At 69.2% G+C, this 230,686-nt stretch carries 205 protein-coding genes, 3 tRNA genes and 3 pseudogenes (1 of these 211 only partly in view); 113 read left to right on the top strand and 98 right to left on the bottom strand.

Translation table 11 applies throughout. The features are described 5' to 3' along the window. Positions 1-405: the 5' portion of an ACR3 family arsenite efflux transporter gene (gene arsB, locus IE107_RS09935; RefSeq protein ID WP_189543275.1), read on the bottom strand. It extends 720 nt beyond the left edge of the window; only the first 405 of its 1,125 coding nucleotides appear in the window; its start codon is at positions 403-405; the stop codon falls past the left edge of the window. Continuing rightward, the gene (locus IE107_RS09930) at positions 402-803 is read right to left on the bottom strand and encodes an ArsR/SmtB family transcription factor (protein WP_189543273.1); all 402 of its coding nucleotides are present in this window, start codon (positions 801-803) and stop codon (positions 402-404) included. Before IE107_RS09930 ends, arsB begins: the two co-directional genes overlap by 4 nt. A gap of 81 nt (positions 804-884) precedes the next feature. Here IE107_RS09930 and IE107_RS09925 point away from each other — a divergent pair, with 81 nt between their 5' ends. The 6 genes from IE107_RS09925 to IE107_RS09900 all read left to right on the top strand — a co-directional run bounded on the left by IE107_RS09925 (position 885) and on the right by IE107_RS09900 (position 4,296). Continuing rightward, positions 885-1,364, top strand: a complete 480-nt coding sequence (locus IE107_RS09925; RefSeq protein WP_189543270.1) for an ArsI/CadI family heavy metal resistance metalloenzyme — start codon at positions 885-887, stop codon at positions 1,362-1,364. A gap of 126 nt (positions 1,365-1,490) precedes the next feature. Then, positions 1,491-1,946: a carboxymuconolactone decarboxylase family protein gene (locus IE107_RS09920; protein WP_189543268.1), complete on the top strand. Its 456-nt coding sequence runs from the start codon at positions 1,491-1,493 to the stop codon at positions 1,944-1,946. 105 nt (positions 1,947-2,051) lie between these two features. Next, positions 2,052-2,462, top strand: a complete 411-nt coding sequence (crcB, locus tag IE107_RS09915; protein ID WP_229866806.1) for a fluoride efflux transporter CrcB — start codon at positions 2,052-2,054, stop codon at positions 2,460-2,462. Further along, complete coding sequence (locus IE107_RS09910; RefSeq protein ID WP_189543262.1) at positions 2,459-2,815, top strand: DUF190 domain-containing protein; 357 nt, start codon at positions 2,459-2,461, stop codon at positions 2,813-2,815. Before crcB (IE107_RS09915) ends, IE107_RS09910 begins: the two co-directional genes overlap by 4 nt. Next, positions 2,812-3,186, top strand: a complete 375-nt coding sequence (crcB, locus tag IE107_RS09905) for a fluoride efflux transporter CrcB (protein ID WP_189543260.1) — start codon at positions 2,812-2,814, stop codon at positions 3,184-3,186. Before IE107_RS09910 ends, crcB (IE107_RS09905) begins: the two co-directional genes overlap by 4 nt. Before the next feature lie 345 nt (positions 3,187-3,531). After that, complete coding sequence (locus tag IE107_RS09900; RefSeq protein WP_229866805.1) at positions 3,532-4,296, top strand: SDR family oxidoreductase; 765 nt, start codon at positions 3,532-3,534, stop codon at positions 4,294-4,296. Positions 4,297-4,376: 80 nt separating this feature from the next. On the opposite strand, the gene IE107_RS09895 is transcribed toward IE107_RS09900, so the two are convergent. Next, the gene (locus tag IE107_RS09895) at positions 4,377-5,903 is read right to left on the bottom strand and encodes a DEAD/DEAH box helicase (RefSeq protein ID WP_189543259.1); all 1,527 of its coding nucleotides are present in this window, start codon (positions 5,901-5,903) and stop codon (positions 4,377-4,379) included. Between the two features lie 884 nt (positions 5,904-6,787). Here IE107_RS09895 and IE107_RS09890 point away from each other — a divergent pair. From IE107_RS09890 to IE107_RS09875, 4 genes are read left to right on the top strand one after another with little or no spacing between them, the layout of a single operon-like run. Continuing rightward, positions 6,788-7,249, top strand: a complete 462-nt coding sequence (locus tag IE107_RS09890) for a hypothetical protein (protein WP_189543256.1) — start codon at positions 6,788-6,790, stop codon at positions 7,247-7,249. A gap of 6 nt (positions 7,250-7,255) precedes the next feature. Then, complete coding sequence (locus IE107_RS09885) at positions 7,256-7,867, top strand: toxin (RefSeq protein ID WP_189543254.1); 612 nt, start codon at positions 7,256-7,258, stop codon at positions 7,865-7,867. 49 nt (positions 7,868-7,916) lie between these two features. Then, complete coding sequence (locus IE107_RS09880; protein ID WP_189543253.1) at positions 7,917-9,224, top strand: MAB_1171c family putative transporter; 1,308 nt, start codon at positions 7,917-7,919, stop codon at positions 9,222-9,224. Continuing rightward, complete coding sequence (locus IE107_RS09875) at positions 9,221-9,826, top strand: phosphatase PAP2 family protein (protein ID WP_189543251.1); 606 nt, start codon at positions 9,221-9,223, stop codon at positions 9,824-9,826. The genes IE107_RS09880 and IE107_RS09875 overlap by 4 nt, the downstream gene beginning before the upstream one ends. 116 nt (positions 9,827-9,942) lie before the next feature. Here the strand turns inward: IE107_RS09875 and IE107_RS09870 are convergent, their stop codons facing one another. From IE107_RS09870 to IE107_RS09855, 4 genes are all read right to left on the bottom strand, one after another. Next, positions 9,943-11,658: a SpoIIE family protein phosphatase gene (locus IE107_RS09870; protein WP_229866804.1), complete on the bottom strand. Its 1,716-nt coding sequence runs from the start codon at positions 11,656-11,658 to the stop codon at positions 9,943-9,945. 157 nt (positions 11,659-11,815) lie between these two features. After that, positions 11,816-12,088 carry a DUF1876 domain-containing protein gene (locus IE107_RS09865; RefSeq protein WP_189543247.1) on the bottom strand — a complete coding sequence of 91 codons (273 nt, stop codon included), beginning with the start codon at positions 12,086-12,088 and terminating at the stop codon, positions 11,816-11,818. A gap of 174 nt (positions 12,089-12,262) precedes the next feature. Further along, a complete protein-coding gene (locus IE107_RS09860) occupies positions 12,263-14,299 on the bottom strand; it encodes an eCIS core domain-containing protein (protein ID WP_373302418.1) in 2,037 nt (678 codons plus the stop codon). A gap of 318 nt (positions 14,300-14,617) precedes the next feature. After that, complete coding sequence (locus IE107_RS09855; protein WP_189543245.1) at positions 14,618-15,328, bottom strand: alpha/beta fold hydrolase; 711 nt, start codon at positions 15,326-15,328, stop codon at positions 14,618-14,620. Between the two features lie 97 nt (positions 15,329-15,425). On the opposite strand from IE107_RS09855, the gene IE107_RS09850 reads away from it, so the two are divergent. From IE107_RS09850 to IE107_RS09840, 3 genes are all read left to right on the top strand, one after another. Beyond that, the gene (locus tag IE107_RS09850) at positions 15,426-15,911 is read left to right on the top strand and encodes a peroxiredoxin (protein WP_189543243.1); all 486 of its coding nucleotides are present in this window, start codon (positions 15,426-15,428) and stop codon (positions 15,909-15,911) included. Between the two features lie 116 nt (positions 15,912-16,027). Further along, entirely contained in the window at positions 16,028-16,537 is a 510-nt protein-coding gene (locus IE107_RS09845) for an NfeD C-terminal domain-containing protein (RefSeq protein WP_189543241.1), read from the top strand. A 172-nt stretch (positions 16,538-16,709) separates the two neighbouring features. Next, on the top strand, positions 16,710-18,146 hold the full coding sequence (locus tag IE107_RS09840; protein ID WP_229866803.1) for a flotillin family protein: 1,437 nt from the start codon (positions 16,710-16,712) through the stop codon (positions 18,144-18,146). Between the two features lie 67 nt (positions 18,147-18,213). Here the strand turns inward: IE107_RS09840 and IE107_RS09835 are convergent, their stop codons facing one another. Together IE107_RS09835 and IE107_RS36075 are read right to left on the bottom strand one after the other, a co-directional pair. After that, positions 18,214-18,609: a nitroreductase/quinone reductase family protein gene (locus IE107_RS09835; RefSeq protein WP_189543239.1), complete on the bottom strand. Its 396-nt coding sequence runs from the start codon at positions 18,607-18,609 to the stop codon at positions 18,214-18,216. A 30-nt stretch (positions 18,610-18,639) separates the two neighbouring features. Next, on the bottom strand, positions 18,640-19,224 hold the full coding sequence (locus IE107_RS36075) for a hypothetical protein (protein WP_373302417.1): 585 nt from the start codon (positions 19,222-19,224) through the stop codon (positions 18,640-18,642). An 824-nt stretch (positions 19,225-20,048) separates the two neighbouring features. Here IE107_RS36075 and IE107_RS09825 point away from each other — a divergent pair. Both IE107_RS09825 and IE107_RS09820 read left to right on the top strand, forming a co-directional pair. Continuing rightward, on the top strand, positions 20,049-20,495 hold the full coding sequence (locus IE107_RS09825) for a helix-turn-helix domain-containing protein (protein ID WP_189543237.1): 447 nt from the start codon (positions 20,049-20,051) through the stop codon (positions 20,493-20,495). Positions 20,496-20,501: 6 nt separating this feature from the next. Continuing rightward, the gene (locus IE107_RS09820) at positions 20,502-21,113 is read left to right on the top strand and encodes a VapC50 family PIN domain-containing toxin (RefSeq protein WP_229866802.1); all 612 of its coding nucleotides are present in this window, start codon (positions 20,502-20,504) and stop codon (positions 21,111-21,113) included. A gap of 208 nt (positions 21,114-21,321) precedes the next feature. Here the strand turns inward: IE107_RS09820 and IE107_RS09815 are convergent, their stop codons facing one another. Next, entirely contained in the window at positions 21,322-21,693 is a 372-nt protein-coding gene (locus IE107_RS09815) for a winged helix-turn-helix transcriptional regulator (protein ID WP_189543235.1), read from the bottom strand. Between the two features lie 77 nt (positions 21,694-21,770). Between IE107_RS09815 and IE107_RS09810 the strand changes: the two genes are divergently transcribed. The 5 genes from IE107_RS09810 to IE107_RS09790 all read left to right on the top strand — a co-directional run bounded on the left by IE107_RS09810 (position 21,771) and on the right by IE107_RS09790 (position 26,615). Beyond that, a complete protein-coding gene (locus IE107_RS09810; protein WP_189543233.1) occupies positions 21,771-22,181 on the top strand; it encodes a Rid family hydrolase in 411 nt (136 codons plus the stop codon). A gap of 457 nt (positions 22,182-22,638) precedes the next feature. After that, positions 22,639-23,862, top strand: a complete 1,224-nt coding sequence (locus tag IE107_RS09805) for an AAA family ATPase (protein WP_189543231.1) — start codon at positions 22,639-22,641, stop codon at positions 23,860-23,862. 41 nt (positions 23,863-23,903) lie between these two features. Continuing rightward, positions 23,904-24,533 (top strand): hypothetical protein, encoded by a 630-nt coding sequence (locus tag IE107_RS09800; protein ID WP_189543229.1) that lies wholly within the window; start codon positions 23,904-23,906, stop codon positions 24,531-24,533. Positions 24,534-24,879: 346 nt separating this feature from the next. Next, entirely contained in the window at positions 24,880-25,350 is a 471-nt protein-coding gene (locus IE107_RS09795) for a cation:proton antiporter regulatory subunit (protein ID WP_018553765.1), read from the top strand. Between the two features lie 2 nt (positions 25,351-25,352). After that, a complete protein-coding gene (locus tag IE107_RS09790; protein ID WP_189543227.1) occupies positions 25,353-26,615 on the top strand; it encodes a cation:proton antiporter in 1,263 nt (420 codons plus the stop codon). Between the two features lie 86 nt (positions 26,616-26,701). Here the strand turns inward: IE107_RS09790 and IE107_RS09785 are convergent, their stop codons facing one another. Beyond that, positions 26,702-27,649 (bottom strand): M56 family metallopeptidase, encoded by a 948-nt coding sequence (locus IE107_RS09785; RefSeq protein WP_189543451.1) that lies wholly within the window; start codon positions 27,647-27,649, stop codon positions 26,702-26,704. 7 nt (positions 27,650-27,656) lie between these two features. Next, positions 27,657-28,178, bottom strand: coding sequence for a BlaI/MecI/CopY family transcriptional regulator (locus IE107_RS09780; protein ID WP_189543225.1), 522 nt, complete (start codon positions 28,176-28,178; stop codon positions 27,657-27,659). A 163-nt stretch (positions 28,179-28,341) separates the two neighbouring features. On the opposite strand from IE107_RS09780, the gene IE107_RS09775 reads away from it, so the two are divergent. Further along, on the top strand, positions 28,342-28,797 hold the full coding sequence (locus tag IE107_RS09775; protein ID WP_189543223.1) for a tellurite resistance TerB family protein: 456 nt from the start codon (positions 28,342-28,344) through the stop codon (positions 28,795-28,797). Between the two features lie 383 nt (positions 28,798-29,180). Here the strand turns inward: IE107_RS09775 and IE107_RS09770 are convergent, their stop codons facing one another. Next, a complete protein-coding gene (locus tag IE107_RS09770; protein WP_189543221.1) occupies positions 29,181-30,251 on the bottom strand; it encodes a PucR family transcriptional regulator in 1,071 nt (356 codons plus the stop codon). A 265-nt stretch (positions 30,252-30,516) separates the two neighbouring features. On the opposite strand from IE107_RS09770, the gene IE107_RS09765 reads away from it, so the two are divergent. The 5 genes from IE107_RS09765 to IE107_RS09745 all read left to right on the top strand — a co-directional run bounded on the left by IE107_RS09765 (position 30,517) and on the right by IE107_RS09745 (position 41,221). Then, on the top strand, positions 30,517-31,194 hold the full coding sequence (locus IE107_RS09765) for a hypothetical protein (RefSeq protein ID WP_189543219.1): 678 nt from the start codon (positions 30,517-30,519) through the stop codon (positions 31,192-31,194). A gap of 135 nt (positions 31,195-31,329) precedes the next feature. Further along, on the top strand, positions 31,330-33,486 hold the full coding sequence (locus tag IE107_RS09760) for a flotillin family protein (protein ID WP_189543217.1): 2,157 nt from the start codon (positions 31,330-31,332) through the stop codon (positions 33,484-33,486). Between the two features lie 58 nt (positions 33,487-33,544). After that, positions 33,545-38,503, top strand: coding sequence for a DNA repair ATPase (locus IE107_RS09755; RefSeq protein WP_189543215.1), 4,959 nt, complete (start codon positions 33,545-33,547; stop codon positions 38,501-38,503). Positions 38,504-38,533: 30 nt separating this feature from the next. Then, entirely contained in the window at positions 38,534-40,525 is a 1,992-nt protein-coding gene (locus IE107_RS09750; protein WP_189543213.1) for an NAD-binding protein, read from the top strand. A gap of 123 nt (positions 40,526-40,648) precedes the next feature. Then, on the top strand, positions 40,649-41,221 hold the full coding sequence (locus IE107_RS09745) for a 3'-5' exonuclease (RefSeq protein ID WP_189543211.1): 573 nt from the start codon (positions 40,649-40,651) through the stop codon (positions 41,219-41,221). Between the two features lie 115 nt (positions 41,222-41,336). Here IE107_RS09745 and IE107_RS09740 read toward each other — a convergent pair whose 3' ends face one another. After that, positions 41,337-42,053: a TetR/AcrR family transcriptional regulator gene (locus IE107_RS09740; protein ID WP_229866801.1), complete on the bottom strand. Its 717-nt coding sequence runs from the start codon at positions 42,051-42,053 to the stop codon at positions 41,337-41,339. A 180-nt stretch (positions 42,054-42,233) separates the two neighbouring features. Between IE107_RS09740 and IE107_RS09735 the strand changes: the two genes are divergently transcribed. Next, positions 42,234-43,838 carry a CocE/NonD family hydrolase gene (locus tag IE107_RS09735; RefSeq protein ID WP_189543450.1) on the top strand — a complete coding sequence of 535 codons (1,605 nt, stop codon included), beginning with the start codon at positions 42,234-42,236 and terminating at the stop codon, positions 43,836-43,838. Positions 43,839-44,028: 190 nt separating this feature from the next. Here the strand turns inward: IE107_RS09735 and trpS are convergent, their stop codons facing one another. The 4 genes from trpS to IE107_RS35700 all read right to left on the bottom strand — a co-directional run bounded on the left by trpS (position 44,029) and on the right by IE107_RS35700 (position 46,447). Continuing rightward, a complete protein-coding gene (trpS, locus tag IE107_RS09730) occupies positions 44,029-45,069 on the bottom strand; it encodes a tryptophan--tRNA ligase (protein ID WP_189543207.1) in 1,041 nt (346 codons plus the stop codon). Positions 45,070-45,248: 179 nt separating this feature from the next. Then, positions 45,249-45,662 (bottom strand): ATP-binding protein, encoded by a 414-nt coding sequence (locus IE107_RS09725; protein WP_189543205.1) that lies wholly within the window; start codon positions 45,660-45,662, stop codon positions 45,249-45,251. A 214-nt stretch (positions 45,663-45,876) separates the two neighbouring features. Continuing rightward, complete coding sequence (locus IE107_RS09720; RefSeq protein WP_229866800.1) at positions 45,877-46,170, bottom strand: nuclear transport factor 2 family protein; 294 nt, start codon at positions 46,168-46,170, stop codon at positions 45,877-45,879. A 142-nt stretch (positions 46,171-46,312) separates the two neighbouring features. Beyond that, the gene (locus IE107_RS35700; RefSeq protein ID WP_268246583.1) at positions 46,313-46,447 is read right to left on the bottom strand and encodes a hypothetical protein; all 135 of its coding nucleotides are present in this window, start codon (positions 46,445-46,447) and stop codon (positions 46,313-46,315) included. A gap of 166 nt (positions 46,448-46,613) precedes the next feature. On the opposite strand from IE107_RS35700, the gene IE107_RS09715 reads away from it, so the two are divergent. Beyond that, the gene (locus IE107_RS09715) at positions 46,614-47,213 is read left to right on the top strand and encodes an SMI1/KNR4 family protein (protein ID WP_229866798.1); all 600 of its coding nucleotides are present in this window, start codon (positions 46,614-46,616) and stop codon (positions 47,211-47,213) included. A gap of 21 nt (positions 47,214-47,234) precedes the next feature. On the opposite strand, the gene IE107_RS34790 is transcribed toward IE107_RS09715, so the two are convergent. Then, positions 47,235-47,654 carry a hypothetical protein gene (locus tag IE107_RS34790; RefSeq protein WP_229866837.1) on the bottom strand — a complete coding sequence of 140 codons (420 nt, stop codon included), beginning with the start codon at positions 47,652-47,654 and terminating at the stop codon, positions 47,235-47,237. Between the two features lie 663 nt (positions 47,655-48,317). Between IE107_RS34790 and IE107_RS09705 the strand changes: the two genes are divergently transcribed. Beyond that, positions 48,318-49,745 carry an FtsW/RodA/SpoVE family cell cycle protein gene (locus IE107_RS09705; RefSeq protein WP_189543204.1) on the top strand — a complete coding sequence of 476 codons (1,428 nt, stop codon included), beginning with the start codon at positions 48,318-48,320 and terminating at the stop codon, positions 49,743-49,745. Positions 49,746-50,000: 255 nt separating this feature from the next. Here IE107_RS09705 and IE107_RS09700 read toward each other — a convergent pair whose 3' ends face one another. Then, positions 50,001-50,147, bottom strand: coding sequence for a DUF6126 family protein (locus IE107_RS09700; RefSeq protein WP_229866834.1), 147 nt, complete (start codon positions 50,145-50,147; stop codon positions 50,001-50,003). 153 nt (positions 50,148-50,300) lie between these two features. Between IE107_RS09700 and IE107_RS09695 the strand changes: the two genes are divergently transcribed. The 3 genes from IE107_RS09695 to IE107_RS09685 all read left to right on the top strand — a co-directional run bounded on the left by IE107_RS09695 (position 50,301) and on the right by IE107_RS09685 (position 52,608). After that, entirely contained in the window at positions 50,301-51,389 is a 1,089-nt protein-coding gene (locus IE107_RS09695; protein ID WP_189543202.1) for an LLM class flavin-dependent oxidoreductase, read from the top strand. Positions 51,390-51,394: 5 nt separating this feature from the next. Continuing rightward, positions 51,395-52,066, top strand: coding sequence for an FMN reductase (locus IE107_RS09690; protein WP_189543200.1), 672 nt, complete (start codon positions 51,395-51,397; stop codon positions 52,064-52,066). 119 nt (positions 52,067-52,185) lie between these two features. Further along, entirely contained in the window at positions 52,186-52,608 is a 423-nt protein-coding gene (locus IE107_RS09685) for a universal stress protein (RefSeq protein WP_189543448.1), read from the top strand. Positions 52,609-52,698: 90 nt separating this feature from the next. Here IE107_RS09685 and IE107_RS09680 read toward each other — a convergent pair whose 3' ends face one another. Continuing rightward, on the bottom strand, positions 52,699-53,121 hold the full coding sequence (locus IE107_RS09680; protein ID WP_189543197.1) for a hypothetical protein: 423 nt from the start codon (positions 53,119-53,121) through the stop codon (positions 52,699-52,701). Positions 53,122-53,240: 119 nt separating this feature from the next. Here IE107_RS09680 and IE107_RS09675 point away from each other — a divergent pair, with 119 nt between their 5' ends. The 4 genes from IE107_RS09675 (at position 53,241) to IE107_RS09660 (ending at position 57,507) form a co-directional block, all read left to right on the top strand. After that, positions 53,241-54,137 (top strand): hypothetical protein, encoded by an 897-nt coding sequence (locus IE107_RS09675; protein ID WP_189543195.1) that lies wholly within the window; start codon positions 53,241-53,243, stop codon positions 54,135-54,137. A 146-nt stretch (positions 54,138-54,283) separates the two neighbouring features. Continuing rightward, positions 54,284-55,234, top strand: coding sequence for an NADP-dependent oxidoreductase (locus IE107_RS09670; RefSeq protein ID WP_189543193.1), 951 nt, complete (start codon positions 54,284-54,286; stop codon positions 55,232-55,234). 40 nt (positions 55,235-55,274) lie between these two features. Next, positions 55,275-55,526 (top strand): DUF2630 family protein, encoded by a 252-nt coding sequence (locus IE107_RS09665; RefSeq protein WP_189543191.1) that lies wholly within the window; start codon positions 55,275-55,277, stop codon positions 55,524-55,526. A 58-nt stretch (positions 55,527-55,584) separates the two neighbouring features. Continuing rightward, positions 55,585-57,507 (top strand): FUSC family protein, encoded by a 1,923-nt coding sequence (locus IE107_RS09660; RefSeq protein WP_229866797.1) that lies wholly within the window; start codon positions 55,585-55,587, stop codon positions 57,505-57,507. Between the two features lie 22 nt (positions 57,508-57,529). On the opposite strand, the gene IE107_RS09655 is transcribed toward IE107_RS09660, so the two are convergent. Both IE107_RS09655 and IE107_RS09650 read right to left on the bottom strand, forming a co-directional pair. Then, the gene (locus IE107_RS09655; RefSeq protein ID WP_189543189.1) at positions 57,530-57,979 is read right to left on the bottom strand and encodes an RNA-binding S4 domain-containing protein; all 450 of its coding nucleotides are present in this window, start codon (positions 57,977-57,979) and stop codon (positions 57,530-57,532) included. Positions 57,980-58,025: 46 nt separating this feature from the next. Next, entirely contained in the window at positions 58,026-58,538 is a 513-nt protein-coding gene (locus IE107_RS09650) for a hypothetical protein (RefSeq protein ID WP_189543187.1), read from the bottom strand. A gap of 370 nt (positions 58,539-58,908) precedes the next feature. Here IE107_RS09650 and IE107_RS09645 point away from each other — a divergent pair, with 370 nt between their 5' ends. Further along, positions 58,909-60,495 carry a VWA domain-containing protein gene (locus tag IE107_RS09645; RefSeq protein ID WP_189543186.1) on the top strand — a complete coding sequence of 529 codons (1,587 nt, stop codon included), beginning with the start codon at positions 58,909-58,911 and terminating at the stop codon, positions 60,493-60,495. On the opposite strand, the gene IE107_RS09640 is transcribed toward IE107_RS09645, so the two are convergent. Beyond that, entirely contained in the window at positions 60,429-61,640 is a 1,212-nt protein-coding gene (locus IE107_RS09640; protein ID WP_189543184.1) for a sensor histidine kinase, read from the bottom strand. The genes IE107_RS09645 and IE107_RS09640 overlap by 67 nt on opposite strands. Continuing rightward, positions 61,637-62,290 carry a response regulator transcription factor gene (locus IE107_RS09635; RefSeq protein WP_189543446.1) on the bottom strand — a complete coding sequence of 218 codons (654 nt, stop codon included), beginning with the start codon at positions 62,288-62,290 and terminating at the stop codon, positions 61,637-61,639. Before IE107_RS09635 ends, IE107_RS09640 begins: the two co-directional genes overlap by 4 nt. Before the next feature lie 148 nt (positions 62,291-62,438). On the opposite strand from IE107_RS09635, the gene metG reads away from it, so the two are divergent. Next, positions 62,439-64,079, top strand: a complete 1,641-nt coding sequence (metG, locus tag IE107_RS09630) for a methionine--tRNA ligase (RefSeq protein WP_189543182.1) — start codon at positions 62,439-62,441, stop codon at positions 64,077-64,079. A 75-nt stretch (positions 64,080-64,154) separates the two neighbouring features. Here metG and IE107_RS09625 read toward each other — a convergent pair whose 3' ends face one another. Together IE107_RS09625 and IE107_RS09620 are read right to left on the bottom strand one after the other, a co-directional pair. After that, the gene (locus tag IE107_RS09625; protein ID WP_189543181.1) at positions 64,155-64,733 is read right to left on the bottom strand and encodes a Uma2 family endonuclease; all 579 of its coding nucleotides are present in this window, start codon (positions 64,731-64,733) and stop codon (positions 64,155-64,157) included. Positions 64,734-64,798: 65 nt separating this feature from the next. After that, a complete protein-coding gene (locus tag IE107_RS09620) occupies positions 64,799-65,626 on the bottom strand; it encodes a L,D-transpeptidase family protein (RefSeq protein WP_229866796.1) in 828 nt (275 codons plus the stop codon). Positions 65,627-66,260: 634 nt separating this feature from the next. Here IE107_RS09620 and IE107_RS09615 point away from each other — a divergent pair. Continuing rightward, on the top strand, positions 66,261-66,938 hold the full coding sequence (locus IE107_RS09615; RefSeq protein ID WP_189543179.1) for a hypothetical protein: 678 nt from the start codon (positions 66,261-66,263) through the stop codon (positions 66,936-66,938). A 7-nt stretch (positions 66,939-66,945) separates the two neighbouring features. Next, positions 66,946-67,416, top strand: a complete 471-nt coding sequence (locus tag IE107_RS09610; RefSeq protein ID WP_189543178.1) for a hypothetical protein — start codon at positions 66,946-66,948, stop codon at positions 67,414-67,416. Between the two features lie 180 nt (positions 67,417-67,596). Here the strand turns inward: IE107_RS09610 and IE107_RS09605 are convergent, their stop codons facing one another. The 3 genes from IE107_RS09605 to IE107_RS09595 are packed head-to-tail and all read right to left on the bottom strand — an operon-like array spanning position 67,597 to position 70,342. Continuing rightward, a complete protein-coding gene (locus tag IE107_RS09605; RefSeq protein WP_189543176.1) occupies positions 67,597-68,088 on the bottom strand; it encodes a hypothetical protein in 492 nt (163 codons plus the stop codon). Then, positions 68,085-69,650 carry an ATP-binding protein gene (locus IE107_RS09600; RefSeq protein ID WP_229866794.1) on the bottom strand — a complete coding sequence of 522 codons (1,566 nt, stop codon included), beginning with the start codon at positions 69,648-69,650 and terminating at the stop codon, positions 68,085-68,087. The genes IE107_RS09605 and IE107_RS09600 overlap by 4 nt, the downstream gene beginning before the upstream one ends. Then, positions 69,647-70,342 (bottom strand): response regulator, encoded by a 696-nt coding sequence (locus IE107_RS09595; RefSeq protein ID WP_189543174.1) that lies wholly within the window; start codon positions 70,340-70,342, stop codon positions 69,647-69,649. Before IE107_RS09595 ends, IE107_RS09600 begins: the two co-directional genes overlap by 4 nt. A 213-nt stretch (positions 70,343-70,555) precedes the next feature. On the opposite strand from IE107_RS09595, the gene IE107_RS09590 reads away from it, so the two are divergent. From IE107_RS09590 to IE107_RS09575, 4 genes are read left to right on the top strand one after another with little or no spacing between them, the layout of a single operon-like run. Further along, complete coding sequence (locus IE107_RS09590; protein ID WP_189543443.1) at positions 70,556-71,164, top strand: hypothetical protein; 609 nt, start codon at positions 70,556-70,558, stop codon at positions 71,162-71,164. Further along, on the top strand, positions 71,161-72,240 hold the full coding sequence (locus IE107_RS09585) for a peptidoglycan-binding protein (protein ID WP_189543172.1): 1,080 nt from the start codon (positions 71,161-71,163) through the stop codon (positions 72,238-72,240). Before IE107_RS09590 ends, IE107_RS09585 begins: the two co-directional genes overlap by 4 nt. Further along, the gene (locus tag IE107_RS09580; RefSeq protein ID WP_189543170.1) at positions 72,237-72,956 is read left to right on the top strand and encodes an ABC transporter ATP-binding protein; all 720 of its coding nucleotides are present in this window, start codon (positions 72,237-72,239) and stop codon (positions 72,954-72,956) included. The genes IE107_RS09585 and IE107_RS09580 overlap by 4 nt, the downstream gene beginning before the upstream one ends. After that, a complete protein-coding gene (locus IE107_RS09575) occupies positions 72,953-74,146 on the top strand; it encodes an ABC transporter permease (protein ID WP_189543167.1) in 1,194 nt (397 codons plus the stop codon). Before IE107_RS09580 ends, IE107_RS09575 begins: the two co-directional genes overlap by 4 nt. Positions 74,147-74,286: 140 nt before the next feature. On the opposite strand, the gene aspS is transcribed toward IE107_RS09575, so the two are convergent. Then, positions 74,287-76,104: an aspartate--tRNA ligase gene (gene aspS / locus IE107_RS09570; RefSeq protein WP_189543165.1), complete on the bottom strand. Its 1,818-nt coding sequence runs from the start codon at positions 76,102-76,104 to the stop codon at positions 74,287-74,289. 226 nt (positions 76,105-76,330) lie between these two features. On the opposite strand from aspS, the gene IE107_RS09565 reads away from it, so the two are divergent. Beyond that, positions 76,331-78,445, top strand: a complete 2,115-nt coding sequence (locus IE107_RS09565) for an ATP-binding SpoIIE family protein phosphatase (protein ID WP_189543163.1) — start codon at positions 76,331-76,333, stop codon at positions 78,443-78,445. Positions 78,446-78,469: 24 nt separating this feature from the next. Here the strand turns inward: IE107_RS09565 and IE107_RS09560 are convergent, their stop codons facing one another. The 3 genes and pseudogenes from IE107_RS09560 to IE107_RS09550 form a co-directional block, all read right to left on the bottom strand. Then, positions 78,470-79,582, bottom strand: a complete 1,113-nt coding sequence (locus tag IE107_RS09560) for an AI-2E family transporter (protein ID WP_189543161.1) — start codon at positions 79,580-79,582, stop codon at positions 78,470-78,472. An 84-nt stretch (positions 79,583-79,666) separates the two neighbouring features. Beyond that, a pseudogene (locus tag IE107_RS09555) lies at positions 79,667-80,392 on the bottom strand (pirin family protein); the annotation flags it as partial. A gap of 178 nt (positions 80,393-80,570) precedes the next feature. Continuing rightward, positions 80,571-81,011: an SseB family protein gene (locus IE107_RS09550; protein ID WP_189543159.1), complete on the bottom strand. Its 441-nt coding sequence runs from the start codon at positions 81,009-81,011 to the stop codon at positions 80,571-80,573. Positions 81,012-81,183: 172 nt separating this feature from the next. Between IE107_RS09550 and IE107_RS09545 the strand changes: the two genes are divergently transcribed. From IE107_RS09545 to IE107_RS09525, 5 genes are all read left to right on the top strand, one after another. Then, positions 81,184-83,010 carry an acyl-CoA dehydrogenase gene (locus tag IE107_RS09545; RefSeq protein ID WP_189543157.1) on the top strand — a complete coding sequence of 609 codons (1,827 nt, stop codon included), beginning with the start codon at positions 81,184-81,186 and terminating at the stop codon, positions 83,008-83,010. 116 nt (positions 83,011-83,126) lie between these two features. Beyond that, the gene (locus tag IE107_RS09540) at positions 83,127-83,738 is read left to right on the top strand and encodes a Uma2 family endonuclease (RefSeq protein ID WP_229866792.1); all 612 of its coding nucleotides are present in this window, start codon (positions 83,127-83,129) and stop codon (positions 83,736-83,738) included. Positions 83,739-83,824: 86 nt separating this feature from the next. After that, positions 83,825-84,043 carry a hypothetical protein gene (locus IE107_RS09535; RefSeq protein ID WP_189543153.1) on the top strand — a complete coding sequence of 73 codons (219 nt, stop codon included), beginning with the start codon at positions 83,825-83,827 and terminating at the stop codon, positions 84,041-84,043. A 60-nt stretch (positions 84,044-84,103) separates the two neighbouring features. Beyond that, on the top strand, positions 84,104-85,402 hold the full coding sequence (locus tag IE107_RS09530; RefSeq protein ID WP_189543151.1) for a M18 family aminopeptidase: 1,299 nt from the start codon (positions 84,104-84,106) through the stop codon (positions 85,400-85,402). A gap of 201 nt (positions 85,403-85,603) precedes the next feature. Further along, on the top strand, positions 85,604-88,537 hold the full coding sequence (locus tag IE107_RS09525) for an AfsR/SARP family transcriptional regulator (RefSeq protein WP_189543149.1): 2,934 nt from the start codon (positions 85,604-85,606) through the stop codon (positions 88,535-88,537). A 90-nt stretch (positions 88,538-88,627) separates the two neighbouring features. Here IE107_RS09525 and IE107_RS09520 read toward each other — a convergent pair whose 3' ends face one another. Beyond that, a complete protein-coding gene (locus IE107_RS09520) occupies positions 88,628-90,454 on the bottom strand; it encodes an NHL domain-containing thioredoxin family protein (RefSeq protein WP_189543147.1) in 1,827 nt (608 codons plus the stop codon). 64 nt (positions 90,455-90,518) lie between these two features. Between IE107_RS09520 and IE107_RS09515 the strand changes: the two genes are divergently transcribed. Continuing rightward, positions 90,519-91,010: an LURP-one-related/scramblase family protein gene (locus IE107_RS09515; protein WP_189543145.1), complete on the top strand. Its 492-nt coding sequence runs from the start codon at positions 90,519-90,521 to the stop codon at positions 91,008-91,010. 67 nt (positions 91,011-91,077) lie between these two features. Here the strand turns inward: IE107_RS09515 and IE107_RS09510 are convergent, their stop codons facing one another. Then, positions 91,078-91,872: a carbon-nitrogen family hydrolase gene (locus IE107_RS09510; RefSeq protein ID WP_189543143.1), complete on the bottom strand. Its 795-nt coding sequence runs from the start codon at positions 91,870-91,872 to the stop codon at positions 91,078-91,080. 171 nt (positions 91,873-92,043) lie between these two features. Between IE107_RS09510 and IE107_RS09505 the strand changes: the two genes are divergently transcribed. Continuing rightward, the gene (locus IE107_RS09505) at positions 92,044-92,868 is read left to right on the top strand and encodes a maleylpyruvate isomerase family mycothiol-dependent enzyme (RefSeq protein ID WP_189543141.1); all 825 of its coding nucleotides are present in this window, start codon (positions 92,044-92,046) and stop codon (positions 92,866-92,868) included. A gap of 82 nt (positions 92,869-92,950) precedes the next feature. On the opposite strand, the gene IE107_RS09500 is transcribed toward IE107_RS09505, so the two are convergent. Continuing rightward, positions 92,951-94,261, bottom strand: a complete 1,311-nt coding sequence (locus IE107_RS09500; RefSeq protein ID WP_189543139.1) for an MFS transporter — start codon at positions 94,259-94,261, stop codon at positions 92,951-92,953. After that, positions 94,258-94,977 (bottom strand): GntR family transcriptional regulator, encoded by a 720-nt coding sequence (locus tag IE107_RS09495; protein WP_229866791.1) that lies wholly within the window; start codon positions 94,975-94,977, stop codon positions 94,258-94,260. Before IE107_RS09495 ends, IE107_RS09500 begins: the two co-directional genes overlap by 4 nt. Positions 94,978-95,229: 252 nt before the next feature. On the opposite strand from IE107_RS09495, the gene IE107_RS09490 reads away from it, so the two are divergent. From IE107_RS09490 to IE107_RS09475, 4 genes are all read left to right on the top strand, one after another. Then, positions 95,230-96,129: a D-alanyl-D-alanine carboxypeptidase family protein gene (locus IE107_RS09490; protein WP_189543136.1), complete on the top strand. Its 900-nt coding sequence runs from the start codon at positions 95,230-95,232 to the stop codon at positions 96,127-96,129. A gap of 183 nt (positions 96,130-96,312) precedes the next feature. After that, positions 96,313-96,654 carry a PadR family transcriptional regulator gene (locus IE107_RS09485; protein WP_189543134.1) on the top strand — a complete coding sequence of 114 codons (342 nt, stop codon included), beginning with the start codon at positions 96,313-96,315 and terminating at the stop codon, positions 96,652-96,654. After that, positions 96,651-97,610, top strand: a complete 960-nt coding sequence (locus tag IE107_RS09480; protein ID WP_189543132.1) for a hypothetical protein — start codon at positions 96,651-96,653, stop codon at positions 97,608-97,610. The genes IE107_RS09485 and IE107_RS09480 overlap by 4 nt, the downstream gene beginning before the upstream one ends. Before the next feature lie 158 nt (positions 97,611-97,768). After that, entirely contained in the window at positions 97,769-98,626 is an 858-nt protein-coding gene (locus IE107_RS09475; protein WP_229866790.1) for a phosphatase PAP2 family protein, read from the top strand. Here IE107_RS09475 and IE107_RS09470 read toward each other — a convergent pair. From IE107_RS09470 to IE107_RS09445, 6 genes are all read right to left on the bottom strand, one after another. Then, on the bottom strand, positions 98,556-98,801 hold the full coding sequence (locus tag IE107_RS09470) for a DUF397 domain-containing protein (protein ID WP_229866789.1): 246 nt from the start codon (positions 98,799-98,801) through the stop codon (positions 98,556-98,558). The genes IE107_RS09475 and IE107_RS09470 overlap by 71 nt on opposite strands. Positions 98,802-98,839: 38 nt before the next feature. Next, positions 98,840-99,229: a VOC family protein gene (locus IE107_RS09465; protein WP_189543128.1), complete on the bottom strand. Its 390-nt coding sequence runs from the start codon at positions 99,227-99,229 to the stop codon at positions 98,840-98,842. A 92-nt stretch (positions 99,230-99,321) separates the two neighbouring features. Further along, positions 99,322-99,909, bottom strand: a complete 588-nt coding sequence (locus tag IE107_RS09460; RefSeq protein WP_189543126.1) for a dihydrofolate reductase family protein — start codon at positions 99,907-99,909, stop codon at positions 99,322-99,324. Between the two features lie 128 nt (positions 99,910-100,037). Next, positions 100,038-100,220 carry a DUF397 domain-containing protein gene (locus IE107_RS09455; protein ID WP_189543124.1) on the bottom strand — a complete coding sequence of 61 codons (183 nt, stop codon included), beginning with the start codon at positions 100,218-100,220 and terminating at the stop codon, positions 100,038-100,040. 81 nt (positions 100,221-100,301) lie between these two features. Continuing rightward, a complete protein-coding gene (locus IE107_RS09450; protein ID WP_189543122.1) occupies positions 100,302-100,490 on the bottom strand; it encodes a DUF397 domain-containing protein in 189 nt (62 codons plus the stop codon). A 5-nt stretch (positions 100,491-100,495) separates the two neighbouring features. After that, positions 100,496-101,335: a helix-turn-helix domain-containing protein gene (locus tag IE107_RS09445; RefSeq protein ID WP_268246581.1), complete on the bottom strand. Its 840-nt coding sequence runs from the start codon at positions 101,333-101,335 to the stop codon at positions 100,496-100,498. A 281-nt stretch (positions 101,336-101,616) separates the two neighbouring features. On the opposite strand from IE107_RS09445, the gene IE107_RS09440 reads away from it, so the two are divergent. Beyond that, positions 101,617-102,123, top strand: coding sequence for an ATP-binding protein (locus IE107_RS09440; RefSeq protein WP_189543118.1), 507 nt, complete (start codon positions 101,617-101,619; stop codon positions 102,121-102,123). Here IE107_RS09440 and IE107_RS09435 read toward each other — a convergent pair. From IE107_RS09435 to pdhA (IE107_RS09425), 3 genes are read right to left on the bottom strand one after another with little or no spacing between them, the layout of a single operon-like run. Next, positions 102,110-103,522, bottom strand: coding sequence for a dihydrolipoamide acetyltransferase family protein (locus tag IE107_RS09435; protein ID WP_189543116.1), 1,413 nt, complete (start codon positions 103,520-103,522; stop codon positions 102,110-102,112). The genes IE107_RS09440 and IE107_RS09435 overlap by 14 nt on opposite strands. Positions 103,523-103,532: 10 nt before the next feature. After that, the gene (locus IE107_RS09430) at positions 103,533-104,513 is read right to left on the bottom strand and encodes an alpha-ketoacid dehydrogenase subunit beta (protein WP_189543114.1); all 981 of its coding nucleotides are present in this window, start codon (positions 104,511-104,513) and stop codon (positions 103,533-103,535) included. Between the two features lie 2 nt (positions 104,514-104,515). Next, on the bottom strand, positions 104,516-105,745 hold the full coding sequence (gene pdhA, locus IE107_RS09425) for a pyruvate dehydrogenase (acetyl-transferring) E1 component subunit alpha (protein WP_189543112.1): 1,230 nt from the start codon (positions 105,743-105,745) through the stop codon (positions 104,516-104,518). 340 nt (positions 105,746-106,085) lie between these two features. Here pdhA (IE107_RS09425) and IE107_RS09420 point away from each other — a divergent pair, with 340 nt between their 5' ends. From IE107_RS09420 to IE107_RS09410, 3 genes are all read left to right on the top strand, one after another. Next, on the top strand, positions 106,086-106,745 hold the full coding sequence (locus tag IE107_RS09420) for a response regulator (RefSeq protein ID WP_189543440.1): 660 nt from the start codon (positions 106,086-106,088) through the stop codon (positions 106,743-106,745). Positions 106,746-106,888: 143 nt separating this feature from the next. Then, complete coding sequence (locus IE107_RS09415) at positions 106,889-107,332, top strand: pyridoxamine 5'-phosphate oxidase family protein (protein WP_189543110.1); 444 nt, start codon at positions 106,889-106,891, stop codon at positions 107,330-107,332. A gap of 159 nt (positions 107,333-107,491) precedes the next feature. After that, the gene (locus IE107_RS09410; protein WP_189543439.1) at positions 107,492-108,484 is read left to right on the top strand and encodes a phosphotransferase; all 993 of its coding nucleotides are present in this window, start codon (positions 107,492-107,494) and stop codon (positions 108,482-108,484) included. Positions 108,485-108,567: 83 nt separating this feature from the next. On the opposite strand, the gene IE107_RS09405 is transcribed toward IE107_RS09410, so the two are convergent. After that, positions 108,568-110,196: a protein kinase domain-containing protein gene (locus tag IE107_RS09405; RefSeq protein ID WP_189543109.1), complete on the bottom strand. Its 1,629-nt coding sequence runs from the start codon at positions 110,194-110,196 to the stop codon at positions 108,568-108,570. A gap of 324 nt (positions 110,197-110,520) precedes the next feature. On the opposite strand from IE107_RS09405, the gene IE107_RS09400 reads away from it, so the two are divergent. The 6 genes from IE107_RS09400 to IE107_RS09375 all read left to right on the top strand — a co-directional run bounded on the left by IE107_RS09400 (position 110,521) and on the right by IE107_RS09375 (position 118,155). Continuing rightward, positions 110,521-112,155: a protein kinase domain-containing protein gene (locus IE107_RS09400; RefSeq protein WP_189543107.1), complete on the top strand. Its 1,635-nt coding sequence runs from the start codon at positions 110,521-110,523 to the stop codon at positions 112,153-112,155. Positions 112,156-112,699: 544 nt separating this feature from the next. Further along, positions 112,700-113,014, top strand: coding sequence for a hypothetical protein (locus tag IE107_RS09395; protein ID WP_189543105.1), 315 nt, complete (start codon positions 112,700-112,702; stop codon positions 113,012-113,014). A gap of 85 nt (positions 113,015-113,099) precedes the next feature. Continuing rightward, complete coding sequence (locus tag IE107_RS09390; RefSeq protein ID WP_189543103.1) at positions 113,100-113,714, top strand: PadR family transcriptional regulator; 615 nt, start codon at positions 113,100-113,102, stop codon at positions 113,712-113,714. A gap of 159 nt (positions 113,715-113,873) precedes the next feature. Beyond that, entirely contained in the window at positions 113,874-114,653 is a 780-nt protein-coding gene (locus tag IE107_RS09385; RefSeq protein WP_189543101.1) for an ABC transporter ATP-binding protein, read from the top strand. Beyond that, the gene (locus IE107_RS09380; protein WP_189543099.1) at positions 114,650-117,496 is read left to right on the top strand and encodes an FtsX-like permease family protein; all 2,847 of its coding nucleotides are present in this window, start codon (positions 114,650-114,652) and stop codon (positions 117,494-117,496) included. The genes IE107_RS09385 and IE107_RS09380 overlap by 4 nt, the downstream gene beginning before the upstream one ends. Before the next feature lie 110 nt (positions 117,497-117,606). After that, positions 117,607-118,155, top strand: a complete 549-nt coding sequence (locus tag IE107_RS09375) for a bacterial proteasome activator family protein (RefSeq protein ID WP_189543097.1) — start codon at positions 117,607-117,609, stop codon at positions 118,153-118,155. A 188-nt stretch (positions 118,156-118,343) separates the two neighbouring features. On the opposite strand, the gene IE107_RS09370 is transcribed toward IE107_RS09375, so the two are convergent. The 7 genes from IE107_RS09370 to pdhA (IE107_RS09340) form a co-directional block, all read right to left on the bottom strand. Continuing rightward, positions 118,344-119,330 carry an NAD(P)H-quinone oxidoreductase gene (locus IE107_RS09370; RefSeq protein ID WP_189543095.1) on the bottom strand — a complete coding sequence of 329 codons (987 nt, stop codon included), beginning with the start codon at positions 119,328-119,330 and terminating at the stop codon, positions 118,344-118,346. 176 nt (positions 119,331-119,506) lie between these two features. Next, positions 119,507-120,649: a potassium channel family protein gene (locus IE107_RS09365; RefSeq protein WP_189543093.1), complete on the bottom strand. Its 1,143-nt coding sequence runs from the start codon at positions 120,647-120,649 to the stop codon at positions 119,507-119,509. Continuing rightward, complete coding sequence (locus tag IE107_RS09360; RefSeq protein ID WP_189543091.1) at positions 120,607-122,388, bottom strand: molybdopterin molybdotransferase MoeA; 1,782 nt, start codon at positions 122,386-122,388, stop codon at positions 120,607-120,609. Before IE107_RS09360 ends, IE107_RS09365 begins: the two co-directional genes overlap by 43 nt. A 50-nt stretch (positions 122,389-122,438) precedes the next feature. Further along, the gene (locus IE107_RS09355; RefSeq protein ID WP_189543089.1) at positions 122,439-123,302 is read right to left on the bottom strand and encodes a DUF6457 domain-containing protein; all 864 of its coding nucleotides are present in this window, start codon (positions 123,300-123,302) and stop codon (positions 122,439-122,441) included. 155 nt (positions 123,303-123,457) lie between these two features. Continuing rightward, positions 123,458-124,894: a dihydrolipoamide acetyltransferase family protein gene (locus tag IE107_RS09350; RefSeq protein ID WP_189543087.1), complete on the bottom strand. Its 1,437-nt coding sequence runs from the start codon at positions 124,892-124,894 to the stop codon at positions 123,458-123,460. Next, on the bottom strand, positions 124,894-125,925 hold the full coding sequence (locus IE107_RS09345) for an alpha-ketoacid dehydrogenase subunit beta (protein ID WP_189543085.1): 1,032 nt from the start codon (positions 125,923-125,925) through the stop codon (positions 124,894-124,896). The genes IE107_RS09350 and IE107_RS09345 overlap by 1 nt, the downstream gene beginning before the upstream one ends. After that, on the bottom strand, positions 125,922-127,085 hold the full coding sequence (gene pdhA / locus IE107_RS09340; RefSeq protein WP_189543084.1) for a pyruvate dehydrogenase (acetyl-transferring) E1 component subunit alpha: 1,164 nt from the start codon (positions 127,083-127,085) through the stop codon (positions 125,922-125,924). Before pdhA (IE107_RS09340) ends, IE107_RS09345 begins: the two co-directional genes overlap by 4 nt. Positions 127,086-127,348: 263 nt before the next feature. Between pdhA (IE107_RS09340) and IE107_RS09335 the strand changes: the two genes are divergently transcribed. Next, entirely contained in the window at positions 127,349-127,855 is a 507-nt protein-coding gene (locus IE107_RS09335) for an Lrp/AsnC family transcriptional regulator (protein WP_189543438.1), read from the top strand. A 54-nt stretch (positions 127,856-127,909) separates the two neighbouring features. Here IE107_RS09335 and IE107_RS09330 read toward each other — a convergent pair whose 3' ends face one another. Further along, positions 127,910-128,503, bottom strand: coding sequence for a TetR/AcrR family transcriptional regulator (locus tag IE107_RS09330; protein ID WP_189543083.1), 594 nt, complete (start codon positions 128,501-128,503; stop codon positions 127,910-127,912). A gap of 123 nt (positions 128,504-128,626) precedes the next feature. On the opposite strand from IE107_RS09330, the gene paaN reads away from it, so the two are divergent. Next, on the top strand, positions 128,627-130,327 hold the full coding sequence (gene paaN / locus IE107_RS09325; RefSeq protein ID WP_189543082.1) for a phenylacetic acid degradation protein PaaN: 1,701 nt from the start codon (positions 128,627-128,629) through the stop codon (positions 130,325-130,327). Between the two features lie 52 nt (positions 130,328-130,379). Here the strand turns inward: paaN and IE107_RS09320 are convergent, their stop codons facing one another. From IE107_RS09320 to IE107_RS09310, 3 genes are read right to left on the bottom strand one after another with little or no spacing between them, the layout of a single operon-like run. Beyond that, the gene (locus tag IE107_RS09320; protein ID WP_189543437.1) at positions 130,380-131,087 is read right to left on the bottom strand and encodes a TrmH family RNA methyltransferase; all 708 of its coding nucleotides are present in this window, start codon (positions 131,085-131,087) and stop codon (positions 130,380-130,382) included. Between the two features lie 47 nt (positions 131,088-131,134). Further along, positions 131,135-132,400, bottom strand: a complete 1,266-nt coding sequence (locus IE107_RS09315; protein ID WP_229866787.1) for an HTTM domain-containing protein — start codon at positions 132,398-132,400, stop codon at positions 131,135-131,137. Then, entirely contained in the window at positions 132,397-133,173 is a 777-nt protein-coding gene (locus tag IE107_RS09310; protein ID WP_189543081.1) for a DUF5819 family protein, read from the bottom strand. The genes IE107_RS09315 and IE107_RS09310 overlap by 4 nt, the downstream gene beginning before the upstream one ends. Before the next feature lie 115 nt (positions 133,174-133,288). Between IE107_RS09310 and paaA the strand changes: the two genes are divergently transcribed. From paaA to IE107_RS09280, 6 genes are all read left to right on the top strand, one after another. Then, positions 133,289-134,317 carry a 1,2-phenylacetyl-CoA epoxidase subunit PaaA gene (gene paaA / locus IE107_RS09305; RefSeq protein ID WP_189543080.1) on the top strand — a complete coding sequence of 343 codons (1,029 nt, stop codon included), beginning with the start codon at positions 133,289-133,291 and terminating at the stop codon, positions 134,315-134,317. Continuing rightward, the gene (gene paaB / locus IE107_RS09300) at positions 134,314-134,604 is read left to right on the top strand and encodes a 1,2-phenylacetyl-CoA epoxidase subunit PaaB (protein ID WP_093548044.1); all 291 of its coding nucleotides are present in this window, start codon (positions 134,314-134,316) and stop codon (positions 134,602-134,604) included. The genes paaA and paaB overlap by 4 nt, the downstream gene beginning before the upstream one ends. Beyond that, positions 134,601-135,302 carry a 1,2-phenylacetyl-CoA epoxidase subunit PaaC gene (gene paaC, locus IE107_RS09295; RefSeq protein ID WP_189543079.1) on the top strand — a complete coding sequence of 234 codons (702 nt, stop codon included), beginning with the start codon at positions 134,601-134,603 and terminating at the stop codon, positions 135,300-135,302. The genes paaB and paaC overlap by 4 nt, the downstream gene beginning before the upstream one ends. Next, positions 135,296-135,802, top strand: a complete 507-nt coding sequence (paaD, locus tag IE107_RS09290) for a 1,2-phenylacetyl-CoA epoxidase subunit PaaD (protein WP_189543078.1) — start codon at positions 135,296-135,298, stop codon at positions 135,800-135,802. Before paaC ends, paaD begins: the two co-directional genes overlap by 7 nt. Further along, a complete protein-coding gene (locus IE107_RS09285; protein WP_189543076.1) occupies positions 135,803-136,864 on the top strand; it encodes a 2Fe-2S iron-sulfur cluster-binding protein in 1,062 nt (353 codons plus the stop codon). It abuts the gene before it with no gap. A 199-nt stretch (positions 136,865-137,063) separates the two neighbouring features. Then, positions 137,064-138,236 (top strand): acyl-CoA dehydrogenase family protein, encoded by a 1,173-nt coding sequence (locus tag IE107_RS09280; RefSeq protein ID WP_189543435.1) that lies wholly within the window; start codon positions 137,064-137,066, stop codon positions 138,234-138,236. Between the two features lie 44 nt (positions 138,237-138,280). On the opposite strand, the gene IE107_RS09275 is transcribed toward IE107_RS09280, so the two are convergent. The 5 genes and pseudogenes from IE107_RS09275 to IE107_RS09260 form a co-directional block, all read right to left on the bottom strand. Continuing rightward, on the bottom strand, positions 138,281-138,625 hold the full coding sequence (locus IE107_RS09275; RefSeq protein ID WP_189543074.1) for a rhodanese-like domain-containing protein: 345 nt from the start codon (positions 138,623-138,625) through the stop codon (positions 138,281-138,283). A gap of 46 nt (positions 138,626-138,671) precedes the next feature. Next, the gene (locus tag IE107_RS09270) at positions 138,672-139,649 is read right to left on the bottom strand and encodes a J domain-containing protein (RefSeq protein ID WP_189543072.1); all 978 of its coding nucleotides are present in this window, start codon (positions 139,647-139,649) and stop codon (positions 138,672-138,674) included. Positions 139,650-139,707: 58 nt separating this feature from the next. Further along, complete coding sequence (locus tag IE107_RS09265) at positions 139,708-141,159, bottom strand: DUF2252 domain-containing protein (protein WP_189543070.1); 1,452 nt, start codon at positions 141,157-141,159, stop codon at positions 139,708-139,710. A gap of 193 nt (positions 141,160-141,352) precedes the next feature. Beyond that, complete coding sequence (locus tag IE107_RS35695) at positions 141,353-141,475, bottom strand: hypothetical protein (protein ID WP_268246580.1); 123 nt, start codon at positions 141,473-141,475, stop codon at positions 141,353-141,355. 75 nt (positions 141,476-141,550) lie between these two features. Beyond that, positions 141,551-142,485: pseudogene (locus IE107_RS09260) on the bottom strand (hypothetical protein); the annotation flags it as partial. Between the two features lie 40 nt (positions 142,486-142,525). Between IE107_RS09260 and IE107_RS09255 the strand changes: the two are divergent. Then, positions 142,526-142,934: pseudogene (locus IE107_RS09255) on the top strand (MarR family winged helix-turn-helix transcriptional regulator). Positions 142,935-143,285: 351 nt separating this feature from the next. Here the strand turns inward: IE107_RS09255 and IE107_RS09250 are convergent. Beyond that, positions 143,286-143,368: transfer RNA gene (locus IE107_RS09250), tRNA-Leu, on the bottom strand. Between the two features lie 315 nt (positions 143,369-143,683). Here IE107_RS09250 and IE107_RS09245 point away from each other — a divergent pair. From IE107_RS09245 to IE107_RS09215, 7 genes are all read left to right on the top strand, one after another. After that, the gene (locus IE107_RS09245; RefSeq protein WP_189543068.1) at positions 143,684-144,553 is read left to right on the top strand and encodes an FHA domain-containing protein; all 870 of its coding nucleotides are present in this window, start codon (positions 143,684-143,686) and stop codon (positions 144,551-144,553) included. Positions 144,554-144,563: 10 nt separating this feature from the next. Continuing rightward, positions 144,564-145,079, top strand: coding sequence for an FHA domain-containing protein FhaB/FipA (locus tag IE107_RS09240; RefSeq protein ID WP_072487556.1), 516 nt, complete (start codon positions 144,564-144,566; stop codon positions 145,077-145,079). 129 nt (positions 145,080-145,208) lie between these two features. Next, positions 145,209-146,714, top strand: a complete 1,506-nt coding sequence (locus IE107_RS09235; RefSeq protein ID WP_189543066.1) for a Stp1/IreP family PP2C-type Ser/Thr phosphatase — start codon at positions 145,209-145,211, stop codon at positions 146,712-146,714. Between the two features lie 22 nt (positions 146,715-146,736). Further along, positions 146,737-148,137, top strand: a complete 1,401-nt coding sequence (locus tag IE107_RS09230; RefSeq protein ID WP_189543065.1) for an FtsW/RodA/SpoVE family cell cycle protein — start codon at positions 146,737-146,739, stop codon at positions 148,135-148,137. Continuing rightward, complete coding sequence (locus IE107_RS09225; RefSeq protein WP_189543063.1) at positions 148,134-149,591, top strand: penicillin-binding transpeptidase domain-containing protein; 1,458 nt, start codon at positions 148,134-148,136, stop codon at positions 149,589-149,591. The genes IE107_RS09230 and IE107_RS09225 overlap by 4 nt, the downstream gene beginning before the upstream one ends. A gap of 167 nt (positions 149,592-149,758) precedes the next feature. Then, positions 149,759-151,738, top strand: a complete 1,980-nt coding sequence (gene pknB, locus IE107_RS09220) for a Stk1 family PASTA domain-containing Ser/Thr kinase (protein WP_189543061.1) — start codon at positions 149,759-149,761, stop codon at positions 151,736-151,738. Between the two features lie 197 nt (positions 151,739-151,935). Next, a complete protein-coding gene (locus IE107_RS09215) occupies positions 151,936-153,003 on the top strand; it encodes a restriction endonuclease (RefSeq protein WP_189543059.1) in 1,068 nt (355 codons plus the stop codon). Between the two features lie 78 nt (positions 153,004-153,081). Here the strand turns inward: IE107_RS09215 and IE107_RS09210 are convergent, their stop codons facing one another. From IE107_RS09210 to IE107_RS09185, 6 genes are read right to left on the bottom strand one after another with little or no spacing between them, the layout of a single operon-like run. Then, positions 153,082-153,810, bottom strand: a complete 729-nt coding sequence (locus IE107_RS09210) for a class E sortase (protein ID WP_189543057.1) — start codon at positions 153,808-153,810, stop codon at positions 153,082-153,084. Positions 153,811-153,837: 27 nt separating this feature from the next. Next, positions 153,838-155,238, bottom strand: coding sequence for a class E sortase (locus IE107_RS09205; RefSeq protein WP_189543055.1), 1,401 nt, complete (start codon positions 155,236-155,238; stop codon positions 153,838-153,840). Beyond that, positions 155,235-155,873 carry an aminodeoxychorismate/anthranilate synthase component II gene (locus IE107_RS09200; RefSeq protein WP_189543053.1) on the bottom strand — a complete coding sequence of 213 codons (639 nt, stop codon included), beginning with the start codon at positions 155,871-155,873 and terminating at the stop codon, positions 155,235-155,237. Before IE107_RS09200 ends, IE107_RS09205 begins: the two co-directional genes overlap by 4 nt. Continuing rightward, entirely contained in the window at positions 155,870-156,052 is a 183-nt protein-coding gene (locus IE107_RS09195; RefSeq protein WP_189543051.1) for a hypothetical protein, read from the bottom strand. Before IE107_RS09195 ends, IE107_RS09200 begins: the two co-directional genes overlap by 4 nt. Before the next feature lie 55 nt (positions 156,053-156,107). After that, complete coding sequence (locus tag IE107_RS09190; RefSeq protein ID WP_189543049.1) at positions 156,108-156,824, bottom strand: class E sortase; 717 nt, start codon at positions 156,822-156,824, stop codon at positions 156,108-156,110. Positions 156,825-156,850: 26 nt separating this feature from the next. Continuing rightward, positions 156,851-157,618, bottom strand: coding sequence for a DUF881 domain-containing protein (locus IE107_RS09185; RefSeq protein WP_189543047.1), 768 nt, complete (start codon positions 157,616-157,618; stop codon positions 156,851-156,853). A gap of 140 nt (positions 157,619-157,758) precedes the next feature. Here IE107_RS09185 and crgA point away from each other — a divergent pair, with 140 nt between their 5' ends. Then, entirely contained in the window at positions 157,759-158,013 is a 255-nt protein-coding gene (crgA, locus tag IE107_RS09180) for a cell division protein CrgA (RefSeq protein WP_189543045.1), read from the top strand. 296 nt (positions 158,014-158,309) lie between these two features. Here the strand turns inward: crgA and IE107_RS09175 are convergent, their stop codons facing one another. Further along, on the bottom strand, positions 158,310-159,212 hold the full coding sequence (locus IE107_RS09175; RefSeq protein WP_189543434.1) for a rhomboid family intramembrane serine protease: 903 nt from the start codon (positions 159,210-159,212) through the stop codon (positions 158,310-158,312). Positions 159,213-159,368: 156 nt separating this feature from the next. Further along, positions 159,369-159,896, bottom strand: a complete 528-nt coding sequence (locus IE107_RS09170) for a peptidylprolyl isomerase (RefSeq protein ID WP_189543042.1) — start codon at positions 159,894-159,896, stop codon at positions 159,369-159,371. Positions 159,897-160,304: 408 nt separating this feature from the next. On the opposite strand from IE107_RS09170, the gene IE107_RS09165 reads away from it, so the two are divergent. The 13 genes from IE107_RS09165 (at position 160,305) to IE107_RS09100 (ending at position 180,356) form a co-directional block, all read left to right on the top strand. Further along, the gene (locus IE107_RS09165) at positions 160,305-161,027 is read left to right on the top strand and encodes a DUF5324 family protein (RefSeq protein ID WP_189543040.1); all 723 of its coding nucleotides are present in this window, start codon (positions 160,305-160,307) and stop codon (positions 161,025-161,027) included. A 1,175-nt stretch (positions 161,028-162,202) separates the two neighbouring features. After that, positions 162,203-163,024, top strand: a complete 822-nt coding sequence (locus IE107_RS09160) for an HAD-IIA family hydrolase (protein WP_189543038.1) — start codon at positions 162,203-162,205, stop codon at positions 163,022-163,024. 67 nt (positions 163,025-163,091) lie between these two features. After that, positions 163,092-164,156 carry a saccharopine dehydrogenase NADP-binding domain-containing protein gene (locus IE107_RS09155; protein WP_189543036.1) on the top strand — a complete coding sequence of 355 codons (1,065 nt, stop codon included), beginning with the start codon at positions 163,092-163,094 and terminating at the stop codon, positions 164,154-164,156. Positions 164,157-164,258: 102 nt separating this feature from the next. Continuing rightward, entirely contained in the window at positions 164,259-164,492 is a 234-nt protein-coding gene (locus IE107_RS09150; protein WP_189543034.1) for an MbtH family protein, read from the top strand. 150 nt (positions 164,493-164,642) lie between these two features. Further along, positions 164,643-169,571, top strand: a complete 4,929-nt coding sequence (locus IE107_RS09145; protein WP_189543032.1) for a non-ribosomal peptide synthetase — start codon at positions 164,643-164,645, stop codon at positions 169,569-169,571. Between the two features lie 155 nt (positions 169,572-169,726). Next, complete coding sequence (locus IE107_RS09140) at positions 169,727-170,395, top strand: hypothetical protein (RefSeq protein ID WP_189543030.1); 669 nt, start codon at positions 169,727-169,729, stop codon at positions 170,393-170,395. A gap of 92 nt (positions 170,396-170,487) precedes the next feature. Next, complete coding sequence (locus tag IE107_RS09135) at positions 170,488-171,648, top strand: pyridoxal-phosphate dependent enzyme (RefSeq protein WP_189543028.1); 1,161 nt, start codon at positions 170,488-170,490, stop codon at positions 171,646-171,648. Between the two features lie 143 nt (positions 171,649-171,791). After that, positions 171,792-173,339 (top strand): AMP-binding protein, encoded by a 1,548-nt coding sequence (locus tag IE107_RS09130; RefSeq protein ID WP_189543026.1) that lies wholly within the window; start codon positions 171,792-171,794, stop codon positions 173,337-173,339. A 42-nt stretch (positions 173,340-173,381) separates the two neighbouring features. Beyond that, entirely contained in the window at positions 173,382-175,718 is a 2,337-nt protein-coding gene (locus IE107_RS34780) for an FAD-dependent oxidoreductase (protein ID WP_229866785.1), read from the top strand. A gap of 5 nt (positions 175,719-175,723) precedes the next feature. Continuing rightward, on the top strand, positions 175,724-176,062 hold the full coding sequence (locus IE107_RS09115; RefSeq protein ID WP_189543024.1) for a chorismate mutase family protein: 339 nt from the start codon (positions 175,724-175,726) through the stop codon (positions 176,060-176,062). Beyond that, a complete protein-coding gene (gene pabB, locus IE107_RS09110) occupies positions 176,059-178,134 on the top strand; it encodes an aminodeoxychorismate synthase component I (RefSeq protein WP_189543021.1) in 2,076 nt (691 codons plus the stop codon). The genes IE107_RS09115 and pabB overlap by 4 nt, the downstream gene beginning before the upstream one ends. A 217-nt stretch (positions 178,135-178,351) precedes the next feature. After that, positions 178,352-179,059 carry a prephenate dehydrogenase dimerization domain-containing protein gene (locus IE107_RS09105; protein WP_189543019.1) on the top strand — a complete coding sequence of 236 codons (708 nt, stop codon included), beginning with the start codon at positions 178,352-178,354 and terminating at the stop codon, positions 179,057-179,059. 67 nt (positions 179,060-179,126) lie between these two features. Then, a complete protein-coding gene (locus IE107_RS09100) occupies positions 179,127-180,356 on the top strand; it encodes an MFS transporter (protein ID WP_189543017.1) in 1,230 nt (409 codons plus the stop codon). Between the two features lie 28 nt (positions 180,357-180,384). On the opposite strand, the gene IE107_RS09095 is transcribed toward IE107_RS09100, so the two are convergent. Then, entirely contained in the window at positions 180,385-180,567 is a 183-nt protein-coding gene (locus IE107_RS09095) for a transposase (protein WP_189543015.1), read from the bottom strand. A 281-nt stretch (positions 180,568-180,848) separates the two neighbouring features. Between IE107_RS09095 and IE107_RS09090 the strand changes: the two genes are divergently transcribed. Both IE107_RS09090 and IE107_RS09085 read left to right on the top strand, forming a co-directional pair. Then, positions 180,849-182,078: a 3-deoxy-7-phosphoheptulonate synthase gene (locus IE107_RS09090; RefSeq protein ID WP_373302421.1), complete on the top strand. Its 1,230-nt coding sequence runs from the start codon at positions 180,849-180,851 to the stop codon at positions 182,076-182,078. A 94-nt stretch (positions 182,079-182,172) separates the two neighbouring features. Beyond that, positions 182,173-184,578, top strand: coding sequence for a condensation domain-containing protein (locus IE107_RS09085; RefSeq protein ID WP_189543013.1), 2,406 nt, complete (start codon positions 182,173-182,175; stop codon positions 184,576-184,578). 184 nt (positions 184,579-184,762) lie between these two features. On the opposite strand, the gene IE107_RS09080 is transcribed toward IE107_RS09085, so the two are convergent. Next, positions 184,763-185,194 (bottom strand): site-specific integrase, encoded by a 432-nt coding sequence (locus tag IE107_RS09080; RefSeq protein WP_229866783.1) that lies wholly within the window; start codon positions 185,192-185,194, stop codon positions 184,763-184,765. Positions 185,195-185,532: 338 nt separating this feature from the next. Further along, a tRNA-Ala gene (locus IE107_RS09075) sits at positions 185,533-185,605 on the bottom strand. 171 nt (positions 185,606-185,776) lie between these two features. Here IE107_RS09075 and IE107_RS09070 point away from each other — a divergent pair. Continuing rightward, the gene (locus tag IE107_RS09070; protein ID WP_189543011.1) at positions 185,777-186,325 is read left to right on the top strand and encodes a helix-turn-helix domain-containing protein; all 549 of its coding nucleotides are present in this window, start codon (positions 185,777-185,779) and stop codon (positions 186,323-186,325) included. A gap of 79 nt (positions 186,326-186,404) precedes the next feature. Beyond that, positions 186,405-187,781, top strand: coding sequence for a serine/threonine-protein kinase (locus IE107_RS09065; protein ID WP_189543009.1), 1,377 nt, complete (start codon positions 186,405-186,407; stop codon positions 187,779-187,781). Between the two features lie 66 nt (positions 187,782-187,847). On the opposite strand, the gene IE107_RS09060 is transcribed toward IE107_RS09065, so the two are convergent. Together IE107_RS09060 and IE107_RS34775 are read right to left on the bottom strand one after the other, a co-directional pair. Beyond that, positions 187,848-189,194 carry a hypothetical protein gene (locus IE107_RS09060; RefSeq protein WP_189543431.1) on the bottom strand — a complete coding sequence of 449 codons (1,347 nt, stop codon included), beginning with the start codon at positions 189,192-189,194 and terminating at the stop codon, positions 187,848-187,850. 646 nt (positions 189,195-189,840) lie between these two features. Continuing rightward, positions 189,841-189,975 carry a DLW-39 family protein gene (locus tag IE107_RS34775; RefSeq protein ID WP_003958712.1) on the bottom strand — a complete coding sequence of 45 codons (135 nt, stop codon included), beginning with the start codon at positions 189,973-189,975 and terminating at the stop codon, positions 189,841-189,843. 308 nt (positions 189,976-190,283) lie between these two features. On the opposite strand from IE107_RS34775, the gene IE107_RS09050 reads away from it, so the two are divergent. Then, positions 190,284-190,655, top strand: a complete 372-nt coding sequence (locus IE107_RS09050) for a DUF6344 domain-containing protein (protein WP_189543003.1) — start codon at positions 190,284-190,286, stop codon at positions 190,653-190,655. Between the two features lie 380 nt (positions 190,656-191,035). On the opposite strand, the gene IE107_RS09045 is transcribed toward IE107_RS09050, so the two are convergent. The 9 genes from IE107_RS09045 to dnaA all read right to left on the bottom strand — a co-directional run bounded on the left by IE107_RS09045 (position 191,036) and on the right by dnaA (position 203,868). After that, positions 191,036-191,112 (bottom strand) — tRNA-Ile (locus IE107_RS09045). Positions 191,113-191,183: 71 nt separating this feature from the next. Next, on the bottom strand, positions 191,184-191,783 hold the full coding sequence (locus IE107_RS09040; protein ID WP_189543001.1) for a DUF3566 domain-containing protein: 600 nt from the start codon (positions 191,781-191,783) through the stop codon (positions 191,184-191,186). A gap of 93 nt (positions 191,784-191,876) precedes the next feature. Beyond that, positions 191,877-194,501 carry a DNA gyrase subunit A gene (gene gyrA / locus IE107_RS09035; RefSeq protein WP_189542998.1) on the bottom strand — a complete coding sequence of 875 codons (2,625 nt, stop codon included), beginning with the start codon at positions 194,499-194,501 and terminating at the stop codon, positions 191,877-191,879. Positions 194,502-194,547: 46 nt separating this feature from the next. Next, positions 194,548-196,641, bottom strand: coding sequence for a DNA topoisomerase (ATP-hydrolyzing) subunit B (gene gyrB / locus IE107_RS09030; protein WP_189542996.1), 2,094 nt, complete (start codon positions 196,639-196,641; stop codon positions 194,548-194,550). Between the two features lie 436 nt (positions 196,642-197,077). Further along, a complete protein-coding gene (locus IE107_RS09025; protein ID WP_373302416.1) occupies positions 197,078-197,650 on the bottom strand; it encodes a DciA family protein in 573 nt (190 codons plus the stop codon). Further along, entirely contained in the window at positions 197,647-198,777 is a 1,131-nt protein-coding gene (gene recF, locus IE107_RS09020; protein WP_189542994.1) for a DNA replication/repair protein RecF, read from the bottom strand. Before recF ends, IE107_RS09025 begins: the two co-directional genes overlap by 4 nt. Before the next feature lie 85 nt (positions 198,778-198,862). Continuing rightward, complete coding sequence (gene gnd, locus IE107_RS09015; protein WP_072487581.1) at positions 198,863-199,741, bottom strand: phosphogluconate dehydrogenase (NAD(+)-dependent, decarboxylating); 879 nt, start codon at positions 199,739-199,741, stop codon at positions 198,863-198,865. Positions 199,742-199,873: 132 nt separating this feature from the next. After that, positions 199,874-201,004 (bottom strand): DNA polymerase III subunit beta, encoded by a 1,131-nt coding sequence (dnaN, locus tag IE107_RS09010; protein ID WP_189542991.1) that lies wholly within the window; start codon positions 201,002-201,004, stop codon positions 199,874-199,876. Between the two features lie 1,058 nt (positions 201,005-202,062). After that, positions 202,063-203,868 carry a chromosomal replication initiator protein DnaA gene (gene dnaA / locus IE107_RS09005; RefSeq protein ID WP_189542989.1) on the bottom strand — a complete coding sequence of 602 codons (1,806 nt, stop codon included), beginning with the start codon at positions 203,866-203,868 and terminating at the stop codon, positions 202,063-202,065. Between the two features lie 369 nt (positions 203,869-204,237). On the opposite strand from dnaA, the gene rpmH reads away from it, so the two are divergent. The 9 genes from rpmH to IE107_RS08960 all read left to right on the top strand — a co-directional run bounded on the left by rpmH (position 204,238) and on the right by IE107_RS08960 (position 211,100). Further along, positions 204,238-204,375, top strand: a complete 138-nt coding sequence (gene rpmH / locus IE107_RS09000) for a 50S ribosomal protein L34 (protein WP_030930485.1) — start codon at positions 204,238-204,240, stop codon at positions 204,373-204,375. 18 nt (positions 204,376-204,393) lie between these two features. Beyond that, the gene (gene rnpA, locus IE107_RS08995) at positions 204,394-204,765 is read left to right on the top strand and encodes a ribonuclease P protein component (protein WP_189542987.1); all 372 of its coding nucleotides are present in this window, start codon (positions 204,394-204,396) and stop codon (positions 204,763-204,765) included. Next, entirely contained in the window at positions 204,762-205,121 is a 360-nt protein-coding gene (gene yidD, locus IE107_RS08990) for a membrane protein insertion efficiency factor YidD (protein ID WP_189542985.1), read from the top strand. The genes rnpA and yidD overlap by 4 nt, the downstream gene beginning before the upstream one ends. Positions 205,122-205,124: 3 nt before the next feature. Beyond that, on the top strand, positions 205,125-206,375 hold the full coding sequence (yidC, locus tag IE107_RS08985) for a membrane protein insertase YidC (protein WP_189542983.1): 1,251 nt from the start codon (positions 205,125-205,127) through the stop codon (positions 206,373-206,375). Between the two features lie 14 nt (positions 206,376-206,389). Next, positions 206,390-206,899: a Jag family protein gene (locus IE107_RS08980; RefSeq protein WP_189542981.1), complete on the top strand. Its 510-nt coding sequence runs from the start codon at positions 206,390-206,392 to the stop codon at positions 206,897-206,899. A 102-nt stretch (positions 206,900-207,001) separates the two neighbouring features. Next, positions 207,002-207,718: a 16S rRNA (guanine(527)-N(7))-methyltransferase RsmG gene (gene rsmG, locus IE107_RS08975; RefSeq protein ID WP_189542980.1), complete on the top strand. Its 717-nt coding sequence runs from the start codon at positions 207,002-207,004 to the stop codon at positions 207,716-207,718. A gap of 291 nt (positions 207,719-208,009) precedes the next feature. Continuing rightward, a complete protein-coding gene (locus tag IE107_RS08970; protein ID WP_189543429.1) occupies positions 208,010-209,086 on the top strand; it encodes a ParA family protein in 1,077 nt (358 codons plus the stop codon). Continuing rightward, a complete protein-coding gene (locus IE107_RS08965; RefSeq protein ID WP_189542978.1) occupies positions 209,083-210,183 on the top strand; it encodes a ParB/RepB/Spo0J family partition protein in 1,101 nt (366 codons plus the stop codon). Before IE107_RS08970 ends, IE107_RS08965 begins: the two co-directional genes overlap by 4 nt. Before the next feature lie 299 nt (positions 210,184-210,482). Then, entirely contained in the window at positions 210,483-211,100 is a 618-nt protein-coding gene (locus tag IE107_RS08960; protein ID WP_189542976.1) for a GNAT family N-acetyltransferase, read from the top strand. Between the two features lie 83 nt (positions 211,101-211,183). Here the strand turns inward: IE107_RS08960 and trxA are convergent, their stop codons facing one another. From trxA to IE107_RS08925, 7 genes are all read right to left on the bottom strand, one after another. After that, on the bottom strand, positions 211,184-211,513 hold the full coding sequence (gene trxA / locus IE107_RS08955; RefSeq protein ID WP_072487592.1) for a thioredoxin: 330 nt from the start codon (positions 211,511-211,513) through the stop codon (positions 211,184-211,186). Positions 211,514-211,560: 47 nt separating this feature from the next. Next, complete coding sequence (trxB, locus tag IE107_RS08950; RefSeq protein WP_189542974.1) at positions 211,561-212,523, bottom strand: thioredoxin-disulfide reductase; 963 nt, start codon at positions 212,521-212,523, stop codon at positions 211,561-211,563. A 134-nt stretch (positions 212,524-212,657) separates the two neighbouring features. After that, positions 212,658-213,653 carry an RsmA family anti-sigma factor gene (locus tag IE107_RS08945; RefSeq protein ID WP_189542972.1) on the bottom strand — a complete coding sequence of 332 codons (996 nt, stop codon included), beginning with the start codon at positions 213,651-213,653 and terminating at the stop codon, positions 212,658-212,660. Then, a complete protein-coding gene (gene sigM / locus IE107_RS08940) occupies positions 213,650-214,354 on the bottom strand; it encodes an RNA polymerase sigma factor SigM (RefSeq protein WP_189542970.1) in 705 nt (234 codons plus the stop codon). Before sigM ends, IE107_RS08945 begins: the two co-directional genes overlap by 4 nt. Positions 214,355-214,513: 159 nt before the next feature. Next, positions 214,514-216,229: a protein kinase family protein gene (locus tag IE107_RS08935; RefSeq protein ID WP_189542968.1), complete on the bottom strand. Its 1,716-nt coding sequence runs from the start codon at positions 216,227-216,229 to the stop codon at positions 214,514-214,516. Positions 216,230-216,357: 128 nt separating this feature from the next. Continuing rightward, complete coding sequence (gene murJ, locus IE107_RS08930) at positions 216,358-218,517, bottom strand: murein biosynthesis integral membrane protein MurJ (RefSeq protein WP_189542966.1); 2,160 nt, start codon at positions 218,515-218,517, stop codon at positions 216,358-216,360. Between the two features lie 49 nt (positions 218,518-218,566). After that, positions 218,567-220,864 carry a DUF6049 family protein gene (locus IE107_RS08925; protein WP_189542963.1) on the bottom strand — a complete coding sequence of 766 codons (2,298 nt, stop codon included), beginning with the start codon at positions 220,862-220,864 and terminating at the stop codon, positions 218,567-218,569. A 183-nt stretch (positions 220,865-221,047) separates the two neighbouring features. On the opposite strand from IE107_RS08925, the gene IE107_RS08920 reads away from it, so the two are divergent. Beyond that, on the top strand, positions 221,048-222,490 hold the full coding sequence (locus tag IE107_RS08920) for a CCA tRNA nucleotidyltransferase (protein WP_189542961.1): 1,443 nt from the start codon (positions 221,048-221,050) through the stop codon (positions 222,488-222,490). 137 nt (positions 222,491-222,627) lie between these two features. Here IE107_RS08920 and IE107_RS08915 read toward each other — a convergent pair whose 3' ends face one another. The 4 genes from IE107_RS08915 to IE107_RS34770 all read right to left on the bottom strand — a co-directional run bounded on the left by IE107_RS08915 (position 222,628) and on the right by IE107_RS34770 (position 226,527). Then, complete coding sequence (locus tag IE107_RS08915; RefSeq protein ID WP_189542959.1) at positions 222,628-223,896, bottom strand: MFS transporter; 1,269 nt, start codon at positions 223,894-223,896, stop codon at positions 222,628-222,630. Between the two features lie 124 nt (positions 223,897-224,020). Next, positions 224,021-225,103: an inositol-3-phosphate synthase gene (locus tag IE107_RS08910; protein WP_189542957.1), complete on the bottom strand. Its 1,083-nt coding sequence runs from the start codon at positions 225,101-225,103 to the stop codon at positions 224,021-224,023. Between the two features lie 59 nt (positions 225,104-225,162). Then, complete coding sequence (locus IE107_RS08905) at positions 225,163-225,870, bottom strand: PadR family transcriptional regulator (RefSeq protein WP_189542955.1); 708 nt, start codon at positions 225,868-225,870, stop codon at positions 225,163-225,165. Positions 225,871-226,389: 519 nt separating this feature from the next. Next, positions 226,390-226,527 (bottom strand): hypothetical protein, encoded by a 138-nt coding sequence (locus IE107_RS34770; RefSeq protein ID WP_229866781.1) that lies wholly within the window; start codon positions 226,525-226,527, stop codon positions 226,390-226,392. Between the two features lie 153 nt (positions 226,528-226,680). Between IE107_RS34770 and IE107_RS08900 the strand changes: the two genes are divergently transcribed. After that, a complete protein-coding gene (locus IE107_RS08900) occupies positions 226,681-228,972 on the top strand; it encodes a transglycosylase domain-containing protein (protein ID WP_229866826.1) in 2,292 nt (763 codons plus the stop codon). Between the two features lie 88 nt (positions 228,973-229,060). Then, the gene (locus tag IE107_RS08895) at positions 229,061-230,560 is read left to right on the top strand and encodes a glycosyltransferase family 87 protein (protein ID WP_189542950.1); all 1,500 of its coding nucleotides are present in this window, start codon (positions 229,061-229,063) and stop codon (positions 230,558-230,560) included. Positions 230,561-230,686 lie beyond the last annotated feature (126 nt).

The following is a 230,686-nucleotide window of genomic DNA, read 5'->3' as shown; positions in this document are numbered from 1 at the left end:
GATGCAGCGGGCCAGGCCGACGACGATCAGGCCGGTGCGGTACTCGGGCAGGTCCGGCAGGAGGAGCCAGGCGAGGGCGAACATCAGGGCCGGGCCGACGATCCAGTTGAGGATCAGCGACGGTACGAGCAGGCGGCGGTCGCGGGTGACGGTGTCCAGGCGGTCGTAGCGGACCTTGGCCAGAACCGGGTACATCATCACGAGCAGGCCGAGCGCGATCGGCAGTGAAACGCCGGTGACGGTCACCTTCGCCAGCGCGTCCCCGAGCCCCGGGACGAGGCGGCCCAGCCCGAGGCCGGCGGCCATCGCGAGCAGAATCCACACGGCGAGAAAGCGGTCCAGGAACGACAGCCGCCCGGCGACCGGCCCCGAAGGCGCCGGTACGGTGGCGGCTTCCGGCTTCACGAGGCGGCCCCGGCGGGTGTGGTCCCGGCCGGCGGTTGCCCGGCGGGGCGGGTGAGAATCGCGGCGAGACGGTCGGTCATCTGCGGGAGCAAGCGGTAGTAGACCCATGTTCCGCGCCGCTCGGAGTCGATCAGTCCGGCCTGCTTCAGCAGCTTCAGGTGGTGGGAGATCGTCGGCTGCGACAGGTCGAAGGCCGGAGTGAGATCGCAGACGCAGACCTCCCCGCCCGCACGGGAAGCGATCATCGAAAGCAGCCGCAGCCGCACCGGGTCCCCCAGCGCCTTGAACACCTTCGCCAGAACGGTGGCCTGGTCCTCGTCCAGCGGAGAGGTCAGCAACGCGGGACAACACCCTTCGGCACCGCCCTGCCCGAGCGCCACAAACTCTTGTTTCGACATGCGTCTATGTTGACGTTCTTCGATTCAAGACGCAAGGTTGCATCGACAGACATCAATGCAACGTGATCGGGGAGAACCGTCATGTCCCGTGTTCAGCTCGCGCTCAATGTCGCCGACCTCGAAGCCTCGGTGGCCTTCTACTCCAAGCTGTTCGGCGTCGAGCCGGCCAAGCGCCGACCGGGCTACGCCAACTTCGCGGTCACCGAGCCGCCGCTCAAACTCGTACTCATCGAGGGCGAGCCCGGTCAGGACACCCGCCTGGACCACCTCGGCGTCGAGGTCGATTCCACCCGGACGGTGGCCGCGGCCACCGACCGCCTCAAGGAGGCAGGGCTCGCCACGTTCGAGGAGAACGACACGTCCTGCTGCTACGCCCTCCAGGACAAGGTCTGGGTCCACGGCCCCGGCCGCGAGCCCTGGGAGGTCTACGTCGTCAAGGCCGACGCCGACCGGATGGGCAAGAACCCCGCACTCGAAGGCGGTGACGCCTGCTGCACCGGCGATCCGGCGGCGTCCGGCCGGCCTGCCCCGTCGGCAACGGCCTGCGGCTGCGGAAGCTGACCGGTTCCGTCCGGTGAGAACTCTGGCCGCCGCCCTCGTCACACTTCCCCTTCGCCGTCCGTCAGTGCAGTGAGGGCGCGGCGAGAACGCAGCCGCGGCCGCGACGGACATCGAAGGGGAAACATCATGCAGGCACGAATCGAGAACCCGGCCGAGCTCCTTCCCGAGGCCCTGCCCCCCGTACTGGGCCTGGTCAAGGCCATCGGCAAGGGCGGACTGCCGGAGACCACGCTGGAACTGGTCGGTCTTCGGGTGAGCCAGATCAACGGCTGCACCTTCTGCGTCGACGGCCACGTACGCAACGCCAGGAAGGCCGGTGAGAGCGACGAACGGCTCTTCGCCGTGTCGGCCTGGAACGACGCGCCGTACTTCACCGACGCCGAGCGTGCCGCGCTGGCGCTCGCCGAGCACGCGACCCGGCTCAACGACCGCTCCGACCCGGTGCCGGACGCCATCTGGGACGAGGCCGCCCGCCACTACAGCGAGAAGCAGCTCTCCGCTCTGGTCCTCGCGATCGGTCTCACCAACCTCTTCAACCGCGTCAACGTCACCACCAGGCAGCCCCCGGGCAAGACCTGGTAGGCCGCGCACCGGGGCGGAGGCCGGCGGGCCCACCGATGGTGCGGTGGGCCCGGCGCGGAGGGCGGCGATAGCCTGACTTGTGGAGCAGGCAGGAGAGATATGCCCATGGGAGCCCCCAAGCCGCAAGGATCCGTCGTCGCGGTGGTGGCGCTCGGTGGTGCGATCGGAGCGTGTGCCCGCTACGGGGCCACGCTGATCTGGCCCACCGCCCCGGGCGGCTTCCCGTGGACGACGCTGCTGGTGAACGTTGCCGGATGCGCGGTGATCGGCGTGTTCATGGTGGTGATCAGCGAGGTGTGGTCGGCACACCGGCTGGTGCGGCCGTTCTTCGGTACGGGGGTGCTCGGCGGGTTCACCACGTTCTCGACGTACGCGGTGGACATCCAGCGCCTGATCGACGCCGGCCGGGTCCGTGCCGGTCTGGGGTATCTGGGGCTGACGCTGCTCGCGGCTCTCGCGGCGGTGTGGAGTGCGGTGTGGGCGACCCGCCGCGTGCTGGCCTGGAGGCAACCATGACGACCCCGGAGACGGAACGGGCCCTGCGCCTGACGGTCCTCGTCGGCGAGTCCGACGGCTGGCACCACCGGCCGGTCTTCACCGAGATCGTGCACCGGGCGCACCGGGCGGGGCTCTCGGGGGCCAGCGTGTTCCGGGGGATCGAGGGCTTCGGCGCCTCGTCGATGATCCACACCCAGCGGCTGCTGTCGCTGAGCGAGGATCTGCCGGTGGCGGTCGTGATCGTGGACACCGAGGCGCGGATCCGCGCGTTCCTGCCGACGGTCGAGGAACTGGTCGCCGACGGCGGTCTGGTCGTCCTGGACGAGTGCGAGATCGTGCGCTTCGGCGGCGGGCGGGAGCAGGGCCGGTGAACTGGCTGCTGGTGATCGTCGGGGCGGCGGTCGGGGCGCCGCTGCGCTATCTGACCGACCGGGCGGTGCAGTCCCGGCACGACAGCGTCTTCCCGTGGGGGACCTTCACGATCAATGTGTCGGGCTCGCTGGTCCTGGGCCTGCTGACCGGCGCGGTGGCGGCCGGCGCCGCCTCCTCGCAGCTGCAACTGCTGGTCGGCACGGGACTGTGCGGGGCGCTCACCACATACTCGACGTTCGGCTACGAGACGCTGCGGCTGGCGGAGGACGGCGCCGGGTCCTACGCCCTGGCCAATGTCGTGGGGAGCGTGGCAGCGGGGCTGGGCGCGGCGTTCGCCGGGGTCGCGCTGGCGCGGGCGCTCTGGGCGTAGGCCGCGTCCCGGGCCTGCGGTCGGCGCCCCCTGCCACCGCAATGCGAGACGGTGGCAGGGGAACGCCGTTGGGGAGGAGCCGTCACCGAGCGCCGGGCGATTCAACCCGTTGGCGCCGACAGCGGTCCGTCAGGCGCCGACGCTAGGCAACCGTCCGCGCCGCTCGCCCGGCACCACGCCGGAGCGCGCCACGGGGCCACCCCAACAGCAGGCGCCGGCGTCGACCCGGCGGGCGGGTCTTGATCCGTCCGCGTGCACGGTGGTTCGCTGCGATCCGCACGATCCGTGTGTTCGTCGTCATCCGCGCGATGGTCGTCATCCGCGAGCGAAGTGAGAGGCCCTCCCGTGCCGGACATCAGCACCACTGTTTCGTCGCGCCCCGTCACCGTCGTCACCGGCGGCAGCCGGGGAATCGGCGCCGCGACCTGTATCCGTCTGGCGGCGGACGGGCACGACCTCGCGCTGGGTTTCGTGAGCGACGCGGAGGCCGCCGAGCGGACCGCTGCGGCGGTGCGGGCCGCGGGGGCGCGCTGCGTCACCGTACGGGCGGACACCGCCGATGAGGCCGATGTGGAACGCCTCTTCGACACGGCGGCCGAGCAGCTCGGTCCCGTCACCGGGCTGGTCAACAACGCGGGGGTGACGGGTCCGCTCGGGCGGCTCGCCGACACCTCCACCCGGACGCTGCGCCGCGTCGTCGACGTGAACCTCCTCGGCTACCTGCTCTGCTGCCGTCGGGCCGCGAAGGACATGGCGGCCAGGGGAGCGGGCGCGATCGTCAACGTCTCCTCGGCCGCCGCGACCCTCGGCAGCCCCGGGGACTTCGTCCACTACGCCGCGACCAAGGCGGCGACGGACGCACTGACGGTGGGGCTCTCCAAGGAACTGGGGCCCGACGGCGTCCGGGTCAACGCGGTCGCCCCCGGCATGGTCGACACCGACATGCACGCCACGGCGGGCGACCCCGGCCGCGCGGCGGCGGCCGTCCCCGGCATCCCGCTCGGTCGCGTGGGAGCCGCCCCGGAGATCGCGGCCGCGATCGCCTGGCTGCTGTCGGGCGAGGCGTCCTACGTGACCGGGACGGTCCTGCGGGTCGCGGGCGGCCGGTGAGCAGCGCCGCGAACCGGGCGGGGCTTCGCGGACGCGCCCGGAGCCGCGCCGCCGGGCGGTCAGGACTTCACGGACGTGCGCTACCCGCCGCGGTTGGCGCGGCGCTGCTTCGCGGCGGCGCGTGCCTCCGCGGTGGGCAGGTCGGTGCGGCGTGAGCGGCCCGCCTTCGTGGGGCGGCTGCCCAGGCCCCGGAAGGACGCGCCGCTGTTCCCGGCGCGCTCCGGCACCGGTGCGGCGCCGCCGATCGGCACCCCAGAGGGCTTGCGCGCCCCGGTGATCCGGCTCAGTTCGGCCTCGCCGGAACGGACCCGGGTGATCTGCGGGGTGATCCCGGCATCGGCCATCAGCCGGGCCATGTCCCGGCGCTGTCCGGGCAGCACCAGGGTGACGACGCGGCCGGATTCCCCGGCACGGGCGGTCCGCCCGCCCCGGTGCAGATAGTCCTTGTGGTCGGTCGGCGGATCGACGTTGACGACCAGGTCCAGGTTGTCGATGTGGATGCCGCGCGCCGCGACGTTCGTCGCGACCAGCACCGTGACCTGCCCGTTCTTGAACCGGTCCAGGGTGCGGGTGCGCTGCGGCTGGGACTTCCCGCCGTGCAGCGCGGCGGCCCGCACCCCGCTGCCGAGCAGATGGCCGGTGAGCTTGTCCACGGCGTGCTTGGTGTCCAGAAACATGATCACCCGGCCCTCGCGGGCCGCGATCTCCGTCGTGGTGGCGTACTTGTCCGCGCCCTGCACATGGAGCACGTGGTGCTCCATCGTCGTCACCGCACCGGCCGCCGGGTCGACCGAGTGGACCACCGGATCGTGCAGATAGCGGCGGACCAGCAGGTCCACGTCACGGTCCAGGGTCGCCGAGAACAGCATCCGCTGGCCCTGCGGCCGCACCTGGTCGAGCAGTTCGGTGACCTGCGGCATGAACCCCATGTCGCACATCTGGTCGGCCTCGTCGAGGACGGTGACGGCGACCCGGTCCAGATGGCAGTCGCGGCGCTCGACGAGGTCCTTCAGCCGGCCTGGTGTGGCGACGACGACTTCGGCGCCGGAGCGCAGCGCGGCGGCCTGCCGGCCGATCGACATGCCGCCCACGACGGTGGCGAGGCGCAGCCCCAGCGCACGGGCGTACGGGGTGAGCGCGTCGGTGACCTGCTGGGCCAGTTCCCGGGTCGGGACGAGGACCAGGGCCGACGGCCGGCGGGCTTCGGCCCGCTTGCCCGCGACACGGGCCAGCACGGCCAGGCCGAAGGCGAGCGTCTTGCCGGAACCGGTCCGGCCGCGGCCCAGGACGTCGCGCCCCGCGAGGGCGTTCGGCAGGGTGGCCGCCTGGATCGGGAACGGCGTGCTGACGCCCTCGGCGATGAGCGCCGGGAGCAGCGGTCCGGGCAGCTCCAGCTCCGCGAAGGACGAAACGGCGGGCAGCGCCGGGGTGCTGGTCCGGGGCAGCGCGAACTCGCCCCGTGCGGCGGCGGGCCCGCGGCCGGACCCACCGGAACGCCGCGCGGGCGCACCGGAATTACGGCTGTCCGAACGCGTCGTGCGATCGCGGTCGTGGCTGCGGTCGTGGCCTTGGTCTCGGTCTCGGTCGCGGCTACGGTCTCGGTCCATGCGGAACCCTTCCTCGACAGGGCGCGCATCGAGGAATTCGCTGCGGCGGCGGGCGGCGCAGGAATCGCAGGAACGGGCCGTTGGCAATCCTGGACAAAGCCCGGCTGCGAAAGAACCGGGGCGGCGGGATCGGGCGGGTTGCTGTTCTCCGGCTGCGGGCCCTTCTGGCCTGTGCGACATCGGAGTTCACCCGCCGGCCATCCTGAAGCGCCCGGAAGGCCGGTGCCGATGATGTCCGAGTAGCGGGCGAAGACTTCGGGAATCACCACCGCAACTGCCCACAGAATAGCACGGCGAAAGTGACCGGATGCGGCCAGTGATTCCACACCGCCGCATGCACGGCAAATCCCTACCAAATTCATCGACGAATTTCCCGATGAATTTGCCCGCCAGAAACTCCCTTGAATTTCGCTTCACCACGACGGGAATGCGCCGGGAAACCCGCTCGCGCCCCCGCGGCCCCACCGGCACACACCCCCACCGGCCCGTCATCGCGGCACCCATGGCCCGACACGCGCACCCACGGAGGCCGAGGTCGGTTGATGATGGCCTGACCAGCAGTCATAATGCAGGGGTAGCCCTTCACGCATCCCCCGTCGTGAAGGGCTACACGTATGCCCGCACAACATGCACGTGCGTCATGCACCTTTTGTCCGTGGCGAATTCACACGGAACACGTCGTTTTCACGGGCAGGGGACTCCCCTCGTGGTCCCCTGCCCGTGTTTTTTCGAGTTAACAGTGACGTTGCGTGTTTACGCAAGCCCGTTCCCGTACGGCCCACCGCGCTGAAGACGCCCCATCAGGGCTGGTTACAGTACGAGCACGTTGACCGAATCGAAAGCCGTGCGGCGCCGATCGGACGGGGCGGACACGTGGGGGCTGGATGGGCAGCGGCAGGGAACACGGGCCGGAGCTGCGGACGTTGCAGCAGAAGGTCGAGTACATGGTCGAGAAGACGTTCCCCGGACAGAAGATCTCGGGGCGTGTCTTCGCCGATCTGGTCAAGGAACGTGGCGGGTCGCTCTCGCACAGCTACTTCTCGAACATCCTGGCCGGAAAGGTCACCCATCCCTCCGAGGACATCCTCAAGGCGCTCGGCCTGGGCTTCGGCGTGGACTGGCGGTTCTTCAAGGAGGAGTCCGAGGTCGTCGACGACGTCGTCGCCGGTCTGCAGTTCCTCGCGATGCGGCGTACGGGGGAGATCAGCGGAGTGGCCGGGCGCGGCCTCGACGAGGACGGCCTCCCGGCGGAGCTGCTGCAGTTCGCGCTCTCCCTGCTGGAGGACGCCAGGGGCCGGCAGGGTGCAGCCGACGGCGGCGCCCGCCGTGGCGAGCCGGAGAAGTAGCCCTCCATGTCGCTGCGCGAACTACGGAAGGAGTGCGAGGCCGGGCTCGCCGACCTGCCCATCCCCGCACCCTTCTCCATCGACGCACTGGTGGCGAACATGGAGGCGGCCCGCGGCCGCACCATCGTGCTGCACGAGATGCCCGACCGGCTGGCCCGCGTCAACGCCGCCTGCGGACTGCGCCTGAAGACCGGCGGGACCAGCTTCGTGCTCTACCGCCGCCGCCCGACCGCGTACCAGACCCAGCACGTCATCCTGCACGAGCTGTGCCACGAGTGGTTCGACCACGGCACCTCGCTGGACCCCGAGCAACTCCGGCGCCTGCTGCCGGTCTTCGACACCTCGCTGATCACCCGGGTCCTCGGGACCGACCCCCCGCCGTCGCCGCAGCCGTCGCCGGTCGCGGCCGAGATCGTCGACGTGCTCCGGTCGGGGGACGGCACCGTGCAGGCCCGCGCGCAGTACGACACGCACGACGAGCGGATGGCCGAGTTCGGTGCCTCGCTCATCCCCCGTATGGCCATGGACGTGACGAGCGACGACATGGTGGGGCGGTTGGCCAACTCCCTCTCCCGCCCGGTCGCCAACCGCCGCCGGGGCCTGTTCCGCCGCTCCTGACACCGACCCGTCCCCCGTCTCTCTCCCCCACCACACCGAGGACTCCGCAGTGACCCCGCTCGACCTCGCCGGCTACCTCATAGCCGTCCTGATGACAGCCGTCGCCCTGTGGCGCATGCCGGCAGCCCTGTGGGGTGACGAGGAGGACAAGCGCCGCCGGGCCCTGTGGGGCTGCTACGCGGGATTCGCCGCCGCCCTGTGGACCAAGACCCGGGCCGTACGGCTCGCGCTCAACGACAGCGCCGTCACCGACCTCGCCGTCCTGATCAAGCACTACACGGCGACGATCGCCATCCTGGCGATCCTCAGCTACATCGTCGCGATCTACGGCCAGTACCCCGACGGCGGGACCGTACCGCGCCATGTGCGGTTCGCCCGCGCCATCCAGCAGGTGGCGGCCAAGGCGTCGATCGCCACCCTGATCCTGCTGACGGTGCTGTTCTTCACCGTCGTCGACCGCTCCACCCCCTCGGACCGCTTCGTCGCCGACCACGCGGGGCAGTGGGGGGCCACGCTGTACATGAGCGTGTTCTACCTCTACCTCGGTGCCGCGTCCGCCGTCTGCGCGTACCAGTGGGCGCTGGCCACCGCCAATGCCGGGCTCCGCCATCTGCGGGTGGGCCTCGGGATGATGACCTTCGGCATGTTCATCGGGGTCGGCTACACGGTCAGCCGGACCCTGTTCCTGTGGGTCAGCGTCATCGACACCCCCAGCGAGTCCTTCGCGCTCCGCTTCGACGAGATCACCGAGGCCGCGCAGGTGGTGCTGTTCGCCTTCTTCGCCGTGGGCGCTTCCATCCCCGCCCTCAGCAAGGGGCAGCGGCGCGCGAAGCTCTGGCGGGCCCAGGTCGAACTGCACGGCCTGTGGCGTGAGTTGATGACCGCCTTCCCCGAGCAGCCCTTCGATCCCCCGGCCTGCCTCGCCCGCGAACTCACCCGCTTCGACACCCCTGCGGACCTGCGGATCGACCGCTGGGCCGCCGACATCGCGGACGCGGTGGAGAAGCTGCGCCACTACGTGCCCGACAGCCTGCTCCCGGCCGCGAAGGCCGCCGCCGCGGCGGACGGCACCACTGACCCGGACCGGGCGGGCCCGCTCGCCGAGGCGTACTGGATCAAGGCGGCGCTCACCGCGAGGAACGGCGGGGCGCCCGCCTCGACGGCCGCGGCGGTGGAGACCCAGCACGCCACCGACCAGGACGGCGAGGTGGCCTGGCTGGTCCGGGTCGCCACCGCCTACCGGACGGTCCCGCAGGACCGGGCGGCACAGGTGCTGGCGGACGCGATGCCCGCCGCACCCGGCCCGTCCACCGCAGCCGCAGCACCCCGCACGGCCTCCAACGAGGAGACGGCATGACCTCCACCGACACCACCGACACCACCGCATCGCCGGACAACGCCACCGCGCGCACCGTCACCGATGTCTTCCAGCCCCGCAACGTCCTGCTGGTCGGCATGCTCGGCATCGGCCTGGCCACCGCCGGTCACTGGACCGGTCTGCTCTGGGGATTCCTCGGCGCCCTGTGCGCGGGCCTCATACCCGCCGGGTACATCGAGTGGGAGCGCGGGCGCGGCACCTGGGGCGACCGCCATGTCGTCGACCGCACCAAGCGGGCCCCGATCTTCTTCGTCATCCTCGGCTCCATCGGCACCGGTTCGGTGGTGATGGTGCTGGGCCACGCCCCGACCGGCATCCTCGCGGCGATGCTCGCCCTCTGGGCGATGACCGTGGTGCTGCTGACCGTCAACACGGTCTGGAAGATCTCGGTGGACGCCGCGGTCGCCTCGGCCGTGGTCGCCCTGCTCGCCGCGGTCCACTCGCCGTGGTGGCTGCTCGCCTACGCGATGACGGTCGCCGTGTGCTGGTCCCGCGTCGCGCTCGGGTACCACTCGGTGGCACAGACGGTCGCCGGGGGCTCGCTGGGCGCCGCGACGGCGGCCGTGTTCCTGCTCGTCTGATCCGCGCCGGCCCGGGGCGCGGTCCGCGGCGCCCCGGCCCGGCGTGGCGGACATGCGGGCACCGTCGGGCTGTTCGGCATCACCAGCCTGGAGCTGGGCTGACCCGCCGCCCGGGGTCAGGTGGCGTCGGGCGTCCGCGCCGCCGGGTTCCGGGTGCGGGAGGCCAGCACCGCTATGTCGTCCTCGGCCCCCGGACCGAACCGTTCGAGGACCTCGTCCAGCAGGGCATCGAGGCTCCCACCGACCGGAATGGTCAGTTCCTTGAGGCGGCCGACCGAGACGTCGATGTCCTCGCCGCGCCGCTCGACCAGACCGTCGGTGTACAGGAACAGCACCGCGTCCGGCTCGAACTCCAGCAGCGTCGTCCGGTACCCGCCGAACCCGGTGCCGAGCGGCGGCCCCACCGTCACCTCGTCACACACCCTGGCTCCCGCCCGCGGATCGATCAGCACCGGCGGCAGATGCCCGGCGCTCGCCACCTCGCACGCCGTGCCGGACCGGTCGACGACGGCCAGCAGACAGGTCGCCGCCCGGTCCGGTCCGGACCGTTCGACCATCCGGTCCAGCTGTTCCAGGATGCGGTGCGGTGGCAGCTCCTCGTCGGCGAGCATCCGCAGCAAGGAGCGGTAGTGGCTCATGGCGACCGCCGCCTCCATCCCATGCCCCATCACATCGCCCATCGCATTGAGGTGCCGTCCGTCCCGCAGCGGGATGATGTCGAACCAGTCGCCGCCGACCATCACGCTCCGGTCGGCCGGCAGATACCGGGTGGCGAGCTCGATGTGCGGGTGCGGCGGGCGCGGCTCGGACAGCAGGGAGCGCTGGAGCTCCAGGGCGATGGTGTGCTCGTGGGCGTACCGGCGGGCGTGGTCGAGGTCGACGGCGGCCCGGCCGGCCAGTTCCCGGGCGATCACCACATCCTCGTCCGCGAAGACTGGTGAGTCGCCCGCCCGGATCAGGCCGAGAATGCCGAGCGGGCCGCTGCGCACGGTGAGGGGCACGATGACCGCCGAGTGCATCCCGAGGGCCCGGTAGGCGGCGAGCCGTTCGGGGCCGGGGGCGGAGCGCAGGAGCTGTTCGTCCGTGGTGAGGTTCTCCACCACGGGCCGGCTGGCCGCCAGACAGCGCTGTACGGCCGCACCCTCCTGGTAGTCGATGTACTCGCCGGTCAGCCCGAAGGCGTGCAGCTCGTCACGCAGTCCGGGCACGGCCTGCAGCGCCGCCCGTCGCAGCCGCAGCACACCGGGCGGCGCAGGCCGGACCTGTGGGGCGACGTCGGGCGGGAACACCTCGACCGTCGCGATGTCCGCCAGCCCCGGCACGACGAGGTCGACCAGTTCGGCACAGGTGGTGTCCATGTCGAGGGTGGTGCCGATCCGGGCGGCCGCGGTGTCGAGCAGCGTCAGATGGCGCCGGGCCTGCTCCAGCTCGCGCTGCCCCTTGTCCGAGGCCATCACCTCCATCACGATCCCGGCCAGCCCCACGATCCGCCCGCCGATCTCCAGCCGGTGGTACGCCCCGTGCCAGTACCGCCGGACCGTGGCGGCCGCGGCCGTGAATCCGCTGGAGGTGATCTCGCGGGGCTTCCCGTCGGCGAGCACCGCCCGCATCATGTCCTCGCGCGCGTCGACCCCAGGAAGGACCTCGGCGACGGTGCGTCCGAGGTGTTCGGCGGCCGGGATGCCGTTGAGCCGTTCGAGGGCCGGGTTGACGTAGAGGTAGCGCAGCTTCGTGTCGAGCACGCCCACCCCGGCCGTGGTGCCGTCGAGCAGGGCCGCCAGGGTGCGGGGGTCGAACGGCACAGGGCTGTCCGCGTACGCATCGGCCGGCACGTCAACCTCCTGGGTGGGCGCGGACCGCCCGCTGCCCGGCCTCTCAATCGTCGGCCGCCCGCCCGCGCCGCGCATCCGCAGGCCGCGGCACCCGGCCGGGCGGCCGCCGTTCGTGCCGGGCCCCGTAACGGATCGCGGGGCCCGAACGGTCTCTCTGTCAGGTGAGCGGGTGCGAAGTCCGGCCGGACGCCTCGTCGATCTCGTCGTGCGCCTTCGTCAGCATCTTCATCGCCAGTTCGTTGAGCGCTCTGGCTCCCGCGATCTCCTCGCCCACCCTCGGCTGGTTCTTGTCGGAAGGATGGCGGCTCGCGTATCCGTGGGCCCGCACCTCGCTCCCGTCGGGAAGCCGCACCAGGGCGGCCGCGCGGGTGCGGTGGGTGTCCTCGGCGAATTCGAGCTCGATGTGCCATCCGACAGTTGTCATCACCATGACGATCACCTCCCTACCAGAGTGCGCCCGTTCCCGCGCCCCTGCACCACGGCACCGCTCCCTGTTCCGTCATGCCTCCAGCAGGTCCGGGCCCGAGGGTGCCGTCGACAGCCGTGGCGTCCGGCGGAAGGCCGAGGGCCCGTGCCACCGGCCCGGGGAATGAGAGGGCCCCTCTCACGCCACGAGATTGGGGTCGTATCCGAGCGCGAGCAGAGTCCGGCGGAAGTCCGTGCCGAGGCCGGAGCGGTGGACGGCGTCGACGAACGCGCCGTGGCTGAAGGCGGCGTTCGCGTCGTGCCCCCTGATGGCGAGGACGAATTTCTTCCCGTCCTCGGCGTTGCCGAGCAGCTTGCGCAAGGTCCGAAAGCCGTCCGACGCTCCCTTGGCGTCCTGGTCGATCGTCGTGGCCGCTTTGTTCTCGTTCGACAGCTCTCCGCCGGGCCGCTTCCGCTTCTTCGTCTCGATGCTCATCAGATCCCGGTACAGACCGGCCAGGCTCACCTGCTGCGGAAGGATGTTCACGACGATGTTCGACGCGGGAAGCTGCGCCGGTGCCGCTCCGGCGGGAGTGGTGGTGGCGGTGGGCTGGTCGGCGAGATCCTGCGGCTCGGGCTGGTACATGTACGCCGAGAGCGACGGGACGCCGCCGACCGACAGGAGCCCGGTGTTGGTCACGGCGGCGGTCTCGATGTAGCCGCCCAGGGTCCCCGAGTTCTGCCGACGCAAGCCGGGACGACCGGAGTTGGTGGCCATCGCGTGGGCGGCCGGGTCCACCACGCCGTTCATGGCATCGGCCTGCGAACCGTGCAGGTTCCTGAAGTGCGCGCCCTTGGTGAGGGTCAGCGTGGGCAGGTTTGCGTTGGTGGGTTCCTTCACCGTCCCCACCCACTGCGTCGGCACCCAGCGCTGGAAGGAGACGGTCTCCGCGAGCAAATGGTCGGCCAGGGTCCTGGTGGGGTCGATCGGCGACGGCTGCGCCGCCAGTGCGGTGAGAACCGGGCCGGGAATGATGCCCGCCGCCGCCAGTTGCTGTCCGGTGCGCTGGTACGTGTCCGAGGAGTACCCCACCTCGACCCGGTAGTAGAACGGCTGTCCCATGCGCATCAGTTCCTCGGGGATGCTCTCCCAGCCCCGCATCAGCCCTTGGTTGAAGTTCCTGTTCTCCTGGGGCGCGATGTTGCCGTGCACATCCGCGTCCCGTGCCTCCATCAGGGTGTGCTCGACCAGATGCCCGCCGTCGTAGGTGTTGCCCAGGTTCTGCCGCCCGAAGATGGCCCGCTCCATGACGCCGAAGTGGCCGTACGGCCCGATCACGCCGTTGTCCCGGTTGCTGCCGTCCGCGTTGCGGTGGGACACCGGGTCGATCTCGGCCGTGACCTGTCCGGCCCGGTGGAAGCCGGTCCTGTAGTCCCCGGACCTGACCAGGCCCAGTGGGGCGAAGAAGTACTGCTCCGGCAGCCCGACTGCCCGGAAGTACGGCTCGAACGCGGTGTGCAGGCTGTCCACGGGCAGCGGAGCGTTCTTCTCCTTGGGCGTGTTGTCGGTGAAACGCGACTTCCGCTGGATCACCGGCGTCCCGCCGCGGGTCGCCGGGACGGCCCGCTGGACCGGCGCGCCGTCCTGCCGGGCGCCTTCGCCGGATACATCGGACACGCCGGATTCGGGGCTTACGGGGGCAGTGGGTATGGGCGCGGCCATGACCCGGCTCGCGGTTCTCTCCGCCTCCCGCTCGAATCGGTCGGACGGATCGGAGACCCGCAGCCCGGAACCGTTGTCCTGCCCGCTCACCGGCCCCCGGCGCTGCTGGATGACGTGCGTCAGCTCATGCGCGAGAGTGTGCCGGTCGACGCCGCCGCCACCGAGGACGATGTGGTTGCCGCTGGTGTAGGCATGAGCACCGATCTCGGCGGCGGAGGCCCTGGCGGCGGTGTCGTCGTGCACGCGGACATCCGAGAAGTCGGCACCCAGCCGGGATTCCATCTCGGCACGGAGAGCACCGCCGAGGGGCCGTCCGGGCCCGCGCAGCACGTCGTGCACAGCGGAACGCTGCACGTGGGGCGTGTCCTGTTCGCCCACGTCACCCGCGCCGCCCGCCCAGGGATGCCCGGCCGCACGAAGCATCTGCAGGACGACCGCGTTCCCCACACTGCCCTGCTGCGCCATCAGCCCCGCCGGTGGCACTCCGTGCCCCGCCGCCGGGGTACACGGCACCGGCGTACGGGAGCGCTCGTTCCTTCCGGTCCTGTCCTGGTCGTGGGCACGCAAAACGGGACCTCTTCCCTTCTGGGAGCACCGACGCTTCCTGGATACGGGGTGAACAGGGGGTTCGGCCAGAGGATTGAGGGCAGGGCGGGGCGGCCGGGCGGACAGGATGAGGTGGCCGGGCGGGCAGCGTCGGGCGAGTGTTGCCGGGGCCGCCCGGGGTGCGCAGGCGGCGCGGCGCCCCGTCCGAACGGGCCGGCACCCCCATGGGACCGGCCCCGCATACGCGGACGCCATCCCCGCGCCCCTGCACCGCACCCCGCTCCGTCACGCCTCCAGCAGGTCCAGGTCGAGGGTGCCGTCGACCGCCGGGGCGTCCGGCGGGAGGCCGAGAGCGTCCGCGACCGGCCCGGGAAGCGGGCCCAGCTCCAGCAGCCCGGCGACGACCTGGGCCGTCAGCGCGTGCCACTGCCCGGCGCGCCGGACCATCGCGTGGTCGCTGCCCCGGATCGCGACCAGACAGGAGCGGGCACCGGCGAGCCGGGCACGGGCCGTGAGGCGCTGGGAGGCCCGGGGGCTCGTGATGCGGTCCCGGGTGCTGTGCAGCAGCACGACGTCGCGGCCCGCGAGCTGGTCGACCGGGTCTTCGGCCGGACACCAGGCGGCGAGGCCCACCACCCCGCGCACCAGCGGGTGACCGGCGGCACGCAGGGCGGCACGGGCCCCCATCGAGTGGCCGACCAGGACCACCGGGATCTCCCCGGCCTCACGGGCGAGGGCGTCCAGGGCGCGTACGGCGTCGTGCAGCGGGTCCTCGCGGGGGCCGTTCCAGCCGCGGTGGGCGTAGCGGGCGGTACGTACGAGAACGCCTCCTGCCGCACCGTTGGTCGCCCCGGCGACGGACCGGGCGAACGGGCGCATCCGCACCCCGGGCAGGTTCAGCGGACCGGGCAGCGGCGCGGCCAGGCCCGCCTCGGCGCCGCCGTGCAGCAGAAGCACGGCCGCGGACGGCCGGGCGGCGGACGGCGGTGCTGCCATGCGTGACCTCCTGGTGCGGGAGCCGGCCCTGTACCGAGCATGCTGTACGCAAGGCACCGGGAAGAAACCCGGCCGCACCGAACACGGAGGAACCGACATGGGATCGTCACCGCAACTCGGCCTGCCCGCCCCGGACTTCACCCTCCCGGGCGGCGTGCTCACCGGCGAGGACTTCGAACGCCGCGACTACGCGCTCGCCGGGGCGCGCGGCCGTTCCCTGGTCCTGGCGTTCTACCCGGGCGACAACACGGCCGTGTGCACCAAGCAGCTCTGCTCGTACTCCTCGGGCATGGGGGCCTTCGGCGAGCTCGACGCGGAGGTCTGGGGGATCAGCCCACAGGGTGTGGACAGCCATGAGTCCTTCGCCCGCGCCCACGGTCTGCGGATGCCGCTGCTCGCGGACACCGGACGGGAGACCGCGCGGGCGTACGGCGTCGCGGCGCCCGGGATCGGGGTACGCCGCGCGGTCTTCCTCATCGGCCCCGACGGCGTGCTGCGCTGGAAGCACGTCGCGCTGCTCGGTGCCACGTACCAGTCGCTCGACAAGCTGACCGAACAGCTCTCCGGCATCAAGAGCGCGTAAAGACTGCCGGAACCCGGCAGTGCCGGCTGCCGGGCAGGTGTGGGACCATCCAGCCGGTTCGACGGAAATGTTCGGGGGATTTCGGAGATTCCGGAGATCTCGGGGAGGGTGATCACGTGACCTTGTTTCTCGGTCTCGGCATCGCGGGAATCGTTCTGCTCGCGCTGTCCCTGATCTTCGACGGAATCCTCGAAGGCCTCTTCGGGGGCGTACTGGACGGCCTCTTCGACGGCCTCCTGTCCCTCCCGGTCATCGCCGGATTCCTCTCGATGCTCGGCTTCGGCGGCGCGATCGTGCTCGGCACCACCGGCGCCGGTACGGTCGCCGCGACCGCCGCCGGAGTGCTGGCCGGACTCGTCGCGGCCTGGCTGACCTGGAAGTTCAGCAAGGCCCTGATGCGGGACCAGACCAGCACCACACCGCGCGGCGACGACCTCGTCGGCACGTCCGGGTCGGTCGTCACGGCCATCCCGGCCGACGGCTACGGCGAGGTCCTGCTGCGACTCGCGGGCCAGCACGTGAAGCTGGCGGCGAAGAGCGCGGTGCCGGTCGAGCGGGGCGCCGAGATCTGGGTGGAGGCCACGCTGTCGGCCACCTCGGTCGCGGTCCGCCCCGTCGAGCGCTGAGCCCGAACCGCCGGACGCCTGGTCCGACCCGCCGGGGCACCGAATCCAGCCCGCCGGGCGCCCACCACCGCCCGAACCGATCCATCGCGCCGAACCGATCCACCGTGCCGCACCGCGGCACACCACCGAAACCGAGCTGCCGTCCCCGCAGGGAGGCAGGGGGGACACCTTTATGAGCCCAGTCGTGACCGCAGTCGTCGGAGTCGTCGTACTCCTGGTGCTGCTCGCACTCGTCGTCATCACCCGCTACAAGGTCGCCGGGCCCAGCGAGGCGTTCATCATCACCGGCCGCCGCGGCAAGAAGTCGACCGACCCGGTGACCGGCCGCACCAGCATCGACAACAGTGGCCAGAAGGTCGTCGTCGGCGGCGGCGTCTTCGTCGTCCCGTTCGTCCAGCAGAAGTTCACCCTGGACCTCTCCAGCCGGCACATCCCGGTCGCGGTGCGCGGCGCCGTCACCCTGCGCGGTGTGAAGTCCCATCTGGAAGGCGTCGCGATCGTCAAGGTCGGCGGCAGCGAGGAAGCGATCCGGGCCGCGGCCCAGCGCTTCCTCCAGCAGCAGGACGGCATCGTCGGCTTCACCCAGGAAGTGCTCTCCGGTGCGCTGCGCGCCATCGTCGGCCGGATGTCGGTCGAGGACATCATCCGGGACCGGGCCGCGTTCGCCGGGCAGGTCGCGGAGGAGGCCGAGGCCAGCCTCTCCGGCCAGGGCCTGATCCTGGACGCCTTCCAGATCCAGGACATCACCACCGAGGGCTCCTACCTGGAGGACCTCGGCCGCCCGGAGGCCGCCCGCGCCAAGCAGGAGGCGGACATCGCCGAGGCGATCGCCAAGCAGGCCTCCGAGCAGGCCCGGCTGAAGGCCGCCGAGGAGATCGCCATCGCCGAGCGGACCTTCTACCTCAAGCAGGCCGAGATCAAGGCCGAGACCGAGGCCGCCGCGGCCAAGGCCAACGCGGCGGGCCCGCTCGCCGAGGCGGCCCGTCAGCAGGAGGTCCTCACCGAGCAGGAGAAGGTCGCCGAGCGCCAGGCCGCACTGACCGACCGTGAACTCGACACCAAGGTCCGCAAGCCCGCCGACGCCGCCCGCTACCGGGCCGAGCAGGAGGCCGAGGCCCGCCGGATCGCCCAGGTCAAGGAGGCCGAGGCGGACGCCGAGCGCTCCCGGCTGACCGGTCAGGGCGAGAAGCTGCACCGCTCGGCGCTCGCCGACGCCGTCCGCATCGAGGGCGAGGCAGAGGCCGCGGCCATCGCGGCGAAGGGTGCGGCCGAGGCCGAGGCCATGCAGAAGAAGGCGGACGCCTTCGCGCAGTACGGCGACGCGGCCGTGCTCCAGATGCTGGTCGAGGTGCTGCCGCAGGTCGTCGCCAAGGCGTCCGAGCCGCTGAGCGCCGTCGACAAGATGACCGTGATCTCGACGGACGGCGCGAGCCGACTGTCGCGTACGGTCACCGACAACGTCGCCCAGGGCATGGAACTCCTCAACGCCACCACGGGAGTCGACCTCGCCGCCCTGCTGAAGAACCTCAAGGGCTCGGGCCCCGAGGCGGAGGTCCCGGCCCAGCCGGAGAGCACCACCCCGAACGGGAAGATCGAGATCACCGACTGATCCGGCACACCGACGCCGCTACGTGCCCGGGTGGTTGCACACCACCCGGGCACGCCCATGTCCGGACTCAGTCCGCCAGGTCCACCCGCACGGTCAGCAGGTTCGTCCCCACCGCCCGCACGACGGCGCTGTTGTAGCGCGGCAGCGTCCTGAGCCGGGCGCGGGCGTTGTCCTCGGGCAGCGGATGCGCGATCCCGTCGTACCAGCGCCCCGCCACGCGTACCCGGACCCGGGGGTCGGCCCGGATGTTGCGGATGTACTGCGACTTCTCGCCGAACTCCGAGACCAGCCAGAACTCCTGGCCGGTGCGGCGCCCGCCGACGGGGGTGCGACGCGGCAGCCCGGACGTACGACCGGTCGTCTCCAGCAGGGTCTGCGACCTCGACCGTCTGGCGAGCGGATTGACGACGTTCCGCTGGAGCGAAGTGACCGCCCTGAACCTGAGATCCCCAAAGCCCGCCATCACGTGCCCCTTCCGCCGGTGACCGTGAGCTTACGACCCCGCCCCCGCATCGCGGACGCTTCCGGAAGCCCGCGTGGCGGCGAGAACGGCAGGCGGACCCGCTTCCGCCCCTCGCTCCGCCCGCTGCTCACTCTCGATGATCGCCGCGACCCGCTCCCGCCACGGCAGCGGATCGGGTTCGCTCTCCATCTCCGCCCGCCGGGCAGCCCAGTAGGCCCGGTTCGCCTCACGGGCACACGGCCCGCACAGGGCCTCGTCCCCGACGGGACGGAACACATGCTCCTCGCCCTCCCCCTCGCAGACGATGAACTCCCTTACGGGCGTAGACGAAACGGGTGGGACCGGGGCCGGGGCCGCCACGGGCGCCGGAAGCTTCTGGACGAGCCGGTGACGCAGGAACCCGACGGCGGACCGTACGCCCTCCTTGGGCAGCTCACCGGTCAACGCCCGCCGCAGATCCGCAGCACTCACACCGCGCCGGATCCACTCGGCCGCGACTTCGGCGAGCCCCCGCGCCTCACGGACCCCGAGGTGCAGCTGCGGATTCGCGTGCCGCAGCGAGAGCAACACCCGCTCGCCCTCCGCGACTTCGGAAGCCCCGGAGGCTTTGACCACTTCGGAGACCGACCGACCGAGCACCCGGCTGACCGACGGCCGGATTCCGCGTACCCGGACGGGCGGCCGGGACCGCAGGAGCCGACGGGGCGCCGAGCCTGTCGTTCCGCACCGCAGCAGCCTCTTCGGCCGTCAGAGGTACATTCGCGAAGAGCTGGTCGGTCACCCAGAACCCGCGCTCCCCCTGCCGCTTCCACTCATGCACGAACCCGTTCGCGATCAGCTGCCCCTTGGCCCTCTGATAGGCCCTGCCGGTGATCCCGAACTTCTTCGCATGGTCACTGAGCGCCTTGTCGGCCTGCTCTTCGGGAAGCCCCTGTACGTACAGGAGAAGAATCTTCGCGTCACTGTTCAGACGCGGATGACGCACGACATCGTGCGAGGCCTTCGTGTAGCGCCGAGAGGGCGCGATAGCATGCCAGAGCATCTCTGGTGGACCTGGTTTCCACTTGTGGTGAAGGCCCTCGGCGCGGTGCTCGTAACACCCCCGGGGGCCGCCCCATGCGCAGCAGCACACGGAGCGTGATGACGCGATCACGGTACCGCATGGAATCGGCACCCTGCGCCACAACCGAGAACTCGGATACGAAGCAGGCCAAACCGAAGAATTCCCGCAGGGCCGTGCACCCCGAGGCGCCTTGACTCTGCGGTGACCGCCGTTCACCACCCCTGTGGCACGTACCGGCACAGCCGCCCGTGCGACTTCAGGGGAGAGCCCGACCGGAAGGATAGAACTCGACTTCTCACCGGTTGCCCGAACCGATCCACCTCGTTACAGTTATTGCAGATGCAATACTCGCCGGGGTCAGTGATTGGAGGCGGCCATGGCTCGTTCCAGCGTTCTTGCCCGTGCTGAGAAGATCGAACCGGACCCTTCGCACCAGGACACATTCGCCGCGACTGCTCGGATGGCACCGGAGTCGGTCGAGGTGCTGGTGCGCACCCTGGACGGCAGGGAACTGGCTCTACCAGCGGAACTGGTCCGCGTACTCCTGGCCTCGGCCGGTGAGTTGGCTCGCGGACATGCGGTTACGGTCCTGGCGTCCGAGGTGCAGTTGTCGCCCACCGAGGCCGCTGAGCTTCTTGGCCTGTCTCGGCCGTTCGTCGCCCGCTTGCTCGATGCCGGCGACATCCCCTCGATGAACCTGCCCGGCAGCAGTCACCGCGTGGTCCGCCTTGCGGACGTGCTGGCGTTCCAGCAGCGGCGTGAGCGCCGCAGGGAGGGCCGGCGTCAGATCGCTGATGCGTTGGAGGGCGCCGATCTGCCCTGATCGTGGGTGTCCCTGGTAGTCGTCAGGGAAAAGAGGGGGAGCGTGGCAGCGCGGGTCTTTGTGGACACCAACGTCTCATTTCCGTTCTCGGTGACAGACGTGATGCTGGCCCTCACCGAGGATTCCATCCACGAGATCGTGTGGTCCGAACGGCTGCTCGCGGAGTGGGAGCGGGTCATCGTCCGGGAGGGCAGGCGCTCGGCGGAGTCGGCTGCCGCGGTTGCTCAAGCTGTCCGACGCTTCTTCGCCGACTGTGAGATCGGGGCGGCGGACTACGGGCATCTTGTGGATGAGATGCCGGGCGACGACCCCGACGACCGGCACCATGCGGCGGCAGCCGTGGCTGCCGGGGCCGACGCGTTGATCACGTGGAATCTTGCCGACTTCCCTGCCGGTGAGTTGGCTGCGCGTGGAGTGCGGGTGGTCGACCCGGATTCGTACCTGTGCGGGCTGTACCGGGAGTTGCCGGATGAGGTGATGGAGACGGTCTTCAGGCTTGCCGGAGAGAAGGGCAACCCGCCAGTCACGATCGCTGACGCCATCGCCCGACTCTCGAAGGCTGGTCTGCCCTGCTTTGCCGACCTTCTGACGCGGCACCTCGGGTGCCGATTGACGTGATGTGGCGCGCAAGGCGGCGCACGACGCCCGAATTGGTCTGGCCGACAGCGAAGGCCCAGGTTTGGCCCGTCAACGACCCGCCCGATGGGCAGACCGATCAGGGCGCCGCAAGGTGACGGGACCGTCCGGGCAAGGTCTCAATTCTTCGTGCGCACTGAAGCGGCCGCCGGGTTCTGTTCCTCCACAGCCGGTCGAAGCCGGGGAAGGCTCAGCGACCTGCTTCTTCCCGCGTGTCGAAGGCTTCACGGGCGCGCGTGATGGCGCGCATGTTCTCAGAGGCCCACCCCAGCAGCACGTCGATGGGAGGCCGCAGCGTCTTGCCGAGCGGCGTGATCCGATATCTGATCGCCACCGGGCGGGTGGAGACGACCTCGCGCTCGATCACGCCGTTCCGCTCAAGTCGCCGAAGTGTCGCGGTCAGCGACTTCTGCGTGACCTGCGGGATGGCTCGGCGCAACTCGTTGAAGCGGCACGGGCGTTCGCACAGTTCGCTGAGAACGCTGAGCGACCACTTGTCGAGGACCTGGTCGAGCAGTTCGCGATGCGGAGGGCCGATGAGGAATTCGTCCTCGGTATCCATGGAGAAACCTGGTCTCGTTGAAGTGTCCTTCTTCCACTAAGTAGCTTACGGATACCTACCTCAGAAGGAGAACACTGATGGCTGTCCAGCACTTCACGCCGGAAGGCATGCTGCAACCGGCTCCGTGCCACCACGTCGCCGTCGGCACCGGCACGACACACATCCACGTCAGCGGGCAGGTCGCCCGCCGGGCCGACGGGACCCCGGTCGCACCCGGCGACCTGGCCGGGCAGGTCGCCCAGGCACTGCGCAACACCTCCGTCGGCCTGACGGGCGCGGGCGCGTCGTTCGCAGACGTCCTGCGCCTGACGTTCTACGTGACCCGATGGAGCCCGGAGAAGATCGGAGACTTCATGGCCGGTGTGGAGGCCGTCGCCGACGAGATCGGGCTCCAGCTCCCCATGCCGCCGGCCTCCCTGATCGGTGTCGAGTACCTCTTCGAGCCGGATGTGCTCGTAGAAGTCGAAGCAACCGCGCTGCTCGGCTGACTCTTGAGGTATGCCTTCCAGCCTGCCTCCATGCGATCGCCACCGCGGGCGCCGGGGCCGGGTAGCCGGATCACAGCGGATGGCTCGTCCGGCGCTTCGGAGCGCGCCGGCCCCGCCGCGTGGTTCACCACTGGGCAATCCGTACGGCCGGTCGCCTCCGAGGCTTCGCGGAGGCGGGTGGCTGTGTCAGCTGCACGGCCTACGCTGCACCACGGGCTGTTGCCCGAGGGATCGCCACTGCCGTCATCTGCTGCGGAGACCATGTGTGAAGACAGTCGTAAAGGAGGGCTACTCGACCTTGTCACCTGCCGATCAACGCTGTGAGCCACCCCGGACGGCGGGCCGGCGGCGCGGAGTTCTGTGCGGTCCGCGACAACTCAAGAGCGCGTCAGGCTCGAAGCCGTCCACTCAGGGCACTTACCTCACCCGGCGATCTGCTAACCGATAGGTTCATCCCATGCCCGGCCGCCTTCTGGAACTACACGTCGAGAACTTCCGCAGCCTTCGCGACGTGACTATCCCGCTCGGACCGCTCACCGTGCTGGTGGGCCCCAACGGAGTGGGCAAGTCCAACGTACTCAAAGTGTTCGACTTCCTTGCCGCGATCATCCGGACCGATCTCCAGCCCGCGCTCGACGAACGCGGTGGATTCGACGAGGTGGCCTTCTGGGGCGGCGACAAACCGCCGACTTCGATGGTGGTCCGGCTCAAAGCGGACTGGACGACGCATGCGAGTGTCAAAGCTCCGGATGAGTACTCGCTGACCATTCGCAGGCGTTCCATGCCTGGTAACCGCGACTCCTACACCTTGTCACGCCAGGAAAGTTTTCAGTTCAAGCGAACACAAGGGCGAGGCCGTCGTGTCACCATTTCCGGGGATGAGGCCCGCGTCGTGGACGAGAGGGCCGGCCGCGAGTCCGATGGGGGTAGTTTCGGAATCCAGCGGTTGAGCAGTGGCCTGTCCACCTTGCCCAGGCTGGGGCGTGCGGACGGTGGGGAAGAGGTTGCGAGAGTTGCAGACCGTCTGTCATCTTTCAGGGTTTTCGATGTGGACGTCGCCGCTGCTCGACAGCCGACACGCACCCACTCGATCAGGGCCGGCCGTTTGGAATCCCATGCGGAGAATCTGGCGGCCTTTCTGATCCAGCTCAGTACGGACGAGGCGCGCTGGGAGCATCTGACACAGGATGCACGCCGTATCCTTCCGCAACTGGACGCCATCGAATTCGAGCAAGTCGGTGGCTATGCCGATCGACTGGCAGTGGTACTACATGAACACGGCCTGCGTCGGACCACTCCGCTCGCCGACGCTTCTTTCGGAACGGTGCGTCTTCTGGGTCTGCTGGCCATGCTTTACGATCCCCAGCCTCCGGCCCTGACGTGTGTTGAGGAAATCGACCACGGTCTGCATCCTCAAGCCCTTGAACTCATTGTGGAGCGGATGAGGGAAGCGTCAACGCGAACGCAGTTCATCGTGGCGACCCACTCACCGGCGCTTGTCGACCGACTGGAGCCTCACGAGTTCATCGTGTGCGACCGTGACGAAGACGGTGCGTCCATCATTCCCGCTCTGACAACGGACGAGATCGAGACGATCGTTGCGGAGACGGGTGATCAGCCCCTGGGTGAGCTGTGGTTCTCCGGCGTACTGGGTGGCGACCTGACGGAGGACGAACTGTGAGCCGCAGGCGTATACCAAAGTCCCTGAGGCGAGGTGTAGTTGTGCTTGCAGGTGAGAGTGCGAATGACCGCCGCATACTGGCCACGTTCATCAAGGCCGCCCATCCTGACCTTGCGGCTACTGTCACTCTCACTGAAATCACCGACCCGGTGCGGCTGCGGAAGAAGTCCGGTGCCGAACTGGCGACGGCGGCAGGCACGTTGGTGAGCAAGGCGCGCGGCAAAGCCTGCTTGAAATCCGGCGAGTTTGTGGGGATCGCTGTCCACGAAGACATGGATGCCTGCCCTGGACCTGCCTACGACATTGCGCGGAAGGCGGTATCGGCTGCACTGGCCAAAGCGACTGGCGCTTCCTCCTCTGTCTACGCGCTTGCTGCCGCGGAGTCCGAAGCATGGCTCCTCCTTTTTCCGGAGGCATTTACGCTCTACCGATCCTCATGGAAAATCCCGGCGACGTGGCAGGGGAAGGACAGCGGGCGTCGGCAGAATCCGAAGGAGGACCTCGAAAACCTTCTCGCCAGCCCACGCTTCAGGGAGAGTGATGGGCCCGAGATCGCATCTGCAGCCTTTACGAAGGGATTGCTTGCGGAGCCCAAAGGGTCGAATCGTTCTTACCAAGAGTTCGTTACAGACATCTGCGGCTGGAAAATTCCCCACCTGCCGAGTCGTTGACCTACGCTCGGACGAACTGAAAACAAGCAAGGCCCTGGTCGCCGACCAGGGCCTTCGTCATGGATCGGGTGACGGGAATCGAACTGGCGCTCGAAACTGGGCAGTCCTTGATCATCCGGAGCAAGGCCGGGATCGACGCCGGAGCCATCGAGAGGGATCGAGATGCCGATGACGATTCACGTCATACCGGACAGGCTTGATTCACCGCTCGAACTCATCACTCACGTGTGAAGCGAGTCCGATGAGCCCGCGCCCCACAGGCGGCGGGAGCCTCCGGATAAGGTAATGCGGAGATAAAGAGATCGCCAAGTGCGTCCAAGAGCCGCCGCACCCTCGGGAGGAAGCCATGGGAACCCACCGCACCACGCTGCCCGGAGTCGGTGTGCAGTACGACTACACGACCGAGTCGGGCCAGCACATCTCCGTCGTCGTCCACCACGACGGACGGCGGTTCATCGGCTTCTACGACCAGGACGACCCTGATTCGTGCCGGCTCTCGGTACCCCTGACACCGCAGGAGGCCACCGGCCTCGCGCACCTCATCGACTCGGCGCCCATCGACGCCGTACGCACCGACGGCATCGACCTGGTCACCGAGCACATCCCGCTTGGAAGCCGCTCCCCGTACGGCGGGCGGCTGCTCGGGGACACCAAGGCGCGGACCCGGACGGGGGCCTCGATCGTGGCGGTGCTGCGGACGCACAGTGCGCATCCGTCCCCGGGGCCGGACTTCCGGCTGGCCATCGGCGACACCCTGGTCGCCGTCGGAACGCGCGAGGGCGTCGACACGCTCTCCGAGATCATCGCGGAGGGCTGACCGTGCACGACACGACCGCACTGCTGGTGGAGCTCGGCTCCGTCATTCTGGGACTGGGCATCATCGGCCGCCTCGCCGGGCGGGTAGGGCTTTCGCCGATCCCGCTGTATCTGCTGGCGGGGCTCGCGTTCGGCGAGGGCGGGCTGCTGCCGCTGGGGGCCAGTGAGGAATTCACCGCCGTCGGCGCCGAGATCGGCGTCATCCTGCTGCTGCTCCTGCTCGGCCTGGAGTACAGCGCCTCGGAACTGGTGACCAGCCTCAAGACCCAGTACCCGTCCGGAGCGGTGGACTTCGTGCTCAACGCGACGCCGGGAGCGGTGGCGGCGCTGCTGCTCGGCTGGGGGCCCGTGGCGGCGGTCGCGCTGGCCGGGGTCACCTGGATCTCGTCGTCCGGGGTCATCGCGAAGGTGCTCACGGACCTCGGGCGGCTGGGCAACCGGGAGACGCCCGTCATCCTCGGTGTGCTCGTCATCGAGGACCTGTCGATGGCCGTCTATCTGCCGCTGCTCACCGCGATGCTCGCGGGAGTGGGCCTCGCCGGGGGCAGCATGGCCCTGCTGATCGCGCTCGGCACCGTCGGGTTCGTGCTCTATCTCGCGCTGCGGCACGGGCGGCTGATCAGCCGGGCGGTGTCCTCCGACAATCCGGAGATGCTGCTGCTGGTCGTCCTCGGGCTGACCGTCCTGGTGGCTGGTGTGGCCCAGGAGTTGCAGGTGTCCGCCGCCGTCGGCGCGTTCCTGGTCGGGATCGCGCTCTCGGGCGAGGTCGCCGAGGGCGCGCGCAAGCTGCTGACGCCGCTGCGGGACCTGTTCGCCGCCGTCTTCTTCGTGTTCTTCGGGCTCTCCACCAATCCGGCCGAGATCCCGCCGGTGCTGCTCCCCGCGGCGCTGCTGGCGATCGTCACCGTCTTCACCAAGATCGCCACCGGCTGGTACGCGGCCCGGCGGGCCGGAATCGGTTCGCGCGGACGGTGGCGGGCGGGCGGAACGCTCGTCGCACGCGGTGAGTTCTCCATCGTCATCGCCGGTCTGGCCGTGGCGACCGAGCCCCGGATCGGGCCCATCGCCACCGCCTATGTCCTCATCCTCGTCATCGTCGGACCGCTCACCGCCCGCTGGACCCAGCCGGCCGTGGCCCGGATCCAGTCCTGGCGCGGCCAGGACGGCAAGGACGGCGGCGGCAAGGGGAGCGTCGAGGTCCCCGCGGCGCGTCCGGCACCCGCCGCGCCCGCCGTCCAGGAGGAATTCGCCTCCTCCGCCGACTGAGACAGGACCGAAGCAGGGCCGAGGCCGACCTGCGGCCGGATGTACGTACGGGCCCGGTGGACGACCGTCCACCGGGCCCGTACGGCTCACAGCGGGGTCGCCGCGTGCAGGATGCCCACCAGCGTGACGGCGGCGTTGAGCGAGGACAGCGCCGAGGCCGTCGTGCCCACCGCCGCGATCAGCGCCGCGAGGGCGGCATGGGCGGAGGAAGGCGGCCACAGCCGGGCCGGCGGGACCGGGGCGAGCAGCGCCTCGACCCGGCGCGGCACGGGGCCCGCCGGGGCCGCGAAGGCGGCGAAGCCGGCCGAGACGTCCGGGGCGCGATGCGAGTACAGCGCCGCCTTGCCGACCGCGATCGCCACCACCCGTCGGTCGCCGACCGCGCACGCGGCCTCCTCGTCCGCCCACCGTTCGGTGCTGAACGACACCGCGGTACGCAGCGGCAGCAGGAACGGGTTCGCGCGCGCCGCGAGTTGCACGGCCAGCAGACAGCGGTGGTGCCGGGCGGCCAGATGGGCCCGTTCATGGGCGATCAGGGCCCGCCGCTCACGGTCGTCCAGACACTCCGTCATCGCGGTCGAGACGACGACCCGGCCCGGACTCCCGGGCAGCGCGTAGGCGTACGGCTCCGGGTCCGGCAGTACCGCGACGTCGCCCGAGACGACGGAGGGCGCGGCGGCCAGCGCGCGGCCCGCGCCGATACGCAGCCGCACATGGCGGTACACCGTCCACCCGCACGCCCCGAGGACCGCCGCCAACGCCCCGATCGCGACGATGCCCGCGTTCACCTCGTACGGCACCGCGGCCCGCACCTCCGGGTCCGACCAGCTGTCCGGCAGCGGGTTGCCCGGCAGTTGGGCGGTGCCCACCACCATCAGCAGGCCCAGGCAGAGCGTGCTGCACAGCGCGAGCAGCACGCCGACGGCGGCGAGCAGCCGGGTCGCGCTGCGGGGGTGCAGATGCTGCTCGGCCAGGCGCGCGATCGGCAGCGCGGTCAGCGGCAGCACGAGCGGCAGGTAGACGAAGACACCCATCGGCGGGCTACAGGCCTTCCGTGTCACGGAGGTTGCCCGGATCGTCCGGGGCGTCCGCCCGCGCCAGCAGGACGCGCAGCCGCTCCTCGTCACCCGGGGAGAGGGCCGAGATGAAGCGGGCGAGCACGGCGTCCCGGTCCCGTTCGCCGTCCAGCACCCGGCGCATCCGCAGGGCCGCGAGACCGGCCTCGTCGGAGGCGGAGGTCCAGGTGTAGGAGCGGCCCTCGCGGGATCGGGTCACGGCCTTCTTCGCGTAGAGGCGGGAGAGGATCGTGATGACGGTGGTGTACGCGAGGTCACCTTCGAGGTGTTCCTGGACCCAGCCGGCCGTCGCGGGGCCGTTCGCCGAGCGCAGTACGGCGAGCACCTGGGCCTCCAGTTCGCCCTGCCCGCGCCTGCGCAGCCGCCCGCTTCCGGGAGGTGCGGCGTCGCCACCGCCTTCCGCTCCGGAGAGCGGGTCCGCGTCGGCGGGCACTGTGCCGCGCGGTCGTTCGTTGTCCGGGTGGCGGCCGGGCCTGGCCGAGTCCATCGGGGGTCCGCCCTTCTGCGATGCCGCGTCGGCCGCGGCGTCGCAGCATCTTACTGACCGACGTTTCCGGGACACAGCGGGCGCCCCTGCTGTTAACTTCTACACGTCTGTAGAGTTGGACCTCAATCCGGCAACGCACCGCAACGCAACATATGGAGACGACATGGCACTGTGGGATCGGATCAAGGAATCCGCCTCGTCGATGCAGTCGCAGCTGGAAGCGAAGAAGAACGACCTGAAGAGCGGGGCGTTCCGCGACGCGAGCATGGCCATGTGCGCCCTCGTCGCCGCGGCCGACGGTTCCATCGACCCGTCCGAGCGCCAGCGCGTGGCCTCGCTGATCGCCACCAACGAAGTCCTGCAGAACTTCCCGGCGGACGATCTGCAGCGCCGCTTCAACGACTACGTGAACAAGCTCACGGCCGACTTCGCCTTCGGCAAGGTCAGCGTGCTCCAGGAGATCGGCAAGGCGAAGAAGAAGCCGGCCGAGGCGCGTGCCGTCATCCAGATCGGCATCGTCATCGGCGGCGCCGACGGCGACTTCGACAAGTCGGAGCAGGCCGTCGTGCGCGAGGCGTGCTTCGCCCTCGACCTCCCGCCGCACGAGTTCGACCTGTAGGGCCTGAAAGACCCCAGGGTCTCCCGCCCTGCCCCGGACCGGCTGCCCGGTCCGGCCCCGAACCGCCGGAAGAAGCGCGGACCGGCCGACCACCGGTCGGCGCCCGGCAGGCCGGGGATGCGCGACTCCCCCCTGCGCGTCCCCGGCCACTCCAATTCGGCCCCCGCGCCCACGGCGACCGCCGACGGACGCGGGGTCCTGCAAACCCGCCCGCGGACGCGAGGCCTGCAAGCCCGCCGACGGACGCGGGGCCCTGCGGCACCCGCCGACGGACGCGGGGTCCTGCAAACCCGCCCACAGACGCGAGGTCCCGCAGCACCCGCCGACGGACGCGAGGCCCGCACACCCGCCCCCGGACGCGAGGTCCCGCAACACCCGTCCCGTCACAGCTCCTTGTCGGGCCAGTCCAGCAGCCGGGCGCCGATGACCGCCGTCTGCAGGGTGTACCGGTGCATCGGGTCCGACGGGTCGGAACCGGTCAGCTGGTGGATCCGCTCCAGCCGGTAGGTCAGCGCCCGCACGCTCAGCGACAGTCGGCGGGCCGTCTCGGCGGCCACACAGCCCGCGTCGAAGTAGACGCTGAGCGTCTTCAGCAGCGGCTCGGCACCGCCGCGGGCCTTCCGGAGCGGGCCCAGCTGACTGCGCACCAGATCGGCCATCGCCTGCCGGTCGCGGGTCAGCACCGGATAGACCAGCAGATCCGCGGCGTACAGCACCGGATCGTCCAGATCCATCCGCTCCGCCAGATCCAGCGCGTCCAGCGCCTCGTCGTAGGAGTGGACCACGCCGCCGGGCCCGTAGTGCGGGCGGCCCACCGCGACCCGGCCGCCGTCCGTCGCCGCGTGCGCCTGCTTGGCGAAGTACCGCAGCACATCGGGCTGGCTGCCGGGGGCGATGCAGACCAGCCGCCCGTCCTTCGTCGTCAGTAGGATCTTCCGGCCGCTGAAGCGGGCCAGCAGCGCCGCCTCGACCGTACGCGGCACGGAGTCCGTCTCCGTGTACGCCTCCGGTCCCGTCGCCACCGCCACCGCATGGGCGCGGGAGAGCCGCAGCCCGAAGCGGGTGGCCCGTTCGGCGAGCCGACCCAGATCACTGCGCCCGTAGAGCAGGTCGTCGATGAACTCACGGCGCGCCGCCTCCTCGCGACGCACGGTCATCCGCTGGGCCCGCTCGAAGCCCTCCCCGAAGGCGTCGATGGCCTGCTCGACCGCGGCCAGCACCGAATCGGTGGCCGCACCGTCGGCGGAGGTGACGACCGGCCAGTCGGCGCGGGCCGCCGCGAGATGACGGACGACCAGGGCGCGCAGCTGGAATCCGGTCTCGGCGGCCTCGCGGCCCAGCCTGCGGCGCTCCTCCAGCTCGTCCCGGGTGAGCCGGCGGCCGGTGGCGGCCACATCCGTCAGGATGCAGGCATATCCCGCCAGAAGCTCATCGGGTATCTCCGGCTCCGCCACGCGTTTCTCCTCAAGTCCTGACGCGACTTTGACACTCACCCAACGCATACCGGCCGGTGCCGGTGCCCGGCATCAAGGAAGAGCAAAGATTGCCGGATTCCGGCAGTGCGGTGCGACGTTCCCGAATGACACGATCCGGTCAGCACCAAACGGGGGAAACACGGGGGACACGGGGGACGACCCGGCTGCTGCGGCGCCGTTTCAGGCGGTGTCGCGGCACCTGGGTCACCACCGGCTGCCCCCGGCATGACAAGGGGGTGGACGGATGCAGGAGTTCCTGGGCGCAGCGACCGCCTTTCCCGCCGTTCTGTTCGGCGCCGCTCTGGCCGTCGTCGTCTTCTTCTGGCTCCTGGTGCTGGCCGGTGCGGCTGACCACCACTCCTTCGACGGCGACCTCGACACCGACCTGGCCGGGATCGGCGGGGTGCCGGTCACCGTCTCGGTGTCCGTGATGGTCGTCGTCGGCTGGTTCGCGAGCCTCACCGGTACGGTCCTGCTGCACCGCGCCGATGTCACCGGCCTCACCCGGGCCGCGCTCGCCTGCGCCGTGCTCGCCGGGGCGCTGCTGCTCGGCCGGGCCGTGCTGCGGGTGCTGGTGCGCTGCTTGCGCCGGCGCTTCCCGGACGAGCCTCCTCCGTCGCGGCAGGACTTCCTGGGCCGGGTCTGCACGATCCGTACCGGTTCCGTCAGCTCCGACTTCGGCCAGGCCGAGGTCACCGCGGACGACGGCTCCACCGCGATCGTCCAGGTCAGGCTGCTCGCCCCGGCGGACGGCACGGCCCTGGCCGCGGGCAGTGCGGGACTTCTCTACGCGTACGACGACGAGGGCGAGTTCTTCTGGGTCTCGCCCTACGACAAGGCGCTGGACCCCGGCCCGCCCACACCCCGACCACGCACGGCGCCGCGCACGGCCGCGCGCCGCACCCCACGCCGCACCGGCTGACCGCCCGGACCGCTCCGAGCGACCGGCCCCACGGACGGCCTCGAACGGCCGGCCGTACCGTCCGGCCGCTGCCGGATCCGCCGCGCCCGCGTCCCCTTCCCTTCACCACCTTCCTCACCAGCCGCAAGGACTGTCATGGATGCCATCACCCTGGGCTTCGGTGTGCTCGTAGCCGTTGTCCTGCTCATCGCCGTCGCCCTGCTCCTCGTGGTCAGCCGGCTCTTCCGCAAGGTCGAGCAGGGCAAGGCGCTGATCATCTCCAAGACCAAGAAGGTCGACGTCACCTTCACCGGGGCCGTCGTCCTGCCGGTGCTGCACAAGGCCGAGACCATGGACATCTCGGTGAAGACCATCGAGATCCGCCGCACCGGGCGCGAGGGCCTGATCTGCCAGGACAACATCCGCGCCGACATCCACATCAACTTCTTCGTGCGGGTCAACAAGACCGTCGAGGACGTCATCAAGGTCGCCCAGTCCATCGGTACGGAGCGGGCCAGCGACAAGGTGGCGATCCAGGAGTTCTTCGGCGCGAAGTTCGCCGAGGCGCTCAAGACGGTCGGCAAGCAGCTGGACTTCGTCGATCTCTACACCAAGCGCGAGGAGTTCCGGGACCGGATCATCCGGGTCATCGGCACGGACCTGAACGGCTACCACCTCGACGACGCCGCGATCGACTTCCTCGAACAGACACCGATGACGCAGCTCGACGGCGCCAACATCCTCGACGCACAGGGCATCCGCAAGATCACCGAGCTGACGGCGATCGAGCACGTGCGCACCAACGAGTTCCAGCGCTCCGAGCAGAAGGAGATCACCCGGCAGGACGTCGACGCCCGCGAGACCATCCTGGAGCTGGAGCGCCGGCAGGCCGAGGCCGAGATCAAACAGCGCCGTGAGGTCGAGACGCTGCGGGCCCGCGAGGAGGCCGCCACCGCCAAGGTCCAGGAGGAGGAACGGCTCGGCGCCCAGGCCGCGTTCATCCGTACCGAGGAGCAGCTCGGCATCCAGCGCGAGAACCAGGCCCGGGAGATCGCCGTCGCGCAGAAGAACCGTGAGCGCGTCATCGCGGTGGAGAACGAGCGCATCGAGAAGGACCGGCTGATCGAGGTCATCGGGCGCGAGCGGCAGACCGAGCTGAACCGGATCGCCGCGACCAAGGAGGTCGAGGCCGAGCGCCGCGAGGTCGCCGATGTGATCCGGGAGCGGATCGCGGTGGACCGCACGGTCGCCGAGCAGGAGGAGTCCATCAAGACGCTGCGGGCCGTCGAGGAGTCGGAGCGCACCCGCAGGTCGGTCATCATCGCCGCCGAGGCGGAGGCCCAGGAGAAGCTGGTCAAGGACATCAAGGCCGCCGAGGCGGCGGAGGCGGCCGCCACCCACCTGGCCGCCGAGCAGCTGACGCTCGCCGAGGCCCGGCTGAAGACCGCGGATCTGGACGCCCAGGCGAAGCTGCGGCTGGCCGAGGGCATCCAGGCGGAGTCCGCGGCGCCCGGACTCGCCCAGATCCAGGTACGTGAGGCAGAGGCCGATGTCATCGAGAAGGCCGGTCTCGCCGAGGCCGAGGCCGCGTCCGCCCGGCTCAGGGCCGAGGCGGAGGGCGCCAGGCTCAAGGCGCTCGCCACGGCCGAGGGCACACAGGCCCAGGCGACGGCCGACGCGGCGATGATCGGCGAGAAGCTGAAGGCCGAGGCGGCGGGCCTGACCGAGAAGGCGGCCGCGATGGCGGCGCTGGACGACGCCTCGCGCGGGCACGAGGAGTACCGGCTGCGGCTCGCCGCGGAGAAGGAGATCCGGCTGGCCGGCCTCGATGTGCAGCGGCAGGTGGCCGAGGCACAGGCGACGGTGCTGGCCACGGGCCTGGAGAACGCCGACATCGACATCGTCGGCGGGGAGTCGGTCTTCTTCGACCGGCTGGTCTCGGCCATCTCGATGGGCAAGAGCTTCGACGGCTTCATGACGAACTCGGACACCGCGAAGACCCTCGCGGGTCCGTGGCTGAACGGCACGTCGTCGTTCACGGACGACCTGACCCGGGTGCTCGGCTCGGTGTCCACGGGCGATGTGCAGAACCTGACGGTGTCCGCACTGCTGATGCGGATGATGAAGACGCCGGGAGCCGGGGTCTCGTCGGGGCAGATCCAGCAGCTGCTGGCCGCCGCGAAGGAGCTGGGGCTCGCGGACCATCCGGTCTCCGTACTGACCGGGCCGGACGCCTCCGCGGTGCCGGAGACGGCGGACGCCTCCGCCGTGCCCGTGTCGCGCAACGGGTCGGAGCCGGTCGCGCAGGGCTGAGCCGGCCGCCCCGTCCGCACCACCCGCCCCGTAACACCTCGCAGGGAGATCCGTACGTATGGACACCGACACCACGACCGCGACGCCCACCGGCGGCACCGTGGACGCGGGAACGTACGACGTGCTGCGCCGCCGGCTCGGCGACCGGGCCGCCGAGCTGGCACGCCGCGCCGAGGAGCTCAACGCGCGGCGCACCGAGGAGTTCGGCTCGACCGGGCTCCGGCTCACCGGCACCGAGCAGATCCGCACCGGGCACGCGGCCGTGCCGCGCGATCTGACGGCCGTCGGCGGGCAGCTGCTGTTCGGCTTCGAGCGGGGCCCGGGGGCGGCGGAGGCGGCCGAGGTCCCGGACGTACTCGCGCTGTACGGGCCGGAGTTGGGCTCCCCGGCAGCGGACGGGCTGCTGGCCGACGAGGGCTTCGTGCGCGAGTTCACGGCCCTGCACCGCTACTACCGCGACGCCCGGCTGCTGCGGCTGCGCCGGGTGGACGGAAAGCTGCTCGCCGTCTTCCGCACCGGCGAGAGCGCGGACGGCGTCCGGGTGCTGCGCTGGGCACTGGCCGCGGACGGTTCGCCGGGCGCGTTCCTCGACGCGCGCGGCGACCGCGACCACGTCTTCCCGCCCTCGCACGACTTCTCCTGGACCGCCGCCGGGCGCGAGTCGCACGTCCTCGGCCGGCACCCGCACATCGCGGTGGGCGGCGAGGGCCCGGATGCCGCCGTGCTCTTCGTCGACACGCTCGGCGGCACCCTCACCGTCAAGACGGCCGACGACACCGACTCCCCCGACGGGATCTACGAGGAGCCGGTCGCCGAACCCCTCCAGTCGCTCGCCGACGCGGAGGTCGAGCACGCCACGATCGGGCCGCTGGTCCTGCTCCGCGTCCGCCCGTACAACGAGGAGTCCTGGCGGTACCTGGTCTTCAACTCGCTGCTCGGCACCGTGCTGCGCCTGGACGGCATCGGCCCGGCCTGCCACCGGCTCCCCGAGGACCAGGGGATCATCTTCCCCGGCGGCTACTACCTCACCACCGGCACCGCGAAGACCTTTGACGTCGCGGAGCCGCTCACCGACCCGGTCTTCGAGGGCGCCGTCCGCTCCCCGAACGGCGAGGACGTTCTGTACGTCTTCCGCTCCCCCGACGACGGCCGCGAACTGCTCCTGCCGTACAACCTGATCCGGCAGGAGGTCGCCACCCCGCTCCTGGGCCGCGGCCACGCCCTGCTCGACGACGGCACCCTCGTCCTGCTGCGCACCACCGCCACCGGCGACGAACCGGCCCGCGTCCACCCCTTGCAGCGCTGGCGGACCCCGTACGTCTCCGACACCTACGCCGCCTCCCGCCCCGCCGGGACGGGTCCGCTGGCCCGGGTCGGCAACGCCGATCTGGTGCGCGGGATCTCCGACTGCCTGGCGCTGGCACACAGCGCCGCCGAGACCACCCCGACCGCCGCCGGGTACGCGCAACTGGTCACGGACTGCACCCGCGCCACCGACCGCTACCACTGGCTCACCGACGCCGAACTCGGTGCGCTCGCCGACCCGTTGGCGGAGCTGAAGGCCACCGCCCAGCAGGTCCTGACCGAGTTCGAGACGGTACGGGAGCTGACCCGGCAGGCCGCCGAGGCACTCGACGGGGCGGCCGACCGGATCACCGCACTCGTCCGCCGCATCCGCGGCGAGGCCCCCCGCTCCGCCGCCGCCTGGGTGGACCAGCTCACCGAACTGCGCAACGCCCACGGCCACTTGGCGACCCTCGCCGAGATGCGGTACGCGGACACCGAGCGGATCGCCGAACTCTTTGCCGCGACGGCCGCCGACCTCGAATCGGCCGCACAGCGCGCCGTCGCCTTCCTCGCCCGGGACGACGCCTTCACCGGCTACCACGAGGACATCGCCCGCCTCACCGCCGAGGCGTCCGCGCTCGCCACCGTCGCGGACGCGGCGGCACTCGGCGAGCGGCTGAGCGGGATGACAAAGGGCCTGAGCACCGTCACGGACGTCGTCGCCGGTCTCGACATCGGCGACACCACGGTCCGCACCTCGATCCTGGAGCGGATCGCCGAGGTCCTCGGCGGGGTCAACCGGGCCCGCGCCACACTCGAAGCCCGCCGCCGCGAACTCCTCGACCACGAGGGCCGCGCCGAGTTCGCCGCCGAGTTCGCCCTGCTGGGGCAGGCCGTCACGGGCGCGATCGCCGCCTCGGACACCCCGGACGCCTGTGACGAGCAACTGGCCCGACTGCTGCTCCAGTTGGAGAACCTGGAGTCGCGGTTCGCGGAGTTCGACGACTTCCTGGCCGAGCTGGCCGAGCGCCGTACCGAGGTGTACGAGGCGTTCTCGTCCCGCAAGCAGACCCTGCAGGACGCCCGCGCCCGGCGGGCCGAACGGCTGGCGGACTCGGCGGCCCGGGTCATGGAGACGGTCTCCCGGCGGCTGTCCGCCCTGCCCGACCTGGACGCCGTCCACACCTACTTCGCCTCCGACCCGATGGTCGCCAAGATCCGCCGCACTGCGGAGGAGCTGCGCGGGCTCGGCGACCCGGTGCGCGCCGAGGAGCTCGACGGGCAGCTGCTGGCCACCCGCCAGGAGGCCGGGCGGGCGCTGCGCGACCGCGGTGAGCTGTACGCGGACGGCGGCGCCACGATCCGGCTGGGACGGCACCGGTTCGCGGTGAACACCCAGCCCTTCGACCTGACGCTCGTCCCGCACGGGGACCGGCCGGCGTTCGCCGTCACCGGCACGGACTACCGGGCCCCGGTCACCGACCCGGAGTTCGAGGCGACCCGCCCGTACTGGGAGCAGAGCCTGCCCTCCGAGTCCCCGCGGGTCTACCGGGGCGAGCACCTGGCCGCCCGGCTCCTCGACGAGCGGGGCGCGGACACCCTAACCGCCCTGGAACCGGCCGAACTCGCCGCTCTGGTACGGGAGTCGGCCGCCGCCGCGTACGACGAGGGCTATCAGCGCGGTGTCCACGACGAGGACGCCACCGCGATCCTCACCGCCCTGCTGCGGCTGCACTCCGGGGCCGGGCTGCTGCGCTGCCCGCCCGCCGTGCGGGCGGCGGCACAGCTCTTCTGGGCGTACGGCACGGACGAGGCCCGGCGCACCTCGTGGACCCGGCGGGCCCTCTCGCTGGCCCGCGCCCGCGAGACCTTCGGCCTCGCCCCGGCCGTCGAGGCCCTCCAGGAGGAATGGGCCGCCGTCACCCCGGGCGACGAGCCGGCCGCCGTGGCCGCGTATCTCTTCGAGGAGCTGACGAGCGGCCCGGCCGGTTTCGTCACCAGCGCCGCCGTCCGGACCTTCCTGGACAAGTTCCGCCGTACGACGGGGACTTCCGCGTACGACGAGGATCTCGCCGCGCTCGGCGACGACCTGCCGGCCCGCCGCCAGCTCGTCGAGGGCTGGCTCGCCGCGTACGCCACCGCGAGCGGCACAGGGACCGACGCGGGAGATCTCGCGGAAGCCGTCGCCGTGGAGCTGTGCCCGGATCCGGTGCTCGACCGGTACGACTGCGAGGCGCCGCTGACCGCGCGGGTGGACGGCCTGCTCGGCACCCATCCGCGCATCGACCGGGGCACGCTGACCGTCCGGCTCGACGAACTCCTGGCCCGTACGGCCGAGTTCCGCGCCGTGACCGTGCCCGGGTTCCGCGCCTACCAGCGGCGACGGACGGCACTGGTGAACGCCGAGCGGGCCCGGCTGCGGCTGGACGACCACCGCCCGCGCGTCATGTCGGCGTTCGTCCGCAACCGGCTGCTGGACGAGGTGTATCTGCCGCTGATCGGCGACAGCCTGGCCAAGCAGCTCGGCACCGCCGACACCGACCGGCGCACCGACTCGCAGGGCCTGCTGCTGCTGGTGTCGCCGCCCGGCTACGGCAAGACGACGCTGATGGAGTACGTCGCCGACCGGCTCGGCCTGGTCCTGGTCAAGGTCAGCGGTCCGAACCTCGGCCACGACGTGACCTCGCTCGACCCGGCCCAGGCCCGCACCGCGACCGCCCGCCAGGAGATCGAGAAGATCAACTTCGCCCTGGAGTCCGGCAACAACACCCTCCTCTACCTCGACGACATTCAGCACACCTCCCCGGAGCTGCTCCAGAAGTTCATCCCGCTCTGCGACGCGACCCGCCGCATCGAGGGCGTGCGCGACGGCGAACCGCGCAGCCACGACCTGCGGGGCAAACGGTTCGCGGTGTGCATGGCGGGCAATCCGTACACGGAGTCGGGCGAGCGGTTCCGGATCCCCGACATGCTCGCCAACCGGGCCGACGTCTGGAACCTCGGCGAGGTGCTGAGCGGCCGCGAGGACGTCTTCGCGCTGAGCTTCGTCGAGAACGCACTGACCGCCAACCCGGTACTGGCCCCGCTCGCCGGCCGCTCCCGCGAGGACCTCGTCCGGTTCGTGCGGCTCGCCTCCGGCGCCGCCCCGGCGCCCGGCGCGGACCGGCTGGACCACCCGTACACGCCCGCCGAGGTGGACCGGATCGTCGCGGTCCTGCGCCATCTGCTGACCGCCCGGGACACGGTGCTCGCCGTGAACGCCGCGTACATCGCCTCGGCGGCGCAGACGGACGCGACGCGCACCGAGCCGCCGTTCCGGCTCCAGGGCTCGTACCGCAACATGAACAAGATCGCCGAGCGGATCGTGCCGGTCATGAACGACGCGGAGCTGTCCGCCGTCGTCGACGACCACTACGCGGGCGAGGCCCAGACGCTGACGGCCGGCGCGGAGTCGAACCTGCTGAAGCTCGCCGCGCTGCGCGGCCGGCTCACCCCCGAGCAGTCCGCGCGCTGGTCCGCGATCACCGCCTCCTACGTCCGCACGCAGGCGCTGGGCGGCCCGGACGGCGACCCCATGACCCGCGCCGTCGCCGCGCTGGGGCTGCTCGCGGACCGGATCGCGGCGGTGGAGTCGGCGATCGTCCGGGTCGCGGACCCGCGCAATGTGCTCACCCATCCGCAGGCCCGGCACGCGGCGCCGCCGCCCGCCGGACCGGCGGAAGATCACTGACCGCACACTCGCACAGGAGAGGAACAAGGCATGCTGGGTCACGTGCCCTCACTTCCCCAGCAGCCCCAACGCTCCCCGTTCAGCGGACACATGGTCGTCTGTGGCGACGACGCGCTGGCCCGGCGGCTCGCCGTCGAACTGCGCTATGTGTACGGGGAGCGGGTAACTCTCGTACTGCCGCCCGGACGTGACACCCGCAGCCCCGAACTCCCCCTGACCGGAAGGGGCCTGGCGGCCCTTCTCGGCCGCATGTCCTCGGCGATGAACCGCAACGGCGGCAACGGCGGGGGCGGAGCCGACGCGCTCGGCGACGACACCAACGCCGGGGTCGAGGCGGTCCGCATCCTGGAGGCCCCCGAGCCCTCCGACGAGGCGTTCGAGGAGGCGGGCGTCGGATCGGCCGCCGCGCTGGCGCTGGTCTACGACGACGACGAGCGCAACATCCGCGCCGCGCTGACCGCCCGCCGCATCAACCCGCGCCTCCGGCTGGTCATCCGGCTCTACAACCGCAAGCTGGGCCAGCATCTGGAGACCCTGCTCGACCAGGCCGCCGCGCTCGCCACCCCCGGCCTGGACCGGGCGGCGCTGGACGCCTCCACCACCGTGCTCTCCGACGCCGACACCGCGGCCCCCGCCCTCGCGGCGACCGTCCTCACCGGCTCCAGCAAGGTCATCCAGGCGGAGGGCCTGCTGCTGCGCGCCGCCGAACGCACCCCGCCCGGGGGCGGCCAGATCGCCGACCCCGGCCTGTGCACCCTCGCACTGCTCTCCTCCACCACCCATGACCCGGCGGGCACCGAGGGCTCCGACAGCAGCGGCGACGAAGGCCCCCGGCTGCTGCCCGACGAACGACAGGTGGCGGCGGCGACGGGGCGCGGCACGATCGTCCTGGAAGCGGTCAGCCAGGCCGGCCCGCCCGGCCCGCCACCCCGGATGGGCGGCCGGGGCGCACCGCTCGGCCAGGTCTTCTCACGGCGGCTGCGCTGGTCGGCGCTGGGCGTCGGCCTGGCCGTGCTGGCCCTCGCCATCGCCTCCACGCTCGCCACCGGCGACGACCCGCTGCACGCCGCCTACCTCACCCTGCTCGACCTGTTCGCGATGGGCGACCCGGCGACCGGCGAACCGATAGCCCGCCAGATCATCCAACTCCTCTCGGGGGTCGCCGGGTTGATGCTGTTGCCCCTCCTTGTCGCGGCCGTCCTGGAAGCCTTCGGCTCGCTGCGCACCGCATCCTCGCTGCGCCGCCCGCCCCGCGGCCTGTCCGGCCATGTGGTGCTGCTCGGCCTCGGCAAGATCGGTACGCGGGTCCTCGTCCGGCTGCGCGAACTCGGCATACCGGTGGTGTGCGTGGAGGACGACCCGGACGCGCGCGGCATCGCGGTGGCCCGACGGCTGCGCGTACCGGTGGTCCTCGGCGACGTCACGCAGGAGGGCGTCCTGGAGGCGGCGAAGATCCAGCGCTCCCGCGCCCTCCTCGCCCTGACCAGCATCGACACGACCAACCTGGAGGCGGCCCTCTACGCCCGCTCGGTCAAGCCGGACCTGCGGGTGGCGCTGCGCCTGTACGACGACGAGTTCGCCACCGCCGTCTACCGCACCCTGCGCACCGCCCACCCCCATGCCGTGACCCGCTCCCGCTCCGTCTCCCATCTGGCCGCCCCGGCCTTCGCGGTCGCCATGATGGGCCGGCAGATCCTGGGCGCGATCCCGGTCGAGCGGAAGGTGATGCTCTTCGCGGCGGTCGAGGTGGCGGGCCATCCGCAGCTGGAGGGCCGCACGGTGGAGCAGGCGTTCCGAGCGGGCGCCTGGCGGGTCCTCGCCCTGGACGCCACCCCGCCGGAGAACCGCCGCCCGCAACTGACCGCACCGGACCCGGACGCCCCGGAACACCCGTCCGGCCTGGTCTGGGACCTGGACCCCGGGTACGTACTGCGCCCCGAGGACCGCGTGGTGATCGCCGCGACCCGCCGGGGCCTGGCCGAACTGCTGCGCAGGCGGCGCCCCGTGGCGCCGCGGTCATAGCCGGGGGGTGAGCGCCGGTTCAGAGGTCGCGCACCGAGTCTGCCTTGTTGCTGAGCCAGGGGTGGCTGTACGGCCCGCGAAATCCCGGTGCCGGCCCGCGTCCCCGGTACCTACCCTCACCCCATGGAAACAGGACCGGAACCGGAACTCCTGAACGTCATCGACATCGAGGCGACCTGCTGGGACGGGCAGCCACCACCCGGTGCGGTGAGCGAGATCATCGAGATCGGGCTGACGGTCGTCGACCTGCGGTCGGCGGAGAGGGTGGCACGCCACCGGATCCTGGTTCGCCCGGCCCGGTCCACCGTCAGCGCGTTCTGCACCGAACTGACCGGCCTCACCCAGGCCGAGGTGGACACGGGCGTGTCCTTCGCCGAGGCCTGCCGACTGCTGGCGTCCGAGCACGAGTCGGGGACACGCCCCTGGGCCAGCTGGGGCGACTACGACCGCAACCAGTTCACCCGCCAGTGCCGGACCACCAAAACCCGCTACCCGTTCAGCCACCGCCACACCAATGCCAAGCTCCCCTTCACCTCCTCCTACGGCCTGCGCAAGCGCCCCGGCATGGCCCAGGCCCTGAAGGTCGCGGGCCTCCCCCTGGAGGGCCGCCACCACAGCGGCGCGGACGACGCCTGGAACATCGCGGCGCTGATCCTGGACGTGGCGGCCCGGGACGCCTGGCCGGACACCCCCTGACGGAACAAGGGGCAAGGAGGTGAATCCTTCCGCGCCCACCGTGCCTCTCATAGGCATGCGGACGACCGCGTCCGCCCCGCACCCACCGGACGAGCGCGACTGCAGATGCGCGGCATCAGTCGGCGTCGAGACCGTCGATCAGGCGGCCCAGGAACCGGGCGAAGGTGGCTTCGGCGGTGAGCGGGCGTCCGGGGGCGGAGAGGACTTCGGCGAGCTCCGGGTGGCGGCCGTCGGCGGCGACAGCGGCGAGGTAGCGGGCCTCTGCTGCGACCCGGTCCGGGGACCGTGCGGCTTCGGTCTGCGTGATCTCGTGAGCGACGTGTCCGGCCACGAATGCGGTCAGCTGGGCGAAGACCTCCAGCTTCGCCGCACCGTCCAGCCCGGTGGGCCGCAAGGCGGCGAGCGCATGTTCCAGAAAGGCCAGCGTGTTGGGGCCCGGAACGCGACGGGTGGACAGAGCGGCGGGCAGCCAGGGGTGCCGCAGCATGTGTGCACGCTGCAGATGGGCGATCGTCTTCAGATCGGTACGCCAGTCACCGCCGAGGGGGTCCGTGACCGTGAGTTCGCCACTGACGTGGTCGACCATCAGTTCCAGCAGTGTCTCCTTGTCGGGGGCGTAGCTGTAGAGCGACATGACACCGGCTCCGACCTGGGCCGCCACCCGACGCATGGTGACCGCTTCGATGCCTTCGGCGTCCGCCATGGTGACGGCTGCCGCGATGATCCCCTCCCGGCTGAAGGAGGGTCTGCGGCCCCTGCGGGGCTCGGTGGGACGCAGCCAGAGCTGTTCGGGATCGACGCCTGCGGCTCCGGGCCTTTCGTCGTGGGGCACGGTCTCGCGCTCCTTCCCCGTGTTGTTGAGGCGGCTCCTGCGGAGGTCATCCAAGCATCCCCTATTCTCGTACATCGTACGGAATAAAGGAGGGGAACGATGCCACCACGCATGCCCGACGCCGTAGCCGGTCCGGCCTGGGTGCCACCTGCCGGAAAGCCGCCGCTGTCCTCACGGCTGATGAGGGCGACCTGGCGAGGCCTGCCGACGAAACGGCACGAGGTCGGGTGGGAGCCGGGGCTGGTGGTGCCCGCCGCCGACGGAAGCCCGCTGATCACGGACCACTACTTCCCGCGTGCGGAGGGCGACTTCCCCACCCTCCTGGTCCGCTCCCCTTACGGCCGCGGCCTGCCGTGGTCTCCCCAGTACGGCCTGCTCTTCGCCGAACAGGGCTTTCACGTGGTCCTGCAGAGCTGCCGGGGCACCGGTGGTTCGGGAGGCACGTTCGACCTGTGGCACAACGAGGCCGCCGACGGGCAGGCCACGGTGTCGTGGCTGCGCGAGCAGCCCTGGTTCAACGGAACACTGGGGACCGTCGGTCCCAGCTACCTGGGCTACGTGCAGTGGGCCCTTGCCCTGGACCCGCCGCCGGAACTGAAGGCAATGGTGGTGCAGGTGGGCCTGCACGATCCCCACGCCCTGTTCCACGCAGACGGTGCGCTGCGCCTGGAGAACGCCCTCGCCGTCGGTGTGGGCATGACCTACCAGCACCAGGGCATGGGACCGTTCCTCAGGGCAACGCTGCGCCTTCAGCGCCGCCTGCGTGACGTCACCACCGCGCGGCCCTTGCGCGGGGCGTACGTGTCCGCCCTCGGGGGCGAGGTGCCCTGGCTGGACGACGTGATGACGCACCCCGATCCCAAGGACACGTACTGGCGCGGCGCATCGCTGGCGGAGTCGGCAGAGCGGCTCGGCGTGCCCACGGCTCTGATCACCGGATGGCATGATGCGCTGGTCGACCAGAGCTTCGAGCAGTACGACCGGCTGCGTCGGGCCGGATGCGAGACCGCTCTGCTCGTCGGCCCCTGGACCCACACCTCCGCCCTGCAACAGGGATGGCCCGAGGTGTTCGCCGAGAGCCTCGCCTGGCTGCGCGCCCACCTGTGCGCCGACCCCTCCGGCCTGCGCCCGACCGCGGTGCGCGTGCACATCGGCGGCGAAGTCGCCTGGCGGGACCTCGACGAGTGGCCGCCGGCCGCGGCCGCCACCTCGTGGTGCCCCGCCCCGGGCGGGCATCTCACCCGGCAGGCCCCCACGGACGCCGCACCCCTGACCTCATTCCGCTACGACCCGGCCGACCCCACCCCGTCCCTCGGCGGCCCGCTGCTCTCCCGCACCGCCGGCCCACGCGACAACAGCAGCCTGGAAGCCCGGGACGACGTCCTGACATTCACCAGTCCCCCACTGACCGAGCCGCTGGACATCGTGGGCCCGGTCTCCGCCCGGCTGAGCATCTCCACGGACACCGGCCACGCCGATGTCTTCACCCGCCTGTGCGACGTGGACCCGCGAGGCCGCTCCGTCAACATCTGTGACGGACTGGGCCGGCTTCGAACGACTGAACACGTTCCCTCGCAGGTCACAGTGCCGATGAGCGCCACCGCCCATCGCTTCGCCGTCGGTCACCGCGTGCGCTGGCAGATCAGCGGAGGCGCCCATCCCCGCTACGCCCGGAATCCCGGCACCGGGGAGCCGCCCGTGAACGCCACCACCTTCGCGCCGGTGCGCATCACGCTCCACACGGACTCGGCACTGGTGCTCCCCCGCAGCTCCGGGCTCACATGATTCTTCAGCCCTGCGGGGGACGTGCTGCATCCGGATCACGGCCTTCGTGCTGAGCGTTGCGTGTTCCTCGGTCGGATCACATGCTCAGCCGAAGGCCGCCCGCGCGTAAGGCAGTTACCTGTGCGAGTGATCAGTGCGAGTGATCAGTACGAGGGCTCGTCCGGACCCCGAGGCCAAAGATCGAGCCGGATCACGCCCCCATCACCCCTCGTACCTCGTCCAGCGTCGCCGCGGCGATCTCGTTGGCGCGCTCGTTCCCGGCCCGGAGCACCGACCGCACGTACCCCATGTCCCGTGCGTACTCGGCCCGCCGGGCCCGGATCGGCGCCATCCGGCTGTTGACCGCCTCGGTCACGATCCGCTTGAGCGCGGCCGCGCCGCCCCCGCCGATCTCCTCGGCCACGGCATGCGGGTCCCGGTCCAGACAGAGCGCCGCCAGCAGCACCAGCGAGGACACCCCGGGCCGATTCTCGGGGTCGTACGTGATGTACCGCTCGGCATCCGTCTTCGCCCCCTTGATCAGCCGGGCGGTCTCGTCCGCGTCGGCGCCCAGCGCGATGGAGTTCCCCCGGCTCTTGCTCATCTTGGTGCCGTCGGTGCCGAGAAGGAGCGGCGCTTCGGAGAGCAGCGCGTCCGGTTCCGGGAAGACCGCCCCGTACCGCTCGTTGAAGCGCCGGGCGACGGTCCGCGTGACTTCGAGGTGCGGCAGCTGGTCCTGCCCGACCGGCACCAGGTTGCCCTTGCAGAACAGGATGTCGGCGGCCTGGTGCACGGGATACGTGAACATCAGCCCGCTGACCGCTGCCTGCCGGGAGTGCACGATCTCGTCCTTGACGGTGGGGTTGCGGTTCAGCTCGGCGACGGAGACCAGGCTCAGGAACGGCAGCATCAGCTGGTTGAGCGCGGGCACGGCGCTGTGGTTGAAGACCGTCGAACGTGCCGGGTCGATCCCGACGGCCAGGTAGTCCAGCAGCATCCCCTCCATGTACTCGCCGAGCCGGTCGGCGACGTCCCGGTCGGTGAGCACCTGGTAGTCGGCGATGATCACGAAGACGTCCACCCCGAGCTCCTGGAGCCGGACGCGGTTGTGGAGGGTGCCGAAGTAGTGCCCGAGGTGCAGGGGCCCGGTGGGCCGGTCCCCGGTCATCACCCGGAACCTCTCCGGGGCCTGCCGGATTCGCGCCTCCAGCTCGGCGGCGCGCTGCTCGGGCGATGCGGTGGCGATACTCATGGGGGTTTCTCTCCTCGCGATGCATGGTTGCGTGGAGGACGGCCCGCCGTGATCACCGGATTCCGTACCCGTACGAGGGCAACGAAAAGGGCCGTCCATATCGAACGGCCCTGATTCCGTGCAGAGGGGAGGCGGCCGCTCCTAGAAGGAGCGCCACCAGTTTCGGCACGGTACGGAGGTCATGACCCGAGCTTAACGGAACCGAACTCCGCCCACACGACCTTTCCGGGCCCGTGCCGTGCCCCGTACCCCCACCGATCCGCCAGCGCGGCGACCAGCAGCAACCCCCGTCCGCCGCACGCGCCGGGCTCCGGATCGCGCACCTGCGGCACCACGTCCGAGGCATCGTGCACCTCGATCCGCACCCCGTCACCCAGCGGCCGGAACAGGGTCTCGATCTCCCGCCCCAGCGAGACCCGGGCGTGCTGCCCAGCGTTCGTCAGCAGCTCGGACAGCACCAGCACCGCGGACTCCTCCCACTCCGAGAACCCCCACCCCGCGAGCGCGGTACGCAGTTCCGCCCGAGCCAGCGATACGCAACGCGGATGTCGGCTCCAACGCAGAATGACAGTGCGGTCCGCCGCCTCCCCCATCAGCGCACCACCGCGCCGAGAACCGGGCTGGGTCCAGCCCCGATGCCGTACCGATCCAGCCACCACACCCACCGCCGCTCCCGACGGAACCGGTTCTCGGCACGCCCCCAGCGGGCGAACTCAGCTTGGCACGAGTCCAGTTGGACCCGTTGGCGGGCGGGAAAGCAAGGCCGTACGGGCTCATCACCCCGCCGCTCCCTGCCCGGACGTCGAGCTAAGGGACACAGGAGTGATCCAAGGGGCCGTCCGAGCCGTCCGCCAGGACATGGGTGCTCAACTGGGCGCCACGGGCAGTGGCCCGGTCCCCGTCGACCTCGATGACGGCATTGGTGCCCAGATGCACGGTTCGGTCGAACAGCGCCATTCCTCGCCGGATGTGCGCGAGCAGGGCGTCACGACCGTGAACCGTACCGATGGGCATCTCCGCGGTGACGTCCTCGGTGTGGAACGCGCGCGCCCACTCCTCGTCGAAAACGCCGTCGTCCAGGGAACGCAGATAGCGGTCCATCAGGTCGGTGATCTCGGCCCGGTCGGTCAGTGCCCTGCCCCTGTCGCTGCATCTCCATGGTGTCCATGGCGGAAGTCTCCCGCCTCAAGCGCACTTGAGGTCAAGGCACTTGGCCTGCTCCGGCCGACCGGGCGCGCAACGGCTACGCGTCCGGGTCCCAGGCCAGGAGCTGGGCGAAGATGCGTGCGTCGCCGTCGAGTTGCAGGGAGTCCATAGGAATACGGCTGTACAGGGCCAGGACCAGCTCACCGGCCGTGCCCGGGCGGGTCTTTGCCACGCCGACTGTTTACCACCGTGCCCGGCAACCGGACAGCGTTTTCCCTGATCAACGGCGACGGGCCGATCGGCCGTCGTAGGCTGAATCCCGGATGAAGGACGCCCCGAACCGCCTGCAGTGGGCGATGAACCACGGCAATAGCGGTCCGATACACCGAGGCGGAAGAATGACAGTGGGCAAGAACCCCCATGTAGCGGCGCTCGCACAGGTCGTGCCGACGCGGCACGGCGTGGACGAGCGGATCGACTGGAGCGCGGTCGAGGAGATCTGGGGGACCCGGTTCCCGGCCGACTACGTCGCCTTCATGGAGGTGTACGGGGCGGGGCAGGTCAGCAGGGAAGTCGGAATTCTGCTGCCGGTGCCGCGACCCGATGTCTACTCGGACTGGAACGGACTGCGCGACGAGACCGAGAACGCCCGCGGCACCTGGGAGATGCTCGGCGGCAGAGCCGCCCTGGACGTGGACCCCGGCTCCATCCTGGCCTGGGGCGTCACCACCGGCGCGGACATCTACTGCTGGCTGACCACGGGCGACGACCCCGACCGCTGGCCCGTGCTGGTGTGCGGACGGCACACCAGCCCCGCCTTCCAGGTGCACTCCTTCGGGATGGCGGAATTCCTCCTCAGACTGTGCACCGACGAAGAGTTCCAGGAGGAGACGATCAGCGTCACCCTCCCAAAAGAGCCTTCCTTCATCAACTGGCGTGAACGGAAACGACGTTGGGACGCCGGTTTGGACCCGTCCACGGGCGAGCCCTGGGGCTAGGAGCCGTGCGGCGCCACGAGATCATGTGGCGTACGGGTTGCTGATGGTGTGATGCCGACACACGGTGGCCAGCACCCGCTCCGGGAACCGCGGGCCTGCGACGTAGTGACGGCCTTTCGTCCGGCCCACGGCCGTCAGCAGCCGCGCCTTGGTGAGTGCCTGCAGATCCCGCGTGGCCTGCTGCGTGTTGATCGCTTCGGCCTTCTCGTACCGGCTGCGCCGCACCCGGCCGACCATGGCCACCTCGTGCAGCGCGGTGACCTGCCGCTCCGTGACTCCGTGCGTACCTGTTTTCTCCATCAGTTGCATCCAGCAGTCGTTGGAACGGTCGACACGGCGTTGCACCCGCTGAGTCTGCTGGTGGTAGGCGAGCAGGTTGAATTTGATCCAGGGCGAGGTGTCGGGCTCCGGCGACCAGACCGGCCCGCCGTGCCGAGCCACTCCTCGATCGAGGAGAACTCGGGGGCGAGAACACCGCCGCGTGCGATGAGAAGGGTCTGCAGCGAGCGGGACATGCGGCCGTTGCCGTCGGACCACGGGTGGATCTTCACCAGGTTCAGATGGGCCATGGCTGCGCGGAGCAGGACATGACTGCCCAGGTCGCCTTCGGGCTGTCAGGGCCTTGCACAGGTCAAGGGTCCACTTCATCGGAGCCCGCTGCACCGCATGGCGCAGTTGTTCGCGCAGGCCGTTGATCTGCTCCAGGACCTGAAGGTCGGCCGAGTCCAGGCGGGGCATCTTGTACAGCATGATGCAGTGATACCCGGCACCTACCGTCTCGCTCGGCGCGCCCTCGCGCCCCGCCGCGTGGGCGGCGAGGAGGCGTTCGGGGTGCCCGGCCTCCACGCAGCTGTAGTCGCCCCAGGCCGGCGCCAGGTCGGCGAAACCACAAGCACCACAGGAACCGCACACGTTCCCTTCACGTCTAAAACAAAAGCCAAGGCCACAGCGCCGCCGAATCCGTCGGCATCGACGTCACCGTCCACGTCCAAGAGCACTACCGCACCCGCACCCGCTCCCGGCCCCAACTCATCGGAGAACGAGCAGGAGTTCGTCCCGCTGTGCGGTAGGCAGGAGGCAAGCCGTGAAGGGCTCGGTCACACGATGAGCAGCACTACGAACACGTCGGCGCACCACACGTCCACGATCGGCGCGCCGAGCCGGCGCAACACCGAACTCGTGCTGCTGGTGTTCGCCGTCGTCGTCCCGGTGTTCGCCTACGCCAACGTGGGCCTGGCCATCGATGACCGGTTACCGTCCGGCCTGCTGAGCTACGGCCTGGGCCTGGGTCTGGTGGCCGGCGTCGCCCATCTCGTCGTACGCAAGTCCGCGCCGTACGCGGACCCGCTGCTGCTGCCGCTGGCCACGCTGCTGAATGGGCTCGGCCTGGTCGTCATCTGGCGGCTGGACCAGTCCGAGCTGCTGCAGTCGATCAAGCAGGCGGGCACAGCCGCGCCACGGCAGCTGATGTACACGGCGATGGGCGTCGCGCTGTTCGTTGTGGTGCTGATATTCCTCAAGGACCACCGCGTCCTGCAGCGCTACACCTACATATCCATGGTGGGCGCACTGTTCCTTCTGCTTCTTCCGCTGGTTCCGGGACTGGGCGCCAACATCTACGGCGCCAAGATCTGGATCCGCGTCGGCAGCTTCAGCATCCAGCCCGGCGAGTTCGCGAAGATCGCGCTCGCGGTCTTCTTCTCCGGCTTTCTGATGGTCAAGCGCGACGCGCTGGCCCTGGCCAGCCGCCGTTTCATGGGCCTGTACCTGCCGCGCGGCCGCGACCTCGGCCCGATCCTGGTCGTCTGGTTCCTCTCGATCCTGATCCTGGTCTTCGAGACCGACCTCGGCACGTCGCTGCTGTTCTTCGGAATGTTCGTCATCGTGCTGTACGTCGCCACCGAGCGGACCAGCTGGATCGTCTTCGGTCTGCTGATGTCCGCGGCCGGCGCCGTCGGCGTCGCCGCCTTCGAGCCGCACGTCCAGCAACGTGTCCAGGCCTGGCTCGACCCCATGCGCGAGTACATGCTCAGCCGCCAGGGCGTGGTCGGTCATTCTGAGCAATCGATGCAGGCGCTGTGGGCGTTCGGCTCCGGCGGCACCCTCGGCACCGGCCTCGGCCAGGGCCGCTCCGACCTCATCCGGTTCGCCTCCAACTCCGACTTCATCCTTGCCACCTTCGGCGAGGAACTTGGCCTGACCGGCATCATGGCGATCCTGCTGATCTACGGCCTGATCGTGGAGCGCGGTGTACGCACCGCCCTCGCGGCCCGCGATCCGTTCGGCAAGCTGCTCGCCATCGGCCTGTCGGGCGCGTTCGCGCTGCAGGTCTTCGTCGTCGCCGGCGGGGTGATGGGCCTGATCCCGCTGACGGGTATGACGATGCCGTTCCTGGCGTACGGCGGTTCCTCCGTCATCGCCAACTGGGCCCTCGTCGGCATCCTGATCCGCATCAGCGACACCGCACGCCGCCCCGCGGCCACCCCCACCCCCGACCCCGACGCCGAGATGACCCAGGTGGTGCGCCCCTGAACGGGCCCCTGTGCCGGATCGTGATGGCTGTGCCGTGACGCCGGTTCGTGCGACGGCGTCGAATCACCGATCCTCAGCAGCCCCAAAAGCGCTCGGTGCGCGGCTGTGGGGACCGCGTACCCACGCAGTCCGGAGGGCCGTCACCTGCCGCGCGGTGATCCCGGGCCACTGAGAGAGCCTCTTGCGAACGTGACGAACCCGCGTGGTGCCGACCATGCCCCGCGTACCGTCCCGCCCCGCCCCGATCGCTTCACTTCACTTCTTGGCGTGCTCGCCCACGTAGAAGAGGATCCAGATGAAGCCCGCGAAGAGATGCGTGGCGAAGACGTAGACGAAGACGCGCAGCGCCACACCGCGCTCCTTCCAGCGCTCGCTCTCGCTCTCGTCGCCGCTCCCGCTCACTGCCCTGCCTCCGTCGGGGCGGTCCGTGACCGGTCCGCACATCCCGTCCAGGGTACGCACCGGCCGGTACACCCCCCGTGGAATAGGTCAGGGGGGTGCTCCGTTGTAGGGTGTGTTCACATAGTTCAAAGTTCAACCAACCGGAGGCGGACCATGGAGTTCGGGATCTTCACCGTCGGGGACGTCACCACCGACCCCACGACCGGCAGGGCGCCGAGCGAGCACGAGCGGATCAAGGCCACCCTCGCCATCGCGCAGAAGGCGGAGGAGGTCGGCCTGGACGTCTTCGCGACCGGCGAGCACCACAACCCGCCGTTCGTCCCGTCCTCCCCGACGACCACGCTCGGCTACATCGCCGCCCGCACCGAGAACCTGATCCTGTCCACGTCCACGACGCTGATCACCACCAACGACCCGGTGAAGATCGCCGAGGACTACGCGACGCTCCAGCACCTCGCGGACGGCCGCGTCGACCTGATGATGGGCCGCGGCAACACCGGTCCGGTCTACCCCTGGTTCGGCAAGGACATCCGTCAGGGCATCCCGCTCGCCATCGAGAACTACGCCCTGCTGCACAAGCTGTGGCGCGAGGACGTCGTGGACTGGGAGGGCAAGTTCCGTACGCCGCTGCAGTCCTTCACCGCGACCCCGCGCCCGCTGGACGGCGTCCCGCCGTTCGTCTGGCACGGCTCGATCCGCTCGCCGGAGATCGCCGAGCAGGCCGCGTTCTACGGCGACGGCTTCTTCCACAACAACATCTTCTGGCCCATCGAGCACACGAAGAAGATGGTGAACCTGTACCGGCAGCGGTACGCGCACTACGGGCACGGCACCGCCGAACAGGCCATCGTCGGCCTCGGCGGCCAGGTGTTCATGCGGAAGAACTCGCAGGACGCGGTACGGGAGTTCCGCCCGTACTTCGACAACGCGCCGGTCTACGGGCACGGGCCCTCGATGGAGGACTTCACCGAGCAGACCCCGCTGACCGTCGGCTCGCCGCAGGAGGTCATCGAGCGGACCCTGTCCTTCCGGGACGCCGTCGGCGACTACCAGCGCCAGCTGTTCCTGATGGACCACGCGGGGCTGCCGCTGAAGACGGTCCTGGAGCAGCTCGACATCCTCGGCGAGGAGGTCGTCCCGGTGCTGCGCAAGGAGTTCGCCGCCCTGCGCCCGGCCGGGGTCCCGGACTCCGCGCCCGTCCACCCGGCCGTCGCCGCCCGCACCGCCACGAAGGAGGTCTGACCACCGTGTCCACCACGTCCGGCGCATTCGCCACCGAACCCCTGCGGATCGTCGCCGTGTCGGCCGGGCTGAGCAGCCCGTCCTCGACCCGGCTGCTGGCCGAGCGGCTGGCCGGCGCCGCGCGTGAGCGGCTGCTGGCCGAGCAGGACCGCACGGTCGAGGTCCATGTGATCGAACTGCGCGACCTGGCCGTCGACATCGCCAACCACCTGGTCACCGGGTTCCCGCCGGCCGCCCTGGACGGGGCGATCAAGAAGGTGGCGGAGGCGGACGGGCTGATCGCCGTCTCGCCCGTGTTCACCGCCTCGTACAGCGGACTGTTCAAGTCGTTCTTCGACCTGATCGACAACACGGCGCTGACCGGCAAGCCCGTCCTCATCGCGGCGACCGGCGGCACCGCCCGCCACTCGCTGGTCCTGGAACACGCGATGCGTCCGCTCTTCGCCTATCTGCGGGCCACCGTCGTACCGACGTCCGTGTACGCGGCGTCCGAGGACTGGGGCTCGTCCGGCGACGAGTACACCGAGGGCCTGCCGTCCCGCATCCGGCGGGCGGGCGGCGAGCTCGCAGCCATGATCACGGGCGGCCGGGCGGCCTCCGGGGCGCCGAGGACGCTCGGGCTCGACGACGAGGTCGTGCCCTTCGAGCAGCAGCTCGCCGACCTCCGCCTGGACTGAGGGACCCGCCGACGGAACCGTTGTCCGGGTTTGATTAGAGTTACACCGAAAGATGCGTCGTGCGAGCCCGTCTCGTACGACGCATCCGCGCACTGAGCCGAACCGAGCTGGAGGCAGTGATGGGCAGGATCGTGGTGGGCGTGGACGGCTCCGAGTCGTCGGTCAAGGCGCTGCACTGGGCCGTACGCCAGGCGGAGCTGACCGGTGACACGGTGGAGGCCGTCAACAGCTGGGAGTACCCCGCGACGAGCTGGGCGTCGATGATGCCCGGCATGCCGGAGGACTTCGACCCGCAGGCCCTGGCGACCGTGGCCCTCACCGAGACGCTGGAGGAGGCCCTGGGTGCCGAGGGCGCGGCGGCGATCAGCAAGATCGTGGTGATCGGCAACCCGGCCCAGTCCCTGCTGGACCGCGCCGAGGGAGCCAGCCTGCTCGTCGTGGGAGCGCGCGGCTACAGCGGCTTCAAGGCGACCCTGCTCGGCTCGGTCAGCCTCCATGTCACCCAGCACGCACCGTGCCCGGTGACGGTCGTACGCGGCTGACGGCGGACCGGCCGACGGACCGGCCGCAGACATGAGGGCGGGCCCGCACCGATCGTGTGCGGGCCCGCCCTCGCGTCACCGGCGCGGGGCTCACGTCTTCTCGTGCGTCTTCTCGTGCGTGTAGAAGATGTAGAAGGTGCTGACGAACATGCCGAGGCCCACCGACAGTCCCAGCATCGAGGACCGCAGCACACTCGAATCGGTCAGTCCGACCAGCAGACCGAACGCCGCCGCCGTCAGCGCGCCGTAGGCCACCGCCCGCACCAGGGGCAGCATGGTGTGCTGGATCCGGCCCAGCGCGAAGCACAGCACGGCGAGCACCACCGCCGTGATCAGGCCGTACCAGAACTGCCGGGGCCCGCTCGCGCCGTTGTTGCGGAGGACGAAGGAGGCGTAGAGACCGTACGCCGCACCCAGCGTGACGGGGATCGCCCAGGAGAGCGCGCTGTGTCCGCGTGCGTGTGCCCTCGGCCCGGACCGTCCGCGAGCCGGCATTGCTGCGTGTGTGGACATGGCGGAGTTCTCCTTCCGTGACTTCTTTTCCTTCCAGGGCACACCCGGCCGCACCACCCGGCAACTCGGATGGCGTACGGCCCGGGGCGCGGCGGCGGTCCGCGGGATTCCCTGGAAGGGTGCGGACGTATCTCTCGGCGGGTCTCTCGGCGGTACTGCTGGTGCTGCTCGCCGTCCTCGTCCCCGTCGGCGCGCTCTCCGCCTGGGTGGATCTGGAGATCGACAACACGGACCGCTACGTCGCAGCGGTGGCCCCGCTGGCCTCCGACCCTGCGGTGCAGGGCACCGTCACCGACCTCATCACCGACGGGGCGATGAAGCAGATCGACGCCGGCCCGCTCGAGAACACCGTGCGGGACTTCCTGCACCAGGCGGTGCTCTCCTTCACCACCACCGACGCCTTCCAGGACGCCTGGAACGCCGCCAACCGCACCGCCCACGAGGCCGTCACCGCCGCACTGAACGGCAAGACCGGCGAGGCCGTGACCATCGACCTGGCGCCCGTGACCGAACGGGTCAAACAGAACCTGGAGGCGAACGGGGTGCCGTTCGCCGACCGGATTCCGGTCCAGCACACCGACATCACGCTCATCTCCGCCGACCGCGCCGACCAGCTGCGCCAGACCTTCCGCCTGCTGCGGACCGGCAGCCTCTGGCCGGGCGCGGGCACGCTCGCGGTCGCCGTCCTGGCCGTGGTCGTGGCCTGGGCGCGCGGCGGCGGCCCGGGGCACAGGCGCTCCGGGCCCGCCGCGCTCTCCGCCACCGCCGTGGCCGGGCTCGGTTTCGCACTCGGGGCGCTCGTGCTGCGCGCGGTGGTCGGGTACACCCGCGGCCGGGTGCTGTCCGGGGTACCGGACACCGAGACGGCGGGCGCGGCGGCGGTGTACGACGCGCTGACGACCTCGCTGCGCACGACGGTGTGGATCGTGTTCGCGGCGGGGCTCGCGGTGGCGGTGTGCGCTTTGCTCGTGCGGCGGCGGGCGGTCCGGGGACGGCCCGCCCCGGGCACGGGATGACCCGGGCACGGGATGACCCGGGCACGGGATGACCCGGTACGACGCCGTACGACAAGGGCTCTGGGGGCTCGACATGCGGCGGCGGGCGGGCCGGGGAAGAGTGGTTTCGTGACTGCCGGATCGGGGGCGACTGAGAGGTCTTCCGCATGCGAGCCATAGCCGTCGGCGCGTTCCGGGCCGACCCCGCACTGGTGGAGATGCCCAAGCCCGAGCCGGATGCCGGAGAGGTACGGGTCAGGATCGAGTACGCCGCGCTCAACCCGTCCGACTGGCAGGCCGCACAGGGTTCCCCGGACGACGGACCGGCACCGCGCGTGTTCCCGATGGTCATCGGCGTGGACTTCGCGGGCCGGGTGGACATGATCGGCAGCGGCGAGAACCGCTTCCGGGTCGGCGACCAGGTCTTCGGCCGGGTCCCCCGGGCGAACGCCGCCGGGGGCGGCACGTACTGCGACTACGTCTGCGTACCCCAGGACTCCGCCATCACCGCCGTTCCGCCCGGCCTCCCCCTCCGGGCCGCGGCCGCGCTGCCCTCCGCCGGGATGGCCGCAGCCCAGATCCTGGAGACCGCGGTGTTCCGCGGCCACGAGAGTCTGCTGGTCATCGGCGCGGCGGGCGGCGTCGGCAGCTATCTGACCCAGCTCGCCTCGGCCCGCGACGTACGTGTGATCGCCGCCGTGCGCGGCGACGATCACCGGCGGATGACGGAGCTGGGCGCCGCCGTCACGATCGACATCACCGACCGCCCCCTCGGAGCGGCGGTACGGGAGAGCTGCCCTGACGGCGTCGACGCACTGGTCGACCTGGCCTCCGCCACCCCGGGCTCCTTCGCCGCCCATGCCGCGCCGGTCCGCCCCGGCGGCATCGCGCTCACCACCCGGGGCGTGGCCGCCGGGGCCGCCCTGCCCGCGGACGTGACCGGCATCGACTTCCGGCTCGAACCCACCCCGGTCCTGCTGGACGTGCTGGCCGCGGGCGCCGTCGACGCTGTGCTGCGGGTACCCATCGACATCGAGCTCCCGCTGGAGAAGGCCCCGCAGGCCCTGGACCGGAACCGGACGGGCGGCGCACGCGGCAAGACCGTCATCGTGCTCTGAGGCCCGCCCGCACCGCGCTGCCCGCCACGGAGGAGACATCATGGACGACCGCGAACACGACATCATCGACGAGATCGGCGGCCTCGTCTCCGAGGAACGGAGCCTGCGCGACCGCTCCACCCGCGAAATGGGCCTCAGCGCGGAGGAGAAGGCACGGCTGCGTACCGTTGAGACGCGGCTCGATCAGTGCTGGGACCTGATGCGCCGGCTCCGGGCGCTGAGCGAGTACGGCAAGGATCCGGCCACGGCGGAGGTACGGCCCGCCGAAGAGGTCGAGGACCACCGCAGCTGAACGCACGACTCAGGGGGACGCGTTGACCGATACGGAGACCGCATCCGGACGGCGGCGCGTGACGCCACCTGCCTGGCTGCTGAGCGGCCTGCGCCCGCAGTCGTCCACGCCCATCGCCTGGGCGGCGGTCGCGCGCGCCTCCATTTCCCTGGCCGCGCCGCTCGCCGTCGGCTTCGCGCTGGACCGGCCCGCATACGGCGCGCTCGTCTCCATGGGCGCGCTCTCCGGCGTCATCGGCGACACCGCCGACGCGTACCGGATGCGCATACTCAACATCGCCGTCCCGCAGCTCTTCGGCGCGCTCGGCATCATGCTCGGCACGCTGGTGTACGGAACGGGCTGGGCGGCCGTCGCCGCACTGACCCTGGTCGGCCTGGTCTCCGGAATGATGTCGACGATCGGCGCCATCGCCTCCGTGTCCGGGCTGCTGCTCCTGCTCAACGCGGTGGTCGGCGCCGGGCTCCCGATGCCGCAACCCTGGTGGGTGGCACCGCTGCTGCTCACGGTCGGCGGACTGTTCGTCCTCGCCCTGACCCTGCTGGCCTGGCCGCTGCGGCGGAAGCTTCCGGAGCGGGTCGCGGTCGCGAACACCTATCTCGCGGCCGCCGACCTGCTCGCCGCCGCGGGCACCGACGCGTACGAGGAGCAGCGGCACGCCGTCACCCAGTCCCTCAACACGTCCTACGACCTGATCCTGGCCCGCCGGGCCCGTTACCACGGCCGCAGCAACGCCATGGTGCGGCTGCTCGCCCAGCTCAACGTCGTCATCCCGCTCATCGAGGCGGCCCCCGCCGTCCATGTGCGCCGGCTCACGCTCCCGGACGAGATCCCGGCGGCGGTACGCGAACTGGCCGCCGCCGTCGAGGAGAGCCGCACCGGCCGCCCCGAACTCACCCTGCCCGCACCGGACTCACCCGCCACCCGGGCGGTGGACAGCGCTTTGCGGCACGCGGCGGTCGTCGTGCACAAGGCCGACCCGGACCCGTACAACGTCGACGACCGGCTCGGCCGCCCCGCCGCGCTCGGGGTGCGGATCCGGCGGGCCGCCCGCGACGTACTGCTCTCCGGGGCCTCGTGGCGCTACGGGCTGCGCCTGGCGCTGTGCATCGGCCTGGCCCAGGCGCTGACCTCGCTGATCGCGGTGCCGCGCTCCTACTGGGTCGCACTGACCGTCACCTTCGTCCTCAAGCCGGACTTCGGCTCGGTGTTCTCGCGGGCCGTGCTGCGGTCGGTGGGCACCGCGGCCGGGCTCGTGATCGCCGCGCCGGTGCTCGCCGCGGTGCCGGTCGGCTGGTGGGACGTGCCGGTGATGGTGGTGCTCGCCGCGCTGATCCCGGCGCTGACGGCGAAGGGCTACGCCTTCCAGACCGCGGCCATCACCCCGGTCATCCTGCTCCTGTCCGACCTGCTGAACCACCAGGGCTTCCACCTGGTCTGGCCGCGGTTCCTGGACAGTCTGATCGGCTGCGCGATCGTGCTGGTGGCGGGCTATCTGCTGTGGCCGGAGAGCTGGCACGTACGGATCGGGCACCGGCTCGCGGACGCGGTGACGGACATCGCCGACTACGTGGCGTACGCCTTCGAGCCGGGCAGCTTTGGCGACCGGGCGGAACGGGTGCGGGCCCGGCGCCGGATCTACCGCGAGATGTCGGTCGTGCGTTCCGAATTCCAGCGCGCCCTGACGGAACCGCCCCCGGTCGGCACCCGGGCCGCCGCCTGGTGGCCGCTGGTCGTCGCGGTCGAACGCATCGTGGACGCGACGACGGCGGCCCGGGTCCGTGTCAATCACGGAGCACCCGAGCCACCGCCGGCGGAGGTCGCGGAGATCCGGCGGCAGCTGCGGGAGCTGGCCGACGGGATCCGCGCGAGCGAGGTCCTGGTGGGGGTGCGCGCCGAACTTCCGGGCGACGAGGAGGGCGTACTGGCTCCGCTGCGCCAGGAGGTGGCGGCGGCGCGGGCGATCGCCTCGCCCCAGCCTTAGCGGGACCTCACCGCGTGGGGCCTCACCGCGTGGGGCCGTCGCGCCGTGAGGCCTCGCGGGCCGACGCCTCACGGGCCGAGGGGCCGGCGCCGCGCAGCCGCTCCATCTCGCGCCGGTCCCGCTTCGTCGGCCGCCCCGCGCCCCGGTCCCGGACCGGGACCTGGACCGCCGCCTCGCGCGGCGGCGGGGGCGGGCTGTTGTCGATGAAGCACTCCGCCGCGACCGGCGGGCCGACCCGCTTCTTGACGATCTTCGACACGACCACGATCCGGTCGCGGCCGGCGTGCCGGAGCCGTACCTCGTCGCCGACCCGCACCGCCTGGGCGGGCTTGGCGCGCTCACCGGCGACCTTCACATGACCCGCGCGGCAGGCGGCAGTGGCCTGCGAACGGGTCTTCGTCAACCGGACCGACCAGATCCAGACGTCGACCCGAACACTGCCTTCCGCCTGCGGCGCCTCACCGGAAACCATGTCTCCGACTGTAGGGCCTGTCCGGCGGATCAGCCGAAGTCGCTGATCACTTCGGACAGTCCTCGTCCTCCTGCGCGTCCGAGACGCCGGTGACGGCCTGCGGCACCCACTCCGAGGAGGTGGCGTCGTCACTCTTCCAGCAGACCCGGTGGTTGACCGCCAGATCGGGGCCGTAGATACCGGCGGCCCCGCACTCGCCCTCCCACCCGGCGGGCCTGTTGGCCTGTTCCATCAGCTCGGTGAGGCCCTGCTTGGGCAGTGCGTCGTCCAGCTTCGTGACGAGGCCGGAGATGTCGGTGCCCTTCACCAGCTCGAAGTCTGCGGGCCGTCCCGGCACGTGAGCGGCGGCGGGCGCGGAGACGCCCGGGGCGGGGGAGGCGGCCGCGCGGCCGGCGGTTCCGGCGAAGTCGTCCTGCTCGCCCTCGGATTCATTGTCGAACCCGTCGTCCGGCATGCCCTCGCTGCCCGGTACGGGAACGTCCGCGGCCCTCGCCGCGGACGGCGGGGCGGAAGCCGGAGCAGCCGCGGCACCGACCGCCGGAACGAGGCCGGAAAGCATCGCCCCTGCCGCGACGGCACAGGCGGCAAAACGTGTTCTACAGGATGGTTTTCCCATGAAGGATCCCGTCTTGACAACGCAGGCGAACAACGGACAACGGTGTGCCTGACTAAGCGTCAGGCACACCGTCCGTTCACGTTGACAAGGCGACTCAGGAGCGAGTGCGCACATTTGAACGACGCACATCAGGCCCGCACGGCACACGCACAGGACTCGTTCAGGGATCGGTTCCGGCTCAGTTCCCACACGGGCGGGCCGCACCACCGAAGGGCCGGATCCGGCCGCTAACCTTACGTATCCGCCCTGGCCAGGGATCAATTCCCACAGGCCGGGCATTTCTCGCACCCAACTCACGCGAAAGGCCTCGCCCATGGGCATTCGGAGCTTGCTGCGCAAGGTGTTCGGCCGTGACCACGCGGAGCAGGACGCGCCGACGGCCACGGTCCCGCCCCAGACCGAACGCTCCGCCCCCGCGGAGCCGGAGCCGGTCAAGGCGACGGAGACGGAGACGGCGGACGAGCAGGCCGCAGAGCCGGCCCCGGTGCTCGAAACCGCCCCCGCCGCCAAGGCTTCGGGACCGGCCCCCGCCTCCCCCCGGTCCACCGACAACAGCGGCCTGGCCTCGGACCTGGTGGCGGCCGCCTTCGACAAGCCGTCCCGCCCCACGGTCCCGCCCCAGGGTTCGGCCCCGAAGCCGGAGGTGACGGAGCCGGCGGAGCCGGAGGCGAAGGCGGGGGCCGTCGAGGCGACCGTCGAGGCGGAGGTGAAGGCCGTCGAGGCTACGGAGCCGGAGCCGGAGGTGAAGGCGGAGGTCGTCGAGACGCCCGTCGAGGCGGAGGCCGTGGAGACGTCCGCCAAGCCGGAGGCCGTGGAGACGCCCACCGAGGCGGAGCCGGTGGCTGAGCCCGAGCAGATGGTCGAGCCCGTAGCCGAGCCCGAGCCCGTAGCCGCCGAGGCTGAGCCGAAGGTTGAGGCGCAGACCGGGCCGGTCGAGGCCGAGGTGAAGCCCGAGGCGGTAGAGGCCGAGGTGAAGCCCGAGGCGGAGCCGGAGCTGGTGAAGGCGGAGCCGGAGGTCGAGGCGCAGGCCGCGGCGGCCGAGCCGGTCGAGCCGGTCGAGGCGGAGCCGGAACCGGAACCGGCCAAGGCCGAGGTCGAGGCCCCCGTCGAGCCCGAGGCGGAACCGGAACCCGTCAAAGCCGAGGCGGAACCGGAACCCGTCGAGCCCGAGGCGGAAACCAAGCCCGAGCCCGCCCCCGCGTCCACCCCCAAGCCCGCCATCACCCTCGCCCGGGTCAAGTCGCGCGCCCCCGGGCTCGTCGACTCGTACAAGGCCGCCCAGGCCGGGCTGAAGGCCCACGGGCTGACCGGGCTGCGGGCCACCGTCTACCTGGTCCTCGACCGCTCCGGTTCCATGCGGCCGTTCTACAAGGACGGCAGCGCCCAGCACCTGGGCGACCGCACCGTCGCACTCGCCGCGCACCTGGACGAGAACGCGAACGTCCCCGTCGTCTTCTTCTCGACGGACATCGACGGCACCGGCACGGTCGGCCTCGACGACCACGAGGGCCGGATCGACGAGCTGAACGCGGGCCTCGGCCGCCTCGGCCGTACGAACTACCAGCGCGCCGTCGAAGAGGTCGTCGCGCACTACGAGAAGTCGGAGGCGACCGGCCCCGCCCTGGTGATCTTCCAGACGGACGGCCCGCCGGACGCCAAGCAGGCCGCCAAGCAGGCACTGGCCGACGCGGCCCGGCTGCCGCTGTTCTTCCAGTTCGTCGCGTTCGGCGAACAGGACGCCAAGGGCTTCGACTTCCTGCGCAAGCTGGACGCCCCGAACACCGGCTTCTTCCACGCGGGCCCCGCCCCCCGCGAGGTCGCGGACACCACGTTCTACCGCGAGGTCCTCGCCGCGCTCCCCGCCTGGATCGCGGCCCGCGACACCGCGGCCGACGCCTGATCGACCGGCAGACGTACGGTCACGGCGAGCCCGCCCCCGGGGCCCGGCACCGCCGTGACCGTACCGCCGTGCGCGACGGCGATGGAGCGCACGATCGAGAGGCCGAGCCCCGACCCCCGGCCCATCCGGTCCCTGCCCTCACCCCGCCGGAACGGCTCGAACAGCCCGGGAATGTCCGCCGCGTCCACCACGGGCCCGGTGTTGCGCACCTCCAGCAGCGCCCCACCGCCGGCCGTCACCAGTGACACGTCCACCGTCCCGTCCGGCACGTTGTACGTGACGGCGTTGGCCAGCAGATTCGCCACCAGCTGCGCGAGCAGCATCCGGTTCCCCCGCACCGTGCAGAAGTGGGAGTCGGCCCGCACACCCGGGTGCCGGGCCGTCTCCTCCGCCACCACCTGAGCGAGATCCACCGTCTCCCGCTCGCCCTCGGCGAGCCCGCGCTCACTGCGGGCCAGGACCAGCAGACCCTCGATGAGCCGCTCGCTGCGCCGGTTGTTGTCCAGGAGCGTCTGCCGGGTCCGTACGAGATCCTCCGGGGACGGGTCGTCCAGACCGATCTGGATCGCCGCCCGCTGGGTGGCGAGCGGGGTCCGCAGCTCGTGGGAGGCATTGGCGATGAACCGCCGCTGGCTGTCGAACGCCTTCTCCAGCCGGGCCAGCAGCGCGTCGAGCGTGTCGCCGAGCTCCTTCAGCTCGTCGTCGGGCCCGCTGGACGCGATCCGCTCGTGCAGATTGTGCTCGGAGAGGCGGCGCGCCTTCGCGGTCATGGCGTGGACGGGGCGCAGCACCCGCCCCGCGGTCCACCAGCCCACACCGACCGCGCAGGCCGTCATGACGAGCAGCGACGCCGCGGACCAGACGAGCAGCTGGTGTCCGGCCGCGTCGCTGACATGGTCGGTGAGGTCGTAGACGGTGGGCGGCCCGAGATTCCGCCGGGTGACGAGCGGTCCGTTCACCGCGTAGCCGGGCTGGACGACCGCGGCCGTACGGGCGATGTCGCGCGCCTGGGAGTCCGTACCGGCGCGGGAGGCGAGGTTGACGGTGACGAGCAGCGCCGTGCCGAGAACCAGGAACACTCCCCCGTACACGAGCGCGATCCGGGTCCGGATCCGGGAGTGCGGCACCTGCGCGAGGCGCTTCACAGTGCGTACCCCACGCCCTGCACCGTACGGATCAGTGCCGGTTCGCCGAGCTTCCCGCGAAGCTTGCTCATGCAGACGCGGACGGCGCCGGTGAAGGGGTCGGCGTTGGCGTCCCAGGCCCGCTCCAGCAGTTCCTCGGCGCTGACGGTCCCGCCGTCGGCCTCCAGCAGCAGCTGGAGCACGGTGAACTCCTTCGGCGAGAGGTCCAGCTCCTGCCCGTCCCGCGAGGCGGTGCGCCGTACGGTGTCGAGCCGGACGCCGTGCCGTTCCAGCTGCGGCGGCACGGGGCGGGCGCTGCGCCGCCGCAGCGCCCGTACCCGCGAGACCAGCTCGGGGAATTCGAAGGGCTTGCCCAGGTAGTCGTCGGCGCCGAGGTCGAGTCCGGCGACCCGGTCCTCCATGGAGCCGGCGGCGGTGAGCATCAGGATCCTGGTCCGGGCGCCGGAGGCGACCAGCCTCCGCGCCACGTCGTCGCCGTGCACCCGTGGCAGGTCGCGGTCGAGGACGACGACGTCGTAGTCGTGCAGCCCGAGGTAGGCGAGGGCGGCGTCACCGCTGTACACCGTGTCGACGGCGAACCCGGCCCGCCGCAGCCCGGTGGCGACCAGCTCCGCCAGGATCTCCTCGTCCTCGGCGACCAGTACCCGCATCGTGATGTCCCCTGCCTCGTACACGCGTGTCCACTCCCTCCCAGGATGCGTCTTTGTTACGGGAAGGGATGTTTCGCAAAGGTCTCCATGCCGGTGGCCGGGTTTATCTGTGTGAGTTGATCTCCCGCAGGCCGTTAGGATTTCGACCATGGCGGCCACTGGATCCGAGAAGCAAGGGGGCGACGGCGTGAAGAATTTCTACGTATCGACCCCCATCTACTACGTCAACGACGCTCCTCACCTGGGCCACGCCTACACGACCGTCGCAGGCGACGTGCTCACGCGCTGGCACCGCCAGCGCGGCGAGAAGGTGTGGTACCTCACCGGCACGGACGAGCACGGTCAGAAGATCATGCGCACTGCCGAGGCGAACAAGGTCACCCCGCAGGAGTGGTGCGACAAGCTCGTCGAGGAGGCCTGGAAGCCCCTCTGGGAGCACCTGCACATCGCGAACGACGACTTCATCCGTACGACGGAGAAGCGCCACACCGACCGGGTGCAGGAGTTCGTGCAGGACCTGTACGACAAGGGTGAGATCTACAAGGGCGGCTACGAGGGCCCGTACTGCGTGGGCTGCGAGGAGTACAAGCTCCCCGGCGACCTCGTGGAGGACGAGAACGGCGTCAAGCTGTGCCCGATCCACAAGAAGCCGGTGGAGATCCTCAAGGAGGAGAACTACTTCTTCAAGCTGAGCGCCTACGGCCCGAAGCTGATGGAGTTCTACGCGAACAACCCGGGCTTCATCCAGCCCGAGTCCGCCCGCAACGAGGTCGTGAACTTCGTCAAGCAGGGCCTCCAGGACCTCTCCATCTCCCGCTCGACCTTCGACTGGGGCGTCCCGGTGCCGTGGGACGAGAAGCACGTCATCTATGTGTGGGTCGACGCCCTGCTGAACTACGCCACGGCGGTCGGCTACGGCGCCGACCAGGAGAAGTTCGACGGGACGTTCCCCGCCGATGTGCACCTGGTGGGCAAGGACATCCTCCGCTTCCACGCGGTGATCTGGCCCGCGATGCTGATGGCGCAGGGTCTGCCGCTGCCGGGCCGGATCGCGGCCAACGGCTGGCTGATGGTCGGCGGCGAGAAGATGTCGAAGTCGAACCTGACGGGCATCAAGCCGCAGGACCTGACCTCGCACTTCGGCGTGGACGCATACCGCTGGTACTTCCTGCGCGCCATCGCGTTCGGCAGCGACGGCTCGTTCTCCTGGGAGGACTTCTCGGCCCGCTACACCTCCGAGCTCGCCAACGACTACGGCAACCTCGCCTCGCGCGTCGCGGCGATGGTCGGCAAGTACTTCGGCGGGGCACTCCCGGAGGCCACCGCAGCGGGTGACGCCGAGCAGGCGGTCCAGGAGGGTCTGGCGAAGGCCGTCGCCGCGGCCGACGAGAAGATCGGCGAGGAGCTGGACTTCCAGGCCGGCATCCTGGCGATCTTCGACTTCGTGAAGCAGGTCAACGGCTACATCACGGAGCAGGAGCCCTGGAAGGTCGCCAAGACTGCATTCTCTGATGCTGCTGACGCAGCGGGCTCCCCCGAGAGCCAGGCCCGGCTCGCCACGATCCTCTACACGGCCGCCGAGTCGCTGCGCGGTGTCGCCGTCCTGCTGAACGCCGTGATGCCGGAGACCTCGCAGAAGCTGTGGGAGTCCCTGGGCGCCGAGGAGTCCCTGGGCGCCCTGGCCGACCAGCGCGTCCAGGACGCCGGCAGCTGGGGCCGGCTCCCGGCGGGCTCGACGGTGACGAAGGGCGCGGTGCTGTTCCCGCGCCTGGAGGAGAAGGCCGCGTAGGCGGCACTCGCGTACACACGGCGAAGGGCGGGACCGCGCTGTCGGTCCCGCCCTTCGCCGTACTGCCGCTCGTGGTCAGCGGACCCAGTTCTTCAGCGGTTCGGTGTCGAGTTCGATGCCCACCGGGTCGGGGAGCTCGACGGTCTTCCCGTACGGCACCGTCACCACCTGCTCGTACCGCACCCCGTCGGGCTGCGAGTGCACCTTGACCTCACAGGTACCGCGGTCGATGAGCAGGTAGACGGGAATGCCGGTCTCGGCATACGCGCGCGGCTTCTCGACCCGGTCCCGGCGGTCGGTGTCCTCGTCGTACGAGGTGACCTCGACGACCATCAGGACGCCGTCGGGGCTGGCCCATTCGCCTTGGCCGACGAAATTGTCGAGCGGGGCGAGTGCGCCGTCCGGGCGGGCGTTGCCCTTGCTGTGCGTCTCGATGTGCAGCCCCTGTCCGGCGAAGAGCCAATGGCCCTGGTCGGCCTGCACGCACAGACACGTCGTCAGCCATTCGACGACCCGCCCGCGACTTCCGTACGGCCGAACCTTGAAGGCCGGCTTCCCGTTCAAGAACTCCAGCCACGGTGCTTCCTCGACCCGCCGAGCATGTCCGGCGAGATCCTCGAAGGCCTCCTGGGTGAGCCCGCACCGCTCGACCACACTGCCTCCTGGAGGAAAACCGTCCGCGTCCAGAGTACGGGCCCACCTCCCGGCCCGTATCCCGTTCACCGCTCCAGGGCCTCCGCGTCGCCCATCACGACGACCGGTTTCTTCGCCGGGTCGAGGGTGCTCAGGAGTTCCCGCATCCGTTCCAGGGGGAGGGAGATGCAGCCCTGGGTCGGGCCGCCGTGGTCGACGTGGATCCAGATGCCGCCGCCGCGTTCCTTGCCGAGCGGGCGTTCGGGGTCGAGGGGGGTGACGCCGGGGGTCCGGTTGTAGTCGACGGCGATGACGTAGTCGAAGGACCCTTCGAGCGGCTCCCCGTCGAAGCCCTCGCCGCTCACCACGAACGCCGGGTTCCGGTCATAGGGGAGCGCTGTCTCGGGAGGGTCGTACAGGCCGCCCGCGTGCGTCAGCCCGTAGACCCCGACCGGGGAACGGAGGTCGTTCTCCCAGTGCTCGTCGGTCCAGCCGTTCAGCGCGTTGTGGGCCGGCCAGCGGGTGGTGACGGGCAGCCATCCCAGGGCCGGGTTGTCGCGGGCGTAGAGGACCGCGGTGGACCGGCTGGAGTCGTAGCCGTCGCCGGTGACGACGAAGACCTGTTTGGAGGACGCCGGGATCGCGGCCCGGGTCTTCGGTCCCAGCGCTGGAATCTCTCGCGGCCGGACGACCGGCGCGTACGGCCCGGGGGCGGCCCGTCTGCGTACCCCGTCGGCCTGCGGACCCGCGACACCGGAGGAAACCGAGGAGGACGCCCGGACGGCCGGTTTTCCGGTGGCGGTATCGGAGGTGGTGTCGCCGCACGCGGTGAGCAGCAGCAGCGCGGCGGCACAGGTACCGGCGTGGACGGCGTACGGGGGACGCCGGAGGGACGACGGACGGAACACGGACACAGGAACTCCTCAGCGGCAATGGGGTGACGGCGGCACGGGCGAGCTCCCCGTCACGCCTCTTGCCGCCGCCCCCAGTTAACGCCGCGTCGCGCGAGCGCGAATCCGTACGGGGCCATACGGCTGTATCCCCCGCCGGACACTTGCGCCGAAGGGCCCCGAAGCCGTCCCGTGCATGTACGTTCCGGGTCCTTCCCCTCCGCGGGGGAACGGAGGTTCGACCTTCGCCGAGTCGAGGATCGCGAACTCCGCGACGAAGAACTGCCCGATATGACAGGTGTGCCCGCCCTCGTACCCGGCGTGCAGCACGCTGCGGGTCAGTCGTGTGCGTGGGTGCAGACGTCGACTGCGGCAACATGCCTGCGCACATGTTGGCCGTCCACGACGAGGGCGTATGAGCAACCGTCGAAGGCCGTCCGGAAGCGATGTCACCGGCGGAACCTGTGCCCGGCTCCGCCCACGTCATCTTCACCCGCGCCGACACGCCCACGATCCCCGCTCCCCGAGAGAATAATGGTTGCGAAAGCAACTTCATGCCGTCCAGCGGATCCCGCAGCAAGCCTTATCAGTCAACCTCAGTACCGATTTCAGACAGGAACGCTTCGCGCCGTGAACGTTTCCTCATGCTAAGACACCCTTGACCACGATCAGCCATCAAGTTCTTGGGGGAAACATGCGCATGCGCGCATCGCACAGACGCATCGTCGTCTCGGTATTAGCCACAGCGCTGCTGTCCGCCGGCACTGCCGCGTCAGCGGATTCTGCGAACCAACCTTCGACGGCGCCGGATTCAGGCCAACTCTCTCTGTTGGCCGAGCGCTACCTGCAGCAGCGTGCCGATGCGCTGACCACGAACCCGGCGCGGTTGCGTTCGGCTGACGTCCTGTCCGCGGCCACGGGGCCGATGAGGGCCGAACTACAGCGTGACCTTGCCGCACTGGCCCGAAAGGGCAACGTCTACAAGAAGGCCGACGGCGGCTATACGTACGCCGAGGTCGACGTGACCGTGCTCGACACGACAACCAACGGGGACACCACGACCTCGCACATCACCGAGTACGGACGCCTCCATCTTCCGTTCACCGCAGCCGAGGTGGCCGACGGGGCTCCGGAGTACGAGGAGTACTCAGTCCCCCACACACTGACGTTCACGCGGAACACGTCCGGCGCATGGCTGCTGGCAAAGGACAAGGCCGAGGTCGATGGCGGGCCCGCGCCAAGCACTCAGATCGCCGACCCTGCCGACGCCCCGGCTCCGGATTCGGAGAACGAAGGCGACAAGGGCACGGCCTCCGCGACAACCGAACTTCTGTGAGGGAAACATGAACAGGCGCTACTTCGCCGGCGTCGCCCTCGCCGCCCTGCTCGGCCTGGCCGGGTGCAACAGCGGCGACTCCGAGCCGAAGGCAGGCAGTGACCGCGAGACGGTCGAGGCGTACATCACCGCGCTCAACGAACGTGATACGGAAGCTCTGTTGAAGCTGGACGGGGCAACCGGCCCGGCTGCTGAGCGGGATGCCGAGAAGGTCATCGAGGAGAAGGGCGGCCGCGGCCTCGTGGTCGACGACATCCGGATCGACTACGATCTCGGTCCCGATGTCGGGTCCGCGAAAATCACCGCCAAGGACAACAAGGGCGCCGACTACAGCGAGAGTCTCACCATCACCCGCGACGGCGGCAAGTGGTACCTCACCGTTTTGCCGGCGCCGGAGCAGGACCGGAGCGGAAAGACGCCGGCCGAGACGGGTGAGCCGTCCGACGGCACCGGCCCGTCGAAGTCCGTGCCCGGCTGACCCAAGCACCCACGAGGGGGCGCGGACGCACTCTCCGGCTGTGGCCCTGGTGTAGCCCATGCAGCGGAGGGGATCCTGGCGGAGCTGGGGGCAACGCCTGAGGGGCGAGGATCCGGGGCGTAGCGTATTCGTCCGACACCGGTTCGCGGTCACAAGTGCTGCCTCGTCCCCGTCCGCGGCTCACCCGTCGAGGAACTCCGCGCACCGGTAGGGGCCCAGCGCGGGGCCCTCGGACGGGCGCAGGGTGACCTCGACGTCGTCGGTCCTGACCTTCGGTTCGAGTACGGACTGGGCGCGCGCCAGCGTGCACACCAGCTGACCTGTGCCCAGGTCGCGTCCCGACTCCGCGTACAGGCCCTCCAGCCGCACCGTGACCCGGGTGCCCGAGCCGGTCGCCGAGTAGCCGCCGAGGTGGACCAGGGAGGTGAGCCCGCCCTGATCGGCGGGCGGCATCCTCGCGCCGAGCAGCTTCAGCACGCTGTCGAGGTCCTTGACCTCCTGGTCGATCAGCGGCACCGCGCGCAGCCCGCTCGCCGACGCGTAGTACAGCCGCATACCGCGCGTCAGACCGGACGCGGGCTCGCCCGCGCCTATCACCCCGGTCGGCTGGACGCCGCAGCCCACGAGGGCGGCCCCCAGCGCGGCGACCGCGATGCCCTGTCGGAGCTTCACTCCGTGTCCTCTCCCGTACGTCGCAGGGGCAGCCGCAGGGTGAACACCGCGCCGTGCCCCGGTCCACCGGCCGCGCCCGCCGCGCCCGCCGCGCCCGCCGCGTTGGCCGCGTTGGCCGCGTTGGCCGCCTCGATCGTGCCGCCGTGCAGGAGGGCGTTCTCCAGCGCGATCGCCGTGCCCAGGCCGCTGCCCTGTCCGCTGTCGTCGGCCGCGCCGCGGGTGCGGGCCGCGTCCGCCTTGTAGAACCGGTCGAAGACCCGCTCCCCCACCCCCGGCGGCAGCCCCGGGCCGTGGTCGGCGACGGACAGCACCACCCACTCGCCGCCCGCCGCGAGAGCCGTCGTGAGGGTCACGGTGACCGGCGGGGCGCCGTGCCGCAGCGCATTGCCCACCAGGTTCGCGACGATCACGTCGATGCGGCGCCGGTCGACCACCGCCCGTACACCCTCGTCGAGCTCCGTCCGTACCCGGTCCGTCCAGCCGCGCAGCGCCAGCGACGCCCGTACGGTGTCGGCGAGGTCGGTCTCCGCCGCGTTCAGCCGGGCCGCCCCGGCGTCGAAGCGGGAGATCTCCATCAGGTCCTCGACCAGACGGGACAGCCGGGCCGTCTCCGCGCCGACGGTACGGGCCGCCCGGGCCGCGTCCGGCGGCAGCTGGTCGGCGTCCTCCTCCAGCACCGTCGCCACCATCGTCATCGCCGCGAGGGGTGTGCGCAGTTCGTGCGACACGTCCGCCACGAAGCGGCGCGCCTTCGCCTCCTGCTCGCGCAGATCCGCGTCGGACGCCTGGAGCGCGTCTGCGGTCTCGTTGAACGTCCGTGCCAGGTCGGCCAGTTCGTCGTGCCCGGTGACGACGACCCGGCTGCCGAGGTCCCCGGCCGCCAGCTCGCGGGTGGCCCGGCCCAGCTTCCGTACCGGACGCAGCACCGTCCCGGCGGCCAGCAGCGCGAGGACGGCGGCCAGCAGCACCACCGGCACGATGCCCGCCCGTACGGAGTCCAGCAGCGCGGCCGTGTCGTCGCGCTCGGCCCGCAGATCGGTGATCGCGTAGACCTCCAGGCCGGAGGTGCTGCGGTCGCCGTCGGCGTACGTCACGGGCATGCCGACGACCAGATAGGGCATGCCCTGCCACTGCACCCGCTGGAACTTGGCGTCGTCGCCGGTCATCACGGCGGCGCGCAGCTCGGCGGTGATCCGCGACGTGGTGTCGGCGAGCGAGTCGGAGACGGCGGACAGATCCTGGTAGCGGGCGACCACGATCTTCCCGCCGATTCCCTCGGACACCTTCGCCGCGAACCGGGACAGCGACCGCTGGTCGGGCGGTACGTCGAAGTCGGCGGCCACCGCGCCGACCCGCGCCCGGAGGTCGTTCACGGCCGCGTTCTGGGTGCGCTGGAGGACGGCGGTGCGGGCGTCCCGGTAGGCGAGAGCGGTCGCGGTCACCGCGCTGATGAGGGCGACGACGACGAAGGTGACGACGAGCCGGGTGCGCAGCCCGCCGACGAGGTACCGCGAGCGTCCCTTCGGGGCGGCGGGGCGCCCGGCGCGATCCGTACGGCTCACAGCGGCCCGAAGCGGTAGCCGAAGCCCCGCACCGTCTGGACGTAGCGGGGCTTGGACGCTACGTCCTCCAGCTTGGCGCGCAGCCGGCCGACCGCCGCGTCCACCAGCCGGGAGTCGCCCAGGAAGGTGTGGTCCCAGACGGATGCGAGGAGCTGTTCGCGGCTGAAGACACGGCAGGGTGAGGCCGAGAGCTCCAGCAGCAGCCTCAGTTCGGTGGGCGGCAGCGGAACGGGGGTGCCGTGCTTGGTGACGGTCAGCCCGGCGCGGTCGATCACCAGCCCGGCGAGATCGCCGCCCGCCCCCTGCGCCGGTGCGGACGGTTCCGCGCGCCGCAGCGCGGCCCGGATGCGGGCCTCCAGGACGGGGGCGGTGACCGGCTTGACGACGTAGTCGTCGGCGCCCGCCTCCAGGCCCGCCACGATGTCCTGGTCGTCGCCGCGCGCGGTCAGCATGATGATCGGCAGGGTCGCCGAGCGGGCGCGGATGCGGCGGCACACCTCGAAGCCGTCCATGCCGGGCAGCATCAGGTCCAGCACGGCCAGTTCGACCCGGGCGCCACGCTCCCCGGCCAGCAGGGCGAGGGCCTGCTCGCCGGTGGCGGCGGTGTCCACGCCGTACCCGTGCCGGCGCAGCACGAGCTCCATCCCGTCCCGTACGGACGCGTCGTCCTCGATGAGCAACACATGCGGCATGAGGCCGATTATGGGCACGCCCGGACCGTTCCCGTCTGCTGTGCACGGGGGCGGATGTGCAGGCCGGGGGCATTGTTACGTTCCCATCATGTGGCCATGGACGGGCCATCATCTGCGACGGCGAGCGTGCGGCACATGACCTTCCTCAGGACGAACCGCACCGCGAACGACCGCCCGAACCACCGCCCGAACGCCTGTGCCGCCGGGCTTCGCATGGCCGCCCTCGTGGCCCTGCCCGTACTCGCCCTCTCCGTCGCCTGCGGCGGCGCGGACGACGGCACGGGCGGCACGAAGAAGGACGACGCGATCGCCGACGTACCGCGGACGCAGGCGTCGGGCGCCACGAAGGACGCGGACAAGCCGAGCGCCCCGCCCGCGGGCAAGAGCGCCTTCTACGACGCCCAGATGAAGTACGTCCAGTGCATGCGCGCCAAGGGCGGCTACAAGGACTTCCCCGACCCCAAGCTCAGCGGCTATCTCGACTGGGTGAAGGTCGAGAAGATCGCCTCCCAGCCGGGCCAGAACGAGGCGTACAAGGGCGGGAAGAACCAGGTCTGCGCCCCCGAGATGCAGGCCGCCCTCGCCGTCGAGCCCGAGCGCGACGAGCAGAAGGGGTACGAGTCGATGCTCGCGCACGCCAAGTGCATGCGGGACAACGGTGTCTCCCGGTTCACCAACCCGACCATGAGCGGCGGCCACGCCCAGCCGGGCGGCGACCCGAACCCGGCGTCCCCGGTCCTCGACCCCGAGTCGCCGACGTACAAGAAGGCCCGTGAGGCCTGCCGGTCGAAGCTGATCGACAGCGTGGAGGGCATGCAGTGAAACGCCGCTCCGCACTCCTCGCGCTCGGCGCGGTGAGCGTCGCCGCCGCCGTCGCCGGAGGCGTCCTGCTCCTCGGTGGCGGCGGGGACGCGGGCGCCTCCGGGAGGAGCGGCGATCTGCCGCCCGCCACCGCGGCCGTCGTACGCACCGACCTCGTGCAGTCCAAGACGGTCGACGGCCGGCTCGACTTCGCGCAGCGCCGCGCCGTCAAGTCCGCCGTCGAGGGCACCGTCACGGTCGCCGCCCCCGAGGGGAAGACACTCACCATGGGGCAGGCGCTGTACGAGCTGAACGACAAACCCGTCACCCTCCTCTACGGGCCGGTCCCGATGTTCCGCGAGATGAAGGCCGGCGACCGGGGCAGCGACGTACTCCAGCTGGAGCGCAATCTGCGTGACCTGGGGTACGGGTCGCGGCTGTACGTCGACGTCCGGTACGACGAGGACACCGCGGCCGCCGTCAAGCAGTGGCAGAAGTCCCTGAACCGCGACCCCACCGGCAGGGTCGGCAGGGGCGACGTCGTCTTCCAGCCCGGCCCTGTCAAGGTGGTCTCCGCCGACGCGGCGCTCGCCGACCAGGTCGGCCCGGACGGGCCGGTCCTGACCGTCGCCTCAACCAAGCCCGTCGTGCGGGCGCAGCTCGACCAGAGCGACGGCGCGCTCACCTCACGGGGCACCAAGGTCGAGGTCACCCTGCCGAGCGGGAAGACCGCGGCCGGCCACGTCGCCGGGACGGTGCGTCCCGAGGCGTCCGCGGACGGGGGCGAAACGGGCGCCGAGGACGGCATCACCGTCGAGATCGTCCTGGACGGCGGGGCGGGCACCGCGTCCGGCGAGGACACCAGGGCACCGGCGAGCGTGAAGTTCGTCAGCGAGGCGCACAAAGGGGTCCTCGCGGTCCCCGTCGAGGCGGTCGTCGCACTGCGCGGCGAGGACGGCGGCTACGGCCTCCAGGTCGTCGAGGGCACCACGTCGAGGATGGTGCGGGTGGAGACGGGCATGACCGCCGACGGGCAGATCGAGGTCTCCGGACCGGATGTGCGCGAGGGCCTGAAGGTCGGAGTGGCGAAGTCATGACCCCGGCCCCGGTCATCGAACTGCGGGACGCCGGCAAGTCGTACCCCGGCGGCGTCCATGCCCTGCGCGGCGTGAGCCTCACCGTCGAGGAGGGCGAACTCCTCGCCGTCGTCGGCCCGTCCGGCTCCGGCAAGTCCACCATGCTCAACATCATGGGCACCCTCGACAAGCCCACCACGGGCACCGTCCGGGTAGCCGGGTACGACGTGTCCGGGCTCTCCGACTCCCGGCTCTCCGCGCTGCGCGCCCGCCACATCGGCTTCGTCTTCCAGCACTTCCACCTGGCGGCGGGGCGCGACGCCGTGGACAACGTCGCCGACGGGCTGCTGTACGCGGGCGTCCCGCTGAAGGAGCGGCGCGCCCGTGCGCGGGAGGCGCTCGCCAGGGTGCGGCTGGACCATCGCGGCTCGCACACGCCGAACGAGCTGTCCGGGGGCGAGAAGCAGCGGGTGGCCATCGCCCGCGCCCTGGTGGGGGATCCCCGGCTGCTGCTGGCCGACGAACCGACCGGCGCGCTGGACACCGCGTCCGGCGGGGTCGTCATGGAGCTGCTGCACGAGCTGAACGCGTCCGGCACCACCGTCTGCGTGATCACCCACGACAACGAGATCGCGGACTCGCTGCCGCGCCGGATCCGCTTCAGGGACGGCGAGATCGTCTCGGACCTGCGCTGCGGCGTGCCCTTCGACTCGCGTACGGAAGAGGCCGGCTCATGAAGGACGGCCTCAGGCCCGCCCGCCTCTCCCCCCGTGACGTCCTGCGCGTCGGCTCGGTCGGCCTGCGCGCGCGGCGTGCGCGTGTGGTGCTCTCGGCGCTCGGCATCGCCATCGGCATCGCGACCATGGTCGCGGTCGTCGGGCTGTCCGAGTCGAGCCGCGCGGACCTGATGGCCCGGCTCGACCGCCTCGGCACCAATCTGCTCACCGCCGAGGCGGGCAAGGACGCCATGGGGCAGGAGATCAAGCTCCCCAGGAACGCGGTCGCGATGGTCGAGCGCATCGGCCCGGTGCGGCACGCCACGGCCAGTGCCGACATCGACGCCCGTATCCGCCGCAGCGACGTGGTGCCCGAGGAGCGCACCGCGGGCGTCACCGCCCAGGCGGTCCGCACCGACCTGCTCGCCGCGCTCGGCGGCGAGGTCGACAGGGGCACCTGGCTGACCCCGGCCGGCGAACGGCTCCCGACGACGGTGCTCGGCGCGGTGGCGGCGGAGCGCCTCGGCATCACCCGCACCGGCGAGACGATCATGATGAACGACACCCGCGTGGCCGTCGTCGGCATCCTCGAACCGCTCGAACTGGTCCCCAATCTGGACCGGGTGGCCATGGTCGGATTCCCCGCCGCCGAGCGCTACTTCGGCTTCGACGGCCACCCCACCACGGTCTTCGAGCGCTCCACGGACGCCTCGGTGGCGGACGTACGGGCGGTCCTGGCCCGCACCATCAGCCCCGGCAACGAGATGGGCATCAAGGTCTCCCGGCCCTCGGACGCGCTGGCCGCCAAGGCCGCCACCGACGAGGGCCTGACGACCCTGATGCTCGGCCTGGGCGCGGTGGCCCTCCTGGTCGGCGGTGTGGGCGTCGCCAACACCATGGTCATCTCCGTCCTGGAGCGCCGCCAGGAGATCGGCCTGCGCCGCTCGCTGGGCGCGACCCGGGGTGCGATCCGGCTCCAGTTCCTGACCGAGTCGCTGCTGCTGTCGGCGCTGGGCGGGGCGGCGGGCGCGCTGCTGGGCGCGGCGACGACGTACGGATTCGCATGGTTCCAGGGGTGGACGGCGGTGGTCCCGCCCTGGTCCCTGGCGGGCGGGCTGGCCGCCACGCTCCTGATCGGCGTGGTCGCGGGCCTCTACCCGGCGATCCGCGCCTCCCGTCTCCACCCGACGGTGGCCCTGAACGCGACGTGAGAGGACCCCGGACATGAAACATCCCCCGGCCGGGGTCGGCCGGGGGATGTTTCACGTGGAACCGAAGCGGAACCGTCGACGCTCAGAGCGTCCGGCGATAGGCAGCCCCGCGACGCCGCGAGGCCTACCGCCGGACGCTCTTACTTCGCGCCGGTGTCCCTCGCCACGGAGTCCCTGGCGTCCGCCTTTTCCTTCGTCGGCGCGGCCGGCTTGCGGAGCTGGATGTTCAGCTCGCGCAGACGGGTCTCGTCCAGCTCCGTCGGGGCGCCCATCATCAGGTCCTGGGCGTTGCCGTTGAGCGGGAAGGCGATCGTCTCGCGGATGTTGGGCTCGTCGGCCAGCAGCATCACGATGCGGTCCACGCCCGGGGCGATGCCGCCGTGCGGCGGGGCGCCGAGGCGGAAGGCGCGGAGCATGCCCGCGAACTCGTGCTCGACGGTCTCGCGGTCGTAGCCGGCGATCTCGAACGCCTTGAGCATCACGTCGGGCTCGTGGTTTCGGATGGCGCCGGAGGACAGCTCGATGCCGTTGCACACGATGTCGTACTGCCAGGCGAGGATGTCCAGCGGGTCCTTCTCCTCCAGGTCCTTCATGCCGCCCTGGGGCATCGAGAAGGGGTTGTGGGAGAAGTCGATCTTTCCGGTGTCCTCGTCCTTCTCGTACATCGGGAAGTCGACGACCCAGCAGAACCGGAAGACGCCCTCCTCGAAGTGGCCGGCGCGCTTGGCGGCCTCGACGCGGACGGCGGACATGATCTTGGAGACCTCGCCGAACTCGCCCGCGCCGAAGAAGACGGCGTGGCCGGGAACGAGGGAGAGACGCTCGGTGAGGGTCTTGACGTCGGTCTCGGTGAGGAACTTGGCGATCGGACCCGCCAGGGTGCCGTCCTCGCCGACGCGGACCCAGGCCAGGCCCTTGGCACCGTGCTGCACGGCGTAGTCGCCGAGGCCGTCGAAGAACTTCCGGGACTGGCCGGCGGTGTCCGGCACCGGAAGCGCGCGGACGTGCTTGCCGGCGAACGCCTTGAACTCCGAGTCGGCGAAGACGTCGGAGATGTCGACCAGTTCCAGCTTGGCGCGCAGGTCGGGCTTGTCGTTGCCGTACTTCAGCATCGACTCGCGGAAGGGGATGCGCGGGAACGGCGAGGTGACGTGGCGGCCGTTGCCGAACTCCTCGAAGAGCTCGGTCATCAGCTTCTCGATCGGCCGGAAGACGTCCTCCTGCTCGACGAACGACATCTCGACGTCGAGCTGGTAGAACTCGCCCGGCGAACGGTCCGCGCGGGCGTCCTCATCGCGGAAGCACGGCGCGATCTGGAAGTAGCGGTCGAAGCCGGAGATCATCAGCAGCTGCTTGAACTGCTGCGGAGCCTGGGGCAGGGCGTAGAACTTGCCCGGGTTCAGACGGGACGGGACGACGAAGTCACGGGCGCCCTCGGGGGAGGTCGCGGTGAGGATCGGGGTCGCCATCTCGTTGAAGCCGAGGGCCACCATCTTGGCGCGGATCGCGGCGATGACCGCCGAGCGCAGCATGATGTTGCGGTGCATGCGCTCGCGGCGCAGGTCGAGGAAGCGGTACTCCAGGCGTCGCTCCTCGTTGACCCCGTCCTCGGCGTTGATCGTGAAGGGCAGCGGGGCGGCCTCGCCCAGCACCTCGACCTCGGTGACCTCGATCTCGATCTCGCCGGTCGAAAGCTCCGGGTTGACGTTGTCGGCGCCGCGCGCGGAGACCTTGCCGTCGATCCGTACGACGGTCTCCTTGGTGAGCTTCGCCAGCGCCTCGTTGCCGGGGGTGCCGGGGCGGGCGACGAGCTGCACCAGACCGTAGTGGTCGCGCAGATCGATGAAGAGGATGCCGCCCAGGTCTCGGCGATTGTGCAGCCAGCCGCTCAGTCGGACGTCGGTACCGACGTCAGAGGCGCGGAGCTCGCCGCAGGTGTGGGACCTGTACCGATGCATCGTCGTTCATCCAGTCTTCGCGGTTCGGGGTGGATTCAGCCTCCCCAGGCTACCGCCCGCACCCGCACCGAATCATTGACATTGACATTTCAAGATCATCCAGGGCCCGGCGGACGCTTCACAGGACCCACCGGACTCTCTCCATTTCCTCCCGACTCCTCCCCGTCGACTCCTGAGCGGCCGCCCTCGGTGGCGTCAGCAGAGCAGATCTTCTTAAAGTGGGGCAATGCGCATCGAGGACGTCCTGGCCGCGACCGCGACCGGTCTGTGGCGCTGGGACAACGCTGCCGGGACCGTCACGCTCGATGCGGAGGCGGCCCGGCTGCTGGAGCTGCCCGCCGCGGCCGGTGTCTTCCGCGAGTCCGCGGTGCGTTCCCGATTCCACCCCGTCGACTGGAACGAGATCGACGGGGTGGTGAATCTCGCACGCGCCGAAGGCACCCTCGCCGAGGCCCGGCTGCGCATCGTGGACGGGAACGGCCGGGTGCTGCGCACGGTACGCAGCCGCTCCCGGCCGCTCCCGGCCGACGTGACGAAGGACGCGGACTACATACTGGTCGGCACCCTCCAGGAGGTCGCCGAGCCGCAGCCCGGGACCACCGGGGCACACACCCCCATCACCGGCGACTGGCGCCGCTCCCGCGAGGCCTTCCTGCTGGACGCGGGCCGGGCCCTGGCCGAGGCCAGGTCGACCGCGGAGGTGCTGCGGGTCGCCGCCTCGCTCTCCATGCCGGGCTTCTCACCGGACGGCCTGGCGGTCTTCGGCGTCGCGGGCGAGCGGCTGACGGTCATCGGGCACCACGGGCACAGCACGGGCGACGAGGGCCCGTTCACCGATATGCCGCTGGAGACCGACTACCCGGCCGCCGAGGTGGTGCGGACGGGGCGGGCGATCTATCTGCCGTCGCCCGACGACTACAGCCGCCGCTACCCGGTCACCTGGCCGCTCGCCAGCCGTTTCGGGCGCCGGTCCTGGGCCTTCCTGCCACTGATCGTCGCGGGGCACACCATGGGCGCCTGGATGGCGGGCTTCAAACACCCGGTGTCGTTCTCGCCGGACGAGCGGTCCGTACTGACGACCGTGGCGCGGATGCTCGCGCAGGCACTGACCCGCGCCGGGGTCGCCGAGACCGAGCGGGAGCTGTCGCTGGGACTCCAGCGCTCGATGATGCCGACGCTCGGCCCCGACATCCCGGGGATGACGGTCGCCGCCCGCTACACACCGACCGGCGGCGGCCTCCAGGTCGGCGGCGACTGGTACGACATGATCCCGCTCCCCAACGGCCGTGTCGCCCTCGTCATCGGTGACGTCCAGGGCCACGACGTGCGGGCCGCCGGGCTGATGGGGCAGTTGCGGATCGCCCTGCGCGCGTACGCCTCCGAGGGTCACCGTCCGGACGCGGTGCTCTCGCGCGCCTCGCGCTTCCTGTCCGGGCTGACGGACGCGTACGAGAACGGGGAGGCGACCGGGCCGCGCTTCGCGACCTGTCTCTACGCGGAGGTCGACCCGGAGACCGGCACCCTGGACATCGCGCGGGCCGGCCACCCCGACCCCGTGGTGACCACCGCCGACGGGACCGCGGTGATCCGCCAGACCGAGGGCGGACTGCCGCTCGGCATCGACGAGGACGCCGACTATCCGACGAGCCGGCTCACCCTGGAACCCGGAGAAACGATCATGCTCTGCACGGACGGGCTGATCGAGACCGGCGGCCACGACATGTTCTCCGGCTGGGACCGGCTGCGCCCCGTCCTGGAGCAGCACACCACCGACCTGGAGAAGCTCGCCGACGCCCTGGTGCAGGCCGTGCACGGGCCGACGTCGCACTACACGACGGGGCCGCTGGCGGACCGCCGGGAGGACGACATCGCGCTGCTCCTGCTCCGGTGCGACGGAGGGACCGGGCGTCGGCCCGCGCCGCGGCGCATCGCGCTGACCATCGCCCAGGCCGAGCCGCAGCGGATCGCGGCGGCCCGGCAGCAGCTGCGGGACCTGCTGCACGACTGGGCGGATCCGGAGCAGGTCGACGCGGCGGTGCTGATGATCTCCGAGATGGCCACCAATGTCCTCGTCCACACGGACGGGGACGCGCTGATGCTCGCGCAGGCGACGGGGGAGCACGGCGGGCGGCGGCTGCGCGTGGAGGTGTCGGACGGCAGCGACGAGCTGCCGCACAAGCGGCGCCCCGGGGAGATGGCCTCCAGCGGCCGGGGCCTGGTGCTGATGGAGATGCTCGCCGACGCGTGGGGGGTGGATCCGCGGGGCGCGGGGAAGTCGATCTGGTTCGAGCTGAACGAGTCGGGGCCGGAGGCCGGGGCGGCGGGCGCGGCCGCGGGCTGAACCGGGCGGAGGCCGAACCGGGCCTCAGGCCCCGGCCGCGGCACCGGGCGGCTGTTCGTCCCCGCCCTCGCCGCCGCCCCCGCCCCCGGACGGAGGCCCCGGACGGCCGCCGCGCAGTTCGCCGAGCACGCCGAAGGCCGCCGCGCAGACCGGGACCGCGAGCAGCATGCCCAGCAGCCCGGCCACGCTGGCGCCCGCGGTGAGCGCGATCATGATCATGGCGGGGTGCATCTGCACCGTGCGGCTCTGGATCATCGGCTGGAGGACATGGCCCTCCAGCACCTGCACGGCGAGCACGACCCCCAGCGCCCAGAGCGCGATCACGAACCCCCGGTCGGCGAGCGCGACCAGGACCGCGACGGCACCCGAGAGGAAGGCCCCGAGGTAGGGGATGTAGGCACCCACGAAGACCAGCGCACCGAGCCCCACCGCGCCGGGGACACGCAGGATCAGCAGGCCGATGGTGATGCAGAAGGCATCGATCAGCGCGATGAACGTGGTGCCCCGCATGAAGCCCTCGACGGCCTCGAAGGCCCGCCGCCCCATCGCCTCGACCAGCGCCCCGGTACCCCGCGGGGCCACCGAGTGGGCGAGCCGCGCGGCCCGGTCGGAGTCGCGCAGGAAGAAGAAGGTCAGCAGGAGGGCCAGGACGCTGGTGGCGATGAGCGAGCCGATCAGGCTGAGCCCGGAGAGCAGCCCGCCCGCGGCGCTCGCGCCGAACTTCTCGACGAGCTTCCGGGCGTTGGCCACCAGGTCGTCCACATTGGTGTGTTTGCCGATCCCGAAGTGGTCGGCGACCCACTGCGCGGTGTCCTTCAGCGAGCGGACGATCTGGTCGCCGGTGTCGACGAGCGCGGTGACGACGATGTACCCGGCGCCGCCGACCACCGCGACGAGCAGCGCGCAGGTGAGCCCCGCGGCGAGCGAGCGCTTCAGTCCGCGGTCGGTCAGCCAGCGGTGCACCGGGCCGAGCAGCGCCGTACCGAGCAGCGCGAGCAGCACGGGGGTGACCGCGGTCTTGAAGACGACGCACAGCCAGACGGCGACTGCGGCGACCCCGGTGACGAGGAGGACAACAGCGCACCACGCAGCTGTGCGTCGCGCGGCATCGGGCAGGAGGGGCTTCTGGTTCTGCACCCTCCCACCCAATCACGGCGCGGGTGTGATGTCCCGCTTGTGGGACCTTATGAATGACTGTCTGTCACGCTCCGGCTGGAGCTGTCACATTCCGTGGACCGCGGGCACGGTGCCGAGGCGGCCGGCCTGGAAGTCCTCGAAGGCCTGCTTCAGTTCGGCCTGGCTGTTCATCACGAACGGTCCGTAGTGCGCCATCGGCTCCCGGATCGGACGGCCGCCGAGCAGCACGACCTCCAGGTCCGGGGCGTTGCCGTCCTGCTTCTCGTCCGCCCGGACGGTCAGCGCGGAACCGGCGCCGAAGACCGCGGTCTGTCCCATGTGGACGGGGCGGCGCTCCGCACCGGCGGTGCCGCGGCCGGCCAGCACGTACGCGAGTCCGTTGAAGTCCTCGCGCCACGGCAGGGTCACCTCGGCGCCGGGGCGCACGGTGGCGTGGATCATCGTGATCGGGGTGTGGGTGATGCCGGGGCCCTCGTGCCCGTCGAGCTCACCGGCGATGACGCGGAGCAGCGCGCCGCCGTCCGGGGAGGCGAGGAGCTGGACCTGGCCGCCGCGGATGTCCTGGTAGCGGGGGTCCATCATCTTGTCGGCCCTGGGCAGGTTCACCCAGAGCTGGAGGCCGTGGAAGAGGCCGCCCGACATCACGAGGGACTCCGGCGGGGCCTCGATGTGCAGGAGGCCGGAGCCGGCGGTCATCCACTGGGTGTCACCGTTGCGGATGGTGCCGCCGCCGCCGTTGGAGTCCTGGTGGACGAAGGTGCCGTCGATCAGGTACGTGGTCCGCTGCGTCGCCCTTGGCGGCGACCTTGGGCAGGGTCAGCGGGTTTTCGACAGTCACTGCGGGCATGGGGTCCACCTCCGGGATCGTTCTGCCTTCAATTTAGTTGAATGGTGAACATCATGCAAGGGGCCGCCCATTCCCTCAGCCGCCCGGAGCAACAAAAAGGGCCCGCACCGAACGGTGCGGGCCCTTGCGAAGGATCGGATCTCAGCCGTACATGCGGCGCATCGCGAAGTCGACCATCTGCTCCACGGCCTTCGCGTCGAAGACCATGCGGTGGTCGCCCTCCATGTCGAGGACGAAGCCGTAGCCGGTCGGCAGCAGGTCGATCACCTCGGCGCCGGTGATCACGAAGTACTTGGACTCCTTGCCCGCGTACAGCCGCAGCTCCTTGAGCGTGGTGAACATCGGGATCACCGGCTGCTGGGTGTTGTGCAGCGCCAGGAACCCGGGGTTGTCACCGCGCGGGCAGTAGACCTTCGACGTCGCGAAGATCTGCTGGAAGTCCTCGGCGGACAGCGAGCCGGTGGTGAAGGCCCGTACCGCGTCACCCAGGGACGGCGGCGAGGGTTCGGGATACAGCGGCTGCTCGCCGTAGCCGCCACCCATCTGCTGCTGTGCACCCGGGTTCTGGTCGTAGCCGTACATAGCGCAAAGAGTAATCGGACACATCGGGGCCTTGAGGGGTTGCATCTTATTACTGACGGGTAGCATCATCGGAGAGGTCAGCTGATATACGCACCGCCAGCTCGTCGCCCGCCCGGCCCGCACCCCGTCCCCGGGGCGCTGCGCGCCACTGCTATTGATTACGGAGCCTTCCATGGGGCACTACAAGTCGAATCTCCGCGACATCGAGTTCAACCTCTTCGAGGTCCTCGGGCGCGACAAGACGTACGGCACCGGCCCGTTCGCCGAGATGGACGTCGAGACGGCGAAGAGCATCCTCGACGAGGTCAACCGCCTCGCCGAGAACGAGCTGGCCGACTCCTTCGCGGACGCCGACCGCAACCCGCCGGTCTTCGACCCGGAGACCAACACCGCGCCGGTCCCGGCGAGCTTCAAGAAGTCGTACCAGGCGTTCATGGACTCCGAGTACTGGCGCCTGGGCCTGCCCGAGGAGATCGGCGGCACCACCTCGCCGCGCTCCCTGATCTGGTCCTACGCGGAGCTGCTGCTCGGCTCGAACCCGGCCGTCTGGATGTACTCCTCGGGCCCGGCGTTCGCCGGCATCCTCTTCGACGAGGGCAACGAGGCGCAGAAGAAGATCGCCGAGATCGCCGTCGAGAAGCAGTGGGGCTCGACGATGGTGCTGACCGAGCCGGACGCCGGTTCGGACGTCGGCGCGGGCCGCGCGAAGGCCGTCGAGCAGGAGGACGGCTCCTGGCACATCGAGGGCGTGAAGCGCTTCATCACCTCGGGCGAGCACGACATGTCCGAGAACATCATCCACTACGTGCTGGCCCGCCCCGAGGGCGCAGGCCCCGGCACGAAGGGCCTCTCGCTCTTCATGGTCCCGAAGTTCCACTTCGACTGGACCACCGGCGAGCTCGGCGAGCGCAACGGCGTGTACGCGACGAACGTCGAGCACAAGATGGGCCTCAAGGCGTCCAACACCTGCGAGATGACCTTCGGCGACCAGCACCCCGCCAAGGGCTGGCTGATCGGCGACAAGCACGACGGCATCCGCCAGATGTTCCGCATCATCGAGTTCGCCCGCATGATGGTCGGCACGAAGGCCATCGCCACCCTGTCGACCGGCTACCTGAACGCGCTGGAGTACGCCAAGGAGCGCGTCCAGGGCACCGACCTGTCGCAGTTCATGGACAAGACCGCCCCCAAGGTCACCATCACGCACCACCCCGACGTGCGCCGCTCCCTCATGACGCAGAAGGCGTACGCGGAAGGCATGCGCTCCCTGGTGCTGTACACCGCCACCGTCCAGGACGCGATCCAGGAGAAGGAGGCCGCGGGCGAGGACGCGAAGGCGCTGCACGGCCTCAACGACCTGCTGCTCCCGATCGTCAAGGGCTACGGCTCCGAGAAGTCCTACGAGCAGCTGGCGCAGTCGCTCCAGACCTTCGGCGGCTCCGGGTACCTCCAGGAGTACCCGATCGAGCAGTACATCCGTGACGCCAAGATCGACACGCTGTACGAGGGCACGACGGCGATCCAGGGCCAGGACTTCTTCTTCCGGAAGATCGTCCGCGACCAGGGTGCCTCGCTGAACGCCCTCTCCGAGGAGATCAAGAAGTTCCTCTCCGGCGCCCAGGGCAACGAGGAGCTGGCCGGCGCGCTGGACTCGCTCGCCAAGGCGGCCGTGGACCTGGAGGCGATCGTCGGCACGATGATCACCGACCTCACCGCGACCGGCGAGGACGTCAAGAACATCTACAAGGTGGGCCTCAACACCACCCGCCTGCTGATGGCCTCCGGCGACGTCGTCGTCGGCTACCTCCTCCTCAAGGGCGCGGCCGTCGCGGCCGAGAAGCTGCGAGACGCCTCCGCGAAGGACGCCGCCTTCTACCAGGGCAAGATCGCCGCCGCGAAGTTCTTCGCCGCGAACGTCCTGCCGGGCGTCTCGACCGAGCGCGCGCTCGCCGAGTCCGTCGACAACTCGCTGATGGAGCTGGACGAGGCCGCGTTCTAGCCCCCGCCGCGATCGTCAATAGCACCGCCACCCGGACACGCTTTCGGCTGGCGGTGCTGTCGTATCAGCTGGGTACGCTGAGTGCAGGTCCGAGAATCCCGTCCATGGGAGGAACCATGACTGCCGAGGCACTGGCCGACTCGCTGCATCTCCAGCCGGACGGCTCCAGGTGGCCGGTCCCGCCGGCCGGCGGCTACACCGTGGACGAATTCTTCACGCTCGACCTCCCGCCGCACACCGAGCTGATCGACGGGAGCCTGGTTTTCGTGAGTCCGCAGCGGAACTTTCACACGCTGGCGATGTATCTGCTGGAACAGGGGCTGCGCCAGCACGTTCCCGATGATCTGCGGGTACGCCGGAAGATGGCTGTCGTGCTCGGTAGGCGCAATGTCCCGGAACCGGACCTCCTCGTGGTAAAGGCAGACGGCGTAGGAGGCCCTCGACAGACCCGCTACGAGGCCGCCGACGTCACGCTCGTCGTCGAGGTTGTCTCCCCCGACTCCGAGGACCGCGACCGCGATACCAAGCCACACAAGTACGCCGCCGCAGGCATCGCGTACTTCTGGCGGGTCGAAATGACCGGTGCGCACGACCGGCCCGCCGTGTGGACGTACGACTACGACCCTGTCACCGGGGCATACGCCTCCACCGGCGTCCACCACGACCGGCTGAAGCTCTCCGTCCCGTACGACATCGACATCGACCTGACCGGCATCGACCGCCTGTAGCCCTGGTCACACCCCACCGCACCGGCCTTCTCCAGGATCGGACGCCCGGTAGCCGGAGGGGGCGGGATCACTCATGGGTGGCAAGGGTGCGCGAGGCCAATCGCGCCCCGGTCGGCACCATGGGCGGACCGGCCACGATCGTGCAGATCCGGGTCGGGACGACCGTACTGGGCATCAGCACCGGCACCCAGGGCAAGTCGGCCGTTCCCGACAAGGAGGTCGAGGCGTTCGCCGCCATGTTCGCCGAGCGCGCCCAGCGGGCCCAGAACGGCGAGAAGCCCTCGGCGGCCCTCCCGGGGCAGTGAGCGGTGCCCTCGCACCACGGCGGTGAAGCCGCCCGGCCCGGTCTCGTTACAGTGAGGAACATGAGTTCCTCCCTCCGCTTCGACCGCGGTCACACCGACGATCTGATGGCCTTCCTGATGGCCTCCCCCTCCCCGTACCACGCCGTGGCCACCGCGGCCGCCCGGCTGGAGAAGGCCGGGTTCCGGCAGGTCGAGGAGACCGCGGCCTGGGACGGGACCAGCGGAGGCAAGTACGTCCTGCGCGGCGGTGCGATCGTCGCCTGGTACGTGCCGGAGGGCGCCGAGGCGCACACCCCGTTCCGGATCGTGGGCGCGCACACCGACTCGCCGAACCTGCGGGTCAAGCCGCTGCCCGACACCGGGGCGTACGGCTGGCGGCAGGTCGCCGTGGAGATCTACGGCGGGACGCTGCTCAACACCTGGCTCGACCGTGACCTCGGCCTGGCCGGCCGGATCTCACTGCGCGACGGCACCCACCGGCTGGTGAACATCGACCGGCCGCTGCTGCGCGTACCGCAGCTGGCCGTGCACCTGGACCGGTCGGCCAACCCCGACGGGCTCAAGCTCGACCGGCAGAAGCACATGCAGCCGATCTGGGGGCTCGGGGACGTCGAGGAGGGCGACCTGATCCGGTTCGTCGCCGCGGAAGCCGGCGTCGACGCCGCGGACGTGACCGGCTGGGACCTGATGCCGCACCCCGTCGAGCCGCCCGCCTACCTGGGCCGGGACCGCGAGCTGCTGGCCGGGCCCCGGATGGACAACCTGCTCTCCGTGCACGCGGCGACCGCCGCGCTCGGCGCGGTCGCCGGACAGCCGGACGAGGAGCTCCCGTACATCCCGGTCATGGCCGCCTTCGACCACGAGGAGAACGGCTCGCAGTCCGACACCGGCGCCGACGGGCCGCTGCTCGGCACGGTCCTGGAGCGTTCGGTCTTCGCGCGCGGCGGGACGTACGAGGACCGCGCCCGCGCCTTCGCCGGGACCATCTGCCTCTCCTCCGACACCGGTCACGCGGTCCACCCCAACTACGCCGAGCGCCACGACCCGACCCACCATCCGGTGGCCAACGGTGGGCCGATCCTCAAGGTCAACGTCAATATGCGGTACGCGACCGACGGCAGCGGCCGGGCCGTGTTCGCGGCGGCGTGCCAGAAGGCGGGGGTGCCGTGGCAGTCGTTCGTCTCCAACAACTCGATGCCGTGCGGCACCACGATCGGCCCGATCACCGCCGCCCGGCACGGCATCCAGACCGTGGACATCGGTGTGGCGATCCTGTCGATGCACAGCGCCCGTGAGCTGTGCGGGGCGGACGACCCGTATCTGCTGGCCAACGCGCTGGCGGCGTTCCTGGCGGGCTGATCCCGGCCGCCGCGAGGCCGTCGGCGGGCCACCGGGCCGGTGCGCGGGACGTTCCGGCCCCGCGGCCCGTCGACGCACAGCGGCCGCTGCGTGCGCCCCGCCGATCGGGCACAGCCCGTCGTCGGCCCCCGGCACCCCCGATATCCTGGGGCTTTCCCGTGCCCGCCCCCGGGCGCATCCCGCCCGGAAGGGAAGCCGCTCGTGGAGTTCCGGCTGCTCGGCACCGTCTCCGTCGACACGTTCACCGGGCCGCTGCCGCTCGGCCCCGCCAAGCGCCGCAGTCTGCTCGCCGCGCTGCTGCTGTCCGCCAACACCCCCGTCTCCATCGCCAGGCTGACGGACTCACTGTGGGACGACACACCGCCGCTGCACGCCCGCAGCGTCATCCAGGGCCATGTGTCCCGGCTGCGCGCCCTGCTGGTGGGTGCGGACGCGGAGGCGTACGGGGTGGAGCTGATCACCCTCGGCGACGCGTATGTGCTGCGGCTGCCGGAGACCCTGCTGGACTCGCAGCGCTTCGAGGAACTGCTGACGCTGGCGCGGGAGCAGCGCAGCCCCGCCGACGCGGTACTGATGCTCAAGGAGGCCCTGTCCCTGTGGCAGGGACCGGCGCTCAGCGGCGCGTTCACCGGACGGCCGCTCCAAGCCGCCGCGCACTCGCTGGAGGAGTCGCGGCTGGCGACGGTCGAGCAACTGGCCGTCGCCTACGGGGCGTTGGGGGAGCACAACCGGGCAGCGGCGGTGCTGCGGGCGGAGGCCGTCGCGCATCCGATGCGGGAGTCGCTGGCGGCGGCCCTGATGACGGCGCTGTACCGGGCGGGGCGTCAGTCGGAGGCGCTGGACTGGTTCCACCGCACGCGGCGGCTGCTCGCCGATGAGCTGGGGATCGACCCCGGCCATGAACTGGCCGACGCGTACGCGCTGATCCTGCGCGGCGACCCCGGGCCGGACGCCGGGCGGGAGGGCGGACGGAACGCGCCCGGCGGACAGGATGCCGCGGCCCGCGGGCCGGTCCGGGCGGGCGGCGGTGACGGCAACGGCTACGGGAACGGGACCGTGCCCGCGGCCCGTCCGGGGGCGGACCCGCGGACCGGAACGGACGGCGGCCCGGCGGCGGAACCCGCCGCCGAACCGGCCGGCCTCCCCGGCGGCACCGGCGGCGCACCCGCCCCCGCACCGCCCCGCCCCCTCCCCGTGCCGTCCCTGGCCGGCGAGCCGCACCCCACCGATCTGCTGCCCCGCGCGCCCCGCGGCTTCCAGGGGCGGAACGCCGAACTGGCCGCGCTCACCCGGGCCGCGGCGGGCGAGGCCCCCGTCTGCCTGGTCACCGGACCGGCCGGGGTGGGCAAGACCGCGCTGGCCCTGCAATGGGCGCACCGCAATCCGGCCGCCTTCCCGGACGGCCGGCTCTTCGCCGATCTGCGCGGGTTCAGCGACACCGGCGAGCCCGCGCTCATCGAGGTCCTGCGCGAGTTCCTGCTGGCGCTCGGCGTCGCACCCCGCCGCGTCCCGGAGTCCGTCGCGGCCGCGGCCGCGCTCTTCCGTGCCCTGACCGACCGGCGCCGTCTGCTCGTCGTACTCGACAACGCCCGCCACTCCGCCACCATCCGGCCACTGCTGCCGGGCGGCACCGACTGCGTCACGCTGGTCACCAGCAGGCACCGGCTGGAGGGCCTCATAGCCTCGGACGCGGCCCGTCCGGTACCGCTCGACGTGCTCGAACCGACGGACGGCACGGCCCTGCTGGCCGGTGTGCTCGGCGAGGACCGGGTGCTCGCCGAACCGGTCGCGGCCCGCCGGCTCGCCGAACTCTGCGGCGGGCTGCCGCTCGCCCTCCGGGTCACCGCGGCCCGGCTGGCCGGGCGCCCGACGTGGACGCTGGCCACTCTCGCCGACGAACTCGCCGACGAACGCAGCCGGCTGACGTACCTCGACGTCGACGACACCGGTGTCTCGGCCGCGCTGCGGCTGACCGTGCAGCAGCTGCCACAGGACGCCGTCCATCAGCTCGCCCGGCTCGGCCACCACCCCGGCAGCCACTTCGACCCGCACACGGCCGCCGCGCTCGCCGGCACCGACCCGGTCGTCGCCACGGCGGCGCTGGAACGGCTCGCCGCCGCGCATCTCGTCACCGAGACGGCGCCCGGACGCTGGGTGCTGCACGATCTGGTGCGCCTCTACGCCCGAGGCATGGACCCCGAGGGCGGGTCCGAGGCGCTCATCGGGGTCCTCGACCACTACATCGCCACCGCGCTGGCCGCCGCCGACACGGCCGAGCCCGGCGGCGAGCCCTGCTTCGTCCTGCCGGAGGACTACCACCGCCCGGTCGCCGTGCGGGACTTCGTCGACCGGGCGACGGCGATGCACTGGCTGGCGGCCGAACGCGACGATCTGGCGCTGGCCGCCGACGCCGCCCGGTCCGCCGGGCTCCACGACCGGGCGTGGCGGATCATCCTGCTCCAGTGGCCGCAGGTGGTGTGGCGGGTGCGGGACAACTGGTCCCCGCTGCTGGAGCTGGCGCTGGACTCCGCCCGCGCCCACGACGACGCGTACGCCGAGTCGCGGGTGCTCAACCTGCTGGGCTGGGTGCTGACCGAGGAGGGCAGGACCGCCGAGGCCCTCGCCCTGCTGGAACGTTCGCCCGTGCTGGCCCGGCAGGCCGGCGACCGGCTCGGCGAGGCGACCGCGCTGATCAACCTCGCCGTCGTCCAGGCCGAGCAGGGGGAGCTCGACACGGCCCTGGAAGGCTGCGGGCGGGCCGTCGAGCTGGCCCGTGAGGAGCAGGACGCGCACACCGAGATGCTGGCGCTCCAGCACCTCGCCCGGATGCAGCTCACCGCGAACCGCCCGCACGAAGCCCTCGCATCCGCCCGGACCGCGCTCGACCTGGGGCCCGAGCACGAGGAGGCCGCCCGCCGGGTGCTGCTGCTGACCACCAGCGGCGAGGCCCGTCTGGCGCTGGGCGAGGAGGACGACGGGATCCGGCTGCTGGACGGGGCGGCCGGGGAGGCGGAGCGCGCCGGTTACGACGAGGGCGCGGTGCGGGCCCTCCAGGCGCTGCTGCGGGTGACGGCCGAGCCGGAGTACCGCAAGCGGTACGAGGAGGCGGTCCGCCGCCTCAGCGACGACGGCTGAGCCCTCCCGGGCGGGCCCGGAAGGGCTCGGGCCCGAGGGCCTGCCCGGCGAATCCGGGCGCGACCCCAGCCATGATCCGACAGACGGGCCCTATGCCTGCTCGTCCATTCCCGCCAGCACCAGCGGCAGCCGGGCCGTTCCCTCCGCGCTCACGCGGACGGGGACGCCCCAGTCCTGCTGGTGGACATGGCAGGCCGGGTACTCGTTCGCGGGGTCGTCGTCGCAGGACGCCGCCATCGCCGACACATGCAGGACGCCTTCGGTGACGCCCTCGGCGAGGACCAGCTCGCGGAAGAGGTCGCTGCCGGGCCCCGCGCCCTCGGCCAGCAGCTCCGGCGGGGTCGCCGAGACGAGCAGCCGGGTCGAGGGACCGTACCGGGTGTCCAGCTTCTGCCCGGCGGGCGCCTGGAAGACCACATCGAGCCGGAGCGTGCCCGGGGCGATCTCGGTGGCCGCGCGCTGTGTGCGGTGCGCCCGGCCTGCGACGCGTACGGCCTCCTCGGGCAGCCGCAGCCGGGTCAGCCGGTGCCGGGCGGACTCGACGACGACAAGATCACCGTCGACGAGCACGGCGTCGCTGGGCTCGCGCAGATCCGTGGCCAGGGTGGTGACCTCACCGCTCCCGGGGTCGTAGCGCCGCAGCGCGTGGTTGTACGTGTCGCAGACGGCGACGGACCCGTCGGGCAGCGCGGCCACCCCCAACGGGTGCTGGAACAGGGCCTGCCCGGCGGCGCCGTCGCGGTGTCCGAAGTCGAAGAGCCCGGTGCCGACGGCCGTACGGACCACGAAGCCACCCCCGTCGCGCTCGACGTACCGCAGGGCCGACGTCTCCGAGTCGGCGACCCAGAGCCGCTCCCCGTCGGCGGAGGTGGCGAGCCCGGACGGCTGGGCGAACCACGCCTCGGCGGCCGGCCCGTCTACCAGGCCCTCGTTGGTGGTGCCCGCCGCGACCTCGACGGCCCCCGTCGCGGGGTCGTACGTCCACAGCTGGTGCACACCCGCCATGGCGATCCACAGCCGGCCGGCGAACCAGGCGACGTCCCAGGGGGAGGAGAGATCGACCTCGCGGGCCGGTCCGGAGGTCGGCGAGCCCTGCCACCACTGGCGGCCGGTACCGGCGAGCGTCGTCGTCGCCCCGGTGTCGAGGTCGAGGGCACGGATGGCGTGGTTGACCGTGTCGGCGACCGCGATCCGGCCGTCGGGCAGCACGGCGAGCCCCTGCGGCTCGGAGAACCGGGCCTCGTCGGGCCCGCCGTCGCCGAACCCCCGCTCGCCGGTACCGAGGTGACGGCGCACGGTCTCTCCGTCGGCCTCGATCTCGACCAGGCGGTGGCGGGTGGTGTCGGACACGAGGAATCCCCCGTCGGGCAGGAGCAGCGCCTTGCCCGGGAAGCGCAGATGCGTGGCAACCGGTTCGGGCGCGACATAGGGGCCGTCGCCGCGGCGCAGCGTGCCCTTCGCCGTGTGCTCCGCCTCCAGCTCCTCGACCAGCTTCTCGATGGCGTGCGCATGGCCCTCGCCGGCGTGCTGGGCGACGACATAGCCCTCGGGGTCGATGACGACGAGCGTGGGCCAGGCCCGTACGGCGTACTGCTTCCAGGTCGCCAGCTCCGGATCGTCGAGGACCGGGTGGTGGACCTCGTACCGCTCGACGGCGTCGACGACGGCCTGGTGCTCGGCCTCGTGGACGAACTTCGGCGAGTGCACCCCGATGATCACCAGGGTGTCGCGGTGCTTCTCCTCCAGCTCGCGCAGCTCATCGAGGACATGCAGACAGTTCACACAGCAGAAGGTCCAAAAATCCAGAACAACAATGCGTCCTCGCAGGTCAGCGAGGGTGTACTGCTGGTCGCCTGTATTGAGCCAGCCACCCTTGCCGACCAGCTCGGGGGCCCTGACGCGCGCACGTGTTGCCATGTGAACAGTCAACATCACCGTGGCATCCACACATTCCGAAGGGACCTCGGGGAACCTGTGAGCCATGAGATTCCTGGTGCGTGAACGACTCTTCGCCGTCGGTGACGACTACTGGATCGAGGACGCGGACGGCCGCAAGGTGTTCCTCGTCGACGGCAAGGCCATGCGGGTGCGGGACACCTTCGAACTGAAGGACGCGCAGGGCCGGCTCCTGGTCGAGATCCGGCAGAAGCTGCTCAGCCTGCGCGACACGATGCTCATCGAGCGCGACGGCGAACAGCTCGCCGAGGTCAGGCGAAAACGGCTGTCGCTGCTGCGCAACCACTACCGGGTCACGCTGATCGACGGCACCGAACTGGACGTCAGCGGCAAGATCCTGGACCGCGAGTTCGCCATCGAGTACGACGGGGAACTGCTGGCCCAGATCTCCCGGCGTCGGCTGACCGTCCGGGACACCTACGGCATCGACGTCGTACGGGAGGACGCCGACGCGGCATTGCTCATCGCCGTCTCGGTCTGTGTCATCGTGCTCGCGGACAAGGAGCGCAAGGACTGATCCGCCCCGGTTTCACGTGAAACGGGGCGGCCGTACCGGAGCCCGGTCGCGCCGGAACCCGGTCGGTCTAGAGCCTGGGCGGAGCCAGTCCCAGACGGCGGTCCTTGAGGGCCGGGAACTGCTCACGGGTCGCCGCCACCCTCGCCGGGTCGAACTCCACGTCGAGTACCTCCTCGTCCGCCCCCGCCTCCGCGAGCACCTCGCCCCACGGGTCGACCACGATGCTGTGCCCGGCCTGCTGGACTCCGGCGTGGGTGCCCGCGGTGCCGACGGCCAGGACGTACGACTGGTTCTCGACCGCGCGGGCCTGCGCCAGCAGCGTCCAGTGGGCGCGGCGCCGCTCGGGCCAGCCCGCCGAGACGATCAGCGTGTCGGCGCCCGCGTCGACCAGGCCGCGGAACATTTCCGGGAAGCGCAGGTCGTAACAGGTGGCAAGGCCGAGGGTGGTCTGCGGCAGGGCGACCGTGACCAGTTCCTCGCCGGCGCCCATCATGACCGCCTCGCCCTTGTCGAAGCCGAAGCGGTGGATCTTGCGGTACGCGGCGGCCCGCTCGCCCTCGGGCGTGAAGACGAGCGAGGTGTTGTAGAGGGTGCCGTCGGCGGCCCGCTCGACGAAGGAGCCCGCGTGCAGCCAGACCCCGGCGTCGGCAGCGGCCTTCGCCATGGTGTCGTGGGTGGGCCCCTGGAGCGGTTCGGCCTCGTCCTCGAAGTCGGCGTACGCGAAGGCGCCGACGGGCCACAGCTCGGGAAGGACAACCAGATCCGCTCCGTGCCGGCCCGCGATCAGCGAAGCCGCACGCTGCCTGCGGGCATTGACGGATTCGTCCGGGTCTACTGCAATCTGGATGAGGGAGGCGCGCACACTACCACCGTCCTGGCATTCGAGCCGTCAACACAGGCCTACGATCGTCACACGAAAGCACTGCCGGGGTGCCTGCTCGCAGCGTAACTTAGCGAACGAACCTCCCACGCAGCCCGCCGCCCGCGCCCAGCTTCTCCAGCCCATGCACCGCAGAACCGCACGAGGGGTCCCGTGACCGTCCATCCCAGCCTCCAGACCTACGCCGATGCCTGGACCCACTCCATCGAGTCGATAGCCGAGCTGGTGAAGCCGCTCGCCGAGGGAGAGTGGAACCGCCGTACGCCGTGCCCCGCCTGGTCGGTGCGCGACATCGTCTCGCACATCATCGGGATGGAGTCCGAACAGCTCGGCGACCCGCGTCCGATCCACTCCCTGCCCCGCGACCTCTACCACGTGCAGAGCGACTTCTCCCGTTACATGGAGATGCAGGTCGATGTGCGGCGCCACCACACCGCACCGGAGATGACCTCCGAGCTCGAGTACATGATCATTCGCCGCGCACGTCAGCTGCGCAACGAGACGCGTGATCCCGAGACCATGGTCCGGGCGCCGCTCGGCGCCGAGCAGACCCTCGAACTGGCACTGCGGATGCGCGCCTTCGATGTCTGGGTGCATGAGCAGGACCTGCGGACGGCGCTGGTGCAGCCCGGCAATCTTGACTCCCCCGGCGCCACGATCGTGCGGGACACCCTGCTGGAGGCGCTGCCGAAGGTGGTCGCCAAGGACGCCGGGGCGCCCGCCAGTTCGGCGATCGTGCTCGATGTGCACGGGCCGCTGGAGTTCCTGCGCACCGTCAGGGTCGACGCGGAAGGCCGTGGTTCGGTGGACGGATCTCCCTCGCTCGGCCCCGCGGTGACGCTGGCGATGGACTGGGAGACGTACTTCCGCCTCGCCTGCGGGCGGGTGCGCGCGGCTGCGGTCGGCGAGCGGATCAAGGTCGAGGGCGATCAGGACCTGGCGACGGCGATCCTGCAGAACTTCGCCGTGACGCCGTGACGGCGTAGCGCCGTGACGTCATGATCGGCGGCGCCCGTCACACGAGGGACGGGCGCGCCGCCGATCCGGCGCGGACGAGCAGTCACGCGGGTACGTGCACGGCCTCCACGCGGCTGACCACATGGTGGTTCCGCTCGCGGTGCGTGGCCTTGGAGTGCAGCCGCAGGATCTGCACGACGCCGAGCGCCTCCAGCACGAAGACCGAGGCGAACGCGATCCGGTAGTTGTCGCCGGTGGCGTCCAGCAGCACACCGACGGCGAACAGCGTGGTCATCGAGGCGACGAAGCCGCCCATGTTGACGATGCCCGACGCGGTGCCCTGCCGCTCCGGCGGGTTGGCCGGCCGTGCGAAGTCGAAGCCGATCATCGAGGCCGGGCCGCAGGCGCCGAGCACCACGCACAGCACGATCAGCAGCCACATCGGCGCATGGTCGCCCGGGTAGAGGATCGCGGACGCCCAGAGCAGCGCCGTCACCATGACCGTTCCGAGGACCAGCGGGGCGCGGGCCGCGTGGTGGCGGGCGATGATCTGTCCGTAGACCAGTCCGAAGGCCATGTTGGAGAGCACCACCAGGGTGAGCAGCTCACCGGCGGTGGACCGGCTGAGCCCCTGCGCCTCCACCAGGAACGGCAGCCCCCACAGCAGCAGGAACACCATGGCCGGGAACTGCGTGGTGAAGTGCACCCACATACCGAGTCGGGTGCCGGGCTCGCGCCAGGCCGCAGCGATCTGCTTGCGGACGTAGGCGGCACCCGCGTGCTCCGCGGGCGGCGGCTCATGGCCCTCCGGGTGGTCCTTCAGGAAGAGCAGCAGAAGGACGAGGACGACGACCCCGGCGACGGAGCTGCCGACGAATGTGGTGGTCCAGCCGAATCCGTGCAGCGCCCTTGCGATGAAGAGCGTCGAGACGAGGTTGCCCGCCATCCCGAAGAGCGCCGCGACCTGACCGATCAGCGGGCCGCGCCGGGCCGGGAACCAGCGGGCGCCGAGCCGCAGCACGCTGATGAACGTCATCGCGTCACCGCAGCCGAGCAGCGCCCGGGACGCCAGCGCCATGCCGTACGAGGGGGAGAGCGCGAAGCCGAGCTGCCCGAGGGTGAAGAGCACGGTCCCGAGGGCGAGGACCTTCTTGGTGCCCAGCCGGTCGACCATCAGGCCGACGGGTATCTGCATGCCCGCGTAGACGAGCAGCTGAAGGATGGAGAACGTGGAGAGCGCGGAGGCGCCGACGTGGAACCGGTCGGCGGCGTCCAGCCCGGCGACGCCCAGGCTGGTCCGGAAGATGATGGCGACGAAGTAGACGGCGACCCCGATGCCCCAGACCCGGGCGGCACGCCGGCCGCCGGGTGGATCGCCGGGCAGGGACAGGGTGGGAGCGGCGGCAGAACTCACCGGTCCTCACCCCTGACCAGCACCTTGACCCGGCCGACATGGCGCCGCACGACCTGCGCGGCACCGTCCGCGTCCCCGGCCCTGATCGCCTCCAGCAGCTCACCGTGCTCGGTGATGTTGGCGGCGATCCTCCCCGGGTGCGCCTCCATCACGGCGACGCCCATCCGCAACTGCCGGTCGCGCAGCTGGTCGTAGAGGCGCGAGAGGATGTCGTTGCCCGCATTGCGCACGATCTCGGCGTGGAAGCAGCGGTCCTTCACGGACACCTCCGCCAGATCCCCGGCCTCGGCCAGTTGCCGCTGCTCCTCCAGAAGTTCTTCGAGCCGGCCGATCAGCTGCGCGGAGGCGGGCACGGCCTTGCGGGCCGCGAACTCCTCGACCAGCAGGCGGGTTTCCACCACATCCGCGATCTCCTGCGCGGAGACGGCGAGAACGAGGGCGCCCTTCTTCGGGTACAGCTTGATCAGCCCCTCGACCTCCAGCCGCAGCAGCGCCTCGCGCACGGGCGTGCGAGAGACGCCGACGGCCTCCGCCAGATCGCCTTCGGTCAGGAGCGTGCCGCCCTCGTAACGGCGGTCCAGGACCGCCTCCTTGATGTGGGCGTACACGCGCTCGGCGGCGGGAGGCTGCTTCACACCGGACTTCACGGACGACTTCGGGGACGATTTCACGGCAGGCTTCGCGGCAGGCTTCACGGCAGGGGGCGCGGCAGGCATGTACACAGCATAGATACAAGATGCGTGCATGGCGAAACCAGTCCGCGATACGGACGGACACCCACCGCCCCCGGACGGACTCCGGCCACCCCCGGGCGGACCCGCACCGCTTCACCGCCGATCATGGCCGGAATCACCCGTAGCCCCGAAATTGCCCCAGGAATCAGCACATCCATCCCTCACGTTCATGAGTCTCATCAGCGAGCGGCACCCTCATGTGGCCGCATTTCAGGGGCATTTGGAGCGTTCAAGTTGAAACTCGGCTTTAAGGGCATAAACCGCATTTCCGCCACTGCCACCGTGGCCCTGACGGCGGGTGCTGTCATCGCGGGCAGCGTGTTCGCCTCCACCGCGCAGGCTGCTACGCCGCCCAACCCCACGATCACCGCCAAGGGCGGTTACGTGATGAACAACGGCACCGCGAAGTCCCTGTTCGCCAAGGCCGCGGACACCCGCCGTTCCACCGGTTCCACCACCAAGATCATGACCGCCAAGGTGGTGCTGTCGCAGAAGAACCTGAACCTGGATTCCAAGGTCACGATCCAGAAGGCGTACAGCGACTACATCGTCTCCAAGGGCGCCTCGTCGGCCCGCCTCATCGTGGGCGACAAGGTCACCGTCCGCCAGCTGCTGTACGGCCTGATGCTGCCGTCCGGCTGCGACGCCGCGTACGCGCTGGCCGACAAGTTCGGCTCCGGCACCACCCGCGCGGCCCGCGTGAAGTCGTTCATCGGCAAGATGAACGCCCAGGCCAAGTCCCTCGGGCTGAAGAACACCCACTTCGACTCGTTCGACGGCATAGGGAACGGCTCCAACTACTCGACGCCGCGCGACCTGACGAAGATCGCCAGCAGTGCGATGAAGCACTCCACCTTCCGCACGGTCGTCAAGACCAAGTCGACCAAGCAGAAGGTCACCACGAAGTCCGGCGGCTACCGGTACATGTCGTGGTCCAACACCAACACGATGCTCAGCAGCTACAGCGGCGCCATCGGCGTGAAGACCGGCTCCGGCCCGACCGCCAAGTACTGCCTGGTCTTCGCCGCGACCCGCAACGGCAAGACGGTCATCGGCACGGTGCTCGCCTCCACGAGCGCGGCCAACCGCACCGCGGACATGAAGAAGATCATGGACTACTCCTTCAAGAAGTAGTCCCCCGGCCACGGCAGCGAGGGGCCCGACGCACATCACCGAGTGCGCCGGGCCCCTTTCCGTATGCCGCACGCCTCTGGGCCCATCGGACAACGCGGCTGACGTCAGCCGCGGCGCGGAGGCGCCGAGGCTGACCGTCCAAGGCCGGCAAGTATATTTCGAAGCTCGATATATGCTCGGCGTATGACACGACAGAACCCGTCCTTGACGGAGCCGCAGTACTTCATCCTCGCTGCGCTCATGGATGGGCCGTTGCACGGCTACGGCATCATCAAGTCTGCCGAGCAGGCCACCGATGGCCGGCTGCGGATCGCTGTCGGCACTCTCTACGGCGCGCTGGAGCGGATGGAGCGGGCCGGGCTGATCATTGCCGGCGGCGAGGAGATCGTGGACGGGCGGGCGCGGCGCTACTACCGGCTCACGGAGGACGGCACCCGGGCGCTCGGCCGGGAAGCGCTGCGGATGCGGCAGGCGGCGGCTGTCGTCCTCGGGCGCCCGCGCGATGCCGGGGTGGCCCCGGCATGAACCGTCTGCTGCTCGCGGCCTACCCCGAGCCCTACCGCTCCCGGCACGGAAAGGAGTTGCTGGCCTGCCTGTCCGAGGCGTATCCCGGCCGTTCCTGGCCCCCGCCGCGGGAGGTCGTCGCCGTGGCGCGTGCCGGGGTGCAGGCCCGCGCCCGTGCCGTCGTCGACGACACGGCCCGGCCGTGGTGGCTGGACGGCATCCATCTGACCGCTCTCGTCCTCGCTGCGCTGGCGCTGGTGCCGTACCTGCAGGATGTGTGGCACTGGGCACTGCGCGTCGATCCCGGTCGGCATGCCATCGCCTTCCGCTTCTCCGGCTGGTACCCGTGGGCGCAAGGTTCCGGCACGCGAACACGGCTCCTGCCCTACGGGCTGCTTCCGCTGGTCTGCTTGATCGCCCTGCTGCGCGGCAAGACATGGATCGCCCTGCCGGCCGCAGCAGCGATGATCTACGCCGGCGCCACGTTCAACACCACTGCGCTCTTCGGCGACGAGGGCAAGGTGGGCCTGGGCTACTACGGGCTGGGCGCTCCGATAACGGCCCATGACCTGGTGCTGTCCGGGACCCTGTGCGCCGCGTGCGCCGTGTTGGCGGCCTGTCGTCCAGCCAGGCTGCGGCGCCGCTCGTACCGCTGGCTGGTCCCCGTCGTGCTCGCCATGTTCACGGCCGGGTCCCTGCACATCATCTCCATCAGCCCGGCCTTCCAACGCGGCCTGTTCACCCTCGAAGTCGCTGCGCTGATCGCCGCGTGGGCGGCGACGGCCGCGACCGGCGACTACCGGTGGCTGATCCCCGTCGTGGCGTTCACGTTCATCCGTACGCAGGCGATCGTCCTCCAGCCGAACGGGTTCATGCAGTCCCTGCCGGACCTGGTCGTCCTCCTCCTTCTCATCGCCCCCCTGCCGGTCCTGGTGATCGCCGCCCAGCGCCGGCAGAGCCGGGCGCTCCTCGAATAGGAGCAGGTCCCCGGCGGGCCCGACCGGACCTGCCGTCCGACCTCGCGCCCGAAGCGGCGCGTGACCGCACCGCTCCCGCACGAAGACAGAGAAGAACGATGACTCAGCAAGATCCCTCGACCCCGTCCACGCACCCGGGCCCGGGCCAGGTCCCGGGCATGAGCGAACCCGGCCCGGTGCGGACCGTACGGCTACGGGTTTCTGCTCCCCTGTACCTCCTGGGGTTCCTGGTGATCTACCTGATCGCTGTCTGCACCCCGTTCGGGCAACGGGCGGAGAACGCCCTGTTCAACGACAACGGCGCCACCCCGGCATGGATCTACGACTGGTCGGGGGCGGCCTACCGGTCGTCGGCCCTGCCGCCCCTGGAGCACACCGCCATGCCCACCCTGCTCGTGGGCATCGCGGCCATCGCGGCCGTCACTGTGGTGCGGAGGTGCTGGTGGCAAGGCTGCGCGGCGGCCGGGATCGTCATCGTCACGCTCGGGAGCAAGGAAGTCGCCAGGATGATCCTGCCCCGCCCCGATCTGGTGGACGCGCATGTCTCGCTCCTGGAGACGAGCTTCCCCAGTGGACACGTGGCCATCCCCGCCGCGCTGGCCTTCGGCGCCACCCTCGTCGCTTCCCCCCGCATCCGCCCCTACGTCACCACGGTCGGCATGCTGTGGCTCACCGTCACCGCCGGCGCCGTCCAGGCCACCTACCACCACCGACCCAGCGACGTACTGGGCTCCACCCTGCTGGCATGCGCCTGCTACAGCCTCGCAACCAGGCTGCTGCCGACGGCCGACGCACCGGGCACCACGCGACACCCTCGTGCGCTGCCGGCGATCGCCCTGACCCTGTCTGCGGCCGGCGCACTCCTCGCCGGCGTACGGGACGACTCCGTCACACAGTCGCTGGTCTTCGCGGCAGCGGCCTTCCTGTGCGCGGTCCTGTTCTGGTTCACCACAGCGCGGGGGCCCGCACCCACCCCATCGCTGGTACCGGGCAGGGCCGCGGAGTCACAGCGCTAGCCCCCGGACCGGGTCGGTCGGCCCTACGACCGGACCAGCCCGGCATGGAAGGCTTCCAGGCGGCGGGACCAAGGACGACGACGGGACCGTCGCTCCGCTTGGAGTCCCGGACGGCGACCGTGCGTGGGGTGTTGCGTCTTCGTCCGAGAGCCAGGACGTGCCACCGGCGCAGCACGGCAGAAGCCAGTGACAGGCCCGCCGTCCGGCGGGTGCTCAGTCGAGGCAGAACTCGTTGCCCTCGATGTCCCGCATATTGATGCACGACTCGTTCTCCTCATCGGCGTACAGCACGTTGTCGCACACCGCCCCGAGCGCGACCAGCCGATCGCGTTCGGCCTCAAGCACGGCCAGCCGCTCCGCACCCACGAGCCCGGTACCGACCCGCACGTCGAGATGCACCCTGTTCTTGGCGACCTTGCCCTCGGGAACCTGCTGGAAATACATGCGCGGGCCCTCACCTGTGGGATCGGTGCACACAGCCCAAGATCCCTCTCCCTCGGAGGGCAGCGTTACGACGTACCCCAACACCTCGCACCAAAAACGAGCGACACGCTCGGTGTCCGCGCAGTCGAAGGTGACCTGGAACTTCTTGACCGATGCCATTGAGCTACCCTAGCCTCCGTGGCTCAATTCCCGTTGATAATTAATACGTTGACCAGCGGATCGGCCGGCGAACTCTCCGCAGGGAGTGCATGTCAGGCGCGCTCGTAGTGCAGACCGATCGCGCCGTCCGGCAACACGGTCGACTGGGCCAGAGCCCATGTCGAGGCGGGAATGCCCTCCTCGAACAGGCGCAGACCGCCGCCCAGCAGCGTGGGGACGACCACGAAGCGCAGGTCGTCGACCAGGTCGGCACGCAGCAGCGCCTGGATGACGCTCGCGCTGTTGACCACGAGGATGTCCCTGCCGGGAGTGCCCCGGAGTTCCTTGACTTCTGCCTCCAGGTCGCGGGCGATACGGGAGTTGGACCAGTCGGCGGTCTCCAGAGTGCGGGATACGACCACCTTCTCCACGGTGTCCAGGAACTGGCCCAGGTCCTGGTAGCGGGGGTCGGTGGCCGGGTCCCGGGTGATGGCCGGCCAGACGGAGTAGAAGCCCTCGTAGTTCGTACGGCCCATCAGCACGGTGCTCGCACCGCGCCAGATGGCCTCGAAGTAGGCGGCGGAGGCTTCGCGCTTCACGTGCTCGTAGAGCCAACTGTCGTGCGCGGGACCCTCGGGGCCGCTGGTGTAGCCGTCCATGGTCATGGTGACCCACGCGACGACACGTCGCTTCTTCGGCATGGTCGATCCTCCCGCTGTCGGTCTTCCTGGTCTCGACTCGCCGAAGGAACGGAACTCATCGCTGTCCGAGAAACGAGCCCTTTCGGCCCGCTGCTCGTGCGCGCGGTCGCGCAGGTGAACGAGCCAGGTCAGTCCGCCCGGACCAGCCCGGCCCGGAAGTCATCCCAGGCGGCGGGGCCGAGGAGGACGACGGGGCCGTCGGGCCGCTTGGAGTCGCGGACGGCGACGGTGCGGGGGATGTTGCGGGCCACTTCGACGCACTCGCTGGACGTCGCGCTGTAGCTGGACTTCCTGAAGCGGAACTCGGTCACTCGGTCATCTCCTGCACTGCTTTGGATGAGTTGCATCGAGTGGGACAGCAACAGCTTGTCCGCGACAGCCCGTTGCCATTCCTACGGCTGCCGACGCAGGCCCGCCATGAAGGTGTCCCACGCGGCTGGAGCGAGGACGAGGAGCGGCCCGTCGGGCCACTTGGAGTCGCGAACAGCCACGGAGCGGGGGATGTTGCGGGCCACTTCGACGCACTCCTGGCCCGCGTTGCCACCGCTGTAGCTGGACTTGACGAACTTGTACCCGGGCACGCGGTCTACAGCTCCCTGAGGATGTTGTTGATGAGTTTTACCGAGGTGTGTTGCGCAAGCCCCAGGCGCGAGATGCGGTCGAAAAGGCTGCTGTGACGCTCGGCATCAGTATCGCTCTCCAGCCAGAGAGTGGTCGACGTCGTATCCATGTGGACCACGTCGAGCGCTCCCGGCTCAGCAAAGGACACGATGGTGAAGGCGCTTGTCATGCCGGGGTGAGCACCCGCAATGTACGGCATCACCTGGAGCTTCACGTTCGGCTGCCGAGCCACGTCCAGCAGCCTGCCGAGCTGGTCCTTCATCACCTCGCGTCCGCCCACCAACTGACGCAGAGCACCTTCGTGCACCACCGCCCGCAGCTCAAGCGGTCGGTCGCCGCTCAACCGCGCCTGCCGCGTCATCCTGGCCTCGACAAAGGGTTCGATCTCATCGAGGTCGTCCCAGGACCCATTTCCCACGGCGAGCGCTCTGGCGTAGTCCGGGGTCTGCAGCAGTCCGGGCACGATGGCGACTTGCCAGGTGCGGAGACCGGTGGCGATGTCTTCCAGAGCCACGTACTCGACCATGGACTGAAGTCCCGGGTACTGATTCCACCAACCGCTCGCCTTGCGACGTTCTCGGTCGGTCTTGGCGAGAGCCAGCAACCTGTCGACGACCTCGGCGTCAGCCTCGCCGTACAGGTGGCACAGGGCCCTGACGTCAGGATCCCGTATCGGCACGAGGCCCCGCTCGATCTTCGCAACCTTGGCGACCGACGCTGTCAGCGCCTCCGCCGCGTGCGCTTGCCGCAGGGAGCGCGCCTCACGCATGCGCAGCAACTCTCCGCCGAGACGGCGCCCGAGCACAGTCGAAACTGTCCGGCCCCGATCAGGGCTGTTACCTGCCACGTCGCATCCCTCCGCCGAATGGCCCAAGTCTGGGACTGATTCCTCTCGAACACCAACTAGGGCAGAGAAATTTCTGCCCGAACTTGTTGCTGCACCCGCAATCACACCGCTACCGTCAGTGCTCCACCGCTCGCGCAGCGGAGCCGAATCCGGCGGAAGTGCACCGCCCTGCCCCGCGCCTGGAACCGGCGCCCCGCGGCGCGGCATCGCCACCGCCCGCACCCGAGGAGCTCGCGTCCATGACCGCAGCCGAACAGGGCCCCGACCCCACACCCGAACTCGAACCCGTCGTCCTCCACGAGGACCGGCTCGACAACACCCCCACCGCGCACAACATCTCCCTGTGCCGCCGTCGTGCCGCCCGGCTCGTCCTCCAGTGGGGCCACCCGAACCTGGCCGGCGACGCGGCGTTGCTGGTCAGCGAGTTGGCGACCAACGCGTTACTGCACGGCGTCATCCGGGGCCGTCTCTTCCGCGTCCACCTCACCCTCACCGCGACCAGGCTCCGCATCGCCGTGAGCGACGCACGCGGCGAGCGGCTGCCCGGTCCGCGCGAGGCGGCGGCCGACGAGTGCTACGGCCGCGGGCTCCTGATCGTCGCGCGGCTCGCGGACCGGTGGGGCGTCGAGCCGCGCACCGTCGGCAAGACCGTGTTCGCCGAACTCGCCGTGCGGCGTGGGCCGGACATGCCGATGGGCCCGCACGAAGTTCGCGCGGGCCCATCTGGCAAAGCTACGCCCAGGTGATCAGCCGCTTCGGCTGCTCCAGGATCGCGGCGACGTCCGCCAGGACCTTGGAGCCGAGCTCGCCGTCGACCAGGCGGTGGTCGAACGACAGGGCCAGCGTGGTGACCTGACGGGGCTTCACCTTGCCCTTGTGGACCCACGGCTGGAGCTTGATCGCACCGACCGCGAGGATCGCGGACTCGCCCGGGTTCAGGATCGGCGTGCCCGTGTCGACGCCGAAGACACCGACGTTGGTGATCGTCACCGTGCCGCCCGCCATCGCGGCCGGGGAGGTCTTGCCGTCCCGCGCCGTGGAGACCAACTCGCCCAGTGCGGCGGCGAGCTGGGGCAGGGTCTTGTCGTGCGCGTCCTTGATGTTCGGCACGATCAGGCCGCGCGGGGTGGCGGCGGCGATGCCCAGGTTCACATAGTGCTTCTGGACGATCTCCTGGTTGGCCTCGTCCCAGGCGGCGTTGACCTCCGGGTTCCGCTTGATCGCGACCAGGAGGGCCTTGGCGATGATCAGGAGCGGGTTGACCCGCACCCCCGCCATGTCCTTGTCCTCCTTGAGCTCCGCCACCAGCTTCATCGTGCGCGTCACGTCGACGGTGACGAACTCGGTGACATGCGGGGCCGTGAAGGCGCTGCCGACCATCGCCTGGGCGATGGCCTTCCGTACGCCCTTGACCGGGATACGGGTCTCCCGCGCGCCCGCCGGAGCGACGACGGCCGGAGCCGGGGCCTCGACCTCGGCCGCCACCGCGGCGGCGACGGGCGCCGGGGCCTGTGCCGGTACGGGCGTGGCCGCCGCGTGCACGTCCTCGCGGGTGATGATCCCGCCCTCGCCGGTCGGGACGACCGTCGCCAGGTCGATGCCCAGGTCCTTGGCCAGCTTGCGCACCGGCGGCTTGGCCAGCGGGCGGCTCTCCGGGACCACGGCGCCGTGGCCGTTCATCTCGACCTGGATCGCCGCCGCGGCAGCCGGTACGGAAGCGGCCGCACCCTTGCGGGCCCGCCGCTTGGTCGAGCTCTCGGAGACGCCGTAGCCCACCAGGACGGGCTGACGGCCCTTGGGAGCCTCCGGCTCCGACGGCTCCGGTTCCGCGACCGGCGCGGCGGCCGGCGCCGGGGCCGCGTCACCGCTGCCCGGGGCCACGTCCACCGCGATGATCACCTGGCCGACGTCGACGGTCGTGCCCTCGGGGAAGCGCAGCTCGTGCACCACCCCGTCGAACGGGATCGGCAGCTCCACGGCTGCCTTCGCCGTCTCGACCTCGCAGACGACCTGGCCGTCGGTGACGGTGTCGCCGGGCTGGACGTACCACTTGAGGATCTCGGCCTCGGTGAGTCCCTCGCCCACGTCGGGCATCTTGAACTCACGGAAGCGAGCAGCGTTGGAAGTGTCGGTCATCGTTGTCACGTCCCAGTCCTCAGTACGCCAGCGAGCGGTCGACGGCGTCGAGCACACGGTCGAGACCCGGCAGGTACTCGTCCTCAAGACGCGCCGGCGGGTACGGGGCGTGGTAGCCGCCGACCCTCAGCACCGGTGCTTCCAGGTGGTAGAAGCAGCGCTCGGTGATCCGGGCGGCGATCTCGGCCCCGGAGCCGTAGAACACCGGCGCCTCGTGGACCACGACGAGCCGGCCGGTCTTCTCGACCGAGGTCTGGACGGCGTCGAAGTCGATCGGGGACATCGAGCGCAGGTCCAGGACCTCGATCGACTTCCCCTCCTCCTCGGCGGCCGCGGCCGCCTCCAGACAGACCTTCACCATCGGGCCGTACGCGACGAGCGTGAGGTCGGTGCCGGTGCGGGCCACCGAGGCCCGGTGCAGCGGGCCGGGGATGGTGTCGGTCTCGACCTCGCCCTTGTCCCAGTAGCGGCGCTTCGGCTCGAAGAAGATGACCGGGTCGTCGCTCTGGACGGCCTGCTGCATCATCCAGTAGGCGTCGGCGGCGTTCGACGGCGAGACCACCTTGAGGCCCGCGACGTGCGCGAACAGGGCCTCGGGCGACTCGCTGTGGTGCTCGACGGCACCGATGCCGCCGCCGTAGGGGATCCGCACGACGACCGGCAGCTTGATCTTGCCGAGCGCGCGGGCGTGCATCTTGGCGAGCTGCGTGACGATCTGGTCGTACGCGGGGAAGACGAAACCGTCGAACTGGATCTCCACGACCGGCCGGTAGCCGCGCAGGGCCAGGCCGATCGCCGTGCCGACGATGCCGGACTCGGCGAGCGGGGTGTCGATCACCCGGTCCTCGCCGAAGTCCTTCTGGAGCCCGTCGGTGATCCGGAAGACCCCGCCGAGCTTGCCGACGTCCTCGCCCATGACGAGGACCTTGGGGTCGGTTTCGAGAGCCTTGCGCAGTGACTCGTTGAGAGCCTTCGCAATGGACATCTTCTGCATGGCCACGGCTACTTGCCCTCCTCGGCAGAGTCTGCGAACGATGCCTGGTAGGCGGCGAACTGGGCGCGCTCCTCGTCGACGAGCGGATTGCCGTCGGCGTAGACGTGGTCGAAGACCGCCATCGGGTCCGGGTCGGGCATCGCCCGTACCGCCTCGCGCACCCGCTTGCCGAGGGCCTCGCTCTCCTCGTCCAGCGCGGTGAAGAACGCCTCGTCCGCGGCGCCCGCCTTCTCCAGGTACGTGCGCAGCCGCAGGATCGGGTCCTTGGCCTCCCAGGAGGCCCGCTCCTCGTCCGCCCGGTACTTCGTCGGGTCGTCGGAGGTGGTGTGCGCGCCCATCCGGTAGGTGAACGCCTCGACGAGGGTGGGCCCCTCACCCCGGCGGGCCCGCTCCAGCGCCGACCTGGTGACGGCCAGGCAGGCGAGTACGTCGTTGCCGTCGACCCGGACACCGGGGAAGCCGAAGCCCTGCGCGCGCTGGTAGAGCGGGACGCGGGTCTGCTTCTCGGTCGGCTCGGAGATCGCCCACTGGTTGTTCTGACAGAAGAAGACGACCGGGGCGTTGTAGACCGCGGAGAAGGTGAAGGACTCGGCGACGTCTCCCTGGCTGGAGGCGCCGTCGCCGAAGTACGCGATCACGGCCGAGTCCGCACCGTCCTTGGCGACGCCCATGGCGTAGCCGGTGGCGTGCAGGGTCTGCGAGCCGATGACGATCGTGTACAGGTGGAAGTTGTTGCTGTTCGGGTCCCAACCACCGTGGTTCACGCCGCGGAACATCCCGAGCAGATTGGTCGGATCCACCCCCCGGCACCAGGCGACGCCGTGCTCCCGGTAGGTCGGGAAGACGTAGTCGTCGTCGTGCAGCGCCCGGCCGGAGCCGATCTGGGCCGCCTCCTGACCGAGCAGCGACGCCCACAGGCCCAGCTCGCCCTGGCGCTGGAGGGCGGTGGCCTCGGCGTCGAAGCGGCGGGTCAGGACCATGTCCCGGTACAGACCGCGCAGCTCGTCCGCGGTCAGGTCGATCGAGTAGTCCGGGTGCTCCACGCGCTCGCCCTCGGGCGTCAGCAGCTGTACGAGCTCGGGCCCGGAACTCTGTGGCGTCTTCGCGGACGTCCTGGCGGGCGTCTTGGCGGACGTCTTCGCGGGCGTCTTCGCGGGCGTCTTAGCGGGCGTTTTCACGGCGCTGGTCCGCTTACTGCTGCGTCGCGGTTTGCTCGCGGCAGTGCTCTCCACGGTCACGTGCGTGCTCCTCCGTCGGTCCGGCCCCCGGGGTCTGCCGGGAAGCCAGTGCGGCTCGCCTGTGTCCGTACCCGTGCACGGGGTGGGTGCCGCTCGGTCCGGGAACAGGCGTGACAGGTGCCCCGGCGAGCGCCCTGCCAAAAGCACGTTACCCAGTACGCCGCATAACTGCGAAACCCCATCTGACCTGCGATTTTGCTTGGATTTCCAAGTAAATCGAAAAAATCGGGAACTCTCGCTGGTCACAGCACTGGTAACAGCCTTGCAGGCCGCCGGAACAACGGCACGTTATCCCGCCGTTCGGCGGCAGGGAAGAGGCGAGTGTGTGAGACTGCGTTTTGTGCGTGAACAAGGAAAAATCACTGTTTTTCTGCTGGACGACCATGAAGTCGTCCGACGGGGAGTCCATGAATTGCTCTCGTCCGAGGACGACATCGAGGTCGTCGGCGAGGCCGGCACCGCGACGGACGCGCTGGTCCGTATCCCCGCGACCCGCCCCGATGTGGCGGTGCTCGACGTACGGCTGCCGGACGGGAGCGGGGTGGAGGTCTGCCGGGAGGTCCGTTCCCAGGACGAGAACGTCAAATGCCTGATGCTCACCTCGTACGCCGACGACGAGGCGCTCTTCGACGCGATCATGGCGGGTGCGTCGGGTTATGTGCTGAAGGCGATCCGGGGCAACGAGCTGCTGAACGCGGTACGTGAGGTGGCGGCCGGGAAGTCGCTGCTGGACCCGGTGGCGACCGCCCGGGTGCTGGAGCGGCTGCGCGACGGCAAGAAGGGCGGGGCCGAGGACAAGCTCGCCGCTCTCACCGACCAGGAGCGCAAGATCCTCGACCTGATCGGCGAGGGACTGACGAACCGGGTGATCGGCGAGCGGCTCCACCTCGCCGAGAAGACGATCAAGAACTATGTCTCCAGCCTGCTCTCCAAGCTGGGCATGGAGCGGCGTTCGCAGGCCGCCGCGTACGTGGCCAGGCTCCAGGCGGAGAAACGCTGAGGACCGCACCCGGGGCGGCCGGGAGCACGCGGGAGCGGGGACGATGGGGCCGCGCGCCCCGGTGGCGTTCGGGACTTTGGTCCTTGAGCAACCGGGGCCGCGGCCTCTTTCTGTGACCTCCGGGGTGACGGAGAGTGGAGGTCATGTCCTCCGAGGAACTCCAGGCGATCGAACTGCTCGGCCGCGTCCGCTACGGCCGGCTGGCGACGAGCATGCGGGCCCTCCCGTTTCTGTCGGTTGCCCGCCACGTCGTGATCGACGGTCATGTGGTCCTGCGGATGCACAGCGGTTTCGGCTACCACAACGCATGCGACGGCACGGTCGTGGCGTACGGCGCGGACAACTTCAGCAGCGCCGGGCCGGGCGGCGCCGGCCCGGGGGGCGACGACGATCTGTGGGCCGTGCAGTTCACCGGCACCGCCGAGATCGTGCACCCGGCGCCCGGGCAGCGCGAGCTCTTCGGCGACGGTCCCGCCCGGGTGAACGGCGAGCCCTTCGACCCGGCGTACCTCAGGCTCGAACCTCACTTCGCCTCGGTGCACACTCTGGGCTTCGACGCAAGTCAGCCGATCATCAACACAGCGTGATCTAACATCTGCTGAGTGCCGCGCTCATCTGTCACCCTTCCGCCCGCTGCGTCGGCCGGCAAGGTGCTGGTCCCGTCCGTGCCCGCTCAGCCCGTGTCCCCGGTGGACAAGGTCCTCCTCCCGTCCGTGCCCCGGCCACCCGTGCCTCCGGTGAACGAGGTGCTGCGCCGCTATCCGGACACCGGTGAACCCCTGAGCTGCAAGCCCACCACCAAGGGCCTGCTCAACCACGGCTACCGCGTCTCCACCACCCGCGGCTCCTACTTCCTCAAGCACCACCTCGACGACTCCACCGGTGACCGCGCCACGATCGTCCGCCAGCACCGGGCCACCCAGCGGCTCCAGTCGCTGGGCGTGCCCGTCGCCCCGCCCGTGCAGGACACCGAGGGCGACACGGTCACGGAGATCGGCGGCCGGTGCTATGCCCTGCACCCGTGGGTGGACGGGCTGCACCGGGCGGGCGCCCAGCTCAGCACCGCCCAGTCGGAGCGGCTCGGGGCGCTGCTCGGAGCGGTGCACACCGGCCTCGAACAGGTCATGGGGGCGGGCAGCGGGCTCGCGCACCGGTCCGTCGGCTACCGGAGCCCCGACCCCGCCGACACCTTCGCGGTGATCGACGAGCTGCTGACGGCCGCGCGCCGGCGCCGCCCCCGGGACGCCTTCGACGAACTGGCCGAGCACCGCCTCCTGGAGCGGCGCGCCCTGCTGGAACAGCACGCCGACCGCAGGCCCCCCACCCCCGGCGCCCCGGCCACCGGCTGGGTGCACGGGGACTTCCACCCGCTGAACGTCCTGTACCGGGGCGGCGACCCGGTCGCGATCCTCGACTGGGACCGGCTGGGGGTCCAGCCGCGGGCGGAGGAGGCGGTACGGGCCGCGGCGATCTTCTTCGTGCTGCCGGCCGGGAAGCTGGAGCTGGAAAAGGTACGGGAGTACGCGCGGGCCTACCGGCGGACGGCCGGGGCGGGGGCGGCGGAACTGGCCGCCGCGGTGCACCGGGTGTGGTGGGAGCGGCTCAACGACTTCTGGATACTGCGCTGGCGGTACTGCCTGCACGACCAGAGGGCCGACCCGCAGTTCCCTGCGGTGTCGGCCCTGGCGGTCTGGTGGACGCGTGAGTACAAGACGGTGTGCGAGGCGTTCACGGGGTGATCCCGCCCCGAGGCGTTCACGGGGTGGTCCCGCCCCGGCCCCGCCCCGTGGACGGCCGGGGCGGGACCGGGGTCGGTGCCGGGTCAGGGAGTGGTGCCCGCCACGGTCCCGGCCGCCGCGGACGTACCGGTGGTGGCACCACCGTTGTCCGACCCCGTGCCGCCGTTGTCCGTTCCGGTACCACCGTTGTCCGTACCGGTACCACCGTTGTCCGTCCCCGTGCCGCCGTTGTCCGTACCGGTACCACCGTTGTCCGTACCGGTACCACCGTTGTCCGTCCCCGTGCCGCCGTTGTCCATGCCTCCGGTGGCCGGGGTGGACGGCTCGGTCGTCGGCGGTTCGGAAGGCTGGGTCGGGGCGGTCGACGGGGGGTAGGTCCGCCGCGGCGTTGTGTCCTGCTGGTTGCCGGTGGAGTTCTCCGGCACCTGGTTCTGGTCGCTCTCCTCGTCGCTCGGCCCGGACGAAGTCTTCGTCGGTGACGGCGAAGTGGAGACCTTGTCGGGCTTCTTCTCATGCGTCGAGCCGGTGTCCTGCGCGGCGTTGACCGCGATGGCGACGCCCGCCCCGATCGCGATCAGCGCGAGCACGACGAACAGCCACAGCTTGCCGCGGCCGCCACCGCCCTGGTGCCCGCCCTCGTAGCCGCCGTCGTCGGGGTTCATCGGCGGCAGGATCGGGCCCTGCGAGGTGTCCCCGTGCTGCGGGTGCCCCATCGCCATCGTGCCGCCGGTGACGCCCATGGCCGGGGTGTGCGCGCCCTCGTGCATCGCGACCGGGCCGGTGTTCCACGTACCCGTGTGGCCGCCCTGCACCTGGAGCATCTGGAGGCCGTACTGGACCAGGCCGCGCATCTCCTCGGCGCTCTGGAACCGGTCGTCCGGGTCCTTCGCGAGGGAGCGCATGACCAGCCCGTCCAGCTCCGGCGGCGCCGCATCCAGGACCTCGGACGGCGGGACCGGAATGTCCTGGACGTGCTGGTACACGACGGACAGCGGCGTCTCACCCGTGAACGGGGGCCGCAGCGCCAGGAGTTCGTACAGCAGGCAGCCGGTGGCGTAGAGGTCGGAGCGGTGGTCGACGGCCTTGCCCAGCGCCTGCTCGGGGGAGAGGTACTGCGGCGTGCCCATGACCATGCCGGTCTGGGTCATCGTCGACTGCGCGCCGTGCAGCGCGCGGGCGATGCCGAAGTCCATCACCTTGACCGCACCGGAGTTGGTGATGATCACGTTGGCCGGCTTGATGTCGCGGTGCACGATGCCGTGCTGGTGCGAGTACGCCAGTGCTTCGAGCACGCCGGAGACGATGATCAGCGCCTGCTCGGGCGGCGGGGCCTCGGCGCTGATCAGGAGATCGCGGATGGTGCGGCCCTCGACCAGCTCCATCACGATGTAGGGGACGGTCGCCCCGCCCACGATGTCCTCGCCGGAGTCGTACACGGCGACGATCGCGTGGTGGTTGAGCCCGGCGACCGACTGCGCCTCGCGCGTGAACCGGGCCTTGGAGACCGGGTCCTCGGCGAGATCGGAGCGCAGGAGCTTCACTGCGACGGTGCGTCCGAGTCTGACGTCCTCGGCCGCGAAGACCTCTGCCATACCGCCCCGGCCGAGGCGGTGGGTCATCCGGTAACGTCCGTCACCGACGACACCGCCGATGCCCCAGGAGTCGGTGCCATCCGATACCCCGCCGCCGTTTGCTTCGGAATCGGGTGCCATCAGTCCTCGCCGTCGTATCTGTCCGCGCGTCCGCGGGTTCTCACGGTGTCTAGCTGCATTGCCACGTCACGCTACAGCCTCTTCCGGACACACCGTTTCCGAGAGGGACCGGTTATCCAACCGCCCGGGTTTCCGAGGGGACCGGTTATCCAACTGCCCGGCGTGCCGTCCACGCAAATTTCATGCGGTTCCTGTAACGCTTCCGAGACGCTTCTTGTGCGTAGGGTCACGGAACGGGCACCTGGCTTGACGTGTCGTACCCCTCGGGCAGACTTGGCGCGTAATGGATGATCGCGTGAGTCGCGCGCCGAGGGGGAGCAAGTCATGAGCCAGGACGGCGCACACGGCGCTCAGGGTCGCTATGCGGGCGGTTCGGTCGCCGGCGGCCGCTACCAGCTGCGCGACCTGCTCGGCGAGGGCGGGATGGCGTCCGTATACCTGGCCTACGACACCGCCCTGGACCGCCAGGTCGCAATCAAGACACTCCACACGGAGCTGGGCCGCGAGCAGTCCTTCCGTGAGCGGTTCCGGCGCGAGGCGCAGGCCGTCGCCAAACTGCAGCACACCAACATCGTCTCGGTCTTCGACACGGGTGAGGACGAGCTCGGCGGCGCGCTGATGCCGTACATCGTCATGGAGTACGTGGAGGGGCAGCCGCTCGGCTCCGTGCTCCAGGCGGACATCCAGAACCACGGCGCGATGCCGGCCGACCGGGCGCTGAAGGTGACGGCCGACGTCCTGGCGGCGCTGGACACCAGCCACGAGATGGGCCTGGTCCACCGCGACATCAAGCCCGGCAACGTGATGGTGACCAAGCGCGGCGTCGTGAAGGTCATGGACTTCGGCATCGCCCGCGCCATGCAGTCGGGCGTCACGTCGATGACGCAGACCGGCATGGTCGTCGGCACCCCGCAGTACCTCTCCCCCGAGCAGGCCCTGGGCCGCGGCGTGGACGCCCGCTCCGACCTGTACTCGGTCGGCATCATGCTGTTCCAGCTGCTGACCGGGCGGATCCCCTTCGACGCCGACTCCCCGCTGGCCATCGCGTACGCGCACGTCCAGGAGGAGCCGGTCGCGCCCTCCACCATCAACCGGTCGATCACCCCGGCGATGGACGCGCTGGTCGCCCGCGCGCTGAAGAAGAACCCGAACGAACGTTTCCCCAGCGCGGCGGCGATGCAGGACGAGATCGCCCGCGTGCTGGCCGCGAGCGGCGGCACGGGCGTGCCGGTGATCGTCGCGGGCGGCGGCGCCCCCGCGAACAGCGGCTCGGGCGTCGGTGCGACGGTCTTCCCGCCGGTCGACCAGTCCGGCGCGACGCCCCAGAGCGTCCAGACGCCGTACCAGCCGGGCCCGTACCAGTCGGGCCCGTACGGCCCGGCGACCCCGGCCCCCGCGCCGGCACCGTCGTACGGCTACCCGCAGTCGGCCCAGCCGTACCAGAGCCGGCCTCCGGTGCAGCAGGCCCCGCCGCCCTACACGGCCTCGCCGCAGACGCAGACCCAGTCGCACTCCGGCTCGGGCGGCAGCGGCTCCAAGCGGAACATGCCGGTCGTCGTCGGCTCGATCGTGGTCGCGCTGATCGCGATCGGCGGTCTGATCACGGTGCTCTCGCTGAAGGACGACGACAAGGGCGGCACGACCGCGAACGAGTCACCGGCCGCGAGCGAGCACAAGGATCCGGAGCGGAACCGGACGATGGACACCGAGGACTGCACCGACGCCATGGAGGACAGCGACGACCCGAACAAGGTCGACGCCCCCAGCTTCCTGTACAAGGACATCCTCTCCGCGCGGGCCTGCGCGGACGCGGCGGGCTGGACCATCAAGCAGATCAAGGTGCCGGGGAACGCCTACGCGGAGGACCAGGTCATCGACCAGTTCCCCACGTCGGGCACCGCCGTACCGAAGACCGGCGCCCACTTCGAACTCCGCATCGCGACGGGCGACCCGGCCTGAGTCCGGAGCCGTCGCATACGAGTGAACGCGGCACTTCGAAGCGCCACGCATCCGAGATGCCGGACATACCGGCACATGTGACGGTATGTCCATGGCTTCAGGACTCCTCCCCTCACGGCCCACGAGGTGCGTGGCCTGCCTCATATTCACTGCGGGTGCGGCGCTGGGGACCGCGGCGGTAGAGGCGCAGGCCGGACAGGGTTCATCCGGTCAGCCGACGGGGCCGCTCAGCTCCCCGGCGACACCGCCCGCGCGCCCCTCGGCCGCAACCGCCGTCCGGCCTTCCGGTGTCCCCGGCGCCGATCCGGCGGCCGAGGAACCGATCACCCCTTCGGCCGATCCTTCAGCCGATCCTTCGACCGCGCCGACGACCGCCTCTCCGGACGGCGGACCGGCCGCCCCCGCACCTCCGGGCTCCCCGCACCCCTCTCCCTCGGCCTCCGGCTCCCCCGTCGGCTCGGCGTCGGCCTCGCCCTCCCAGGACCCTCTGCCCGCTTCGAACTCCGGCTCCGGTGCCGGCTCCGACGAGGAGCCGCCACGCGAGGTGCAGTCCCCGCTCGCCGGGCGCGAGGCCGGGGAGGGGCGGCTGCGGCCGGGGCGGCAGTTCTCGCCGTGGGAGCCGGCGCACGCGGACAGCCTGCCCGCCCAGCCCCAAGCACCACCCCCGGCAACCGATCCGGGGCCGATACCCCCCGCCACGCCCGGGGAGAGTGCGCTCCCCGGATCGGAGCAGCTCTCGCAGCGGGCCCTGGGCGCATCGACCGTGCGGCAGGTGAAACAGGTGTCGCTCGGCGCGGGAATCGCGCTGATCGGACTGGGGCTGGGCTTCCTGGCATTCCGCCTGCGCCGCTTGGACTGAGCCACCCCGGGACCTTCCCCCCTCGACACCCATGCACCCCGGCGGAGACTTGCATCGACGAACATACTCAGTATACATACTGAGTATGTCGATCCGTCACGGGCTACTGGCCCTTCTGGAACGGGGGCCCCGATACGGCTCCCAGCTCCGTACCGAGTTCGAATCGCGCACCGGCTCCACCTGGCCGCTCAACGTCGGCCAGGTGTACACAACGCTCAGCCGGCTGGAGCGCGACGGCCTGGTCGTGCAGGACGACGAGGACGACCAGGGGCACGCCCTCTACGCGATCACCGACGACGGGCGCACCGAGCTGCGGAACTGGTTCGAGACGCCGGTCGACCGCAACAACCCGCCCCGCGACGAGCTGGCCATCAAGCTCGCCATGGCGGTCGGCGCCCCCGGGGTCGACGTCCGTGCCGTCATCCAGTCCCAGCGCCGCCACACCCTGAAGGCGATGCAGGACTACACCCGCCTCAAGGCGCAGTCGCTCAGCGCTGTCCCGACCAACCGCGACGAGGTCGCCTGGCTGCTCGTGCTGGAGCAGCTGATCTTCCAGGCGGAGGCGGAGGCACGCTGGCTGGACCACTGCGAGACCCGGCTGGTCCGCCTCGCCGAGGCCGCCGCCACCGAGCCGGAACCCGAGGTCCGTACGACCGGCCGCACCGCGTCCCGTACCGCCCGCCCGCACAGCCGGCGCTGACGCGAAACGCAGGGCCGCGTGGCCGCAAGGCCGCACGCCTCAGGACCCGGGGCCGCAGGCCACGGACCGCGCGGCCTCAGACCAAGGCCCGCGTGACCACGGACCGCAGGGCCGCCGACGCGTAACCCCACACCCGTTCCGAGGAGGGAACCACTCACCATGTCCTCGCACGTCCCGTCCCGATCCGCGGCAACGGCCGACCCACCGATACCGGCCGGTGCGCCGGTGCTCGAACTCCGGGCGCTCACGCGCACCCACGGCTCCGGCATGGCCGAGGTGCACGCCCTGCGCGGCATCGACCTCTCCGTGTACGCCGGTGAACTCGTCGCCGTGATGGGCCCGTCCGGCTCCGGCAAGTCCACCCTGCTGACCATCGCGGGCGGTCTCGACACCGCGACCAGCGGCCAGGTCGTCATCGAGGGTCAGGACATCGCCGGACTCGGCCGCAAGGGCGTCGCGGCCCTGCGCCGCCGCAGCGTCGGCTATGTCTTCCAGGACTACAACCTGATCCCCGCCCTCACCGCTGCCGAGAACATCGCCCTGCCGCGCGAACTCGACGGCGTCTCCGTCCGCAAGGCCCGCAAGGAGGCTCGGGCGGCGCTGGAGGAGATGAAGCTCCTGGAGATCGCCGACCGGTTCCCGGACGAGATGTCCGGCGGCCAGCAGCAGCGTGTCGCCATCGCCCGCGCCCTGGTGGGGGACCGGCGCCTGGTACTCGCCGACGAACCGACCGGAGCGCTCGACTCCGAGACCGGTGAGCAGGTGCTCGCCCTGCTGCGCAACCGGTGCGACCAGGGCGCGGCCGGTGTCATGGTGACGCACGAGCCGCGGTACGCGGCCTGGGCGGACCGGGTCGTGTTCCTCCGGGACGGTTCGATCGTCGACCAGACGCTCACCGCCGACGCCGACTCGCTCCTCGCCCCCGAGGCCGCCAAGTGAGCCTCTTCACCGGCTGGCGCGCCGCCCTCCGGATCGCCCGGCGTGACGCGATGCGGTCCAAGGGCCGCAGCGCACTGGTGGTCGCGATGATCGCCGTACCCGTCCTCGGCGTCACCGCCCTCGACGTGACGTACCGCAGCGTGACACCGACCTCGGCCGAGGAACTGACGGCCGACATGGGCTCCGCCGACGCGGTCTTCAGCGACCAGCAGCTCGGCCCCATCGAGCAGATGCCCGACGCACAGAGGTACGACCGGGTCGACGAGAACGCGCCGCTGGACGAAACCGGCCCGCCGACCGACATCAGCACCACGTTCCCCAAGGGCTCGCGGGCGATCAGCATCCAGTCCGTCCCGGCGAGCGTCACCACCGGGTACGGCGTCGCCAACACCGACATCTACGAGTTCCGGACATCGGACAAGCTGGCCCGCGGCAAGATCGACCTCGTACGCGGCGACTTCCCGCACGGCACGGGCGAGATGGCCGCCACCGAACCGTTCCTGAAGTCGACCGGCCTGCACATCGGGTCGGTCACCACTGTGCGCAACTCCGGCAAGAAGTACACGATCACCGGGGTGGTCGAGCAGCCGGACACCCTGAGCACCGAGGCGCTGTACGCCGACCCGGGCGCGGTCATCGCCCCGTGGCAGGCCAGGTCCGACCACGACAAGAAGGTGCTGCCGCCGAACGTCGGCTCCAAGGAATGGCTGGTCAAGGGCCCGGAAGGGGTGGGGATCACCTGGCCGCACATCATGGCGGCCAATGAATCGGGCATCCTCGTCAAATCCCGTCAGGTCGTCCTCGACCCGCCGCCGGACTCCGAGGTCCCGCTGACCCGGAAGAGCCATGAGAACTACCCGGAGAGCTCCGGGGAGCTGAGCGCGCCTCTCCTCACCGTGGTCGCCATGACGGTCCTGGAGATCGTGCTGCTCGCCGGACCGGCCTTCGCTGTCGGTGCGCGCCGCTCCCGTCGCCAGCTCGGTCTTCTGGGCACCTGCGGCGGGGACAGGCGCCATGTCCGGGCCGTGGTGCTCAGCGGCGGTCTGGTACTCGGCGGCATCGGAGCCGCGGCCGGGGTGGTGGTCGGGCTGGCAGTCACTGCGGTGTTCCGCCCGATGATCGAGGAATGGGCCGGGCGACGCTTCGTCTCGCTTGCCCTCAACCCCACGGAACTGCTGGCCATCGCGGCGATCGGCCTGGTCACAGGCCTGCTGGCCGCGTTCGCCCCGGCGATCGTGGCAAGCCGGCAGTCCGTGCTGGAGTCGCTCACCGGCCGCCGCGGCGTCCGCCGCTCCTCCCGGGTGCTGCCCGTCCTGGGCGCCTGCGTACTGGCCATCGGATGCGCCGTCGCCGTCTACGGCGGCACCCGCGGCGACTCGACGCTGGTCGCCGGCGGCTCGGTGACCGCCGAGCTCGGGCTGCTCGCCTGCATCCCGATGATCGTCGGCTTCCTCGGGCGGCTCGGCCACAGCCTGCCGCTCTCGCCCCGGCTGGCGCTGCGCGACGCGGCCCGCAACCGCGGCCGTACCGCCCCCGCGGTGGCGGCCGTGATGGCGGCCGTCGCCGGTTCGGTCGCCATCGCCACGTACATGGCCAGCTCCACGGCCGAGCACGCGTTCAACTACACCCCTTACCTGAACGAGGGAACCGTCGTCCTCTCCTCTGCCTCCGCCGAGTCCGCCACCCGGCTCCCCCAGGCACGGGCCGCCGTCGAACAGAACATGGCCGTCACCGGCGGGCGCGCCGACTTCCGACGGGTCTGGGCGGGCAGCGACTGCGGCCTCTACAGCGACGAGGAGAACAGCTGCGGCTCGCTCGAACTGATCAGACCCACCGGCAAGGCCCACGCCTGCCCGCTCACCGGCAAGGGCGCCAAGGCGCTCGCCGCACGGCTCACCGCCGACGAGCACAAGAAGCTGATGCGCTCCCCCGCCTGCCTCCCCGAGCTCATGTCTTCGGGTCTCTTCAACACCGATGTGAGCAGCATCGTCGTGGCGGACGCGGCCATGCTCAGCACCTATGTGAAGCTCGACGACCCCGCGGCGGCCAAGGCGCTGGCGGCGGGCACGCCGGTGCTGCTCAACGAGGTGTTCGCGAAGAACGGCGAGGTCACCATCAAGGCGGTCCACCGCTACAGCAAGAAGGACAAGCAGAACTGGAAACTGCACCCGGGCAAGGCACGGACCACCACGGACAGGTTGAAGGTGTACGTGGCACCCGCGAAGTACGCCGCCACCCCCGGGATGAACTTGATCCTGCCGCAGCGGACCGCGGAACGGCTCGGCCTGCACACCGAGGCGAGCGGAAGCGTGTACGCCGTCGCCCACACGCCGACGAATGCCGAGGCACAGCGGACCGACGGCGTGATCCAGCAGGCCGGTGGCGGCCTCTGGGTGCAGTCCGAGTCCGGCCCCGGTGAGGGCGACGACCCCATGCTGCTGATCCTGACCCTCTTCGCCGGAATGGTGACGCTGGGCGCCGCCGCGATCACGACGGGCCTCGCCAAGGCGGACGCGGAAGCCGATCTCAATACGCTCAGCGCGGTCGGCGCGCCCCCGAGTGTGCGGCGGAAGCTGTCCGGATTCCAGTGCGTGGTGGTGGCGCTCACGGGTGTGGTGCTCGGCACACTGGCCGGACTGGTGCCGGCGGTGGCACTGCGGATGGTCGATCTGCGCGAGGCGCTGGAGACGATGCGGCTGGAGCCCACGGAGTCCGCGTACACGCCGATCGTGCTGCCCTGGCCCACCCTCGCCCTGCTCGTCGTGGGCGTGCCGCTGCTGGCCGGTCTGCTCGCCACGGCGCTCACCCGCTCCCGCCTCGCGCTGGCCCGGAGGGCCGGGTGACGGCGGGAACGGCGGGCTGACCGGCTGACTCGGTGCCCCCGAAAACGGTGGATCAACCGTTTGCGGGGGCACCACGGTGTTGTGCAGCAGGTGTGCGAGACAATGGCGCCATGGAGATGCCGAGGAATGAACGGTCGCAGGAGCACCCCCAAGTCCTCGTGGTGGGGCAGGACGGCATGGCGATCGGCGGCGGTGGCACTGACGACGAATCGCGTGAGGTCCCGGTGACGGAGATGGTCGAGCAGCCCGCGAAGGTCATGCGCATCGGCAGCATGATCAAGCAGCTCCTGGAGGAGGTCAGGGCGGCTCCTCTCGACGAGGCGAGCCGGGTCAGGCTCAAGGAGATCCACGCCGGCTCCGTGAAGGAGCTGGAGGACGGCCTCGCGCCGGAGCTGGTGGAGGAGCTGGAGCGGCTCTCCCTGCCGTTCACCGACGAGTCAGTACCCTCCGAGGCGGAACTGCGGATTGCCCAGGCCCAGTTGGTGGGCTGGCTGGAGGGCCTGTTCCACGGCATCCAGACGGCGCTGTTCGCCCAGCAGATGGCGGCCCGGGCCCAGCTGGAGCAGATGCGCCGCGCCCTTCCGCCGGGCAGCGCCCACGAGGACGAGGACGGCAGCGGGGACCCGCACGGGGCCCTCAGGTCGGGCCCGTACCTCTAGGGCCTGCCCGGCGGATGTGGATCAGGGCCGGACGGGCCCCGGCCCTCGGCCGTTGCACCTCCGATGTCCCTGATCCCCGGTCCGTACGAGCCCGACGCGAGCGACACCGAGGCCCGGCGCACATGGTCCACGCGACCTGTGCACCGGGCCTTTCCGCGGGGGGGTGGGGCAGGGGCTGGGGCAGGACGTCAGCCCGCAGGGGCCCGCAGCAGCACCTTCCCGATGTGCGCGCTGGACTCCAGCACCCGGTGGGCCTCGGCGGCGTCCGGCATCGGCACCGTACGGTCCACGACCGGCCGTACGACGCCGTCCGCGACCAGCGGCCAGACGTGCTCGCGCACAGCGGCGACGATGGCGGCCTTCTCGGCGAGCGGGCGACCGCGCAGCGAGGTCGCGGTGACGGCGGCCCGCTTGTTCAGCAGGGCGCCCAGATTCAGCTCGCCCTTGACGCCCCCCTGAAGGCCGATGACGGCCAGCCTTCCGTTGACGGCGAGCGACTTCACGTTCCGGTCCAGGTACTTCGCGCCGACGATGTCGAGGATGACGTCCGCACCGGCCCCGTCGGTCGCCTCGCGCAGTTCCTCGACGAAGTCCTGCTCCCGGTAGTCGATCAGGATGTCGGCCCCGAGCTCCGCACAGCGCGCCAGCTTCTCCGGTCCCCCGGCGGTGACCGCGACCCGCGCGCCCACGGCCTTGGCCAGCTGGATCGCCATCGTGCCGATGCCGCTGGACCCGCCGTGCACCAACAGCGTCTCGCCGGGGCGCAGATGGGCCACCATGAAGACGTTGGACCAGACCGTGGCCGTCACCTCGGGAAGCGCCGCGGCCAGAGCCGTCCCGATGCCCTCCGGTACGGGCAGCAGCTGCCCGGCGGGCACGGCGACCCTCTCCGCGTATCCACCACCCGCGAGCAGCGCACACACCTCGTCGCCGACCGCCCAGCCGGTGACACCGGGCCCGATCGCCGAGATACGGCCCGAACACTCCAGGCCGGGGTACGGGGATGCGCCGGGCGGCGGGTTGTAGAACCCCTGCCGCTGCAACACATCGGCGCGATTGACCGCGCTGGACACGACATCGACGAGGACCTCGCCCTCGCCGGCCACCGGATCGGGCACCTCGGCCCAGACGAGCGCCTCGGGACCGCCGGGTTCAGGGATCGTGATCGCATACATGGCGGCGAGGCTACTCCGCGGGAGATTCCGCGCGAGATTCCGCGGGAGATGGCGGACTGCGAACGGCGCCACTTGGCCGTACGGGACGCCACACGGCCACGCGGGACGCATCCGGCCAGGGCGGGACGCCATCCGGCCAGGCGGGGCCCTACACGGAACGCCCCGGCCGCGCGGGATCAGTCGAGTGGGCGTGGTGTACCCGGCTGCGGGCTGTCCAGCGGCGATTCATTGGTGACACGCACGATGGTGATCAACCGGTCCGTCAACTGCAGCGGACTGGCCGCCGGATCGTCGTAACCGAGCAGCCGATGCCCCCGCAACACGCTGACCACCAGGTCATCGGTCTCCCGGACGTTCTTGCCCACCTCGGCCTTTATCACCGGGCGTTCGACGAGATCGAGCCCGCTGCCCTGCTGGATCAGGTCCTCCATCACCGTGCCCGCGCTGGGGCTGAGCACGGAGAGACCCAGCAGCCGGCCCGCCGCACTGGCGCTGGTGATCACCGCGTCGGCGCCGGACTGCCGGAGCAACGGGGCGTTCTCCTCCTCGCGCACCGCCGCGACGATCTTCGCGCCACGATTGAGCTGCCGGGCCGTCAGCGCCACCAGCACCGCCGTGTCGTCGCGCTGGGTCGCGATGATGATCTGCCGCGCCTTCTGCAGCTCGGCCCGCAACAGCACCTCACTGCGCGTCGCATCACCGACCACACCGACGAAGCCCTCGGCGTTGGCGATCTCGATCACCTTCGTCGCCGGGTCGACGACGACGATCTGTTCGTTCTTCAGGCCGGTGGCACGCAGGGTCTGAACGGCCGAACGGCCCTTCGTCCCGAAGCCGACGACAACGGTGTGATCACGCAAGTTGGTTCTCCAACGCTTCAGCCGAAAGTCCTCCCGGGTCCGTTCCGTAAGGACCTCAAGAGTGGTGCCGACCAGAATGATCAGGAAGAGCACCCGCAGTGGTGTCACGAGCAGCACATTGGTGAGCCGGGCACTGTCCCCGTACGGGGTGATGTCGCCGTAACCGGTGGTGGAGAGGGTGACCGTCGCGTAGTACACCGCGTCCAGCAGATCGACATTGTCATCGGCGGCGTCGTGGTATCCGCCACGGTCCAGCCAGACGATCAATACCGTTGCGGCAAGCACCAGCAGCGCCATCAGTAGCCGCTTGGCGACCTGCCGTGCCGGTCTGTCGACAACCCTGCGCGGGAGCAGTACGCGGGTGGGTACGACGTGTTCGTCTGCGCGCCTGGCCATCGCATCGTGGCCGGGAAGTTTCACGTGAAACACCCTTCCGTCCACGGCATCGCCGAGGCCCACGGTAGATCGAGGATCTCCACCTCGGTGCCGGACCGTACCCCGCCCGGCAGTACGACGGCCAGCCCGTCAGCAGCAGCGACCCCACGGAGCATCGCCGGACCGCTGTAATGCAGCGGTACGACGTGCTCGGCACCGCTCCCGGTTCCCGCGCTTCCGCCGCCGTATCCGCTTCCTGCTCTGCCACTCGCACCGCCCACTCGGTGCACGACGGGCACCAGCCGGGTGTCATGCGGATGCCCGTGCACCTCGTCGCGTACGACGGCCCGGTACGGCGCCTCCGGCTCCCGGCCGGCCAGGCCCCGGAGCAGGGGCTCGGCGAGGGTGAGGAGCCCGGAGACGGCGGCCAGGGGGTTGCCCGGCAACCCGACGAGATACGGCCCCTCGCCCCGGCTGTCCCCATGGCTGTCCGTTGGCCCCGCCGCTACGGCCTCCCTCTTGAGCCGGGCCAGCAGCATCGGGTGGCCGGGGCGGACTGCGACCCCGTCGACCAGCAGCTCGGCCCCGATCTCGGCAAGGACCGGGTGAACGTGGTCGACGGGGCCCGCAGCCGTACCGCCCGTAGTGATCACGAGATCGGCGTCGGACGTGGCGAGGACGCGCCGCAGGGCCGCCGCATCGTCACCGAGGCGCTGCGGGGCCGACACCTCGGCGCCCAGCGCGCGCAGCCAGGGGCCGATCATCGGGCCGAGCGCGTCACGGATCAGCCCGTCGTGCGGCAGGCCGCCGGTCAGCAGTTCGTCACCGAGGACGAGGACGTCGATGCGGGGACGGGGCACCACGACGAGTGTGTCGTACCCGGCCGCGGCGGCCAGGCCGAGAACTGCGGGCGTCACCAGCGCTCCGGCGGGCATGAGCTGCTCGCCGCTTCGGCACTCCTGGCCACGGGGCCTGATGTCCTGTCCCGGCAGCACTTGACGCCTGGCGTGGAGCAGTCCCTTGGCCTCGTCCACGTGAGCGTGTTCGTTACGGATCACGGCGTTGGCATCCGCCGGGATGCGGGCGCCGGTGGCAATCCGTACGGCATCTCCGTCGGGAAGCGCGGCGGGGATGCTCCGCCCGGCAAGGATGCCCAGATCCGGGCTCGGGCCGGCATCGTCCCTCTTCTTGCCCCCGGTCCCAGCGGCCGAGCGGATCTGCCACGGACCCGGTCCGGAGACGACCCAGCCGTCCATGGCAGAGGTGTCGAAGGACGGCAGATCGGTGAGCGCGACGAGCGGCTCGGCGAGTATGTGACCGAGCGTCCGATCGAGGGGGAGTCGGCCTGCTCGTACCTCGGCGGCATGCCCCGCCCGGACGGCGAGCGCCCGTGCCTCCTGCCAGGAGACCGAATGCCGCTGCCGGTGTCCTTGTCGCTGCGCGTGCTCGTGCCTGTGCTGGTCATGCGCGTGGGGCGCGTCGACGCTCCGGTCCGGGGGCAGCGAACGGGATGCTGCCACGAGCTCCTCCGCAGGACGGGGCCGCCCCGTGAAGTGCGACTGATCCCCGGAGTCCGGCTGATCCACGGAGGGCGAGGGATCCCCGGAGGGTGCCCGATCCGCAGAGTGCGGCGCACCGGACGAATGACCCCCGACCAGCGCGAGGGCCTGCTCAACGGCCCGGTCCTCCGGGGTCAGGCAACGCTCTCCGCTTTGCGCGCGGCCGTTCCCCGAGAAAGGGCTGGTGGCCGAGGAGGAGCTGACAGCCTGGGAAGACCCGAGGGCCGAGGAGGAGCCGACGCCCAAGAACGACCCGACGCCCATCGACGTGAAATCCGCACCCGGAGGCCGATCGGCCCCACCGCTACCGGCGGTCATTGCGTCTCGTTCTCGTCCGCCCAGCGAAGGGCGAGCGCGGCAGCCTTCCGGGCGGCCTCGGCCACCGCCGTGGCGCCGTCACCGCCTTCCTCGCTGCTCGCCTTGGCCGCCGCGTACCCGACCAGGAAGGTCGTCAGCGGCGCGGCGGGCCGGGCGACGCCGTGGGCGGCGTCACGGGCCAGATCGAGCAGGACGCCGGTGTCGACATCGAGGTCGATACCGAGTTCGTTCTTTACTGCGGTGATCCATTCATCCAGCACGGTCCCATGCTCTCTGACACGGGCCCGGGCTGACGCTATGTCCTCCCAGGTGTCGCAGTCGAAGGAGGCGAGGGGGTCGGCCTCCACTCGGGCGAGGTCGAGCTCCTGCGTCAGCAGCCGCAGAGGGAGCCCGGACAGACCGCCGTGCTCGGCAGCGAGCAGCGCAAGCTCACGCCGCAGCGGTTCGGCACGGTAGGCGGCGACGAGAGGCTGGTCGCGACCCTGCTGATCGGTGCACAGGGCCCCATCCCGCTGCCTTGCCCCGGCGCCCCCGGCGGCGCCCAGAAGCGCCCCGACAGTGGCCGGCCCGAGGAACGGCAGGTCGGCGGAGAGTACAAGTACCCGTTCCGCCGTGGTCCGCCGGACCCCCGCGTCGAGCGCAGCCAACGGACCACCGCCCTGCGGCTCTTCGCGAGTCCAGACCACCGGCCGCACGGTGGACCGGCGCCCGCCCACCACCACCGTCGTCGAGGCGTCGGCACAGGCCGCGAGCACCCGGTCGAGCAGCGCGCGGCCACCGACCCGGATCCCCGGCTTGTCGGCACCGCCGAGCCGCTTGGCGGCCCCTCCGGCAAGGACGATGGCGTCATACGCGGTCATGCATCCGAGTATGCGGGCCGCGGCCTCCCGTTGATCCTCCCGGTCGGCAATCAAGCCGATCGAACCCGTCGAACCGATCGGAAGGACCGAAAGGACCGGAAGGACCGGGCCGATCGAGCGGGGGGAGGCCCACAGGAGCCCACGGCCACTTCCGCCTACAACGTGCGCAGCAGCACCGCCGGTTGTTCCACGCAGTCGGCTATGTAGCGCAGGAAGCCGCCCGCCGTGCCGCCGTCACAGACCCTGTGGTCGAAGGTCAGCGAGAGCTGGACCACCTGACGTACGGCCAGCTCCCCCTGGTGCACCCAGGGCTTCGGCACGATCCGGCCGACGCCCAGCATCGCCGCCTCGGGGTGGTTGATGATCGGGGTCGATCCGTCAACTCCGAACACCCCGTAGTTGTTCAGCGTGAACGTGCCCCCGGTCAGCTCCGCCGGGGTCAGCCGCCCGGCCCGCGCCGCCTCGGTCAGCCGGGCTATCTCGGCCCCGATCGACTCGGCATTCCTGGCCTGCGCATCCCGCACGACGGGGACGACCAGTCCCCGCTCGGTCTGCGCTGCGAACCCGAGATGGACCTCCGGCAACCGAACGATCTCCCGCGCCTCCAGGTCCACCGTGGAGTTGAGCTCGGGGAACCGGGCCAGCGCCGCCGTGCAGATACGCGCCAGCAAGGCCAGCACCGACACCTTGGGCCCGGCAGCCGTGCCACCGGCGCCGTTCATCGCGGACCTGGCCGCCATCAGCTCGGTGGCGTCGGCATCGACCCAGCACGTGGCGTCCGGGATCTCCCGCCGACTGCGCGCCAGCTTGTCGGCGACCGCGCCCCGTACACCGCGCAACGGAATCCGCAGCGCAGCCGGTCCCGCACCCGCCCCGGAAGCCGACTCCGCCACGGGCTCCTGCACGGCCTCCGTCGCCGGGACCGCGGCATGTGGACGGGGAGCCGCCGTTTCCCCCGCCAGCGCCCTGATCGCAGCTTCGACATCGACCCGCAGGATCAGCCCGTCCGGACCGGAGCCCACCAGCTGCCGCAGATCGAGCTCATGCTGCCGCGCCAGCTTCCGTACCAGCGGGGAGACGACTGCCACCGGACCCGGCACCGTATCCGGCACGGGGTCGGGCTCCGGCGCGGGAACGGCTGCCGTCACGGCGGCGGGACGGACCCGACGACGACGCGCCACCGGCGCACCCGTGCCGTACCCGACCAGCACATTGCCCGACGACTCCACCTCACCGGAACCGGAGCTGGAGCGGGAACCGGAACCGGAGTCGGCCCCGGAGCCGGAACCGGCCCCAGCACTCGGGCGGGAACCGGAATCAGCCCCTTCTCCCTCATCGTCCGACCCCACCGCGACCGCCACCGTCAGCAGAGGTGCCCCGACCGGCAGTTCCGAGCCTTCTTCACCGAACCGTGCGGTCACCACGCCCCCGTACGGGCACGGCACCTCCACCATCGCCTTGGCCGTCTCGACCTCGACGACCGGCTGGTCGATGGCGACGACATCGCCGACCTCCACCAGCCAGCGCACGATCTCCGCCTCGGTGAGCCCCTCACCGAGATCCGGCAACTTGAATTCGAGTACCTGGGGCATCAGCTCTCCGCCTCCCACTGCAAGCGGGCGACCGCGTCCAGCACCCGGTCCACGCCCGGGAGATGGTGCTTCTCCTGCATCGGCGGCGGATAGGGGATGTCGAAACCGGCGACCCGCAGCACCGGCGCCTCCAGATGGTGGAAGCAGCGCTCGGTGACCCGGGCCGCGATCTCACCGCCCGGACCGCCGAAGCCGGAGGACTCATGGACGACGACCGCGCGCCCCGTACGCCGTACGGAAGCGGCAACGGTCTCGTCGTCGAACGGCACCAGCGAACGCAGGTCCACGACCTCCAGGTCCCAGCCCTCTTCGACGGCCGCTTCCGCCGCCTCCATGCAGACGGGCAGCGACGGCCCGTACGTGATCAGCGTCGCGCTGCGGCCCGTCCGCCGGACGACCGCCCGGCCTATCGGCTCCACAGCCACCGGCGCATCGGGCGACCAGTCCGCCTTCGACCAGTAGAGCCTCTTCGGCTCCAGGAACACCACCGGATCGTCGGAGGCGATCGAGGCCCTCAGCAGCCCGTACGCGTCCTCGACCGTGGCGGGCGTGACGACATGGAGGCCGGGCGTCGCCATGTAGTACGCCTCCGAGGAGTCGCTGTGGTGCTCGACCCCGCCGATCCCGCCGCCGTACGGCACCCGGACCGTGATCGGCAGCGGCATGGCGCCGCCCGTCCGGTTCCGCATCTTCGCGACATGGCTGATGAGCTGCTCGAACGCCGGATAGGCGAAGGCGTCGAACTGCATCTCCACCACGGGCCGCAGCCCGTACATCGCCATGCCCACGGCCGCCCCGAGGATGCCCGCCTCGGCCAGCGGGGTGTCCGTGCAACGGTCCTCGCCGAACTCCTTCGCCAGGCCGTCGGTGATCCGGAAGACCCCACCGAGCGTGCCGACGTCCTCGCCGAGGACATGCACCGTCGGGTCCTGTGCCATCGAGTCACGCAGCGCCCGCCCGAGCGCCTGTGCCATCGTGGCGGGTTTGGCCTTGGCCGTCCGCTCTCCAGCCGTCGCCGCCGCGGTGGTCATCGCCCTTCCTCCATATCGTCCTGGCCGTGCTGGTCCTGCTCGGCTTCCAGCTCGACACGCAACCGGGCCGCCTGCTCCCGCAGTTGTGCGGTCTGTTCCACGTAGACATGGGCGAACAGATCCATCGGGTCCAGCACCGGATCGGCATTCATCCGCTCGCGCAGAGCGGCTGCCATCCGCTCCGCGGCCTCGCGCGCCTCCTCGATCCCGTCGTCACCGAGCAACCCCCGACCGGTCAGCTCCCGCTCCAGAAGCTGGATCGGGTCGTGCGCACGCCAGGCCTCCACCTCGCTGTCGACGCGGTATCGAGTGGCGTCGTCGGCGTTCGTATGGGCGTCCATGCGGTACGTCACCGCTTCGACCAGCGTCGGCCCGCCGCCGCTCCGGGCCCGCGCCACCGCCTCCCCGAGGACCTGGTGCATCGCGGCCGCGTCGTTCCCGTCCACCAGCCGGCCCGGCATCCCGTACCCCACGGCCTTGTGCGCCAGGGACGGCGCGGCGGTCTGCTTCGCCAGCGGTACGGAGATCGCGAAGCCGTTGTTCTGTACAAGGAAGACGACCGGGGCCCGCCAGACGGCCGCGAAATTCAGCGCCTCGTGGAAATCGCCCTCGCTGGTCCCGCCGTCACCGACCATGGCGAGCGCCACCACGTCGTCACCCTTGAGGCGCGCCGCGTGTGCCAGCCCGACGGCGTGCGGCAACTGGGTGGCGAGGGGGGTACAGAGCGGTGCGATGCGGTGTTCACGCGGGTCGTAACCGGTGTGCCGGTCGCCGCGCAGCAGCGTCAGTGCCTCCACCGGGTCCAGTCCGCGCGCCACTGCTGCGAGGGTGTCCCGGTAGCTGGGAAAGAGCCAGTCCCGCTCCTCCAGCACCAGCGCGGCCGCTATCTCGCAGGCCTCCTGCCCCGTGCTCGACGGGTAGACCGCGAGCCGGCCCTGCTTGGTGAGGGCGGTGGCCTGCGCGTTGTACCTCCGGCCGCGGACCAGCTCCGCGTAGAGCCTCAGCAGCAGCTCGGGGTCGGCGTCGGCCACGGCGTCCGTACCGAGCACGCGGTACGGCTCGGGGTCCGGGAGCAGCGGCGCAGGATCGGTGAGCGGCTTCCAGGCCGGGGGCGGCGTGGGCCGGTAAGCAGCCGCGCCGGGCAGCTCTTGGACCGTCATGACAAGCACCTCCTGGCATCGAGGGGTTTCGAGCGGCGTCTGTCGGCATCAGGGGTCGTCCGACGCCGAGGGGTGTCGAAATACATCGAAATGTCGAGCGCTGTCCGAGGCGCGAGTGTGGCGCCCCTCACCTACCGATTGTTCGGTCGCGAGCGCATTTTGGCTACAGGCACCTTCAGCCTGTGGACAAACGGTTCTCCACAACCTGGGATAGAGGCAGGTCGTCCAGGACAGGGAGGCGGGGGCACATGTCAGCTGAACAAATGGCCGACGGGGGCGAGGACACCGGCCAGGTTCCGCCCGCGCGCCCGCTCGACGCCATCGACCGGCGTATCCTGCGGCTGCTCCAGACGGACGGACGCGCCTCGATACGGTCGGTGGCCGATCGCGTCCATGTGTCCCGGGCCAACGCCTATGCCCGGATCAACCGGCTCATCGACGACGGCGTGATCCGCGGTTTCAGCGCGCGCGTGGACCACGAGCGGGCGGGGCAGGGAGCCTCCGCGTACATCACTCTCAAGATCGTCCAGAATTCCTGGCGCACGGTGCGCGAACAGCTCCAGGCCCTGCCGGGAGCGACCCATATCGCGCTGGTCAGCGGCGACTTCGACGTGCTGCTGGTGGTGCACACCCGGGACAACAGGTCTCTGCGCGAACTGGTCCTGACGCGGATCCAGGCCATTCCGGAGGTGCTCTCCACCCGCACGCTCCTGGTGTTCGAGGAGACAGACCTGGCCCCGGGCCCGGAAAGACCCGCCGAGCTCACCTGACGGCCGTCCGGCCGCCTACGGCTCGGTGGTTCGGCGGTTCAGCGGTTCAGCGGTTCAGCGGCTGGACCGCATCCCCTCGAAGGCCACGCGAACGAGTGTGTCCGCCAGCTGCTGCCCGTCGACTCCACCCTCGGGCAGCGGCCGGTACCACTCCACCAGGGAGTTGACCATTCCGAAGAGCAGCCGGGTCACCAGGCGTATGTCCATGTCGGAGCGGAGGTCGCCGTCCGCGACCGCCGCCTTGAGCAGATCGGTCACCCGCTGGTCGAACTCGCGCCGCCGCTCCATGGCCCAGCGCTCCGTCTTCGTATTTCCCCGCACGCGCAGCAGCAGCGTGACGTAGGGCAGTTCGGCTATCAGCACGTCGACGGTGCGACGGGTGACGTACTCGACCCGCTCGATCGCACGCCCCTGTATTGCTCCCGGCTCGTCGAGAATCCCGAAGAGCCCGTCCAGCGCCCGGCTGACCGCGCGGCGCAGGAGCTCCTCCTTGCCCGCGACATGGTGATAGATGGACGACTTCGAGATGCCCGCCGCCTTGGAGAGGTGCTCCATGGACGTGCCGTCGTAGCCGCGCTCGTTGAAGACACGGACGGCAACGGTGAGCAGAGTCTCCGGGGTGTACGTGTCCCGCTTGGCCGTGGTCATGTCCGCGATCCTCCCCTACGAGTTGTCCACAGGTTTGGCGGGCCCCCTTGTCCCGACCGATCGTTCGGTTACTCTAACTCTGTCCGCCCGTCCCTGCCCAGCTCGATGAGGAGTTGGTCCGTCATGGCCGCCGAGCTCTCCCCGCACCTGTTGTCCGAGAAGCACCGCCCCACGCTCGACCAGGCCCTCGACGCGATCCGTACGCGCGCCTACTGGTCCCCGCACCCCGAGCATCCGAAGGCATACGGCGAGGGGGGCGCCCCGGGCAGCCTGGGCGCCGCCGAGGGCAAGGCCGCGTTCGACGCCGTGCTGAACACCCGGCTCGACCTCGGCCAGCCCGGCACCGACGGCTGGACGGGCGGAGAGATCTCTCCGTACGGCCCGGAGCTCGGCGTCGAGTATCCGCACCCCGACCTGGACGTCCTGCTTCCGGCAATGCGTGCGGCCATGCCGGCCTGGCGTGCGGCAGGCCCCGAGACCAGGGCTCTGGTCTGCCTGGAGATCCTCGCGCGGATCAGCGCCAGGACCCACGAGTTCGGTCACGCCGTGATGCACACCAGCGGCCAGGCCTTCATGATGGCGTTCCAGGCGGGCGGCCCGCATGCCCAGGACCGCGGCCTGGAGGCGGTGGCGTACGCGTACGAGGAGCAGATCCGCACCCCGCAGAGCGCCGACTGGTCCAAGCCACAGGGCAAGCGGGACCCGCTCCAGCTGCAGAAGTCGTTCACCGCGGCACCCCGCGGCATCTCGCTCCTGATCGGCTGCAACACCTTCCCCACGTGGAACGGCTACCCCGGCCTCTTCGCTTCCCTGGCCACCGGCAATCCCGTCCTGGTCAAGCCGCACCCCCGCGCCGTGCTTCCGCTCGCGCTCACGGTGCAGCTTGCCCGCGAGGTCCTCGCCGAGGCGGGCTTCGATCCCGACCTGGTCGCCCTGGCCGCCGAGCGACCGGGCGAAGGCATCGCGAAGACCCTCGCCCTCCGCCCCGAAATCAAGATCATCGACTACACCGGGTCCACCGCCTTTGGTGACTGGCTGGAGACCAACGCCCGCCAGGCCCAGGTCTACACGGAAAAGGCCGGGGTCAACACAGTCGTCCTCGACTCCACGGACGACTACCGCGGCATGCTGTCCAATCTGGCGTTCTCCCTCTCCTTGTACAGCGGCCAGATGTGCACGACCCCGCAGAACCTGCTGATCCCCCGGGGGGGCATCACCACCGACGCCGGCGACAAGACGTACGACGAAGTGGTCGCCGACATCGCCGCCGCGGTCAGCGGCCTGCTGGGCGACGACAGCCGGGCGAACGCACTGCTCGGCGCATTGGTCAACCCCGATGTGAAGGCCCGCCTGGAAGCAGCCGCGGATCTGGGCGAAGTCGCCCTGCCCTCCCGCGCGGTGGCCAACCCGGAGTTCCCCGACGCCGTGGTCCGCACCCCCCTCGTCGTCAAGCTGGACGCCACCAAGCCGGACGACGAGGAGCACTACCTGTCGGAGTGCTTCGGCCCGGTCGCCTTCGCGGTGGCGGTCGACTCGACAGCCGACGCCGTCGAGCTGCTCCGCCGCACGGTCCGCGACAAGGGCGCGATGACAGTCGGCGCGTACACCACCTCGCCGGAGGTGGAACGCGCGGTGGAAGACGTCTGCCTGGACGAATCGGCCCAGCTGTCGCTGAATCTGACCGGCGGGGTGTACGTCAACCAGACCGCCGCCTTCTCCGACTTTCACGGCTCGGGCGGCAACCCGGCGGCAAACGCGGCGCTGTGCGACGGAGCCTTTGTGTCCAACCGATTCCGCATGGTGGAAGTTCGCCGCCAGGCGTGATCCGGCGGGGTCTGGGGGCGAGGCTCCGCCCCCAGACCCCGGATCCATCCGTTCAGCTTCCCGCCTCAGGGATCTCCGCGTACCGCTGTACCCACGCGTGCATGGCGACAGCGGCCGCGGCGCCCGCATTGATCGACCGCGTCGACCCGAACTGCGCGATGGAGCACACCATCACCGCGTGTTCACGGGCCTCCTCGGTGAGTCCGGGCCCCTCCTGTCCGAAGAGCAGTACGCAGCGCCGGGGCAGCTCGGTCCGTTCCAGGGGCACCGCCCCCGGCAGATTGTCGATCCCGATGATCGGCAGGCCCTCGGCCTCCGCCCACGCGGTCAGCGACTGAGTGTCGGGGTGGTGCCGCACATGCTGGTACCGGTCGGTGACCATCGCGCCGCGCCGGTTCCAGCGCCGCCGCCCCACGATGTGGATCTCCTTGGCGAGAAAGGCGTTCGCAGTGCGCACCACGGAGCCGATGTTGAAGTCGTGGCCCCAGTTCTCGACCGCGACATGGAAGTCGTGCCGCCGCAGATCCAGATCGGCGACGATCGCCTCCCGGGTCCAGTACCGGTAGGCATCGCCCACGTTGCGCCGGTCGCCGTGGGCGAGCAGCTCAGGGTCGTACCGCTCGTCCTCGGGCCACGGCAACGGGTGCGGCCCGACGCCGATCTCCGTCCCGAAGCCGTCGTCGTACTGCAACGGTTCCGCGGAAGGTCCGGTCTCTTCCGAGGGACCGGGCTCCTCGGTCGACGATTCCCCGCCGCTTATGCCTGTGCTGCCCGCATGGCCCGTGGGGCCGCTCTCACTGCTCCTGCTCACCCCACGAGCGTATGGCCCCCGTCGCCGCTGTGCTGCGGGGCCTCCTCGTCATCGCTGCCACGCCGCTGTCCGGGCACCTTGCCCCGGCCCGGGAACAGCCTCTCCCGGGCGAGGGTCACCCGGCCGCCGAGCCAGACCAGGAAGACGGTCGGCAGGAAGACGGAGTCGGCGGCGATCATCGCCATGGAGAAGAACGGCAGCCCGAGCAGCAGGGCGATGCCGGCGTGCTCACACATCATGGCGACGAGCAGCACGTTCTTGACCCGCCGGTTGAACAGGGTGAAGGGGAATGCGACCTGGACGACGACCGTGCCATACGTGATGAGCATCACCATCACACCGCTGGAGGCGAGGATGTCCGACAGCCCGGGCCAGGGCGTGAAGTAGTCGAGCTTGAGCGGGTAGTACAGCGCCGTGCCGTCCTGCCACCGCGAACCCTGGATCTTGTACCACCCGGCAGTGGCGTAGATCAGACAGACCTCGGCCATGATCACGACGAGGGTCGCGTTGTGGGCGAGGTTGGCGATGACATCGAGCAGCGTGCGCGATTCGCTGTTCGGCGCGTAGCGGTTCATGGCCCACCAGGCGCCCTCGCCGACCCAGAGGGCCCAGAGAAGGGTCGGCAGCCACCAGGTGCCGCCGAGCCCGTCGGTCATGCCGGCCACGATCAGCACGACGCCGAGGACCGCCCAGAGGACCGCACCGGCCACCGTCCCCCGCACCGGACGCCCGGAATCGTCAGCTGCCGCACGCGCCTGCCGCGCCGCACGCCGGGCATCCAACGACCAGACCCGCCCGCAGCGCGTGAGCACCAGATAGATCGCCATGAGATGGATGACGTTGTCGCCGCCGTCCCCCATGAAGATGCTGCGGTTCTGCAGGGAGAGCACCCCGGCCATGAAGAGGACCGACATGGCCCGGGTGTGCCAGCCGACCATCAGCAGCGCCGCGGAAATCAGCGCGACCGCGTAGACGATCTCGAACCAGACCGTGCTGTCCGACCACATCAGCGCGGTGAACGCCTGATTCCCGGATATGAGCTGCTGCGCCATGTCCCAGCGCCATGGGGCGTCGGGGCCGTACATCTCGTGGCGGTGCGGAAGTTCGCGCAGCAGGAAGAACAGATACGTGGCCGAGAAACCGATCCGGATGACGGCACTCTGATACTGCCCGAAGGCCGTGGAGGTGATGCGCTGGATACCGCGGGCGAGCTTGTAGTCGATCTTCCGATCGATCTTGCGGTCGAGGGCGGGCGTACTCACTTGTCCGCCCCCTTGGTGCCGGCGGGCAGGTCCTCAGCGGTCACCGTCCACCACGGCAGCACCCGGTAGGACGGCCTCGTACTGATCTTCTCCTCGCTCCATGCGGGCGCCGCAACGGACCGCACCTCGGAACGGACCTGGATGCGCTCGACGGTGCCGCCGTAGTCGTGTTCGCTGAGGCGCAGCATCGCGATGCGGCGGATGTAGCGCTCGGAGAGCTGGCCGCGGAGGCCGTTGGCCCGGTTCTCGCTGTCATGGGAGCCGAGGTAGAAGTCCCAGCCGCGGCGGAGTTCGTTCTGATGGACGTGACTGGGCAGAAGACTGCCGCGTATCGCCTTGCCGTCCTCGCCGGAAAGGCTCATCCAGGGAGTGGTGCGGCGTCCATCGGGGCCGGCTATCTCGGCTCGTACGTGAACGGCGATGTTCTGCTGGAGCGGGTTCGGGGCGAAGAGCTTCCAGTTCTGCTCGAACTCGGGATAGATCCAGTCGTCGACCGCTTCGCCGTGCTGCTTGGTCAGGGTGTTGGAGGGGGCAACGTGCAGAAACACCATGGCCAGCTGTCCACAGGCGACCAGTCCGATGACGGACAGCGCGACCGCTGCGACGATCTGGTACGGAAGTGACAGGGCGGCTATTCCGCCACGGGGCCCTGATTCACGAGGCCGTGATTCCTGCTCCTGACCAGCGCCGGAAGCCGCCTCTTCACACCGATCGGGCCCCTGCTCTGACCCCCCGTCCCCGCTGTCGGCACCCCTGCCGTCGTACGAATCCATCCCGCCCCGATCCCCGTCGATCCCCGGTCAGTTATCCACAGGGTTGACACCCTACGGGCCGTCGACTCACCATTGAAGACATTGAACCGAACGATCGGTCGGTAGGGAGCCCGGGATGGCGGCAGTGACTGCGGACCAGACAGCGCAGGCAGCGGACAGGCCCCAAGGGGCGGACGAAGTCCTGGAGGCGGCGTTCGATGCCGCGGTGGCGGCGGACGAGCGCATCGAGCCACGCGACTGGATGCCCGATGCGTACCGCGCCTCGCTGGTCAGGCAAATGGCCCAGCATGCCCACTCCGAAATCATCGGCATGCAGCCCGAGGCCAACTGGATCTCGCGTGCACCCTCGCTGCGCCGCAAGGCGATCCTGATGGCCAAGGTGCAGGACGAAGCGGGCCATGGGCTCTATCTGTACAGCGCGGCGGAAACGCTCGGCACCGGCCGCGAGGAGCTGCTCGACAAGCTCCACGCGGGCCGTCAGAGGTATTCATCAATCTTCAACTACCCGACGCTGACCTGGGCGGACGTCGGCGCGATCGGCTGGCTCGTGGACGGCGCCGCGATCACCAACCAGGTGCCGCTGTGCCGCTGCTCCTACGGCCCGTACGCCCGCGCGATGGTCCGTATCTGCAAGGAGGAGTCCTTCCATCAGCGTCAGGGGTACGAGCTGCTGCTCACCCTCAGCCGCGGCACCCCGGCGCAGCGCGAAATGGCGCAGGACGCGGTGAACCGCTGGTGGTGGCCGTCCCTGATGATGTTCGGCCCGCCGGACGACGCATCGGCCCACTCCGCGCAGTCGATGGCCTGGAAGATCAAGCGCCATTCCAACGACGAGCTGCGACAGCGCTTCGTGGACATCTGCGTCCCGCAGGCCGAAGCACTGGGGCTCACCCTCCCCGACCCGGACATCCGGTGGAACGAGGAGCGCGGACAGCACGACTTCGGGACGATCGACTGGAAGGAGTTCCAGGAGGTCCTCAAGGGCAACGGCCCGTGCAACGAGCAGCGCCTGGGCCAGCGCCGCCGGGCGCACGAGGAGGGTGCCTGGGTCCGGGACGCGGCGGCCGCCTACGCCGAGAAGCACACAGCACCAGCACACGCAGCACCGCGCACAGCAGCGGGGAACGGGGAGGCGACGGCATGAGCAGCTCGACCGAATGGCCACTGTGGGAGGTGTTCGTGCGTTCGCGCCGCGGTCTGTCCCACACCCACGCGGGCAGCCTGCACGCCCCGGACGCGGAGATGGCCCTGCGCAACGCGCGCGATCTGTACACACGCCGTTCCGAGGGCGTCTCCATCTGGGTGGTCCCGTCCGCACAGGTCACAGCCTCCTCTCCGGACGAGAAGGACTCCTTCTTCGAACCGGCCGGCGACAAGCCCTACCGCCACCCGACGTTCTACGAGATCCCGGAAGGGGTGAAGCACCTGTGAGCGCGGCCCTCGCCCTGGGCGACGACGCGCTGGTGCTCTCGCACCGGCTGGGGGAGTGGGCGGGCCACGCACCCGTGCTGGAAGAAGAAGTGGCCCTGGCCAACATCGCCCTGGACCTGCTGGGGCAGGCCCGGATCCTCCTCTCCCTGGCCGGGGACGAGGACGAGCTGGCGTATCTGCGCGAGGAGCGCGCCTTCCGCAACGTCCAGCTGGTCGAGCAGCCGAACGGCGACTTCGCCCACACCATCGCCCGCCAGCTCTACTTCTCCGCCTACCAGCGCCTGCTATACGAGCAGCTGGCATCGGGCGAGGGCGCGTTCGCCGGCCTGGCGGCGAAGGCCGTCAAGGAGGTCGCATACCACCAGGACCACGCGGAGCACTGGACGTTGCGGCTGGGCGACGGCACGGACGAGAGCCACGACCGGATGCAGCGCGCCGTGGACGGCCTGTGGCGGTTCACCGGTGAGTTGTTCGAGCCCGTCGAGGGCGTGGACATCGACTGGCAGGCGCTGCGGAGCGGCTGGCTGGAGTCCGTCCCGGCAGTCCTGGAGCGGGCCACACTGACGCTGCCGACCGGTCCGCAGTCCGGGGCGTGGACGGCGGGCGCCGGACGCCAGGGCATCCACACCGAACCCTTCGGCCGCATGATCGCCGAGATGCAGCATCTGCATCGCAGCCACCCGGGGGCGTCATGGTGACCGAGACACTCCTGGAGAAGGAGCTGCACCGCCTCGCAGGCTCCGTACCCGATCCCGAACTGCCCGTGCTGACCCTGGACGAGCTGGGGGTGCTCCGGGGCGTGGATGTCCTCGCTCCCGGCAAGGTCACCGTGCGGCTCACCCCGACCTACACCGGCTGCCCCGCCATCGAGGCCATGTCCGCGGACATCGAGCGGGTGCTGCACGACCACGGCATACCGGAGGTCTCCGTGGTCACCGTGCTCTCACCGGCCTGGTCCACGGACGACATCAGCGCGGAGGGACGGCGCAAGCTGGCCGAGTTCGGCATAGCGCCCCCGCGCCCGCACGATGCCACGTCCCCCGCGGGCGGTCCGGTACCGCTCACGCTCTCGGTGCGCTGCCCGCACTGCGGTTCCACCGATACGGAGCTGCTGAGCCGGTTCTCCTCCACCGCGTGCAAGGCGCTGCGCCGCTGCGTGACGTGCCGCGAACCGTTCGACCACTTCAAGGAGTTGTAGATGTTCCATCCGCTCCGGGTCCGCACGATCGAACGGCTCACGGACGATTCGGTGGCCGTCACCCTCGCCGTGCCGCCCGAGTTGCGCGAGACCTTCCGCCACCAGCCCGGCCAGCACCTCAATGTGAGGTACACGGTCGACGGCGAGGGGATCCGCCGCTCGTACTCGATCTGCTCGCCGGCCACCGCGGCGGAACAGGACGATCTGGTGCTGCGTGTGGGCATCCGGCTCGTCGACGGCGGCGCGTTCTCCACGTACGCCCTGAAGGAACTCGCCGTCGGCGATCTGGTCGAGGCGATGCCTCCGATGGGCCGCTTCGTGCTGGCGCCCCGCGCCGGGCACTTCGCGGCGATCGTCGGCGGCAGTGGGATCACGCCGGTCCTGTCCATCGCGGCCACGCTGCTGGCGCGGGAACCCGACGCCCATTTCTGCCTGATCCGCAGCGACCGGACAGCGCTCTCGACGATGTTCCTGGACGAGGTCGCCGACCTCAAGGACCGCTACCCGGACCGCTTTCAGCTGGTCACGGTGCTCTCCCGGGAGGAGCAGCAGTCGGGCCTCCCCTCCGGCCGGCTGGACCGGGAGCGTCTCACCGAGCTGCTGCCCGCGCTGCTTCCGGTGATCGAGGTGGACGGCTGGTATCTCTGCGGGCCGTTCGGACTGGTCCAGGCAGCGGACGGGGCTCTGCGTGGACTGGGCGTCGGCCGGACCCGTATCCACCAGGAGATCTTCCATGTGGACGACGGCCCGGTTGCATCCGCCCGCCCCCGGGCCGAGGCGCCCGCTCACAGCAGGCTCACCGCCACCCTGGACGGCCGCTCCGGTACCTGGCCGGTGGAGGACGGCGAATCGCTGCTGGAGACGGTGCTGCGCAGCCGCGCCGACGTACCGTACGCCTGCAAGGGCGGGGTGTGCGGGACCTGCCGGGCGTTCCTGGTCTCGGGCGAGGTGCGGATGGACCGCAACTTCGCGTTGGAACCCGAGGAGACGGACGCGGGCTATGTGCTGGCGTGCCAGTCGCATCCGGCCACCCCGGAGGTGGAGCTCGACTTCGACCGCTGACCGCACCCCGCCACCTCCCCTCGTCTCCCCGTCCGTCTTGCTCCCGCTGTCTTCCGCACGCCCGCTGCCTCCCGCTTGCCGATGCCCCTTTCTCCCGCTCCTTCCGTGTTCCCTTCTCGTAGAACCTGTTCTATCTTGACGGCACTTGACGATCCGTCACATTTTGGCGCGGGGCATCGGTCAGCGGGAGGCCAGGGCAGTGGACTTCACCTTCACCGAGGAACAGCAGGCAGCCGCGGAGGCCGCGCGAGCGGTCTTCTCGGGAGTAGCACCGGACGGGGTTCCCAGCCCCGCTCTCGTACTGGGCGCGGTGGCCGAGGACATCGACCGCTCGCTGTGGGCCGGGCTTGCCTCAAGTGATCTGCTGAGCCTCACGCTTTCGCCGGAACATGGCGGGGCCGGGCTCGATCTCATCGCCCTTTGCCTGGTGTTGCGCGAGTCCGCCAAGGTGCTCGCGCGGGTGCCGTTGCTGGAGACGTGCGCGGCCGCTATGACGCTCCAGCGTTACGGAGACCGCCAGTTGGCCGCCGAATTGCTGCCCCGGATCGGCCGGGGTGAGCTGGTCCTCACCGTCGGCGCCAACGGCCGTTCCGGCCACGATCCGGCCGAACTCGCCGTCACCGCCCGCCGGGAAACGGCAACGGGAACCATCCCGCCGGGCCGCGACGGGGACGCTGCCGCCTGGGTGCTCGACGGGGTGCAGTCAGCAGTGCCGTGGGCGCAGGCCGCGGACTGGATCGCGGTACCGGCCCATACGGACGAGGGCAGGGCGGTCGTCGCCCTGATCCGGCCCGCCCAGGACGGCGTCAGCCTGGACGAGCAGTTCTCCACCAGCGGTGAACGGTTCGCCGAGGTCCGGCTGGAGTCGGTACGGATCGACAGCCGCTCACTGATCGACGGGCCCGGAGCCTGGGAGTGGCTGCGCGCCCTCCTCACCACCGGGACGTGCGCGCTCGCACTGGGCCTGGGTGAGGCCGTGCTCGCCATGACGAGCGAATACACCGGCAAGCGCGAGCAGTTCGGCTTCCCGGTGGCGACGTTCCAGTCCGTCGCCGTACAGGCAGCGGACCGGTACATCGACCTACGGGCCATGGAAGTGACGCTCTGGCAGGCTGCCTGGCGAATCTCCACCGAGGCCGACGGGAAGCTGCCCGCCGAGGGCGACATCGCCGTGGCGAAGATCTGGGCGTCGGACGGTGTCCGCCGGGTCGTGCAGACGGCACAGCACCTTCACGGCGGTTTCGGAGCGGACACCGACTACCCGCTGCACCGCTTTCACGCCTGGGCGAAGCAGATCGAACTGTCCCTCGGCCCGGCAGCGGCACACGAGGAGGCACTGGGCAGCCTGCTGGCCGCACACCTCCTCGGCTGACACGGACCACGGCCGTCACGCCCCTGGCGGGGTCGTTCCCCGGCTCAGAGGACGAAGGCCGGTTCACCGTTGTCCGTGACCATCGGGCGTCCGGCCCCCTCCCAGGCCAGCATCCCGCCGTCGATGTTCACGGCGTCGACGCCCTGCTGCACCAGGTACTGGGTGACCTGGGCCGACCGGCCACCGACCCGGCACATCACATGCACGCGCCGGCCGTCGTCGGCAGCCTCGGTCAGCTCACCGAAACGGGCCACGAGGTCGCTCATCGGAATGTGCAGGGCGCCCTCGACATGACCGGCCGCCCATTCGTTGTCCTCCCGGACGTCCAGCACAAAGCCGTCCGACGGAACCGCCGCGACATCCACCGAGGGCAGCGGGGCGAAATTCATGGGTCATGCCTTCTCTCGTACGTACGCTCCTGGGTCACCCGGAACGCTACTGCACCAAGCCCGCCAGCTCAGCCTCACGCTGCGCGACCTCGCCCAGCAACTGCTCGGCGATCTCGTCGAGCAACCGGTCCGGATCGTCCGGCGCCATCCGCAGCATGGCCCCGATCGCACTCTCCTCCAGCTCCCGGGCGAGCACCGTCAGCAGTTCCTTGCGCTGGGTCAGCCAGTTCAGCCGGGCATAGAGCTCCTCGCTCTCGCTGAGCTCCGCCGTCGGGGCCACCGGCCCAGCCGCCCATTCCTGCGCCAGCTCCGCCAGCAACGCCTCGTCCCCCCGCCCGTATGCGGCGTTCACGCGGGCGATGAACTCGTCACGGCGGGCCCGCTCCGTCTCGTCCTGCGCCAGATCCGGGTGGGCCTGGCGGGCCAGGTCGCGGTAGAGCTTGCGCGCCTCCTCGGTCGGCCGGACCCGCTTGGGCGGCCGGACCGGCTGCTCGGTCAGCATCGCCGCGGCCTCGGGGGACAGCCCGTCGGAGTCGATCCAGTCGTGGAACAGCTCGTCGACGCCCGGCATCGGCATGACGATCGCCCGCGCCTCCTGCGCCTTGCGGATGTCCTCCGGGTCCCCCGTCCTGGCGGCCCGGGCCTCCGCGATCTGCGCATCGAGCTCATCGAGGCGGGTGTACATGGGCCCGAGCTTCTGGTGATGCAGCCGGGAGAAGTTCTCCACCTCGACCCGGAAGGTCTCCACCGCGATCTCGAACTCGATCAGCGCCTGCTCCGCCGCCCGGACCGCCTTCGCGAGCCGGGCCTCGGGCCGCTCCCCCTCGGCTCGACCGGCACCGCCCTCCGGGCCGTCGCCGCTCTCCGGACCGGCACCGGCCGGTCGGCCGTGCTGCTCAAGCGGCTCGCCAGGCCCATGCTGATCACGCTGCTCGCTTCGGACATGCTGCTCGCGCTGCCGGTCGTTGTCCTGCCGGTCATCGTCGTTCCGGGTGGTCGGCACCCCGGCGGCTTCGTGGGTCACCCGTCCAGCGTATGGCCAGGGACCGCGTCCCGAGGACCCGCGGTGCGCCCGGTGCCCCTCAGACGCCCAGTTCGGCGGCTATCCGCCCCGAACCGATGGCACGCACCAACTCCGCGTGGTCCGCCTCCGTACGGTCCGCGTAGGTCACCGCGAACGCCGCCACCGCCTCGTCCAGTTCCTCGTTCTTGCCGCAATAGCCCGCGATCAGTCGCGGATCCGCGCTGTGCGCATGGGCCCGCGCCAGCAGCGCGCCGGTCATCCGGCCGTAGTCGTCGACCTGATCGGCTGCCAGGGCCGCCGGGTCCACACTGCCCTTGCGGTTCCTGAACTGCCGTACCTGGAACGGGCGTCCGTCCACCGTCGCCCAGCCCAGCAGAATGTCGCTGACGACCTGCATCCGCTTCTGCCCGAGGACCACCCGGCGCCCCTCGTGCGCCACCTCCGGGACATCGAAGCCGACCGTCGGCAGGTACGGCGCCAGCACGGAGGGCCGCGCCTCCTTCACCTGCAGCACCAAGGGCTCACCGCGGTGATCGAGCAGGAGCACCACGTACGACCGGGTGCCGACGCTCCCGGTACCGACCACCCGGAACGCCACGTCGTGTATCGCGTAGCGGGCGAGGAGCGGAACCCGGTCCTCCGAAATTGTGCCCAGGTAATCGCCGAGTCCCGCCGCGACCGCTGCGGCCTCCTCGTCCGGCACCCGGCGCAGCACCGGCGGCGCGTCGATGAAGCGGCGTCCGCCGTCCCCGGAATCCTCGGTGGACTTGGCCGCGAAGCGGGCACTGGTGTTGTTGCGGGCCTTTTCCGAGACCCGCTCCAGAGTGCCGAGGAGATCCCGCGCGTCCGTGTGCGAGACCAACTCCTCGTCCGCGATGGCGTTCCAGGCGTCGAGCGCGGGCAGCCTGGCCAGCAGCCGCATCGTCCGCCGGTACGCGCCCACCGTGTCGTACGCGCCCTGCCAGCAGGTCTCCTCGTCCGCCCCGGCCTCGCGCCCCGCGAGCACCAGCGAGGTGGCCAGCCGCTTGAGGTCCCACTCCCACGGACCGAACACGGTCTCGTCGAAGTCGTTCAGATCGATGACCAGGCTGCCGCGTGCATCGCCGTACAGTCCGAAATTGGCCGCGTGTGCGTCACCGCAGAGCTGGGCGCCCACCCCGCTGACCGGTGTGCCCACCAGGTCATGGGCCATCAGCCCGGCAGAGCCGCGCAGAAAGGCAAAGGGTGTGGCCGCCATCCGTCCCACCCTGATCGGGGCGAGGGAGGGCACTCTGCCCCGGCTCGACTCCTCGACCGCCTGCACCGCATCGGGCCGCCCGGCCGGAAGATCCAAGGACGCGTGCGAGTCCCTGGGCACCCGCGCCCGCAGGGCCTTGCCCGCCGCCCTCGGGGACTGCGTCGCGCCCCCGCCCGCCGCAGTCCCCCTCCGTGCGAATCCGGGCACGACCGGAATACGCGGATCACCCGTCGAAGCCCGCTGAATCGGCACTGTCGCTTCGATGTCACCCATGGCGCGCAGCCTCCCCCGCACTCGCCCTGCGCTCCTGGCCCGACGCCTGTCGCAGATCAATTGCGACGAAGGTACCGTCGTCGGCCGAAAGCCGTCTGCCCCTGTGGAAAACTCGGTCCGCGACCTGTGGACAACACCTCTGCGGCTTGCGGGCGACGGATCGCCCTCGTCAGACGGCCGGATGGTCAGACGCTCAGACGCCGACGGCCTCTTCCATCTCCTCCTCGATCTCCCCCTCGGCATCCGCCTCGATGGGGGCTCCGGCCCCGGTCCTGGCGGCGTGCTTCGGCCCGTGGGTTCCGCCGGCCGTCTCCACGGAACCGGCGACGGCGCCGGTTCGGGTACCTGCGCCAACGACGGAGCCAGCCACTGCCGCATGCGCCGCGGCCTACCGCTGCTTCGACTCGGACAGCTCCGCCAGCCCCATCAGGGCCAGGCCCACCACGAACCAGAGCACGAGCACCAGCACGTGACCGCCGAGCGCGTGTCCGCCGAAGTACACATGGCTGCGTACGCCGTCCACGAAGCCCACACCGTTCCAGAAGGAGTGCAGCGAAGCGAAGAAGCCGGGCTGGAGCTCGGGCCGGAAGATGCCGCCGGAGCTGGTGAGGTTGAGCATCACGAACAGCACCATCAGGCCGGGCGTCGTCCAGCGCTTGAGGAAGATGTGCAGCCTGACGCCGATCAGCAGGATGCCCATGGAGTACAGCCAGGCCATCGCCCACAGACCACCGAGCCCGTGGTCGACAAGGCCGAACAGCGGCCCCGCGAACACCACTCCGATCACGCTCACCACCAGTGACGCGGCAACAGCCAGCGCGGCCCTGATCCGCAGCGCCAGCACGGCTCCCGCACCACCGATGACCGCGACCGACGCGTACGAGCCGATGCTCACCGCGACCAGCAGGAAGAAGATGCCCTGACCGGTCGGATCGCCGTCCGCGGTCTGTGCCGTGTCCGTCACCTTCAGCGGGTGACCCTTTTCGGCGGCGACCTTGGTGAACACCCTCTCGACCACCGTGGCGCTGGTGTCCGAGGACACGCCGGCCACAAGCAGCTCGGGCTGCTTCCCTGGCAGATAGGCGCCGTAACTCGCCTGTGTCTTGAGGTGATTCACCGCCGCGGCCCGGTCGGGAACGGTGCGTACGCTCAGCGCCCCGTCGCTCCTGTCCTGCAGCGTCTGCGCGAGCACCTGCGTGCCCGGCCCCCCACGTCCACCCGCAGATCGTGCGGCTCCGGGGCATGAAAGGCCCCGATGTAGGCGAGCCCCATACCGATGAAAGACTCCAATAGTTGGCTTTTACAGCTCCTAACTCGTTGCGCCATACAACTGAAATTTGAGATCCGCGAGACGGAGGGCGGAACGGTGCCAGGCACCCCCGAGGAACGCGAAGCGTCACTGGACGTCATCCAGCGCGAACTGACCGCCTTCGCACGCCGCGCACGGGCCGTGGCGGCTCGCCTCCACCCAGAACTCCCGCTGGTCTCGTACACGCTGCTGGCCCACATCGAGGACCGGCACGGCTGCCGCGCGACGGACCTCGCCGCGCACTACATGCTGGACAAATCGACGGTCAGCCAGCAGATCAGCACCCTGGAGAAGCTGGGACTGGTCGAGCGCCACCCGGCCCCCGGGGACCACCGGATCCAGGTGCTGCACCCCACCGCGGCCGGTACCCAGGCCGCTCGCCTCCACACAGGCCAGCCGCCGCATGGCCTACCAGGAACGCCTCGCGGGCTGGACGGAAGAAGATCTCGCCCGGTTCGCGGAGTAACTACTGCGCTACAACTCGGTGAGCGACACCATCCCGCCCGCCCCACAGACACCGAAGACCTCATCCGCCCCACGGCCCCCAGAGGCCTCACAGCCCTAGAAACTCCACATGCTCCACATGCTCCACAGGCCCCACAACCCCGTACGACCTGTTCGACGCGTATAGCTGATACGACCCATAAGCCCCAAGAAACCACAAGGGCCCCAAATCATACGTTTCACGTGAAACAAAAGTCCGGAATCTCGTCCGGGACCAGAACCCCGAACCAGAACCCCGAATCTTGGGAGTCGGATTTCGGAGCCGGGAACGAAGAAGCCCCACAGGCCGTTGGCCTGTGGGGCTTCTCTCTTGTGCGCGAGGGGGGATTTGAACCCCCACGTCCCTAAGGACACTGGCACCTGAAGCCAGCGCGTCTGCCGTTCCGCCACTCGCGCAAGAGTGGTGTTTCCAGACTCTCTCACCGTTTGGTGCGATCGCCTGGCGACATCCGGAAGATTAGCACGCTGGACAGGGTGGATTCACATCCGTTGTTTCACCGACCGACTGAGGGGAACCGGGAACGCCGAGCGATCGGCCCCACTCCTCCTCTCTGCACCCCGGGTGCGGGACACTGTGAGGAGGCCGCCTCTACGATCCGTGTGAGAGGTGACACTCATCCACAGGGCAGACAAGGGGAACCAGCCGATTTCCCGACGCGTGGATACGATCAGTAAGCAGTACAGGGACGACAACAACGGAGGAGGTGCCCCATGGGAGTCATGAAGCGTTTCGAGCAGCGTCTCGAAGGTCTGGTCAACGGCACCTTCGCCAAGGTCTTCAAGTCCGAGGTCCAGCCGGTCGAGATCGCGGGAGCCCTCCAGCGCGAGTGCGACAACAACGCATCGATCTGGAACCGCGAGCGGACCGTCGTCCCCAATGACTTCATCGTCGAGCTCAGCACCCCTGACTACGAGCGGCTCAGCCCGTACTCGGGCCAGTTGGGCGACGAACTCTCCGGGCTGGTCCGCGACTACGCCAAGCAGCAGCGGTACACCTTCATGGGCCCCATCAAGGTCCACCTGGAGAAGGCCGACGACCTCGACACCGGGCTCTACCGGGTACGCAGCCGCACCCTGGCGTCGAGTTCGTCACAACAGGACCCCCAGGGCCGCCAAGGACTGCAGGGCCAGCCTCCCTACCCGGGTCCGGGCAGGCCCGGGCAGCCCAACGGCGGCTACGGCTACCCGCCGAGTTCCGCCCCTCCCATGCCCGCCGCCCCGCCGCCGGGCGCCGGCAGGCCCGGAGCACCCAGCACCGACCGGCACCCGCCGGCCGGGCCCAGCCCCCTGCCGAACGCGCAGGTGCGACGCTGGATCGAGATCAACGGCACCCGCCATCAGATCTCCCGCCCGACGCTGGTGCTGGGACGCAGCACCGACGCCGACGTGCGGATCGACGACCCCGGCGTATCGCGTCGGCACTGTGAGATCCGGACCGGAACGCCCTCGACGATCCAGGATCTCGGATCTACCAACGGCATCGTGGTAGACGGGCAGCACACCACCCGCGCTACGCTCCGCGACGGCTCGCGGATCGTCGTGGGCAGCACCACCATCGTTTACCGGCAAGCCGAAGGGTGAAGCGGGGGCAATGTCAGAGCTGACCCTGACGGTCATGCGGCTAGGTTTCCTGGCTGTTCTGTGGCTGTTCGTGATCGTGGCCGTCCAGGTCATCCGCAGCGACCTGTTCGGAACGCGCGTCACGCAGCGCGGCTCACGCCGCACTGCCAACGACGCACGGCCTCCACAGGCACGCCAGAATGCCGCGGCACCGCCGCAGCAACGCCAGCAGCCGGGCCGTCAGCGCCGGGGGGCACCCACCAAGCTGGTCGTCTCCGAGGGCAGCCTCACCGGCACCACGGTGGCGCTCCAGGGGCAGACCATCACGCTGGGCCGGGCCCACGATTCAACGATCGTGCTGGACGACGACTACGCGTCCAGCAGGCATGCCAGGATCTACCCCGACCGTGACGGCCAGTGGATCGTCGAGGATCTCGGGTCCACCAACGGCACGTATCTCGACCGGACCCGACTCACCACCCCGACGCCTGTTCCGCTGGGCGCGCCGATCCGGATCGGCAAGACCGTCATCGAGCTGCGGAAGTAGTACGACAATGAGCGAGCGGAGCGAGCGAGCCGCGGCGGTCCGGGCAACGGACCCCGCCCGGCTCCCGACCGGAGGGTGGGCAGTGTGGCTCGAGACCGGCTGTACCCCGAGCCGACGGGAGAGGTGCGCATGAGTCTTTCCCTGCGCTTCGCCGCCGGATCGCACAAGGGCATGATCCGGGAGGGCAACGAGGACTCCGGCTACGCCGGACCGCGCCTTCTCGCCATCGCCGACGGCATGGGCGGCCAGGCAGCCGGCGAGGTCGCCAGCTCCGAGGTGATCTCGACGCTCGTCCAGCTCGACGACGACGTCCCGGGTTCGGACATCCTCACCTCGCTCGGTACGGCAGTCCAGCGGGCCAACGACCAGCTGCGCATGATGGTCGAGGAGGACCCCCAGCTGGAGGGCATGGGCACCACGCTCACCGCCCTGCTCTGGACCGGTCAGCGCCTCGGCCTCGTCCACGTCGGCGACTCCCGTGCGTACCTGCTGCGCGACGGCGTGCTCACCCAGATCACCCAGGACCACACCTGGGTGCAGCGACTGGTCGACGAGGGCCGGATCACCGAGGAAGAGGCCACCACCCACCCGCAGCGCGCCCTGCTGATGCGCGCACTGGGCAGCGGCGACCATGTCGAACCCGACCTCTCCATCCGTGAGGTCCGCGTCGGCGACCGCTATCTGATCTGCTCCGACGGGCTGTCCGGCGTCGTCTCCCACCAGACGATGGAAGAGACGCTCGCCAGCTACCAGGGCCCGCAGGAGACCATCCAGGAGCTGATCCAGCTCGCCCTGCGCGGCGGCGGCCCCGACAACATCACCTGCATCGTCGCCGACGTCCTCGACGTCGACAGCAACGACACCCTGGCCGCTCAGTTCAACGACACCCCGGTCATCGTCGGCGCGGTCGCCGAGAACCAGGCCGCGCAGATGTCCGCCGCCGAGACCACCGCCGCCATGCAGACCCCCGCCGGACGGGCAGCCGGCCTCGGCCGCCCCGTACCGCCGCCCGCGGGCGGCTTCGGCCCGCCCGGAAGCGGTGACGGCGTCGGCTACGGCGGAATGCCCGACGGCTCCTTCGACGCGTACACCGACGACGACTTCGTCAAGCCCGGCGGCGGCCGCAAGTGGCTGAAGCGGTCCCTCTACTCGATGCTGGCGCTCGCCGTCATCGGCGGCGGTCTCTACGGCGGCTACCGCTGGACCCAGAACCAGTTCTACGTGGGCGCGAACAACGAAAACGTCGCGCTGTTCCGCGGCATCAGCCAGGACCTGGCCTGGGTCTCGCTCTCGAAGGTCGAGAAGGACCACCCCGAGATCGAACTCAAGTACCTCCCGCCCTACCAGCGCAAGCAGGTCAAGGCGACCATCGCCGAGGGCAACCTGGCCGCCGCCCGCGAGAAGATCGACGAACTCTCCGTCCAGGCGTCCGCCTGCAAGAAGAACGCCGAACGACGTGCCGCCGAGAAGGCCAGCGCCGACGAGGGCCAGGCACCGGGTACGGACGCTGCCAAGACAACCGGTGGCGCCAAGACGTCCGATGCCGCCAAGACCAAGCCGACCGAAACTCCCGCTCCTGGTCCCAGCCTCTCGGAGGAAGAGAAAAAGCTGGTCCCTCAGTGCGGTAAGCAGTAAGCCGTAGGGGGCCTTCAGCACCATGAGCGTTGTCACCAACACGACCACGATCGGCGCGATCGACGCACCGAGCCGCCGCAACACCGAACTGATGTTGATGGTCTTCGCCGTCGCCATCTCGGTGTTCGCCTACGCCAATGTCGGACTCGCCCTCAACGGCGAACTGCCCTCCGGCATGCTCGGATACGGGCTCGGACTCGCCCTGCTCGGCGGCATCGGCCACCTCGCCGTCCGCAAGTTCGCCCGGTACGCGGACCCGCTGCTGCTGCCACTGGCGACGCTGCTGAACGGGCTGGGACTGGCGATCATCTGGCGTCTGGACCAGTCCGAACGGTTCCAGGCAACCGAGAACTTCGTACCGGCCGCCTCCAAGCAGCTGGTGTTCTCGGCACTGGGCGTCGCGCTGCTGGTCGTCGTTCTGCTGGCCCTCAAGGACCATCGCATTCTGCAGCGCTACACCTACATCTCCATGCTGGTGGCGCTGTTCCTCCTGATCCTTCCGATGTTCTTCCCCGCGGTGAACGGCGCCAAGATCTGGATCAAGATCCCCGGCCTCGGCACGATCCAGCCGGGGGAGTTCGCCAAGATCATCATTGCGGTGTTCTTCGCCGGATATCTCATGGTGAAACGAGACGCGCTGGCCCTGGCCAGCCGCCGTTTCATGGGCCTCTATCTCCCCCGGGGCCGTGACCTCGGCCCCATCCTCATGGTCTGGGCCTTCTCGATCCTGATCCTGGTCTTCGAGACCGACCTGGGCTCGTCCCTGCTGTTCTTCGGCATGTTCGTCGTGATGCTGTACGTGGCCACCGAGCGCACCAGCTGGATCGTCTTCGGTCTGCTGATGTCCGCGGCCGGCGCCGTCGGTGTGGCCGCCTTCGAACCGCACGTACAGCAGCGTGTCACCGCGTGGCTCGACCCGTTCGACGGATGGGGCAAGCTGGCGGCCAGCGAGCAGATGGCCAAGTCCCTGATGGCCTTCGGCTCCGGCGGCACCCTCGGCACCGGACTCGGCCAGGGCAACTCCGACCTGATCGGCTTCGCCGCGAACTCCGACTTCATCCTCGCCACCGTCGGTGAGGAGCTGGGGCTTGCCGGAATGATGGCCGTCCTCCTCGTCTACGGTCTGATCGTCGAGCGCGGTGTCCGCACCGCCCTCGCCGCCCGCGACCCCTTCGGCAAGCTCCTCGCGATCGGGCTCTCCGGCTCCTTCGCCATTCAGGTCTTCGTCGTCGCCGGCGGTGTCATGGGCCTCATTCCGCTGACCGGTATGACCATGCCGTTCGTCGCGGCAGGCGGTTCGTCCGTGATCGCCAACTGGGCCCTGATCGGCATCCTGCTCCGCATCAGCGACACCGCACGCCGCCCCGCGCCGGCCCCGGCTCCGTCACCCGACGCCGAGATGACCCAGGTGGTCCGACCGTGAACAAGCCCCTTCGCAGGATTGCGATCTTCTGTGGGCTGCTCGTCCTCGCTCTCCTGGTCCGTGTCAACTGGCTCCAGTACGTCCGCGCCGACGAGCTGAATGCCAACGAGCACAACCGACGCGTCCAGATCGAGCGGTACGCACACGAGCGCGGCAACATCATCGTCGACGGAAACCCCGTCACCGGGTCCGTCGAGACCAAGGGCAGTGACTTCAAGTACAAGCGGGTCTGGAAGAACGGCCCCATGTGGGCCCCCGTCACCGGCTACTCCTCCCAGGCCTTCGACGCCTCGCAGCTGGAGAGTATCGAGGACGGAATCCTCACCGGCAACAGCGACCAGCTCTTCTTCGACCGCACGCTCTCCCTCTTCACCGGCGAGAAGAAGACCGGCGGCAACATCGTCACCACCCTCAACAGCGCCGCTCAGAAGGCCGCCTTCAAGGAACTCGGCAACAAGAAGGGCGCCGTCGCCGCGATCGACCCGCAGACCGGCGCCATCCTGACCCTGGTCAGCACTCCTTCGTACGACCCCTCGGTCTTCGCGGGCAACTCCCTCAAGGACGCGGAAGCCCGGCAGCAGCTCCTGAAGGACAAGGACAAGCCGATGCTCAACCGGGCATTGCGCGAGACCTACCCACCCGGCTCGACCTTCAAGGTCGTCACCGCCGCCGCGGCCCTGGAGAACGGGCTGTACAAGGACATCGACGACAAGACGAACTCCCCGCTGCCCTGGCGGCTCCCGCTGACCACCGGCAACCTCGCCAACGAGGGCAACATCCCGTGCGAGAACGCCTCGCTCCGGGAAGCACTGCGGTGGTCCTGCAACACCGTCTTCGGCAAGATCAGCGACGATCTCGGCAACCAGAAGATGATCGACGAGGCCGACAAGTTCGGCTTCAACGAGGAGATCTTCACCCCGGTACGTGCCGACGCCAGCGTCTACCCCAAGGACAACCGGCCGCAGAACGCCATGGCCGGCATCGGCCAGGCGTCCAACCGCGCCACCCCGCTCCAGATGGCGATGGTCGCTGCGGCCGTCGCCAATGACGGCAAGCTGATGCAGCCGTACATGGTCGCCGAGCGCCAGGCCCCCAACCTCGACGTGATCTACACCCACGAGAAGGAGCAGTTCAGCCAGCCCCTCTCGGGTGAGAACGCGCAGAAGCTCCAGCAGATGATGGAGACCGTCGTCGAGAACGGCACGGGAACCAACGCCAGGATTCCCGGCGTCACTGTCGGCGGTAAGACGGGTACCGCCCAGCACGGCCTGAACAACAGCGAGAACCCGTACGCCTGGTTCATCTCCTACGCCAAGACCGACAGCGGCTCCCCGGTCGCCGTCGCCGTGGTCGTCGAGGACAGCCAGGCCAACCGCGACGACATCTCCGGTGGCGGTCTGGCCGCCCCGATCGCAAAGGCAGTAATGAAGGCAGTCATCGACAGCAAGAAGTGATGCCCATCACATCGGGTGCCATACCTGCACATCGGGATACCGGTCAGATATCAGGTCCGGACTCCGGGCCGATCAGGTAGTGCGCGGCCGGTAGCGTATGCGCGAGCAGCACACCGCCGGACCACACACCGGTGCGGTCGGGACTGACGGAGAGGGCTGGAACAGTTATGGAAGAGCCGCGTCGCCTCGGCGGCCGGTACGAGCTGGGCTCGGTGCTCGGCCGTGGTGGCATGGCCGAGGTCTACCTCGCACACGACACCCGGCTCGGCCGCACCGTAGCCGTGAAGACGCTCCGGGCCGATCTGGCCCGCGATCCGTCCTTCCAGGCCCGGTTCCGCCGTGAGGCCCAGTCCGCCGCCTCGCTCAACCACCCGGCGATCGTCGCCGTCTACGACACCGGCGAGGACTACGTCGACGGGGTCTCCATCCCGTACATCGTGATGGAGTACGTCGACGGGTCGACACTCAGGGAGCTCCTGCACTCCGGACGCAAGTTGCTGCCCGAGCGCACCCTGGAGATGACCGTCGGCATCCTCCAGGCGCTGGAGTACTCGCACCGCGCCGGCATCGTCCACCGCGACATCAAACCGGCGAACGTCATGCTGACGCGCACCGGTCAGGTCAAGGTCATGGACTTCGGCATCGCCCGCGCCATGGGCGACTCCGGAATGACGATGACCCAGACCGCCGCCGTGATCGGCACCGCCCAGTACCTCTCCCCGGAGCAGGCCAAGGGCGAGCAGGTCGACGCTCGTTCCGACCTCTACTCGACCGGCTGTCTGCTCTACGAGCTGCTGACGGTCCGGCCGCCCTTCATCGGTGACTCACCGGTCGCGGTCGCCTACCAGCACGTTCGGGAAGAGCCGCAGAAGCCCAGCAACTTCGACCCCGAGATCACGCCCGAAATGGACGCGATCGTATTGAAGGCCCTGGTCAAGGACCCCGACTACCGCTACCAGTCGGCCGACGAGATGCGGGCCGACATCGAGGCCTGCCTCGACGGCCAGCCGGTCGCCGCCACCGCGGCGATGGGTGCAGCCGGTTACGGCGGCTACGACGGATACGGAAACGACCAGCCCACCACCGCACTGCGCGCCGCCGACCAGAACGGCGCACCCACGTCCATGCTGCCCCCGGTCAACCCGGACGACGGCGGCTACGGCTACGACGACCGCCCGGACCGCCGCCGCCAGAAGAAGAGCAACACCTCGACGATCCTGCTGGTCGTCGCGGGCGTCCTGGTGCTGATCGGCGCGATCCTGATCGGCAGGGCGGTGTTCAGCAGCACCGACAGCGACGGCCAGATCGATGTGCCGAACATGGTCGGCTCGACCGTGAAGCAAGCCGAGAAACTCGCGGAGAACGCCGATGTCGTCCTGAAGATCGGCTCGCGCGAACCGTGCGAGGACCAGCCCAAGGGCAAGATCTGCAGCCAGACGCCGACCCCCGACGAGAAGATGGACAAGAAGGACACCGTCACGGTCGTCGTCTCCACCGGCGCCCCGAAGATCGATGTCCCGGACGTCGTGGAGAAGACCGAGGCGACCGCCCGCAAGGACCTCGAAGCCAAGGGCTTCACGGTGAACGTCACCACGGTCGAGTCCGAAAAGACCGCGGGCACGGTCATCAAGCAGGACCCCGCGGGCAACTCGAAGGCCGAGCGGAACTCCGAGGTCACGATCACGGTCGCCAAGGAAGCCGCCCTGGACCTCCCCGATGTCCGCACCCGCACGTACGAGGCGGCCGAGGCACAGCTCCGGGGCATCGGGTTCACCAACATCTCGCGCACCGACATCGATTCCGACCAGCCGGCGAACACGGTGATCGAGCAGTCCCCGGGTGTCGGCAAGCAGCCCAAGGACGTCCAGATCGTCCTGAAGGTCTCCAAGGGCCCGCAGCAGCCGGAACAGACCACGGTTCCCGATCTGCAGGGCAAGACACTCGCGGAGGCGAAGGCCCTGCTTGCCGGGGCTGGTCTGCAGCTCGGCCAGGTGCAGGGGCCGAACGACGACAAAGCGAAGGTCATCGCCTTCCAGCCCGGACCGGGGCAGCAGGTCGACAAGAACAGCGCGGTCACCGTCCAGACCATGCCGGGCGGCGGAGACGGCAACATCTTCGGCGGCCCGTCCGGCTCACGGAAGCACTGACCCCGAGTCGCACCGACCGCCATCGGGCCCCGGCACCTCACGGTGACCGGGGCCCTTTGCCGTACCCGCCACGAGAAGTCCGTTGTATACCGCACATACATCCGTAGGCCGATCGTGTCTTCATATGTGGCGATTCGTTGATCAGGTGGGGGGCATCGGCCTCCGGCCTGCAACCGGCTGCGCGAAGGGGCAGAAGCATGATCAATGAGGTCGCTCTGGTGGAATCACAGGCACTGCGTCAGAGCTTCACCGAGCGGACGGAGGCACTCGACCGCGTAAAGACGCTGTCCTTGCTGCCGAACGGTCTGCACGTGACCACCGCCATGGTCGCCGCCTACTTCGAGGTCGCTGAAACCGTCATCAACAACCTCCTCAGCCGCCATCGAGAAGAGCTCGAATCGAATGGCCTGAGGGTGATCCGGGGCGCTGAGCTGCAGAAATTTAAGGAACTCACCCTGAGTTCCTATCCGGAGAGTTATCCACAGCCCCGTTCGAGCATGGCTCTCTGGCTCCGGCGGACGGTCCTGAACGTCACCATGCTGCTCCGGGACAGTGACGTCGCACGCCGGGTCCGTACGCACCTGCTCGACCTTGAGCACACCTTCCGGGCGCAGCCGACGGTCGTGGACGCCCCGCGCCCCGACAGTGACATCGAGTCGCTCGACGACCGCATCGCACGGCTCAGCGAGGAGAGCTTCACGCGCCTTCTCGGCACCACTGTCGTGCCCATGTTCAACGCCCTCATCGAGACGGCGGGCGAGCAGCAGCGAGAACTCGTCGGCCTCCGTGAGAGCGTCCGGCAGATCGAGCGGCGGCTGGTCCGGCACGACCTTCGGCTGCGGCACCTTCAGCGGGCGCGGGAACAACGTCCGCTCGCCGGGGTCATGGCCGCCATGGATGCCATGAACTGGCGCGAATTCGAGCAACACATCGCCGGCCTGCTGCGCCGGGACGACTGCACCGACGTCCAGGTCCACGGCGGGAGCGGCGGTCGTGGAGCCGACGTCACCGCGTACACCGCCGACGGACGCCGACTGGTCGTCCAGTGCAAGAACTTCGCCCCGTACCGCTCGGTGTGGAGCGGTGAGATGCAGAAATTCGTCGGCACCAAGGCGCTGCACCGCGCGGACGTCGCTGTGTACGTGGCGACCTGCCCGTTCTCCCGCGAAGCACGGGACATCGCGATGCAGACCGGCATCACCGCCGTACACCGCGGCCTCCTGGAGGCCTGGAGCGCGGGCGCGAAGCTGCAGGTGCTCAAGTAGATAGCGGTGGGCCGGGACAGCAGAGGGCCCGAAGTCGCAAAGGATAGTTGCGACTTCGGGCCCGTCCCATCGTATCGGCTAGCGCAGCTCCGCAGGCTTCGTGCGGTCCTTGTCCACCTTCTCGGTGCGTACGAGTTCGCCCCACACGATGTAGCGGTACTTCGACGTGTAGACCGGGGTGCACGTCGTGAGTGTGATGTAGCGGCCGGGCTTCTTCGCACCCGATCCCTTCGGTACTGCCTGGAGAACGTCGACGTTGTACTTCGACGTCTCGGGAAGCTCCTTGAAGACCTTGTAGACGTACCAGGTGTCCTTGGTCTCGAAGACGATCGCGTCCCCGTTCTTCACCTTGTCGATGTTGTGGAACTTGGCGCCATGCCCGTCGCGGTGAGCGGCCAGCGTGAAGTTGCCCTTCTTGTCCCACGGGAGGGCGGACTTCAGCGGCTCCGTGTAGTAGCCCGCGATGCCGTTGTTGAGGTTCTCGGTGTCGGTGCCCTTCTTGACCAGCACCTCGCCGTTCTTCATCGACGGGACGTGCAGGAAGCCGATGCCGTCCTTCGTGTCCAGCGCGCCCGGCCCACCCGCCCAGCGATCACGGACGGTGTCGCCCTGCTTGGTGGCCTCACGGTCGGCGAGCACATTCGTCCACCAGAGGGAGTAGACGACGAAGAGTCCGAGCACCAGGCCCGCCGTGATCAGGAGTTCGCCGAAGACGCTGACCAGGGTCGCGACGGGATGGCGGCCCCGGCGGCGGGGCGGGGGCGCGGACTCACCGGTTCGCTCTTCGTGCTCGGTCCTCGCTGTCACCGCACCCGTCCCTGTCGTGATGATGATTCAGCCCACGAGCGCGTCGGGCTTCCCCTTGCTGCGCGGTCGCTCGTCGACCATCTTGCCCCAGACGATCAAACGGTACGTACTCGTGAATTCCGGCGTACAGGTCGTCAGAGTGATGTACCGTCCCGGCCCGGTGAACCCGGAACCCTGCGGAACGGGATCGATCACCGAGACATTGGACGGCGATGTCTGGGGCAGGTTCTTCGTCATCTTGTACGTGTAGTACGCGTCCTGCGTCTCGACCACGATCAGGTCGCCGGGGTTCAGCCGGTTGATGTAGCGGAACGGCTCGCCGTGTGTGTTGCGGTGACCGGCCAGGGCGAAATTGCCCTGCTCGGCCGACGGCATCGCGGTGCGGAGCGAGCCCTCGCCGTAATGACCGACCATGCCCCGGTCGAGGACCTTCTCCTTGCTGATGCCCTCGGCGATCGGCGCGACCACGTCCAGCTTGGGGATGTGGATGATGGCGAACCCCTGCCCCGCCTCGAACACACCGGGATTGCGGTCACCTTTCTCCCAGTCGTCCTGGATCTTGTGCGTCTCATTGCCGGCGTACAGATCGGCGCGCACATTGGTCCACCACAGCTGATAGGTGACGAACAGCAGCATCAGCACGCCGAGTGTGATGAACAGTTCTCCGGTGACCCGGCTGGCCACTACGGCAGGGCTGTCCTTGGCCGCGCGCGCCGCACGCCGTGCCTCGACGCGCGACATCGGCCTGTCGGCCTGCATGGCGGCCGTCGCCGCGGTGTCCGGCCGCGGTTCGACACGGCGGCGGCCCCGCCCCTTGGCGGCGCGGCGACGTTCGGCGCGGCCCCCGGTGCGCGGTTCCGGATCGGTGCGTTCGGTGCCTTCGGGGTCCGGTACGGGTTCCGCGAAGCCCTCCGCATCGCCCACCTGATTCAGCCCCGGGCCCCGACCCGGATCAGGCTCAAGGCCCGTCCGCAGGCCGATCGTCTCGTCGTCGGCCGGGAAGGGAAGGGGCGCGGGCCCCACCCGGGTCTCGGAAACGAGGGCCGGAGCCGGAGCGGAGGCCGGAGCGGGGGCCGGAGCCGATTCCTGCTGCCCGTACCAGTCCCGTTCGAAGCCCTCGGGGTCGTACCACTCCCGCGGGGCCTTCTCGGGGCTCTGCACCCCATGTGGCGCCTGTGCCCGCGCCTGTGCCCGCGGCTGTGCCTGTACCTGCGCCGGAGGCTCTGCCGGTACCCCGGCCGCCTTGGCCGCCTCGGCCGGGATGTTGTCCGCCCTGAACCAAGGCGAGGCGTGCTGCCCCGGCAGCGGATCGTTCAACGGGTCCGCCAGCCGGTCGACCGCCGCCTCGAACGCGCCTGCGGCCTCGTACGTCCCTTGCTCGTACGGGCCGTCCTGTCCGGCGTCGTGTTCGGGGCGGAGTGCGGTCACGCGACGGCCTTGCCCACCACCGGCGCGAGCCCCGCCGACCTCGCGACGGCCCCCGTGTCACCGCACTGTGCCAGCCAATTGGCCAGCATCAGGTGCCCATGCTCGGTCAGCACCGACTCCGGGTGAAACTGCACGCCCTCCACCGGCAGTTCACGATGGCGCAGGCCCATGATGATGCCGTCGGCGGTCCGCGCCGTCACCTCCAACTCCGCCGGGACGGTGTCGGGTTCGGCAGCGAGCGAGTGGTAGCGGGTCGCGGTGAAGGGGGACGGCAGACCGGCGAAGACGCCCGCGCCCTCATGAGTCACCGGCGACGTCTTGCCGTGCAGCAGCTCCGGGGCGCGGTCCACCACGCCGCCGTACGCCACCGCCATCGACTGCATCCCCAGGCAGACCCCGAAGACCGGGACGCCCGTCGCCGCGCAGTGGCGGACCATCTCGACGCAGACGCCCGCCTGCTCCGGGGTGCCGGGACCGGGCGACAGCAGGACACCGTCGAACCCGTCCTGCGCGTGTGCCGTGGTCACCTCGTCGTTGCGCAGCACTTCGCATTCGGCGCCGAGCTGGTAGAGGTACTGGACGAGGTTGAAGACAAAGCTGTCGTAGTTGTCCACGACGAGAATGCGGGCGCTCACTGGCCGGCCTCCGCCCCGGTCGAGCCGTCGACCGTCACATCGCCGAACGGAAGCAGCGGCTCCGCCCAGGGGAAGACGTACTGGAAGAGCGCGTAGACGACGGCCATCACCAGCACGAGCGAGATGAGCGCGCGCACCCATGTGTTGCCCGGCAGATGCCGCCAGATCCAGCCGTACATGCTGTCCCTCCATTCGGTACGGGACCAGACTAAAGGGCCGGGGCGGGGGCGTGGGTCAGCTGTGGAAAGCTGCCGGCTTGCCTTCGGTCACAGGCCGGGTGGCATCGAGGTGCGCCCAGGCGATCAGCCGGTGACTGCTGCCCCATTCGGGGTCGCAGGTGGTCAGCGTCAGATAGCGGCCCGGCCCGTCGAAGCCGGACCTGCGGGGGACGGGATCGATGACCCCGATGTCGCTCGGCACCGTCCGGTAGGGCTTCTTGTCTATGCGGTACGTGAACCACGTCGTCCCGTCCGTCAGCACCACCGCGTCTCCCGGACGCAGCTTCGGGAAGTCCTTGAACGGATCTCCGTAGGTACGGCGGTGACCGGCCACCGCGAAATTGCCGATCGCGCCGAGGCGGGCGGTCCCCGTGTAGTGACCGAGGCCCTTCTGCAAGGTCCTGACCTCGGTGTTCTCCAGGACGGGCCACTCCCAGCCCTTGCCGAAGCGGGGTATGTACAGCATCGCGAACGGCTTGCCGTCCCGGTACGCGGCGGAGGCGGGAGGCTCTTTCGACGCGTTCGGCGCCTCAGGTGTCGGGGAGGACTGCTGCGCGGGCGCGGAGACCGCCCCGTGTGCCCACCGGCTACGCAGGGAGTCGATCTGCCCCTCGGTCGCGTCGGCCGCCTTCACGCCGGTCCAGAACAGCACGTACACCACGAAGAGCACGATCAGGGCACCGACGGTGATGCAGAGTTCGCTGAACGTCCTGATGATCAGTCGCACCGACACCTGGCCGGCCTCCCCACAGCCGCTCGCTACTTCACCGGCTCCGCATAGTGGAGGTCCACTGTGCCCGAGTAGCCGGGAAGAGTCACCGCCTCGTGCTCGTCGACTTTCCAGCCGAGCCCGTACGCCTTCACGTACAGCAGGTAGTTACTGATCGCCGGGGAGTTGTTGAGCGCCTGCTTGAGCTTGCCCGGGTCACCGACCGCCGTGATCCTGTACGGCGGTGAGTAGACCCGGCCCTGGAGGATCAGGGTGTTGCCGACGCAGCGCACCGCGCTGGTCGAGATCAGCCGCTGGTCCATGACCTGGATGCCCCGGGCGCCGCCCTGCCAGAGGGCGTTGACGACCGCTTGCAGGTCCTGCTGGTGAATGACCAGGTCATTGGGTTGCGGGTCGGGGTAGCCGGGGTTGGCGGTGGCGTTGGGCGGGGCGTCATTGAGGGTGACGCTCACCGAGCGTCCGGTGAGCTTCGTGGTGCCGCCGGCCCGCTCCAGCTCCTTGAGCCGGGCGTCCTCCGCCTCGGTGCTGCCGTCGTCCCGGCGGACGAGAGCGTCGATGTCCTTGCGCACGGCCGCGGTGGTCTCGTCCAGCTGGGCGTTCTTGTTGCTGCGCTGCTGGATGAGATCGGAGAGCTTCAGCAGCGAGGAGTCGGTGCGGATGTTGGTGCCCTTGGCCGTGTTGGCGCTGGTGACGAAGATCAGTCCGGCGAGGGCGAAAACGGCAGCGGTGAGCACACGGGCCGGGTGGCGGAAGGTACGCCGGACGGGCCCTTGGGGAGAGTCGGCAGAATTGCTCAACGTACCCTTATCTCCTTCGGCGCCAGGGAAGCACTACGCTAACGGACGCCCGGGGGAGGCAGCATTCCCCCTCGAGCCCGCCCCGGCGCCAGCCACAGTTCCCTGCGCGGTCACGCAGCGCATCGACAGGAGAGTTCCTCGTGCCGAAGTCACGTATCCGCAAGAAGGCCGACTTCACGCCCCCTCCGGCGAAGCAGGCAACCAACATAAAGCTGACCAGCCACAGCTGGGTGGCGCCGGTGATGCTGGCGCTCTTCCTGATCGGCCTGGCCTGGATCGTCGTCTTCTATGTGACCGACGGCGACCTGCCGGTCAAGGATCTGGGGAACTGGAACATCGTCGTCGGCTTCGGCTTCATCGCCGGCGGCTTCGGTGTCTCCACACAGTGGAAGTAGTACCGCGGCGCTCGTAGGTGCACAGCGGACCCCCGTCCCGCAAGCCTTGCCCTGAGTTACCCACAGCGTTATCCACAGGCGGGGGAAAAGGTCAGAAGATCTGTGGATAACTCCCTGGTGGTTGACGCCGATGTGACTACAGTCTCCCCCGCCGGGGGATGGCACGCCCCTTGTCCCGACTGGAAAAAACCAGCTCAGCGACAAGGGGCACAGTTGTTCCCAACGGAATGCACAAGGTCCGGCACCTGCTGTGGACAACTCCGACTGTGGACAACCAACCCGGGGACGATGCCCGCTCAGGTCAGCGCGGTCGTTCTGACGACAACCACGAGGATCACAGCCGCCAGGACCAGGGCGCAGGTGCCGTACTGCACCAGTGCGCGGCGCTCGCGGGGTGCGTGGACCATTCCGATCGCGATCAGCGTGCCCGCGATCAGGCCGCCGACATGCGCCTGCCAGGCGATTCCGCCCCAGGGGTTGAAGGTGATGACCAGATTCACCGCGAGCAGCGCGAAGACGGGGCGCATGTCGTAGTTGAGTCGGCGCATGAGCACGGCGGTGGCGCCCAGCAGTCCGAAGATCGCCCCGGAGGCTCCGAGCGAGCCCTGCACGGGCGCGGAGAGCCAGTAGGTGAGAGCGCTGCCGGCCAAACCGGAGATCATGTAGAGCGCGAGGTAGCGGACACGGCCGAGCGCCGCTTCCAGCGGCCCGCCGAGCCACCACAGCCCCAGCATGTTGAACGCGATGTGCCACACCTCCTGGTGCAGGAACATCGATGTCACCAGGCGGTACCACTGGCCCTCCGCGACACCTTCGAGCGGACCGCCGTAGTGGGTCGTGGCGCGGCCGAGCAGCATCAGCTCGTCGACCAGCGCGGTACCCCTCGCCAGCACCGCGAGGTACACCGCGACATTGATGCCGAGCAGGATCTTGGTGACGAGGCGGGGATCGGCCGTGAGGCTGCCGCCCGCGACGGTGCGCGGCCGATTGGCTGCCGGTCCGTGTCCCGTACCCGAACCCCGGCGTACGCAGGCCGGGCACTGGAAGCCGACCGAGGCGTCGACCATGCACTCGGGGCAGATCGGGCGCTCGCAGCGGGTACAGCGGATATTCGCCTCACGACCGGGGTGGCGGTAGCAGCTGAGCGAGCCGTCCGCGGCGGCCGGCTGGTCCGTGCCTCCCGGCGGCTGCCGGTCCATCGGTCCCATCGCTTCCTGGTCCCTTCGGTCCTCGTCGTGGCGGGCACGGCACGCACAACACCGCCCTGCTCGTCCGCTATGTATCAGTACGGACGAACAGGGCGGTTGGTTCCCGAACGGGTCATCAGCGAGTGATCCGCCGATGACCTCAGGTGATCAACGAGTCTCGATGACGACGGACTCGATCACGACGTCCTGCACCGGGCGGTCGGTGCGGGCGTTGGTCGGGGTGGCGGCGATGGAGTCCACGACCTTCTTGCTGGCGTCGTTGGTGACCTCGCCGAAGATGGTGTGCTTGCCGGTCAGCCAGGCGGTCGGCGAAACGGTCACGAAGAACTGCGAGCCGTTGGTGCCCGGACCGGCGTTGGCCATGGCCAGCAGGTACGGCTTGTTGAAGGCGAGGTCGGGGTGGAACTCGTCGGCGAACTCGTACCCCGGGCCACCGGTGCCATTGCCCAGCGGGTCGCCGCCCTGGATCATGAAGCCGCTGATGACGCGGTGGAAGACGGTGCCGTCGTACAGCTTGGCCGTCGACTTCTCACCGGTCTCGGGGTGCGTCCACTCGCGCTCGCCCTTGGCGAGCTCGACGAAGTTCTTGACCGTCTTGGGCGCGTGGTTCGGCAGGAGCCGGATCTCGATGTCGCCCTGGTTGGTCTTCAAGGTGGCGTAAAGCTGCTCAGCCACGATCTGCCTTCCGTAAGTCTTCAGTGACCTTGAGTCGTCAGTGACGCAGGTCTTCAGTGACGTCCGACGATCCTCGCACGGGCGCCGCGTCCCGGCCGTTCGGCCGCCGTCGGCGAACGTGTGGCGCTCAGCTTCCCGCATCGTTCCGCACGTTGTGCGTAGCCGCCGCTTCCATGCCGCTCCCCGCAGGAACAAATGCGGCCAAGTGCGTGACGAAGCGGCGCGGGCTGGAGCGAACCGTGGCATTGTCGTCGACAAGCTCGCCTTGCACCATATCGCCCGAAAGTATCACTCGTGAACTGAATGACCCGGATGCCCGCCCCACATGCCATACAGGGCTCCGGCGGGCATGATCTCGAAATGGATGGAAAGGCGGAGTGTCCACCCGCCACCAAGGAGGAGGATCCCGTGACCCGCATCGACAGCGTGCGCGCCGCAACCGACTCGGCGAAGGACAGCGTGCAGCACGCCGCGGAAGTGGTGGCGCCTTACGCCGACACGGCCAAGGAGCAGGCCGCACATCTCGCGCACGAGGCCCGCACACGGCTCGCGCCGAAGGTGTCCAAGGCGGCCCAGCAGGCCCGCGTCCAGTACGACGCGCATCTGGCACCACGTATCGAACTGGCCCTCACCCATGTGCCGCCCAAGGTCGACGAGGTCGGCCGGCGCGCCGCCCTCCGCACCCGCCGGGCGGCCCGTACCGCCGCGGACTTCACGGTGCCGCGGGTCGAGCACGCGATGGCTGTCGCCCAGCCCATGGCCGAGGAGGCCACGGCCCGCAGCGCCGCCGCGCTGGCCGCGCTGCGCGGGCAGGTCACGGCGGAGGAGATCCGGCACCTGGCCAGGAAGCGCGAGCGGCGCGCGAAGGCCGGGCGGCTGTTCAAGGGGCTCGTCGTGGTCGGCCTCGTCGCAGGCGCCGCCTACGCTGCCTGGCGGTGGTGGGACAAGCAGGCCAACCCCGACTGGCTGGTCGAACCGCCCGCTGCCACGGAGGTCTCCGACCGCGCTCCGCTGACCTCGGTCGACGGCAGCGGACCGGCCCCGGTCGACCCCGAGACCAGGGAGTCGGAGGCCGACGGGCCAAGCGGCCCCGAAGACACGGACGGCACCGGACCGGACGACCGCCGCTGAGCCGGCTCCCGGACGACGGACCGCGCCGCCGTTGCCCGCACTGCGGGCGACAACAGGCACAGCGGGCAACAACAGCAGACAAAACCCCCTCCGACCGTGTATGTGCCGGTCGGAGGGGGTTTATGTGTGGAGCCCAGGAGATTCGAACCTGAAGTCGTTAACTTCCTGGCCTGGGCTTTTGCCAGAGAACTGGGATAAACTCCCCAACTCCCGCCCTCCTGCGTCCCGCTCGATCCTCCTCGATCCGGGCCCGTGCTGACGTGTCAGCACGGCTGTCAGCGCGATTGCGCTTGCGATTCGAGTGGGTCGGGAGGGCTGGTTCTCCGGCTCGGGGCGGGCTGCTTGCCGCGGTCGAGGGCCTTACGACTGGGCCATGCACGGCATCCACCCCGACTACACCCTTGATGACCAGCCTCCCGGGCACTCCGTCGTCCTGGTCCCCCGCCACCGCTACGCCCGTGAACTGTCCTTCTATCGCTGCCAACTCCGCCACCCCCGTCATCCTGGCAACTCTTGTGGACGTGGTGTGCTGCTGGTGGCGCGTGGAGGAGGACTTCCAGATGGCGAAGGGCGTCGCCGGACTCGACCAGGGCCAGACCACCTGCTGCACTGGTCCGCCCGGCTCCGTCAGCACCGGCAACAGGCTGCATTACGTCTCATATGAATGGACACGCGCCGGGTCGACAGACATACGCACGCCCGACGACTGCACACCAGCCGGACCTTGACATGAACACCAAAGTTGATGTTAACGTACCGGAGGTCCGCAGCGGGAGTTGTGGATAGCCCACGGAAGGCAAGGCGGGATGGGATCCGCATTCTTTGCCGGCCCGGCCGTTGCTGCACAAATGGCCGATGAGTTAAGCGAGATCAAATCGACGCGTTCGTCGATTTCTGCTCCGGTGGGTCCGGCGGTTTGACCGGTTCAGTGCGGATCGAGATCGCCTTGTCCCCTCTTTCAGCAAGTCGTCGGATTACCCGTACAACATGGACAAGCCGCGTGCCTTGTCCGACACCACGCGAACAACCGACAGCGGGCTGGTGAATGCGCTCGGCCCGTCCGGCCAAAGCGGTCGATACCGCGGACTCGAAGGGCTGTCGTTGTACACGAAGCGAGTTCCAACGGTTTTACTTTCTCTGTCAGGAAGTTGTCAGCGTAATTTAGGTTGGTCGAAGTGACCTCCCTCATCGACCGTTACGATCTGATTCTGCTGGACATCGACGGCGTCCTCGTGCTCGGCCAACAGCCCATCCCAGGTGCGGCGGAGACAGTTGCAGCTGTCCGTACCAAGGGCGTGCCGCTGCGCTTCACCACCAACAGCCCCCGCCGCCGCCCCGGCGAGGCAGCAGAAATGTTAAATAAGGCCGGCATCAAAGCCACTGCCGACGAAGTGGTCACCCCTACCGGTATCGCCGCCGCTACCCTGGCTCAACGCCTTCCACCCGGCGCAGCAGTCCTTGTCGTCGGCTCGGATGCGTTGCGTGACGAGGTGGCAGCCGTCGGACTCAAGCCCGTCAACTCCGCTGACGACAGGCCACAAGCCGTGGTGCAGGGCTTCGCCCCCACCATCGACTGGCCCAGCCTCGCAGAAGCCGCCCTCACCCTGCAACGTCCAGAAACGCTGTGGTTGGCAACCAACTTGGACGAGACCTGGCCCTCTGAGCGCGGTCCAGTCCCCGGCAACGGTGCCTTCATCGCAGCGCTCACAGCCGCCACGGGCCGCGAGCCGGACCTATCTGTCGGTAAACCCGAGCCGACCCTGTTCCATCAGCAGGCCAGGGCCCACAACGCCCAGCACCCACTAGTGGTGGGTGACAGGCTGGACACTGACATCGAAGGCGGGCGCCGAGCCGGGTTCGACACACTGCTGGTTCTGACAGGCGTGACAACCCCGGGCATGCTGGCCAACTCCGACGTCCATCCCACCTACATCGGTGAGAGCATCACCCACCTTCTCGCCGAACCCGCGGCTCTCACCGATGCGGTGAGGCGTTGAGGGCATGCATCCCGTGGAGAATGGTGAGTACCCCATGGCATCGTCGAGACTCCCGAGCCCTACGCGTATGAGTACCGTGCTGGTTATCGGAATGGGCAACATGGGAGAGCGGCTCGCGTACCGCTTGGCAGAGGGCGGGCGCGTGCGGCGCCTTGTGCTGGCCGGGCGGTCCGTCGAGACGGTCGAGGCCATCGCCGGCACCGCCGCCGGCATCTCTGATTGCGTGGTCGAACCGGTCACGGTGAACGCGACCCGGCAAAACGAAGTCGCCGACCTCCTCACCCGCACGCGGCCCGACCTGGTGGTGCAATGCGCAGCTGTGCGTGGGCCCTGGGCGCTGGCGGGGCGGGAAGACGCGGCAGCGTCGGCCGTTCTCAGCGCCGGTCTGGCCCTGCAACTGCCATATCAGTTACCGGCGGTGCTGGCCGTCATGCGAGCCACCCGGGATGCCGGTTACACAGGGCCGGTCGCGAACCTCTCGTTTCCTGACGTGACCGGACCGATCCTCGCCCGTCTCGGGCTGGCCCCGACACTCGGACTCGGCAACGCCGCGATGATCCAGCTTCGCTGTCGCGCCGCGCTGCGCGCCGCCCGGTCCGATGCCGGGGTACCGCGCATCCGCATCATCGGTCACCACTCTCAGCTGCTCGGCGCGATGCTGTCCCGTGAACCGGCCGATCCCACCGACCGCTGCATGGTCTTCCTGGGCGAAGACGGACGGCGCGACGACAAGCTCGCCTACCAGGCGCCACCGATCATGCGGTCCCAGCGCTACAACGAGGTCACGGCAGCCGCTGCGATCCCCGCGCTGCATGCTCTCCTCCCCGGCGCGGCACCTCTGCGCTGTTCGACTGCCGCACCCGGTGGACTTCCGGGTGGCTATCCCGTACGGATCAACGACGGCGCTGTCACCCTCGACTTGCCGCCCGGGGTCGATCGAGCCGAATCGATCGCGTTCAACGAGAAGCAGGCGCGCGGCGACGGTGTGGAGCACATTGACAGCAATGGCACCGTTCATTTCGCCTCGGAGGCTCGCGACGCGGTCGCCGATCTCGACCCCGGCCTTGCCGATCCGCTTCCGGTCGCCGACCTGGAGGAACGGGCCAGACGCCTCGACGCACTACTCGTGTGATCAGTACCAGGCCATATTTAAAGGCCACGCTCCACATCGAGATTGCCACGTGTGACAGGTTGTGCCACCAGGCTGGCACTTGAACAATTACAAGGAATCACCATGTCAGATGAGGACGCCGTCCTGACCATGCCCTACCGCGTGGTTGTCAATGACGAGGAGCAGTACAGCATATGGCCTGAGGGCAGGGAGGTCCCTGCGGGCTGGCGGGTCGTCCGGGAGGCCGCCCCCAAAGCTGACTGTCTCGAATACATAGAAGAGGTCTGGACTGATATGCGCCCGTTGAGCATTCGCCGCCGGGCGCCCAAGTCGGAGCCAGCACCTGGCGCACGCTGATCGAGTTCCGGCGTGCAGGATTTACCGCGTTGATGTCCACTCTGCCAGACCGTCGAAATTCGCCGTTCAGACATCTCGTATCTTAATCCGGCAGGAGCAAACTTGAGTAGCATTGAGGATTCCACCCTCAACGAGTTGATTCAGGCTCCAGTGGATCAAACTTCTCTCCACGAACTGTTCGAAGCCCAGGTGGACCGCACCCCCGAAGGCACTGCACTGGTCTTCGGAGACCAGGCGTGGACCTACCGGCAACTCGACGATCGAGCCAACCAGATCGCTTGGAGCCTGCTCGCAAAGGGCATCGAACCGGGGCACATCGTCGCTCTGCACACCCGCCGCTCGTTCTCGACGATCGCCGGATTGCTCGGCGTCCTGAAAGCCGGCGCCGGCTACCTGCCCGTCGACCCGGCGCTTCCCGCCGCCCGCATCACCTACATGCTTGAGGACTCCGGCGCCACGGTCCTGCTCGCCGACCACGCCACCTCTCAGACGAGTAGCGACCTGGACACCCTCGTCCTGGACGACGCAGAGACCTGGATGCGGCACTCTTGCAGCCGCCCGAGCGTCACGGTCAGGCCCGGCGATCTCGCCTACCTCATCTACACCTCCGGTTCCACGGGGCAGCCCAAGGCCGTCATGGTTCCGCACAGCGCAATCGTCAACCACACCGTCTGGATCGTTTCGGACGTCTGGCGTGGCAAGCCGCTGAGATTCCTGCACCGTATGTCACTCAGCTTCGATGCCTCTGGCTTGGAGATCTACGGTCCTTTGACGTCCGGCGGCACGGTCGTGCTCACACCGAGCCAGACCGGGATCGACATGGACGAGCTCCGGGAGCTGGTCACCAGCGGGCAGATCGACGTACTCGGGGTGACACCGCCCGTACTGCGAGAAGCCCTCGCCGTGCGTGCCCTGGCAGGGACACGCTTACGCTGGTTGATGTGCGGCGGAGAAGCGCTCGAGGCCGACCTGGTCGCCCAGTGCGCGGAGCAGGTCCCCGGCATCGAGGTGGTCAACTTCTACGGCCCGACCGAGACGTGCGTCAACTCGACCTACTTTCCCGCCCGCTTGCACCAGGGGCAGGGGCCGGAGCCGGAGCCGGGGCCGCTACCCATCGGTTCGCCGATCCGCGACACCAGCGTGTACGTAGTGGACGAGACGTTGAACCCAGTCCCTCATGGCGAGGCCGGGGAGTTGCTGATCGGTGGGGCCGGGGTCACGCGCGGCTACCACGGTCGGCCGGGCTTGACCGCGGAACTGTTCATCCCGGACCCTTTCGGCCCCCCGGGCGCCCGGCTCTATCGCACCGGCGACCTCGTCCGCTGGGGAACGACGGGAGAGCTGGAGTTCCTCGGCCGGATCGATCACCAGGTCAAGCTGCGTGGCTTCCGCATCGAACTCGGCGAAATCGAAGCAGCCCTGGCAGGGCTCGACGGGGTCACGGATGCCGTGGTGACCGCAGTCCACCACCCGACCGACGGGACCCGGCTGGTCGGCTATGTCACCGGAGGCGCGGACACCAGGGTGCTGCGCGATGAGCTGAGCGCTCGTCTGCCGGACTACATGGTGCCGTCCATGCTCTCCAGCCTGGACAAGATCCCTCTGACGTCCAGTGGCAAGCTCGACCGCGCCGCGCTTCCCGAGCCGGACCAGGTCGGATTCGGTGAGGGGCACGTCAGCCCGCGAGATCCGATAGAGCAACTCCTCACGGAACTCGTCGCCGAAGTCCTGGGTGTCGACCTGGCTCGCGTCGGCGTCCACGACGACTTCTTCGCGCTGGGCGGGCACTCGCTCCTGGTCACCCGGCTGATCGCTCGGGCCAGGAGCGTCCTGGCCGTGGCGCTGACACCGCGGGACGTGTTCGAGGACCGGACCGTCGCGATCCTGGCCGCTCGAATACGCCAGGCCCGACGCACAGCACCGTTGCAACCGATCCGTCCCGTCGAAGGCGACGGACGCGCACCCCTGTCTCCGGCTCAGGAGCGGTTGTGGTTCCTGGAGCAACTGCGACCGGGAACCACCACGTACACAACCGCCGTGGAGTACCGCCTCCGAGGTGTTCTGGACGTAGCGGCGTTGCGGGCGGCCTTGTCCGACGTGGTCGATCGCCACGATTCCCTACGTACCATCTTCGCCCCCGGCGTTGAGCGGCCGGAACAGATCGTCCTGGAGCAGGTTGACCCACCGTGGGAATTCCACGATCTCCACCACCGGGACGAGTCCGCCGTAAGAGCACTCGTGAACGACATCGTGCGCGAACCGTTCGACCTGACCGCGGGCCCGTTGCTGCGAGCCCGGCTGCTGGGCATCAGCGCAGAAGAGCACCTCCTGGTGCTGACCATTCACCACATCGCCTTCGACGGCTGGTCCTTCAACGTGCTGACCCGCGAACTCGCGCACTACTACCGAGCCCGGGTGAACCGAACCGCGCCGGACCTGCCGGCGATGTCGCTGCAGTACGTCGACTTCGCGGCCTGGCAACGAGACTGGCTGTCCAGTGGACCGGCCGTCGAACAACTCGCATACTGGCGCGACCGCTTGGCGGATGCACCGGCCGCGCTGAACCTTCCGGCGAATCGGCCTCGTCCAGCCGTCCAGTCACACCGAGGCGCGTTCGAGCCGGTGCTGATCCCAACGGATCTGGTGGAAAAGCTCCGGGATCTCGGCAAGCGTGAAGGGGTCACCCTCTTCATGACCTTGCTCACCGGATTCGAGATCCTTCTCGCTCGCTACACCGGTGTCGCGGACATCGTCGTGGGCACCCCCATCGCGAACCGCAACAGGGTCGAGCTCGAGCAAATGATCGGGTTCCTCGTCAACACCTTGGCGTTGCGCACCGACCTGGCTGGCGATCCCACCCTTTCCGAGCTGCTGGGCCGAGTACGAGAGACCTGCCTCGGCGCGTACGCCAACCAGGATGTGCCGTTCGAGCAAGTCGTGGAAGACCTACAGCCTCCGCGGGACCTGAGCAGGTCACCGGTCGTCCAGGTCATGTTCGGATTCGATGTCGCGGTGGCGCGGGTCGAGTCACTGCACGATCTGAGCCTGGACTTCTCCAGGCTCGAGAACGGCTTCGCCGTTTGCGACGTGGTGCTCGACCTCGTGGACGACCCCCGCGGAGTGATCGGTGGCTTCACGTACGCGACGGATCTCTTCGACGCCACGACCATCCGCCGTATGGTCGGCCACTACCTCACGATCCTCCACTCGATGGCGCGACACGATCCGGCGACACTGCGGACGTCACGCGTGGAACTGTTGCGGGCCGCTGATCGAGCCGAGATCATCGCGGCCGGGACCGCACCGGAGACGACGTGGCCGGACCACGTCGGCCTGCACGAAGAGTTCGAATCCCAGGCGGACAGGACCCCGGACGCCATCGCGGTCCGCTACGCCGAGCAGGCGTGGACGTACCGTCAACTGGACGAACGGGCCAACCGAATCGCCTGGAAACTGCGCAGGCAGGGCATCGGTCCCGAACACGTGGTGGCGCTGTGCACCCAGCGGTCCCCGCACATGGTCGCCGGGGTGCTCGGCATCCTCAAGGCGGGCGCCGCCTACCTGCCCATCGATCCCGCGCTTCCGCCCGCTCGCATCCACTACATGCTCGACGACGCGGCCAGCACCACGGTACTGACCGACCAGGACACCCTCACCCAGGTCGAAGGCCGAGGACAGGTTCTCCTCCTTGACGACGAGGACACCTGGAACCCCTACCCGTCTGACCGCCCGGCCGTCCGCGTGCACCACAACGACCTCGCCTACCTCATCTACACATCCGGCTCCACCGGTCTGCCCAAAGCCGTGACGATGAGTCATCGTGGCATCCACTGGCTGGTCGTGTCCCTGGCAAACGAAATCATCGGTGACGGACCTCAGCCGAAGTCGGTCGCGCTCAACTCCCCGATCTTCTTCGACGGCCACGTCATCCAGTTCTCATGGATGGCCGGCGGAGCGACGATGGTGATCGTGCCCGAGGACGTCAGGCGCGATCCGCACCTGCTGGTCGATCTACTGATCCGCCACGAGATCGATCTCATGGACTGCACGCCGTCTCAACTGGACATGGCGACCAGCTTCGACGTGCTGGACGAGATCCCGACCGGCACAAGGATGCTCGTCATCGGAGAGGCCGTCAGCGAGAAGCTCTGGCGCACGCTGGGTGACGGCCCCTGGCAGGCGTACAACCTGTACGGCCCGACCGAGACCCACGCCGCCACGATGACGATCATCGACCCGGACGAACCCCTGAGCATCGGTGTCCCGCTCCCGGGGTATGACGCCTTCATAGTCGACGAAGCCGGTGAGCTCGTGCCACAAGGCGTGGCCGGGGAACTGGTCGTCGGCGGCGGCCGCCTGGCGCGCGGCTACCACGGCCGACCGGCCTTCACCGCCGAGCGCTTCGTGCCCGACTCGTTCACCGGCCGAGTCGGGGGCCGACTGTACCGAACCGGCGACATCGTGCGGTCGACCTCGACCGGGACCTTGGAGTTCATCGGACGCCGTGACAACCAGGTCAAGGTTCGGGGCTACCGGATCGAGCTCGGCGAGATCGAGGCAGCGATCCTGCGTGAGCCGGGCGTCACCGCCTGTGTGGTGATGCTGCGGGACGGGTCCGCCGGGGACAAGCGCATCGTCGCGTACTTCGTGGCCCCGCCGACGACGACGGAGGCGCATGTCCTGCGGGCGCTGGAGCGACGGTTGCCGGAGTACATGATCCCGTCGGCCCTCCTCAGGCTCGACAGCTTCCCGATGACCAGGAACGGGAAGGTGGACAGGTCCGCGATGCCGGAGGCGCCGTCCGTCGCCGCCGGCGAAGGGGATGCCACACCCCCGGGCGACGAAACGGAAATCCTGCTGACCGGCCTGTGGTCGGAGCTGTTGGACGACCGGAGCCTGGGAGTCCACAGCCACTTCTTCAAGAGCGGCGGCCACTCGCTGCTGGCCATACAGCTGATCGCACGGATCAAAAAGGCATTCGCGGTCGACCTGCCCCTGCAGGTGCTCTTCCACAATCCGACGCCCCATGACATGGCGAAGGAACTGCGCAAACTCACGAATCCGAAATCAGCGTCGTAAATCACTGCCCCTACGGCAACGCCTTGCCGACACGCTAATCAACGCGGAAGCACATGGAAATTCAAGAACAAAAGATGTGTCTGCGTCCAACCGGCAGTTGATATTCCTACTACACTATGAGGATGTGAGACGAAGTGGCTTTGAACTTCGTTCTGATGTTGACCGAGAAGGACAGGACCATCCCGGACGCGGTCGACGTGTACGAGAAGCTCTCGGTCGACGAACTCCGGATCATAGCGTTCAAGGACGTTGACACCGATCCGCACATGGCCAGGGACCTGACCGAAGCCGCGCACGCGGACGGCCGGTCGGTCCTGCTGGAGCTGGCCGACACGAGCGAGGCCGGCCAGGAACGCGGCTGCCAACTGGCGCTGGACCTCGGCGTGGACCGTGTGGTCGGAACGTGGCGGCCAAGCGCGGCGGAAGCGTTCGCAGGCAGCGGGAAGCCCGAATACTGGCCGTTCGTCGGATCCATGTCCGGCAACCCGCTGGTGCTGGACAGCTCGCCCGACGAACTGGCCGCCGAGGCGGAGCGGCTGAGCGCGACGCACGGCGTGGCGGGCCTGGTCCTCATGCCCTACAGGCAGAACTCCTACGACCCTGTGCTGCTGATGGAGCGCACCGCGGCTGCGGCGACCGTGCCCTTTCTCATCGCGGGAGGCGTGCGTGACGCGGCGCAGATCACCGACATCGCCGCCGCGGGCGCCTGGGGCTTCACCATGGGCGGCGCCGCGCTCGCGGACAGGCACGACGATCCGGTGTCGGTGACCAAGCGCGTCTCCGAGATCATGCGAATTTCCCGGCAAGCGTCCGACGCATCCTGAATGTTCTTCATCCTGTGGCCACTTGGGCGTTGGCGCGTTCGCCGGGGCCGCGGGATGGAGAGCGCTCATTTGACGACAGAGGGAACGAGAGAATGAAACTCATCTGCAAAAAATGTTCCGAGATGCCCGGTGTCGGCATTGTGGACGGCCCCAATGAATGGCTGTGCACCCGCTGCGGCGAAGCACTGACGCCGTCACTCGACGACCTTCGGAGCTGGGCGGACGCGGTCAGCGACACACCGGGTGTCGGCCGCTACGCCGCGCTCCTGCCGGTGTCCGAGCCTGACAACCTGCGCAGCAACGAGAAGGCCTTACTGCCTGTGGAAAGCCCACGGCTGGCCGAAGCGCTCGGTGTCGCGTCCGTCCGGTTGCTGCCGCAGACCTGGAACGACACCGGCACGTTCAAGGACAACGAGGGCGTGCTCCTGGCGGCCAAGTGCCTGGAGTGGGGTGTGTCGTCGGTGTGCATGCACAGCTCCGGCAACACAGCACGGTCCTACCAGTACTACATGGACCGACTGGGCATCACGTGCACGGCGTTCGTGCCGGAGGCATCCGCCTACAAGTGTCCGACCAGGTTGATGGGCAAGTCGCGCGTGGTGCCCGTGCCGGGCAACATGGCCGACGCGGCCGACGCGGCCATCGCGTACAGCAAGGAACACGGCGCACTGCGGCTGACACCGAGCCAGTGGAAGATCGAGGGCAAAGCGCCGCTGGGGCTGGCGATCGCGGAGCGGTGCGCCGATGCCACGATCGTCGCGGTGACGATTGCCAGCGGCTACGGCCCGCTCGGCATCGAGCGCGGAATCCGACGCGCCCGGGCCGCAGGACTGCCGGCAGTGGGCGAACACACGTATCACCTGTTCCAGGCATCGGACGCCGGGCTGCTGGGCGCGGCGTTGCGGGACGGCCGTAACGAGATCGACTTGGGTGACATGGTGCCGCCGGAGAAGGCCTTCGAGCCCACGCTCCAGTCGACGAACCCGAACCGCACGTTGCCGTTGGTCCGTCAACTGGTCGCGGAAACCGGCGCCCGCATCGACTCCGCGGACCCGTCACGGGTGGAAGCGGAGGCTCCGTTGCTGATCGATGCATGCGCCGAGCTGGACATTCCGGTGGATTACGAGACGGAGAAGTCCGCCTTCATCTGCTGGGGTGGGCTGCGGCAGGCCGCGGGGTCCGGCCATCTGGCACCCAGCGATCGGATCGTCATGGTCGTAAGCGGATCAACGCCTCACAGCCGACTGCCATAGCCACGACGTCGAGCAGGCCAGGCGCTGTTCGTGAAGGAGTGGTTTCTCTTTACCGTGCCACAAGCATCCGAATTCCTGGCCTCCGACACCGTTCTCGGCGGCAGTACGGTGTAAAGCCCATTCGAAGGGGCAACGCAACCGGAATGAACACAAAAACCATACCTCTGTATGAGTGGTTCGCCGCCTCGGCGAAGCGCTGCCCGGATCAGCCCGCGCTGGAGATAGCCGATCGGGTAATCAGCTACGCGGAACTTGAAGGCATGGCCGAGAGAATTGCCGTCCAGTTGCTCGGTGCCAATGACGACGTCGCGCCCGGGCGTGTCGGTTTGCTGGCGGCAGCAGGCACAGTTTCCGCGTACGCCGGGTACCTTGCTGTCCAACGACTCGGTGCCACGGTCGTGCCACTCAACCCGTCGTTCCCCACCGCTCGTAACGCGGCAATCAGTCAAGCCGCTGGGCTGGGCCTGGTGCTGGTCGACCAGGAACGGATCGACGTCGACCTACCTACCCGAATACTCGCCGTGGATTCCGGCGAATTATCGGGAACCCTGCCCACAGGCACGGGTGAGCTGCCTGAACTCGTCGCCCAGCCCGGAGACTTGGCCTACATATTGTTCACCTCGGGCTCCCTCGGCGAGCCCAAAGGGGTGCCTATCCAGCACCGCAATATATCGGCGTATCTCGGCCACAGCATCAAACATTACGAACTCGAGCCCGGGTGCCGAGTACTTCAACCATTCGATTTGACCTTCGATTTGTCGGTGCTGGCGATGTTCGCCGCGTTCGGCTCCGGCGCCACGGTAGTGGTGCCTGGTCGCAACGATCTGCTCGCGGCAGCCCGGTTCGTGCGGCGCCGCGGACTCACGCACTGGTTCTCGGTACCCTCGGTGATCTCCTTGACGCAGCGGGTAGAACCTCTCCGGCCCGGGTCGATGCCCACGCTGCGACACAGCATGTTCGCGGGCGAGCCCCTTACTCTCCAACAGGCGGAAGCCTGGCACGCGGCAGCGCCGAACGGGGTGGTGGAGAACGCCTATGGGCCCACCGAACTCACCATCATCTGCGCCGAGTACGTGTTGCCCAAGCAGGTAGCGGAATGGCCACGTACACCGAATGGAACAGTTCCTATCGGCTACGGCCTCAGTTCGCTGGAATGCATCGTTCTGGACGCTGACGGCAAGCAGGCCGAGGAGGGTGAGCTGTGCATCCGAGGTCCGCAACGCTTCGCTGGCTACCTTGACCCGGCGAACAACGAGGGCCGATTCCTGACCTACGACGGAGACAAAGCGACTCCGTACGATCCGGGGACCCGGCTCACTGACCGGCATTGGTACCGCACCGGTGACCGGGTTCGCATCAGTGTGGACGGCTATATCTACTGTGAACGTCTGGACCATCAGGTGAAGGTGCGCGGTTACCGCATCGAACTCGGCGAGATTGAAGCCGTGCTGCGGGAGCAGCCTGGAGTGCGGGACGCCATAGTGGTTGCCCAGTCGGCAACCGGCGGCGAAGCAGTACTGGCCGCTGCGTACACGGGCCGGATCGGCAACACCGAAGATCTGTTCCGGGTGCTCCGGGAAAGACTTCCCTCTTACATGGTGCCTGCCTCGCTGACAGCGTTCGAGACTTTTCCACTCAATGTCAACGGAAAGGTCGACCGGCGGCGATTGGCTGAGGAATTGTCGAAATGAGCGGCTCAGCTGAAAGATTCGACTCGGAAAGGGAACATACTGATGTCTGAGGGCAACCACTCGTACGACGTCGTTGTGGTCGGCAATGGCGCGTTGGGGCTCGCGCTCGGCTTGGAACTTGCCCGACGTAAGGTGAGTGTGGCCGTGCTTGGTCAACCACACCGACCGGGCGCCGCATCCGCGGCCGCGGGAGCGATGCTTGGAGCCTTCGGGGAGGTTACGGCCGAGCACCTGAACAGCGAGCACGGCCGAACCAAGCTCGACTGGGCCCATCAGGCGAGCAAACTGTGGCCCGAGTGGTTGAGCCAACTTCGCCTCGACTCGACTGACACGGATCTGCTGACGGCCAAGGGCACCGTCGTCATGCTGAACACGGTCGGCGTGCCTGAGATCGACACGCGGAATTTCAAAGCCATACGTGATTCGCTCATCAAGTACGGCGAGAAGTTCGAGGACGTGGATCCCGAGGATATCGATTGGTTGGATGCCGAGCCTACGGCACGTCCACTCCAGGCGATGTTCCTGCCGAACGAGCATGCGGTGAACGCCACCGAGTTGCTCATGCGCCTTGAAAAGGCGTTCTTGGCCGCCGGCGGAATGCTGGTCGCAGAGCGCGCGACGCGTGTTGAACATGCCAACGGTCGAGTGCACGGGATCGCACTGGAGTCAGGCACGGTATTGCGAACCGACAAGACTGTGCTGGCTGCCGGGGCCTACTCTCAAGTTGTCCTGGACAGCGTGCCTGAACAGGCTGTCCAGATCCCGCGGCTCATCAGCGGCTACGGCGTGTCCGCTGTGGTGGACACCGAGGACGGCACCTGCCCGCCCAGTGTGATACGCACGCCCAACCGCGCTTTCGCATGTGGCCTGCACGTCGTCCCGCGCCCTGGCGGTCAGGTCTATGTAGGGGCGACGAACATCGTTTCAGTCGAGCCGCGAGAAACCGCGCTCATCTCGGATGTGCTCTTCCTGCTCAACTGCGCCAATCGCCAGGTTCGTAAGAACCTGGCCGATAGCGGTCTGCGCAAGATTCAGGTCGGAAACCGACCTGTGTCGCTCGACGGAATGCCGCTGCTCGGTGAGACGGGGCTGAATGGCCTGTGGATGATGACCGGTACGTACCGAGACGGCCTGACACTGTCGCCGCTGCTGGCCCGAGAAATGGCCGCACTCCTGCTCAAGGAGGAATCCTCCATCGACCTGGAGCCCTTCAGGCCGGTCCGCCCCCCTATTCAGCCGGCAAGCCGCGAAGAGATTGTGGACGCCACCGTCACACACATGCTGGCAACGGGCTACGAGTCCGACTGGTCTGTCCCCATCTACTGGCCCGCCACCATCGAGCACTATCTGCATGCCGCCTACACGCAGAGGGCGCAGGAGCTGGATCCGACCTTCACGCCCCCGCCGGAACTGCTCGCGGCATCGCGCCTGAACCCTCCGCTCACGCAGGCCCTGCGCGACTACTACGCGGCCGGCCGCGGCGTGCCGAATGTCGGCGCTTCTTCCACGGCGGTACCGAGTTCGAGTTCTGGGAGCCTGTCGGTCGAAGACCTTGCTCGGGAAACGGTTCGCACGTTGACGAGCAGCGGCGTACCGCACCCACAGCAGGACGCCGACGCGTTGTTGGCCCACGTCCTGGGCTCACCCGAGCCCCAGGACCAGGTATCCGAGGAGGCTGCACGCGAGGTGCGTGCTCTCGTGGCCAGGCGAGCCGAACGGATACCGCTCGGCCACATCATCGGGCACGCTCGGTTGGGTGGTGTGGTGGTATCGGTCAACGAGGGCGTGTTCGTGCCACTGTTCCCCACGGAATGTCTTCTGGCATGGGGGCTGTCGACCATCTCCGAGATCCAGAATCCCGTTGTGGTCGACCTCTGCACGGGTTCCGCGGCGGTTGCGTTGGCCGTGGCCCACGCCCGTCCTGATGCCCAGGTTCATGCGGTCGACCTGGACGAGGCGGCGCTGGAGTGTGCGCACCGCAACGCGGCAACGCGGGCGGCGGCGGGCGACACGCCGGTCACCGTACATGCGGGTGACGTCGCCGATCGAGATCTGCTGTTGTCCCTTCGAGGCCGGGTTGATCTCGTGCTTGCCAACCCTCCCTATGTTCCGGTCGGTATGGAGATCTCGCCGGAGTTCGGGAAGCACCACCCGGCACGAGCCATCTTCGCCGGCGCCGACGGCCTCGACGTGATTCGCCAGGTGATTTCCACTGCTGGACGGCTGCTGCGGCCAGGTGGCGCATTGGCGATAGAGCATGACGACCCGCAGATCGGGGTCGTACCGGCCTTGCTGGCGGAGTCCGGCCTGTTCGGCGACGGTGAGGGCCACCGCGATCAGGAGGACCGCCCCCGCTACACCACTTCCTTCAGGAAGTGAATGCCATGGCCGCAACGGAAAGTGACGACAAGAATGGCCTGACTCGCATGCGTGACGAGCTCGACGGTATCGACATGCGGTTGTTGGATGCCGTGCGGGACCGTATCGAGTGCTGCGTGCGGATCGCACACCACAAGCGAGAGCACGCGGTGCCGATGATGCAGCCGCACCGCATAGACGCGGTCCAGCATCGTGCTGCGAACTACGGCGCCGAGAACGGGGTCAGCCAAGCCTTCTTGTCCCGCCTCTACGATCTGATCACCGAGGAGACCTGCCGGGTCGAGACCTTGGTGATCGACGAAGGGCACCAAGGTGGGGAGTCCATTGTGGGGGGCCCGCAATGAGGAATCCGGTTCGGACACTCCTTGTCGACAACTACGATTCCTTTACGTACAACCTCTACCAGTTGCTCGGCGAGGTGAACGGGCAACCTCCCACGGTGCTGCGCAATGACGTGGACTGGTCTGCTCTTCGCCCTCGGGACTACGACAACATAGTGATCTCGCCAGGACCTGGACACCCCGGCCGGCAGCGGGACTTCGGCGTCAGCGCCGCTGCGATCCTGGAATCTCGTTTGCCGGTGCTCGGCATATGTCTGGGACACCAGGGCATGGCAGAACTGTTCGGCGGATCCGTCCAGCATGCGCCCGAGCCGATGCACGGAAGAATTTCGAGCATATATCACACTGGCGAAGAACTTTTCGCTGGACTCCCGTCACCGTTTTCCGCGGTTCGTTACCACTCGCTCGCGGTCACCGAGCTTCCTGACGAGCTGATCCGCACGGCATGGACGCAGGACGGAGTCCTGATGGGGCTACGGCACCGCAGCAAGCCGATGTGGGGAGTGCAGTTTCATCCGGAGTCCATCTCCAGTGAGTACGGTCGCGAACTGCTCAGAAACTTCGGGGCGCTTACCCTGAGGCATCGTGACCGTGCGCGCGTCACCCGGTCGTCTCCCAAGCAACCGCTACACATTCGCCGCCTGGCCTGCTACCCCGACACCGCGACTGCGCACGCCGGACTCTTCGCCGGGAAGCGGTACAGCTTCTGGTTGGACAGTAGCTCGCACGCCGACGGAAATTCCCGCTTCTCCATATTGGGCGACGGAACGGGTCCCCTTGCCGAGTACGTGACATACAGGGTGGGCACTCGCACGGTGCGGGTGGAGAAACCCGATGGAGTGATCGAGCACCGAGGTCAGGGCATCTTCGAGTATCTGGACGAGCAACTCCGCTCCCGGGAACTACCTGCCGACAAGGATCTCCCATTCGACTTCAACCTCGGCTATGTCGGCTATCTGGGATATGAACTGAAAGCCGATATCGGGGCGCATGGCGAACATACCTCGCCCACGCCCGACGCCGCACTGCTGTTCACCGACCGGGCGGTCGTGGTGGACCATGCCGAGCGCTGCACGTACCTACTGGCGTTGGGCGCGACTCCCAACGACCCGGACGCTGTGAAGTGGCTCGACAGAACCGCACACCGCCTCGAGTTGCTGCCCGCGGCCCAGACCCGCCGACAGCATCCACCGGTTACCTCCGCTGTGCTCGGGGAAAATTTCGTTCCGCGACATGACCGCGAGCAGTACCTGGCGCGGATACATGAATGCCTTGAGGAGATCAAGAACGGGGAATCATACGAAATATGCCTCACCAACATGTTCACCACCGATACGATTCATGACCCGTCGCTCACCTACAGGCTTTTCCGAGACATAAGCCCCGTCCCGTACGGGGCCTTGTTCGAGTTCCCGGACGTTGCTGTGCTCAGCGCGTCCCCGGAACGGTTCCTCGCCATAAACGTGGATGGAGTCGCGGAAAGCAAACCGATCAAAGGTACGCGACCACGTGGGGCAACTCCCGCAGAGGATCTTGCCTTGCGTGAGGACCTGCTGAACAGCGAGAAGGATCGCGCTGAAAACCTGATGATCGTCGACCTGCTTCGCAATGACCTGAACACCGTCTGCGAGGTAGGTTCCGTCCATGTGCCGAAACCGTTCGACGTCGAGACGTACGCACCGGTGCACCAACTCGTGAGTACCGTCCGTGGCCAACTGCGTCCCGGGGTGTCGGCAGTGGAATGTGTGCGGGCCTGTTTTCCCGGTGGCTCCATGACCGGTGCGCCGAAACTTCGCACCATGGAGATCATTGATCGATTGGAGGGGGGACCGCGCGGTGTGTACTCGGGTTCGCTCGGCTGGTTCTCGCTGAGCGGCGCCGCGGATCTCAGCATAGTCATCCGCACGATCGTATCTACACCTGAGCGGGTTTCCTTCGGAGTTGGCGGCGCGGTGATCAGCCTTTCCGACCCTGTTGCGGAGTTCGAGGAGACCTTGGTGAAGTCCCGCGCGATGGCGCTGGCGCTCACTGGCTCTGTGCCGCCGCTCGACGAAGGCGAGGTTCGGAATGAATAATTCTCAACCCGCGACGTCTCCTGGAAATATACGGCGCGCCGTCGTGGCCGGCGGTTCCGGTGCGATTGGTCAGATGTTCACCGCGGTACTCGCTGGATCTGGCATCTCGGTGTGCGTGGTGGATCCCCGTCCTCCCGGGTCAATGCAGCCGGGTGTCTGCTGGGTCGACGGTGACATCCGCGCACCTGACGATGCCGTAAGCGCTGAAATATCAGGGGTGGACCTACTGCTGCTCGCGGTACCGGAGCCGGTCGCTGTTGTGGCGGTACCGGCATTGATGGACTTGCTCCCCGAACGGGCGCTGCTGGCCGGCACTCTTTCCGTGAAGGGGCGCATGGCGACTCCCGTGCGCGGCTTCCAAGACCGTCAAGCCGTGTCGCTCAACCCGATGTTCGCTCCAGCACGGGGGATGCGAGGACGGCCGGTGGTGGCCGTGACGTTCCATCACGAGCCCTTGCCCGCCGACCTGTTGGCCCTGGTTGAGGCGTTCGGCGGCCGAGTCGTGCACATGGATGCAGTGCGTCATGACAGATTGGCCGCCATCTCGCAGGCGCTGACGCACGCGACCGTACTGGCATTCGGACACGCACTGCATACTCTCGACGCGGACATAGATGAGTTGGTGGCCGTTGCGCCGCCGCCCCATGCCACACTGTTGGCCATGCTGGCGCGAGCCGCCTCTGGTGTCCCCGAGGTGCATTGGGACATCCAGTCCGGAAACCCGCTGGCATCGGACGTTCATGAAGCACTTGCCCGCGGGCTGGAGCACCTACGAAACGTCGTCGGGAGCGGCAGCGGCGAAGATTTCGAACGATTGTTGCGTGACGTCGCCAGTGTCCTTGGCGAGCGACGTCGGTCCTTGCAGGACATGTGCGCTCAACTGTTCACAAGCGCCGCGCTTGTTTCGTCCGAGGAGAGCGCATGACCACCAGAGAGTTACGCGCCGTTCAGTGAGTTACGAGAAGGTAATGGAAAGTCACGGGAGTAGAACAATGAAAGCGACCGACCTGCGTGGTCCGGCCCGCACCCTCGCTTTGGTTCAGCTGATCAGCAGAACCGGCGACGGTGCGTATTACGTGACATCGGCACTATTCTTTACGCAAATTGTCGGATTATCGCCGGCCAAGCTCGGTCTCGGACTGACCATAGCCTGGACCGTGGCGTTGGCAGTCGGTGTACCGCTCGGGCACGTTTCGGATCGCCGTGGCGCGCGGGAAACTGCGATCTTCTTCTACTGCTGCGCGGCCCTGGCCGTAGGCTCCTATATCTTCATTCGCTCCTTTCCGCTGTTCGTGCTGGCGGCCACGCTGTACGCCATCGGGCAGCGTAGCGGCTCCGCGGCTCAACAGGCGCTGCTGGCCGGGGTCGTGCCCAAGGACCAGATCACCACGGTTCGTGCATTCCTGCAGGCCGGGTACAACGCTGGACTGGCGATCGGGGCCGCACTGGGCGGTATGGTGCTGTTCTTCGACACGCGAGAGGCGTATCTCATCGCCTTCGCCCTTGATGCGTGTGGCTTCCTGGTAGCAGCACTGGTGCTGCTGAAGGTACCAACCGTCGCCCAGACACCGGCCAAAGAAAAGGGCGAGAAGTCGCAGACGGTGCTCAAAGATCGTCCCTACGTTGCCATAAGTCTGCTGAACCTGATCCTGGTACTGCATGGCCCGCTGATCGACGTGGCTCTGCCGTTGTGGATCGTCCTGCACACCGAGGCTCCGAAATGGGTTGTGGCGGCAATGTTCGTCCTCAATACACTGACGATCGTCGTCTTCCAGGTACGCGTGGCGCGCCGTGTCACCAACATGACGAGTGCGGCGCGGTACGTGGTGAAAGGCGGCCTGTTACTCGGTGCGAGCTGTGTGGTCTTCGCCTTCTCCGGGAGTGGTGGCTCGGCATGGTCCGCGGTGTTACTGCTCTTGACCGCCACTGCGATTCAGACCCTCGGCGAGATGATGCAGATGCCCGCCACATGGGAGATAAGCTTCGGTCTCACCCCCGAAGGCCGGCACGGTCAGTACCAAGCGTTCTTCGGATCCGGCCTCACCGTGGCGGAGCTCATCGGCCCGCTCGTGTTGACCGGCCTGCTCGTTTACTGGGGATCATTCGGCTGGATCCTGCTCGGCGCACTCTTTGTCGCAGCAAGTTTCCTCATGGTTCCGGCGGTGCGGTGGGGAGAGCTCCGTTTGGATGCCGCGAAGGCGACGGCAGGAGAAGCCCAGTGAGGTTTGGAACTGGCTCCTGGAGAACGTCTCACGTGGTGAGTTTTGCGAGCTTCTCGTAGCAGGTGAGAGCGGCAGCGAGACCGAGGAAGGTGAGGAAGTGGGAGCCCTTTCGCTCGTACCGGACGGTGAGCCTGCGATAGCCGAGCAGCCGGGCGATCGACCGCTCGATCTTCCAGCGGTGCCGGCCGAGCCGCTTGCTCGACTCGATCACGGGCCGTGCGATGCGCGGGACGAGTCCGCGCTCACGCAGCCAGGCGAGGTGTTCGGCGGAGCAACACGCCTTGCCCGCACGGAGTTTGACGGGGCGGCAGTGACGGGGACCGTGTTTCGGGAGCGGACCGCGGGTACGCCGCGGACCAAGAGCTTGAGGGCCAGGCTGTCGTGGGTGTTCGCGACGGACACCGCGACGGCGAGCGGGATTTCCTGAGTCTCGGACAGGACCTGCGGCTTGCTGCCCTTCTTGCCACGATCGACCGGGTTCGGCCCGGCCACGTGAGACATCCTCTTAGAATCAGGAGAATTGTGTCTTTAGCGAAGCCTTTCCGAGACGGTCGGAAAGATTCCAGGGCCGCAGTCCTGACTCATGCGGCACTGCAGCAGCCGGAGTGGGTTGATCGGGCAGCACTCGCCGACGTGACCGCCAGACTGGCGGTCAGTCCTCCATTGGTGGATGCGAAATCCGTACGAGAACTACGAGCTTCCCTCGCGAACGTAGCCTTGGGTAACGGGTTGGTGATACAGGCAGGCGACTGTGCCGAGGACCCGGCGGAGCGAACAGCCGCACATGTGCGCAGTAAAGTGGCACTGCTCAATCAACTGGCCGATCGCGCTACGGACATCACTGGACTACCTCTTACCCGCGTGGGTCGCATTGCCGGACAGTTCGCCAAGCCACGATCCCAGCCGACCGAACTGGTTGATGGTCGGGAGCTGCCGGCATTTCGCGGACACATGGTGAACAGTCCTGTACCGGATCCGCTGCTTCGACAACCACAGCCCCGACGAATACTGGAGGGTTACCACGCAGCGCGAGAAATCATGACCCACCTGAACCGGGACACTCAGGTACGGACGAGCCATGAAGCATTGTTGCTCGATTACGAACTGCCGATGGTACGGCGCGATGAGCTGGGACACACGTTCCTCACCTCGACACACTGGCCATGGATCGGCAACCGTACCCGTAGCCCCGAGGGCGCTCATGTCGCACTGCTCGCGCAGGTTTTCAATCCGGTGGCATGCAAGATCGGTCCTGGCATCGCCGAGAACGAATTGCTGGCCCTGTGTGAGCGTCTGGATCCCGATCGCGTACCTGGCCGATTGACCCTCATTGCGCGTATGGGCGCAGGCGGGGCCACGGAACAGTTGACGAGCTTGGCCAAGGTGGTCCGTGTTGCCGACCACCCGGTGATTTGGTTGATAGACCCAATGCACGGGAACACGGTGAACACCCCCGGCGCACTGAAAACCCGATTGATACAAGATGTAATCTCGGAAGTGCGACAGGCGAGGGAGGCTATATGCGGCGCCGGTGGAGTAGTCGGTGGCTTGCATATAGAAACCACTCCGGAGCACATCACTGAGTGTGTATATGATTCAGGACAACTGGATCTGGTGGGAGAGCGGTACACCACATTCTGCGACCCCCGACTGAACCCCGGCCAAGCGCTGTTGGTGGTAACCGAGTGGGCAAGGTGTCTAATCAGTAGGCGGAATCAATAGCAACGTAAACGGCCGTGCCACCACCCCCGATTCCCCCCCCGACCCGACACCACCCGACATGCTTGCTCAAGGACTGGACACACGGAGGAATGTCATGATCCGCCATGTCTCAGCACCACAGCAGGAGGCGCTGTGGTGGATACAGCAACGATCATCCTACAAGGATCTTTACAACCTGACTTGGCGGATGTCCGTCGGAAGTCTGGACGTGCCGGCACTCGACCGAGCCTGGCAGGCCATAGTAGACCGATATGAGGTTCTTCGAACAGCGCTTGTGCACCAGGACGGAACGGTCTGGCAGGATATCCACGCGCAGGTGACAGTCGCCCTCAACGTGATGAAATGGCCACAAGAAGCCCAGGATTCGGTGTTACCAGGACGTGATCTTCTCGACGAAGTCGCCAAACACATCCACAAGACACCGTTCGATTTGGGCAAAGCTTCGCTCGCCCGCCTCTCTCTGGTCACTGTAGGGGAATTCAGTGAGTTGTTGTTAACTGCGCACCACGCGGTGTTGGATGGCTGGTCAATGCGGCAAGTGGTGCGTGACTTGGCCGAGGTTTATCACGCTGAACTTGCTCAATCCGGCAGCGCGAATATTGTCGAACCTCCGGTGCAGTTCGCTGAGTATGCGGCGAGAGCCCGAAAGGCTGTATCCGATGGTAGCTGGCAGGAGGGTACAGATTACTGGGTGCGAACTCTGTCCGGTGTCGAGAGCACAACAGTGATGCCTGACCGCGTGCGGCCGCAGCACGTTCCTGGCACGCCGGGCGCCGTAGTACGTCACTCGCTCAGCTCGAAGGCGTCCGATGGTGTAGCTGCGTTGACCGACCGTGGTGGCATGACCCCGTTCGCTTGCTATCTGGCTGCCATGTACACCGTGCTCGGGCTCGGCGGTGTCCGCGAGCGGCTGGCTGTAGGGGTAGGGGTGGCCAATCGATTCAGTGAGCGCGACGCCGCCTGTGTGGGATATCTGACCAATGTCGTCATCGCAACAGGGGAGCTACTCGCGGGCGACACTCTGGATGATGTGGTCGGAAGGGCGCGCGATGATTTCTGGGGCAGTCTGCCTTACCAGCAGGTTCCGTTCTCATTGGTGCACAGCGCGATGTCTGTCGAAGACAGGAACCGCCTGGGTGCGACTCCGAGTGTGTTGCTGACCTACCATGGAAAACTCGGTGCCGGTGTCTTGCTCGGAGAGCGGGAAACCGAACTGAAGGCCAGTCCCAACACAAGTGCCGTCAACCACATCACGTTGGGCGTCTTTGAAGAACCGGAAGCAACTGTGATCGAGGCGGGGTACGACACCAGCCGTTTCGACGAAACCACTGTGCGTACCCTGCTTGCGGACCTCGAACAGGTACTGGAGGCGGGAGTACGAGCTGAGGTGCCGATCAGTACCCTGCGCGTCCGATCTCGCACCACTACCAACCTGGCCACGCAAACTGATGTCGTCGACAAGGTGCAGACTTCTTCGATCGCGGAGAGAGAGGAAGGTCTGCGAGGGTCTGTCCACGACATCTGGTGCGAGACACTGAGGCTGCCTCAGGCGGAGATGGGAAGTGACTTCTTCGCAGTTGGCGGGCATTCCCTGCAGGTGTTCGTCCTATTCGCGAAGGTTCAGGAAGTCGCGGGTAGGCAGATAGACATGATGGACTGGCTCGATACGCCTACGCTGGGCAAGCTCATCCAGCTTACTGAGCAATCAGTCGCGATCGATCAGCCAATTGCGCACAGCGTACTGCTGAGACAAGGCGAGCAGAACGAGCCACACCTGCACCTCATTCATCCAGCGGGTGGTGCCGACCAGGCCACCTACAAGGACCTGGCGAATGCGCTGCCGGAAGGCTGGAGGGTGACCATGTCCCCCGACGGGGATCAGGAGACCCTTGAGGGGATGGCCGACCACCACCGGGAGAACTTGGGCGCCGGCCGGATGCCGGACGTGATAGGCGGGTGGTCACTTGGTGGCCTGATCGGCTACGTCATGGCCATCCGGATGCGTGATAGTGGTGCCACGCCGCCACTGCTGTTGCTGATCGACCCGCCCGCCCCGGACGGCAGCTCAGCAACTGAAGCACACCGCGAGCTGGATTCGTTCATTTACACGATTCTGCGTGCGGTGGATGCGCCAGCACTGATCCCAACCGAGTTACTGCTCTCGCCCGGGGACACCGAGCACGGTCTGAGTGTGTTGGAAGCACTGGTGAATGCCGCGGGTTCCTCGATGTCGATCGACGTCCTACGAGAGCGTTTCGACGCGATCCGGAGGCACTGGACGGCCGTAGGTGAGTACGTCTCTGACGAACCGGTCAATGTTCCGTCGGTGCTGGTAGCCGCTGAGCTGCCCGAAGAGGCTGTTGCACATTGGAAGTCTCTACTCGGACCTGACATGGTGCTGATGGAGGTGGATGCCGACCACTACGCGGCGGTCAAGGATCCTTTCGCGGCGCGGATCGCTGAGGCGGTCGTGGCGTTACTGGAGGGCAGGGTTGGTTAGCTCGCCGTCAGCAGGCACCCGCCCTGGTACTGCAACGGCCCTGTATCAAGGAAGTCGTCGGCCGCAGCAGACGGTCGAGGCCGCCGGCGTGGTCTCCACCGAATTGCCAGCGGCCTCGATCCACTGCCTGAGCAGGTGCGCCAGCTCCCACGCCCCGAGCCGAGCGGAATCGGTAGTGCGGAGGTCACGCACCAGGCGGACGCCAACCGTGATTCAGCCATGCCCACTCCTCCCGTTCGAGGAAGACCATCTCCTCCTCGTCCTCAGCTCCGTCGAGCCGAGGCAGCCGGGTCTTCGCACACGGGTTGGAGGCTCGTAGCGACGGCTCCGCGTCGACGGCGGCCTGGAGGATCGAGAAGAGCAACCCGTGCTCGTTGTGGACAGTCTTCGGCTTGTGCTTCGTTCGGGGCTTTCGGTCTGGAGGGTCAAGAGGGGCCGGGCGCCCCGTCTCCAGATCGTTCACCCAGTCCTGCACCATCTCTCGGGTGATGCTGCCTTCGCCGTCTTCCACCGAGTAGGGCCCGAACCAAGGCACCATATTGGCAAGTATTTGCTTTTTGCACTTACTGCGCGTATCGCCCTGAATTCCGGTGAGCCGGTCGACGAAGGCGAGCACGTGCGCCTCGAACCGTGCCCGGCCGCCTCTGGTCAGCGATGAAGCCCTGCCCCCGCACCCACCCCGGGGGCCGCTGCTGGCCATGCCCGTTCACCGAGCTCTTGAAGCGCTCGGCATCGCCTGGGTCACCGAAGATCTCCGACTCCTGCTTGGCATTCCGCGCACCGCCGGCCCGCAACAGCACGATGTAGCTCGTCGTTCCATCCGTTTTGTCCCGCGTCTTAATCGATGCCATGAGGGGACCGTACGTCGGCACGGTGTCGACACGACGTTGACGTAATAAACACGGAGAGGGCGCCTGACTCGCGTTTTCGCAGGTCAGACGCCCTTCGGAGATGTGGAGCCTAGGAGATTCGAACTCCTGACATCTGCCTTGCAAAGGCAGCGCTCTACCAACTGAGCTAAGGCCCCGAAAAACGGACAGCCCCGGACACTTCAGCGTCCTGGCCACCGCCGCAGACCAGAGTACCGGGTACTCCCCGGAATCCTGCAAAAAAGATGGGGTCTCCCGGTCGGCGACCACTCTCCGTAAGATGCTCGACGAGGTTCGCAGCAGCGAAGCCGCAGCGGAGGGGAGACGCCATGGACGCAGCGCAGCAAGAGGCAACGGCAAGGGCCAGGGAGCTTCAGCGCAGTTGGTACGGAGAGCCCCTCGGTGCGCTCTTCCGCCGGCTGATCGATGATCTCGGCCTGAACCAGGCCCGGCTCGCCGCCGTCCTCGGGCTGTCCGCTCCCATGCTCTCCCAGCTGATGAGCGGCCAGCGGGCGAAGATCGGCAACCCCGCGGTCGTCCAGCGCGTCCAGGCGCTCCAGGAGCTGGCCGGGCAGGTCGCGGACGGCAGCGTCAGCGCGGGCGAGGCCACCGATCGCATGGAAGAGATCAAGAAGTCCCAGGGCGGCTCCGTCCTCACCGGCACCGGCCAGACCTCGACCACCGGCGGCGCCCCCACCGTCCGGCGTGTGGTCCGCGAGATCCAGTCGCTGCTGCGGTCGGTCGCGGCCGCCGGTGACATCATCGATGCCGCCGACTCCCTCGCCCCGACCCACCCGGAACTGGCAGAGTTCCTCAAGGTGTACGGGGCGGGGCGCACCGCGGACGCGGTGGCGCACTACGAGGGACACCAGAGCTAGCTTCGTCCGGATCGGACCGGGCACTACCTCCGAAGGCCGACTGTGGGCCGAAACAGGAACTGGGAGCGGGCGCAGCGCAATGGGTGAGGTCTTCGCCGGTCGGTACGAACTGATCGATCCGATCGGACGTGGCGGGGTCGGCGCCGTCTGGCGGGCATGGGACCACCGGCGCCGCCGCTACGTGGCGGCCAAGGTCCTCCAGCAGAGCGACGCGCACACGCTGCTGCGCTTCGTCCGCGAGCAGGCGCTGCGGATCGAGCATCCGCATGTGCTCGCGCCCGCCAGCTGGGCCGCGGACGACGACAAGGTCCTGTTCACCATGGATCTGGTGAGCGGCGGTTCACTGGCCCATGTCATCGGCGACTACGGGCCGTTGCCGCCCCGTTTCGTCTGCACGCTCCTCGATCAGTTGCTGTCCGGGCTGTCCACGGTGCACGCGGAGGGCGTCGTGCACCGGGACATCAAGCCGGCCAACATCCTGATGGAGGCGACCGGAACCGGACGGCCGCATCTGCGGCTGTCCGACTTCGGGATCTCCATGCGCAAGGGAGAGCCGCGTCTCACCGAGACCAACTATGTGGTGGGCACGCCCGGTTACTTCGCTCCCGAGCAAATGATGGGCGCGGAACCCGACTTCCCCGCGGACCTCTTCGCGGTCGGTCTCGTCGCGCTGTATCTGCTCCAGGGCAGGAAGCCCGACGCGCAGGCGATCGTCGAGCACTTCGCCTCGCACGGCACACCGGCCGCCCCGGAGGGGATCCCCGAGCCGTTGTGGCAGGTCCTCGCGGGGCTGCTGCAGCCGGATCCGCAGGCCCGGTTCCGTACGGCCACGGGTGCGCGCAAGGCGCTGACGGCCGCGGTCGAGATGCTCCCGGAGCCCGGAGACGAGGACGAGCCGGTCGAGGTCTTCGACCAAATCGGGCCGCTGCCACCCGGTTTCGGCCCCGAAGGACCGATTACGGCGGCCCCCGTTCAAAATCCCCGGAGTCCGCAGAACCCCCAGAGCATCCAGGGAGCCCAGCCGGGCCAGGCCTCGGCCCAGCAGCCCGTGCAGCAGCCGTACGCCCAGCCGTCGGTGCCCATGTCGGAGACGGGCAGCTTCCACCTCCCGCCGCCTCCGCAGCAGCCGACACCACCGCCCCAGCAGGCTCAGCCGGCCATGCCGCACGCCGGCTCTCCCTACGCCGCTGCCGTCCCCGCTCCCGCGCCGGATCTCTCGCAGGCGCCCACGGCCGCCGGGCAGCACGAACCGGCCCTCACCCGCGCGTACACCGTCGGTCAGCCGCAGGCTCCCGCCGCCGCGCCCGGTGCGGTGATTTCCGCGCACGGCCCGGCAGCCACCGGGGCGCGTACCCCTCAGAGACGTCCGGGACCGTCCCCGAAGGTGGCGGTACCGATGCTGGTGGTGGCGCTGATCTGTTTCGCGGTGGGCATCTGGGCGCTGACCCAGAGCTGAGCCCGGCCGTCCGGGCCGCTGCCGTACGCTGGCCCGGCTGCCGGACCTGACCGGGTTCCGGCCCGGCTACCAGGCCTGCGGCGGGCCTCCGTACGGCTGCCCTTCGGCGGACGGGCCCGCCGGGGCGGTGGTCGCGGCGCGGCGCCGGGCCAGCAGCGTCCACACCCCGAGCCCGAGCACCAGCACCGAACCCGCGCCGATCCCGGCCACGCCGACCGCCTTCATCGTGTCGCTCCTGGCCGCCTGTGAGCTCTTCTGGCCCTTCCGCGCCATGTCCTTGTCGTCCTGCGTGACCGAAAAGTCCCCGGCGTCCCCCGTGTACGGCGAATCCTTGGCCTTCCCCTCGACCTTGACCTTGAGGGTCAGCGGGATCGCCTTGTCGCCGTACGACTTCGCGATCTGCGGGCTGAGCGTCACCGACAGGTAGTACCAGCCGGCGAACCGCATCGCGTTGACGCTGCTGTTGGAGTCGTAGCGGTTCTCGTACGCCACCGGGGGCAGCGGATCCAGCGACACGGACGTGGGCTTCCCGGAGTACGAGAGCGGCATCGCGGAGTCGACGTGGCCGTGCGCCGGATTGTCGAGGGAGAGTGCGAGCGCGTTGCCGATGAATTCGTCCGAGGCGTTGTTGTTGCTCAGGTACGCCGTGGCGAAGATCTGCTGGCCCCAGTCCACCGGCACCCGGTAAAAAAGAGTCTGCCCCGGCTTGATGCCGTCCTTCTCCTGCCACTCACCGGTCTCCAGACCGGTCGCGTCGAAGTAGCTGCTGCCGCCCGACCGCTTCTGCGGGGCGGCGGTGGGCGGCTCGGGCGAGGCCGACGGCCAGTCCTCCGGCGCGTGGGTCGGCATCGATCCGGCCGCCTTCAGCTGCGGCTCCGACTCGTAGCGCAGCTCCAGGTCCCACTCGTCGGGCGCCGAGGTCTCCTTGCTCTCCCGCTCGATCAGGACGTTGTACGTACCGGCCTCCTGGCACATACTGCTGCCCTTGTCCATGATCCGGTAGGCGTACGTGGTGATCGGACGGGCGAACTCCGCCGATTCGAACCGCGCGTCCTCCGAACTGCACTGGAGGTCGGTGCTGTCACGGATGCTGACCGTGATGCCGTCCCCGTAGGCGACCTTGCCGCCGCCCCTGGGCACGGCCACCGCCGAGACGTACGCGTTCGTCTTCGCGTCGAGGTTGAGACGGTAGTAGAGCTTCTCGCCGGGCTTGATCGAGCTCTTGTAAACCGATCCGGGCGTCAGCGCCGACGCATCGGTGCTGGCCTCCGCACCGTCGATCTCCTTCGCCCCGGGATGAAAGGTGTACGCGGCGGGCTCCCCGGCCGCGAACGCCTGCCCCGGCAGCGCCGCCGCCGCGCACATCGCCGCCGCCGCGGCCAGCGCCGCCCGGCCCCTGTTGCGCTGCCTCATCACGCGCTTCCCCCTCGTCGTCCGTACGGCACGCCCGCGACGCCCGCGTACGAACACGAGCCCCGCGATCACCAGCACCACGGCGCCCGCACCGGCAGCGGCCGCGATGCCGGTCCATCCTGCCCCGCCCGTACCGCTGCTGTCTTCGACGGTGATCGAATTGCCCCTCTTGTCTGCCTTCTCGGCTTCCTTCTCGGCTGCGGCGGGAGCGCGGCGCTCGGGGCCGGCCGACTCGTCACCGAGGGCCGACACCCGCAGCACCACACCGATCTGCGGTTTCTCCGCGATGTCCGCGGCCCGCACGCCCCCAGCATCACCGAGACGCAGAAGTCGCCTCCGGCGCGCACGGGCCGGACGCGGGAGGCGTTCTCGCCTTGGGCGCCCTGTCCGCGGGCGCCGCCGCGGCGGGCATCGCGCCCGCCACCGGGGCGAACAGCGCCCCGCCGATCCATGCCCCCGCGCCCGCGCCACGGCGGTGGTGATCCCGCGCCCTCACCCGTGCCCCCTTCGAACAAAACCCGCCCATTTTGCTCAAGCAACGTATTGATTTGCTCGGGTGAACTCAAGAGCACGGGCGTCACAGTCCCGCAACAGCACGAAGCCCCGGCCGCTCAGCGACCGGGGCCCGCAATCAGGCTGTTCTGTCTCACACACCCGAACCTGCGGGCACGGAGTCAGTCGCCTCCGTCCACAGATCCTGCTCGGCGCGATCCGCCTGGATCTGGCGGTACACGAGGAGCCCGCCGATGGCGGCCAGTGCGACCAGGAGAAGCTTCTTCACCGCGCGACCTCGTCTTTCCTTGACGTAGGGGACTTCTGCCGCCCGACTATACACACCGGCCGATATCAACCGGTGACCTGCCCGCAACCCAACCGGCGCCCGGGAAGGAGCGCCTGTCCGGGGACCGCTCCGATCAGCGGACCCGGCCGCGCCCCTCGGCCCGTCATAAGCCCGTCGAGACCGGTTGAACCATACGAGTGGTGTTCATCTGAAGATCGGCGGATCGGTGTCGTCGGTCCGTGAAATCGCGAGCCACATCCACATCATCAGAAAGGTAAGCAAACCGGACCACCCGAGAGCGAGGGGCCATGAGCACCTTCACGCCCAAGAGCATCTGGACCGCCTTCGTCACCGCCTTCTTCGCACTGCTCGCCGCGCTGGGGCTCATGAGCACCCCGGCGACGGCCACGGAGCAGAACGCCACGGAGCCGACGACCACGGCCCAGGAACACAGGGGTGCGACCGCGGCAACCGCGACCACCCCGTCGGTGCGATGGACCCTTCCGCGCGACAGGGCGCTGCCACCCACGATGAAGCAGCGCATCCGTGCCGAGGCACACGGCTCCTCACCCGCGACCCGCCATCTGTCCGTCGACACCATGGACCTCACGAGCAGCAGGAACGCCGCCCGCACCGCCCACGGGGTCCCGGCGGGGGAGCCGTCCCTCCTGCCGCCCTGAGAGCCGCTCGACTGACCCACGAAGCCCCCGGGCCGGTCCACACCGGACGGGGGCTTCTCCGTGCCGTCCAGGGGCTTCCCCGCCCGCTGGAACCGATGTCGCCCGCCGGCTCTGCGCCGTCGAACACGCCGACGGCCCCAGGCACCCGGCGACCCCAGCCACCCGACGGCCCCAGCCACCCGGCGACCCCAGCCACCCGACGGCCCCAGCCACCCGGCGACCCCAGCCACCCGGCGGGTCCGGGCACCTGGCGGCGGATCAGATCCACGGTCCCGCCGGCGCCGGCCGCGGACGAGCCCGTCGTACACCCCCGCACCCCGCCACTCGACAGCCGGATACGCCGAAGGCCCCCCACCGTTTCCGGTGAGGGGCCTTCGTACTGGTGGGGCTAACAGGATTTGAACCTGTGGCCTCATCCTTATCAGGGATGCGCTCTAACCAACTGAGCTATAGCCCCGCCGCGCTGCTGCGCTGACTTCTGAAGATTAGCGCACGTCGGGGCCAGTCCCAAAATCGATACCCGACGGCCTACTCGTCCTCGGCCAGCGTGAGCTCGACACCGCCCACGAAACCCGCCGACAAGTTGTAGATGAAGGAGCCCAGCGTCGCCAGCGCGGTCGCCAGAACCACGTCGATCACCGCGATGACCGAGGTGAAGATGAGCACCCGCGGCAGCGACAGGAACGACTGGAGATCGAAGCCGTTGCTGTCGTTCGACCCGGTGGCCTCGCTGATCGTTCCGCCCACGGTGGAGAAGACGCCCATCGCGTCCATCACCATCCACAGCACCGCGGACGCCACCACCGTGCAGATGCCGAGCGCGATGGAGAGCAGGAAGCTGACCTTCATCACCGACCACGGATCGGCCTTGGCCACCCGCAGCCGCGCCTTGCGGGTACGCGGAGTCGTCCGCGCCCCCGTCCGCGGCCGCCGGGCCGCCTGCGCAGCGCCCACGCCCTGCGCACCACCGTGCGGCCGGCCGCCCTGCGTCCCGCCCGCGGGCGAGGGATATGCCTGCGGCGGGTGGTACGGCCCGCTCGCCTGTCCCGGCCCGGGCTCACGCTCACCCGGCAACGGCCCGGTCGCATAGCCCTCGTACTGGGGCTGCGGCCCCCGGGTGTCCGTCACAATGCCCCCTTGGGAGTCCGTGGCAGGGCCACGGGCACCGTTCGCTCCTGCTCCGGAAGCGGCCGAACCGGCGCCCGTGGCTCCACTCACGCTCTACTCCTCGTGCTCCCCTGCCGAAGGCGACGTGCCTTCGACATTGCCCTCGACCGTGCTCCCGGCACCCTCCGCCGTCGCGGTCTCGGTGTCCTCGGACCCCTCGACCTCTTCGGCCTCTCGACCGGCTTCGGCGTTACGGGCAATACCGACGACGGCATCGCGCTTGCCCAGATTGATCAGTTGGACGCCCATGGTGTCACGGCCCGTCTCCCTGACTTCATTGACTCGCGTACGAATCACACCGCCGCCGAGCGTGATGGCGAGGATCTCGTCCGTCTCCTCGACCACCAGCGCGCCGACCAGCGAGCCCCGGTCCTCCACGATCTTGGCGGCCTTGATGCCCAGACCGCCGCGGCCCTGAACCCGGTACTCGTCGACGGGAGTCCGCTTCGCGTACCCGCCGTCGGTGGCAGTGAACACGAACGTACCCGGCCGGACAACATTCATCGAGAGCAGTTCGTCGCCCTCGCGGAAACTCATGCCCTTCACACCCGAGGTGGCACGGCCCATCGGGCGCAGCGCGTCGTCCGTCGCGGTGAACCTGATCGACTGGGCCTTCTTGCTGATGAGCAGCAGATCGTCCTCGGCCGAAACCAGCTCCGCACCGATCAGCTCGTCATCCGATCCGTCAGCCGTCTCCCGGAGGTTGATGGCGATGACACCACCGGAACGCGGCGAGTCGTAGTCCTTCAACGCGGTCTTCTTCACCAGACCGCCCTTCGTGGCCAGGATCAGATACGGCGCGGCCTCGTAGTCGCGGATCGCCAGGATCTGGGCGATCCGCTCGTCCGGCTGGAAGGCCAGCAGGTTGGCGACGTGCTGACCGCGGGCGTCACGGCCGGCGTCCGGGAGCTCGTACGCCTTCGCCCGGTACACCCGGCCCTTGTTCGTGAAGAACAGCAGCCAGTGGTGCGTCGTCGACACGAAGAAGTGGTCGACGATGTCGTCTTCCTTGAGCTTCGTACCGCGCACGCCCTTGCCGCCGCGCTTCTGCGAGCGGTAGTCGTCCGTCTTGGTGCGCTTCACATAGCCGCCGCGCGTGATCGTGACGACGATGTCCTCCTCGGCGATCAGGTCCTCGATGGACATGTCGCCCTCGAAGGGCACCAGCTTGGAGCGCCGGTCGTCGCCGAACTTCTCGACGAGCGCCGCCAGCTCCTCGCTGACGATCTGCCGCTGCCGCTCCGGCGACACCAGGATCGCGTTGTACTCGTTGATCTTCGCCTGGAGTTCGTCGTGCTCGGCCGTGATCTTCTGGTGCTCCAGCGCGGCCAGCCGGCGCAGCTGCATCTCCAGGATCGCGTTCGCCTGGAGCTCGTCGATCTCCAGCAGGCCCATCAGGCCCTCACGCGCCACCTCGACCGTCTGGCTGCGCCGGATGAGGGCGATGACCTCGTCGATCGCGTCCAGCGCCTTGAGCAGACCGCGCAGGATGTGCGCCCGCTCCTCGGCCTTGCGCAGCCGGAACTTCGTGCGCCGGACGATGACCTCGATCTGGTGCGTCACCCAGTGCCGGATGAACGCGTCGATCGAGAGCGTGCGCGGCACACCGTCGACCAGCGCCAGCATGTTGGCGCCGAAGTTGGTCTGCAGGTCGGTGTGCTTGTACAGGTTGTTCAGAACGACCTTGGCGACCGCGTCCCGCTTCAGCACGACGACCAGACGCTGACCGGTGCGCGACGAGGTCTCGTCACGGACGTCGGCGATCCCGCCGATCTTGCCGTCCTTCACCAGGTCGGCGATCTTCTGCGCCAGGTTGTCGGGGTTGGTCTGGTACGGAAGCTCCGTGACGACCAGGCACTGCCGGTTCTGGACCTCCTCGACCGCTACGACCGCGCGCATCGTGATCGAGCCACGGCCGGTGCGGTACGCCTCCTCGATGCCCTTGCGGCCCACGACCAGCGCACCGGTCGGGAAGTCCGGGCCCTTGATCCGCTCCATCAGCGCGTCCAGGAGCTCCTCCTGCGAGGCCTCCGGGTGCTCCAGGTACCACTGCGCGCCGTCCGCGACCTCGCGCAGGTTGTGCGGCGGGATATTGGTCGCCATACCGACCGCGATGCCCGCCGAACCATTGACCAGCAGGTTCGGGAAGCGCGCCGGCAGAACCGTGGGCTCCTGGTTGCGGCCGTCGTAGTTGTCCTGGAAGTCGACGGTCTCCTCGTCGATGTCCCGGACCATCTCCATGGACAGCGGCATCATCTTGCACTCGGTGTACCGCATGGCCGCGGCCGGGTCGTTGCCCGGAGAACCGAAGTTGCCGTTCGAGTCCACCAGCGGCATACGCATCGACCACGGCTGCGCCAGACGCACCAGTGCGTCGTAGATCGACGAGTCGCCGTGCGGGTGGTACGTACCCATGACGTCACCGACGACACGGGCGCACTTGTAGAAGCCCTTCTCGGGCCGGTAGCCGCCGTCGTACATCGCGTACAGCACCCGGCGGTGCACGGGCTTGAGACCGTCCCGCACGTCCGGCAGCGCACGCGAGACGATGACGGACATCGCGTAGTCCAGGTAGGAGCGCTGCATCTCGGTTTCGAGCCCCACGGGCTCGACACGCATGCCCACACCGGCGACGGCGGGCTCCTCTTCAGGTGTCACAGGGTTGTTCTCGTCGGCCATTGCTGGTCAAAGTCCTTTCGAGCGGCGGCTTGCTGGTACGGCCGACTCAGATGTCGAGGAAGCGGACGTCCTTGGCGTTGCGCTGGATGAACGAGCGCCGCGCCTCGACGTCCTCGCCCATCAGCACCGAGAAGAGGTCGTCGGCCTGCGCCGCGTCGTCCAGCGTGACCTGGCCGAGGACCCGGTGGTCGACGTCCATCGTGGTGACGCGCAGCTCCTCGGCGTTCATCTCGCCGAGACCCTTGAAGCGCTGGATCGAGTCTTCCTTGATCCGCTTGCCGTTCTGCTTGCCCAGCTCGACCAGGGCGTCGCGCTCGCGGTCCGAGTATGCGTACTCGAAGTCGTCCCGGCCCCACTTGATCTTGTAGAGCGGCGGACGGGAGAGGTAGACGTGCCCGGCCTCGACCAGCGGACGCATGAAGCGGAAGAGGAACGTCAGCAGCAGGGTGTTGATGTGCTGACCGTCGACGTCGGCGTCCGCCATCAGGATGATCTTGTGATAGCGCAGCTTCTCGATGTCGAAGTCCTCGTGGACCCCGGTGCCGAAGGCGGAGATCAGCGCCTGGACCTCGGTGTTCTGCAGGATCTTGTCGACCCGGGCCTTCTCGACGTTCAGGATCTTGCCGCGGATCGGCAGGATCGCCTGGTACATCGGATTGCGGCCGGACTTCGCCGAGCCACCGGCGGAGTCACCCTCGACGATGAAGATCTCGCACTTCGTCGGGTCGTTGGACTGGCAGTCGCTCAGCTTGCCCGGCAGCGAGGCGCTCTCCAGGAGCCCCTTGCGACGGGTCAGGTCACGCGCCTTGCGGGCCGCGACACGGGCCGTGGCCGCCGCGATGCCCTTGCGGATGATGTCTGCGGCCTCGTTCGGATTGCGGTCGAACCAGTCCGTGAGCTGCTCGTGGACGACCTTCTGGACGAAGGTCTTCGCCTCCGTGTTGCCCAGCTTGGTCTTCGTCTGGCCCTCGAACTGCGGCTCGCCCAGCTTCACCGAGATGATCGCCGTCAGGCCCTCGCGGATGTCGTCACCCGTGAGGTTGTCGTCCTTCTCGCGCAGCAGCTTCTTCTCGCGTGCGTACTTGTTGACCAGCGTGGTCAGCGCGGCGCGGAAGCCCTCCTCGTGAGTACCGCCCTCGTGCGTGTGGATCGTGTTCGCGAAGGAGTAGACGCCCTCGCTGTACTGCGTGTTCCACTGCATCGCGATCTCGGCCGAGAGCATGCGCTCCTTGTCCTCGGCCTCGATGTCGATCACCGAGTGGTGGATGACATCGCCCTTGCGGGAGTTGAGGTACTTCACGAAGTCGACGATGCCGCCCTCGTAGTGGTACGTGACCGTGCGGGCCTGCTCCGCCTCGGCGACCTCGGCCACCTCGGCGACCTCGGCACCCACCGTCGCCTTCGCCGACTCGCGCTCGTCGGTGAGCTTGATCGTCAGGCCCTTGTTGAGGAAGGCCATCTCCTGGAAGCGACGCGACAGGGTCTCGAAGGAGTACTCGGTCGTCTCGAAGATGTCCCCGTCGGCCCAGAAGGTGACGGACGTGCCTGTCTCGTCGGTGGCCTCGTTACGGGCCAGCGGGGCAGTGGGCACACCGAGCTTGTAGTCCTGGGTCCAGCGGTAGCCGTCCGTCTTGACCTCGACGGCCACCCGCGTGGACAGGGCGTTGACGACGGAGACGCCGACGCCGTGCAGACCGCCGGAGACCGCGTAGCCGCCCCCTCCGAACTTGCCGCCGGCGTGCAGCACCGTCAGTACGACCTCGACCGCGGGCTTCTTCTCCGACGGCACGATGCCGACCGGGATGCCGCGGCCGTTGTCGATCACGCGAACCCCGCCGTCGGCGAGGATCGTGACGTCGATCGTGTCCGCGTGCCCGGCCAGAGCCTCGTCGACCGAGTTGTCGACGACCTCGTACACGAGGTGATGGAGGCCACGCTCACCGGTCGAACCGATGTACATGCCAGGTCGCTTGCGGACCGCGTCCAGACCCTCGAGGACGGTGATCGCGCTGGCGTCGTACGAGGCAGCGGCCTCGCCGCCGCCTGCGGCGACAGCCTCGGCGCTCTCACCGGGTGTGGACGGAATGTTCTCGTTGGGGTTGCCGGAATCGGCCACGAAGCGCCCTTTCTGGCACAGCACAGGCCGTTCTCCGGGCAAACGGGAGCGGCTGCGTCGTTCGGCTTGTATCGACGACTCCCGCAAGGATGCGGGATTGTTCACCAGTCTACCGGTAGCGCTGACATGAATGGGGGTTTGCCGGTACCTGAGTACGCATGTGCCGCCCTGAATGAGCGGCTGACGACTCCCCATATTCAGGAAGGTGCTTCAGGAGGCTCACGCGGGCCTTGAGCGCTTCGGCCTGTCAACCTCCCGCTACCGTGAGGGACACCCCATTCCCAGCGCGTGGTTCCAACCACCGCATACCCGCACAAGCCGGACCCGACGGACGCGCCCCTGCAGAGCGCGGCGACGGCCCGGGAGCGGTCCGGGGAAGGCCCCGCAGCGGTCCTGGGAAGGTGCCGGAGCGGTCCGGAGGAACGTTTCGGCGCACCCCAGGAACAAGGAAAAGCCCAGGTCAGCCGTATGTGTCGCCCGGACCCGTACTGCCCGGCGCCCGCAGCGGACCGAACCTGCGCTGCGGGCCACCCGGCCCCAGCACCTTGATGAACCGGACCGTGCCCTGCCCCAGATCCGCGTTCAGCCGGGCCACCAGCTGAGGCGCCAGCAACCGCAGCTGCGTCGCCCACGCCGTCGAGTCGCACTGCACCGTCAGCACCCGCTCGACCGGGTCCTCGTCGTACCGCAGCGGCACACAATGATTGGCCAGATCTTCACCGACGATCTGCGGCCAGCGCCCCATCACCCCGCCCACCGCCGCAGGCGTCTCCCAGCCGCGCTCGGTGATCAGACGGTTGATCGCAGAACCCAGCGGCAAGGGATCACGCCCATCGGCCCGCGCACCCGAACGCAGCCCGCCACCCCGCCTGGCCTGCTTCTTCTGCTGCGCGGCAGCACCACGCGCCCGCGCCTGCTCCTTGGCCGCACGCAACGCCACCCGCGCCAGATCGACACCCGAGGGCTCCGGAGCCTTCCCCCTGCCGGAACGCTCCAGCGACGGCTCCCCGGGCCCCTCACCGCGGCCGTTCACAGCCGCTCCACCACACCGGCGGACACCGCGTACCGCGTCCCCGCCAGCACACCCGGAACGTCGTCGTCCACCGCGGCCGTCACCAGCACCTGCTCACCCGGGGCCACCAGCTCCGCCAGCCGCTCACGGCGCCGCGCGTCCAGCTCCGCGAAGACATCGTCCAGCACCAGCACCGGCTCATTGCCCTCGCTGCGCAGCAGATCGTACGAAGCCAGCCGCAGCGCCAACGCATACGACCAGGACTCACCATGACTCGCGTACCCCTTGGCCGGCATCCCGCGCAGCCCCAGCAGCACATCGTCGCGGTGCGGACCGACCAGGGTCACCCCCCGCTCGATCTCCTGCTTGCGCACCCCCGCCAGGGCGCCGATCAGCAGTTCGTACAGCTCCTCGCGGGTACGCGCCGACTCCACACCGGCCCCGACCGAACTGCGGTACTCCAACGCCACCGGGCCACCGCCCGGCGCGACATCCGCATACGCCTTCTCCGCCAGCGGCTGCAGGGTCGCGAGCAGATCCAGCCGCTGCGCCAGCAGCTCCGCACCCACCCGGCCCAGATGCTGGTCCCACACGTCGAGCGTGGACAGGTCCATCGACCTGCCGCCGTGCCGACGCGCCATCGCCGCCGACTTGAGCAGCGTGTTGCGCTGCTTCAGCACCCGCTCGTAGTCCGAGCGCACCCCCGCCATCCGCGGCGAACGCGCCGTGATCAACTCGTCGAGAAAACGCCGGCGCTCCCCGGGATCCCCCTTGACCAGCGCCAGATCCTCCGGCGCGAACAGCACCGTACGCACTATCCCCAGCACGTCCCGCGGCCTGACCTGCGACGATCTATTGATACGAGCCCGATTGGCCTTGCCGGGATTGAGCTCCAGCTCGATCAGCTGCGACCGTTCTCCCTGCGTCACAGCCGCGCGGATGACAGCCCGGTCCGCGCCCATCCGCACCAGCGGCGCATCGGAGGAGACCCGATGGCTGCCGAGCGTCGCGAGATAGCCGACCGCCTCCACCAGATTCGTCTTGCCCTGGCCATTGGCGCCCACGAAAGCGGTGACGCCCGGTTCGAGAGGCACCTCGACCCGGGCGTACGAGCGGAAGTCGGCCAGCGAGAGATGCGTGACATGCATGGGTGTACGCCGACCTTCCCGGCTTCCTGCTCCGTGCTTCGTGGAGCGGACCGGACGTCTGGGGCCGGCCCGCTTCCCGTTGCGGTTACTTCTTGTTCTCGACCGCGTGGCCACCGAACTGGTTGCGCAGTGCGGCGATCATCTTCATCTGCGGGGAGTCGTCCTGGCGCGAGGCGAAACGCGCGAAGAGCGACGCGGTGATCGCGGGCAGCGGCACCGCGTTGTCGATCGCGGCCTCCACCGTCCACCGGCCCTCGCCGGAGTCGGCGGCGTAGCCACGGAGCTTGTCGAGGTGCTCGTCGTCGTCCAGCGCGTTGACCGCCAGGTCGAGCAGCCAGGAACGGATGACCGTGCCCTCCTGCCATGAGCGGAAGACCTCGCGCACATCGGTGACGGAGTCGACCTTCTCCAGGAGCTCCCAGCCCTCGGCGTAGGCCTGCATCATGGCGTACTCGATGCCGTTGTGGACCATCTTCGCGAAGTGGCCGGCGCCGACCTTGCCCGCGTGGACGGAACCGAAGTCGCCCTCGGGCTTCAGCGCGTCGAAGATCGGCTGGACCTTCGCCACGTTCTCGGCGTCGCCGCCGTACATCAGCGCGTAGCCGTTCTCCAGGCCCCAGACACCGCCGGAGACGCCGCAGTCCACGAAGCCGATGCCCTTGATACCCAGCTCGACGGCGTGCTTCTCGTCGTCGGTCCAGCGGGAATTCCCGCCGTCCACGACGATGTCGCCGGGCGAGAGGAGACCTGCGAGCTCGTCGATGGTGGCCTGGGTCGGAGCTCCGGCCGGAACCATCACCCAGACGACCCGGGGACCCTTCAGCTTGCCCACAAGCTCTTCGAGGCTGTGGACATCGGAGACGTCCGGGTTGCGGTCGTAACCGATGACGGTGTGGCCTGCGCGGCGGATGCGCTCGCGCATGTTGCCGCCCATCTTGCCGAGGCCGACGAGACCGAGCTCCATCAGAGATTCCTTAAGCGTTGTGCCGATTCGTACCCAAGGACGAGCCTACGCCCGGCCGGGGACGGCCCGACGGGCATGCTCGGCGCCGAGCATGCCCGTCGGGAACCCGTCGTGACAGAACCGATGAGCGGGTCAGCCGGAGAGGCGGACCGGCATGATCAGGTACTTGTACGCGTCGTCCGCCTCTGCGTCCACGGCCGGGCGGCCGCTGAGCAGCGCGGGCTTGGTGGACGTCGTGAAGGAGAGCTGGGCAACCGGGGAGTCGATCGCGCTCAGCCCGTCCAGCAGGAAGGTCGGGTTGAAGGCGATCGAGATGTCGTCGCCCTCCAGCACCGCGTCGACCCGCTCCACAGCCTGTGCATCGTCGCTGGAGCCCGCTTCCAGGATCAGCACGCCCTGCTCGAAGCTGAGCCGCACCGGGGTGTTCCGCTCGGCGACCAGAGCCACACGCTTGACGGCCTCGACGAACGGGGCGGTCTCGATGACCGCGACCGAGTTGAACTCCGTGGGGAAGAGCGTGCGGTACTTCGGCAGATCGCCCTCGAGCAGCCGCGTGGTCGTACGCCGGCCCGCGCCTTCGAAACCGATCAGCCCCTCACCGGCACCCGAGCCGGACAGCGCCAGGGTCACCGTGTCACCGCTGGTCAGGGCCTTGGCGGTGTCCAGGAGCGTCTTGGCGGGCACCAGGGCGACCGCCGAGGCGTCGGGGTTCTCCGGCTTCCAGAGGAACTCGCGGACCGCGAAGCGGTAGCGGTCGGTCGAGGCCAGGGTGACGGTGTCGCCCTCGATCTCGATGCGCACACCGGTCAGCACCGGCAGCGTGTCGTCACGGCCCGCGGCGATGGCGACCTGGGCGGCGGCCGAGGCGAAGACCTCGCCGGGGACGGTGCCCGTGGCGGTCGGCATCTCGGGCAGCGCGGGGTACTCCTCCACAGGAAGGGTGTGGAGTGTGAATCGCGAGGAGCCGCAGACCACGGTCGCCCGTACACCGTCTGTGGAAATCTCCACCGGGCGGTTGGGAAGGGCGCGGCAGATGTCGGCGAGCAGCCGGCCGGAGACCAGCACCGTGCCGTCCTCCTCGACCTCGGCGTCCACCGAGACCCGGGCCGAGACCTCGTAGTCGAAGCTGGAGAAGCTGAGGACCCCGTCCTCAGCCTTCAGCAGAAGGCCCGCAAGAACGGGCGCCGGCGGACGGGCCGGGAGGCTACGGGCCACCCAGGCCACAGCCTCCGCGAGTACATCGCGCTCCACCCGGATCTTCACCGGAACCGCCTCCTGCTGTTGCTTGCTTGCCCTGCTGGCCTTCGTCGTCTGATCGCGTCTCCCGCCGACGAGGCAGGAAGGACGCCGGGGACCAGTCTGACGTACGGCACCGACACTCGGTGCTGCTCGGGGTCAAGTCGCGACAAGAGGTTCGGAGAGCTCCGGCGCCGAGTTGTGCACAGGCCCCACTTCGAAGCGGATTCCGGGCTAACTCTATGTGGCAGTAGTAGTAGGGCCTGTGGAAACCGTGGATAACGTCGTTTCCGCAGGTCAAGTCCGGTTTTTTGTCCACCGCCCCTGTGGGTGGCACCGGTGGACAACACGGCGCTTCTGTGGACACGGGAAAGTTCTGCACACCCGATGCACAGGACAGAGGGGTTTCTCCCCAGGGCTGTCCCCAGCTTTACCCAGGTTCCCCACAGCCCAACCGACCCTCTTGGTGTGACGCCTTTCACTCGGCGCGGTGAAAGGCGGTCCCAGGTTGCCGAACAGTGGACAGAGGTGTGGAGAAGCAGCGGGAAGCTGGGGACAACATGGCTCGGGCTGTGGGCTGCCGGTGGACAACATCATCAGACCCCTGTGGACGAACATTTTGTCCACAGGCTGTGGATCACTGTTGACCACAAATCCCCAGGCCCTTGACCTGGCCTGATGGAGTATCGGCAGTCACCCCTGTGGAAGCAATATGGACAACTTCCGGATCCCCAGGCTGTGGAGGGGGAAAACTCCCCAGATCTGTGGAGAACGGACGGCCGGCGGCAGGTATTCGAACACCGCGGTGGTGTCGGGGTGTTGGGAGTGGGTGCCGGGACGGGTTTCGAGGGGGCGTTGAGGGGCCTTCGAGGGTCTCCGGACGGGCTTCGAGGGGGCTGCCGGCTGCCTTCGGAAGGACTTCGGATGGTTTCCGGGCGGCCAGGGGGCGGCGTCCGGACGGCCTTGGCGACTTCCGCGGTCTCCGGGTGGCTCCGGGCAGCTTCGGGCAACGAAAAAGGGCGCCCGAGGAGCCTTGGGTGGGCTCTTCGGGCGCCCTTGGGGCGGCGCGGTGCGGAGGTGGTCGGTCAGCCGTTCTTGATGCGGTTGGTGAGCTCGGTGACCTGGTTGTAGATGGAACGGCGCTCCGCCATCAGCGCGCGGATCTTCCGGTCCGCGTGCATCACCGTCGTGTGGTCGCGGCCGCCGAACTGCGCGCCGATCTTGGGCAGGGAGAGATCGGTGAGCTCCCGGCAGAGGTACATGGCGATCTGTCGGGCCGTCACCAGCACGCGGCTGCGCGAGGTTCCGCAGAGATCGTCCACCGTGAGACCGAAGTAGTCCGCGGTCGAGGCCATGATGGCCGTTGCCGTGATCTCCGGAGCCGAGTCCTCGCCGCCCGGGATCAGATCCTTCAGCACGTGCTCGGTCAGTCCGAGGTCCACCGGCTGACGGTTGAGGCTGGCGAAGGCCGTGACCCGGATCAGCGCCCCCTCCAGCTCCCTGATGTTCCGGGAGATACGGGAGGCGATGAACTCCAGCACCTCCGGCGGGGCGTTGAGCTGCTCCTGCACCGCCTTCTTGCGCAGGATAGCGATCCGCGTCTCCAGCTCCGGCGGCTGCACATCGGTGGTCAGACCCCACTCGAACCGGTTCCGCAGCCGGTCCTCCAGGGTCACCAGCTGCTTGGGCGGCCGGTCGGAGGACAGCACGATCTGCTTGTTGGCGTTGTGCAGCGTATTGAAGGTGTGGAAGAACTCCTCCTGCGTCGACTCCTTGCTCGCGAGGAACTGGATGTCGTCGACGAGCAGGATGTCCACATCCCGGTAGCGCTTGCGGAAGGTGTCGCCCTTGCCGTCGCGGATCGAGTTGATGAACTCGTTGGTGAACTCCTCGGAGCTCACGTACCGCACCCGGGTGCCCGGGTAGAGGCTGCGGGCGTAGTGCCCGATGGCGTGCAGCAGGTGGGTCTTGCCGAGCCCGGACTCCCCGTAGATGAAGAGCGGGTTGTACGCCTTGGCGGGGGCTTCGGCGACCGCGACCGCCGCGGCGTGCGCGAACCGGTTGGACGCACCGATGACGAAGGTGTCGAAGAGGTACTTCGGATTCAGCCGGGCCGCCGGCTCGCCGGGGCCGGGCGTGGGAGCGGGCTGCGAGCCCATCGGTCCGGAGGCGCTGCCGGGTCGTCCGGTGCCGACGCCGGACGACCGGTGCTGCGGTTGGGGCTCCTGGATGTCGTGGTGCTCGGGGCGCTGCTGTTCGTAACCCTGGTGCTCGGGCGGCTGCGGGCGGTAGTCGTGCTGCGGCTGCTGGGGGCGGCCGCCGGGGTACGGCTGGTGCCACTGTTCCGCGGGGGCCTCGCGGTCCTGGAATCCGCCGAGCCGGGGCTGCTGCCAGGAGAGGTCCTCCTGGGTGCGCGGCCACGCTCCGGGGTCGGGGCGCTGCTGCTGGTAGTCGGGGTAGGCGGGCCGGGCGGTCGGCATGCCGTCGTCGGAGGGCCGGTGCCCGTAGCCGTCGTACGCGTCGTTGTGCTGCCGCTCGTCGCGCTGTGGCCCCTGGTAGCGGTGCTGGGGGGACTGGGGCTGGTGCATCGGAGGCGCGGGCGGGCTCGGAGGCTCGCCCGCGGAGTCGTCGACGGTGATCGCGATGCGGATCGGGCGGCCGCATTCGCGGCTCAGCGTCTCACTGATGAGCGGCGCGAGCCGGCCCTCCAGGACGCGCTTGCCCCACTCATTGGGGACGGCGAGCAGCGCGGTGTCGGCGACCAGGGCGAGCGGCTGGCAGCGCTCGATCCACTGCTTGTCCTTCGGCTCGATGCCCTGTTGGCCCTCCCCGAGGAGTTGCTCCAGCACTCGTGGCCACACTGCGGCAAGATCGGCAGGTACGTCAGCCACAGGGCACGCTCTCTCGCTGGTCCCACGAATGTGTGGTTCTCGGGACGGGATGGGTGGGGACCGGCAGGCAGGAAGAAAAGACCGGAACCCAGCCACGGTAATCAGGGCGACCCGCGTGGTTCAAGTTGTTGTCCACAGCCTGTGCACAGTGGGGGGCGCCGTGGAGCTGGTTTGACCGGATGGCGTAGCCGCGCGTACCGTGACCAGGTCGAGTTGTCGATGGCTGCTGCCGCCTGCCTCCGATGGGCAAAGATCACGATCTGTGATTGTGAAGCGGTGCACTAGAGCGTTTACGCGAGTCTCTCGTGGGCGCACGGTGACAGCCAGGCGATGTCCCGCCAAAACACGAGTCATTTCTGGAGCCCCCTAGTGAGCAAGCGCACCTTCCAGCCGAACAACCGTCGCCGCGCGAAGACCCACGGTTTCCGGCTGCGTATGCGCACCCGTGCCGGCCGCGCGATCCTCGCGTCCCGCCGTGGCAAGGGTCGCGCCAACCTGTCCGCCTGATCGCTTACAGGTCATGACGTGCTGCCTACCGAGAATCGGCTGAGGCGGCGCGAGGACTTCGCGACCGCAGTACGTCGAGGACGCCGGGCCGGTCGCCCGCTACTCGTCGTTCATCTACGCAGCGGTGCAACGGACCCGCACGCGACTGGGGAGAATGCTCCCCCGCCGCGTGCGGGTTTCGTTGTCAGCAAAGCCGTGGGTGGAGCGGTTGTGCGCACAGCGGTGAAGCGGAAGCTTCGCCACCTGGTCCGCGAACGACTTGCCCTGCTGCCCCCCGGTAGCCTGGTTGTCGTACGAGCGCTGCCCGGTGCGGGCGACGCCGACCATGAACAGCTGGCCCGAGACCTGGACGCCGCTCTCCAGCGGCTGCTGGGAGGGGGCGCGCGATGAAGTACCCGCTGCTGGCTCTTATCAAGCTGTACCAGTGGACGATCAGCCCACTTCTCGGGCCTGTCTGCCGTTACTACCCGTCGTGTTCCCACTACGGATATACGGCGATCGACCGGCACGGAGCGATCAAGGGAACTGCGCTGACGGCCTGGCGCATCCTGCGGTGCAATCCGTGGTCACCCGGTGGCGTGGACCACGTTCCACCACGCAAACGTCCGCGTTGGCATGAACTCCTGCGTAATGCCATGCGCGGCGGCAAGGGCGGGGACTCCGCCGCTGATGCGCCTGTCCGGGGATCGGTCTCCGACCCCCCGAGTCAGGCCGCAGAGACTTCGCCCAATGCTCAAGGAGCCTGATTAGTGGACACGATTGCCAGTCTGTTCAGCTTTATCACCTGGCCTGTTTCATGGGTCATCGTCCAGTTCCACACGTTGTACGGAGCGATCTTCGGCGATGACACGGGTTGGGCCTGGGGCCTGTCCATCGTGTCGCTGGTGGTGTTGATCCGGATCTGTCTGATCCCGCTTTTCGTGAAGCAGATCAAGTCGACCCGGAACATGCAGGTGCTCCAGCCGAAGATGAAGGCGATCCAGGAGCGCTACAAGAGCGACAAGCAGCGTCAGTCCGAAGAGATGATGAAGCTGTACAAGGAGACGGGTACGAACCCGCTCTCCTCGTGCCTTCCCATCCTGGCGCAGTCGCCGTTCTTCTTCGCCCTGTATCACGTGCTCTCGGCCATCGCCTCGGGCAAGACGATCGGTGTCATCGACCAGCCGCTGCTCGACAGCGCCCGTCAGGCACACATCTTCGGTGCTCCGCTCGCTGCCAAGTTTATGAACAGCCCGGCGGAAGTCGAGGCTCTCGGTGCATCTCTCACCGATGTCCGGGTCGTCACCGCGGTCATGATCGTGTTGATGTCGGCGTCGCAGTTCTTCACCCAGCGCCAGCTGATGACGAAGAACGTCGACCTGACGGTCAAGACGCCGTACATGCAGCAGCAGAAGATGCTGATGTACATCTTCCCGTTGATCTTCGCCGGCATGGGCATCAACTTCCCCGTCGGTGTCCTTGTCTACTGGCTGACCACCAACGTCTGGACCATGGGTCAGCAGATGTACGTGATCAACCAGAACCCGACTCCGGGCAGCAAGGCGCAGGACCAGTACCTGACCCGTCTGCTGAAGAGCGTCACTGCGCACGGCGAGGTCCGTGGCAGGACCCGGCGCAACACCGTCAAGCGGATCGTGGCCAAGGGCCCGGACCGCAATGACATCGAGCGGAAGTTCATCACCGGACTGGCCAAGCTGGGCTTCGCCGCCCAGGAGGACGGCACGGTGATCAAGAGCGAGACCGCTGCCGCCGAGGCCGAGGCCGGAGCCGCGCAGCGGCGTCAGCAGCCCAAGCGCCAGACCAAGGCCCAGCGCCAGACCGGTGCCGCGCAGGCAGGGGCCAAGGGCGCCGATTCCGCCGAATCGGATTCCAAGACCTCCCTGCAGAAGCAGGGCGAAAAGCCCAAGCCGGCGGGCAAGCCCGCGTCCGGCTCCTCACGCCAAGCCAAGTCCGGACAGCGCAAGGGTCCGCAGCGGCCCAAGCACCCGTCCAAGAAGTAAGAAGGAGTCCATCCGTGACGGAAGGCACCACCTCCACGGCCGCTGAGGGCAGCGACACCTTGACCCGCCTTGAGCAGGAGGGCGAGATTGCAGCGGACTACCTTGAGGGTCTGCTCGACATCGCCGACCTCGACGGCGACATCGACATGGATGTCGAGGCGGACCGGGCCGCGGTCTCGATCATCAGCGACTCGGCACGTGAACTGCAGAAGCTCGTGGGCCGCGACGGTGAGGTGCTGGAGGCGCTCCAGGAGCTGACGCGGCTCGCCGTTCACCGGGAGACCGGGGACCGCAGCCGGCTGATGCTGGACATCGCGGGCTTCCGGGCCAAGAAGCGCGCGGAGCTCGCCGAGCTGGGCGCCAAGGCCGCGGATGAGGTCAAGAGCACCGGCGCGCCGGTGAAGCTGGCCCCGATGACGCCGTTCGAGCGCAAGGTCGTGCACGATGCGGTCGCGGCCGCGGGTCTGCGCAGCGAGTCCGAGGGCGAGGAGCCGGAGCGCTTCGTCGTCGTCCTCCCGGCCTGACCGGACCCCTAGTTCTGTCGGCCCCGTCTGTTCACAGGCGGGGCCGATCTTTGTCAGCCTGATAGTCAGCCACCCACAGTGCGGTACGGAAGGACGGTTCCCGTGACGGCGGAAGTAGAGCTTCCCCAGGCGCCCGAAGGGGCGCGGGCGGTTTTCGGTGAGTTCTTCCCGGAGACTGTCCGCTACGCGGAGCTGCTGGCGGATGCCGGGGTGAAGCGGGGGCTGATCGGCCCGCGTGAGGTGCCGAGGCTGTGGGAGCGGCATCTGCTGAACTGCGCGGTGCTCTCCGAGGTCGTGCCCGAGGGGGTCACGGTCTGCGATGTGGGTTCGGGTGCGGGTCTTCCCGGTATTCCGCTGGCGCTGGTGCGCCCGGATCTCAAGATCACTCTGCTGGAGCCCCTGCTCCGGCGCACGAATTTCCTTCAGGAAGTCGTGGAGCTGCTGGGCCTGGACCATGTGACGGTGGTGCGGGGCCGAGCCGAGGAGGTGCTGGGCTCGCTTCAGCCGGTGCATGTGGTGACGGCCCGTGCGGTGGCTCCGCTGGACCGGTTGGCCGGGTGGGGTGTTCCGCTGCTGCGCCCGTACGGGGAGATGCTGGCGCTCAAGGGGGACACCGCCGAGGAGGAGATCGCGGGGGCGCGTGCGGCCCTGGGGAAGCTCGGTGTGGTGGAGACCGAGGTGCTGCATGTCGGGGAGGGAGTGGTCGACCCGATGTCCACGGTGGTGCGTGTGGTGGTGGGTGAGAGTCCGGGCGGTGTGAGGTTCGCTGCGAAGAGGGCCAAGGCTGCGAGGACGAGTCGTACGAGGCGCCGTCGCTGATGCCTCCGGTCGCACTGCGGGACTGAGTGCTACGAGTGGTATGCGCCGTCTGTCGACTGTGCTTCCGGTATGCAGCCGTACGTCCCCATGCGGAGTGTCGTGCCCCTGTAGCTAGGCTGCAGGGGCATCGTGTTTCACGTGAAACGTCGCTCTCTGCTGCATGGAATCATCAGCCGCGGTCGCGCGGCTGCCGCGCCGCGGCATCGCAGGCCCGTTAGGGCTATGGAGTTGTCCACAGAAGTGGATTCATCCACAGAAGAGCGGGCCTCGCTGGTTCACGACCCCGAAAGCATGGCAGGCTCTGTTCATTGCGAGCCTGAAGTCGAGGAGAGTGAATCCTTGCGGTCCGACGCCAACATCGCGGGACCGATGACCGATCCGGTCCCCGGTCCCCGAACCGAATCGGCGGGGGAGGGTGTTTCACGTGAAACACCGCCGCCGATGGACGACACCCCCATCGGTCGCGCGGCCCAGCTGGCGGTTGAGGCCCTTGGCCGCGCCGGCGAGGGCCTGCCTCGTCCTGACCGGACGCGCGTCATGGTGGTGGCCAATCAGAAGGGTGGAGTGGGCAAGACGACCACGACGGTCAATCTTGCTGCCTCGCTCGCGCTTCATGGCGCACGGGTTCTGGTGGTCGACCTCGACCCGCAGGGGAACGCCTCTACGGCTCTGGGGATCGATCACCATGCCGAAGTCCCCTCCATCTACGACGTCCTGGTGGAGAGCAGGCCGCTCTCCGAGGTGGTTCAGCCCGTACCGGACGTCGAGGGCCTCTTCTGCGCTCCCGCCACCATCGATCTCGCTGGTGCGGAGATCGAGCTGGTGTCGCTGGTGGCGCGGGAAAGTCGACTCCAGCGAGCAATCCAGTCGTACGAGCAGCCGTTGGACTACATCCTCATCGACTGCCCGCCTTCGCTCGGCCTGCTGACGGTCAATGCCCTGGTCGCGGGCGCTGAGGTGCTGATCCCCATCCAGTGTGAGTACTACGCGCTGGAAGGACTGGGGCAGCTGCTGCGCAATGTGGACCTGGTGCGGGGGCATCTCAACCCCGATCTTCATGTGTCGACGATCCTGCTCACCATGTACGACGGCAGGACCAGGCTTGCTTCGCAGGTCGCGGAGGAGGTGCGCAGCCACTTCGGCAAGGAGGTGCTGCGGACGAGCATTCCGCGATCGGTGCGGATCTCGGAGGCGCCCAGTTATGGGCAGACCGTGCTGACCTATGACCCGGGTTCCAGCGGGTCGTTGTCGTACCTCGAAGCGGCGCGTGAGATCGCCCTGCGGGGTGTCGGGGTCCACTACGAGTCCCAGCATGCCCAGACGGGCAGCGGGAACAGTCAGCAGAGTATTTCGGAGGGGATTCAGTGAGCGAGCGTCGAAGAGGGTTGGGGCGTGGGCTGGGTGCCCTGATCCCCGCCGCTCCGCAGGAGAAGCAGGTGCCGTCCACGGGGATGGGATCGACCTCTGCGGGGGCGGGTCCTGTGATGACGGCGGAGCGGGGGGTGGCTGCGGCAAAGGTGGCCGGTCTCGCGGGCACTCCGGTGGTGCCGGAGCCGAGCGCGCCGGTTGCGGAGTCCGGAACGGTCGCCGAGTCGGCGGGACCTGCTGGGGCGTATTTTGCCGAGGTTCTTCTCGGTTCCATCACTCCGAACCCCCGCCAGCCGCGGGAGGTGTTCGACGAGGACGCGCTCGCGGAGTTGGTGACCTCCATCAAGGAGGTGGGCCTTCTCCAGCCCGTTGTCGTGCGGAAGGTGGGGCCGGAGCGCTATGAACTCATCATGGGCGAGCGGCGGTGGAGGGCCTGCCGGGAGGCGGGTCTGGAGCGGATTCCGGCTATCGTCCGGGCCACGGATGACGAGAAGCTGCTCCTGGACGCGCTCTTGGAGAACCTTCATCGGGCTCAGCTGAACCCGTTGGAGGAGGCGGCCGCGTACGACCAGTTGCTCAAGGACTTCAAGTGCACGCATGACCAGCTGGCCGACCGGATCGGGCGTTCCCGGCCACAGGTGTCGAACACGCTGCGTCTGCTGAGGTTGTCGGCTCCGGTGCAGCGAAGGGTGGCGGCCGGAGTGCTGTCCGCCGGTCATGCGCGGGCTTTGCTGTCCGTGGACGACTCCGAGGAGCAGGACAGGCTGGCTCATCGCATTGTGGCCGAGGGGCTGTCGGTGCGTGCGGTCGAGGAGATCGTGACCCTCATGGGCTCCGATCCCAAGAGCCCTGCCAAGTCCAAGGGGCCGCGGGCCGGCGGCCGGGTGTCGCCTGCGCTCTCCGATCTCGCCACCCGTCTTTCGGACCGCTTCGAGACCAGGGTGAAGGTCGACCTCGGTCAGAAAAAGGGGAAGATCGTCGTCGAGTTCGCGTCGATGGAGGATCTGGACCGGATTCTCGGCAGCCTGGCACCGGGTGAGGGCCGCGTGCTGGATCGGGCACCTTCCGAGGATTCCGCAGAGGGCGACGAGGGCTGACCCGGCCGAAGGAGTCGCGGGGCGGGCTGTGTTCCGGTGTCACCGGAACACAGCCCGCCCTTTGCTTTCTCTCGGTGTCGACTTCATCCCTGGGTGGATACGATGCGTTCTGGTATGGCACATCCGGCTTGAGCCACCTTCGGTAGGGAGGGCCATGCGATCGGTGAGCCGCAGCCGACTGATGACAGCAGGGATGGGCCTGGGGGCTGTCGCGGGTTCGTCGGCAGCCTGCTCCTCGAACGGAATGCACTGACCGTCGCACGCGACGCGACGGGCGAAGGAAGCGAGGAACAGCCTTCATGGGGCGTCGGTTCGTACCGCTCACACTGGACAACCTTTCCGATCTGCCCAGACGCTGCCGTTCGTGTGTCTTCTGGGAGCTTGATCCGGTCAGCGGGGAAGCTGCGGTAAAAGCGGGAACGCCCGAGCTGGCGAAGGAGGCCTGGATCTCAGCCGTTCTCCTGGAGTGGGGGTCGTGCGGCCGCGTGGTCTATGTCGACGATGTGCCGGTGGGCTTCGTGCTCTATGCGCCTCCGGCCTATGTGCCGCGTTCGACCGCGTTTCCCACCAGCCCGGTCTCCCCCGATGCCGTACAGCTGATGACGGCCTGGATCGTTCCGGGCTACCAGGGGCAGGGGCTGGGCCGGGTCATGGTGCAGACCGTCGCCAAGGATCTGCTGCGCCGGGGGTTCAAGGCGATCGAGGCGTTCGGCGATGCCCGGTGGAAGGAGCCTGCCTGTGTGCTTCCCGCGGACCATCTGCTGGCGGTGGGCTTCAAGACCGTACGGCCGCATCCCCTTCATCCGCGGCTGAGACTTGAGCTGCGTACGACGCTGTCCTGGAAGGAAGACGTCGAACTGGCACTGGACCGGCTGCTGGGGGCGGTGCAGAAGGAACCGGCGCTGAGGCCGTTGTGATCCGAGAGCCCATGACAACGTGAAACGGGCCCGTCCCCGAGGGATGGACCCGTTTCACGTGAAACAGCGCGCTGCGGTTCTACTCAGCCGAGGAAGTCCTCGAGGTCGCGGAGGATCGCGGCCTTCGGCTTGGCACCGACGATGGTCTTCGCGACTTCGCCGCCCTTGTAGACGTTCAGGGTCGGGATGGACATGACGCCGTACTTGGCAGCCGTGGCCGGGTTCTCATCGATGTTGAGCTTGACGATCTCGATCTGGTCGCCGTGCTCGGCAGCGATGGCCTCCAGCGAGGGGGCGATCTGACGGCACGGTCCGCACCAGGCGGCCCAGAAGTCCACCAGTACGGGCTTCCCGCTCTTCAGGACGACCTCGTCGAAGGAGTCGTCGGTCACGTTCTTCAGGGCGCCGGCCACGGCGACCTCCTTAACTTCTTGGGGGTGTGTGGGGTGAGAGGTGCGAATCAGACGGCGGCCGCAGCAGCCTTCTCGTCGTCAGCGAGCGCGGCGAGGAAGCGCTCGGCATCGAGTGCGGCCGAGCAGCCGGTGCCGGCAGCGGTGATCGCCTGCCGGTAGGTGTGGTCGACGACGTCACCGGCGCCGAAGACGCCGGTCAGGTTGGTACGTGTCGAGGGAGCATCGACCTTGAGGTAGCCCTCGTCGTCGAGGTCGAGCTGGCCCTTGAAGAGCTCGGTGCGCGGGTCGTGGCCCACTGCGATGAACAGGCCGGTCACGGGGAGCTCGGACGTCTCGCCGGTCTTGGTGTTCCGAAGGGTCAGACCGGACAGCTTCTGGTCGCCGTGCACCTCGGCGACCTCGCTGTCCCAGGCGAACTTGATCTTCGGGTCGGCGAAGGCGCGCTCCTGCATCGCCTTGGAGGCGCGCAGCGTGTCGCGTCGGTGGACGATGGTGACCGACTTGGCGAAGCGGGAGAGGAAGGTCGCCTCCTCCATCGCGGTGTCGCCGCCGCCGACCACGGCGATGTCCTGGTCCTTGAAGAAGAAGCCGTCACAGGTGGCGCACCAGGAGACGCCGCGTCCGGAGAGCGCGTCCTCGTTGGGCAGGCCGAGCTTGCGGTGCTGGGAGCCGGTTGTCACGATGACCGCCTTGGCACGGTGCACCGTGCCCGCCGTGTCGGTGACCGTCTTGATGTCTCCGGTGAGGTCCACGGAGATGACATCGTCGGGGACGAGCTCGGCACCGAAGCGTTCGGCCTGGGCGCGCATGTTGTCCATGAGCTCGGGGCCCATGATCCCGTCCTGGAAGCCCGGGAAGTTCTCCACGTCGGTGGTGTTCATCAGCGCGCCACCGGCGGTGACAGCGCCTTCGAACACCAGCGGCTTCAGCGAGGCGCGTGCGGTGTAAAGGGCGGCCGTGTAGCCCGCGGGGCCGGAGCCGATGATGATCACATTACGGACGTCGCTCACGGGTTTCTTCCTCGTCTCTGCAGACTGCCTACTGTCCACGCCTACTGGGGTCGATTCAACGACTCTCACCCCACCCAACGGATCCTACGGGGGAAGCATTCCCCGCCGTGCCAGGGCGGCGTCCGACGCGATTCTCAGGGGCGTGCGTAGGTGCGGGTCAGCAGGAGTTCTCCCTTGCCCGAGGGCGTCTCCCGGACGCAGGTCGCGTCGACGACGTACGCCTGTACGCGGGTCGCGTCGGACAGGTGCGGAAGAACGACGAGGAAAGCGTCCGTGCCTTCGTAGGTGCCCTCTTCCACGGCGAGGGCCGCGGCGTTGCGCCCGGTGGCCTGCTCGATACAGGGCGGGACGGGCACGGTGGGTGCGCGTAGGGGCGTCTGGGGCGATTCGGATCCGGCAGAGGTGCTCTTCGGCGTCGAATGCGACTCGACGGAGGGGGCCCGCTTCTCTGCCCCCGCACCATCTCCTGACCTCGACGGCTTTGCGCCGGTGTTCGTGAGGAGCGCTTGCACCCGGCCTTCGAGCGTGGACTCCGAGAAGTCCTCGCCGCCGTTCTCCGCAGAGCTGGCGCTGCGATCCGCCGCCTTGAGGCTCGTGGAATCCTGGGACGGCTGGAGGCCCTGCAGCACGAGGACGCTCACGCCGACCACGGCTGCGCCGAGAGCGGCTCCGAGCACGGCTGTGCGGCGGCGTCGGGCCGGCCGACGGCCGGGGCCGGTGGCTGCCTGGGGACGACCTGCCGGACGGTTCGAGGGACTGGGATCCGCGCCCGACTTCTGTGCTGCCGACGATTCTGTTTCACGTGAAACATGCGCCGAGTCCTGTGAAGCAGGCACCGGGTCACGTGAGACAGGCACCGGATCATGCGGCGCCGTCGTATCGAGAGCCGCTTCGGCGATGAGCGCGGCATCGATGCGGTCCACGACGTCGTCCGGCATGCGCTGTGGCATGGGCACGGTGCCGAGCAGCTCGCGGATCTCGGTGAGCGAGGCCTGGACCTCACCGCAGAGTTCGCAGCCGTCCACATGGTCGCGTACCTCTGCCGAGCGTGACGGTGGGAGCAGCCCCTCTGCCAGGTCGGAGATCTCCGTGACGTCCGGGTGCTGGCTCGTGTCGGTCGTTGATGTCATATGCGCCCACCTCCGCCCTTCACTGCAGCGGGATCGCTTGTGCCCGCATCGTTCGGCCCCGATGCCGGTGGGACGGATGCACGCGGCGTCCGGTTCCTTTTCGTGGCCGTCCCCTCGGTGCTCGTGACCTCGCTGCGGAGGTGAGTGAGCAGCGGCGCCAGCCGGGCCCGACCCCGCGCACAGCGGCTCTTCACGGTGCCGGTCGCCACGTCGAGGATGCGCGCCGCCTCGGCCACCGGGTAGCCCTGCATGTCCACGAGGACGAGTGCGGCCCGTTGTTCGGCGGGGAGAGTGGCCAGTGCGGCCAGCAGCTCGCGGTGGAGGTCCTGGCGCTCTGCCGGCGCCTCCGCGGATTCATGCGGTTCGAGGAGTTGCTCGAACCGTCCGGTGTCGTCGACCGGCGCCGTCCTGCGGGTGGCCGCCTTGCGGACCCGGTCGAGGCAGGCATTGACGGTGATGCGGTGGAGCCAGGTGGTGACGGCGGACTGGCCGCGGAAGGTGTGGGCGGCCCGGAATGCGGAGACAAGGGCGTCCTGGACGGCGTCCGCGGCTTCCTCGCGGTCGCCCAGGGTCCGTATCGCCACGGCCCACAGCCGGTCGCGGTGGCGTCGTACGAGCTCGCCGAAGGCGTCCGGTTCGCCGGCCACATGGCGAGCGAGGAGGTCTGAGTCGCTGAGTGGTTCTGACGGCTCGGCGGCCACCTCCCCTCCCTCCCTTTCACTGCGTCGAGGTCCGTCTGTCTATCACGATTCGAGTCGGCCAGGGCAGAGGGCGGAAGGGGGACGGTCCGAGGCGGGAACGAGAACATTCGGTGAGGGGCGCCAGGTGTGCGGGAGGCCGGGGTGCCCCCGGCCTCCCCGTCACTTGAGTACGGAGATCTCCGAGATCCCGCCCCGGTAGCCACCCGTTCCGTCCGACGGCAGTTCGGTGAGATGGATCAGGACGTAGCGGGTCCGCACCGGCTTGGAGAAGGTCTCCTTCAGCTCGCTCCCCGCCGTTGCGAGTTCTGTGAGGCGCTGGGGGAAGTCCGAGAGGGACGACGGGGCGGAGGCACTCGGATCGGCCGCCAGCACCTCGGCCTTCTGCCCGCTGCGGTACATCTTGACCGTGACGCCTGCGACGTCCTGGACGCTGCCCAGGTCGACGACTATGCCGCTGCCGTCCCTGCGGTTCGGGTAGTTGCCGAAGTTCGCGTAGCCCACATAACGCGGGGTGATCCAGGCCGTGCTTGCGTTGCTGTCGACGGAGTTCGACACCTGATCCGGCTGGATCCCCGAGCCGCCGGGCATGAACTCCGTCGCACCGGCGATGTGCAGCGGTTCGGTCGGCTGCCGGGGCTTGTTGTCACCGTTCTCCGGGGTGGTCTGTGTGCTTTCCCCGGGGTCGGACCCCTTGCTGCGATGGTCCAGGAGCGTCTCGGCGAGCTGCCAGCTGCCGAGGCCCAGCGCGGCGATGAGCAGCGCGGACACGGCCCACTTCAGGGCCTTGCCGGTGCGGCTCTGCAGCGGTGCCGGGGGTATGGCGATCGTGGGCTGCGCGGCGACGGGCCCTGTCGGCGGACGCCCATAGGAACCCTGCTGATAGGTCGTGCGCTGGTACTCGGGAGGCGCCGTGAAGGCAGGCTCCGGAGGACGGATGCGAGGCATCGCGGCGACGGCCTTGGCCAGCTCGTCCGGCGTGGTGCACGGCTGTTCCTGCCGGGAGGCGGTGGCGCCGTCGTTGGCGAGCGCGCGCATGGCGAGCTCAGCGAGGCCGCGGTGGACCCCGGCCCGCACCTGGTCGGGGGCGATAAGTCCCACGCCCTTGGGCAGCCCGGTCAGGCCGTAGGCGTCGTTCTCGTACGGCCAGCGCTGGGTCAGCGCGGCGTAGAGCAGGGCGCCGATCGCCTCGGTGTCCGCCCGCTGGGGACCGTCGGAGGTGATGCCGCGCAGGGCGGCGTTCACCGCGAGGCCGCGGATCCTGTACTGCCCGGTCGAGCTGCGCAGCACCGCCCCCGGGGTGAGCCTCAGATGCGCGAGGCCCTCTCGGTGTGCTGCCGCCATGGCCTGGGAGACCTGGCTGACGAGCTGGTACGCGTCGTGCGCGTCCATCGGCCCCGACGCGAGCAGGGAGGTGAGCTCGGTGGCGTCGGGAAGCCATTCGTGGACGACGTAGACGAGGTCGTCCTCCTCCACCGCGTCGAGGACCTGCACGAAGCGCGGGTCACCAAGCAGTGCGGAGGACCGGGCGGCGGCCAGCACGGAGCGGGCACGCGGATGGTCGGCCGGAAGCAGATGGACGCCGACCGCGCGGCGCAGCTTCTCGTCGACGGCGCGCCAGCTGCTGAAGCCGTCCAGACGGGTGACGCACTCCTCGAGCCGGTAGCGTCTGGCAAGTTTGTGGCCACTGTGCAGATCAGGGGTCGGCAAGGTGGCCTCGGAACCGATGCGTTCACCATCCGTGTCCTGCGGCTTCGTGCCTGTGGTGTCCTGAGCTTCTGCCGTCCCGTCGGTCGTGGCCTCGTCCGCCTTGGCGGCCAGCGGCTCATCACCGCTGTTGTCGGCCACGTCGACGGCAGCCGTGCTACGTTCCGCCACCGTCGTTCCTGCCTCCCCATCCGTTGCGCGATGCCCGCCAGCTCTGCACAGTTACGCCAATTGTGCCCACACTCCGGCGCTATGCACGACACGCAAGGGGCAGTGATGGTTGTGCGGCCGCCGAATCCTCAGCGGCCGAGTCGGCCTCGGACCATGCCGACCATGCCGTTGATCTCCTCGATCCGCATCCGCTTGGCGGCGACGAAGAAGACGCCCAGCAGTACGGCCCCACCGCAGATCAGAGCGGTGAGCGAACCGAAGGCACCTTCGCCGAGGCCTTCGAGAACGGCGAAGCCCACTCCGCCGCCGAGCACCGCTGCCGGGACCGCGGCCAGGCACAGGCGGGCGTAGGTGCGTACGACATGGGCACCGTCCAGATCTCCGCCCAGGCGGTTGCGCAGCCGTCGCCACGCGATGCCGACGCCGACGGCGTAGGCGAGCCCGTACGAGGCGGCCATGCCGACCACTGCCCAGCGGGCGGGCAGAACGACGTAGCAGAGGGCCGAGGCGGCCGCGTTGACCGCAGCGACGACGACTGTGTTGTAGAAGGGCGTGCGGGTGTCCTCGTACGCGTAGAAACCGCGGAGCACGACGTACTGCACGGAGTACGGGATCAGGCCGAGACCGAAGGCCATGAGGATGAAGCCCATGGAGCGGGCGGCCTCGGTGCCCGCGGAGGCGTACAGGAGGGTGCACATCGGCAGCCCGAGTGCGAGGAAGGCAAAGGCCACCGGCACGATCGCGACGGCCGAGTTCCGCAGCCCCTGGGAGATGTCGTCGCGGACGGCGCCCGGGTCGTCGTCGTGGGCGGCGCGGGAGATGCGGGGCAGCAGGGCCGCCATGACGGAGACGGTGATGATCGCCTGCGGCATGCCCCAGATGAGCTGGGCGTTGGAGTAGGCGAGGAAGCCGGTGCCGTCCTGGCCGGACAGTTTGCCCGCCGATGTCGCGAGCTGGGTGACGACGAGCACACCTGCCTGGTTGGCCAGCACGAACAGGACGGTCCACTTGGCCAGCTTGACCGTCTTGCCGAGCCCGTGTCCCTTCCAGTCGAAGCGCGGGCGGAAACGGAAACCGGCCTCGCGCAGATACGGGATCATGGCCAGGGCCTGGACGACCAGGCCGAGGAGCGTGCCGATGCCCAGGAGCCGGACACCCTCCGGCGGGATCGTCTCGACACCCATCTGGGATTCGGCAGAGGTGCCGTAGACCCAGATGAACATGCCGAACGTGAAGATCATGACGATGTTGTTGAGGACCGGGGTCCACATCATCGCGCCGAACCTGCCGCGCGCGTTGAGGATCTGGCCCATCACGACGTGCACGCCCATGAAGAAGATGGTCGGCAGGCAGTACCGGGCGAACGTCACGGCGACGCTGTTGGCCGCCACGTCGTTGGCGATCGTCGGCGACATCGCGTGGATCAGCCATGGAGCGGCGAAGACCGCGAGCGCGACGATCACGCCGAGCGCGACCATGACGAGAGTCAGAAGCCGGTTCGCGTAGGCCTCCCCGCCGTCCTCGTCGTCCTTCATGGAGCGGACGAGCTGGGGCACGAAGACCGAGTTCAGGCCGCCGCCCACGGTGAGGATGTAGATCATCGTGGGCAGGGTGTAGGCGATGGTGAAGCTGTCGCCGAGCAGGGCCGCACCGAGCGCGGCGGTGATCACAAGACTGCGGACGAATCCGGTGAGGCGGGACACGAGCGTGCCGGCCGCCATCAGCGCGCTGGACTTCAGTATCCCGGAGGCCCGGCCGCCGGCCTTGGGCGGGGCGGGTGCCGGGGCCGGCTCGGGCTCCGGGGGGACGGGCGCGGATCCCGAAGGACCCTCCTGGTCCCGGAAGAGGTGCGCGAAGGCATCCGGCTGCTCGTCGTCCCGGGAAGCCTGGCTGACGAGGTCGTCCACCCCGACGAACTGGGTGGTCCTTGGATCGTCGCCGTACGGCAGGTGCCGCGAGGGGCCGTCGGGCTCGGGGGGCGGGGCCTGCGCCCAGATGCGCGGGTCGGGCGGGTACTGGGCAGCGGGCGGCTGCTGGTAGAGCGGCTGGGGCTGCTGATACGCGCCCGGGGGCGGCGGCGGGTGCGCGGCACGGTCGTACAGCGCCTCGGTGACCGGGTCCTGGACAGACAGATCCTGGGCGCGGTAGGGGTCGCGGTCGTAGGCGTCCTGCAGGTACGGATCGGGCGTCGGCGGGACCTGGCCCGGTCCCGGAGGCATCGGTGACCCGCCGGAAGGCCCGGCTCCGCCCGCACCCTGACCGCGGTCACCGTCGTACGGCGCGTTCATCGAAACCCCACCTCATCGTCCCCGGCCGACCGGCCACGACAGACATCGCTCAACGTTCCACTTTCTCACCCGAGGCCGACGGCTCCCCGCTTTCCGGACCGGTGTCCGGAGTCGGGTCACTCGGCTGCCCGGGTTCACCGCCGTCGTCCCCGGTCTCGCCGTCCGCGTTGGTGCGCTTGCGGTGGGTGTACATCCTGATGCCCGCGAGAACCAGGAGCAGCAGCCCGCCGGCGATGACCAGCAGCACGGTCGGGGTGAGCTCGGAGACCTTCACGGTGAAGGTCATCTCTTCGCCGTACGGCGTGCCGTCCTCCGTGTAGAGCTGCGCCGTCATCTGTACCTGGCCGTTGACGTTGGCTGCCGCGTCAAACCTCACGGACTGGCTGTGGCCGGGACCGATCCGGATCGGCTGCTCCGCCACGGCCCCGCCGTTGTTCAGCTTGAGGCGTGTGGCGTTCTCCGACTTGAGCCGGAGGACGAGGTGGTCCACGCCTTGCAACAACCTGTTCTGCACCGTCACCGGGATCGTGGCGCTGCGGCCGGACAGGGTGACGTCCGACTTCGAGATGAGCTGGACCTCGTTGATGAGGTCTTGAAGATAGGTGCGGACCGAGTCCCGGTACTGCTGGGCCTCCAGCGGCTTGCCGCGCCACGACGTCGACATGGACCGGTTGAGCGCGTTGCCGAAGGGGGTCACCACCCGCTCGGGCTGGGTGAGGATGACCTGGAAGCTGTTCAGCGAGGCCTGGGTCGACTTGATGTCCTGGAAGGCCTGAGTGGGCAACTCCTGGCTGCGGAGCTTCTTCGGGTACTGGGAGGCCTTGGGGACGCTGGTCGTCGCGTTCGCGTCGGGCTTCGCGGCGGCTGCTTCCACGAGCCCGAGGGGCTGTGTCCAGCGCTCGTCGTCGAGTCCGTGCAGGGCGCGGGCCATCGACTGGGCCTGGGCCACGGTGGGCATCCGCTGCGGTGCGACGACGATGCTCCGCTCGATGTCCGTGTCCTGTTCGGTCAGGGCGAGCGTGAGAGCGAGGAACTTCTGTACGGCGAGGGTGGAGTTCCCAGCCTTTGACATGTCGCCCTGGAAGGCCGTGGAGAGCCGGGCATCGGCGACGACCGCGGTGGTGCCGCCGCCGATCGGCCGGGCGGCGGTTGGCGTGTACAGCAGATTGCCGGTCTCCTGGAGGCTGTCGCTGCGGGCGATCACCTTGTGGGCTCCGGCGGAGGTGGCGACATCGACGACCGACGGGTCGATCGCCCCGTCGACGGGCCACGCGAAGTCGGTGGACGGCTTCACGTGAAGGATGGTCTGCACCGTCGTCCCGGCCGCTTCGGTGGCGGTCTGCAGGTGGCTGAGGGTGCCGGAGACGTTCTTGCCGCGGTGCGCGATGGACGCCAGGTCGGGGTCGGCGAACGGCAGCGCGACGACCTTCCCCTCCGAGACCGCGGCCTCGAGTGAGGTGAGCCACTTCTTGGCTACGTCCTGGTTCTTCCCGGCGACGGTGGTGTCACCGGACTTGACGCGGTAGTTCCCCGTCATCGCGTCGACACTGGCCAGCAGATCCGGGTCGATCACCCAGGTCACCGGAAGTCGGCTGCCCAGTGAGACCAGCTGTTCGAGCCGTCCGCCCGGAGCCAGCTCGGCAGCCAGGTCGTCGTCCGCGAACACGGGCGTCTGCTGGTCGTCGGTGCCTGTCTCGGCTGTGACATGGGCCGACGCGATCAGCGGCCAGAGATAGGTGACCTTCGTCCTGGAGTCACGCTCCTCCTCCTGCCACGGCAGGAAGGTGCGCTCGATCCCCAGCACCTGGTCGTACCGGAGCCGGGAGGTCTGCCCGGTCAGCGAGACACCGAGCTGGTAGACGCCGTCGTCGCCGAGCCCCAGCTTGCCGACCGGGACGGACAGCGTGAAGTCCTGGCTGATCCCGGAAGGGAGCTTCGCGAACTTCACCGTGTACTTGCCGCCGAGTGGGGCGGGATCGCTGCCCAGCACGTAGCCGGTGCGCCTGGCGGCGGTATCGATCTCCGTCCTGCTGCGGAGCTTCGGGCCCACCCGCAGGTCGACCGTGGCTCCCGTGATCGTGTCCTTGCCCCGGTTGGTCACGGTGCCGGAGACGGTCAGGGTGTCCCCCTTGACCGGCGCGCTCGGAGCCAGGCCGTTCAGGGACACGTCGACCGTCTCGGACCCGGTGGGTGCCTTGCCGGTCCCGCCGGCCTGCGCCGCGGGTGCGGTCGGTCCGGCCAGCAGCGCTGCGACGAGCGGCGCCCCGATGATCAGGGCGGCTGTGCGCCGCAGCCACCGGCGGGCAGGAGAAGGACCGATCCCCTGAATGTCTGCCGCCTCGGCCACGCGCGTACCCGTCCCTCGTCGTCGTCAGCTGGTGTCGATGGTTGTCGGTTGTTGCGTCCACGCATGGTAACGATGTGCGCGGGTGCCACGTGCTGGGGAGCTCGCTACATGATCGGAAGAGTCTTGCAGGGCGGGACGAAACCAGGGCGACCGGGCCGGTTCGGGCACGTACCCTTTTCTGTTGTGTCGAACGCCAATGAAGACAGCTCCCGTGCCCTGACCCAGGTACAGCACCGCGCAGTCAGCGAACTGCTGCGGGTGTCCCCGGTCGCCGACGACCTCGCGCGCCGTTTCCGGGACGCCGGGTTCAGTCTCGCCCTTGTCGGCGGCTCGGTCCGGGACGCGCTTCTCGGCAGGCTCGGGAACGACCTGGACTTCACGACCGACGCCCGCCCCGAGGCCGTACTGAAGATCGTCCGGCCATGGGCCGACTCGGTATGGGAGGTCGGCATCGCCTTCGGTACCGTGGGTGCCCAGAAGGACGGCTACCAGATCGAGGTCACCACATACAGGTCGGAGGCGTACGACAGGACCTCGCGCAAGCCCGAGGTGTCCTACGGCGACTCCATCGAGGAAGACCTCGTGCGCCGCGATTTCACGGTCAACGCGATGGCCGTCGCGCTTCCGCAGAAGGAATTCATCGATCCGCACGGTGGTCTTGAGGACCTGGCGGAGCGAGTTCTGCGTACCCCCGGGACACCCGAGGAGTCGTTCTCCGACGATCCGCTGCGCATGCTGCGCGCCGCCCGATTCGCGGCTCAGCTGGACTTCGATGTCGCTCCCGAGGTGGTCTCCGCGATGACGGAGATGGCCGGGCGTATCGAGATCGTCTCCGCCGAGCGGGTCAGGGAGGAGCTCAACAAGCTGCTGCTCTCCACCCACCCCCGCAAGGGGCTGGCGCTGCTCGTCGGCACCGGGCTGGCGCAGCGGGTGCTGCCGGAGCTCCCCGCGCTGCGTCTGGAAAGTGACGAGCATCACCGTCACAAGGATGTCTACGAGCATTCGCTGACCGTCCTGGAACAGGCGATCGACCTGGAGCAGGACGGCCCGGATCTCGTTCTGCGCCTTGCCGCTCTCCTCCATGACATCGGGAAGCCGCGAACACGGCGCTTCGAGAAGGACGGGCGCGTCTCGTTCCATCACCATGAGGTGGTGGGCGCCAAGATGGTCAAGAAGCGGATGGCCGCGCTCAAGTACTCCAACGACATGGTCAAGGACGTCTCGAAGCTGGTGGAGCTTCATCTGCGCTTCCACGGCTACGGCGACGGCGAGTGGACCGATTCCGCGGTCCGCCGCTATGTGCGCGACGCCGGCCCCCTGCTGGAGCGGCTGCACAAGCTGACCCGCTCGGACTGCACCACACGGAACAAGCGCAAGGCCGCCGCCCTCTCACGGACCTACGACGGGCTCGAGGAGCGCATTGCGCAATTGCAGGAGCAGGAGGAGCTGGATGCCATCCGTCCCGACCTGGACGGCAACGAGATCATGAAGATCCTGGGCGTCGGTCCCGGGCCGGTGATCGGCAAGGCATACGCGTTCCTGCTGGAGCTGCGTCTGGAGCACGGCCCGATGGAGCATGACGTGGCGGTGAAGAGGCTCAAGGAATGGTGGGCCGTGCAGGGCTAGCCGCTGGCAGCCTGGTCCGCCGCCATGAGGAGCGGGGTCATGTTTCACGTGAAACATGACCCCGCTCCTCACTCTGCCCCGGTGAAGGGCGGTGTTTCACGTGAAACGCCGCCCTTCGCTCTGCCGCGTCCCGGCCGCTAGCGAGCCTCCCCGGCGCGGTCCCACCGGAACATCAGTACCGCGACGACCGCGTAGAGAGCCGCCACCCCGATCACCACCACGGCCGATCGACCGTCAGGAGGCAGCACCAGGGCGGAGACCGCGGCGGCCCCCACGAAAGCGACATTGAAGAGCACGTCGTAGAGGGAGAAGACTCGGCCGCGGAAGGAGTCCTCCACCGCGGTCTGCACCACCGTGTCGGTCGCGATCTTCGCTCCCTGAGTGACCAGCCCGAGGACGAACGCCGCGACCAGTATCGGCACAGGGACGAACCACAGCCCCAGCGCGGGTTCGAGGACGGCGGCCCCCGCTGCGCACACCGCCATCCAGCGGAACCGGCCGAGCAGGCCCACCGCCCAGGGCGTCAGTACGGCCGCCGCGAAGAACCCCGCACCGGAGACCGCCACGGCCACTCCGAGCAGGGCCAGGCCCTCGGATTCGCTCTCGGTCCAGGCGTGCCGGCACAGCATCAGCACCATCACGGTCAGCGCTCCGTAGCAGAAGCGCATCACGGTCATGGCGGCCAGTGCATGGGTGGCCTGCTTCCTCTTCGCCAGATGACGCAACCCTTCGACCAGCCCCCGTGCGGTGACGGCCAGCGCCTTTCTCAGCTCGATCCGTTCTCCGTCCCGATCCGGTCCCAGGAGCCCGGTGGCAAGAGTCAGGGAGGCCAGTGCCGAAGCGAGGTAGAGCGCCGCGCCCAGCAGTATCACCGCGGCATCGGAGTTCGCGAGCAGCAGCCGTACCAGGAAGGCGAGGCCGCCACCCGCCGTGGCCGCGAGCGTTCCGGCGGTCGGCGAGAGCGAGTTGGCCAGCACCAACCGGTCGCTGTCGACGACCCGCGGCAGCGCGGCCGAGAGGCCGGCCAGGACGAATCGGTTGACCGCGGTGACGCACAGCGCCGAGACGTAGAAGAGCCAATCGGGTACGGGGCCGAGGATGAGGAGCGCCGTACAACAGGCGAGCGCGGCGCGCAGCAGGTTCCCGTACAGAAAGACCTGACGGCGCGGCCAGCGGTCCAGCAGAACGCCGGCAAAGGGGCCGATGAGCGAGTAGGGCAGCAGCAGTACCGCCATCGCGGAGGCGATGGCCCCTGCCGAAGCCTGCTTCTCCGGTGAGAAGACGACGTGAGCCGCCAGCGCCACCTGGAAGACACCGTCGGCCGACTGGGAGAGGAGTCGTACGGCCAGCAGACGACGGAAGTTCCGAAGGCGCAGAAGAACGCGCAGATCACCCACGACGGCCATGCGATCAAGAGTCACATACGTTGAGGGTCCCCGGGCAGATTGCCCGGGGACCCTCAACGGTGCGGAAGGGACGGAGCGTTGCCGCTCGGCACCCCGCCGCGTGGACGTGCCGTGTCCGGCTGCGTCAGTTGGCGACCTCGCCGCGGATGAACTTCTCGACGTTCTCGCGGGCCTCGTCGTCGAAGTACTGGACCGGCGGGGACTTCATGAAGTACGAGGACGCGGAGAGGATCGGGCCACCGATGCCGCGGTCCTTGGCGATCTTCGCGGCGCGGAGAGCGTCGATGATGACACCGGCGGAGTTCGGGGAGTCCCAGACCTCGAGCTTGTACTCCAGGTTCAGCGGAACGTCACCGAAGGCGCGGCCCTCGAGGCGCACGTACGCCCACTTGCGGTCGTCCAGCCACGCGACGTAGTCCGACGGGCCGATGTGGACGTTGTTCTCGCCGAGCTCACGGTCCCGGATCTGGGAGGTGACGGCCTGTGTCTTGGAGATCTTCTTGGACTCCAGGCGCTCACGCTCGAGCATGTTCTTGAAGTCCATGTTGCCGCCGACGTTCAGCTGCATCGTGCGGTCCAGGATGACGCCCCGGTCCTCGAAGAGCTTCGCCATCACGCGGTGCGTGATGGTGGCGCCGACCTGCGACTTGATGTCGTCACCGACGATCGGGACACCGGCCTCGGTGAACTTGTCCGCCCACTCCTTGGTGCCGGCGATGAAGACCGGGAGAGCGTTGACGAACGCGACCTTGGCGTCGATGGCGCACTGCGCGTAGAACTTCGCAGCGACCTCGGAGCCGACGGGCAGGTAGCAGACGAGAACGTCGACCTGGCGGTCCTTGAGGACCTGGACGATGTCGACCGGGGCCTCGGCCGACTCCTCGATGGTCTGGCGGTAGTACTTGCCGAGACCGTCGTGGGTGTGGCCGCGCTGGACGGTGACGCCGGAGCTCGGCACGTCGCAGAGCTTGATGGTGTTGTTCTCGCTGGCACCGATGGCGTCCGCGAGGTCGAGGCCGACTTTCTTCGCGTCGACGTCGAAAGCGGCGACAAACTCGACGTCGCGCACGTGGTAGTCGCCGAACTGGACGTGCATCAGACCGGGCACCTTGCCGGCCGGATCGGCATCCTTGTAGTACTCGACGCCCTGGACCAGCGAGGCGGCGCAGTTGCCCACGCCGACGATGGCTACGCGAACCGAACCCATTCCGGTTGCTCCCTGTGTGTTTTGGATGTTCCCGTAGGCCCCGCGGATCTGCGGGGACCTCACTTTGCGGTGTCGTCGGACGGATCCGGCGGGGTGTCACCCCGGCGCCGGGGCAGGCCGTCCGGCTCCCCTGCTGTGTTCTGCTGAGCTCCGCTCCCGGGCGAGGATCGTCGCTGATCCCGTCCCGACCGCTCGCTCTCGATGAGCTCGTTCAGCCAGCGCACTTCGCGCTCCACGGACTCCATGCCGTGTCGCTGCAGCTCGAGCGTGTAGTCGTCGAGGCGCTCGCGGGTGCGGGCCAGAGAGGCCCGCATCTTCTCCAGCCGCTCCTCCAGTCGGCTGCGCCGGCCTTCCAGCACTCGCATCCGCACCTCGTGCTCCGTCTGCCCGAAGAAGGCGAAACGGGCTGCGAAGTGCTCGTCCTCCCAGGAGTCGGGGCCGGTGTGCGAGAGCAGTTCCTCGAAGTGCTCCTTACCTTCCGCCGTCAGCCGGTAGACGATCTTGGCGCGGCGCCCGGCCAGTGAGGAGGCGGGGGCGACCGCACGGCCGGTGGTGGGCGGAAGGTCGGCAGGAGCGGCCCCCGGTTCCTCGATCAACCAGCCGTTGGCGACCAGCGTCTTGAGGCAGGGATAGAGGGTGCCGTAGCTGAAGGCGCGGAAGATCCCCAACGAGGTGTTGAGGCGCTTGCGCAGCTCGTAGCCGTGCATCGGGGACTCGCGGAGCAGGCCGAGAACGGCGAATTCGAGGATGCCGGAGCGTCTGCTCAACTTCGCCTCCTCCTTCTCCGAGTGCGTCCGACTGCTCCTGCGGAGCCCGGTGCCGGGCCGATGTACCGAGCTGATGTATCGACTCGATACATCACGACGATAGATCGGTCCTCGTGATGCGACAAGGGGAGTCATCGTGAACGGCGTCACATCGCGAATTCGTAGGCACCGACTTGCGTTGTTTGGGGTGAAGTTCGGTCCTAGAAGGGTTTTGACCGTGCGTAGTCTGTGCGGCATGCAGACCACCGGGAACCGCGTGACGCACACGCGCGTCAGTCTTCGCGGGCCAGCCGGGCGCATGGCGGACGAGCCTGTCGCAGGGCTGGTCCGTAATTCGGGGGGACCGGATCTCAACTGCCGCTTCCAGGCGCTCTCGCCTGCCCGAGGAGTAGTCGTTCGATGAGCGAGCACCGTCGCAAAACGCCGCAACCGCAAGGTGGCGGGCGTGCAGCGGCCAGACGAGCCGCCCAGCAGTCCTCAGGACGCCGCGCCGCTCCGTCACGTGGAGTAACGTCCGAGTCACCATCCGATTCGCACGGTGGGGACAGCCCGTACGGCGGACGCGCGGCGGCCAGACGAGCCGCCCAGCGCGGCGGTGCGGGCCGCGGTGGCGGTGGTGGTGGTCGCCGCCGCGGGGGTGGCGGCGACGGCGGTCACGAGGGTCCCGGCAGGGGGCGTGGCCGCGCGGGCCAGCGCCCTGCCAAGAAACGCTTCATCGACTACCCGCGCGCCGGCAAGTACGGCTTCCGGCGCTGGGTGCCGTCGTGGAAGCTGGTCTCCAGCCTCTGCATCGGCTTCCTCGGCCTGCTCATGGGCCTCGCCGGTATCGCGTACGCGATGGTCGAGAAGCCCAAGGTGAACGAAGCTGCGGAGGCGCAGAACAACGTCTACCTCTGGGACGACGGCAAACAGATGGTCGCCACGGGCGGTGCGGTCAACCGCCAGATCATCGGCTTCGAGCAGATCCCCGAAGCGATGCGGAACGCCGTCATCTCGGCCGAGAACAAGTCCTTCGAAACCGACCGGGGCATCGACCCCATGGGCATCGCCCGGGCCCTGTTCAACATGGCGACCGGAGGCGAGACGCAGGGTGGTTCAACGATCACCCAGCAGTACGTGAAGAACTCGCGTCTGTCCCAGGAGCAGACCCTGAGCCGGAAGTTCCAGGAACTTTTCATCACGCTCAAGGTCACCAACGACATGAAGAAGAACGAAATCATGGCGGGCTACCTCAACGTCTCGTACTACGGGCGAGGTGCTTCGGGACTCCAGGCGGCTGCCCGCACGTACTACGGCAAGGACGCCGTCGATCTGAATCCGAGCGAGTGCGCGTTCCTGGCCACGCTGCTCAAGGGTGCGTCCTACTACGACCCGGCGGGCGCCACCGATGTGGACCCCGTGCAGGCGACGCCGAAGCTCAACACCGAACGGGCCATCAAGCGCTGGCGGTGGATCCTCGACGAAGAGGTGAAGGACGGACGCCTCTCGCAGGCGGAGCGCGCCAAGTACACCGAGTTCCCGACGCCCCTCCAGCCGAAGAAGAACGCCCAGCTGAGCGGTCAGACCGGTTACCTGGTCGAACTCGCCAGGCAGTACTTCCTCAGCAACAACACCGAGGGCGTCACGGCGGAGATGCTGGCCCGGGGCGGCTACCAGATCCGCACCACCTTCAACAAGAAGAAGGTGCAGGAGCTCGACGACGCGGTCCAGAAGGTCTACGACAGCAAGATCAAGCCGAAGCAGCGGCCGAAGACGGACACCCATGTCCAGTTCGGCGGCGGTTCGGTGGATCCCAAGACCGGGGCCATCGTGGCGATCTACGGCGGTCAGGACGCGACCAAGCACTTCACCAACAACGCCAACCCCACCGGTGCGCAGGTCGGTTCGACCTTCAAGCCGTTCGTGCTGGCGGCGGCGATGGAGTACGGCAAGCGGAACCCCGCGCTCGGGGAGGACCAGGGCCCGTCGGATCGCACCAAGGTCTCGCCGCTCAGCATCTACAACGCCGACGACAAGCTGAAGATCAAGAAGTACAACGGCGAGATCTGGACCGACGAGAACGGCAAGGAGTGGCTGCAGGCCAACGACGGCCATGAGTCGAGGGGCAACATCACCCTCCGCGAGGCCATGCAGTGGTCCGCCAACTCCCCTTACGTGCAGCTCGGCATGGACGTCGGCACCGACAAGGTGAAGGAGATCGCCGTGGCCGCGGGGCTCAAGGACGACGAACAGATGGCGGATTCGCACGTGCCGTCGTTCTCCATCGGTACGTCCTCGCCCAGTGCGATCCGTATGGCCGGTGCGTATGCGACCTTCGCCGCCAGCGGCCAGCAGCGCGAGCCCTACTCGGTCTCCGAGGTGAAGCACGAAGGCAAGACCGTCTACCGGCACAAGGAAGCCACCAAGCGTGCCTTCGACGCCGCGATCGCCGACAACGTCACCGACGTCCTGAAGAACGTTGTCGACAAGGGAACCGGTACGCCCGCGCAGCTGCCCGGCCGGGACGTGGCCGGCAAGACCGGTACGACGGACGACAACAAGTCGGCGTGGTTCGTCGGCTACACGCCGCAGCTGTCCACGGCCATCAGCATGTACCGGCTCGACGACGACGCGACGAACAAGAACCGCAAGTTCGAGAAGATGTACGGCACGGGTGGCGAGAAGACGATCCACGGTGCGTCGTTCCCGGCCCAGATCTGGCACGACTACATGGCGGGTGCGCTGAAGGGGCAGCCGGTCGTGAACTTCCCGGAGGCGGAGCCGATCGGCGACAAGGTCTACGGTGGCGGTGCGCAGAGCCCCAGGCCGACGCCCACCGCGACGACGCCGTTGCCGTCCACGACGGTGACCGAGTCGCCCTCGAAGTCCATGTCCCCGTCGCCGGACCCCACCGATACCTGCGGTACGTGGGATTGGGACTGCCAGCACAACAACGGCGGGACCAGCAGCGGCGCGAACGGCGGAGACACCAGTGGTGGCAGCAGTCCGTCGACGACCCCCGGACCACCGACCGGAGGGAACGCGAACGGCGGGAACGGCAACGGCGGGAACGGCAACGGCGGGAACGACAGCGGCGCAATCTTCGGCGGGCCCGCCGGATAGCGTCCGCACCACCCGGTCATGAGGGCCGCCGCACCACGGTGCGGCGGCCCTCGTCGCTTCTACAGCCCCGTACGGCAGGATGTGCGGCATGCCAAGCGCAGAAGACACGAGCGTGCACCAGCACCAGGAACGGTCCGTCGTGCGGCCCACGCACCAGGACGAGGTCGCCGCGGCCGGCAGCGAGCTGATCGGCGGCCGGTCGGGGCGCTGGACCCGGCTCGCCAGCACGGCGCTCACCCCCGTGGGCGTCGTCGCGCTGGTGGCCCTCGGGATGTTCGCGCTGGGCATGGTGCAGAAGCTGCCCTGCTACAACTGGGCGTGGTTCAGGGGCGCGGGTTCGCAGTACACGCACGCCTGTTACTCGGACATTCCGCACCTCTTCGTCGCACGTGGATTCTCCGACGGACTCGTGCCGTACTTCGACCGGCTGGTCGGCGACATGCAGTACCTGGAGTACCCCGTTCTGACCGGCTTGTTCATGCAGGTCGCTTCCTGGCTGACGCCCGGCGGCTCCATCCAGCACCGCGAGCAGATGTACTGGATGGTCAACGCGGGCATGCTGATGATCTGTGCCGTGATCATCGCCGTCTGTGTCGCCCGTACGCACCGGCGCCGCCCCTGGGACGCGCTGCTGGTCGCCCTCGCGCCGGCCTTCGTACTCACCGCCACGATCAACTGGGACCTGCTGGCCATCGCGCTGACGGCCGCGGCGATGCTCATGTGGTCCCGGGGACGGGTGCTGGCGTTCGGCATCCTCATCGGGCTCGCCACGGCCGCCAAGCTCTACCCGGTGTTCCTGCTGGGGCCGGTGTTCGTCCTGTGCTGGCGGGCGGGCAAATGGCGGGAGTTCGGCACGGCGACGCTCGGGGCGGTGGTGTCCTGGCTGGTGGTGAATCTGCCGGTGATGACTCTCGCCCCCGAGGGCTGGAAGAAGTTCTACACGTTCAGCGAGGAACGAGGCATCGACTTCGGATCCTTCTGGCTGATCATCACCCAGCGCACCGGCGAGAGCATCGAGACATCGACCGTCAACCACATCTCCGAACTGCTGATGGCCCTGCTGTGCGCGGGCATCGCCGCGCTGACGCTGATGGCGCCGCGCCGGCCACGCTTCGCGCAGCTCGCCTTTCTCGTCGTCGCGGCGTTCATCCTCATCAACAAGGTCTACTCGCCGCAGTACGTGCTGTGGCTGATCCCCCTGGCCGCCCTGGCCAGGCCGCGCTGGCGCGACTTCCTGATCTGGCAGGCGTGCGAGGTCATGTACTTCCTGGGCATCTGGATGTACCTCGCGTACACGACCAGCGGGGACAAGCACCAGGGGCTGCCCACGGAGGGGTATCAGCTGGCGATCGCCCTGCATCTGCTGGGCACGCTGTACCTCTGTGCCGTGGTCGTACGGGATGTCCTCATGCCGGAGCGGGACGTCGTACGGCGTGACGGGTCGGACGATCCGTCCGGCGGGGTGCTCGACGGGGCCCCGGACGCGTTCGTGCTGGGGCGGGCGGCGCATCCGTCGTGCCACGCCCACCCCGCGGTGGAAGGGCCGCGGGTGGAGTGGGGCGCGGGGCGCGAACCGGTCGCCGACTGAGAGCCGGTGTCCCTCCCGTCCGGAGGGACACCGGCCCGGGGCCGTGTCCGCAGAGGCCCGTCCGGCGCTCTGCGGACGAACGACGGGACTGCGCTGACCGGCCCGAGGCCCTGATCCGCCGGACAG

The organism is Streptomyces gelaticus, from assembly GCF_014649535.1.
GTDB classification, from domain to species: domain Bacteria; phylum Actinomycetota; class Actinomycetes; order Streptomycetales; family Streptomycetaceae; genus Streptomyces; species Streptomyces gelaticus.
The sequence above is the reverse complement of the archived record's forward strand: the minus strand, read 5'-3'. Positions and strand labels throughout refer to the sequence as shown.

What these genes read in the sequence shown, in the direction of transcription:
- IE107_RS09930 (WP_189543273.1), bottom strand. Translation starts at nt 803, where the DNA reads ATGTCGAAACAAGAGTTTGTGGCGCTCGGGCAGGGCGGTGCCGAAGGG.
- IE107_RS09925 (WP_189543270.1), top strand. Translation starts at nt 885, where the DNA reads ATGTCCCGTGTTCAGCTCGCGCTCAATGTCGCCGACCTCGAAGCCTCG.
- IE107_RS09920 (WP_189543268.1), top strand. Translation starts at nt 1,491, where the DNA reads ATGCAGGCACGAATCGAGAACCCGGCCGAGCTCCTTCCCGAGGCCCTG.
- crcB (WP_229866806.1), top strand. Translation starts at nt 2,052, where the DNA reads ATGGGAGCCCCCAAGCCGCAAGGATCCGTCGTCGCGGTGGTGGCGCTC.
- IE107_RS09910 (WP_189543262.1), top strand. Translation starts at nt 2,459, where the DNA reads ATGACGACCCCGGAGACGGAACGGGCCCTGCGCCTGACGGTCCTCGTC.
- IE107_RS09895 (WP_189543259.1), bottom strand. Translation starts at nt 5,903, where the DNA reads ATGGACCGAGACCGTAGCCGCGACCGAGACCGAGACCAAGGCCACGAC.
- IE107_RS09890 (WP_189543256.1), top strand. Translation starts at nt 6,788, where the DNA reads ATGGGCAGCGGCAGGGAACACGGGCCGGAGCTGCGGACGTTGCAGCAG.
- IE107_RS09885 (WP_189543254.1), top strand. Translation starts at nt 7,256, where the DNA reads ATGTCGCTGCGCGAACTACGGAAGGAGTGCGAGGCCGGGCTCGCCGAC.
- IE107_RS09875 (WP_189543251.1), top strand. Translation starts at nt 9,221, where the DNA reads ATGACCTCCACCGACACCACCGACACCACCGCATCGCCGGACAACGCC.
- IE107_RS09865 (WP_189543247.1), bottom strand. Translation starts at nt 12,088, where the DNA reads ATGGTGATGACAACTGTCGGATGGCACATCGAGCTCGAATTCGCCGAG.
- IE107_RS09855 (WP_189543245.1), bottom strand. Translation starts at nt 15,328, where the DNA reads ATGGCAGCACCGCCGTCCGCCGCCCGGCCGTCCGCGGCCGTGCTTCTG.
- IE107_RS09850 (WP_189543243.1), top strand. Translation starts at nt 15,426, where the DNA reads ATGGGATCGTCACCGCAACTCGGCCTGCCCGCCCCGGACTTCACCCTC.
- IE107_RS09840 (WP_229866803.1), top strand. Translation starts at nt 16,710, where the DNA reads ATGAGCCCAGTCGTGACCGCAGTCGTCGGAGTCGTCGTACTCCTGGTG.
- IE107_RS09835 (WP_189543239.1), bottom strand. Translation starts at nt 18,609, where the DNA reads ATGGCGGGCTTTGGGGATCTCAGGTTCAGGGCGGTCACTTCGCTCCAG.
- IE107_RS09825 (WP_189543237.1), top strand. Translation starts at nt 20,049, where the DNA reads ATGGCTCGTTCCAGCGTTCTTGCCCGTGCTGAGAAGATCGAACCGGAC.
- IE107_RS09815 (WP_189543235.1), bottom strand. Translation starts at nt 21,693, where the DNA reads ATGGATACCGAGGACGAATTCCTCATCGGCCCTCCGCATCGCGAACTG.
- IE107_RS09810 (WP_189543233.1), top strand. Translation starts at nt 21,771, where the DNA reads ATGGCTGTCCAGCACTTCACGCCGGAAGGCATGCTGCAACCGGCTCCG.
- IE107_RS09805 (WP_189543231.1), top strand. Translation starts at nt 22,639, where the DNA reads ATGCCCGGCCGCCTTCTGGAACTACACGTCGAGAACTTCCGCAGCCTT.
- IE107_RS09795 (WP_018553765.1), top strand. Translation starts at nt 24,880, where the DNA reads ATGGGAACCCACCGCACCACGCTGCCCGGAGTCGGTGTGCAGTACGAC.
- IE107_RS09785 (WP_189543451.1), bottom strand. Translation starts at nt 27,649, where the DNA reads ATGGGTGTCTTCGTCTACCTGCCGCTCGTGCTGCCGCTGACCGCGCTG.
- IE107_RS09780 (WP_189543225.1), bottom strand. Translation starts at nt 28,178, where the DNA reads ATGGACTCGGCCAGGCCCGGCCGCCACCCGGACAACGAACGACCGCGC.
- IE107_RS09775 (WP_189543223.1), top strand. Translation starts at nt 28,342, where the DNA reads ATGGCACTGTGGGATCGGATCAAGGAATCCGCCTCGTCGATGCAGTCG.
- IE107_RS09765 (WP_189543219.1), top strand. Translation starts at nt 30,517, where the DNA reads ATGCAGGAGTTCCTGGGCGCAGCGACCGCCTTTCCCGCCGTTCTGTTC.
- IE107_RS09760 (WP_189543217.1), top strand. Translation starts at nt 31,330, where the DNA reads ATGGATGCCATCACCCTGGGCTTCGGTGTGCTCGTAGCCGTTGTCCTG.
- IE107_RS09755 (WP_189543215.1), top strand. Translation starts at nt 33,545, where the DNA reads ATGGACACCGACACCACGACCGCGACGCCCACCGGCGGCACCGTGGAC.
- IE107_RS09750 (WP_189543213.1), top strand. Translation starts at nt 38,534, where the DNA reads ATGCTGGGTCACGTGCCCTCACTTCCCCAGCAGCCCCAACGCTCCCCG.
- IE107_RS09745 (WP_189543211.1), top strand. Translation starts at nt 40,649, where the DNA reads ATGGAAACAGGACCGGAACCGGAACTCCTGAACGTCATCGACATCGAG.
- IE107_RS09735 (WP_189543450.1), top strand. Translation starts at nt 42,234, where the DNA reads ATGAGGGCGACCTGGCGAGGCCTGCCGACGAAACGGCACGAGGTCGGG.
- trpS (WP_189543207.1), bottom strand. Translation starts at nt 45,069, where the DNA reads ATGAGTATCGCCACCGCATCGCCCGAGCAGCGCGCCGCCGAGCTGGAG.
- IE107_RS09725 (WP_189543205.1), bottom strand. Translation starts at nt 45,662, where the DNA reads ATGGGGGAGGCGGCGGACCGCACTGTCATTCTGCGTTGGAGCCGACAT.
- IE107_RS09720 (WP_229866800.1), bottom strand. Translation starts at nt 46,170, where the DNA reads ATGGACCGCTATCTGCGTTCCCTGGACGACGGCGTTTTCGACGAGGAG.
- IE107_RS09715 (WP_229866798.1), top strand. Translation starts at nt 46,614, where the DNA reads ATGACAGTGGGCAAGAACCCCCATGTAGCGGCGCTCGCACAGGTCGTG.
- IE107_RS09705 (WP_189543204.1), top strand. Translation starts at nt 48,318, where the DNA reads ATGAGCAGCACTACGAACACGTCGGCGCACCACACGTCCACGATCGGC.
- IE107_RS09695 (WP_189543202.1), top strand. Translation starts at nt 50,301, where the DNA reads ATGGAGTTCGGGATCTTCACCGTCGGGGACGTCACCACCGACCCCACG.
- IE107_RS09685 (WP_189543448.1), top strand. Translation starts at nt 52,186, where the DNA reads ATGGGCAGGATCGTGGTGGGCGTGGACGGCTCCGAGTCGTCGGTCAAG.
- IE107_RS09680 (WP_189543197.1), bottom strand. Translation starts at nt 53,121, where the DNA reads ATGTCCACACACGCAGCAATGCCGGCTCGCGGACGGTCCGGGCCGAGG.
- IE107_RS09670 (WP_189543193.1), top strand. Translation starts at nt 54,284, where the DNA reads ATGCGAGCCATAGCCGTCGGCGCGTTCCGGGCCGACCCCGCACTGGTG.
- IE107_RS09665 (WP_189543191.1), top strand. Translation starts at nt 55,275, where the DNA reads ATGGACGACCGCGAACACGACATCATCGACGAGATCGGCGGCCTCGTC.
- IE107_RS09655 (WP_189543189.1), bottom strand. Translation starts at nt 57,979, where the DNA reads ATGGTTTCCGGTGAGGCGCCGCAGGCGGAAGGCAGTGTTCGGGTCGAC.
- IE107_RS09650 (WP_189543187.1), bottom strand. Translation starts at nt 58,538, where the DNA reads ATGCTTTCCGGCCTCGTTCCGGCGGTCGGTGCCGCGGCTGCTCCGGCT.
- IE107_RS09645 (WP_189543186.1), top strand. Translation starts at nt 58,909, where the DNA reads ATGGGCATTCGGAGCTTGCTGCGCAAGGTGTTCGGCCGTGACCACGCG.
- IE107_RS09635 (WP_189543446.1), bottom strand. Translation starts at nt 62,290, where the DNA reads ATGCGGGTACTGGTCGCCGAGGACGAGGAGATCCTGGCGGAGCTGGTC.
- metG (WP_189543182.1), top strand. Translation starts at nt 62,439, where the DNA reads ATGGCGGCCACTGGATCCGAGAAGCAAGGGGGCGACGGCGTGAAGAAT.
- IE107_RS09610 (WP_189543178.1), top strand. Translation starts at nt 66,946, where the DNA reads ATGAACAGGCGCTACTTCGCCGGCGTCGCCCTCGCCGCCCTGCTCGGC.
- IE107_RS09595 (WP_189543174.1), bottom strand. Translation starts at nt 70,342, where the DNA reads ATGCCGCATGTGTTGCTCATCGAGGACGACGCGTCCGTACGGGACGGG.
- IE107_RS09590 (WP_189543443.1), top strand. Translation starts at nt 70,556, where the DNA reads ATGGCCGCCCTCGTGGCCCTGCCCGTACTCGCCCTCTCCGTCGCCTGC.
- IE107_RS09580 (WP_189543170.1), top strand. Translation starts at nt 72,237, where the DNA reads ATGACCCCGGCCCCGGTCATCGAACTGCGGGACGCCGGCAAGTCGTAC.
- IE107_RS09575 (WP_189543167.1), top strand. Translation starts at nt 72,953, where the DNA reads ATGAAGGACGGCCTCAGGCCCGCCCGCCTCTCCCCCCGTGACGTCCTG.
- aspS (WP_189543165.1), bottom strand. Translation starts at nt 76,104, where the DNA reads ATGCATCGGTACAGGTCCCACACCTGCGGCGAGCTCCGCGCCTCTGAC.
- IE107_RS09565 (WP_189543163.1), top strand. Translation starts at nt 76,331, where the DNA reads ATGCGCATCGAGGACGTCCTGGCCGCGACCGCGACCGGTCTGTGGCGC.
- IE107_RS09550 (WP_189543159.1), bottom strand. Translation starts at nt 81,011, where the DNA reads ATGTACGGCTACGACCAGAACCCGGGTGCACAGCAGCAGATGGGTGGC.
- IE107_RS09545 (WP_189543157.1), top strand. Translation starts at nt 81,184, where the DNA reads ATGGGGCACTACAAGTCGAATCTCCGCGACATCGAGTTCAACCTCTTC.
- IE107_RS09540 (WP_229866792.1), top strand. Translation starts at nt 83,127, where the DNA reads ATGACTGCCGAGGCACTGGCCGACTCGCTGCATCTCCAGCCGGACGGC.
- IE107_RS09530 (WP_189543151.1), top strand. Translation starts at nt 84,104, where the DNA reads ATGAGTTCCTCCCTCCGCTTCGACCGCGGTCACACCGACGATCTGATG.
- IE107_RS09520 (WP_189543147.1), bottom strand. Translation starts at nt 90,454, where the DNA reads ATGGCAACACGTGCGCGCGTCAGGGCCCCCGAGCTGGTCGGCAAGGGT.
- IE107_RS09515 (WP_189543145.1), top strand. Translation starts at nt 90,519, where the DNA reads ATGAGATTCCTGGTGCGTGAACGACTCTTCGCCGTCGGTGACGACTAC.
- IE107_RS09495 (WP_229866791.1), bottom strand. Translation starts at nt 94,977, where the DNA reads ATGCCTGCCGCGCCCCCTGCCGTGAAGCCTGCCGCGAAGCCTGCCGTG.
- IE107_RS09485 (WP_189543134.1), top strand. Translation starts at nt 96,313, where the DNA reads ATGACACGACAGAACCCGTCCTTGACGGAGCCGCAGTACTTCATCCTC.
- IE107_RS09480 (WP_189543132.1), top strand. Translation starts at nt 96,651, where the DNA reads ATGAACCGTCTGCTGCTCGCGGCCTACCCCGAGCCCTACCGCTCCCGG.
- IE107_RS09475 (WP_229866790.1), top strand. Translation starts at nt 97,769, where the DNA reads ATGAGCGAACCCGGCCCGGTGCGGACCGTACGGCTACGGGTTTCTGCT.
- IE107_RS09465 (WP_189543128.1), bottom strand. Translation starts at nt 99,229, where the DNA reads ATGGCATCGGTCAAGAAGTTCCAGGTCACCTTCGACTGCGCGGACACC.
- IE107_RS09460 (WP_189543126.1), bottom strand. Translation starts at nt 99,909, where the DNA reads ATGCCGAAGAAGCGACGTGTCGTCGCGTGGGTCACCATGACCATGGAC.
- IE107_RS09440 (WP_189543118.1), top strand. Translation starts at nt 101,617, where the DNA reads ATGACCGCAGCCGAACAGGGCCCCGACCCCACACCCGAACTCGAACCC.
- IE107_RS09415 (WP_189543110.1), top strand. Translation starts at nt 106,889, where the DNA reads ATGTCCTCCGAGGAACTCCAGGCGATCGAACTGCTCGGCCGCGTCCGC.
- IE107_RS09405 (WP_189543109.1), bottom strand. Translation starts at nt 110,196, where the DNA reads ATGGCACCCGATTCCGAAGCAAACGGCGGCGGGGTATCGGATGGCACC.
- IE107_RS09400 (WP_189543107.1), top strand. Translation starts at nt 110,521, where the DNA reads ATGAGCCAGGACGGCGCACACGGCGCTCAGGGTCGCTATGCGGGCGGT.
- IE107_RS09390 (WP_189543103.1), top strand. Translation starts at nt 113,100, where the DNA reads ATGTCGATCCGTCACGGGCTACTGGCCCTTCTGGAACGGGGGCCCCGA.
- IE107_RS09385 (WP_189543101.1), top strand. Translation starts at nt 113,874, where the DNA reads ATGTCCTCGCACGTCCCGTCCCGATCCGCGGCAACGGCCGACCCACCG.
- IE107_RS09375 (WP_189543097.1), top strand. Translation starts at nt 117,607, where the DNA reads ATGGAGATGCCGAGGAATGAACGGTCGCAGGAGCACCCCCAAGTCCTC.
- IE107_RS09370 (WP_189543095.1), bottom strand. Translation starts at nt 119,330, where the DNA reads ATGTATGCGATCACGATCCCTGAACCCGGCGGTCCCGAGGCGCTCGTC.
- IE107_RS09360 (WP_189543091.1), bottom strand. Translation starts at nt 122,388, where the DNA reads ATGGGCGTCGGGTCGTTCTTGGGCGTCGGCTCCTCCTCGGCCCTCGGG.
- IE107_RS09355 (WP_189543089.1), bottom strand. Translation starts at nt 123,302, where the DNA reads ATGACCGCGTATGACGCCATCGTCCTTGCCGGAGGGGCCGCCAAGCGG.
- IE107_RS09350 (WP_189543087.1), bottom strand. Translation starts at nt 124,894, where the DNA reads ATGCCCCAGGTACTCGAATTCAAGTTGCCGGATCTCGGTGAGGGGCTC.
- IE107_RS09345 (WP_189543085.1), bottom strand. Translation starts at nt 125,925, where the DNA reads ATGACCACCGCGGCGGCGACGGCTGGAGAGCGGACGGCCAAGGCCAAA.
- pdhA (WP_189543084.1), bottom strand. Translation starts at nt 127,085, where the DNA reads ATGACGGTCCAAGAGCTGCCCGGCGCGGCTGCTTACCGGCCCACGCCG.
- IE107_RS09335 (WP_189543438.1), top strand. Translation starts at nt 127,349, where the DNA reads ATGGCCGACGGGGGCGAGGACACCGGCCAGGTTCCGCCCGCGCGCCCG.
- IE107_RS09330 (WP_189543083.1), bottom strand. Translation starts at nt 128,503, where the DNA reads ATGACCACGGCCAAGCGGGACACGTACACCCCGGAGACTCTGCTCACC.
- paaN (WP_189543082.1), top strand. Translation starts at nt 128,627, where the DNA reads ATGGCCGCCGAGCTCTCCCCGCACCTGTTGTCCGAGAAGCACCGCCCC.
- IE107_RS09310 (WP_189543081.1), bottom strand. Translation starts at nt 133,173, where the DNA reads ATGGATTCGTACGACGGCAGGGGTGCCGACAGCGGGGACGGGGGGTCA.
- paaA (WP_189543080.1), top strand. Translation starts at nt 133,289, where the DNA reads ATGGCGGCAGTGACTGCGGACCAGACAGCGCAGGCAGCGGACAGGCCC.
- paaB (WP_093548044.1), top strand. Translation starts at nt 134,314, where the DNA reads ATGAGCAGCTCGACCGAATGGCCACTGTGGGAGGTGTTCGTGCGTTCG.
- paaD (WP_189543078.1), top strand. Translation starts at nt 135,296, where the DNA reads ATGGTGACCGAGACACTCCTGGAGAAGGAGCTGCACCGCCTCGCAGGC.
- IE107_RS09285 (WP_189543076.1), top strand. Translation starts at nt 135,803, where the DNA reads ATGTTCCATCCGCTCCGGGTCCGCACGATCGAACGGCTCACGGACGAT.
- IE107_RS09275 (WP_189543074.1), bottom strand. Translation starts at nt 138,625, where the DNA reads ATGAATTTCGCCCCGCTGCCCTCGGTGGATGTCGCGGCGGTTCCGTCG.
- IE107_RS09265 (WP_189543070.1), bottom strand. Translation starts at nt 141,159, where the DNA reads ATGGGTGACATCGAAGCGACAGTGCCGATTCAGCGGGCTTCGACGGGT.
- IE107_RS09245 (WP_189543068.1), top strand. Translation starts at nt 143,684, where the DNA reads ATGGGAGTCATGAAGCGTTTCGAGCAGCGTCTCGAAGGTCTGGTCAAC.
- IE107_RS09240 (WP_072487556.1), top strand. Translation starts at nt 144,564, where the DNA reads ATGTCAGAGCTGACCCTGACGGTCATGCGGCTAGGTTTCCTGGCTGTT.
- IE107_RS09235 (WP_189543066.1), top strand. Translation starts at nt 145,209, where the DNA reads ATGAGTCTTTCCCTGCGCTTCGCCGCCGGATCGCACAAGGGCATGATC.
- IE107_RS09230 (WP_189543065.1), top strand. Translation starts at nt 146,737, where the DNA reads ATGAGCGTTGTCACCAACACGACCACGATCGGCGCGATCGACGCACCG.
- pknB (WP_189543061.1), top strand. Translation starts at nt 149,759, where the DNA reads ATGGAAGAGCCGCGTCGCCTCGGCGGCCGGTACGAGCTGGGCTCGGTG.
- IE107_RS09215 (WP_189543059.1), top strand. Translation starts at nt 151,936, where the DNA reads ATGATCAATGAGGTCGCTCTGGTGGAATCACAGGCACTGCGTCAGAGC.
- IE107_RS09195 (WP_189543051.1), bottom strand. Translation starts at nt 156,052, where the DNA reads ATGTACGGCTGGATCTGGCGGCATCTGCCGGGCAACACATGGGTGCGC.
- IE107_RS09175 (WP_189543434.1), bottom strand. Translation starts at nt 159,212, where the DNA reads ATGGACCGGCAGCCGCCGGGAGGCACGGACCAGCCGGCCGCCGCGGAC.
- IE107_RS09155 (WP_189543036.1), top strand. Translation starts at nt 163,092, where the DNA reads ATGAGTACCGTGCTGGTTATCGGAATGGGCAACATGGGAGAGCGGCTC.
- IE107_RS09150 (WP_189543034.1), top strand. Translation starts at nt 164,259, where the DNA reads ATGTCAGATGAGGACGCCGTCCTGACCATGCCCTACCGCGTGGTTGTC.
- IE107_RS09140 (WP_189543030.1), top strand. Translation starts at nt 169,727, where the DNA reads ATGTTGACCGAGAAGGACAGGACCATCCCGGACGCGGTCGACGTGTAC.
- IE107_RS09135 (WP_189543028.1), top strand. Translation starts at nt 170,488, where the DNA reads ATGAAACTCATCTGCAAAAAATGTTCCGAGATGCCCGGTGTCGGCATT.
- IE107_RS09130 (WP_189543026.1), top strand. Translation starts at nt 171,792, where the DNA reads ATGAACACAAAAACCATACCTCTGTATGAGTGGTTCGCCGCCTCGGCG.
- IE107_RS34780 (WP_229866785.1), top strand. Translation starts at nt 173,382, where the DNA reads ATGTCTGAGGGCAACCACTCGTACGACGTCGTTGTGGTCGGCAATGGC.
- IE107_RS09115 (WP_189543024.1), top strand. Translation starts at nt 175,724, where the DNA reads ATGGCCGCAACGGAAAGTGACGACAAGAATGGCCTGACTCGCATGCGT.
- pabB (WP_189543021.1), top strand. Translation starts at nt 176,059, where the DNA reads ATGAGGAATCCGGTTCGGACACTCCTTGTCGACAACTACGATTCCTTT.
- IE107_RS09100 (WP_189543017.1), top strand. Translation starts at nt 179,127, where the DNA reads ATGAAAGCGACCGACCTGCGTGGTCCGGCCCGCACCCTCGCTTTGGTT.
- IE107_RS09085 (WP_189543013.1), top strand. Translation starts at nt 182,173, where the DNA reads ATGATCCGCCATGTCTCAGCACCACAGCAGGAGGCGCTGTGGTGGATA.
- IE107_RS09070 (WP_189543011.1), top strand. Translation starts at nt 185,777, where the DNA reads ATGGACGCAGCGCAGCAAGAGGCAACGGCAAGGGCCAGGGAGCTTCAG.
- IE107_RS09065 (WP_189543009.1), top strand. Translation starts at nt 186,405, where the DNA reads ATGGGTGAGGTCTTCGCCGGTCGGTACGAACTGATCGATCCGATCGGA.
- IE107_RS09060 (WP_189543431.1), bottom strand. Translation starts at nt 189,194, where the DNA reads ATGAGGCAGCGCAACAGGGGCCGGGCGGCGCTGGCCGCGGCGGCGGCG.
- IE107_RS09050 (WP_189543003.1), top strand. Translation starts at nt 190,284, where the DNA reads ATGAGCACCTTCACGCCCAAGAGCATCTGGACCGCCTTCGTCACCGCC.
- gyrA (WP_189542998.1), bottom strand. Translation starts at nt 194,501, where the DNA reads ATGGCCGACGAGAACAACCCTGTGACACCTGAAGAGGAGCCCGCCGTC.
- recF (WP_189542994.1), bottom strand. Translation starts at nt 198,777, where the DNA reads ATGCATGTCACGCATCTCTCGCTGGCCGACTTCCGCTCGTACGCCCGG.
- gnd (WP_072487581.1), bottom strand. Translation starts at nt 199,741, where the DNA reads ATGGAGCTCGGTCTCGTCGGCCTCGGCAAGATGGGCGGCAACATGCGC.
- yidD (WP_189542985.1), top strand. Translation starts at nt 204,762, where the DNA reads ATGAAGTACCCGCTGCTGGCTCTTATCAAGCTGTACCAGTGGACGATC.
- IE107_RS08970 (WP_189543429.1), top strand. Translation starts at nt 208,010, where the DNA reads ATGGCAGGCTCTGTTCATTGCGAGCCTGAAGTCGAGGAGAGTGAATCC.
- IE107_RS08960 (WP_189542976.1), top strand. Translation starts at nt 210,483, where the DNA reads ATGGGGCGTCGGTTCGTACCGCTCACACTGGACAACCTTTCCGATCTG.
- IE107_RS08945 (WP_189542972.1), bottom strand. Translation starts at nt 213,653, where the DNA reads ATGACATCAACGACCGACACGAGCCAGCACCCGGACGTCACGGAGATC.
- murJ (WP_189542966.1), bottom strand. Translation starts at nt 218,517, where the DNA reads ATGAACGCGCCGTACGACGGTGACCGCGGTCAGGGTGCGGGCGGAGCC.
- IE107_RS08915 (WP_189542959.1), bottom strand. Translation starts at nt 223,896, where the DNA reads ATGGCCGTCGTGGGTGATCTGCGCGTTCTTCTGCGCCTTCGGAACTTC.
- IE107_RS08910 (WP_189542957.1), bottom strand. Translation starts at nt 225,103, where the DNA reads ATGGGTTCGGTTCGCGTAGCCATCGTCGGCGTGGGCAACTGCGCCGCC.
- IE107_RS08900 (WP_229866826.1), top strand. Translation starts at nt 226,681, where the DNA reads ATGGGCCTCGCCGGTATCGCGTACGCGATGGTCGAGAAGCCCAAGGTG.
- IE107_RS08895 (WP_189542950.1), top strand. Translation starts at nt 229,061, where the DNA reads ATGCCAAGCGCAGAAGACACGAGCGTGCACCAGCACCAGGAACGGTCC.